The 174,890-nt window shown below is 68.0% G+C and carries 164 protein-coding genes; 95 read left to right on the top strand and 69 right to left on the bottom strand.

The window, feature by feature from the left end; all coding sequences use genetic code 11:
- Nucleotides 1-117: 117 nt before the first annotated feature.
- The 4 genes from ACIBG5_RS35110 to ACIBG5_RS35095 form a co-directional block, all read right to left on the bottom strand.
- Nucleotides 118-717 (bottom strand): hypothetical protein, encoded by a 600-nt coding sequence (locus tag ACIBG5_RS35110; RefSeq protein WP_396395826.1) that lies wholly within the window; start codon nt 715-717, stop codon nt 118-120.
- A complete protein-coding gene (locus ACIBG5_RS35105) occupies nt 714-1,298 on the bottom strand; it encodes a hypothetical protein (RefSeq protein WP_396395825.1) in 585 nt (194 codons plus the stop codon). The genes ACIBG5_RS35110 and ACIBG5_RS35105 overlap by 4 nt, the downstream gene beginning before the upstream one ends.
- Before the next feature lie 185 nt (nt 1,299-1,483).
- Complete coding sequence (locus ACIBG5_RS35100) at nt 1,484-2,023, bottom strand: dihydrofolate reductase family protein (protein WP_131518056.1); 540 nt, start codon at nt 2,021-2,023, stop codon at nt 1,484-1,486.
- Nucleotides 2,024-2,038: 15 nt separating this feature from the next.
- The gene (locus tag ACIBG5_RS35095; RefSeq protein WP_396395824.1) at nt 2,039-2,602 is read right to left on the bottom strand and encodes an NADPH-dependent FMN reductase; all 564 of its coding nucleotides are present in this window, start codon (nt 2,600-2,602) and stop codon (nt 2,039-2,041) included.
- 97 nt (nt 2,603-2,699) lie between these two features.
- Here ACIBG5_RS35095 and ACIBG5_RS35090 point away from each other — a divergent pair, with 97 nt between their 5' ends.
- Nucleotides 2,700-5,732 carry a BTAD domain-containing putative transcriptional regulator gene (locus ACIBG5_RS35090; protein ID WP_396395823.1) on the top strand — a complete coding sequence of 1,011 codons (3,033 nt, stop codon included), beginning with the start codon at nt 2,700-2,702 and terminating at the stop codon, nt 5,730-5,732.
- 93 nt (nt 5,733-5,825) lie between these two features.
- Nucleotides 5,826-7,343, top strand: coding sequence for an LLM class flavin-dependent oxidoreductase (locus ACIBG5_RS35085; protein WP_396395822.1), 1,518 nt, complete (start codon nt 5,826-5,828; stop codon nt 7,341-7,343).
- 5 nt (nt 7,344-7,348) lie between these two features.
- Here ACIBG5_RS35085 and ACIBG5_RS35080 read toward each other — a convergent pair whose 3' ends face one another.
- The 3 genes from ACIBG5_RS35080 to ACIBG5_RS35070 all read right to left on the bottom strand — a co-directional run bounded on the left by ACIBG5_RS35080 (nt 7,349) and on the right by ACIBG5_RS35070 (nt 9,210).
- Entirely contained in the window at nt 7,349-7,975 is a 627-nt protein-coding gene (locus ACIBG5_RS35080) for a DUF6308 family protein (protein ID WP_360450851.1), read from the bottom strand.
- Nucleotides 7,976-8,170: 195 nt separating this feature from the next.
- Entirely contained in the window at nt 8,171-8,893 is a 723-nt protein-coding gene (locus tag ACIBG5_RS35075) for a hypothetical protein (RefSeq protein ID WP_396395821.1), read from the bottom strand.
- Between the two features lie 2 nt (nt 8,894-8,895).
- Complete coding sequence (locus ACIBG5_RS35070) at nt 8,896-9,210, bottom strand: PadR family transcriptional regulator (protein ID WP_396395820.1); 315 nt, start codon at nt 9,208-9,210, stop codon at nt 8,896-8,898.
- Nucleotides 9,211-9,464: 254 nt separating this feature from the next.
- On the opposite strand from ACIBG5_RS35070, the gene ACIBG5_RS35065 reads away from it, so the two are divergent.
- On the top strand, nt 9,465-10,088 hold the full coding sequence (locus ACIBG5_RS35065; RefSeq protein WP_396395819.1) for a LysE family transporter: 624 nt from the start codon (nt 9,465-9,467) through the stop codon (nt 10,086-10,088).
- Nucleotides 10,089-10,527: 439 nt separating this feature from the next.
- On the opposite strand, the gene ACIBG5_RS35060 is transcribed toward ACIBG5_RS35065, so the two are convergent.
- Both ACIBG5_RS35060 and ACIBG5_RS35055 read right to left on the bottom strand, forming a co-directional pair.
- Complete coding sequence (locus tag ACIBG5_RS35060) at nt 10,528-13,932, bottom strand: UvrD-helicase domain-containing protein (RefSeq protein WP_396395818.1); 3,405 nt, start codon at nt 13,930-13,932, stop codon at nt 10,528-10,530.
- On the bottom strand, nt 13,925-17,008 hold the full coding sequence (locus ACIBG5_RS35055; RefSeq protein ID WP_396395817.1) for a PD-(D/E)XK nuclease family protein: 3,084 nt from the start codon (nt 17,006-17,008) through the stop codon (nt 13,925-13,927). The genes ACIBG5_RS35060 and ACIBG5_RS35055 overlap by 8 nt, the downstream gene beginning before the upstream one ends.
- Before the next feature lie 121 nt (nt 17,009-17,129).
- On the opposite strand from ACIBG5_RS35055, the gene ACIBG5_RS35050 reads away from it, so the two are divergent.
- The 9 genes from ACIBG5_RS35050 (at nt 17,130) to ACIBG5_RS35010 (ending at nt 24,170) form a co-directional block, all read left to right on the top strand.
- Nucleotides 17,130-17,327 (top strand): hypothetical protein, encoded by a 198-nt coding sequence (locus tag ACIBG5_RS35050; protein ID WP_396395816.1) that lies wholly within the window; start codon nt 17,130-17,132, stop codon nt 17,325-17,327.
- A 7-nt stretch (nt 17,328-17,334) separates the two neighbouring features.
- On the top strand, nt 17,335-17,730 hold the full coding sequence (locus ACIBG5_RS35045; protein WP_396395815.1) for a VOC family protein: 396 nt from the start codon (nt 17,335-17,337) through the stop codon (nt 17,728-17,730).
- 115 nt (nt 17,731-17,845) lie between these two features.
- Nucleotides 17,846-20,596: an FtsK/SpoIIIE domain-containing protein gene (locus ACIBG5_RS35040; RefSeq protein WP_396395814.1), complete on the top strand. Its 2,751-nt coding sequence runs from the start codon at nt 17,846-17,848 to the stop codon at nt 20,594-20,596.
- Complete coding sequence (locus tag ACIBG5_RS35035; protein WP_396395813.1) at nt 20,593-21,270, top strand: hypothetical protein; 678 nt, start codon at nt 20,593-20,595, stop codon at nt 21,268-21,270. Before ACIBG5_RS35040 ends, ACIBG5_RS35035 begins: the two co-directional genes overlap by 4 nt.
- 17 nt (nt 21,271-21,287) lie before the next feature.
- Nucleotides 21,288-21,548 carry a hypothetical protein gene (locus ACIBG5_RS35030; protein ID WP_131364376.1) on the top strand — a complete coding sequence of 87 codons (261 nt, stop codon included), beginning with the start codon at nt 21,288-21,290 and terminating at the stop codon, nt 21,546-21,548.
- 3 nt (nt 21,549-21,551) lie between these two features.
- Complete coding sequence (locus ACIBG5_RS35025) at nt 21,552-22,814, top strand: hypothetical protein (protein ID WP_396395812.1); 1,263 nt, start codon at nt 21,552-21,554, stop codon at nt 22,812-22,814.
- Nucleotides 22,814-23,293, top strand: coding sequence for a hypothetical protein (locus tag ACIBG5_RS35020; RefSeq protein WP_396395811.1), 480 nt, complete (start codon nt 22,814-22,816; stop codon nt 23,291-23,293). Before ACIBG5_RS35025 ends, ACIBG5_RS35020 begins: the two co-directional genes overlap by 1 nt.
- A gap of 257 nt (nt 23,294-23,550) precedes the next feature.
- Nucleotides 23,551-23,778: a hypothetical protein gene (locus ACIBG5_RS35015; protein ID WP_396395810.1), complete on the top strand. Its 228-nt coding sequence runs from the start codon at nt 23,551-23,553 to the stop codon at nt 23,776-23,778.
- Nucleotides 23,775-24,170 (top strand): hypothetical protein, encoded by a 396-nt coding sequence (locus tag ACIBG5_RS35010; protein ID WP_360450811.1) that lies wholly within the window; start codon nt 23,775-23,777, stop codon nt 24,168-24,170. Before ACIBG5_RS35015 ends, ACIBG5_RS35010 begins: the two co-directional genes overlap by 4 nt.
- Nucleotides 24,171-24,305: 135 nt before the next feature.
- On the opposite strand, the gene ACIBG5_RS35005 is transcribed toward ACIBG5_RS35010, so the two are convergent.
- Nucleotides 24,306-24,617 (bottom strand): hypothetical protein, encoded by a 312-nt coding sequence (locus ACIBG5_RS35005; protein WP_396395809.1) that lies wholly within the window; start codon nt 24,615-24,617, stop codon nt 24,306-24,308.
- Nucleotides 24,618-24,803: 186 nt separating this feature from the next.
- On the opposite strand from ACIBG5_RS35005, the gene ACIBG5_RS35000 reads away from it, so the two are divergent.
- Nucleotides 24,804-25,793: an oxidoreductase gene (locus ACIBG5_RS35000; protein WP_396395808.1), complete on the top strand. Its 990-nt coding sequence runs from the start codon at nt 24,804-24,806 to the stop codon at nt 25,791-25,793.
- Between the two features lie 11 nt (nt 25,794-25,804).
- Complete coding sequence (locus ACIBG5_RS34995) at nt 25,805-26,296, top strand: metallophosphoesterase family protein (RefSeq protein WP_396395807.1); 492 nt, start codon at nt 25,805-25,807, stop codon at nt 26,294-26,296.
- 124 nt (nt 26,297-26,420) lie between these two features.
- On the opposite strand, the gene ACIBG5_RS34990 is transcribed toward ACIBG5_RS34995, so the two are convergent.
- Complete coding sequence (locus ACIBG5_RS34990; protein WP_165546543.1) at nt 26,421-26,576, bottom strand: hypothetical protein; 156 nt, start codon at nt 26,574-26,576, stop codon at nt 26,421-26,423.
- 135 nt (nt 26,577-26,711) lie between these two features.
- On the opposite strand from ACIBG5_RS34990, the gene ACIBG5_RS34985 reads away from it, so the two are divergent.
- The 3 genes from ACIBG5_RS34985 to ACIBG5_RS34975 all read left to right on the top strand — a co-directional run bounded on the left by ACIBG5_RS34985 (nt 26,712) and on the right by ACIBG5_RS34975 (nt 29,099).
- On the top strand, nt 26,712-27,227 hold the full coding sequence (locus ACIBG5_RS34985; protein WP_396395806.1) for a hypothetical protein: 516 nt from the start codon (nt 26,712-26,714) through the stop codon (nt 27,225-27,227).
- A gap of 74 nt (nt 27,228-27,301) precedes the next feature.
- The gene (locus ACIBG5_RS34980) at nt 27,302-28,534 is read left to right on the top strand and encodes an exonuclease domain-containing protein (protein WP_396395805.1); all 1,233 of its coding nucleotides are present in this window, start codon (nt 27,302-27,304) and stop codon (nt 28,532-28,534) included.
- Between the two features lie 37 nt (nt 28,535-28,571).
- Nucleotides 28,572-29,099: an orotate phosphoribosyltransferase gene (locus tag ACIBG5_RS34975; protein WP_396395804.1), complete on the top strand. Its 528-nt coding sequence runs from the start codon at nt 28,572-28,574 to the stop codon at nt 29,097-29,099.
- A 29-nt stretch (nt 29,100-29,128) separates the two neighbouring features.
- Here the strand turns inward: ACIBG5_RS34975 and ACIBG5_RS34970 are convergent, their stop codons facing one another.
- From ACIBG5_RS34970 to ACIBG5_RS34960, 3 genes are all read right to left on the bottom strand, one after another.
- The gene (locus ACIBG5_RS34970; protein ID WP_131364398.1) at nt 29,129-29,389 is read right to left on the bottom strand and encodes a hypothetical protein; all 261 of its coding nucleotides are present in this window, start codon (nt 29,387-29,389) and stop codon (nt 29,129-29,131) included.
- 74 nt (nt 29,390-29,463) lie between these two features.
- Nucleotides 29,464-29,952, bottom strand: a complete 489-nt coding sequence (locus tag ACIBG5_RS34965) for an FBP domain-containing protein (RefSeq protein WP_396395803.1) — start codon at nt 29,950-29,952, stop codon at nt 29,464-29,466.
- Between the two features lie 91 nt (nt 29,953-30,043).
- On the bottom strand, nt 30,044-30,436 hold the full coding sequence (locus ACIBG5_RS34960; RefSeq protein ID WP_396395802.1) for a hypothetical protein: 393 nt from the start codon (nt 30,434-30,436) through the stop codon (nt 30,044-30,046).
- A 137-nt stretch (nt 30,437-30,573) separates the two neighbouring features.
- Between ACIBG5_RS34960 and ACIBG5_RS34955 the strand changes: the two genes are divergently transcribed.
- Nucleotides 30,574-31,125 (top strand): YceI family protein, encoded by a 552-nt coding sequence (locus ACIBG5_RS34955; protein WP_396395801.1) that lies wholly within the window; start codon nt 30,574-30,576, stop codon nt 31,123-31,125.
- Between the two features lie 156 nt (nt 31,126-31,281).
- On the top strand, nt 31,282-31,785 hold the full coding sequence (locus ACIBG5_RS34950) for a hypothetical protein (protein ID WP_396395800.1): 504 nt from the start codon (nt 31,282-31,284) through the stop codon (nt 31,783-31,785).
- A gap of 112 nt (nt 31,786-31,897) precedes the next feature.
- Here ACIBG5_RS34950 and ACIBG5_RS34945 read toward each other — a convergent pair whose 3' ends face one another.
- A complete protein-coding gene (locus ACIBG5_RS34945; protein ID WP_396395799.1) occupies nt 31,898-32,452 on the bottom strand; it encodes a hypothetical protein in 555 nt (184 codons plus the stop codon).
- A gap of 244 nt (nt 32,453-32,696) precedes the next feature.
- Here ACIBG5_RS34945 and ACIBG5_RS34940 point away from each other — a divergent pair, with 244 nt between their 5' ends.
- On the top strand, nt 32,697-33,056 hold the full coding sequence (locus tag ACIBG5_RS34940) for an MmcQ/YjbR family DNA-binding protein (protein ID WP_396395798.1): 360 nt from the start codon (nt 32,697-32,699) through the stop codon (nt 33,054-33,056).
- Here the strand turns inward: ACIBG5_RS34940 and ACIBG5_RS34935 are convergent.
- Nucleotides 33,053-33,739: a maleylpyruvate isomerase family mycothiol-dependent enzyme gene (locus tag ACIBG5_RS34935; RefSeq protein WP_396395797.1), complete on the bottom strand. Its 687-nt coding sequence runs from the start codon at nt 33,737-33,739 to the stop codon at nt 33,053-33,055. The two genes, ACIBG5_RS34940 and ACIBG5_RS34935, sit on opposite strands and share 4 nt — an antisense overlap.
- Nucleotides 33,740-33,812: 73 nt before the next feature.
- Between ACIBG5_RS34935 and ACIBG5_RS34930 the strand changes: the two genes are divergently transcribed.
- Nucleotides 33,813-35,279 carry a fused MFS/spermidine synthase gene (locus ACIBG5_RS34930; RefSeq protein ID WP_396395796.1) on the top strand — a complete coding sequence of 489 codons (1,467 nt, stop codon included), beginning with the start codon at nt 33,813-33,815 and terminating at the stop codon, nt 35,277-35,279.
- 52 nt (nt 35,280-35,331) lie between these two features.
- Nucleotides 35,332-36,954 (top strand): phosphoglucomutase (alpha-D-glucose-1,6-bisphosphate-dependent), encoded by a 1,623-nt coding sequence (gene pgm / locus ACIBG5_RS34925; RefSeq protein WP_396395795.1) that lies wholly within the window; start codon nt 35,332-35,334, stop codon nt 36,952-36,954.
- Here pgm and ACIBG5_RS34920 read toward each other — a convergent pair.
- Both ACIBG5_RS34920 and ACIBG5_RS34915 read right to left on the bottom strand, forming a co-directional pair.
- Nucleotides 36,951-37,334, bottom strand: a complete 384-nt coding sequence (locus tag ACIBG5_RS34920) for a DUF3037 domain-containing protein (RefSeq protein ID WP_396395794.1) — start codon at nt 37,332-37,334, stop codon at nt 36,951-36,953. The genes pgm and ACIBG5_RS34920 overlap by 4 nt on opposite strands.
- Nucleotides 37,331-38,068, bottom strand: coding sequence for a HipA family kinase (locus tag ACIBG5_RS34915; RefSeq protein WP_396395793.1), 738 nt, complete (start codon nt 38,066-38,068; stop codon nt 37,331-37,333). Before ACIBG5_RS34915 ends, ACIBG5_RS34920 begins: the two co-directional genes overlap by 4 nt.
- A 42-nt stretch (nt 38,069-38,110) precedes the next feature.
- Between ACIBG5_RS34915 and ACIBG5_RS34910 the strand changes: the two genes are divergently transcribed.
- The gene (locus tag ACIBG5_RS34910; protein ID WP_396395792.1) at nt 38,111-39,178 is read left to right on the top strand and encodes a glutamate--cysteine ligase; all 1,068 of its coding nucleotides are present in this window, start codon (nt 38,111-38,113) and stop codon (nt 39,176-39,178) included.
- A gap of 216 nt (nt 39,179-39,394) precedes the next feature.
- On the opposite strand, the gene ACIBG5_RS34905 is transcribed toward ACIBG5_RS34910, so the two are convergent.
- From ACIBG5_RS34905 to ACIBG5_RS34885, 5 genes are all read right to left on the bottom strand, one after another.
- Entirely contained in the window at nt 39,395-41,182 is a 1,788-nt protein-coding gene (locus ACIBG5_RS34905) for a glycerophosphodiester phosphodiesterase family protein (protein ID WP_396395791.1), read from the bottom strand.
- A 123-nt stretch (nt 41,183-41,305) separates the two neighbouring features.
- Nucleotides 41,306-42,037, bottom strand: coding sequence for a hypothetical protein (locus tag ACIBG5_RS34900; protein WP_396395790.1), 732 nt, complete (start codon nt 42,035-42,037; stop codon nt 41,306-41,308).
- A 46-nt stretch (nt 42,038-42,083) separates the two neighbouring features.
- Nucleotides 42,084-44,741 carry an ABC transporter permease gene (locus ACIBG5_RS34895; protein WP_396395789.1) on the bottom strand — a complete coding sequence of 886 codons (2,658 nt, stop codon included), beginning with the start codon at nt 44,739-44,741 and terminating at the stop codon, nt 42,084-42,086.
- Nucleotides 44,738-45,499, bottom strand: coding sequence for an ABC transporter ATP-binding protein (locus tag ACIBG5_RS34890; protein ID WP_396395788.1), 762 nt, complete (start codon nt 45,497-45,499; stop codon nt 44,738-44,740). The genes ACIBG5_RS34895 and ACIBG5_RS34890 overlap by 4 nt, the downstream gene beginning before the upstream one ends.
- A 75-nt stretch (nt 45,500-45,574) precedes the next feature.
- Nucleotides 45,575-46,549: a helix-turn-helix domain-containing protein gene (locus ACIBG5_RS34885; RefSeq protein ID WP_360450739.1), complete on the bottom strand. Its 975-nt coding sequence runs from the start codon at nt 46,547-46,549 to the stop codon at nt 45,575-45,577.
- Between the two features lie 145 nt (nt 46,550-46,694).
- Here ACIBG5_RS34885 and ACIBG5_RS34880 point away from each other — a divergent pair, with 145 nt between their 5' ends.
- Nucleotides 46,695-50,078, top strand: a complete 3,384-nt coding sequence (locus ACIBG5_RS34880; protein ID WP_396395787.1) for a S8 family serine peptidase — start codon at nt 46,695-46,697, stop codon at nt 50,076-50,078.
- A gap of 270 nt (nt 50,079-50,348) precedes the next feature.
- Here the strand turns inward: ACIBG5_RS34880 and ACIBG5_RS34875 are convergent, their stop codons facing one another.
- A complete protein-coding gene (locus tag ACIBG5_RS34875; RefSeq protein ID WP_396395786.1) occupies nt 50,349-50,963 on the bottom strand; it encodes a hypothetical protein in 615 nt (204 codons plus the stop codon).
- A 150-nt stretch (nt 50,964-51,113) separates the two neighbouring features.
- On the opposite strand from ACIBG5_RS34875, the gene ACIBG5_RS34870 reads away from it, so the two are divergent.
- The 9 genes from ACIBG5_RS34870 (at nt 51,114) to ACIBG5_RS34830 (ending at nt 60,594) form a co-directional block, all read left to right on the top strand.
- Nucleotides 51,114-51,512 carry a hypothetical protein gene (locus ACIBG5_RS34870; protein WP_396395785.1) on the top strand — a complete coding sequence of 133 codons (399 nt, stop codon included), beginning with the start codon at nt 51,114-51,116 and terminating at the stop codon, nt 51,510-51,512.
- Nucleotides 51,513-52,269: 757 nt separating this feature from the next.
- The gene (locus tag ACIBG5_RS34865; RefSeq protein WP_396395784.1) at nt 52,270-53,253 is read left to right on the top strand and encodes a GNAT family N-acetyltransferase; all 984 of its coding nucleotides are present in this window, start codon (nt 52,270-52,272) and stop codon (nt 53,251-53,253) included.
- Complete coding sequence (locus ACIBG5_RS34860) at nt 53,150-54,175, top strand: potassium channel family protein (RefSeq protein WP_393381387.1); 1,026 nt, start codon at nt 53,150-53,152, stop codon at nt 54,173-54,175. Before ACIBG5_RS34865 ends, ACIBG5_RS34860 begins: the two co-directional genes overlap by 104 nt.
- Before the next feature lie 75 nt (nt 54,176-54,250).
- Nucleotides 54,251-55,153, top strand: coding sequence for a zinc metalloprotease (locus tag ACIBG5_RS34855; RefSeq protein WP_396395783.1), 903 nt, complete (start codon nt 54,251-54,253; stop codon nt 55,151-55,153).
- Nucleotides 55,154-55,301: 148 nt separating this feature from the next.
- The gene (locus tag ACIBG5_RS34850; RefSeq protein WP_396395782.1) at nt 55,302-56,291 is read left to right on the top strand and encodes a LacI family DNA-binding transcriptional regulator; all 990 of its coding nucleotides are present in this window, start codon (nt 55,302-55,304) and stop codon (nt 56,289-56,291) included.
- 115 nt (nt 56,292-56,406) lie between these two features.
- The gene (locus ACIBG5_RS34845) at nt 56,407-57,330 is read left to right on the top strand and encodes a carbohydrate ABC transporter permease (RefSeq protein ID WP_396395781.1); all 924 of its coding nucleotides are present in this window, start codon (nt 56,407-56,409) and stop codon (nt 57,328-57,330) included.
- Nucleotides 57,327-58,160 carry a carbohydrate ABC transporter permease gene (locus ACIBG5_RS34840; RefSeq protein ID WP_396395780.1) on the top strand — a complete coding sequence of 278 codons (834 nt, stop codon included), beginning with the start codon at nt 57,327-57,329 and terminating at the stop codon, nt 58,158-58,160. Before ACIBG5_RS34845 ends, ACIBG5_RS34840 begins: the two co-directional genes overlap by 4 nt.
- A 20-nt stretch (nt 58,161-58,180) precedes the next feature.
- Entirely contained in the window at nt 58,181-59,461 is a 1,281-nt protein-coding gene (locus ACIBG5_RS34835) for an ABC transporter substrate-binding protein (RefSeq protein ID WP_396395779.1), read from the top strand.
- Nucleotides 59,461-60,594 (top strand): ADP-ribosylglycohydrolase family protein, encoded by a 1,134-nt coding sequence (locus ACIBG5_RS34830; RefSeq protein WP_396395778.1) that lies wholly within the window; start codon nt 59,461-59,463, stop codon nt 60,592-60,594. The genes ACIBG5_RS34835 and ACIBG5_RS34830 overlap by 1 nt, the downstream gene beginning before the upstream one ends.
- 3 nt (nt 60,595-60,597) lie before the next feature.
- Here ACIBG5_RS34830 and ACIBG5_RS34825 read toward each other — a convergent pair whose 3' ends face one another.
- The gene (locus ACIBG5_RS34825; RefSeq protein ID WP_396395777.1) at nt 60,598-61,422 is read right to left on the bottom strand and encodes a hypothetical protein; all 825 of its coding nucleotides are present in this window, start codon (nt 61,420-61,422) and stop codon (nt 60,598-60,600) included.
- 12 nt (nt 61,423-61,434) lie between these two features.
- Nucleotides 61,435-62,997 (bottom strand): alkaline phosphatase D family protein, encoded by a 1,563-nt coding sequence (locus ACIBG5_RS34820; RefSeq protein ID WP_396395776.1) that lies wholly within the window; start codon nt 62,995-62,997, stop codon nt 61,435-61,437.
- An 80-nt stretch (nt 62,998-63,077) separates the two neighbouring features.
- Between ACIBG5_RS34820 and ACIBG5_RS34815 the strand changes: the two genes are divergently transcribed.
- The 10 genes from ACIBG5_RS34815 to ACIBG5_RS34770 all read left to right on the top strand — a co-directional run bounded on the left by ACIBG5_RS34815 (nt 63,078) and on the right by ACIBG5_RS34770 (nt 75,278).
- Nucleotides 63,078-64,376: an ADP-ribosylglycohydrolase family protein gene (locus ACIBG5_RS34815; protein WP_396395775.1), complete on the top strand. Its 1,299-nt coding sequence runs from the start codon at nt 63,078-63,080 to the stop codon at nt 64,374-64,376.
- Nucleotides 64,366-65,265, top strand: a complete 900-nt coding sequence (locus ACIBG5_RS34810; RefSeq protein WP_396395774.1) for a ribokinase — start codon at nt 64,366-64,368, stop codon at nt 65,263-65,265. The genes ACIBG5_RS34815 and ACIBG5_RS34810 overlap by 11 nt, the downstream gene beginning before the upstream one ends.
- On the top strand, nt 65,262-67,250 hold the full coding sequence (locus ACIBG5_RS34805) for an SUMF1/EgtB/PvdO family nonheme iron enzyme (RefSeq protein WP_396395773.1): 1,989 nt from the start codon (nt 65,262-65,264) through the stop codon (nt 67,248-67,250). Before ACIBG5_RS34810 ends, ACIBG5_RS34805 begins: the two co-directional genes overlap by 4 nt.
- Nucleotides 67,247-68,434: a CaiB/BaiF CoA transferase family protein gene (locus ACIBG5_RS34800; protein WP_396395772.1), complete on the top strand. Its 1,188-nt coding sequence runs from the start codon at nt 67,247-67,249 to the stop codon at nt 68,432-68,434. Before ACIBG5_RS34805 ends, ACIBG5_RS34800 begins: the two co-directional genes overlap by 4 nt.
- 24 nt (nt 68,435-68,458) lie before the next feature.
- Nucleotides 68,459-69,286, top strand: a complete 828-nt coding sequence (locus ACIBG5_RS34795; protein ID WP_396395771.1) for an HpcH/HpaI aldolase/citrate lyase family protein — start codon at nt 68,459-68,461, stop codon at nt 69,284-69,286.
- A 9-nt stretch (nt 69,287-69,295) separates the two neighbouring features.
- Entirely contained in the window at nt 69,296-70,891 is a 1,596-nt protein-coding gene (locus tag ACIBG5_RS34790) for a phytoene desaturase family protein (RefSeq protein ID WP_396395770.1), read from the top strand.
- A gap of 143 nt (nt 70,892-71,034) precedes the next feature.
- Entirely contained in the window at nt 71,035-71,442 is a 408-nt protein-coding gene (locus ACIBG5_RS34785; protein ID WP_396395769.1) for a TIGR03668 family PPOX class F420-dependent oxidoreductase, read from the top strand.
- A 28-nt stretch (nt 71,443-71,470) separates the two neighbouring features.
- Entirely contained in the window at nt 71,471-72,706 is a 1,236-nt protein-coding gene (locus tag ACIBG5_RS34780; protein ID WP_396395768.1) for an RNA polymerase sigma factor, read from the top strand.
- A gap of 47 nt (nt 72,707-72,753) precedes the next feature.
- Entirely contained in the window at nt 72,754-74,073 is a 1,320-nt protein-coding gene (locus ACIBG5_RS34775) for an acyl-CoA dehydrogenase family protein (RefSeq protein WP_396395767.1), read from the top strand.
- Complete coding sequence (locus ACIBG5_RS34770) at nt 74,073-75,278, top strand: acyl-CoA dehydrogenase family protein (protein ID WP_396395766.1); 1,206 nt, start codon at nt 74,073-74,075, stop codon at nt 75,276-75,278. Before ACIBG5_RS34775 ends, ACIBG5_RS34770 begins: the two co-directional genes overlap by 1 nt.
- Nucleotides 75,279-75,455: 177 nt before the next feature.
- On the opposite strand, the gene ACIBG5_RS34765 is transcribed toward ACIBG5_RS34770, so the two are convergent.
- A complete protein-coding gene (locus tag ACIBG5_RS34765) occupies nt 75,456-76,121 on the bottom strand; it encodes a TetR/AcrR family transcriptional regulator (protein ID WP_396395765.1) in 666 nt (221 codons plus the stop codon).
- A gap of 98 nt (nt 76,122-76,219) precedes the next feature.
- Here ACIBG5_RS34765 and ACIBG5_RS34760 point away from each other — a divergent pair, with 98 nt between their 5' ends.
- From ACIBG5_RS34760 to ACIBG5_RS34730, 7 genes are all read left to right on the top strand, one after another.
- Nucleotides 76,220-77,155, top strand: a complete 936-nt coding sequence (locus ACIBG5_RS34760; protein WP_396395764.1) for an NADP-dependent oxidoreductase — start codon at nt 76,220-76,222, stop codon at nt 77,153-77,155.
- 428 nt (nt 77,156-77,583) lie between these two features.
- Nucleotides 77,584-78,576, top strand: a complete 993-nt coding sequence (locus ACIBG5_RS34755) for a hydroxyacid dehydrogenase (RefSeq protein ID WP_396395763.1) — start codon at nt 77,584-77,586, stop codon at nt 78,574-78,576.
- Nucleotides 78,577-78,697: 121 nt separating this feature from the next.
- Complete coding sequence (locus tag ACIBG5_RS34750) at nt 78,698-79,990, top strand: extracellular solute-binding protein (RefSeq protein ID WP_396395762.1); 1,293 nt, start codon at nt 78,698-78,700, stop codon at nt 79,988-79,990.
- Nucleotides 79,987-80,925, top strand: a complete 939-nt coding sequence (locus ACIBG5_RS34745; RefSeq protein ID WP_396395761.1) for a carbohydrate ABC transporter permease — start codon at nt 79,987-79,989, stop codon at nt 80,923-80,925. The genes ACIBG5_RS34750 and ACIBG5_RS34745 overlap by 4 nt, the downstream gene beginning before the upstream one ends.
- Entirely contained in the window at nt 80,922-81,830 is a 909-nt protein-coding gene (locus ACIBG5_RS34740; protein WP_396395760.1) for a carbohydrate ABC transporter permease, read from the top strand. The genes ACIBG5_RS34745 and ACIBG5_RS34740 overlap by 4 nt, the downstream gene beginning before the upstream one ends.
- Nucleotides 81,831-81,876: 46 nt before the next feature.
- Nucleotides 81,877-83,841: a DUF2264 domain-containing protein gene (locus ACIBG5_RS34735; RefSeq protein WP_396395759.1), complete on the top strand. Its 1,965-nt coding sequence runs from the start codon at nt 81,877-81,879 to the stop codon at nt 83,839-83,841.
- A 10-nt stretch (nt 83,842-83,851) separates the two neighbouring features.
- Nucleotides 83,852-84,934, top strand: a complete 1,083-nt coding sequence (locus ACIBG5_RS34730; protein WP_396395758.1) for a LacI family DNA-binding transcriptional regulator — start codon at nt 83,852-83,854, stop codon at nt 84,932-84,934.
- 126 nt (nt 84,935-85,060) lie between these two features.
- On the opposite strand, the gene ACIBG5_RS34725 is transcribed toward ACIBG5_RS34730, so the two are convergent.
- The 3 genes from ACIBG5_RS34725 to ACIBG5_RS34715 all read right to left on the bottom strand — a co-directional run bounded on the left by ACIBG5_RS34725 (nt 85,061) and on the right by ACIBG5_RS34715 (nt 90,547).
- Nucleotides 85,061-87,196 (bottom strand): MMPL family transporter, encoded by a 2,136-nt coding sequence (locus ACIBG5_RS34725; protein WP_396395757.1) that lies wholly within the window; start codon nt 87,194-87,196, stop codon nt 85,061-85,063.
- Nucleotides 87,197-87,340: 144 nt separating this feature from the next.
- Nucleotides 87,341-87,979, bottom strand: a complete 639-nt coding sequence (locus ACIBG5_RS34720; RefSeq protein ID WP_396395756.1) for a TIGR03085 family metal-binding protein — start codon at nt 87,977-87,979, stop codon at nt 87,341-87,343.
- A gap of 267 nt (nt 87,980-88,246) precedes the next feature.
- Nucleotides 88,247-90,547: a CDP-alcohol phosphatidyltransferase family protein gene (locus ACIBG5_RS34715; protein WP_396395755.1), complete on the bottom strand. Its 2,301-nt coding sequence runs from the start codon at nt 90,545-90,547 to the stop codon at nt 88,247-88,249.
- Between the two features lie 231 nt (nt 90,548-90,778).
- Here ACIBG5_RS34715 and ACIBG5_RS34710 point away from each other — a divergent pair, with 231 nt between their 5' ends.
- Nucleotides 90,779-91,729: a YbhN family protein gene (locus ACIBG5_RS34710; protein ID WP_396395754.1), complete on the top strand. Its 951-nt coding sequence runs from the start codon at nt 90,779-90,781 to the stop codon at nt 91,727-91,729.
- A gap of 132 nt (nt 91,730-91,861) precedes the next feature.
- Here the strand turns inward: ACIBG5_RS34710 and ACIBG5_RS34705 are convergent, their stop codons facing one another.
- The 3 genes from ACIBG5_RS34705 to ACIBG5_RS34695 all read right to left on the bottom strand — a co-directional run bounded on the left by ACIBG5_RS34705 (nt 91,862) and on the right by ACIBG5_RS34695 (nt 93,900).
- Nucleotides 91,862-92,728: a GNAT family N-acetyltransferase gene (locus ACIBG5_RS34705; protein WP_396395753.1), complete on the bottom strand. Its 867-nt coding sequence runs from the start codon at nt 92,726-92,728 to the stop codon at nt 91,862-91,864.
- Between the two features lie 7 nt (nt 92,729-92,735).
- Nucleotides 92,736-93,188: a GNAT family N-acetyltransferase gene (locus ACIBG5_RS34700; RefSeq protein ID WP_396395752.1), complete on the bottom strand. Its 453-nt coding sequence runs from the start codon at nt 93,186-93,188 to the stop codon at nt 92,736-92,738.
- A gap of 397 nt (nt 93,189-93,585) precedes the next feature.
- Nucleotides 93,586-93,900: a nuclear transport factor 2 family protein gene (locus tag ACIBG5_RS34695; RefSeq protein ID WP_396395751.1), complete on the bottom strand. Its 315-nt coding sequence runs from the start codon at nt 93,898-93,900 to the stop codon at nt 93,586-93,588.
- A gap of 56 nt (nt 93,901-93,956) precedes the next feature.
- On the opposite strand from ACIBG5_RS34695, the gene ACIBG5_RS34690 reads away from it, so the two are divergent.
- Nucleotides 93,957-94,274: a TetR/AcrR family transcriptional regulator gene (locus tag ACIBG5_RS34690; protein ID WP_396395750.1), complete on the top strand. Its 318-nt coding sequence runs from the start codon at nt 93,957-93,959 to the stop codon at nt 94,272-94,274.
- A 128-nt stretch (nt 94,275-94,402) separates the two neighbouring features.
- Here the strand turns inward: ACIBG5_RS34690 and ACIBG5_RS34685 are convergent, their stop codons facing one another.
- A complete protein-coding gene (locus ACIBG5_RS34685) occupies nt 94,403-95,323 on the bottom strand; it encodes a LysR family transcriptional regulator (protein ID WP_396395749.1) in 921 nt (306 codons plus the stop codon).
- A 70-nt stretch (nt 95,324-95,393) separates the two neighbouring features.
- Here ACIBG5_RS34685 and ACIBG5_RS34680 point away from each other — a divergent pair, with 70 nt between their 5' ends.
- A complete protein-coding gene (locus ACIBG5_RS34680; protein ID WP_396395748.1) occupies nt 95,394-96,338 on the top strand; it encodes an SDR family NAD(P)-dependent oxidoreductase in 945 nt (314 codons plus the stop codon).
- Nucleotides 96,335-97,174: an SDR family NAD(P)-dependent oxidoreductase gene (locus tag ACIBG5_RS34675; protein WP_396395747.1), complete on the top strand. Its 840-nt coding sequence runs from the start codon at nt 96,335-96,337 to the stop codon at nt 97,172-97,174. The genes ACIBG5_RS34680 and ACIBG5_RS34675 overlap by 4 nt, the downstream gene beginning before the upstream one ends.
- A gap of 270 nt (nt 97,175-97,444) precedes the next feature.
- Here the strand turns inward: ACIBG5_RS34675 and ACIBG5_RS34670 are convergent, their stop codons facing one another.
- The 6 genes from ACIBG5_RS34670 to ACIBG5_RS34645 all read right to left on the bottom strand — a co-directional run bounded on the left by ACIBG5_RS34670 (nt 97,445) and on the right by ACIBG5_RS34645 (nt 102,015).
- Nucleotides 97,445-98,683: a cytochrome P450 gene (locus ACIBG5_RS34670; protein ID WP_396395746.1), complete on the bottom strand. Its 1,239-nt coding sequence runs from the start codon at nt 98,681-98,683 to the stop codon at nt 97,445-97,447.
- Between the two features lie 201 nt (nt 98,684-98,884).
- Nucleotides 98,885-99,085, bottom strand: a complete 201-nt coding sequence (locus ACIBG5_RS34665; protein ID WP_396395745.1) for a DUF1059 domain-containing protein — start codon at nt 99,083-99,085, stop codon at nt 98,885-98,887.
- A 142-nt stretch (nt 99,086-99,227) separates the two neighbouring features.
- Nucleotides 99,228-100,283 carry a serine hydrolase gene (locus ACIBG5_RS34660; RefSeq protein ID WP_396395744.1) on the bottom strand — a complete coding sequence of 352 codons (1,056 nt, stop codon included), beginning with the start codon at nt 100,281-100,283 and terminating at the stop codon, nt 99,228-99,230.
- 458 nt (nt 100,284-100,741) lie between these two features.
- Nucleotides 100,742-101,059, bottom strand: coding sequence for an NIPSNAP family protein (locus ACIBG5_RS34655; RefSeq protein ID WP_396395743.1), 318 nt, complete (start codon nt 101,057-101,059; stop codon nt 100,742-100,744).
- A gap of 60 nt (nt 101,060-101,119) precedes the next feature.
- On the bottom strand, nt 101,120-101,590 hold the full coding sequence (locus ACIBG5_RS34650) for a hypothetical protein (RefSeq protein WP_396395742.1): 471 nt from the start codon (nt 101,588-101,590) through the stop codon (nt 101,120-101,122).
- Nucleotides 101,587-102,015 carry an ester cyclase gene (locus tag ACIBG5_RS34645; protein ID WP_396395741.1) on the bottom strand — a complete coding sequence of 143 codons (429 nt, stop codon included), beginning with the start codon at nt 102,013-102,015 and terminating at the stop codon, nt 101,587-101,589. The genes ACIBG5_RS34650 and ACIBG5_RS34645 overlap by 4 nt, the downstream gene beginning before the upstream one ends.
- Before the next feature lie 674 nt (nt 102,016-102,689).
- Between ACIBG5_RS34645 and ACIBG5_RS34640 the strand changes: the two genes are divergently transcribed.
- On the top strand, nt 102,690-103,559 hold the full coding sequence (locus ACIBG5_RS34640) for an alpha/beta fold hydrolase (protein ID WP_396395740.1): 870 nt from the start codon (nt 102,690-102,692) through the stop codon (nt 103,557-103,559).
- A gap of 152 nt (nt 103,560-103,711) precedes the next feature.
- Here the strand turns inward: ACIBG5_RS34640 and ACIBG5_RS34635 are convergent, their stop codons facing one another.
- On the bottom strand, nt 103,712-104,377 hold the full coding sequence (locus tag ACIBG5_RS34635; RefSeq protein ID WP_396395739.1) for a nitroreductase: 666 nt from the start codon (nt 104,375-104,377) through the stop codon (nt 103,712-103,714).
- Nucleotides 104,378-104,563: 186 nt separating this feature from the next.
- On the bottom strand, nt 104,564-105,982 hold the full coding sequence (locus ACIBG5_RS34630; protein WP_396395738.1) for an MFS transporter: 1,419 nt from the start codon (nt 105,980-105,982) through the stop codon (nt 104,564-104,566).
- Between the two features lie 105 nt (nt 105,983-106,087).
- On the opposite strand from ACIBG5_RS34630, the gene ACIBG5_RS34625 reads away from it, so the two are divergent.
- Nucleotides 106,088-106,582 carry a winged helix-turn-helix transcriptional regulator gene (locus tag ACIBG5_RS34625; protein WP_396395737.1) on the top strand — a complete coding sequence of 165 codons (495 nt, stop codon included), beginning with the start codon at nt 106,088-106,090 and terminating at the stop codon, nt 106,580-106,582.
- A 40-nt stretch (nt 106,583-106,622) separates the two neighbouring features.
- Here ACIBG5_RS34625 and ACIBG5_RS34620 read toward each other — a convergent pair whose 3' ends face one another.
- Together ACIBG5_RS34620 and ACIBG5_RS34615 are read right to left on the bottom strand one after the other, a co-directional pair.
- Nucleotides 106,623-107,144 carry a hypothetical protein gene (locus ACIBG5_RS34620; RefSeq protein WP_396395736.1) on the bottom strand — a complete coding sequence of 174 codons (522 nt, stop codon included), beginning with the start codon at nt 107,142-107,144 and terminating at the stop codon, nt 106,623-106,625.
- Between the two features lie 58 nt (nt 107,145-107,202).
- A complete protein-coding gene (locus ACIBG5_RS34615; protein ID WP_396395735.1) occupies nt 107,203-108,531 on the bottom strand; it encodes a BTAD domain-containing putative transcriptional regulator in 1,329 nt (442 codons plus the stop codon).
- 223 nt (nt 108,532-108,754) lie between these two features.
- Here ACIBG5_RS34615 and ACIBG5_RS34610 point away from each other — a divergent pair, with 223 nt between their 5' ends.
- On the top strand, nt 108,755-110,095 hold the full coding sequence (locus ACIBG5_RS34610) for an NAD(P)/FAD-dependent oxidoreductase (protein WP_396395734.1): 1,341 nt from the start codon (nt 108,755-108,757) through the stop codon (nt 110,093-110,095).
- Nucleotides 110,096-110,155: 60 nt separating this feature from the next.
- Here the strand turns inward: ACIBG5_RS34610 and ACIBG5_RS34605 are convergent, their stop codons facing one another.
- Nucleotides 110,156-111,391: an MFS transporter gene (locus ACIBG5_RS34605; RefSeq protein ID WP_396395733.1), complete on the bottom strand. Its 1,236-nt coding sequence runs from the start codon at nt 111,389-111,391 to the stop codon at nt 110,156-110,158.
- 220 nt (nt 111,392-111,611) lie between these two features.
- Here ACIBG5_RS34605 and ACIBG5_RS34600 point away from each other — a divergent pair, with 220 nt between their 5' ends.
- From ACIBG5_RS34600 to ACIBG5_RS34545, 12 genes are all read left to right on the top strand, one after another.
- Nucleotides 111,612-111,992: a nuclear transport factor 2 family protein gene (locus tag ACIBG5_RS34600; protein WP_396395732.1), complete on the top strand. Its 381-nt coding sequence runs from the start codon at nt 111,612-111,614 to the stop codon at nt 111,990-111,992.
- A gap of 217 nt (nt 111,993-112,209) precedes the next feature.
- Entirely contained in the window at nt 112,210-112,284 is a 75-nt protein-coding gene (locus ACIBG5_RS34595) for a putative leader peptide (RefSeq protein ID WP_370452436.1), read from the top strand.
- A gap of 87 nt (nt 112,285-112,371) precedes the next feature.
- Complete coding sequence (locus tag ACIBG5_RS34590; protein ID WP_396395731.1) at nt 112,372-113,331, top strand: amino acid ABC transporter permease; 960 nt, start codon at nt 112,372-112,374, stop codon at nt 113,329-113,331.
- Entirely contained in the window at nt 113,328-114,089 is a 762-nt protein-coding gene (locus tag ACIBG5_RS34585; protein WP_396395730.1) for an amino acid ABC transporter ATP-binding protein, read from the top strand. Before ACIBG5_RS34590 ends, ACIBG5_RS34585 begins: the two co-directional genes overlap by 4 nt.
- Before the next feature lie 7 nt (nt 114,090-114,096).
- Nucleotides 114,097-115,044, top strand: a complete 948-nt coding sequence (locus ACIBG5_RS34580) for an ABC transporter substrate-binding protein (protein ID WP_396395729.1) — start codon at nt 114,097-114,099, stop codon at nt 115,042-115,044.
- 12 nt (nt 115,045-115,056) lie between these two features.
- Nucleotides 115,057-116,022 (top strand): ABC transporter substrate-binding protein, encoded by a 966-nt coding sequence (locus tag ACIBG5_RS34575; RefSeq protein WP_396395728.1) that lies wholly within the window; start codon nt 115,057-115,059, stop codon nt 116,020-116,022.
- A gap of 10 nt (nt 116,023-116,032) precedes the next feature.
- Nucleotides 116,033-117,088 (top strand): NADPH-dependent FMN reductase, encoded by a 1,056-nt coding sequence (gene ssuE, locus ACIBG5_RS34570; RefSeq protein WP_396395727.1) that lies wholly within the window; start codon nt 116,033-116,035, stop codon nt 117,086-117,088.
- Nucleotides 117,085-118,146, top strand: a complete 1,062-nt coding sequence (locus tag ACIBG5_RS34565) for an LLM class flavin-dependent oxidoreductase (protein ID WP_396395726.1) — start codon at nt 117,085-117,087, stop codon at nt 118,144-118,146. Before ssuE ends, ACIBG5_RS34565 begins: the two co-directional genes overlap by 4 nt.
- Nucleotides 118,143-119,459, top strand: a complete 1,317-nt coding sequence (locus ACIBG5_RS34560; RefSeq protein WP_396395725.1) for an NtaA/DmoA family FMN-dependent monooxygenase — start codon at nt 118,143-118,145, stop codon at nt 119,457-119,459. Before ACIBG5_RS34565 ends, ACIBG5_RS34560 begins: the two co-directional genes overlap by 4 nt.
- Nucleotides 119,456-121,354: an FAD/NAD(P)-binding protein gene (locus ACIBG5_RS34555; protein ID WP_396395724.1), complete on the top strand. Its 1,899-nt coding sequence runs from the start codon at nt 119,456-119,458 to the stop codon at nt 121,352-121,354. Before ACIBG5_RS34560 ends, ACIBG5_RS34555 begins: the two co-directional genes overlap by 4 nt.
- Nucleotides 121,344-122,456, top strand: coding sequence for an LLM class flavin-dependent oxidoreductase (locus ACIBG5_RS34550; protein ID WP_396395723.1), 1,113 nt, complete (start codon nt 121,344-121,346; stop codon nt 122,454-122,456). Before ACIBG5_RS34555 ends, ACIBG5_RS34550 begins: the two co-directional genes overlap by 11 nt.
- Nucleotides 122,453-123,232 carry a DUF1684 domain-containing protein gene (locus tag ACIBG5_RS34545; RefSeq protein ID WP_396395722.1) on the top strand — a complete coding sequence of 260 codons (780 nt, stop codon included), beginning with the start codon at nt 122,453-122,455 and terminating at the stop codon, nt 123,230-123,232. Before ACIBG5_RS34550 ends, ACIBG5_RS34545 begins: the two co-directional genes overlap by 4 nt.
- Here the strand turns inward: ACIBG5_RS34545 and ACIBG5_RS34540 are convergent.
- A complete protein-coding gene (locus ACIBG5_RS34540; RefSeq protein WP_396395721.1) occupies nt 123,204-123,587 on the bottom strand; it encodes a winged helix-turn-helix transcriptional regulator in 384 nt (127 codons plus the stop codon). The genes ACIBG5_RS34545 and ACIBG5_RS34540 overlap by 29 nt on opposite strands.
- Before the next feature lie 78 nt (nt 123,588-123,665).
- Between ACIBG5_RS34540 and ACIBG5_RS34535 the strand changes: the two genes are divergently transcribed.
- The 5 genes from ACIBG5_RS34535 (at nt 123,666) to ACIBG5_RS34515 (ending at nt 128,049) form a co-directional block, all read left to right on the top strand.
- Nucleotides 123,666-124,370 carry an SDR family oxidoreductase gene (locus ACIBG5_RS34535; protein ID WP_396395720.1) on the top strand — a complete coding sequence of 235 codons (705 nt, stop codon included), beginning with the start codon at nt 123,666-123,668 and terminating at the stop codon, nt 124,368-124,370.
- 138 nt (nt 124,371-124,508) lie between these two features.
- Nucleotides 124,509-125,405: a patatin-like phospholipase family protein gene (locus ACIBG5_RS34530; RefSeq protein WP_396395719.1), complete on the top strand. Its 897-nt coding sequence runs from the start codon at nt 124,509-124,511 to the stop codon at nt 125,403-125,405.
- Nucleotides 125,402-126,625 carry a macrolide family glycosyltransferase gene (locus ACIBG5_RS34525; RefSeq protein ID WP_396395718.1) on the top strand — a complete coding sequence of 408 codons (1,224 nt, stop codon included), beginning with the start codon at nt 125,402-125,404 and terminating at the stop codon, nt 126,623-126,625. The genes ACIBG5_RS34530 and ACIBG5_RS34525 overlap by 4 nt, the downstream gene beginning before the upstream one ends.
- Nucleotides 126,626-126,628: 3 nt before the next feature.
- Nucleotides 126,629-127,117, top strand: a complete 489-nt coding sequence (locus tag ACIBG5_RS34520; protein ID WP_396395717.1) for a hypothetical protein — start codon at nt 126,629-126,631, stop codon at nt 127,115-127,117.
- Nucleotides 127,114-128,049 carry a hypothetical protein gene (locus tag ACIBG5_RS34515; RefSeq protein ID WP_396395716.1) on the top strand — a complete coding sequence of 312 codons (936 nt, stop codon included), beginning with the start codon at nt 127,114-127,116 and terminating at the stop codon, nt 128,047-128,049. Before ACIBG5_RS34520 ends, ACIBG5_RS34515 begins: the two co-directional genes overlap by 4 nt.
- A gap of 19 nt (nt 128,050-128,068) precedes the next feature.
- Here ACIBG5_RS34515 and ACIBG5_RS34510 read toward each other — a convergent pair whose 3' ends face one another.
- Entirely contained in the window at nt 128,069-128,749 is a 681-nt protein-coding gene (locus ACIBG5_RS34510) for a sigma factor-like helix-turn-helix DNA-binding protein (protein ID WP_396395715.1), read from the bottom strand.
- Between the two features lie 251 nt (nt 128,750-129,000).
- Here ACIBG5_RS34510 and ACIBG5_RS34505 point away from each other — a divergent pair, with 251 nt between their 5' ends.
- Nucleotides 129,001-131,775 (top strand): AAA family ATPase, encoded by a 2,775-nt coding sequence (locus ACIBG5_RS34505; RefSeq protein ID WP_396395714.1) that lies wholly within the window; start codon nt 129,001-129,003, stop codon nt 131,773-131,775.
- A gap of 67 nt (nt 131,776-131,842) precedes the next feature.
- Entirely contained in the window at nt 131,843-132,316 is a 474-nt protein-coding gene (locus ACIBG5_RS34500) for a pyridoxamine 5'-phosphate oxidase family protein (protein ID WP_396395713.1), read from the top strand.
- A 74-nt stretch (nt 132,317-132,390) separates the two neighbouring features.
- Here ACIBG5_RS34500 and ACIBG5_RS34495 read toward each other — a convergent pair whose 3' ends face one another.
- Entirely contained in the window at nt 132,391-134,271 is a 1,881-nt protein-coding gene (locus tag ACIBG5_RS34495) for a glycosyl hydrolase 53 family protein (protein WP_396395712.1), read from the bottom strand.
- Between the two features lie 69 nt (nt 134,272-134,340).
- A complete protein-coding gene (locus ACIBG5_RS34490) occupies nt 134,341-134,493 on the bottom strand; it encodes a zinc-binding dehydrogenase (RefSeq protein ID WP_396395711.1) in 153 nt (50 codons plus the stop codon).
- Between the two features lie 26 nt (nt 134,494-134,519).
- Here ACIBG5_RS34490 and ACIBG5_RS34485 point away from each other — a divergent pair, with 26 nt between their 5' ends.
- Nucleotides 134,520-134,747 carry a winged helix-turn-helix transcriptional regulator gene (locus ACIBG5_RS34485; RefSeq protein WP_396395710.1) on the top strand — a complete coding sequence of 76 codons (228 nt, stop codon included), beginning with the start codon at nt 134,520-134,522 and terminating at the stop codon, nt 134,745-134,747.
- 6 nt (nt 134,748-134,753) lie between these two features.
- On the opposite strand, the gene nadB is transcribed toward ACIBG5_RS34485, so the two are convergent.
- Both nadB and nadA read right to left on the bottom strand, forming a co-directional pair.
- Nucleotides 134,754-136,265 carry an L-aspartate oxidase gene (gene nadB / locus ACIBG5_RS34480; protein WP_396395709.1) on the bottom strand — a complete coding sequence of 504 codons (1,512 nt, stop codon included), beginning with the start codon at nt 136,263-136,265 and terminating at the stop codon, nt 134,754-134,756.
- Complete coding sequence (gene nadA / locus ACIBG5_RS34475) at nt 136,262-137,242, bottom strand: quinolinate synthase NadA (protein ID WP_360448450.1); 981 nt, start codon at nt 137,240-137,242, stop codon at nt 136,262-136,264. Before nadA ends, nadB begins: the two co-directional genes overlap by 4 nt.
- A gap of 69 nt (nt 137,243-137,311) precedes the next feature.
- On the opposite strand from nadA, the gene ACIBG5_RS34470 reads away from it, so the two are divergent.
- Nucleotides 137,312-138,016 (top strand): NUDIX hydrolase, encoded by a 705-nt coding sequence (locus tag ACIBG5_RS34470; RefSeq protein ID WP_396395708.1) that lies wholly within the window; start codon nt 137,312-137,314, stop codon nt 138,014-138,016.
- A gap of 32 nt (nt 138,017-138,048) precedes the next feature.
- Here the strand turns inward: ACIBG5_RS34470 and ACIBG5_RS34465 are convergent, their stop codons facing one another.
- Nucleotides 138,049-140,406 carry a hypothetical protein gene (locus ACIBG5_RS34465; protein ID WP_396395707.1) on the bottom strand — a complete coding sequence of 786 codons (2,358 nt, stop codon included), beginning with the start codon at nt 140,404-140,406 and terminating at the stop codon, nt 138,049-138,051.
- On the bottom strand, nt 140,399-141,898 hold the full coding sequence (locus ACIBG5_RS34460; RefSeq protein WP_396395706.1) for a hypothetical protein: 1,500 nt from the start codon (nt 141,896-141,898) through the stop codon (nt 140,399-140,401). Before ACIBG5_RS34460 ends, ACIBG5_RS34465 begins: the two co-directional genes overlap by 8 nt.
- Before the next feature lie 434 nt (nt 141,899-142,332).
- Between ACIBG5_RS34460 and ACIBG5_RS34455 the strand changes: the two genes are divergently transcribed.
- Both ACIBG5_RS34455 and ACIBG5_RS34450 read left to right on the top strand, forming a co-directional pair.
- Nucleotides 142,333-143,175: an alpha/beta fold hydrolase gene (locus tag ACIBG5_RS34455; RefSeq protein WP_396395705.1), complete on the top strand. Its 843-nt coding sequence runs from the start codon at nt 142,333-142,335 to the stop codon at nt 143,173-143,175.
- Nucleotides 143,176-143,262: 87 nt separating this feature from the next.
- On the top strand, nt 143,263-144,213 hold the full coding sequence (locus ACIBG5_RS34450) for an alpha/beta hydrolase (RefSeq protein WP_396395704.1): 951 nt from the start codon (nt 143,263-143,265) through the stop codon (nt 144,211-144,213).
- A 1-nt stretch (nt 144,214) separates the two neighbouring features.
- Here ACIBG5_RS34450 and ACIBG5_RS34445 read toward each other — a convergent pair whose 3' ends face one another.
- Complete coding sequence (locus ACIBG5_RS34445; RefSeq protein ID WP_396395703.1) at nt 144,215-146,980, bottom strand: AAA family ATPase; 2,766 nt, start codon at nt 146,978-146,980, stop codon at nt 144,215-144,217.
- 283 nt (nt 146,981-147,263) lie between these two features.
- Between ACIBG5_RS34445 and ACIBG5_RS34440 the strand changes: the two genes are divergently transcribed.
- The gene (locus ACIBG5_RS34440) at nt 147,264-148,076 is read left to right on the top strand and encodes an alpha/beta hydrolase (protein WP_396395702.1); all 813 of its coding nucleotides are present in this window, start codon (nt 147,264-147,266) and stop codon (nt 148,074-148,076) included.
- A gap of 45 nt (nt 148,077-148,121) precedes the next feature.
- Here ACIBG5_RS34440 and ACIBG5_RS34435 read toward each other — a convergent pair whose 3' ends face one another.
- A complete protein-coding gene (locus ACIBG5_RS34435) occupies nt 148,122-149,459 on the bottom strand; it encodes a PLP-dependent aminotransferase family protein (protein ID WP_396395701.1) in 1,338 nt (445 codons plus the stop codon).
- A 62-nt stretch (nt 149,460-149,521) separates the two neighbouring features.
- On the opposite strand from ACIBG5_RS34435, the gene ACIBG5_RS34430 reads away from it, so the two are divergent.
- Nucleotides 149,522-150,157, top strand: a complete 636-nt coding sequence (locus tag ACIBG5_RS34430) for a DJ-1/PfpI family protein (RefSeq protein WP_396395700.1) — start codon at nt 149,522-149,524, stop codon at nt 150,155-150,157.
- A 126-nt stretch (nt 150,158-150,283) separates the two neighbouring features.
- A complete protein-coding gene (locus ACIBG5_RS34425; RefSeq protein ID WP_396395699.1) occupies nt 150,284-150,847 on the top strand; it encodes a hypothetical protein in 564 nt (187 codons plus the stop codon).
- A gap of 97 nt (nt 150,848-150,944) precedes the next feature.
- Here ACIBG5_RS34425 and ACIBG5_RS34420 read toward each other — a convergent pair whose 3' ends face one another.
- Nucleotides 150,945-151,376 (bottom strand): DUF6458 family protein, encoded by a 432-nt coding sequence (locus tag ACIBG5_RS34420; RefSeq protein ID WP_396395698.1) that lies wholly within the window; start codon nt 151,374-151,376, stop codon nt 150,945-150,947.
- A gap of 103 nt (nt 151,377-151,479) precedes the next feature.
- On the opposite strand from ACIBG5_RS34420, the gene ACIBG5_RS34415 reads away from it, so the two are divergent.
- From ACIBG5_RS34415 to ACIBG5_RS34395, 5 genes are all read left to right on the top strand, one after another.
- Nucleotides 151,480-152,934, top strand: a complete 1,455-nt coding sequence (locus ACIBG5_RS34415; protein ID WP_396395697.1) for an MGH1-like glycoside hydrolase domain-containing protein — start codon at nt 151,480-151,482, stop codon at nt 152,932-152,934.
- A 253-nt stretch (nt 152,935-153,187) separates the two neighbouring features.
- Complete coding sequence (locus tag ACIBG5_RS34410) at nt 153,188-153,886, top strand: hypothetical protein (RefSeq protein WP_396395696.1); 699 nt, start codon at nt 153,188-153,190, stop codon at nt 153,884-153,886.
- Nucleotides 153,887-153,933: 47 nt separating this feature from the next.
- The gene (locus ACIBG5_RS34405; protein ID WP_396395695.1) at nt 153,934-154,200 is read left to right on the top strand and encodes a glycoside hydrolase family 15 protein; all 267 of its coding nucleotides are present in this window, start codon (nt 153,934-153,936) and stop codon (nt 154,198-154,200) included.
- A gap of 70 nt (nt 154,201-154,270) precedes the next feature.
- Nucleotides 154,271-154,468: a three-helix bundle dimerization domain-containing protein gene (locus ACIBG5_RS34400; RefSeq protein ID WP_396395694.1), complete on the top strand. Its 198-nt coding sequence runs from the start codon at nt 154,271-154,273 to the stop codon at nt 154,466-154,468.
- Nucleotides 154,469-154,578: 110 nt separating this feature from the next.
- On the top strand, nt 154,579-154,920 hold the full coding sequence (locus tag ACIBG5_RS34395) for an alpha/beta fold hydrolase (protein WP_396395693.1): 342 nt from the start codon (nt 154,579-154,581) through the stop codon (nt 154,918-154,920).
- A gap of 70 nt (nt 154,921-154,990) precedes the next feature.
- Here the strand turns inward: ACIBG5_RS34395 and ACIBG5_RS34390 are convergent, their stop codons facing one another.
- Nucleotides 154,991-156,592, bottom strand: coding sequence for a multicopper oxidase domain-containing protein (locus tag ACIBG5_RS34390; RefSeq protein WP_396395692.1), 1,602 nt, complete (start codon nt 156,590-156,592; stop codon nt 154,991-154,993).
- Between the two features lie 121 nt (nt 156,593-156,713).
- Nucleotides 156,714-157,901: a flavin-containing monooxygenase gene (locus ACIBG5_RS34385; RefSeq protein WP_396395691.1), complete on the bottom strand. Its 1,188-nt coding sequence runs from the start codon at nt 157,899-157,901 to the stop codon at nt 156,714-156,716.
- A gap of 92 nt (nt 157,902-157,993) precedes the next feature.
- Here ACIBG5_RS34385 and ACIBG5_RS34380 point away from each other — a divergent pair, with 92 nt between their 5' ends.
- Entirely contained in the window at nt 157,994-158,767 is a 774-nt protein-coding gene (locus tag ACIBG5_RS34380; RefSeq protein WP_396395690.1) for an HD domain-containing protein, read from the top strand.
- Between the two features lie 91 nt (nt 158,768-158,858).
- Here the strand turns inward: ACIBG5_RS34380 and ACIBG5_RS34375 are convergent, their stop codons facing one another.
- Entirely contained in the window at nt 158,859-159,875 is a 1,017-nt protein-coding gene (locus ACIBG5_RS34375; RefSeq protein WP_396395689.1) for an aldo/keto reductase, read from the bottom strand.
- Nucleotides 159,876-160,020: 145 nt separating this feature from the next.
- Here ACIBG5_RS34375 and ACIBG5_RS34370 point away from each other — a divergent pair, with 145 nt between their 5' ends.
- Complete coding sequence (locus ACIBG5_RS34370; protein WP_396395688.1) at nt 160,021-160,899, top strand: helix-turn-helix transcriptional regulator; 879 nt, start codon at nt 160,021-160,023, stop codon at nt 160,897-160,899.
- An 86-nt stretch (nt 160,900-160,985) separates the two neighbouring features.
- Here ACIBG5_RS34370 and ACIBG5_RS34365 read toward each other — a convergent pair whose 3' ends face one another.
- The 5 genes from ACIBG5_RS34365 to ACIBG5_RS34345 form a co-directional block, all read right to left on the bottom strand.
- On the bottom strand, nt 160,986-161,405 hold the full coding sequence (locus ACIBG5_RS34365; protein WP_396395687.1) for a nitroreductase family deazaflavin-dependent oxidoreductase: 420 nt from the start codon (nt 161,403-161,405) through the stop codon (nt 160,986-160,988).
- On the bottom strand, nt 161,398-161,619 hold the full coding sequence (locus tag ACIBG5_RS34360; protein ID WP_396395919.1) for a hypothetical protein: 222 nt from the start codon (nt 161,617-161,619) through the stop codon (nt 161,398-161,400). Before ACIBG5_RS34360 ends, ACIBG5_RS34365 begins: the two co-directional genes overlap by 8 nt.
- A 130-nt stretch (nt 161,620-161,749) precedes the next feature.
- The gene (locus tag ACIBG5_RS34355; RefSeq protein ID WP_396395686.1) at nt 161,750-162,613 is read right to left on the bottom strand and encodes an aldo/keto reductase; all 864 of its coding nucleotides are present in this window, start codon (nt 162,611-162,613) and stop codon (nt 161,750-161,752) included.
- Nucleotides 162,614-162,639: 26 nt separating this feature from the next.
- Nucleotides 162,640-162,828, bottom strand: a complete 189-nt coding sequence (locus tag ACIBG5_RS34350; protein ID WP_360448407.1) for a hypothetical protein — start codon at nt 162,826-162,828, stop codon at nt 162,640-162,642.
- A gap of 328 nt (nt 162,829-163,156) precedes the next feature.
- Nucleotides 163,157-163,747, bottom strand: a complete 591-nt coding sequence (locus ACIBG5_RS34345) for a helix-turn-helix domain-containing protein (RefSeq protein ID WP_396395685.1) — start codon at nt 163,745-163,747, stop codon at nt 163,157-163,159.
- Nucleotides 163,748-163,823: 76 nt separating this feature from the next.
- Here ACIBG5_RS34345 and ACIBG5_RS34340 point away from each other — a divergent pair, with 76 nt between their 5' ends.
- Entirely contained in the window at nt 163,824-164,099 is a 276-nt protein-coding gene (locus ACIBG5_RS34340; protein ID WP_396395684.1) for a hypothetical protein, read from the top strand.
- 105 nt (nt 164,100-164,204) lie between these two features.
- Nucleotides 164,205-164,582: a hypothetical protein gene (locus ACIBG5_RS34335; protein ID WP_396395683.1), complete on the top strand. Its 378-nt coding sequence runs from the start codon at nt 164,205-164,207 to the stop codon at nt 164,580-164,582.
- Between the two features lie 7 nt (nt 164,583-164,589).
- On the opposite strand, the gene ACIBG5_RS34330 is transcribed toward ACIBG5_RS34335, so the two are convergent.
- The gene (locus tag ACIBG5_RS34330; protein ID WP_396395682.1) at nt 164,590-164,892 is read right to left on the bottom strand and encodes a hypothetical protein; all 303 of its coding nucleotides are present in this window, start codon (nt 164,890-164,892) and stop codon (nt 164,590-164,592) included.
- A gap of 83 nt (nt 164,893-164,975) precedes the next feature.
- A complete protein-coding gene (locus ACIBG5_RS34325) occupies nt 164,976-165,671 on the bottom strand; it encodes an alpha/beta fold hydrolase (RefSeq protein ID WP_396395681.1) in 696 nt (231 codons plus the stop codon).
- A 132-nt stretch (nt 165,672-165,803) separates the two neighbouring features.
- Between ACIBG5_RS34325 and ACIBG5_RS34320 the strand changes: the two genes are divergently transcribed.
- The 3 genes from ACIBG5_RS34320 (at nt 165,804) to ACIBG5_RS34310 (ending at nt 170,056) form a co-directional block, all read left to right on the top strand.
- Nucleotides 165,804-168,587 carry an AAA family ATPase gene (locus ACIBG5_RS34320; RefSeq protein WP_396395680.1) on the top strand — a complete coding sequence of 928 codons (2,784 nt, stop codon included), beginning with the start codon at nt 165,804-165,806 and terminating at the stop codon, nt 168,585-168,587.
- Between the two features lie 237 nt (nt 168,588-168,824).
- The gene (locus ACIBG5_RS34315; RefSeq protein ID WP_396395679.1) at nt 168,825-169,571 is read left to right on the top strand and encodes a DUF4386 domain-containing protein; all 747 of its coding nucleotides are present in this window, start codon (nt 168,825-168,827) and stop codon (nt 169,569-169,571) included.
- Between the two features lie 86 nt (nt 169,572-169,657).
- A complete protein-coding gene (locus ACIBG5_RS34310) occupies nt 169,658-170,056 on the top strand; it encodes a DUF4440 domain-containing protein (RefSeq protein ID WP_396395678.1) in 399 nt (132 codons plus the stop codon).
- 23 nt (nt 170,057-170,079) lie between these two features.
- Here the strand turns inward: ACIBG5_RS34310 and ACIBG5_RS34305 are convergent, their stop codons facing one another.
- The 3 genes from ACIBG5_RS34305 to ACIBG5_RS34295 all read right to left on the bottom strand — a co-directional run bounded on the left by ACIBG5_RS34305 (nt 170,080) and on the right by ACIBG5_RS34295 (nt 173,821).
- Nucleotides 170,080-171,018, bottom strand: a complete 939-nt coding sequence (locus ACIBG5_RS34305) for an NAD-dependent epimerase/dehydratase family protein (RefSeq protein WP_396395677.1) — start codon at nt 171,016-171,018, stop codon at nt 170,080-170,082.
- Nucleotides 171,015-171,611: a hypothetical protein gene (locus ACIBG5_RS34300; protein ID WP_396395676.1), complete on the bottom strand. Its 597-nt coding sequence runs from the start codon at nt 171,609-171,611 to the stop codon at nt 171,015-171,017. The genes ACIBG5_RS34305 and ACIBG5_RS34300 overlap by 4 nt, the downstream gene beginning before the upstream one ends.
- Nucleotides 171,612-172,060: 449 nt before the next feature.
- Nucleotides 172,061-173,821 carry a hypothetical protein gene (locus ACIBG5_RS34295; protein ID WP_396395675.1) on the bottom strand — a complete coding sequence of 587 codons (1,761 nt, stop codon included), beginning with the start codon at nt 173,819-173,821 and terminating at the stop codon, nt 172,061-172,063.
- Nucleotides 173,822-174,890 lie beyond the last annotated feature (1,069 nt).

Here is a 174,890-nt window from a genome sequence, read left to right as displayed (position 1 = left end):
TGCACCTCCACCACCCCCCCCCACATAAACAACAACAATCCCACACACCCCCCCCCCCCCCCCCCCCCCCGCCCCCCCCCCCCCCCGCCCCCCCCCCCCCCCCCCGGCCGGGTTCGCTCAGAGGGTGAGCAGCCGCTGGAAGAAGGCGCGGTACTTCTGCAGCGCAGAGCGCAGGTCCTCGGTCGACGGCTCGCCGTCGGACCACTGCTTCTCCAGGCCCTGGTGCTGGCGTTCGAAGGACTCCGACAGGCGCTTGAGTACGTCGTCGACGAGGTTGTCCGCCTCGCTCACCGCATTGCGCGGATCGTCGACGAAGCCCTGCTGGATGACCTCCCACCGGCTTCGGTAGTCGACCATCAGGTCCGTGGCCAGCAACGGCTCGTCGGCCGCCGGTGCTTCCACGGCCTGCTCACCGGCCGCCGACGGACGCTCGTCGCCACTCATCAGCCGGTCGTCGGTCGTGTCGTCCATCAGCCGGTCGTCCGTCGTGCCGTCCACCCGGCGGTCGTCCATCAGGCCATCGTCCGTCGTGCCGTCCACCCGGCGGTCGTCCATCAGGCCATCGTCCGTCGTGCCGTCCACCCGGCGGTCGTCGGTCAGGTCGTCCGTCCGATCGTCGACAGGCTTGGCGTTCATCAGCCGGTCGTCGTCGGTCGTCCCGATCAGGCGATCGTCCTCGGTCGGCTCGTTCATGCGGCGGTCGTCGTGCATGGTCATGCTTGCTCCTTGGCGTCGGTCGGTTGCGCGCGATGGCGTGCGGTCAGGTCGTCGCTGTCGGCCAGCAGGGCCTCGACGAGCGAGCGGTAAGCGGTGACGGCCTGGCGGAGATCTTCCGTGTCGGCCTCGCCGCGTTCCTGCGCGACGGCGATCCGGTGCGCGTCGCGATAGTGTGCCGCGACCTCCGGATGTTCCACCGAGATGTCGTTCACGCGCTGGTCGAACTCGTCGACCGGGTAGCCGGACTCGCGCATCATCCGCAGTACCAGCTGATCGGCGTCGGCGACCGCGGCCGCCGGCTGGTCGACGAAGCTCTGCTGAACCTGCGCCCACTCGACCCGGTAGGCCTCGGCGGACTCATGGCTCAGCGGCGTGATGTCGAGCTGCGAGACCCGGCGTTCACGTCCGCGCAGTTCACGTTCGGCGCTGCGACGATCGCCCGATTCCTCCACACTGCGCTCGTACTCCGGTCCGAACCGCTCACGCAGTTCGCCGGAACGTCTGCGCTGGTAGGCGAAGAACAGCGCGGCCGCCGCGAGCAGAACAACGACGATCACGACGATAGTCAGGACGGTACCCATCAGACCTCCAGTCCGATTCGACTGTGCGGACCTGCGATCTGGCGAACCGATCGCGAGGACCTGCGGCAGGCGGTCCCCAGCTCCGCCTCACATCCCCGAGGCCGGACCGGTACCCACGAAGTGCGCGCACAAGCATCCAGCCGGCCACCATTTGCAGGTGGGCCGGCTGGATGCGAGTGGAGCGGTCAGGCCTTCGGGGCCAGCTTGTGCACGACGATGCCGGACTTGAAGGTGGTGGTGCCGAGCAGGTCGAGGTGGGTGACGTCCACGCCCTGACCCTGGAACATGGTCTCGCCGTCGGCCACCACCGGGAAAATCCAGAAGTGGTACTCGTCGACGAGCTTGTTCTCCAGCAGCGTCTTCGAGAAGGAGCCGGTGCCGAACTTGATCAGGTTCCCGCCCTCGGTCTGCTTGAGCCGGGCGACCGCCTCGGCGGCGTCGCCCTCGAGCAGCTGGGCGTTCCAGGTCGTCTCCTTCAGCGTGCGGCTGGCGACGTACTTCGGCATCGCGTTGAAGGCGTCGGTGTACGGGTCGCCGCTGCGCTGCGACCAGGCCTCGGCGAACGCTTCGTAGGTGGCCCGGCCCAGCACCTGGGCGTCGACCCCGTCCATCAGGGCCACCGAGTAGGCGCTGTGCTCGTCGTCCCAGTACGGCGTACTCCAGTTCTGCGGGTTGTCGATGGCGCCGTTCAGGGTCATGAAGGTGGATTCGATCAGCTTCCTCATGGGTCTTTCCCTTTCTTACTGTTGGTAAGGACGCTTCAAGCGCGCGTCCCGGAGCGCTTCGGCCCACCAGACGAGCTGGTCGAGCATGATCTTGGCGCCGGCTTCGTAGCCGGCGGCAGGCCGGGGCCAGTCACCGTCGGCGGTGAACTGTTCCCAGTAGCAGGGCAGGGCAACGGTGTTGCGGATGGTGACGGCCTGGAGCTCGGTGAAGACCTGCCGCAGTTGCGCGGCGGCGCACCGGCCACCGGATTCCCGGCCGTAGCTGACGATCGCGACCGGCTTGGCGTGCCACTCCTCGTAGTACCAGTCCAGTGCGGTCTTCAGCGGTGCCGGAAAGCTGCAGTTGATCTCCGGCGTCACCACCGCGAACGCATCCGCGGCGGCCAGTCTCGGTGCGAGTACGGCGACCTCCGCCGGCGTCTCGTCGTCGGTGTCGGGCAGTGTCGCCGGCAGAGCGGCGGTGGCCAGGTCGACCAGGTCGACCTCGAACTGCTTGGCCGCCTGCCGGGCCAGCCAGTGTGCGACGGTCGGTCCGAACCGGCCGTTGCGGGTGCTGCCGATGATCACTGCCAGTCGCATTGTCCTGCCTCCTTTCCGGTGCTTCAGACTCTGCCGGATCCCGTTTACGGTTTCTTTCCGGTCACCGCCGGCCGGGGCGGAAAGATAGGGTGCGGCCATGCGCTTCGGGGTGCTCGGACCGGTCACCGCCTGGACGGACGCGGGGGAGCCCGTCACCATCCCAGGCCTGAAGGTGCGCGCCCTGCTGGCGGACCTCCTCGTCCACGAGGGCCGACCTGTCCCGGCGGACCGGCTGATCGACGACCTCTGGGGCTCGGACCTGCCCGGCAACCCGTCCGGAACGCTGTCCGCCAAGGTGTCGCAGCTCCGCCGTGCCTTCGAGGACGCGGAGCCCGGCAGCCGCGTCCTGGTCAAGTCCGGTCCGGCCGGCTACTCGCTCACCGTCGACAGCTCGTCGTACGACGCCTTGACGTTCGCGGAGCGGGTCGACGCCGGCAGACTCGACGAGGCGCTCGCTCTCTGGCGTGGTCCGGCGTACGCAGACTTTGCCGACGAGGCATTCGTGGAGACGGCTGTCGCGCGGCTCACCGAGCAGCGGTTGGCAGCGCTCGAGCGTGCTGACGTGCCGGTGAGTGAGCTGTCCGTCCTGGTTGCGGAGCATCCACTGCGTGAGGGGTTGCGGGCCGCGCACATGAAGGCGCTGTATCGGGCCGGGCGCCAGAGCGAGGCGTTGGAGAGCTACGAGCACTTGAGGCAGCTGCTGTTGGACGAGCTGGGGCTGGACCCGAGTCCTGAGCTGGTGGCTCTGCAGCAGTCGATCCTGACGCAGGACCTGCCGAACGCGCGGACCAACCTTCCGGCGCAGCTGACCGAGCTGGTCGGGCGTTCGGAGGCGTTGGCGGAGGTGAGCTCGGGTCTCCAGTCTTCACGGCTGGTGACGCTGACCGGGCCTGGGGGAGTCGGCAAGACACGGTTGGCTCTGGCGGCTGCTGCCTCGGTCGCGGACCGGTTCCCGGATGGGGTCCTACTGGTTGAGCTGGCGGCTGTGACGCCTGCTGCTCGCTCGGTGCGGAACGCATTGACGGACGCGGTGCAAGCGGCCCTGGATCTGCGGGACAGCGCCGGTCCTGCTGACGCTGTGGTTGAGCGGCTGGCGGCTGTCATGGGGACGCGGCTCTTGGTGCTGGACAACTGCGAGCAGGTCGTCGCGGAGGTTGCTGAGCTGACTGACCGCTTGCTGGCAGCCGCGCCGGGTCTTCGGGTGCTGGCGACCAGCCGTGAGCCACTCGGTCTGGCCGGTGAGGTGGTCTGGACTGTGCCGCCGCTGGAGGTGCCGTCGCCTGCGCTTGGGTTCGAGGCGGTGGGTGAGTGCAGTGCGGTGCAGTTGTTCGTCACTCGCGCGGCTGCAGCGTCTCGTGACTTCACGTTGTCCGCTGCGACCGTTGCCGACGTGTCTGTGCTGTGCCGGCGGCTGGATGGGATCCCACTGGCGCTGGAGCTCGCTGCGACCCGAGTACGCGCACTCGGGGTCCGTGGGCTCGTGGCGCGGCTGGACGACCGGTTCCGGCTGTTGGCGACCGGACACCGCGGTGCTGCACCGCGTCAGCAGACGCTGCTCGCGATGATCGACTGGAGCTGGGAGCTGCTCGATCCGGATGAGCAGTCCGTTCTGCGGCAGCTCGCCGTACACGCTGATGGATGTACGGCGGAGGCTGCGGCGGCGGTGTGCGGGGAGGCCGACGTACTGGATGTTTTGATCCGTCTGGTGGACCGGTCGCTCGTCGTACCGGTGCATGGGGTGGAGGGGCCGCGGTACAGGTTGCTGGAGTCGGTGGCGGCGTACTGCGTGGAGAAGCTGCGGGCTGCAGGTGAGCTGGATGCGGTGCGGCAGCGGCACCTGGACTACTACGTGGAGTTGGCTGAGTCGGCCCGTCCGCACCTGTACGGCGGGGAGCAGAGCCGGTGGCTGCAGTTGCTGGACGAGGACGCTGCCAACCTGCGGACCGCACTGGACCGGGCGGTGGCTGTCGGGCGGCTGGATCTGGGTGAGCGATTGGTGGATGCGCTGGCCTGGTACTGGTTCCTACGTGGACGGTTGGCGGAGGCTCAGCGGTCGTTGGAGGCAGTGCCGGGTTCTCCGCGGGTTGAGGCGTGGCGGGTTGGGTTCCTGTATCTGCAGGGCGACCCGCGAGCGCCGGGCGAACGAGACCGATGGATTGAGACGGCCGACGCACGTGCACAATGGTGGATCGCCCACACGGGCAGTGATGTGGGCGACCTGGCGACCCCTCTGACGTTGCTGGAGCGGTCCTTGAAGAGCTTCGAGGCCGACGGCGACCAGTGGGGTGTAGCCGCCGCGCTGGCGTCCCGGTCCAAGCACTCACATGTGCGATCCGATCTGGCTGCTATGCACGCGGATGCTTCGGAGAGTGCTCGCATCTTCCGGTCGTTGGGGGATCGGTGGGGCATGCTGCAGGCGTTGAGCTGGCTCGGTGCGCGTGCGGAGCGCGCCGGAGACTTCGGCGAGGCGGAACGCCTGCAACTCGAAGGCGTTCAGCTGGCCGAGGAGCTCGGGCTCTGGCCGGAGGTCGCCTCGGCCTTGGGCGGTCTCGGCTGGACGTCGATCCGGCAAGCACGCTACGACGCCGCCAGGTCGCAGGGTGAGCGCGCGCTGCGGCTCGCGACAGAGCAAGGACAGCGCGCGGCGCAGGCACTGGCCGAGATCGTCCTCGGCTTCGCTGCCCGTCGCAGCGGCGACCTCGACGAGGCCGAGCGGTGGTTGCGGGCGCTGGTCGCCTCGGCCCGCCGGCAGAACGAGCCGGTGCTCTACCTGTCGATGGTCCTCGAGGAACTGGGGTTCCTCCTCGAGCTCCGCGGCGAGTACGCCGACGCCCTGGAGTCGCACAAGGAGGCCTTCCGGATCTCCACCGAGTACGACTCGCTCCGCAGCATGTGCTGGGCGCTGGAGGGCATCGCTGCTTGTCTCCCCGACAAGACGGTTGCGGCCAAACTTCTGGGCGCCGCTGCCGCGACCCGGGCCACCGACCCGCAACTGGCGGCCACGGTCGACCTCACGGATCTGGACCGCGCCATCGAGACCGTCCGCTCTGCCTTGGGCGACGCCGCCTACGCGGAGGCGTACGCCGCCGGTGCCGTCCTCACACCACAGGAGGCCTTCCAGCTGCTGTGATCCAGTTGGCCACCAGATGTTCTGTGGTTGAGATTATTTGCCCAGCGAAGTAGTTTTGCTGTCGACGAACCATCCCCACAGGCAAGGTGAACCATGGACTACGGCCACGAGCTGGTCTTCGGCACGTTCCTGACCCCTACGGTCGACAATCCCGCGCGGGTGATCGCGCTCGCCCAGCTGACCGAGCAGGTCGGCCTCGATCTGGTCAGCTTCCAGGACCACCCGTACCAGCCGCGTCTGATGGACGCCTGGACCCTGCTGTCCGTCGTCGCCGCGCAGACCCAGCGCGTGAAGGTCACGACGAACGTCGCCAACCTGCCGCTGCGCCACCCGGTCGTCCTGGCCCGTAGCGTCGCCACGCTCGACCTGATCACCGGCGGCCGCGTCGAGCTCGGTCTCGGCGCCGGCGGTTTCCTGGACGCTGTGGCCGCCAACGCCGGCCCGCGTCTGACCACCGGCCAGAGCATCGCCGCGTTGGAGGAGGCCATCGCGATCATGCGCGAGGTCTGGACTCCGACCGGCGGTGGCATCCGGCTGCCCGGCAAGCACTACCCGGTCGCCGGCGCCAAGCGCGGTCCGCAACCCGCCCACGATGTGGAGATCTGGCTGGGTGCCTACAAGCCGCGCATGCTCGCCGTCACCGGCCGGCTCGCCGATGGCTGGCTTCCGAGCAGCGCGTACGCCGGACCCGACGAACTGGCCGCGATGAACAAGATCATCGACGAGGCCGCGGTGGATGCCGGCCGCGATCCCGCGTCGGTACGGCGTCTGTACAACCTGTCCGGACGGTTCGAGGGGAATGGTGGCTTCCTGCAAGGGCCCGAGGAGGTGTGGATCGACCAGCTCACCGACCTGACGCTGGGCGAGGGGATGAGCACGTACATCCTCGGCTCCGACGACCCCGATGACATCCGGCGCTTCGCCGAGGTGGCCGCCGGCGTCCGCGAGTCCGTCGACACCGCACGCTCCACCGGCCGGCGCGTTGAGGCAGCAGCTGCTCCGGTGCGGTCCGACGGGTTCACCGTCGTACCGACTCCACCTCCCGCCGTACGACGCAGCGCCGTACAACTGCTGGACGAGTCGGAGCGACCGACCGGTCCGGCGCTGGATCCGTCCCGGACGTATACGCCGTACCAGCTCTCGTCGGGTCAGCATCTGATCGAGGTGCACGATCATCTGCGGGCCGAGCTGGAGCAGATTCGCGATCTGGTCGAGCAGGTCGCCGCCGGCTCGCTCGGTGTCGGGCAGGCGCGGTCGCACATCAACACGATGACGATGCGGCAGAACAACTGGACGCTCGGCACGTACTGCGAGTCCTACTGCCGGCTCGTCACCACGCACCACTCGATCGAGGACGCTTCACTCTTCCCGCACTTGCGCCGAGCCGATCCCGAACTCGTCCCGGTCGTTGATCGCCTGCAGGAGGAGCACCGCGTCATCCACGACGTCCTCGAGGGCGTCGACAAGGCACTCGTCGCCCTGGTCGACGGCTCCGGCAACCTGGACGGTCTCCGTGCGGCAGTCGATCTCCTGGACGACACGCTGCTCTCCCACCTGTCCTACGAAGAGCGTGAACTGGTCGAGCCGCTGGCGCGGCTCGGCGTGATGTGAGGTCGCTACTTCGCCTCGCCGAGCAGTGAGGCGAGGATGTCGAGGAGGCGGAGGGTGGGGGCTTCGCCGAGCAGCCGGGCGGCCGAGGTGGCGGGCTCGGCGATCAGCCGGACCTGGAGGAGTTTGAAGTCGCGGAGGTTGGCCGGGTTGACCAGGTCGCGGTGGACGGCGGACAGGAACTCGGCGCCGGCGGCGGCGTTCGTGTACGTCATCCGGATGAAGCTGTCGCTGACGGGGTAGAGGAACGGCCGCTTCAGGTGCAGCAGCTTCGACTTCTTCGCTTGGCCGAAGCCACGGTGGCCGGAGAACTTCTCGTCCAGTGCCATGGCCGCCTCGAACAGGTCACTGCCCGGCGCCGCATCCTCGAGCCGCGCGTCGACCGGGATCGCGGCGAACTCCTTCTCCGCCTCGACCTCCAGCAGCCACGGGATGTCCTGCGCCCGCAGGTCCGCGCCGATCACCATCATCCGGCCCAGGTCCGACAGCGTCACGTGGTTCGGTTCGGCGCCACCGACCAGCGTCATCCCCGGCAGACCGTCGTAGTACCGCAGTACGGCGCCGTTGGTTTCGGCGTACAGCCGTAGCTGGGCGATCGCCTCGTCGACGACGATCTTCCGAGTACCGATGTTCATGAGCCACACCCTCACACTCTTGGTGGCAGACCCGCCAGCGGGCGGACCATATTCCGAACGAATCCTCACTCCGTTTCCGCAGATCGTAGGCGACCCCGCGCTCACCCACACGCCAGGGTCACTTCCCGTGATCCACAGCCGGTAATCATCGGCTCCCCAGTGCCCCCGTCTCCACGGCCTCTCAGTCGCAAACCTTCAACCGCGCGTGCCGGGGAGGCCCTGCGGGAGGTGGCCGCCGAGGTAGGCGCCGAGGACGGGCCAGGGGGTGGTGAAGAGGAGGAAGAAGAACGTGAGGCCGCCCAGCGCGTCCTGTACGGCGGCCTGGGCGTTGGGGATGCCTGAGGCGGGGGAGTCGCCGTCCAGGAGCCAGACGCCGGCTTCGTCGTACCAGCGAATGGATTCGGGGATGGCGACCGTGAGGATGGCTAGGAGAGAGGCGAGGAGTACGGCGGCGCCGTACTCGATGCCGGTCCGGAAGGAGCGTGCTCGGCGGGCGGCGGTCAGTGCTACTCCGCCGAACAGAAGCTGGGGTGCGCCGACGAGGACGGCGGCGAGGAGGCCGGTGCGGTCGCCGGCGAGCATCAGTCGTGAGGCGGTGAAGGTGAGGAGTGCGACGAGGACTGCTGACGCGGCACCGACCAGCAGCGGTCCGCGACCCCATCCGGTGCGTACGGCGGCCCACGCGCAGCCGAGGGCGAACCGGCGACGTTCTCTTGGATCATCGATGCTGGCGAGTTCGGCGCGCATGGCGGCTCCCCAGTCCGCCCTCGCGCCGCGCCGTCCCGCGGTCGACCAGGAGGCGAGGCGGGCCGGCAGATCCGGGCCGGTCGCCGCTCGGGCTGAGTGGGAGACGATCGCGGCCGCGGCCAGAAGCCACGGGGTCAGCAAGACCAAGCCGGCCGCCACAGCCGCCTTCATCGTCAGGCACCCGCTACCTGGGGCTTTGGGGTGCGGCTGGGTTTCGCGGCTTCGCGTCGGAGGTCGGCGACGTACTGCGCGCCGTCTGCTGACAGCCGATACAGATGACGCGCCGGGCGTCCGAGCGGCGGGTCGGTTTCCCAGCGCGCATCAAGCTGCCCTCGCTCGGCGAGGCGGATCAGGATCGGATACACCGTGCCCGCCTTGAGCCCGGTCGCCCGGCACAACTCATACCCATGCACCCACGCGGGCGCCGCCTCCGCCAGCGCCCACAACACCGCCAACGTCTGCCCAGAAGGCCGCCGAATCCGCCCCATACCCTCAATGTCTACCTATATAGACTTACCTGTCAACGCCCCACCGCCGCTCCGTGGCTGCAGATCTTGTGGACTTGGGGATTGTTGCGGTGGGCAACGGGTTGTAAATGGGTTGAGGGCGGGGGTGGGGATGCTCATGATGGGCGCATGACTACGACGACTGTGGGTGTGTTGCTGTTGAACCTGGGGGCCGGAGCGGCGGCCCGGGTTCAGCAGCAGGCCGGTCGTTGGGGAGGGTCCAGCTTCGGTCAGTCGTGACCGCGGCGTTGGTCGCCGGGCTGTTGGCCGGGTATGGGATCGCCATGCCGGTCGGGCCCGTTGGGACCTATCTCGTGGCGCTGAGTGCGCGGAGTTCGTTGCGGGTCGGGGCTTGTGCCGCGTTGGGGATCGCGTCGGCCGACGGCATCTACGCGTTGGTCGCCGCGGCCGCCGGGTCCGCGTTGGCGCCGCTCCTCGTGCCGATCGTGACGCCGTTGCGGTGGGTTTCGCTCGTGGTCCTGCTGGGTCTCGCAGCGATGGGAGCCATCAGGGCGGTACGCCGGTATCGCGCGCACCGGCTGACCGGGATCAGCCAGGAGATGCCGGTTGCCGGACGTACGGCGTACTTCGGGATGCTCGGGATGACTCTGCTCAGTCCGATGACGGTGATCTACTTCGCCGCGTTGGTCCTCGGCGGATCAGGGTCGCCCGATCCAGCGGTGGTCGAACGCTTCATCTTCGTACTGGCCGCGTTGGTCGCCTCCGCCAGCTGGCAACTCCTCCTCGCCTCTGGCGGCGCCCTACTAGGCCGAGCCCTCACCGGCCACCTCGGCCGGCTACTGACCGCCCTAGCCTCCAGCACCGTCATCATCGCCCTCGCCATCCGCCTGATCGCCTAGCCCACAAAGGCTCGTCGCGGACCTGGGCCACTCAACAACCCCGGGGATCGACCGGAGTCGGCGGATCGCTGAGCGTGCGGCCTCCGGGGCGGACACGGTTGGTGAGTGCCGGAGGTCCGTGACCCGCCGACGGACCTAGGGCCGGCGTTGCACCGCCATGGCCCAGAGCGCGAGTTGCGTCGGCGCCAGGGCGGAGTTGCGCCGGTGGGGCACAGGGCGGGGTTGCGCCGGCGGGCCACCGGGCGGGGTTGCGGCGGTAGGGCGCAGGGCGGGGGTTGCGCCGGTGGGGCACAGGGCGGGGTTGCGGCGGTGTGGACCGGAGATCGATCGGCCGGGCGTCGCTACGGGTGCAGGGTTCCGGGCTCGCGTTCTACTGCCAGGTTGTCACTCATGCACCCCAACTCCAGCCTCACGCTAGGTGAGGGTGAAGTCCGGTGGGCTAGAGGCGGCGTTCGGTGGCGGTGGTCGGGTTGAGGAACAGGAGGATGGGTGGGGCGGTGTTGGGGAGGATGGCTGCGTACGCCTGGAGCTGGGGTGCGTAGTACGCGACCCGGCTGTCCAGAGCCGCGGCAGGGATGGCGTCGGTCTTGTAGTCGACGATCGTGAGGCGCCCGTCATCCTCGCGGTAGATGAGGTCGACGAACCCCTCGAGGATCGTGCCGTCGGGCTGGACCGTACCGACGTACGACTCCCGCCAGTGCTCCCGGGCGGCGGCGCGCTTCACCACCTCGGACGCGAGCGCCGAGCGCACGAGCGCTGTGACCACGTCGGCGTACTCGAGGACACCTTCGGTGAGACACTGCGCCGACACAGCGGCCTCGAGCCCGGCGCCGGTGCTCAAGTCAACCACCTGGAGTACGCCGTGAACCGCGCGGCCGATCGCGGTGCCATACCGGCCCTTCGACCACGGCGGCAGCTCGAGATCGCGAGGCGCCTTCGCGGTCCCGGGATCCACCTCGGCCAGGGCGACATCAGGACCGGTGCCCTCCAATCCGGACGCGCTCTGCGCGGAGCGGGCGCGACTCGCGGCGCGGGCCGTGGAGACGCGGGTGTCCCACTCGGTACGGGCCATTGGTGGGGTGACGTCCGCCGTAGTCCGCGGATCGCGCACGACCGGTGCTGGGCTCTCGAACAGTGTCCCGTGCGGAGCCTCGACCCCGCCGGCGGTTGCGATGAGCTCCGCGTTGCTGGAGTGCTTGCGGTTGCCGGAGCGGTGCAGCGAGACGACGAGATGGTCGCGGGCGCGGGTGGCTGCGACGTACAGCAACCGGCGGCGTTCGAACCCGTCCATCTGCTCGTCGACCGGCTGGACGAGGTCGAAGTCCTCGGTCTGCACCGACGACTTCAGCTTCACCGCGTAGCCACCGTCTTGCGGCCAGAGCACCTGCACACCGCGCTGCCGGTTCGGCGCCGCGGTCATGCCGGACAGGATGACGATCGGGAACTCCAGGCCCTTCGCGGCGTGGATCGTCATCACGCGGACCGCGTCCGCGTCGGTCTCGGGCAGGACCGCCTCGGCGACCCGTGACGTCTCCTCACCTTGGTGCGCGGCCCAGGCGAGGTACGAACGCAGACCGCCGTGCTCCACCTCCGACCACGCGCGAGCCTGATCGACGACGAAACGGATCCGGCGCCAGGCGTCGCGCGCTCGCGGGCCGATCGCGGCGACCTCGAGCATGCGGCGGTCAGCGACGATCTTGGCCAGGACCTCGCTCGGGGTGAGCCAGCGGGCGGCGTAGTAGGTCCGGCGGAGCCACTCGATCGCCTCGCCCACGGGATGAGTGAGCAACTGGTCCGGGACCGGCGCGGTCAGGGTGAAGGAGCCACCGGAGCGCTTCCACACGAAGAGATCGTCGTCGCCGCATCCGAAGAGCGGCGAACGCAGGGTGGTGACCAGCGCAAGCTGGTCGCTCGGATCACCCAAGGCCCGAGCGCAGGCAAGCAGGTCACGCACCTCGGCGGTCTGATAGACGAGAGAACTTGCCTCGGCGCGGTAAGGGATGTCCGCGCGATCGAGGGCGTCCTCGAGGAACGGCAGGGACGTACGTGCTGGAACCAGTACGGCGATGTCGCCGGCCTCGGCCGCACGCCACGTCCCGGCGCGCTCGTCGTACACCTGCCAGCCGTCGCGGAGCGCCTGCTCGATGACGGCGGCAACGTCGATGGCTTCCCGCTCGCGCAGGACGGACGCCTGCGCGCGGGGAAGGTCCGCGTGCGGCTCGGAGCCGAGGATGGTGACGGCAGGACCCGAGACGGACTCGTCGTACGCCACCGGCGTCGCAGGCTCAGGTGCGTCTTCGCCGGGGCGCCGGAAGGGGAGAACGGCCGCGAGGTCAGTGACCTGATCGTCGGCGTCGTCATCGCCGAAGCCAAGCAGCGACAACTGGTCGCCGCTCACACTGTCCGGCTGGACGGTTTTTGGTGGCGCGGACGGCTTCCCGGTCGGTCCGCTCCGATGCGGCGACAGCGATTGGTACGACGGCTGGGCGGCTTCCTGAGGCTGGATCAGCGTCTCGAAGACCGTGTTGATCCAGGTCAGGATCGGCGGAACCGTGCGGAAGTTCGTCGTCAGCGCGACCGTCTCACCCAGCAGGTCCTGCGCCGTCAGGTACGTCGCGATGTTCGCGCGACGGAAGCGGTAGATCGACTGCTTCGGGTCGCCGACCACGAACAGCCGCCCCTCCGGCACCTCGACGTCACGCCAGTCCTCGGCGTCCGCCTCCGCGCCGCCCGCGATCCGGACCGCCAGCTCGATCTGGATCGGGTCGGTGTCCTGGAACTCGTCCAGCAGCAGCCGCTCGTACCGCTCCTGCAGCGCCGACCGCACCGATGGCTCCCGCCGGAGCAGGTCGCGCGCCAGCACCAGCAGGTCGTGGAACTCGAGCCGCCCCTCGGCCCGCCGCAGCTCGGCCGATTCCAGCACCCGCTCCGCAATCCAGTGCGAAAGGTGCCGAAGGCAAGCATCCAGGAGCAGGTCGACCAGCGAGTTGGCCACGTCGACGACCGCGGAGCAGTCGTCGCGCACCTTGGTGATGTCCGGCCAGTTGTCCTTGCGCCCGATCCGCCCGAGCTTGAGCCCCCGCAACGACTGCAGGATCGCCAGCTGCCGCTCCTGGTCCGTGGCGGCGTCCAGCATCACCCCGAGCTCGCGGATGAGGTGCACCTTCGGCAGCAGCCGGTCGTCGGGATCCATGCACGCCTCGGCCGCCCCGCCGATCTGCGCGGCCGCCGCGATCAACCCGCTGAGGTCTGGCATCGCCACCAGCTCGGGCGGGTCCACCAGCACGCGCTCGGCGATCAGGTCCCAGTCGTTCCCGAACAGCCGCGCCAGCGACCGCAGATGTTTCAGCTCGACCCCGACCGCCATCGCCAGCAGCAGCGGCTCGGCGATCGAGTCGTCGTCCAGCAACTGCTGCTGCAACTCGGCCCAGCGCTCCTCGAAGGCGACCGACGACCCGACCTCGTCCAGTACGTCGATCAGCGGCGGCAGGCCGGCCTCGATCGGATGCGCCAGCAGAAGCTGCTGTGCGAACGCATGCAACGTACCGATCGACGAGGAGTCGAGGTCGTCCAACGCCTCGTCCGCCAGCGTCCTGGCCGGCCCCTTCCGCGCCTTCTCGAACTCGACCCGCAACCGGTCGCGCAGCTCCGCCCCGGCCTTCTCGGTGAAGGTGACGGCCGCGATCGTCCGCAGCGGTATGCCGTCGCGCAGGACCAGTGTGGTCACGCGATCGACCAGCGCGTGCGTCTTCCCCGACCCGGCACCCGCCTCGACGAACAGCGTGGACGATGTGTCCGACCGGATCCGCTCGCGGGCCGGCTCGTCCAGCAGTTGCTCACTCATCGCCGGCCTCCTCGTACGCGACCGGGTCGATCAGCCGGACCAGACGCTCCAACGTCGGATCGTGGCGCTTGCGGTCCCACCGCGCCCGCACCTCGCTGTGGCCGAGACCGTCGGGATTGCAGTACGGGCACTGCACCCAGAGGAAGTCCGGAATCTCCGGCGCCTTCGGCGGGAAGAACCCGGCCGCGATCGACGACACGATCACGTCGAGGGTGTCGACGTACCGCGCCTCGACCTCCGGGGTCAGCGGCACCGGGATCCGCTTCCCGCCGCGTCGGACGAACCAGTACGCCGCCTCGACCGGAGTCGACTGCTCACCCAGGCGAGCGCGGGCCGCGTAGGCGTAGACCGGCAGCTGCAGCTTCGTCCCGCCCGCGACCGGGTCGGACTCGATCGCCTCATAGCGCGAGAACCCACCGGTCTTCACATCCGTGACGTAGATGGTCCCGTCCTGGCCGAGGTCGACCTTGTCGGCCGAACCGCGCAACAGCACGCGGCCCGACGGCACTGGGATCTCGACCGGCGGCTCGCCCTCGAACCCGAACCGCAGCTCACTCGCGACCACCGACGCGTCCCGCAGCGACCGCCATCGCTCGTCGTCGGCCAGCAGCTCCATCAGGTCGTGCAGGATCCGCAGCCGCTCGCGTTGCCACAAGCGCGGATGCCCGGTGAGTCCTTCCGCCTCGAACTGATCGGCCAGGTCCGCACCGATTGCCAGCAACAGGTTTCGCTGCTCGGCCGGCCACGGCTCGCCGTACCCGGGCAACGAACCGGCCAGCCGCGAGACGAAGGCATCGAGACTGTTGTGGATCAGGTTGCCGATCTGCAGCGGCGAGATGACGAGCAGGTCCTCCGGCGCCTCGAGCGGCTCCACCTGAAGCAACCGCTCGATGAAGTACGCATGCGGGCAGGTCGCGTAAGCCTCCAGCGACGTCGGCGACGCGATCCTGTCCTCCACCGCGTACTCCGGCAGACCGGGCACCCCGGACAGGTCGCCGTCGAAGCGGGTGAACGCGTTGCTGCCACGCCCACGCAGCAGCTCCCGCGCACGCACCAGCACCCCGTCGTTGAGCCACAGTCCAGCCGCCGCCGACCGGACCTGCCACTCCTGCTCCGTCGCTGGAATGGTTGCTGTCGTCAACGATCCCGCGTACGACGCCGACGTCCGCAGCTGATCGCCGTACTCGCCCTGGTCCCACTGCGTCGCCGCGAGCGCATGATCGCCGGTCAGTGACCGCAGCGACCCGAGCAACCACCGCGTCGGCAACCGTCGTGAGGACCGGCGCAGATCGCCACGTGGGAACGATGCCACCACCTTGCGGGACCCGGCGGAGAACGCTGCCAAGAGGTGTCGCTGCTTCTCGTCCAGCCGATCCCGGAACGACGCCAACTCCGGCGCCGCGGCCTCGCGAACCCGATGCGGAAGCAGCGCGTCCTCGTGCACCCGGCCCGGATACAGATCCTCCGACAGACCGACGACGTACACGATGTCGGCCGACAACCCGATGCTCGCGGACATCGGCGCCACCAGCACCCCCGTCCCGAACGTACCGACGCGGGGGAGCGACTGCTGCAGCTCCAGATCCAGTACGTCGCGCAGCACCGCGAGGCTGGCCGGCGTACCGAGCTCGTCCAACGTGGACAGGCCTTTCAGCGATCCCTCGACCGCGACAGCGGCGTACTGCTCCTCGATCGGAAGGGACGAGTAATCGCCGAGCAGATCGTGGAAAAGCTGTAGCACCCCGTCGGCCAGCGCGGCCCAGGTCTCCAGCAGCGCGAGCGCACCCAGGCGGCGGCGAAGCTCCGAGGCGAACGCATGCAACCCCTCGGCCCGCTTCGCGTTGTACTGCGCCCGCCGGATCGCGGCCGGTCGTGGATCCTCGGCGGCCTCCTCCTGATCGGCCGTACGACGTTCGGCCTCGGCATACCGCGCCAGACGTGTGTCCCAGTCGTCGCCGCGAACCACACCGGCGGCCCGGGACATGCGCTCCCACTGCGGCACCGGGATCCGCTCGCCGGTGAAGTCGCGCGTCGGCGCATTGGCGAGCGCCCGGAACACATCGGCGCGCGGCAGATCGTGGTCGACGAGCGCCAGCACCTCGAGCAGGGTCCGCGCGATCGCCCGCTCGTGCACCGGTCGCGTGCCGGGACCGTTGACCTCGATCTGCGCTGCGGCGAGATGCTCGTGCAGGAGCCGTGCGTACGGCGCCGCGGCCGTGTACAGCACCGCGATGCGATGGGCCGGGGTGCGCTCGAGGGACGCGACCACATCGCGAACCACGCAACGCACCTCGTCGTCGGCATCGGACGCATTCAGGATCTCGGTCGCGACCGGGTAGTTCTTCGAGATCGACGTCGGCAGATCGATGCCGATGCGTTCCAGCGAACGCCGCACCGCCCGGTCCGCCCGTCGTACGTCGGTCAGACCGATGATGACCGTGAGGTCGGCAGCCGCGGGGCCGAGCTCCTCGACGAAGGCGGCCTCGGACTGGGTGAGCTCCTGGGGCAGATAGAGCACCAGAGCCCCGAGCTCACCGACGATGGCGGGGTCCGCGGCGACGCGGGTCGCCGCGGCGCGCAGTAGATCGGTCTCGTCGTACCACTCCGCGCCGAGCTCGGTGGTGACGTGGCGGTGGAGCCGGACCAGATCGGGGCCGAGCACGGATGCACCGGCGACGTTGTCGAGCGCTGCGTCGGTCAGGTCGCGGAGCTCGCGGTGGGCTGACGCAAGCGCTTGGATCGTCGACGGATGCTCGGCGACGTCCTGGAAGATCCCAGGCGCCTTCGAGAGCGCGGTCCGCCAGGTCGCGGCCACGATCGGGCGCGTCGCCGGCCGGCGCGGCGACAGGACCCCGGCCGCGAGTTGCTCGGCCAGTCGCTCCAAGGTCGCCAGGTAGAGGCCCGCGATCCCGGAGAGCGCAAGGTGGCGGCGGGCGACGACCCCGGACAGGTTGTTCGGCAGCAGCAGCGTGACGGGCTTCATCGGATCGTCCGCCTTCAGCCGCGCGACCACGGCCTGCAGGCGCTCCAGCGCGGCCGCACCGTAGGCCGTGCTCTCGATCCGGGTGGTGCTCACCGAAACCCCCGATGCTTTGACTGTCACCGCAGACGGTAAACCCTTGCACGGACAGAAAGGTGACGGGGCGCGAAACGCCAAGGTTTCTGCAGGGTTCGCGACCGGCTCGCACAATGAAGGAATGACCAGGGAGACGACGATCGCGCGGGCGCTGCTCGTGCTGGTCTTCGCGCCCGCCGGCGGGATGTTCGGCAAGGCCGTCGCCGACGCCGCCCAGGGCCGCGAGTGGTGGCCGTGGCTGGTCGCGGCACTGGTCTGGCTGGTCGTGTCGGGACTGGTCTCGATGGCGGTGTCGAGCCGTTTCGACGAGCACAGATAATGCTCCGATGGCAGCCGCTGTGCATCACGTCGAGATCTGGGTCCCGGACCTGTCCCGGGCGAGGAGCAGTTGGGGCTGGATCCTCAACCGGCTGGGCTGGAAGGACGGTGACGGCTGGCCCGGCGGGATGACCTGGACCGCGCCCGACGGCAGCTATGTCGTGGTCGAGCAGAGCCCCGCGATGTCCGCCGAGGAGCACGACCGGATGCGCCCCGGGATGAACCACCTCGCGCTGAACGCGGCCGGTCGCGCCGAGGTCGACTCGATCGTCGGCGAAGCCTCCCGGAACGGCTGGACGCTGATGTTCGCCGACCGCCACCCGTACGCCGGCGGCCCGCAGCATTACGCCGCCTTCCTGCACAACGAGGACGGCTACGAGCTCGAGATCGTCGCCCCCGAGTAACTGGGTCGGAGGGTGAGACTACTGATGCCTGGAGTGACACCAGGGACTGTTGGTGTGACATGGTTACACCAGGCAATCAGTACGGTCGCGGGGCAAGGGTGGAAGGACGGTGCTCGTGACGGAGAAGCCTGACGGGGGAAGTCCGCCCGGACCGGTTTCGCCGGAGCTCCTGGAAGCGCGGATCCGCGGTCTCCAACACGCTCTCGGGCAGTTGCTGGACAACGCCCACCGGCTGACACACGGCGAGCACCAGCGGGCCGTGCAGCTGCATCGTCAGTTGCAGGAGCAGACCGCAATCGCCCGTCGTGAGTCCCGCGGGCTGGTCGATGCCAAGACCGCTGAAGCACTGGCCGAGGCCGAGCCGGCCGCGCGCCTCCTCGCGGACCGGCTGGCACCCGGTCTCGCGGCAGTCCCGCCGAACGACGCCCGCTGGCGTTCGCGCCAACTGGTCGGCGCGGGCGTCCCGTCGTACATCCGGGTGGGTGAGCTGGACGCCGGTACGCCGGTCGTCGCGCCGCTGCTGCGGACGAACGGCTGGAAGGTGACCGCCGACCGCAACGAGTCCGCCCGCCGGCTCCTGCAGAGCGTCGCGATGCGACTGGTCGCGGCCGCCGAACCCTTCCGGATCAGGGTGGACGCCTACGACCCGCGTCTGACCGGCATGATGGGGCTGCTCGGACACCTGACCACGAAGTACCCGCAATTGGTGCCCAGGGCAACGCACACCGCAGAGCAGCTGCACGGTGTGCTGTCCGGGCTGGTCGATGTGTCGTCGCTGCGGGCCAGCCGGCAGGCGCAGCTCGGGCACAAGCGGTTCGAGGACCTGATCCGGGAGACCGGCCGGGTGACCGATCCGTACCGGCTGGTCATCCTGTTCGACTACCCGGCCGGCATCGACACGCTCGCCCAGCGGGACCTGCTCCGGCTGGCCGCGACGGCCGGCGAACGCGGCATCTGCTTCCTCATCCACCACGACCCGTCGACGCCGGCGGAGTCCGATGTCGACACCAAGCAGTTGCTCGACCACCTCACATCTGTTGCCATCGCCAACAACAAGGTCGAGGTCGCACAACTGCCCGGCGTAGCGGCGAAGCTCGATCCGGCGTTCGACGCGAACGTTGCCGCCGGCATCTGTGACGTGATCGCGGAGCTGGCGGAGATCGCCGTCCTGCCGACCATCGACTTCGACCGGACCCTGCCGGACCGCTCGACCTGGTGGCAGCCTGTCACGGACGAGCTCAACACGGTCATCGGGTACGACGACCGCACGCCGGCGCTGGTGAGGTTGCGCAGCGGCAACCCGGCGCTGCCGCACGTCCTCGTCGGCGGTGCGGTCGGTCAAGGCAAGTCGAACCTGCTGCTCGTGATGATCCACGGTCTCGCCGCGCGGCACGACCCGGTGGATCTGGAGATGTACCTGCTCGACTTCAAGCACGGTGTCGAGTTCTCCGCGCTGGGTCCGGCGGGGGAGCGGGAGCACTGGCTTCCACATGTGCGCGTGCTGGGGATCCACAGCGACCGGGAGTTCGGTCTCGCCGTACTGCGTCATCTGTCCGACGAACTGGCGCGGCGCAGCGAGATCTTCAAGTCGCACGGGAACGTCGCCGACATCGCCGAACTCGAGCCCGGGCCGGAGCGGCCGCCGCGGATCCTCGTCGTACTGGACGAGTTCCAGGTGCTGCTGGAGGACGACGACGAGCTTGCCGACGAGGCAGCGAAGCTGCTGGAGCGGTTGGTGCGGCTGGGGCGTGCGTACGGCGTACATGTCGTGCTGGCGACCCAGACGATCGAGGGTGTGAAGCGGCTGTCGACGCGGCGGGACTCGATCTTCGGCCAGGTGCCGTACCGGATCGCACTGAAGACCACGCCGGCGGATTCGCAGGCGATCTTGCGGAGCGGGAACACCGCTGCGGCTGAGTTGCAGTTCCGTGGTGAAGCGGTGCTGAACGCGAACTTCGGGTCGCCCGACGACAACCAGCATGTGCTGGTCAGTTTTGCGGACAAGGTGGTGCTGGACGACCTGCGGCGTGAGCTGTGGCTGCGTGCGGGTGAGGCGGCGCGTCCGCCCCGGGTCTTCCATCTCGCGGAGCCGGCTCGGTTGGCAGAGACCGCTGCGGCGGTGAAGCCCGAGCTGGGGCTGCCGTGGACCGGTTTGCCGATCGCGGTGACCGAGGAGCCTGTGCAGGTCGAGGTGCGGCCTGAGCCGGGGGCCGGCGTACTGGTGCTGGGTGACGGTCCGGCCGATGCGCTCGGGGTGCTGAGCGGTCTTGCGTTGTCGACCGCGGCCGCAGCGGTGGATCCGCCGCGGTTCATCTTCATGGACGGTACGAACTCCGCGCCTGCTGTTGCCGAGGGCAAGGACGCGCTGGTGCAGGCGTTGCGGCAGCTCGGTTGCGAGGTTGAGACGGTCGACAAACACGACGAGGTCGTACCGCGGCTGTTCTCCCTGCGGGACGCGGTCCGTAACGGGCAGGTCGGCGAGACGTACCTGCTCGGGTTCGGCTTCCACGGCGTACCGCGGATGCAGCTGCACGCCGAAGGGTTCTTCGAGAGCCCGGCGAACGCGCTGCAGGACATCGTGCGGGATGGTCCGGCGCAGGGGCTCGTCACCTTCGGGTGGTGGAACCGGCTGCATGTCTGCACCGAGCAGCTCGGGTACGGGCGTGCCAACGTGGCGACTCACCTGTTCCTCCGGCACCCGCAGGACGGCGTACGGGCGGTGTGCGGTCCGCTGGTGCGGTGGGCTTCGGAACCACACCGCGGGTTGCTCTGGGACGGACTGCACCCTGAGGCGCAGATCGTCGTACCGTTTGCCGCACTGCGGTCCGACGAGGTGGACCGTGCAGTGGAGCAGGTACGGCGATGAAGACGGAACAGCAGGTGTGGTCCGAGTACGCACGGACGTTGCGGACGGTCGCTGGGGCTCGTGTGGACGCGCAGCAGGCGCAGGACCGGCTGACGGCTCACAAGACGAAGGCGGAGGCCGCTGCGATGGCCGAGGCCGAAGCCATGGCCGAGCGCGGGCGGCAGCTGGAGGCCCGACTCAACACACTGGCCGAGAAGGCCGCGGCCAGCCTGCAGCGCGCCGGACTGCCCGCCGACGGGAAGCGGGCGAACGTCGCACTGCCGGAGATCCGTGCGCTCAACGACATCGAGACAGTGGCCACCCGCCTCACCAAGCAGCTGGGTGAGGCAGTCGACACACTCGAGGAGGTCCGCGCTCAGGCCCGGGAGCTCCAGGAGCGACGCAAGCGCCGTACCATCAGCGCGGCCCTGACACTGGTCGGGTTCCTGGTGGTGTGGGTGGTCACCGGATCGTTCCTGGCCGGGGTCGAGGCCGCGGCCATCGCCGCTGTCACGATGCTGGCCGCGTCCCGGGTGCTCGGGTTGCCGCGGCTGCCCGGTGCCCGGTGGTGGGGTTGGGGCGGTGCGGTGGCAGTCGTCGTACTGATGGCCGCCGGGCTGCCCTGGTGGATCGCGATCCTGGTGCCGGTGGTGGTGTCCGGTACGGCGATCGTGCTGCCGAAGAAGCGCAACTAGGTCAGGAGTGGGTTCAGGTGTCCGATGTACAGCGGCTCAAGGAACAGCTGCACCAGGTCTCGATGGAGGCCAAGCAGGCGGCGGGCGGCCTGGCCGGATTCAAGCTGCGCTTCACCCAGCACAGCCAGCAGGTGGAGAGCCTGATCGCCGGTACGGCGACCGGCGTCGACCGCGACATCACCGAGATCCTGGAGGCGGCCGGCAAGGCCGTCGAGCAGGCCGCCGAGGCCCTGGAGATCGCCTCGGCCGGATGCAAGAGCTACGCCGACCAGATCTGACCCATGGCGTCGGACCTTCAGCGGGTCGCGCGGGGCTTGGTCGAATGCCTCGATGAGGTGCCGCAGGTGGTCAGCCACCTGCAACGCACCGCCGACCGCTGCCGCGAGAACGCCGCCCTCGCGATCGCCGCCTCTCAGGGGCGGGCGACGGTCGCTGCCCAGCAGTTGGACGCGGCCGCTCGGGCCTGCGAGGCCGCTGCGCACTACCTGTCGATGGCGCCGCCGAAGGCCCGGGCCTGGGCCGACCGATTGGTCGGCGGCGGCCGCGGCACCGACCGCCCGTCGTCCGACTCCGCCGACCGCAACAAGCTGACCGGCGGCACCGGCGACCTGGCTGAACGCGACTCGAAGGGCCGCACCAAACGCCTCACCGCAACCTTCGACGACCTCGAATCCCCCGAGGACAACGAGCCACCCCTCATCACCGTCGCCCGCAAAGCCTTCGAGAAGTTCCGCAAGGCCAGGGAGAAGGACAAGGACGAGGACCACTCCGACGAACCTCTCGAGGTCGAGATCCTGGTCACCGAGACCGGCGAGCTGCAGATCGAGGAACGCGACGAAAGAGACGATCAGAAGCGAGAAGATCACCTCCTTCGGGACTTCGAGATCGCCGTAGACCTCACCGAAGCAGCCCAACAGCTCCTAGCGGTCATGGCCGGCTCCGCCGACCGGCAATGGGACCACGCCACCCTCACCATCAACCCAACCCGCGTCGAAGCCACCTTCGACTACCCCGACCAGCACCGCCCCGCGCCAATCGTCGTAGACATCGAACTCCCCCCACTTCCCGCCTCGGACGACCTCGATTTCGACCCGGCCCTCGACCTCCGTCCGCTCGGCCCAGGCTTCGCTGCAGGCGTTCACGATCCACTGAAGCGCTTCGAGCCGAAGGACCATGAGATCGCCGAACGTCTGGAGCGCGAGGGATGGCGCGTCGATGCCCGCCCGGAGAACCACACGGTGCACGGGCTGAAGAATCCGGATGCGACGCTTCGGCGGAACGGATCCGACGAGGGGAAGATCGTCGAGTTCAAGACCCTGGATCGGGCCTCGCTCGCTGCGGTGAAGCGCAACATCCACCAGGGAACCGACCAGGCCGGACCACTGGGCGAGGTCTTCATCGACGGTCGGAAGGTCGGGCTGGTGGAGTCGATGGCGCAACGGGCGTTCCAGATGGCCTGCGGTCAGCCCGGCAAACCGGCCCCGGCCACAACTCATGTCATTCTCGGTGACGGGCGAATGGTCACCTTCGCGAAGGAGCGATGATGTCGACGAGCGACAACGTGTTTCTGGCCTCGGACGAGTCTGTTGCGCGGGTCGCCGAGTGGCTGGCCGCTGTGCTCGACCTGCAGGCGGTCGCGGACCCCGAGCTGAAGCAGGACGAACGCCTCCTCCGTGGGTCGGCGCGGACCAGTGAGCGAGAGATCGGGCTGCTGGTCGCGCCGAACAACTATGGCGAGGTCGATCCAGAGCCGGACGAGATCTCGGCGCTCGACTCGTACCCGATCGACGTCAATCTCCGCCTCTTCGGTCGCAAGGACGAGAGGCTGCAGTTGCGTGAGACCCAGGCGCTGCTGGACGCGCTCGTCGCCGCGCGGCCTGAGATTCCGATGCTGTTGGTCCACAACCTTGACACGCTGGTCGCGGCGCACCTCCCCGGCGTCGGCACGCACACCTTCGCCGACCTGATCAGCCCAGACGCCCCCGACATCGAAGCCTGGCGCCCGTGGGTCATCGGCAGCTGACCTCAATCCGCGAGGCCGGCGTGGTCTGACTTTGAGCACCGGTCGACCATTTCAGCGGCGGTCGGATGGTTGGCCGGTGCTCAAAGTGCGGTCGTGGGTGAGACATGGGGCGGGGAAAGTTTTGGGAAGTCGCGTCATGAAGGGCTGTGGGGGCCGTCACTACCTGTGAAGCCATCCACACAGGGAAGTGGAAGTGATCGATGTGACTCGCAGATCTTTCATGGCGGTTGGTCGTCCGGCCCGCCGGGTGCGTTGAGATGTCCGCCGGCGATCCAGTACCGCAACGTCGCCGCGTACGAGTGTGGTTCGGGGACCACGTCGTCGCGGACTACCGGGCGGAGGCCGAACTGGCCGAACGCTACGCCGAAGCCATGTCGCGCCGGTTCGCCGGACTGCGCGTGACCAGCGATCCGATCCCCGACACCGATCCAGGCCCGGGCCGCGTGCTGCCGGGCGAACGGCTCTGGGAGGTAAGCCCGAAATGACGTCGCGTCGCTTCCGGCTGATCCGCCATCACGACGTCTCCGGTGTCAGTGGCACCGGCCCAGTCGCCGAAGGTGTGCAGTTCACCGACGGCGCCGTGGCGCTGCGCTGGTACGGCGACTATCCGACCACGACCGTGTGGGACGGCATCGAGTCCGTCGTCGCCATCCACGGTCACGGCGGGGCCACGGTGGTCGAGTGGATCGACCCCGAGCAAGGCCCCGATCCCGACCTCAAGCTGCCACCCCGCGAGACTCTCCCGCCCCGACCGTGGCCGGATCTGCACTCCGCCCCCGAGCCACAGGACCCTGACCCGCTGCACAGCGACCGCGACCTCGGTGCGCACGGCGGCGCCCCGCCGGCCGGCGGGGCGTCGTACCGGGTGTTGCGATGAGCCGGACCGGGTCCGGCGCCGCGGACCCGGTCTGAAACGGGCGGGCCGGTGCCGAACCTCCCTTGCGGCACCGGCCACCTATTCCCTGGGACCCAGCCGGACTCGCGATACGGCTGGGCCCGAGTCCACCGGCGGTCAGCTCATCTCGAAGGACTGGGCCACGTCGAGGTTGTAGAACGTGGTCGGCCCGTCGCACAGCTCCATCATCTTGGCCGCGAACTCGCCGGTGTCGGCACGGCCGGAGTTCTCCATCGCGTCCTCGTACGAGGCGAACTCGACGATGGCGAAATAGCGTCCCGGGTCGTCCCGGTCGGCGCACGTGATGCCACGGCTAGGGGCCGGGCCGTCACCCTGTGCTTCGCGTTCCTTGCGGTACTGCTCGTTGAGCGCCGCGACCTCGTCCGGCTTCGACGTCCGATACTCGATGATCTGTACGAACCCTGCCATTTCTCCCCCTTGCCCTGGGCACCCACCCCAGGTGCCTGTCAAGGCCGACACTGCGCCTGGATCGTCTGCTCCGCAAGAGGTCACGGCTTACGGTGACCTGACGCCCGCGACGGATCACGAAGGGTTCGCTTCTGCCCTCGGCAGAGGAAGTGGGATTTGTCGGCCAGGCCTGATTGGCTTGTCCGCGTGGAGATTCTGATTCTCGGTGGGACTGCCTGGCTGGGTCGTGAGATCGCGACGCAGGCGGTGGCGCGTGGGCACGCGGTCACCTGTCTGGCGCGCGGTGAGAGTGGTGACGTCGCCGAGGGCGCGACGCTGATCGCCGCCGACCGCAGCAGTCCGGACGCGTACGACGGCGTACCGGACAAGGACTGGGATGCGGTGTTCGAGGTGTCGTGGCAGCCCGGATTCGTCCGCGACGCACTCGCGGCCTTCGGTCCGCGGGCCAAGCATTGGACCTACGTCTCGTCGGGCAACGCCTACGAGAAGTACGACACGCCAGGCGCCGACGAGTCCGCCGTACTGCGGCAGCCGACGGACCTCGACGCAGCGGACCGGGAGCAGTACGGCGAGGCGAAGGTTGCGTGCGAACTGGCGTCGGTCGAGACGGTCGGGGATCGGCTGGTGATCGCGCGGGCCGGGCTGATCGGCGGGCCGGGGGACAAGAGCGATCGGGCCGGTGCATGGGTGGCGCGCGCGGCTCGTGCACCCGAGGAGCCGATGCTGGTGCCGGACACGCCCGACCTCGCGACCTCGGTGATCGACATCCGCGACCTCGCGTCGTGGTTGCTGGACTGTGCGACGCAGGGCCGGACCGGGACGTTCGACGTGCGCGGGCCGATCGTGCCGTTCGGGGAGTGGATCGAGATGGTGCGTGAGGTCGGCGGTCACACCGGGCCCGTCGTGCTTGCGCCGCGGGACTGGCTGGTGGAGCAGAAGGTCGAGCAGTACATGGGCCCGGACTCGCTGGCGATGTGGCTGGTCGAGCCGGGGTACGAGGGCTGGTCCAGCCGCAAGGGTGAAGCGGCGTTGCAGGCCGGGCTGACACACCGGTCGCGGCGCGAGTTCCTGACCGACGTACTGGCCTGGGAGCGTGAGCTCGGATTGGATCGCGAGCGTCGGGCCGGGCTGAGCCCAGCGAAGGAGCACGAGTTGCTCGAGTCCCTGCCGGAGTAGAGAGTGGGCGGATGCGACTGGTGCTGATCTCGGACACTCATCTGCCGATGCGGGCCAAGAAGCTGCCCGCGCCGGTCTGGGACGCGGTCGAGAGTGCCGACGTGGTCATCCACGCGGGCGACTGGGTGAGCGTCACGCTGCTCGACGAGTTGGAGAGTCGTGCGGCGCGGCTGATCGGATGCTGGGGCAACAACGACGGGCCCGAGCTGCGAGCCCGGCTACCGGAGGTCGCGCGGGTGACGCTCGACGGGCTCTCGGTCGCGGTCGTGCACGAGACCGGATCGGCCAAGGGCCGCGAGGAGCGCTGCGAGAAGGCGTACCCGGGCGTGGACCTGCTGGTGTTCGGGCACAGTCACATCCCGTGGGACACGACCAGCCCGGGAGGTCTGCGGTTGCTCAACCCAGGATCGCCGACGGATCGGCGCTCGCAGCCGTACTGCACCTACCAGACCGCGACGATCGTCGCCGGCCGGCTGAAAGACGTTGCTCTGCACAACCTTTAACGGTTGTTGCGGCGAATTAACGGTTGTTGCGGTGAACAACGACTTCGGCCGGGCGTGAGAAAGTTTCCGCCGTACCACCGAGTTACGGCGTACTTCTCACACCCGGCCGATCGTCGTACCGGACTCAGGCGTTGGCCGCTTCCTTGACCCGGGTCTTGAGGCGGTCCCGCACCTCTTCCGGTGTGTAGGCGCGGCGCTTCCGCTCGCCCCGCGCGATCACCACGCCCGTCGCTGCCACGCCGACGAGCCCCGCAAGTCCTACCACCTTCCATACCTTCATGCGGACTAACCTAGCTTCGTGGAGAGCCGGATAGCACTGGATGACGCTACGGAACTGACACGAACAGGTGACATTTGGCTGTTCCGCGGTGGAAGCACGGCCGATCGCGCCATCCAGCTGACCACGAACAGTCCGGTGAACCACGTCGGCATGGCGATCGTGATCGAGGACCTGCCGCCGCTGATGTGGCACGCCGAACTGGGCCGTTCGCTCCCGGACATGTGGAGTGGGACCCACCATCGCGGGGTGCAGTTGCACGATCTGCGGGACGCCGTACTCGTATGGGTGCGCAAGTACGGTCAGCAGGCCTGGATGCGGCAGCTCGACCACCCTGTCACGCGGTCGATGGAGGACGCCGTACTGCGGACTGTCGCGCGGCTGGACGGTACGCCGTTCCCGTCGACGGCTCGGCTGGCGTCGCGGTGGGTACGTGGGCGGGTTCCGGCGTTCCGGCGTGGATCGCGGGAGCTGGAGCTCGAGTCGGCGTACTGCGCGGAGGTGGTCGCGGTGACGTACGAGGAGATGGGGTTGCTGCGCGGGCGGCCGGCGAACTGGTACGACCCGGGGCGGTTCTGGAGTGGCGACGAGCTCGAGCTGACGCACGGAGCTCAGCTGGGGGACGAGATCGCGGTCGACATCCCGGCGGAGTGATGCGGCCGAAACTGTCCGTGGCGTGTGATTGGGTTGTTCTGGGTCGGTAACCGAGCCGGAGGAGGGCCCCACGGATGTACGCCGTCATCGACACCGAGACGACCGGCTTGCTGCCGAGTCATCGGCATCGGGTGATCGAGATCGCCGTGGTGCTGCTGGATGCGCGCGGCCGGGTCGAGCACGAGTGGGTGACGTTGCTGAATCCGCAGCGCGATCTGGGGCCGCAACACATTCACGGGATCCTGACCGCCGACGTGCTGGCCGCGCCGGAGTTCGGGGACATCGCGCGGCAGCTCGGTCGGTTGCTCGCGGGGCGGATGGTTGTCGGGCACAACGTCGAGTTCGATCTGGGCTTCCTGCGGGCGGAGTTCGCGCGGCTGGGGTTCGCGGTGCCGCTGATCACCGAGCGGTCGATGTGCACGATGGCGCTGGCCGGGTATCTGTATCCGGGGGCGAAGCGGACGCTCGGCGCATGTTGTGCGGCGGCCGGGATCTCGATCGAGGGGTGGCACTCCGCGCTGGCGGATACGCGGGCGACGGCTGAGCTGTTCGGTCGGTATCTGCAGTCGTTTCCGGCGCCGCCGCCGTGGCAGTGGGCGTACGAGGAGATCCGCGGACTGCGGTGGCCGGTGTTGCCCGGCCCCGACGTCCCGCCGACCGTCCGGCCGGTGCATGCCGGTGGACGACACGGATGGATGAGTCGACTCGTCGATCAGTTGCCGCGCGTCCCCGAGCCGCCGCAGGCCGACTCGTATCTGGCGCTGCTCGACATGATCCTCGCCAACCGCGAGATCACTGCGGCCGACGCCGACCAGCTCGTCCAGGCCGCGACGGACCTCGGCCTGACCCGACCCCAGGTCGACGAACTCCATCGGTACTACGTGTCCGCGCTGGCCGGAGCGTCATGGGACGGTGGTCAGATCACGCCGGAGCAGCGCAGCGATCTGGACCGGGTGGCGGTGATGCTCGGGCATCGGGCATCCGACGTGGACGACGCGCTACTGCGAGCCAGCTCCGGGCGGTACGTCGTACCTCCTCGTCCTGGGGCGAACGGGTTCCCGCTGGGGAGCTCGATGGTGTTCACCGGTGACATGGTCGAGCCGCGTGAGGTCTGGTGGGATCGTGCGGTGGCGGCCGGCTTCGTGCCGCAGGAGTTCGTCCGCCCCGATACGACGTTCGTGGTGGCAGCGGACGTGGACAGCCTGTCGGTCAAAGCCCGGGCCGCCCGCGACCTCAACATCCCGATCATCTCCACCGAAGACTTCCGCCGGCTCATCCGGCCCGAGCCTCAGCGCCGGGCCGGCTGACAGACAGCGCCCGGCGGGTGCGGGTTAGGGTTCCGGCGTGGAATTGAGCGAGCTGGGGCGGCGGATCTACGCGAGTGCCCATCTGACCGGGGAGTTCGTGCTGCGGTCTGGGCAGGTCACGGGGGAGTACTTCGACAAGTACAGGTTCGAGGCTGATCCGGTGCTGCTGGATGCGGTCGCCGAGGCGATGGTGCCGCTCGTGCCGGAGGGGACCGAGGTGCTGGCCGGACTGGAGATGGGTGGGATCCCGGTGGTGACAGCGCTGGGGCGGCATACCGGGCTGCCGTGTGCGTTCGTGCGGAAGGAAGCCAAGGCCTACGGGACCCGCCGGTTGGCCGAGGGGGCCGAGACCGCCGGAAAGCGGGTGACGATCGTCGAGGACGTCGTCACCACCGGTGGTCAGATCGTGCTGTCCACCAACGACCTCCGCGCGCTGGGCGCCGAGATCACCGACGCCCTCTGCGTCATCAATCGCAACCCCACGACCCCGGCCCCGCTCGCCGAGGCAGGTCTGACGCTGCACGCGCTCCTGACCTCGGACGACCTGACTCCAGGCACCAGCTGAGCTGCTGCCGTCGGCAGGATCGGCCGGAGTCAGTCCTCGGCTTCGGCGGTTTCGCGTTCTACTTCGAAGCGGAGTTGCTTGCCGGAGCGGATGCGTTCGATCGCGGCCAGGCAGGCGTCCTCACTCATGTGAACGCCGATCTCACCGAGCTTGTGGCGCAGCACCAGCGCGGCGTCCTCGGCGGAGCGGGAACTGGACTCGTTGATCGCCTCGATCGTTGTCTGGGTGAGCTTCTCGCGGATGTCCGGGTGAACCTCGTGGATCTCGTGCGTGATTCTGAACTCAGTCATCGCGACTCGCTCTCCCTTTCGCCCGCGGGCCGGTCTACAACTCAAGCGTAGTGGGCCGGACCCGCTGGGGAAGCTCAGACGAGCACTCGATTTACGAAAGTTTCAAGTCGCGTGGCCAGCCGTTCCGCCCGGACCTGCGGTGGCGCGGTTTCGCCCTGCGGTACCTCGACTTCGCGCAGCCCGCGGACGTACAGCGAGCAGGCCAGATCCGCGCAGATGTACGTCCCGACCGTGTTGCCCTCCCGGCCCGCCGTACCCGCCCGCCGCGCGGCGAACAGCGCCACGTCGGTCACGTGGTGCGCGGTGTTGCACAGGTCGCACAGGCCGGTCCCGCGCCGCGGCTTGCCGGTCGCCTGGGTGTTCACCGCGATCCCGGTCACACCGCCGTCGCGCCGTACCACCAGATAGCCGCGGTTGGGCGCCTTCGGGTCGCGCCAGCCCAGAAAGTCCAGCGACTCCCAGGGGAGCTCGGTGAAGCCGGGCGGCGGCGTCATCGCCTTGACCAGGCTCTTGGTTGAGTTGACGAACGAGTGCCTGATCTCCTCGACGCTGAGCGGTTCCACGACAGTCCTCCGATCCTTCGACCAGCCATGAGACCCGCCCGGCCCGTGATCCCGCAACCGAATATCGCCGTATGGTTGCTGGCAGCAACGGTCAGCTGTCGACGTACGCCGCGGTCCGGCCGTCGTCGTGGTTGCGCAGATCGACGCCGAAATCGACCAACGCCTTCAGCCGGAGCAGCAGTGAGACGTGGTCGCTACCGTCCTGGGCATCGTCGCAGCTGAGCGTCAGGTCCGTGCCGCCGGACTCGTCCGGAACCAGCGTGAACGTCCAGGTGCTGCCGAAGTACCGCAGCCGGTAGAGCCGGTCCTGGACGGCCTCCTCGACCCGGGCGTCCTCGGTGCGGCCGTCGGGCAGGACGAACCGGATCACCCCGTCGGCCTCCCCGGCCTCCACCGCCCAGAACCGCGACCGGCCGGCCTGCGTACTCAATGCGCGGAACACGTCGTTCGGACCCGACCTGAAATGCACCTTCCAGTGCGCCAAGAACCATCCCTCCTTGACTGACTGACGACCAATTCTCTGCCAGGCCCGGACACGCCTCGTACTGAGGGTGGACATCCAGGCACATTAGGTGAAAAGTGGACTATGCAAACTTCAATTAGTTCTCTGGAGGAGCCTCGATGGCCAACCAGTACGGCGCACTGACCGGCGACTACACGTTCGACACAGCGCACTCGCGGATCGGGTTCGTCGCCCGGCACGCGATGGTGACGAAAGTACGGGGGTCGTTCAACGAATTCGAGGGCTCGGCGCACCTCGACGGGGACAACCCGGCGAACTCGTCGGGTCGGGTGACGGTCCAGGCCAAGAGCATCGACACGCGCAACAGTCAGCGCGATGAGCACCTACGCAGCAACGACTTCCTCGACATGGACACGCACCCGGAGATCACGTTCGTGTCGACCTCGATCAAGCAGACCGGGGACGAGACGTTCACGGTCGCCGGTGACCTATCGATCCGCGGGGTGACCAAGCCGGTCGAGATCGCGTTCGAGTACACCGGCTCGGCGACCGACCCGATGGGCAACGAGCGGGTCGGCCTGGAGGGGTCCGTCGTGATCAACCGCAAGGACTTCGGCGTCAGCTGGAACGCGGCCCTCGAGGGCGGCGGCGTGCTGGTCAGCGAGAAGGTCACGCTGGAGATCGAGGTCTCGGCGATCAAGAACACCTGACCGCGCACAGCACGAGAACTGCAGAGGTCCCGCGACACCCGTCCGCGGGATCTCTGCTGTGTTGAGGTGCGGTCACGATCGGGGTGGGCGTGGTTGGGCCCGGCCGGCCGGTGGGGAGACTGGTTGTGAGTGCCGGCTAGGTCGAGGGGTCCGCCGATGATCGACACGCGATGGAAGCGCTGGTTGCTGCCGCTGTTCGGGCGGCGGCGGGCCGATCGCCGTACGCCGGAGTCCTTCCGGCCGCGCGGGACGAGCTCACGGGTGAGCCGGCTGGCAGCGCGGTACGACGCCGAGGTCGACGAGGCGCTGCAACGGTTGTGGCCGAAGGCGCGGATCTATCACGATCGCGAGTTCACCCGGGACCGGGCCGACTTTCTGCTGGTGGTACGCGGCCGGGGCGTGATGGTGGAGACGAAGGTGAAGAGCGACCCCGGTCTGTTCCGTGGGTCCACGTTGCCGCCGTTGCTGGACCGGTTGCAGCGCGATGGCCGGCGGCTGGTCGTCGTACTGAATCAGGGAGACCCGACGCCGGCGCGCGAGTTGATCGCCGCGAAGCTCGGCGACAAGGGATGCGTAGTCGTGTGGTCCGGTCCTGAACATGACACCGACCTCAAGGGCGCCGTGGAGGCCCTGCTGCGCCAGATGGTCCGCCATCCGTAGCTGACAACGCAGCAGCGCGGAGGGGGTGCCTCTCCGCGCTGCTGCGCTCCGGTCGCGAGGTGTGCCGGGTGGCAGCGAACGGAGACGGTGCCCGGGAAGCCCGGGGTCCAGGTCAGCAGGCGTTGGGAGTGGTGGTGCCGCCGTCCACGACCCAGCGGCCTTCGAGCTGCTGGACCCGCATCTGGTCCAGCCAGCGCGTGGGTGTCGTGGCAAGGATGACGGAGCGGCCCTTCGCGTCGACGGTGCGCGCCGCGGTGGTGTCGTAGCAGGCGGAGATGATGACGCCGTTCGCGGCGAGCGTCCGCTTGGCCCACAGGACCTTGGTCGTGCCGGTGTTGTGCAGCTTCTTCGTGCGGAAGTACCTGGCCTGCGTGCTGATCGCCTGGAAGACCTTCGGTGTCATCACCGGCTGGAGCTGGGTGATTGTGCGGCCGCCGCTGCGCATCATCTGGTCCAGCGCCGAGCGGTAGTCGTAGTACGCGTTCACCACCGGGTCGCCGGCTCCCACGACCTGTCCGGCCACGCCTTCCTCGGCCAGCCCGTGCTTGGACGCCTTCTTGGCGCCGGGCGACGAGGCGGCGACGTCGGCGTTGCTGTCGGTGCCACAGCCGGCGAGCAGCAGAACCGGGATCAGCGTGGCGGTCACCGCCAGGTTCCGAATGCGCATGGTGTCCGAACCTCCAGTCGGGCGCGGCGTGGCCGCTCGCACCATCGGGCGCTCAGGATGTGCACTGAAGTCGTTGACGCCGTCCGGCACTGACCGTGTAACGCCGTCGCACGGACCGTTGTCACTGTGACCTGAGTCACAGTGACCTCCTACCGCGGCCTGCGGGATCGGGCACAGGTAGTGGTGTACGCCTATGAAGCCGGCGTCGTGGTGCCGGGCCCACGACGGTGAAAGGAGCGTGTGGATGGACGTCCTGGAGCGGGTACGGGCGCTCTGCCTCGCATTACCGGAGGCGACCGAGCGGCTGAGTCACGGCGAACCGACGTGGTTCGTGCGGGACAAGAAGGTGTTCGTCATGTACGCCAACCAGCATCACGACGATCGGGTCGGGTTCTGGTGCGCGGCGCCGCCCGGCGTCCAGCAGTCGCTGGTCGAGGAGGATCCGGAGCACTTCTACCGGCCGCCGTACGTCGGCCACCGCGGCTGGCTCGGGGTGTACCTGGACGTCGACGCCATCGACTGGGGACACCTCGAGGACATCGTCGAGGACGCCTACCGCCAGATCGCACCGAAGACCCTGATCGCCCGTCTCGACGAGACCTAGTCGGTGAGTGCCACATCGGTCTGCTGCAGGTGCGGGATCTCCGGGCTCCAGAGATCGGCGTGCTCAGGTGACGACCACGTCCACGACCGGACCTGTGTGTCGCTGCGGCGGCCGAAGACCGCCCGGAACAGCTCGTACGACGAAGTCCGCGCCTCAGCGACAGGATCGCCCGGCCCGAGCTGATAGGTCCCATCCGGCGTCACGATCGAAAGCGACCCCGGCACGCCTTCCGACGGTGGATCCGACAGCAGCCACTCCAGTGTGCCGATCCACAGCTCCGACGGTGGTCGTCGCCCGGTCCCGAGCGCTCCGTGCAGGTCCGCCTCGTGTGTTCCTGAGTCGACCCACGGGTTGCACACGAGCGGATTCGAGGTCGTCTCGCCGAGGATCACCCGCTCGAGTGCCGGCCCGGTCTCGGCCCACTCGTCGAGGACGGCGTCGATCGGCATCGAACGCCGTGCGTCGACTTGAACCGCGGTCCAGGGCGGCCGAGGCGCACCCTCGACGTTGCCTGCGGCGAAGTCGGCTGCCACTCCGGCGAGGTGGGACACCAGGTTGTGCACGGTCCACTCCGGGCAGGCCGGCACCTGGCGGTCCAGGTCGGCCGCGTCGAGTCCGCGGACGGCAGCGGTCACCCGTTCCCGGGTCGCGCGGTACAGCTCTGCGCTGGTCGTCGAGTCCATCACTACCTCCTTTTGCTCATGATGACGAACGAACGCGCTCGGGATCGACAACTTCCCCGGATAGGGTGACGCGATGGTGAAGGGTGGGGTCGGGCCGCGACTGGCCATTGTGTTGGCGTTCGGGAGTTCGGGCGCCGTCATGGTGCTGGAGCTCGTCTCCTTGCGTCTCGTGGCGCCGTACATCGGGCTGACGCTGGAGACGAACACGGCCGTGATCGGCGTCGCGCTCGCCGCGATCGCGACGGGCGCCGCGCTGGGTGGTCGCTTCGCGGACGCGGTGCCGCCGGTCCGGACGCTCGGTCCGCTGGTGATCTTCGCCGGTGCGCTGGTGATGCTGGTCCTTCCGGTCGTGCGCTGGACCGGTGAGGCGTTGCGCGGCGGCAGCACCGACCTGGTGTTCCTCGTGCTGGCGATCGCACTGTTCGTGCCCGCGTCGCTGCTGGCGGCGGTGACGCCGATGGTGACCAAGCTGCGGTTGGAGTCACTGGCCGAGACCGGCACGGTGGTCGGCCGTCTGTCGGCGTACGCGACTGTCGGCGGGATCGCGGGCACTGTGCTGACCGGCTTCGTGTTCGTGGCGAAGACCCCGATCAGCACGATCGTGCTCACGCTCGGCGGTCTGCTGGTCGTCGCCGGAGCCATCCTGACCGTCGTACTGCGAGGTCGTCAGGCGGCTGTGAAGCCGGTGGCGCTGGCGCTGATCGGTGCCACGCTCACTGTCGTCGCACCCCGGCCGTGTGAGGTGGAAACGGCGTACCACTGTGCTCGCGTGGTGGCGGATCCGAACCGGGAGGCTGGACGGACGCTGTACCTCGACCAGTTGCGGCACTCGTACGTCGACCTGGACGACCCGATGCATCTGGAGTTCGAGTACATCAAGAACTTCGCGGCCGCGATCGATGGCAGCTGGCCGGCCGCCAAGCCGCTGGACGTGCTGCATGTCGGCGGTGGCGGGCTCACCATGCCGCGGTACCTGACCGCGACCCGGCCGGGCACCCACAACAAGGTGTACGAGATCGACTCCGCGGTCGTCGAGCTGGACAAGAAAGAGCTCGGAGTGCGGACCGGACCGGATCTCGATGTGGTCGTCCGCGACGGCCGGCTCGGTGTGCGCGACGAAGCGACGGACAGCCGCGACCTGGTGATCATGGACGCGTTCAGCGGCCTGTCGGTGCCGTGGCACCTGACGACGCGCGAGCTGGTCGCCGACGTACGCCGGGTACTGCGCCCGGACGGGGTGTACCTGATCAACGTGATCGACTTCGGCGAGGCCGCGTTCCTGAAGGCGGAGATCGCGACGGTCGCCGCCGAGTTCCCGCAGGTCGCGGTGGTTGCGCGCAAGGACGAGCTCGCGGGGCAGAGCGGGGGCAACTTCGTGCTGGTCGCTTCGGACCGGCCGATCGAGGCCGCGGCGATCGCGGCCAAGGTCGGGCCGGCGATGCAGGTGCAGCAGGAGCTGACCGGGTTCGTCGGCGACGCGCCGGTGCTGACCGACGACTACGCACCGGTCGATCAGCTGCTCACGCCGTACGTCAGCTGAGATACGGGCCGCCGGAGTTGTGCTCCGGGGCGTGGGCTTGTTGCATGAGGTCATGCACCCACGCGCAGGCCAGCCAGCTCAGCCCGAGGACCTCGTCGATGTCGAGGCGATGCTGACGGCGTACGACGAGATCACGCCGGATGTGGACAACCCTGCCCAGAAGGTCGTCTTCGGGACCTCGGGCCACCGTGGCTCGAGCCTCGACGGTGCCTTCAACGAGGCGCACATCCTGGCCATCACGCAGGCGATCTGCGAGTACCGGGCCGGTGAGGGGACGGCCGGGCCGCTGCTGGTCGGCCGGGACAGCCACGGCCTGTCGGAGCCGGCGTGGCGGACTGTGCTCGAGGTGCTCGCCGGCAACGGCGTACAGACGCTCGTCGACAGCGCGGACCGGCTCACGCCGACCCCCGCGGTGTCGCACGCGATCCTGCGGCTCAACCGCGGCGCCGGGGCCGGTGCGGACGGCATCGTCATCACGCCGTCGCACAACCCGCCGCGGGACGGCGGGATCAAGTACAACCCGCCACACGGCGGACCGGCGGACTCGGACGCGACCGGCTGGATCGCCGCGCGCGCGAACGAGTTGATCGCCGGCGGCAATCGTGAGGTACGACGTACGCCGTTCGACCAGGCCAGGTCGCAGGCGGGGGAGTACGACTACGTCGGCCACTACGTCGACGATCTGCCCTCGGTCCTGAACCTGGACGCGATCCGCACGGCCGGCGTGAAGATCGGCGCCGACCCGCTCGGCGGCGCGAGTGTGGACTACTGGGCCGCGATCGCGGAACGGCACCGCCTCGACCTGACCGTGGTGAACCCGCGGATCGACCCGGCCTGGTCGTTCATGACGCTGGACCATGACGGCAAGATCCGGATGGACTGCTCCTCGCCGTACGCGATGGCCTCGCTGGTCGCCCAGCGGGACCGGTACGACGTGTCCACCGGCAACGACGCGGATGCGGACCGGCACGGCATCGTCACCCCAGACGCCGGCCTGATGAACCCCAACCACTACCTTGCCGTCGCCATCTCCTACCTGTTCGCCAATCGCCAGTGGGGTCCGGACGTCGCGGTCGGGAAGACCTTGGTGTCGTCCTCGCTGATCGACCGGGTGGTCGCAGACCTCGGCCGCCGGCTGTGGGAGGTCCCCGTCGGGTTCAAGTGGTTCGTCCCGGGGCTGATCGACGGCTCGGTCGGTTTCGGTGGCGAGGAATCGGCGGGCGCGAGCTTCCTGCGCTTCGACGGCACGGTGTGGACCACGGACAAGGACGGCATCCTGCTGGCGTTGCTGGCCAGCGAGATCACCGCGGTCACCGGCGAGACCCCGTCGCAGGCCCACGCGAACCTGGTCGAGCGGTTCGGCGCTTCGGCGTACTCACGGGTGGACGCTCCGGCCACGCGCGAGCAGAAGGCCAAGCTGTCGGCCCTGTCCGCGGATGCGGTCACCGCGACCGAGTTGGCGGGTGAGCCGATCCTGGACCGGATGACGAGTGCTCCCGGCAACGGCGCCGCGATCGGTGGGCTGAAGGTCACCACCGAGTCGGCCTGGTTCGCCGCTCGCCCGTCCGGGACCGAGGACCTCTACAAGATCTACGGCGAGTCCTTCAAGGGCGCCGACCACCTGGAGCAGGTCTTCGAGCAGGCCCGGGAGGTCGTCTCCAAAGCCCTCGGCTAACGCACGAAGGCGTCGAGGAGCCGGTCCAGGTCCGCGGCGGGGTCGCTGGTGAGCCCGCTGTGGATCGGACCGGGATGGACGACCGTACTGCGGGGTGCGGCGAGCCACCGGAAGCGCTCGCCGATCCCGGTCGCCCCGGCCGGCCCGACGGCAGGATCGCCGGCGCAGATCGCGCGGATGTGCTCGAGCGATGCGCACACCACGTCCACGTCGACGGCCGGATCCAGCGCCTTGAGCCGGTCCGGATCGACGTCCCACGCGGCGCCCAGGAAGTCCCGCGCGCGGCAGTAGAGCACCGCACCCACATTGATGAACTCACCGCGCTGGATCCGCGGCGCCGCCCGCAGAATGACGTAGTCGAAGGGCACCAGCTCAGTCATCGCGCACCGCCCGGAAGCCAGGCGGACCGCTTGTCCAGCCGGGCGGTCAGATAGTCGAGGTACCGCTCCCGATCGCCGTCGTCCAGCCACTCGTCCGGCACCAGCCTGATCACCTCGGTCAGCAGCTCCGGGGTGATCGCAGTCGCAAGTTCCGCGTCCACCCCGGGTACGTCGGGTGTCGCGACCGAGAACACGTGGTCGGAGGCGTCGTACGGGAGGGCGGCGAACTTCTCCGCCGGCATCCAGGAGTGGTGGAAGTACAACGCGGCGCCGTGGTCGATCAGCCAGAGGTTCTTGTGCCAGACCAGCAGGTTCGTGTTGCGCCAGGATCGGTCCACGTTGGCGACGAACGCGTCCAGCCACAGGATCCTGGCCATCGCCTGGTCGCCCGGGTTGCCGGCCGAACCGTCGTACCCGAAGGAGCCGGGCAGGAAGTCGACGGCCAGGTTCAGGCCGGCGCTACGGATCAGCAGTTCCTGGATCTCGAAGTCCGGCTCGGACTTGCCGATCGCCGGGTCGAGCTGGATCAGCTTGAGCTCCGGCACCCGCAGGCCGAGGCGGCGGAACAGCTCGCCGACGATGATCTCGGCGACCAGCGCCTTCGGGCCCTGGCCGGCGCCGTGGAACTTGATCACGTACGTGCCGAGATCGTTGCCTTCGACAACGCCAGGCAGCGAACCGCCCTCGCGCAACGGCAACACGTAGCGTGTGGCGGTGATGGTCGGCAGAGTCACGCGGCAGAGCCTAACCGGTTTGCCGTCGGGTACCGGCCGAGGGTGAGGCTACCGTTCTTCGGGGTGGAGGAAGAGTTACTGCTCGTGTCCGCCACCGGTCATCCACTCCCGCGCAGCAAGGCTGTCGTGGCGGGCGTGCAGGATCTCGATGTCGAGCTCGAGCTGACCCGGGCCATGGTCGAGATCAACACGCCGGTCTGCGAGACGTCGACCGAGTTGCGCGGGCACTTGTCCGACATGCGTTCCAAGCTCGCCGATGCGGCCGCAGCTGAGGGCGCCCGGCTGCTGGCGATCGCCGTACCGCCGCATGGGCAGGCGGCCCAGTCGATCACCCGGAAGCCGCGGTACGAGGAGCTGGCAGGGCAGTGGGGTCTGCTGGCGCGCGAGCAGGGTGTGTGCGGTTGTCACGTCCATGTCGACGTGTCCGGCAAAGAGACGGCGGTCCGCGTCAGCAACCACCTGCGGCCTTGGCTGCCTGCGCTGCTTGCCCTCACCGCGAACTCACCGATCTACCTCGACCAGGACACCGGCTTCGCGAGCTGGCGTTGGCTGATGACGACCCGCTGGCCGTGTGCCGGTCCGCCGCCGTATCTGGAGTCGGTCGAGCACTATGACGCCTTGGTGGCAATGCATCTGGCGGCGGGCACGCTCATCGACGAGCGGATGGTCTACTGGGACGTTCGGCCGTCCTCGCACCTGCCGACGGTGGAGGTTCGGGTCAGCGACGTACCGCTGACCGTCGACGAGACCGTGCTGCTGGCCACTCTCATTCGTGCGCTGGTGATGACTGCCTTGGACGACGGCACGAACGGTCCGACGCTGGAGCCGGAGGTACTGCGGGCGGCGTACTGGCTGGCCGCACGCGACGGGATGACTGGCAACGGCCTGGACGTTCGCACGGCCGAGTCATTGCCGATGGCCGAGGTGGTTGGGCGATTGCGGCGGCACGTGGAGCCGGCCCTGCAGGAGCTCGACGCGCTCGACCTGGTGAGCGACGGCATCCAACGGATCCTGACCGACGGCAACGGCGCGGTGAAGCAACGCAAGGCCTTCCGCACTGACGGCGACGTCACCGTCCTCACCGAGATCACGCCGGCACCGAAGAATTGACATCACGCTTTCACAATCCCCGCAGTATGGCGTTATGCCGAGAGCAGACTCGGCCCCGAATGGCCCCTGATCCGCCGGAAATCTGACCATGTACACGGCGTCGAGTGCCTGTGACACCAAGGAACGGACCCTCGGCAAGGGGACGTGCTGGGCCTGCGAGCCCTGTACTGACGGGAGACTCCCGGTAGAGCACCGCTCTACCGGGAGTTCTCCGGTCTAGTGCCTCAGGAAGTCCTCCAGGCCGTGGAGGTCGTCGGTGTTGATGTGGTCGACACCGACCGCCTTGAGTTCGGTCCACACCGCTTCGCGGGCCGCGCCGGGCAGGTCCGGCGTCTCCCAGAAGCGCACCCGGTAGCCGGCGTGGTGAGCGGTCACCACGATGTCGTGCAGCTTGACCTGCTCGTCGGTCGGCATCGGACCGACGCCCTTCCAGGTGAACACGTTCGACCAGTTGTCGCTCACCAGCGGCATCAGCGAAGCGGGCATCCCCGACTGCAGGTCGCCGAGGCGGCCGTCGTACCCGGCGTACCGGACCTTCTGTGCCTTCAGTACGTCGAGCGGCCGGTTGCCACTGATCACCGACGTCACCGCGCCCTTCAGCACGCGCCCGTTCATGAAGACCGTGATGATCCCGCGATACTTCTGCAGCGCCTCGTCCACCGCGGCGTACGTCGACGGCCCGTCACTCTTGATGTCGATGAGCAACTGGAAGTCGCGCCCGTGCTCGTACACCTGCCCGTGGTTCTCCCGCACCCGATCGGCCAACGGTTGCAGGTACAGGCTCTCCAGCGTGCGACCCGGTACGGCGTCGTCCAGGTCATGCGCGACCCGCAGTTCGCCGTCGATCAGCCACACGTCCGCCTCGACGCTGTTGAACCCGCGATCCAGCGCGTCCTGCAGCGGACGCCGGTGGTCGTAGTCGTTGTGCGCATGCGCCGACGGCAGTGCCCGGAAGGCCGGAGCGTCGTACGCCTTGGGGAGCCTGAAGCCGTTCTCCTGTACGACGGAACGCAGCCGGTCGGGGTAGTCGGTGATGATCCCGTCGACACCGTCGTCGATCAACGCCTGCATGGTCGGCGGGTCGTCGACGGTCCACGGGATCACCTTCATCCCGGCCTTGTGCGCCGACTTCACCATGTCCGCGGTGACGTACGGCCGGTAGGTCGGATCGGTGACCTTGCCGTCCTGCGGGAAGCCGTGCACCGGCGAGATCGCCGAAGCGCCGAACGACTTCGTCGCCTTGACCAGGTCACCACCGAAGTCGTCGATGTCCAGGCCGCCCAGCCACGGTGACTTTCCCGGCTGGCCGACCTGGAGGAAGTCGAAGTTGGTCAACGCGACCAGCGGCAGCTCCGGCGCGACCTGGCGCATCCGCATCAGCGAACCCCAGTCGAAGCTCTGGATCGTCACCTGCCGGCCGATCTTCGCCGTGCGGACCTCGCGCGCGACGACCTGGACGAACTGCTCGCGCGGCGCGGTCTCGGACGGTGCACCCGCCTCGACCTTGGTCTCGATGTTCAGCTTCACGTTGTTCGCGTGGTAGCGGTGTACGAGCGCGAAGATGTCGCGCAGCTCGGGCATCCGGGCGCCCGGATCGGGCTGCTGACCGGGGAAACCCGCCTGCGGCAGCGAACCGCAGTCGAGCTGCTTGACCTGCTTCAGCGTCAGCGTGTTGATGAACTTGCCGACGTACGGGTACTCCGGGTCGTTCGGCGTGTACGGCGCGGTGTCGCGGCATTTGGTCCCGGTGACCTTGCGGTCGTGGGTGACCACGGCGTACCCGTCCTGGGTGATCTGGACGTCGAGCTCGAGCGTGCTGACGCCGAGCTCGAGGCCGTGCGAGAAGGACGCGATCGTGCTCTCCACGGTCAGTCCGAGACCGCCGCGGTGAGCCTGGACGTCGAAGTCGCCACGGTAGGCGGAGGCCGGTACGGCGACCAGTCCCTGGGCGACGAGACCGGCAGCGAGGGCAAGCGGAAGCAGCGCGCGGGGGAGGCGGCGCATGAGGGGAACCTTTCCGGAGGGGTGGGCGGACGTCCCCGAGGCTGGCTGCCGCAGGGATACCTGTCCCTTCGTGAAGGTAGCCGAGAAACGGCCGATGGGTGACCGCCGCGTGTCGCCGTCCGATTACGGAGCGGAGACGACGTCCCGCACCGACTGGGATTCCGCCGTCACCGAGCCGTCCTTGAACGCGCCGTCCAACTTTCCCTCGGTACGGCGCGTGAGCGTGAGCCGGACCTGGCACTGCGAGCTGTTCTTGCCTGGGGTCGGCGTGGTCGTCACGGGCTTGATCGAGCCCCGCGCGATGGTCGCGGACGTCCGCCCGGGCTCGAGTTCGAGGCTGCCCGCTTGCACGCAGTCACCCGCCCAGCCGAGGTTCGTCGGCAACTGCGACGGCTCGCTGGTGAACCGCACAGTGATGTCCTTGCGTCGCGAGAAAGTCATACCGGCGGCCGGTGCAACCATCCGGACCCGTTCGGGCAGTACGACGGTCGATTGTGGAGCGGACTCGTTGTCGCCGCCGCGTTTGAGGCTGAAGGTGATTTCGGTCCCGGCCGCGGTCACGCCGTCCAGGCGGTTGGTGTAGCTGGTGACACCGGCGGACCGATGGTGTTTCAGCTCGGCCGACTCGCCGCCACCGCTGGCGGTGATCCCTTCGCCGTCGCCGAGTTCGACGAATGTCAGCGTGCCAATACGGAGCGAGGCACTCACGTCGGCCTCGTCGGTGTTCTCCGGCAGCGTGACGACCATCCCTGCGGTCATTCCGCTGGTGCGGATGTCCTTCGACTCCACGGTCGAGCAGCCGGTCAGGACGAGTACGAAGGCGAGAACAGTTGCTGGGGCGGCGATTCGCTTCACAGTCCGCGAAGCTAACACCGCCAGGGATCAGCGCTCGTGAGTACAACTACTCATACTGGAGCGCTTCGAGCGGATTCAGCTTGGCCGCGCGCCGGGCCGGCCAGATCGCGGCGAAGATGCCGACCACGACCGAGACGACCGCGAAGATCACCAGTTGACCGGCCGGAATCGTGAAGGTGATCTCGTCCAGCCGGGACGCCAGCAGCGACGCGAGGACGAGGCCCAGCACGATCCCGATCACCGCGCCGATGAGGGCGGTGATCACGCTCTCCTGCCGGATCATCCGCTTGACCTGCAAGCGCGTCAGCCCGATCGCACGCAACATGCCGAGCTCCCGGGTTCGCTCGAAGACGGTCAGCACCAAGGTGTTGACGATGCCGAACAGACTCACCAGGACCGAGAGCGCGAGCAGGACGTAGAGGACGTTCAGGATGCTCTTCACGTTGTCGGTCTGCGCCTTCTTGAACGCCTCCCGGGTCATCGCCTTGGCGTTCGGGAACGTGCTCAGCGCGCTGTCCAGGGCCGCCGTGTTCTCCGCGGTCACACCGCCGCGCATGTTGACGAACGTGTAGATGTTCAGCGGCTGCGAGGTGGTCGAGTCGAAGGTCTCGGTCGAGATCGTCACGTTGCCGAACGGCGATCCGCCGGCCGGCGGGCGGAAGACGCCACGGACCTCGAGTTGCAGAACTTTCCCGGTCGCCGTCTCCATCGCGAACCGTGAGCCCTGCGAGAGTGCGTTGCTGTCGGCGTACTCGGCATCGACGATCGCGCCGTCGGCGCCGAGTTCACCGAGCGACGCCTGGGAGCCGGACCGCCAGTCGAAGGTGAGCAGGCTGGGCGCCTCGGCATCGACGGCGGTGATCGTGATCGTCTTGTCGAACGCCTTCGCCTGGCCGCCGCGCACGCTGGTCTGGGACTCGACGGCCGGTACTTCGGCCACAGCGGCCGCGACTGTCGGTGGCAACGGGCTGAAGTTGTTCTGCGCGGTGATGGCGTAGTCGGCGCTGAAGATCCCGTCCACGGCCTGCTCGAACGGCTTGATGATGCCCGCGCCCAAGGTGGCAACCAGTGTGACCAGCGCGAGTCCGATCATCAGCGCGGCGGCGGTCGACGCCGTCCGGTGCGGATCGCGCCGGCTGTTCTGGCCGCCGATCGCGACCGCGGGTCCGTCAGGGAGTACTCGCGGGAACTCGGCGGGCCGCCCTCGGAGCCGTCGTACCAGCCAGAGCGGGAACAGGAAGAACGGCCAGGCGATTGCGGTCAGTACGACGACCGCCCAGCGGGCGACCGGATCGGCCACAGCGGCGAGCGGCCGGACGAGACGGGAGGAGAACAGGGCGATGCCGATGAACAGCAGCAGTACGCCGGCACCGAGCAACGACAGCAGTGCGGTGGTCGACAATCCGTCGACGAACAGGCCGGTCAGCACGAGCGCGATCCCGACGACGGCGAGCAGGGCCGCTCCCAGTGGGCGGTAGCGATTCAACCGGCCAGGCGCGAGCGTTGCGCCCTCCCGGACCGCGGCGATCGGCGGCACCCGGGTCGCCCGCCACGCAGGCCGAAGACTCGCCAGTACGGTGACCAGTACGCCGACCACCAGCGCGACGATGATCGTCCGGGTTTGGAAGACCAGTCCGTTGTTCGGCAGGGTGAAACCGACCGCGTCGAACAGCTTGAACAGCCCGGTTGCGATCGCGAGCCCGAGGAACAGCCCGACCACCGCCGAGACGAGCCCGGTCACCAGTGCTTCCAGGACGACGGTGCCGAGGATCTGGCGGCGCGAGGCCCCGAGAGTGCGCAGGGTCGCGAACTCTCGGGTGCGCTGGGCGATCGTGATCGACAGCGAGTTGGCGATCACGAACGAGCCGACGAACAACGCGATCCCGCCGAAGACCAGCAGGAACGTCTGCAGGAAGCTCAGGAAGCCGCTGGTCCCGGCCGCGTCCTCGGCCGCCTGGTCCTCGGCGGACCGGACCTGCGTCGCCTCGGGCAGGATGGGTCGCACCGCGTCGAGCAGTTGCTGCTCGCTGGTTCCGTCCTTCTTCGCGATCAGGATCTGGTCCAGCTTGCCGGCCTTGTCGAGCAACCTCTGCGCGGTGCCGAGTTCGAACCCGGCCAGTGTCGCACCGCCGATCGACGACACCGCGCCGAACTCGACCAACCCGGAGATCCGCATCTGCTCGGCCGGCCCACGCGCCTGCACACCGATGGAGTCGCCGGCCGCGAATCCCTTCTCCTGCGCGCTGTGCGTGTCGATCACGACCTCGCCCGGCGCGGGCCACGCACCGGAGACGAGGGTGAGCGAGTTGAACTGCGGCAGCGCGGGATCCACGCTGAACGCGAGGTTCGGGGCGCCGCCGAAGACGATCGCCTTGCGGTCCTTGCCGATCAGTTGAGCCTCGCCGGCCACTGCGCCACCGGCCGCACCGACCTCGGGCAGTTCCCGGACCTGCGTGAGCAGACCGGCGTCGAACGGCGGCGCGGTGACGGTCCCGTCCTCGGCCGCGTCGAACGCCGTCTTCCCGGTGATCGCCGCGTCGGTGTTCTTGTAGTTCTCGGTGAAGATCGAGTCGAACGCGGACGTGATCGAATCGGTCAGCACGTACGTGCCCGAGATCAGCGCGACGCCGAGGACGACGCCGATCGCGGTCAGCGCCGAGCGAAGCTTGCGGGCCAGCAACCCCTGGACCGCGAACCGGATCACTGCAGGTCCAGCGTGTCGATGATCTGCAGGATCTCGTGCTGGCTGGACCGACCCGTCTCCTTCACGATCTCGCCGTCGGCCAGGTACAGCACCCGGTCGGCCATCGCGGCCGCGCGGGCGTCATGCGTGACCATGACTGTGGTCTGGCCGTACTCGTCGACCGAGCCGCGCATCAGCGCGAGGATCTCGCCGCTGGTCCGCGAGTCCAGGTTGCCGGTCGGCTCATCGGCGAACACCACGGTCGGCCGTGACACCAGGGCCCGCGCGATCGCGACCCGCTGCTGCTGGCCTCCGGACAGTTCGGCCGGCCGGTGCTCGAGGCGGTCGCCGAGTCCGACCCGCTCGACCAGGTCCTCGAAGTACTGCGGATCCGGCTTCGTGCCGGCGATCGTCAGTGGCAGCAGGATGTTGTCGCGGGCACTGAGCATCGGCAGCAGGTTGAAGAACTGGAAGATGAAACCGATGTGCTGACGCCGCAGCTTGGTCAGCGCGTCGTCACCGAGGGTCGTGATCTCGATCCCGTCGATCCGTACCGAGCCCGACGTCGGCCGGTCCAGTCCAGCCAGGATGTGCATGAGCGTGGACTTGCCCGAGCCGGACGGTCCCATCACCGCGGTGAGCTGTCCTGGATCGATCTGCACACCCACGCCGCGCAAGGCCCGGACCTCGGTGTCGCCTTCGCCGTACACGCGGACGACGTCCTCCGCGTACACCACGCCGGTATTCGTGCGTGCTGCTGTCCCCTCCGTGCCGATCATCGCCCCTCCCGACGGATCAGCGGCCCCCAGCCGATCGGATCGGTCCCCGCTGCCGAGTGTGCCTCTTTCGGACGGTCAGATCCAGCCCCGCCGGGCGGCGTGGAAGCCGAGCTGGAGGCGGGTGTCGGCGGAAACCAGGTCCATCAGCGCGCGGACCCGGCGCTGGACCGTGCGCATGGACAGGTTGAGTTGGTTGGCCACCGCCTGGTCGGTCAGGCCGGCCAGAAGCAGGCCGAGGATCTTGGCGTCGAGCTCCGGGAGACCGTCCGACGAGCCCTCGACCATGCCGTTCGTGCCCAGCACCAGCGGGAGCCCGTCGCGCCACACCCGGTCGAAGAGGGCGAGCAATGCGTCGAGCATGCCGCTGCTGTGCACGATCAGCGCACCGATGGCGCCGCCCGGTCCGGACAGCAAGGGGACGAGTGCGATGCGACGATCCACGATCAGCAACCGAAGGGGCAGTTCCTGGACGACGCGAACCTCTTCACCGGCGTTCAGCGAGTCGGACGCGGCGGCGAAGAACCCCGGCCGGTCGAACGCGCTCCGCTCGATCATCACGCGGTAGCGGACCCCACGGGTGACGGCGGCGTCCTCCTCCTTGTTGTCCTCGGGCGGCACCACGGCGATGTCCGCCTTCACGAACCCGAGGACTTCTTCCCGCGCGGACATCTGCAGCTGGGCGAACCGCTGGCCGACCGCATTGGCGCCACGGACGACGTCCACGACGTCGCTGATCGACCGCTCGGTGTCCGTGCCCCGATAGACCTCGGCCAGCGACTCGATCTCGCGTTGCGCTCGGCGCAACTCCTCCTCGCGCTGGACCGCGAGTGCCGCGAGTGCGACCGAGGGCGGCGAGGCGACGTACCGATCCGTGCCGCTGCTCGACCGCGCGGCCAGGCCGAGCGTCTCCAACGAGGACAGCGCCCGCGCCGCCTCGACCGGGTGGCAGGTGAGCCGGCTCGCCAGCTCGACGGCGTCGTACGACGGGACCTCGACGAGGGCCCGATAGGCGAGTTCTTCGGAGTCATCCAGTCCGAGCACGTCGAGCACGATGCCTCCCAGCAGACGGCGATGTGGCGGCTGGACCCTGGCGGGTACCTGAATTGTCGCAATCTTGCCAGCACAGCCACCTCCTTCGCTGGCGGTTTTGCGATGGACTGACCGGCGACAATCCGTCCCGAAGGGTGTCCTCCCCATGTTTTTCCGCTTCCTGGCGCGCAAAACCCCGGCCGGTCGCTTTCTGACCGGTGCCGCGGCCATCGCGTTGCTCGCGGCCGGCGCCGTACCCGCCGCCGCCACTGCCACTGCCACCCCGCCCACTCCGTCCGCTCCGACTGCCCGGCCGACCCTGCCGGTGCAGGTCGACGCCGCGAAGGTCGTCACCCTGATCACGGGGGACAAGGTGCAGTTGTCCCCGGCCGGCTCCGGACGCAGCAACGTCCGGTTCGTCCCCGCCGATGCCTCTGACGCCGGCTACGAGACCCGCACGGTCGGCAAGGACCTGTACGTCGTACCCGACAGCGCCGCGCGACTGGTGAACAGCGGCAAGGTCGACCAGGCGCTGTTCAACGTGAGCGGTCTGATCCGGCAGGGGTACGACGACGCGTCCACCAACCAGATTCCGGTCATCGCGACGTACAAGCCGACGGCGCGAGCCGCTCAGCAGGCGGTCCCGGCCGGGTCCACCCGCACGCGCACCCTGCCGTCGGTCGGCGCCGCCGCACTGCGGACCGACAAGACACAGGCTCACGACACCTGGCAGTCCCTCTCGACCGGTCGGGACGTCCAGAAGCTCTGGCTCGACGCGAAGGTCAGCAAGACGCTTGACCAGAGCGTCCCGTACGTCGGCGCCCCGCAGGCCTGGGCGGCCGGGTACGACGGAACCGGTACCACGGTGGCCGTGCTCGACTCCGGCGTCGACGCGGAGCACCCGGACCTGATCGGCGCGGTCAAGGCGCAGCAGAACTTCACCGACAGCCCGGACGTCGCCGACCACGACGGTCACGGCACCCACACCTCGTCGACGGTGGCCGGTCGTGGCGTGGCATCCAACGGCAAGAACAAGGGCGTTGCCCCGGGCACGCAACTCCTCGCGGGCAAGGTTCTGAACGACTTCGGCAGCGGCGAGTTGTCCTGGATCATCGCCGGGATGGAGTGGGCCGTTGCCGAGGGCGCCGATGTGATCAGCATGAGCATCGGTACGTCCGAGCCGGTCGACTGTACCGATCCGATGGCGGCCGCGGTCGACCGGATCAGCGCGGAGTCCGGCGTACTGTTCGTCGTTGCTGCCGGCAACCTCGGCGGTCCGTCCGAAGCCATCAGCAGCCCGGGATGTGCCGCGTCGGCGATGACGGTCGCGGCGACCGACCTGACCCAGACCACGGCCGACTTCTCCAGCCGTGGACCGGTGCTGGGCAACCACGCGGTCAAGCCCGACATCGCGGGACCCGGCGTAGACATCACCGCGGCCCGCGCCGGTGGGCGCGGCGACCAGGCGTACGTCGACATGAGCGGTACGTCGATGGCGACGCCACACGTGGCCGGTGCCGCGGCGATCCTGAAGCAGCAGCACCCGGACTGGAACGGTCAGCAACTGAAGGCTGCTCTGCAGAACTCGGTGCGCTCGGAGAGCAAGGTCGGGATCTACGAGCAGGGCGCGGGTGAGCTCGACGTCGCCCAGGCGGTCACGTCGACTGTGACCGGGCCGAGCACCGTCGACCTCGGGACCTTCGCCTGGCCGCACACCGCAGCTCAGAAGATCACCAAGCAGTTCACTTACCGCAACAGTGGGACGTCACCGGTGACCCTGACGTTCGCGACCGATGCGCGCGGCAACAACGGGAAGCCGTTGCCGGATACCCTGATCCACTTCGATGCCACGTCGCTGACTGTGCCCGCCGGCGGGACCGCCGACCTCCCGGTGACCGTCGACCCGGCGGCCGCGTTGGACTACGGGCTGTACGGCGCGATCAGCGTCCGCGTGGTTGCTACGGGCAACGACGGTCGGACGGTGGTGACGCCGTTCGGGTTCTACCTCGAGCCGCAGTACGTCGACGTCACCTTCAAGCTGATCGACCGCGACGGGAAGCCGGCCTCGTCGATCAGCTCGCTGGACGTGTTCGACCTGGACAGTATCGCGGCCCAGCGGGTCGGGTTCGACGGTGCGGACCGCACGCTCCACCTGCGCGCAGGCACGTACTCGCTCGCCGCGACGATCGCCCACGACGGCGCGAACGGACTCGTCGACTCCTACGCCTTCCTCGGCGACCCCGAGATCACGCTGACCAAGAACACCACGATCACGTATGACGTACGGACCGCGGCCGAGGCCAAGGTGACGACGCAGCGTCCGAGCGAGCGCCGCGGCGGCAGCCTGACGTATGGGCGGGTGATCGACAACTGGATCCTCGCGTCGAGCCGCAGCTTCGGCCCGCAGGTCTCGGCGATCTACCTCGGTACGACGCCGACGGCGCGCCGGGGCACCTTCGAGGTGATCGAGGGGTGGCAGTACGGATCACCGGCCGGCGCCGAGTCGCCGTACCTGTACAGCCTCGCGTTCACGCACGAGCAGCAGGTCAAGGGGACGCCGGAGCATCGGGTCCGCGATCGCGATCTGGCGACGATCGACGCGACGTACTACACGCCTGGGAAGCCGTACAGCTACTCCGAGTACACCGACGTGTGGCGGCCGTGGAGCATCAACCTGATCCCGACCGGGACCCGGGGGACGGTGGCGGCGCCGACTCAGGTGCAGCATCTGGTCACCGCCGACCCAGACACCAAGGTGACCCAGATGGTCGGGCACGCGGATGCGATGGCGTGGCCGTTCGCGACGCTGATGACGTCGACGGCGACGGCGTACAAGCCTGGGAGCAGGCACAGCGAGAGCTGGTACAAGGCCGGACTGCGACCGAGCATGGTGACCGACCAGACGACCGGGCAGAAGTACGCGCCGGCGGCGCGCGACGGGAACACGATCTGGAGCAACTTCCCGAGCTGGGCGGACACGCAGCCGGGTCACTTCTCGCAGCAGGGCTTCCTGGATCTGGGCGGGACCGAACTGCTGGCGGACGGGGTGTCGCTGGGGAAGTACGGGTTCTACGGCCAGGGCGTCTGGGACGTGCCGGCCGCGGCGACGAACCTCGAGCTCGTGTACGACCTGAACCGGTGGCAGCGGGGCGACTACAAGTGGGAGTCACCGTCGACCGTCCAGACCCGGTGGAAGTGGAAGAGCTCGTCGGCTGACGCCGGCAAGCCGTTGCCGCTGCTGTTCCCGGACTACGACATGGCGGTCGACCTGAACGACCGGGCTCCGAAGCTGCCGGTCTTCCCGATCACGATCACGGCGGAGTCCGGGCACTGGTACAAGGCCGGCCGGTTCACCTCGGCCCGGGTGTCGGCGTCGTACGACGATGGTGCGACCTGGGTCCAGGTCCCGGTGCTGAACCTCGGGAGCAAAGCGGTGGCCCTGGTCAACAACCTGAAGGCGACCGGCTTCGTCACACTCAAGGTCGAGCTGACCGACTCCAACGGCAAGTCGGTCACGCAGACGCTGAACCATTTCTACGGAATCCAGTAGAAACTCGAACGCCCCGGCCGTTGCATCGGCCGGGGCGTTCGTCTGGTTTGTGGCATCGGACCGGGAAGCGCCTCACGGCGCGTGGCCGCTCGCAGCGGCTTATTTTGGGACCCGGGGCTTGCACCGGCCCGACACCTCGAACAGTGTAACGGGTCCCAAAACCCCTTGTCCCGTTGACATCTCGGGCTTCAAGACGCCATATCACCCGAACCTCAACTGTGCAACCACACCCTCGGCACGGCGCGTTGCGCTGGGTTGCGCGGCGTACCGTTACCAGAGTTGGCCGGCGCGTTCGGCGCGGGCCGCTGTGTGCAGCTGGTCCGCGGTCTCGACGAGCTTCGAGGCCGACAGCACCCGATCGTGCCCGTCGTCGGCAAGATGCGCCCGCCCGGTCGCGACGATCCGCGCGAACGCCGCCGCCCGGTCCAGCGTGGTCGCGAAGTCACCGATCGCGACACCCCGCAGTACTGCGTCCACCATCTCCCGCACCTCGGTCGGCCCCGGCGGCTCGGCGACACCCGCGACCACCGCGTGCACCTCGGCGTACCTCCGCCCGGCGGCGAACTCGTACGACACCTCTTCAGCGTTGGAGTGCACCCACGACCGCAGCAGGTACAACCTCCAGAGCGCACCCGGCAACGAGTCCGACGGTGCATCCGACCACAGCTCAGCCAGCTCATCCAGCCCGTAGTCGTCCGCCAGTTTCACGACGCGAGCATGCACCTCGGCATCCTCCGAGTCCCGCACCCCCCGCACCAGCAACTCAGCCGTCCGATGCGCCACCTCGGTCACCGTCGCCGGATCAGCAGCCCCCGGCAACGACTCGAACAACTTGTTCCCCGGCATGATCGGCCGGCGCGGATTAGGACTACTCACACGCCCCATCGTGCCCGACCCACTCCACCCCCGCACACCCACCCGGCCGGTCGTCGGCCACCCCTGACCGCTCGGGCTGAGTGCTGGAGCGTGCGGTCGGCCGTGTTGGCGGCTCGGGAGTTCGGGGCGGAGGTCTGAGGGGTCGCTACAGTCGGGGGTATGGCGGGTGCTAAGGGTGGGCAGGGGAAGCTGGCCAAGAATCTGGTCAAGTACGGCGTGCGGTACGGGCCGTTGGCGGTTGAGGCGTTCAGGCATGGGCGGGAACCGGCTCAGCAGGCGATGCAGGCGGCGTTGGCGAAGCGGGCTGCGCGGAAGAAGGCGATCGAGCACGCGCTGACTGTGCGCGACGGGTCCCTGCTCAAGATCCTCCGTGAAGGGCAGGCGATCTTCTTCGTGTTCTCCGGCGACGCGATCGTCACGACGTACCCGTCCGTTCCCCAGAACACCTACCCCGAACTCCTCCGCCACGCCGACCTGGACAAGCGCGAAGCCGCGGTAGTCCTCGCCGCCCGCAAACCCAAATTCACCCCCCACCTCCCCCACCTCCGCCGCCGCTAGCCCCACCCCACCCCCGCTCACCGTCCAGCCGGGAGCCCGTGCACGCGATCTGGGGATCTCGGACATGGCAGGACCTGTCCGCGGTCACCGGATGGTGTTCGAGGCCAGGTTCACCCGCACCCCAGCACCCAACCTCTGCCACCCCGTCCCGCAGTGCGCCCCCTGCACAGGATCTGGGGACCTGGGACATGGCAGGACCTGTCCGCGGTCACCGGATGGTGTCCGAGGCGAGGCTCACCCGCACCCCGGCACCCAACCTCTGCCACCCCGTCCAGCGGAGAGCCCGTGCACGCGATCTGGGGACCTTGGACATGGGAGGACCTGTCCGCGGTCACCGGATGGTGTCCGAGGCGAGGCTCACCCGCACCCCGGCACCCAACCTCTGCCACCCCGTCGCGCGGGGGCCCGTGCACGGGATCTGGGGACCTTGGACATGGCAGGACCTGTCCGCGGTCACCGGATGGTGTCCGCGGGGGGACGTGAGGGCCCGGACGTCTGCGGTGGGGGCGCGGGGGCGGCGTGGTGGGGACGCGAGGGGCGCACGGGGAAGGTTGATGTGGGTGTAACACGGGGGACGCGGTGGGGCAACAGAGGGGGTGGAGGGTGGGACGTCTACGAGGGAGGCGTCTGCATGCTTTGGAAGATCAGGACCGAACTTGCCGATCGGCCGGGGGCGTTGGCTGAGCTTGCGGCGCGGTGTGGGGCGGATGAGATCAACATCCTGAGTCTCGAGGTGTTCACGGCCGAGGGTGGGGCCGTGGACGAGTTGGTGGTTTCTACCGGTGTCGGCTGGACAGCGGATGCTTTGACCGCACTCGCGGCTGAGGCGGGTTGCCAACGTACGACGGTCCGCCCGTGCCAGGCCGACGTACTGAGTGACGCCCCGACCCGCTACCTGCGCGCCGTACTGCGATTGATCGATGACCCGGTGTCGGTGGATGACGAGCTCGGCAATCTGCAGGGGTTCGACGAGTACACGCCGGCCGAATGGGCCCGCGCCGACGCCCTCGTGGAGATCGCCGGACGGCTGGCCGAGCGGCTGCAGGAGACCGAAGGCCCGCGACCAGGCAGTGGCGAACCCGAGCTGCGTACGGCGACCGTCGACGATGCTGAGGCGGTCGTTGCGATGCATGAGCGGTGCTCGTTCGAGAGCCGCACCCGGCGCTACCACGTACCGATGCCGAAGCTGACCGCCCGTACCGCCCGCCACCTGTCCGCACCGGCCGGCGGCGTCTCGATCGTGGCGACCGTGGGCGGGGCCGTCATCGGGATGGCGACCGCCGCGCCCTGGGAGGAGCTCGGGCGTACGACGATGGAAGTCGCCGTACTGGTCGAGGACGGATGGCAGGGCAGTGGTCTCGGCGGGCAACTGCTCCGGCGCGTGATCGGTGCAGCGCGCGACCGAGGGGCCGACCGGGCCGTCTGTGTGGTGCAACCGGAGAACGTCGCGATGCTCCGCACGATCGAGGGTCTGCGGATGCGGACGAGAGTGGTCCAGGACAGTGACAATCTGATGGTCACCGTCGCACTGTCCGACCAGAGCCTGTCGCATGCGGTGGATCGGCCGCCGGTGCAATATCGTCGGAGTCGTGCCACCCCTTCCCTCCGGTCGCAACCCGCACGGGCTGCTGGTCAACATGCCCGCGAGCACGCGCTCGCCGCTCTTTCAGCTGTTCAGCCGAATCCTCGTCGCGCTGGGTCTGCTGACGGTGATGGTGCTGATCGTGGTGCTCGACCGTGACGGCTACAGGGACAACTACGACGGCGACGTCGGCCTGATCGACGCGATCTACTACGCGACTGTCACCCTCACCACCACCGGGTACGGCGACATCACGCCGGTGACCCCGAGCGCGCGGCTCGTGAACGCGTTCATCGTCACGCCGCTGCGAATCGGGTTCCTGGTGGTGCTGGTCGGCACGACACTGGAAGTCCTGGCCAACGAGGGTCGCCGCGTCATGCGCGACACCCGATGGAGGAAGCGCATGAAGGATCACACCGTCGTCGTCGGCTACGGCACCAAGGGCCGGTCCGCCGTCCAGACGCTGATCAGCAACGGGGTGAAGCGCGACAGCATCGTGGTGATCGACCCGCGGGCACAGGCGATCGGCGACGCCGGTAACGACCAGATGGCCGCGTTCCACGGCGATGCGACGAACCGGAACGTCCTGCGCCGGGCCGAGGTGATGTCGGCACGCGAGGTGATCGTGACGACCGACCGTGACGATGCGGCGGTCCTGGTCACGCTGGCCGTCCGGCAGCTGAACGCGACCGCGCATATCGTGGTCGCGGTCCGCGAGGAGGACAACGTTCCGCTGCTGCGGCAGAGCGGCGCCGACGCGGTCGTCACCTCGTCCGAGGCGGTCGGCCGGCTGCTCGGCCTGTCCGCCGTCAGCCCGAACCTGGGCGAGGTGATGGAGGACCTGCTCACGTACGGCGAGGGCCTCGAGGTCGCCGAACGCCCGGTGCTCGGCCGTGAGGTCGGCAAGCCTCCGTCCGCGGTGCCGGACCGGGTGGTCTCGGTCGTCCGCGACGGCAAGGTGCACCGGTACTACGACTCCAACGTTTCGGTGCTGGCCGCCGGCGACAAGCTGATCGTCGTCCGCCCGGCCAAGGAGACGCCGTGGGCGGAGCGCCCCGGCGCCGACGAAGAGGACGAGTAACCTCTTCCGCTCCTGGCCGCTGAGTGGTTGTCTCTGATCAGGCGGAGTTCAAGTCCGGCTGAGGGGTGAGGCCTGATGTGGAACAGACAACTTGCCGGCGTCGCGATCGCGGCGATGGCGTGTGCGGGGCTGACCGGGGCACAGAGCCAGGCGGCTGCGTCGGGTAACGAGTGGATCGGCCCGTGCGTTTCTGAGGACAGCGTTGTGCAGGCGCGGGGCGGACCCCGCGAGCCTGATCTCGGACAGGTCGCACAGGACCTGCCGGCCGCGGCGAAGGGCAAGGCGAAGCCGGGGTTCAAGGCAACCGTGCCGGTTTACTTCCATGTGGTGACGGACGGTACGGTCGGCTCGCTCACGATGCCGCAGATCCTGACCCAGATCGACGTACTGAACAACACCTACGCGGGCGGTGAGGGCGGGGACCGCACCGGGTTCAGCTTCAAGCTGGCCGGGGTGACGCGCACCGACAACGCGGCCTGGTTCTACGCGAACCCGGGTGGCACCGGCGAGCACAGCATGAAGCAGGCGCTGCACACCGGTGGGCCGGGTGACCTGAACCTGTACTCGACGACGGCCGGCGACTACCTCGGCTGGGCCTACCTGCCGGACATCGTGACCAAGCCCGGCCAGGCATACCTCGATGGCGTGGTCATCGACTGGGAGTCGTTCCTCGGTACGTCGACCACGTACGCGGGCCGCTACGACCAGGGCGAGACGTCGACGCACGAGGTCGGCCACTGGCTGAACCTCGAGCACACGTTCCTCGGCGGCTGCAACGCGAAGGGCGACTTCGTCGACGACACTCCGAAGGAGAAGACACCGACGTCCGGATGCCCGGCAGGCAAGGACACTTGCACGGCCCCCGGCCTGGACCCGATCCACAACTACATGGACTACTCGTTCGACTCCTGCTATACGGAGTTCACCCCCGGCCAGTCCCAGCGCATGGCGGACGCCTGGCTGCTGTACCGCACCTGATCGCCGTACTCACCGGACCGTGACCCCGCTGACGGGTCACGGTCCGATTGCGTGTCGTGGTCGTTGCCAGCCCGAGGTTGACCGCGAGGCGCCGACGTCCTAAGGTCTCGCTTGTAAACGATTACAAGAACGATTACAGGAGGTCGGCGTGAGTCGTCCGACGATCGCGGGGGTGGCTCGGGCCGCCGGGGTCTCGGTGGCGTCGGTGTCCCGCGTGCTGAACGGGCTGCCCGCGACCGAGGAGATGGTCGAGCGGGTGCAGCGGGCGGTGCAGGAGCTCGGGTACGTGCCGGACGCCCGGGCACGATCGCTCAAGGTCGGGCGCACGTTCCAGCTGACGCTGGCGGTCGCCGATGTCGGTAACCCGGTCTACGTGACGATGATGCGAGCGGTCGAAGAGGTCGTGTCCGCGGCCGGCTATCGGCTGGTGGTGACCACGACCGGGCCGGATGTGGTCGACGAGGTCGCGCTGGTCCGGGGGATGGCCCGCGGGTACGCCGACGGCCTGGTGATCAGCCCGCTGCGCGTCGACGAGGACCTGATCAAGTCGATCCGCGAGTGCGAGGTGCCGGTGGTCGTCGCCGGTAACGTCCCCGCCAAGGCCGGCGTCGACACGATCCGCGCCAACTCGCCGAAGGGCATCCTGCTGGCGGTCGAGCACCTGACGTCCAAGGGACGCAAGCGGATCGCGTTCGTCAACGGCCCCGCGGACACGGTGCCCGGAACGGCCCGGGCGAAGGGCTTCGCCGACGCGATGAAGGAGTTCAAGCTGACGTCGGCAGGTGAGATCGAGGCCGCCGACTTCACCTTCGCCGCCGGACGCGAAGCGGGGAAGAAACTGTTCAAGAAGAGCGGCCCCGACGCGGTGGTCTGCGCCAACGACCTACTCGCCGTCGGCGTCATGCACGAGCTCGCCGCCTACGGACTGGGCGTTCCGGACGACGTGGCGGTGATCGGGATGGACGACAGTGAGCTCGCCGAGCAGTGCTTCCCGCCGTTGACGAGCGTGAACCTCGGCTCAGCCGAACGTGGCCGGCGGGCCGCTGAGTTGCTATTGGCAAGGATCGAGGACAGCAGCCGGACGCCCCGGCGAATCGTCGTACAACCGTCTCTGAGCGTGCGGAAGTCGACCCCGTGACTGTGTTGAATGCCGCGCCTCCGGCGCGGGGGTCATGGGGCCTTGGCTCCCGGCCTTCCCTCGTCGCTCCGGTCGCTTCGCTCCCTGCGCTCCTCAGTCCACGCCGGGAGGCCCCATGACCGCGACCATGACGGCGCCGGCGCCGACTCCGGTGCGCAAGACCGGAAAGCCGAAGCAGAACCGGGAGGCGATCTTCCTGTTCCTGCCGGCGCTGCTGCCGGTGTTGCTGCTCAGCGTCTACCCGCTGATCCGCGGCATCGCACTCGGCTTCACCGACGCCCGCGCCGGGCTGAACGTCGACACGAACTTCATCGGCTTCGAGAACTTCTCCAAGCTCCTGCACAACGGCCTGTTCTGGGACTCGTTCCGGATCGGCATCATCTGGACCTTGTCGGTGACGATCCTGCAGTTCGTCGCCGCGCTCGGTCTGGCGCTGCTGCTGAACACGACCATCAGGTTCCGAGGCGTGGCCCGGACCCTGGCGCTGATCCCGTGGGCGATGCCGCCGGTGGTGGTCGCGATCATGTGGCGGCTGCTGCTGCACCCGACCAACGGCCCGGTCAACGAGATCCTGCAGAAGCTGCACCTGACCGACCACCCGATCAACTTCCTCGGCGACTTCAGTACGGCGCTGCCGGCCGTGATCGTGGTCGGAATCTGGGTCGGCATGCCGATGACCACGATCACCCTGCTGGCCGGCCTCCAGGGTATCGACCGGACGCTGTACGAGGCGGCCGCGGTCGACGGTGCGAGCGCGTGGAGCCAGTTCTGGAACATCACGCTGCCACAGCTGCGCACCGTGATCGTCGCGATCACCAGCCTGGACATGATCTGGAACTTCAACTCGTTCGGCCTGGTGTACGTGCTGACCGCCGGCGGTCCGGGCGGCAAGACCATGCTGCCGATGCTGTTCGCCTACAACGAGGCGTTCCGGTACGGGAACTTCGGGATGGCCGCGGCGATGGGTGACGTGATGGTGGTCATCATCATCGTGTTCCTCGCGTTCTACCTGCGGAACCGGCTGAGGAGCGAGGCATGAGAACACGTCCGGCCGCCCGGTTCCTGCAGTACGTCGCTGTCGTCTGCTACCTGGTGTTCCTCGGCTTCCCGTTGTTGTGGCTGATCTCGAGCTCGCTGAAGTCGCCTCGCGAGTTCGCGAGCATCACGCCGAGCCTGCTGCCCGAGCACCTCGACTTCTCCAACTACAGCGACGCGATGAACGAGCAAGGTCTGATCAGGGGTCTCGGCAACAGCCTGCAGATCTCGATCGCCACCACGATCCTCGTGCTCATCGTGTCGCTGCCGGTGGCCTACGCGCTGGCCCGGTTCCGCACCCGGCTGCGGCCGGTGACGAACGGCTGGATCCTGGTCAGCCAGGTGTTCCCGGTGATCCTGATCGTGATCCCGCTGTTCATGATCCTGCGGCCGCTGCACCTGACCAACACGATCCCCGGTGTGGTGATCGTCTACATGGTCTGGTCGCTGCCGTTCGCGTTGTGGATGCTGCAGGGGTACGTCGCCGCCGTACCGCGCGAGCTCGAGGAAGCGGCCTCGGTCGACGGGGCGTCCAGGGTGCGGACGATCGTGTCGATCGTGATGCCGCTGTTGCGGCCCGGGTTGATCGCGACCGCGATGTTCACGTTCATCTCGGCGTGGAACGAGTTCTTCTTCGCTCTGGTCCTGCTGCAGGACCCGGAGCTCAAGACACTGCCGCTGGTCCTGGCGCGCTTCGTCGGCGCCGAAGGCCAGGTGCAGTTCGGTCCACTGGCAGCAGCGTCCGTCCTGGCCACCGTGCCAAGCCTGATCTTCTTCGCCTTCCTCCAACGCCGGCTGACTTCCGGTTTGTTGAGCGGCGCAGTCAAGGGTTAGAGATCCCCTGAGGAGAACACATGAAGAGAGTAGTAACCGCTCTGCTGGCGGCGGGTGCACTGGTGGCGCTCGCGGCCTGTGGGAGCAACAGTGACAACAGCTCCGGTGATTCGGGGTCGAACGAGAAGGTGACGCTGAAGTTCCAGAGCCTCGCCTTCCAGAAGACGACGGTCGCCGCGACCAAGAAGATCGTCGCGGACTGGAACGCCGCGAACCCGAATATCCAGGTCGAGTACGTCCAGGGCAGCTGGGACTCGGTGCACGACCAGTTGGTCACCCAGTTCCAGGGCGGGACCGCGCCGGACATCATCCAGGACGAGTCCGCCGACATCACCGGCTTCGCGAACCAGGGGTTCCTGGCCGACCTGTCGCCGTACCTGAGCCAGGAGACCAAGGACGCCGTACCGCAGGGGGTCTGGGACACCGTCTCCAGCGACGGCAAGACGTTCGCCGCGCCGACGCTGCTCCAGTCGTACGTCGTGTTCGGCAACGCCGCGCTGCTCAAGCAGGCCGGGATCACCACGACCGGTGACTCGCTCAGCTGGGACGACCTGGCCGCCGACGCGAAGAAGCTGACGGCAGGCGGCAAGTACGGCCTGGGCTGGGGCCTGAAGAGCCCGACCGCGACCGTGCTGAACCTGGGCATGAACTTCGACGCGCAGTTCTTCGAGGGCTCCGGCCGGGACGCCAAGGCGAAGATCGGCGACCCCGAGCTCGAGGTGCCGAAGCGGATCAACGCGATGGCCTACACGGACAAGTCGATCGACCCGACCTCGCTGACGCAGAGCGGCTCCGACGTCCTGCCGGGCTTCTTCGCCGGCAAGTACGCGATGGTTGTCGCGGGCAACTACACCGCCCAGCAGATGGTCGAGCAGGCGCCGAAGGGCTTCCAGTGGGAGGTGCTGCCGCCGCTGAAGGGCACCAGCACCAAGCAGGCGGCGAACCCGCAGACGCTGTCGGTTCCGGCCGAGGGCAAGCACATCGAGCAGTCGGCGAAGTTCATCGACTACTTCATGAAGGCCGACAACCTGGCCGCGGTCGGTCAGGGTGACTGGCTGATCCCGACCACGCAGGCGGCCCGGGACGCGATCCTGAAGACGACCGGTGGCAAGGACGGCTGGCAGCAGACGCTGGCCAGCGGTGCCGAGCTCACCAAGGCGCCGTTCCAGAGCGTGGAGAACTATCCGAAGTGGAAGGACCAGATCGCGACGCCGGCGCTGCAGGAGTACCTGGCGAACAAGACCGATCTGGCGGCACTGGGCAAGAAGCTGAGCGACGGATGGGATCAGGCCAACCAGTGATGTCCTTGCTGGAACAGAAATCTACGGGTGCCCTCGTCGGCTCCGCGGTCGGTGACGCGATCGGTGGAGCCGTCGAGGGGTGGACGCCGGAGGCGATCCGGGAGCGGCACGGAGGCTGGGTGACCGGCATCGTCGGTCCGTGGTACGACGAATGGCGGACCGCCCGGCCGATCGCGCCGTACCACAAGGGCGACGGGCACATCACCGACGACACCTTGATGACGCACGCCTTGGTCGAGGTGTACGACGAACGCCGCACGCACCTGGACGCCTACGCGATCGCCGAGTCGCTGGTGCCAAAGATGCTGACCGGGACACGTTGGGTGCCCGAGCTGGAGGCCGACGCGTTGCTGCTGCAGCGGGTGTTCCTGGCCGAGAAGTGGCTGGTCGCCCGGTTGCACTACGGGCATGTGGATCCACGTGAGGCCGGCGTCGGCAACATCGTCAACTGCGGTGCGGCGATGTACATGGCGCCGGTCGGAATCGCCAATGCCGGCGATCCCGAGGGTGCGTACGCGGAGGCGATCGATCTCGCGGGTGCGCACCAGTCGAGCTACGGGCGGGAGGCGGCCGGCGTGTTCGCCGCCGCCGTCGCCGCGGCGATGACCCCTGGCGCGACGGCCGCATCGGCTGTGGAAGCGGCGCTCGTGCTGGCCAAGGACGGTACTCGAGGGGCCGTCGAGGCAGTGGCAGCCGCCGCGGACGGCCTGACCGACTGGGAGCAGGCGATTCCCGTGCTGCGCAAGGCGATCGGGCCCTTCGACACGGTCGGCCCGGACTATCGCGACCAGTCGCTGGACGCCCGGCGGCCGAGCCGGACGAAGGCGATCGAGGAGCTGCCGGTCGCCCTCGGCTTCGTGCTCGTCTCCGAGGGAGATGTACGCCGGGCAGTCCTGGGCGGCACGAACTACGGCCGGGACGCGGACTCGATCGCGTCGATGGCCGGTGCGATCACGGGTGCCCTCAGCGGACTGAACGGCGTACCGGCGGACTGGGCTGCGGACATCGCCGCGGCGAGCAAGACCGACCTCGAGCAGCCGGGCCGGGTGATGGCCGCGGTCGCGGAGGACATCCGTGCGGCCGACGCCGAGCGGTGGGCCCGGCGGTCGGCCGCGATGGATGCCCTGGTCTGAATGTCAGTTGCCGTAGGCCTCGAGTTCGATGATCCGGGAGTACCCGTGGTCGTTGGAGTCGTGGATGACGAGCTGGACGGCGTCGACGGCCACCGGGGCGAAGGTCACGGTGAGGAGACCCTGCACGTTGTCACGGAACTCGCCGACGGTCGTCCAGGTGCCGCCGGTGCGGACCTGGACGTCGAAGTCGCGGATCCCCATCACGGCCGCCGGGTACTTGGCCGAGTCGAGGGTCTGCACGACGACGCGGCCGATCGTGGTCGGCTGGACGAAGTCGACGCCGTACGTGTCGGGGAAGACGCCCTTGGTGGCGTCGTGCCAGCCGCTGGCTCCCCACTGCGCGGAGTCGGTGTTGCCGTCGACTCCGCCACACAGCTTCATGTCGCCGTTCGTGGAGGACGCGACGGCCTGCTCGCCGAGCAACAGGTTGTCGCGCGCCGGGACGGGCTTGATCGTGACGGGCACGGACAAGTGTTCGCGACCGACACTGAGGTCGACGTTGTGCGTCGCCGGAGCCGTGCCTCGCGGCACTGTGATCTCGAGAGGCGCCTTCACCAGTTGGTCGACGGGCAGATAGCTCGAGAACTGGTGCCGGGACAGTGTCAACGAGGAGTCGCCGCTGATGCGCATGTCGGCAATGGTGGGCTTGCGGCCGGTATTGGTCATGCCGAGGGTGAGCTTGCCGGACGGGAAGCAAGGCAGCGGCACGACCTCGACCGGCTGCGGGGTTGCGCTGATCTCGACCTGATTGTTGCTGCTGGCAACTGCGACGGCCGGGACCAGGAGAGCGAGTGGGACGGCGAGCAGAGCGGTGCGTGCGCGTTTCATGTGCGGATCCGTTCAGGCCAGGTGGGTACCGGGACGGCCGTCCTCGACGACCAGGGTGGCGCGGGTGGACGCCGTACCACCGGGGGTGATGACCCGGTCGACGACGCGGTACTCCGACGTCCACTGGGAGCTGTCGAGACGGCAGCTGAGGTAGCCGCGCTGGACGCTCTGGAACTTGACGTGCGGATTTTCGGCGAGCAGCGCCTTGCCGGTGGCGTCCGAGTCGACACCGTCCTTGCCGGACGAGATCGACGTGGTGACGAACTCGGTGCCGACCGCCGGCGTCGACGGGTCGGCGAAGTTCACGCGCAGGTCGGACGCGACGGCGCGATGCAGGTCGCCAGTGAGTACGACGAAGTTGCGGACATGCCGGTCGCGGACGCCGGACAGGACCCGGTCGCGCGAACCGACGTACCCGTTCCAGGTGTCCATCGGCAGTTCGAGGTCAGGACCGGTCTTGCGGTCGAGTTGGGCCATCGCGACCTGCTGGGCGACGACGTTCCAGCGGCTGCTGGAACGGTGCAGGGTGTCGAGCAGCCAGCGTTCCTGCGCGTCGCCGGTGATCGTGCGGGCCGGCTCCTGCGACACCTCGTCCGGCGGCAGCCAGCCACCGGTGCTGGTCTGGTCGTCGCGGAACTGCCGGGTGTCGAGCACGCTGAGGTCGGCGGTGCGACCGTAGCGGAGGTGCCGGTACAGCCGGATCGACGGACCGTCGGGGGACTGATCGAGGCGCAGCGGCATGTGTTCCCAGTACGCCCGGAAGCCGTTCGCCCGACGTACGACGAAGTCGTCGTGCGGGACGCCGTCCTCGGAGATGTATCCGGCCCAGTTGCCCTCGACCTCGTGGTCGTCGAGCGTAACGATCCACGGCGCGGCGGCGTGCGCGGCCTGCAGGTCGGGGTCGGTCTTGTGCAGCGCGTACCGCGCCCGGTACTCGTCCAGCGTGAAGATCTCGCCGGCGAAGTCGACCGGGACCGGCTGGTTGCGAACGCCTGCCGTCGGCCCGACACCGACCTCGTAGATGTAGTCGCCGAGGAACAGGACGACGTCGTGGTCCCGGCGTGCGACGTCCTGGTACGCCGTGTAGAAGCCGTCGTAGTAGGCCTGGCAGGAAGCGACCGCCATCGACACCGCCGGCTGGTCGGCCGGCGCCGGCGCGGTCCGGGTGCGGCCGACCGGACTGACCTGACCGTTCGCGCGGAAGCGGTAGAAGTAGTGCCGCCACGAGCGCAGACCGCGGACGTCGACGTGCACGGTGTGGGCGTACTCCGCGCGAGCGTGGGCCGTGCCCCGGCGTACCACGCGGCGGAAGTGCTCGTCCTCGGCGACCTCCCACTCGACCCCGACCGTGCGGTCGTCCATCCCGCCGAACGCCTCGAGCGGACCCGGCGCGAGGCGGGTCCAGATGACCACGGCGTCGGGCAGCGGATCACCCGAGGCGACGCCGAGAGTGAACAGCGGGCGTTTGTCGGTGCGGTGCGGTATCCCTACTGCATCAAGACCAGGGAGGGTGCCGGTGAGGGCAAGAGCGGCGGCGGCGCCGGTGGCGGAGAGAAAGCTGCGGCGGGTGGGCATGGGACGGAGTATCTGTCCGCGGTGACACAACGAACCAGGCACACGTTTCGCGTGATGCAACAGGGGAAGGAAGAAGCCCGATGAGACTGACCTGGGTGCAGCCGGAGGATCTGCTGCCGCACCAACTGGTCCAATCGCGATCCGAGGGTGTCGACGTCGCCGACGTCGAGTCGCGCTGGCGTGCGGCCGGCGGTACGACGGACGCCCCGGCGTCGGGTGCATCGGACGAACCGGCCTCTCCCGAACTACGGACGCTCGCGCGTGAGCTGCTCGCCGAGTTGGACGCACGCGAGGGGGAGTGGCACGAGCCGGTGATCCCCGAGTTGCCGTCGCTGGGCCAACCGGCGGACCTCGAGCGGCGGACGCTGAACGCCTGGCTCGGCCGAGCCGCCGGCAACCTGCTCGGCAAACCGGTGGAGAAGATCCCGCGCGAGGGCATCCGGGAGATCCTGCAGTCGTCGGGCCAGTGGCCGCTGTCGCAGTACATCACGGCGGTCGGCGTACCTGAGGACGTGCAGAAGAGGTGGCCGTGGAACAAGCGGTCGAAGCCGACCAGCCTGCGCGAGGTCATCGACGGGATGCCTGAGGACGACGACCTCAACTTCGCCATCCTGGCGCTGCAACTGCTGGAGCGGCACGGCTCCGCCCTGACCACCGAGGACGTTGCGCAGGCCTGGCTGAACGACCTTCCGGCCGGGCGAGTGTTCACCGCCGAGCGTGTTGCTTACCGCAACCTTCTGGAAGGTGTGGAGCCGTCCAGGGCGGCGTTGGTCGGCAATCCGTTCCGGGAGTGGATCGGTGCTCAGATCCGGACCGACGCCTACGGCTGGGCCCATCCGGGAGACCGCACCGCGGCTGCCCGGGTCGCGCTGGTCGATGCCCGGTTGAGTCACACCGGCGCGGGCGTCGACGGTGCCCTCTGGGTGGCGGCGATGTCCGCCGCCGCGCTGGTGCTGGACTCGCCGAGCGAGGTCGCCTTCGCCGGGCTCGAGGTGGTCGCGGCGGACGGAGCGATCGCGCGAGCCGTTCGCTTCGGGCTGGGTCTCGCGGACCGTCCGCTGGACGACGCGCTCGACGCGCTGCATGCCGAGTACGGCGACCTGCACTGGGTGCACGCGGTGAACAACAGCGCGCTGACGGCGTACGCGCTGACCGCTCCGGACTTCGCCACCGCGGTCGGCCGCTCGGTGATGGGCGGGTGGGACACCGACTCGGCCGGGGCGACGGTGGGTGCGGTGTTTGGCGCTGTGCGAGGGGTTCCGGCAGAGTGGTCCACACCACTGGACAACCGGGTGGCCACGAGCCTGCCGGGGATGAACCAGATCGCGATCGACGAGCTGGCACTGAGGACCGTGGAGGTGGCCCGGGGTGGAGCCTGATGTTGTCGTCGTAGGTAGCGCGAACGTGGATCTGGTGTTGCCGGTCCAGCGGATCCCGCGCCCCGGCGAGACAGTGCTGGCGGGAGTGATGACCCGCGGACCGGGCGGCAAGGGCGCCAACCAGGCCGTCGCGTCCGCGCGGGCGGGTGCACGGACGGCGATGGTCGCTTCGCTCGGTGACGACGACGGTGGTGCACTGATGCGCGACGCCCTCGGCAGCTCGGGCGTCGACCTCTCGCTGGTCTCGGTGACCTCCGCCCCGACCGGTACGGCGATCATCACGGTCGACGAGAGTGGTGAGAACTCGATCGTGGTCGCCCCCGGCGCGAACGGCGAGCTGTCGCTGTCCGACGCGGCGGCCGCTGCCGTCCGGGCAGCGAAAGTCGTTCTGGCCCAGCTGGAGATCCCGTTTCCGACCGTGCAGGACGCGGCGGCGGCGAGTTCCTACTTCATCCTGAACGCGGCGCCGGCGGCCGAGCTGCCGGACGAGTTGCTCGCCGAGGTCGATCTGCTGGTGGTCAACGAGACCGAAGCCGAGGCGATCGCGGGCGCGGACCGTTCCGCGCTGCTGAAGAAGGTGCCGGCCGCGGTCGTCACGCTCGGCGCCGCCGGCGCGGTGATCCTGACGCGCGGCGACGACGAGATCAGGGTTCCCGGCCTCCCGGTCGACGTGGTCGACACGACGGCAGCGGGGGACACGTTCTGTGGGGTGCTGGCGGCAGCATTGTCTGCCGTGTCGAATACCGGAGCGATTACGTCGAGCGACCTGACGAATGCGGTCCGACGCGCTACCGTGGCAGCGTCATTGAGTGTTCAGGCGGCGGGGGCGATTCCCTCGGTGCCTCACGGGGATGCAATCGACGCGCGCTACGCGGAGGTGTACCTGTGAATCCGCTCGAGCCGCGGCCCATCGATCTGCCCGCCCGGGTGGATCTGGGGCTTCGGGCCGACCTGTCGTTCCTCGACGACGCCAAGATCCTCGGCGCCCCGGAGGACCCGGCCGACCTGCCGCGGTGGCGCGCCAAGCTGGCCGAGTGGCTGATCGGTGCCTACGACCGGACGCCGTACGACGGCTCCCACTACGAGGTCCCCGGGCGCGAATGGACCCAGACGGCGTACTCGGTGGCGCTGGTCTGGCTCTGGGACGACCAGCTGTACGACGTCGAGACCGGGCGGTTCACGCCGGAGAAGTTCGTCCAGCACGGTGTCGCCGACTTCGGTGGGTACGACGCGGTCGTGCTGTGGCACGCCTATCCGGTGATCGGGATCGACTCGCGCAACCAGTTCGACTTCTACCGGGACGTGCCCGGGCTGCGGCAGCTGATCGACGACCTGCACCGGCTCGGGCTGAAGGTGTTCTTCGACTACAACCCGTGGGATGTCGGCACCCGGCGGGCAGCCCGTTCGGACGCCGCGGAGTTCGCGGCGCTGGTCACGGAGTACGACGTCGACGGGGTCTTCCTGGACACGTTGAAGGAAGGCGACCCGGCCTTCACTCGCGCGCTGCGCAAGGCGAATCCGGCGATCGCGTTCGAGGGCGAGTCACGGTTGCCGATGGCAAGGATCGGCGACCATGCGCTGTCCTGGGCGCAGTGGTTCGCCGATACCCGCGCGCCCGGCATCCTGCGTGCGCACCTGTTCGAGCGCCGGCACATGATGCACCACACTCGCCGGTGGAACCGCGACCACAGTGACGAGTTGCAGTCCGCCTGGATCAACGGCGTCGGCATGCTGGTCTGGGAGTCCGTGTTCTCGGCCTGGGTCGGCTGGAACGCGCGGGACCGCGCCACGCTGCGGCGGATGGTCGCGGCGCAGCGGGCGTTCGCGCCGGTGCTGCTCAACGGCGACTGGATCCAGTTGACCCCGGAGATCCCGGACAAGGCGCGCGAGCACGGCGTCTACGGTTCGCGGTTCGACCTGGCCGACATCACCTTCTGGACGCTGATCAACCGCGACGAGGAGGACTTCGACGGCATCGTGCTGCGCTCGGAGGACCAGGTCGGCGACTGGTACGACGTGACGTCGGGCGTGCCGATCACCTCGGACGACGACGGTGTCCACCTGGTCGTGCCGGGTCGTGGCGTCGCCGGGATCATCCGGGTGGGCGCGACCGCCGGCTCGTCCTGCCGGACGACCGCCCGTCGGCTCGGCACGATGCCGCGTCCGCATCTGAAGGACTCCGCGTTCCCGATGGCGCCGGCCCGGCGGGTTCCCGTTCCCGTGGTTTCCGGTGACGCGTCGCTCGGCCCGGTGGTCGTCGTACCGGCGGGGGACCGGGTGCTGAAGGTGCGGCATCGGCGACGCGAGACCGGGTTGTACGACCAGGCGCCGTACGTGGAGGAGTGGAAACCGCTGCCGCCGCGTCTGCACGACCTGCGGACGGAGACGCGCGAGGTCTCGCTCTCCGGTGTCTCGGTCGCGACGACCGAGGTGACCAACGCGCAGTACGCCGCATTCCTGGCCGCGACCGGCTACCGGCCGTTGGTGCCGAACCGCTTCCTCGCGCACTGGGCCGACGGCGCGCCTGCGCCGGGGACCGAGGACCAGCCGGTGACGTACGTCGATCTGCCGGACGCGCGGGCGTACGCGGCCTGGCGTGGTGGGCGGTTGCCGACCGAGGACGAGTGGCAGCTCGCCGCCGGGCTGGACGGGTTCACCCGCGCCGAGCCGCTGGTGTGGAACCTGACCGAGAGCGAGCACCGGGACGGCCGCAGCCGGTTCTGCATCCTCAAGGGCGGTTCGCACTACGCCGCCGAGGGCTCCGACTGGTACGCCGACGGCGGTCCGCAGGAGCCGGACGTGAGCTTCAAGCTGGTGCTGACCGGTGGTGGTCTCGATCGCTCGGAGACCATCGGCTTCAGGTGTGCGGGATGAGGGCTGCTCCACTTGACGGCGTGAAGGTCCTCGAGGCGGCGACTCTGTTCGCGGGACCGCTGGCGGCGACCTTCCTGGGTGACTTCGGGGCCGATGTCACCAAGATCGAGCACCCGGCGCGGCCCGACGCCGCCCGGACGCACGGCGCATCGAAGGACGGCGTCGGGCTGTGGTTCAAGACCCTCGGGCGGAACAAGCGGATCGCGACGCTCGACCTGTCCCGCGGTCGCGACGTCTTCCTCGACCTGGTGCGCACCCACGACGTCCTGGTCGAGAACTTCCGGCCGGGCACGCTGGAGCGCTGGGGACTCGGGCCCGACGTGTTGCTGGCGGCGAACCCGCGGCTGGTGATCGCCCGGGTGACCGCCTTCGGGCAGGTCGGCCCGTGGTCGAGCCGGCCCGGATTCGGGTCGCTGGCCGAGGCGATGAGCGGGTTCGCGGCCGTCACGGGTGAGCCGGACGGGCCGCCGACGCTGCCGCCGTTCGGGCTGGCGGACGGCATCACCGCGCTGGCCACGGCGTACGCCGTGATGGTCGCGCTGCGCGAACGGGATCGGTCCGGGGCCGGCCAGGTGATCGACATGGCGATCATCGAGCCGATCCTGATGATGCTCGGTGGTGGGATCACGGCGTACCAGCAGACCGGGTACGTCCAGCCGCGGTTGGGGAACCGGTCGTCGAACAACGCTCCCCGCAATGTCTACAAGACCGCGGACGGGCGCTGGGTCGCGGTGTCGACCAGCTCGCAGAGCATCGCCGAGCGGGTGGTGAGGCTGGTCGGTCGCGCGGACCTCGTGGCGCAGCCGTGGTTCGCCACCGGGCGCGAGCGGGCGCAGCACGCCGACGAACTGGACGAGGCGGTCGGGTCGTGGATCGCCGAGCGGCCGATGGACGAGGTGATGGCGGAGTTCGAGAAGGCCGAGGCCGCCGTCGGTCCGGTGCACGACATCCGCGGAATTATGACCGACCCGCAGTACGCCGCGCTGAACACGATCGTCGCGGTGGACGACGACGAGCTCGGCGGACCGGTGCAGATGCAGAACGTGCTGTTCCGGTTGTCCGAATCGCCAGGGTCGATCCGCTGGGCCGGGCGGCCGCACGGCGCGAACACCGACGAGGTGCTCGCCGAGATCGGAGTCAGTCCGGAGCAACTCGCTGCGCTGCGCGCGGCCGGCGTGGTCTGACGCTGATGCCTGAGGGGGCCTGAAGTGCTGACGGCACTGTATGTACCTGCCAACCGGCCGGATCGGTTCGCGAAGGCTGTTGCCGCAGGCCCCGATCTGGTCGTGTTCGACCTGGAGGACGCGGTTCCGGTCGACGACAAGGTGGACGCGCGCGGCTGGGCGGTCGCCTGGATCGCGGCGAACGCGGCTGGTTCGGTGGAGGTCCGGGTCAACGCGCCCGGGACGCTGTGGATCGAGGACGACCTGGCCGCGGTGGCCGCCCTGCCGGTGATCCGGATCCGGGTGCCGAAGGTGGAGAGTGCGAGCGACGTCCACTCGATCCTGGAACAGGTGCCGACGGCAAGGATCACCGCGCTGATCGAGTCGCCGCTGGGTTTGGAGCGGGCGTTCGAGATCGCGTCCGCGGATCCGCGGGTGGTGGCGATCGCGCTCGGCGAGGCTGATCTGTCGAGTGCACTGGGTGTGGACGGATCGGTCGGATTGGCATGGGCGCGCGGGCGGCTGGTGTCGGCGTCGCGGGCGGCCGGGCTCGGCGCTCCGATGATGTCGGTGTATCCGCGAGTCAACGACCTCGACGGATTGCGGCAGACCAGTCTGGAGGGCCGTGCCCTTGGATTCGTCGGGCGTACGGCGATCCATCCGCGGCAGCTGGCCACGATCGTCGAGTGCTTCACGCCGACCGCCGTACAGCTCGCCGAGGCGGAGGCGTTGCTGGCCGCGGTCGACAAGGCCGGGGTCTCCGACGGCGGCGTCATTGTCCTTCCGGACGGCCGGATGGTCGACCCCGCCATGGTGGGGCGCGCCCGGGAGCTCAGCACCCTGATGCGGGAGATCGAGTCCCGGTCAAGTTAGGCTCGACATATGCTGCCGCGCAGTGTTGACGCCGTGGTGATCGGCTCGGGGCCGAACGGCCTGGTGAGCGCGATCGCCCTTGCCGACGCGGGCTGGGACGTGCTGGTGCTGGAGGCCGCCGAGACCTTCGGCGGCGCGGTCCGGTCGACCGAGGACGACGGCTGGATCAGTGATCGTTTCAGTTCGAACTACCCGTTGGGCGTGGCGTCACCGGTCATGCGCGCGCTGGAGTTGGAGAAGTTCGGCCTGAAGTGGGCACATGCGCCGCTTCCGCTGGTGCATCTGCTCGATGCCGAGGAGGGCACCTCGGTCGCGATCCACCCGGATCCGGAGGACACCGCGAAGTCGATCGGCTCCGACCACCCGGGCGACGGCGAGGCGTGGCTGCGGATCTACCAGCAGTACGTCGCGATCCGCGAGCCGCTGCTGAAGTCACTGTTGACCTCGTGGCCGCCGGTCGTGCCTGGCATCAAGCTGGCGCGCAAGCTCGGGTCCGCGGGCGAGCTGCTGCGGTTCGCGCGGTTCATGGCGATGCCGATGCACCGGATGGGCAAGGAACTGTTCGCGGGCCCGCGCGGGGCAGCGTTGCTGGCGGGCAACGCGCTGCACGCCGACTCGCCGCTGTCCGGCAGCGTCAGCGGCACGATGGGCTGGCTGCTCGCGATGATGGCGCAGGACGTCGGCTATCCGGTGGCGATTGGGGGATCGAGCGCATTCTCGGGCGCTCTGGTCCGTCGAGCCGAGCGCGCGGGCGCCCTGCTCATCTCGGATACGCCGGTCTCCGCGATCGACGTGTCGTCCGGGCGAGTGACCGGCGTACGGACGGCGTCCGGGGAGACGGTCGCGGTGAGCCGGGCAGTGATCGCGGACACGTCTGCTCCGGTGCTCTACAACCAGTTGTTGCCTGGCGCAACGATCCCGGCAGGGTTGCGGCGGGATCTGGACGAGCGGTTCGAGTGGGACTACCCGACGGTGAAGCTGAACTTCCGGCTGAGCGGGCCGATCCCGTGGACGTCGGCCGAGGCGCGATCCGCCGGGGTGGTCCACCTCGGCGGGACAGCGGACGAGCTCGTGCATCTGTCCGCCGACCTCGACACCGGCCGGTTGCCGTCGCAGCCGTTCCTGCTGATCGGGCAGTCCACGAAGTCGGATCCGTCCCGGTCGCCGGAAGGGACCGAGGCCGTCTGGGCGTACTCACACTTGCCGCGGGGGATTGCCGACGACGAGTCCGCCGGCAAGCTGGCCGGCCGGATGGAACGCGCGATCGAGCGCTTCGCACCGGGCTTCGGTGAGCTCATCATCTCGCGTGATCTGCAACGGCCGAGCGCCCTCGAGTCCGGCAACGCGGCCCTCGGCCTCGGCGCTCTCGGTGGCGGCACCATGCAACTGCATCAGCAGCTCGTGTTCCGGCCGACCATCGGTCTGGGCAGTCCGCGCACTTTCATCGCCGGCCTTTACCTGGGCAGCTCCGCCATCCACCCAGGCGGCGGCGTCCACGGAGCCTGCGGCCACCTCGCGGCGCGCACCGCCCTCCGTGACGCCTCGATCATCGGGCCCCTCACCCGGACCCTGCCCACCGCAACCCTCCGCCACCTCCAGCGTTGACCGCCTCCTCGAAGTGAGCCGGTGGCTAGCGGCTTGTGTTACCGCTGGCGGGTTGTACGGCGCCAGCGGTGAAACAACCCGCCAGTGGCCAGGCGGCGCAGGGCACCCGGGAGCTGTGGTGGGGGCGGTTTAGGGTCGGGAGTATGCGACTGGATGAGGCGATGTGCCGGGCGCGGGTCGCGGCGGCGCGGGTGGGGCGGTTGGCCACGGTCGGCGGTGACCGGCGGCCGCACGTCGTACCGGTGACCTATGCGGTGCGCGGGGACGAGTTGTTCATCGGGATCGATCAGAAGCCGAAGACGACGACTGACCTGAAGCGGTTGCGCAACATCGCGGAGAACGAACGCGTGGCGGTCCTGGTCGACCAGTACGACGAAGACTGGACGCATCTGTGGTGGGTGCGGGTCGACGGCGTCGCGCGGGTGGTGGAGGCCCGGTCGGCGGCACTGGAGTTGCTGGTGGCGAAGTATCCGCAGTACGAGGCGGACCCGCCGCGTGGACCGGTGATCGGGATCCGGGTCGACCAATGGTCCGGGTGGTCGTACTCCTGACGCGTAGGGTGCTGGGAGGGAGGTGCGGATGACGCAAGTGGAGGGCTTGCTGCGCGAGCTCGCGCCGCAGGTGCTGGGGTTCCTGGCGCGGCGGCACGGGCAGTTCGATCTGTGTGAGGACGCCGTCCAGGAGGCGTTGCTCGCGGCCGCGACGCAGTGGCCGGCGGACGGCGTACCGGCGAATCCGCGCGGCTGGCTGATCACGGTCGCGACGCGGCGGCTGACCGACCAGTTCCGCAGTGAGGCTGCGCGCCGCCGCCGCGAGGACAGCGTCGCGTCGATGGCCGGGCCGGAGGAGTTGGTTGCCCCTGGCGCCGATGTCGACACGGCTCCGGACGAGGACGACACGCTGACGCTGCTGTTCCTGTGCTGCCATCCGGCCGTCACGCCGGCGTCGCAGGTCGCGCTGACGCTGCGCGCGGTCGGCGGTCTGACCACGGGCGAGATCGCGCGGGCGTTCATGGTGCCCGAGGCAACGATGGCGCCGCGGATCAGCCGGGCGAAGAAGAGCATCAAGGCGGCCGGGAGCCGGTTCGAGATGCCGCCGGAGGAGGAGCGCGCGGACCGGCTGCGGGTTGTCCTGCAGGTGCTGTACCTGATTTTCAACGAGGGATACACCGCCAGTTCCGGCGAGGAACTGCAGCGGCTCGACCTGACCTCCGAGGCGATCCGCCTGACCCGGATGCTGCGTTCAGCCTTGCCTGATGACGGTGAGGCTGCGGGCCTGCTGGCGTTGATGCTGCTGACGGACTCCCGCCGTACGGCGCGGACGACCGCCGATGGTGGCCTGATCCCGATCGACGAGCAGGACCGCACGCTCTGGGATCGCGAGCAGATCGAGGAAGGCACGACGCTGATCCTGGCCACATTGGCCCAGAGCGCGGTCGGTCCTTATCAGGTGCAGGCCGCGATCGCCGCGGTGCATTCCGAGGCGCCGAGTGCCGACGAGACCGACTGGAACCAGATTCTCTCGCTGTATGTGCTGCTGGAGCGGCTCACGCCGAATCCGATGGTCAGGCTCAACCGGGCGGTTGCGCTCGCGCAGGTGCAGGGTCCGCAGGCCGGTCTCGACCTGCTCGCCACGCTGGACGGCAACAAGAACATCACCGAGACCCACCGTCTGGACGCCGTACGGGCGCATCTGTACGAACGGGCGGGGGAGCCGGCGAAGGCGCAGGAGCATTACCTTGCCGCGGCCCGGCGTACCACCAGCCTGCCGGAGCAGCGCTACCTCCAGGCGAAGGCGGCGGCGATCTCCGTGTGACTGCGGTCACGTGACCCGGGTTGTAACTTCGGTTTACAGTGGCGGGTATGAGCCTTGAGGAGCGGACACGCGCGCGGGACCGGGGGCGGCGGGACGCGATCGGCGTGGGGGTCGCGCTGCTGAACCGGCTCGCGCGGTGGCGGACAATCGATCGGTTCGGGTTGCGGAAGCAGACCGAGCGGGTGGTGTTCGAGGCGACCAAGACGGGTTTCCGGACGGCGGGAGCGCTGTCTCGGAGTTTCTCGGCGGCGTCCAAGCTCAGCAAGCCGTCCCGGTTGCCGGCAGCGCGAGGAAGCGGCCGCTTCGACCTGACGCCGACCGAGGACCAGCAGATGGTGGTCGGGGTCGTGAAGGAGTTCGCCGCCGAGGTACTGCGTCCGGTGGCGTCAGCGGCGGACACCGCGTGTACGACGGATCCGAAGGTGCTGGCGTCGTCGGCCGAGCTCGGGCTGAGTCTGATCGAGGTGCCGGAGGAGCTCGGTGGCATCGTCACCGAGCGGTCCGCGATGACCGGCGTACTGGTTGCCGAGGCGATGGCGCACGGTGACATGGGTCAGGCGGTCGCGTGCCTTGCGCCGGCGGCGGTGAGTACGGCGATCTCGTTGTGGGGTGACGAGACGCAGCAGGCGACGTATTTGCCCGCGTTCACTGGGTCGTCGGTCCCAGCGGCGGCGTTGGCGGTCTTGGAGCCGCGGCCGTTGTTCGATCCGTTCGACTTACGGACCACAGCCGTCGGCGGGCGATTGAACGGCGTGAAGTCGCTGGTGCCGCGTGGTGCTGAGGCTGAGTTGTTCGTGATCGCGGCGCAGTTGGAGGATCAGGGGCCGGCGCTGTTCCTGGTCGAGTCCGATCATCCCGGCGTGACGATCGAGGCCGAGCCGTCGATGGGGCTGCGGGCGGCGTCGCTCAGCCGGGTGATCCTCGAGGATGTGCCGGCGGTGCAGCTGGGCACGCTCGACGACTACGCCGAGTGCGTGCGGCTGTCGCGGCTGGGCTGGTGTGCGTTGTCACTAGGTACGGCGAAGGCGGTGCTGGACTACGTCACGCCGTACGTCAATGAGCGGACGGCGTTCGGTGAGCCGATCAGCCATCGGCAGTCGGTGGCGTTCATGGTCGCGAACATCGGGATCGAGCTGGAAGGTATGCGGCTCGTCACCTATCGGGCCGGATCTCGTGCGGAACAAGGGCTTCCGTTCGCCCGCGAGGTCGCGCTGGCGCGCCGGTTGTGCACGGACAAGGGCATGCAGATCGGGACGGACGGTGTGCAGCTACTCGGCGGGCACGGGTTCGTGAAGGAGCATCCGGTCGAACGCTGGTACCGCGACCTGCGAGCGATCGGCGTGATGGAAGGCGCGGTGCTGGTCTGATGATCAACCTCGAGACGCCAAGGAAGTTCCGCGCCCTCGTGAACCAGGCGCACCAGGTCGCCGCGGAGATGCTGCGTCCGAACTCGCGGCGGTACGACCTGGCCGAGCACGAGTACCCGGTCGAGCTGGATATGCTCGCGGCAGTGGTCGACGGATTAGGTGCCTCGGGCACCAGTTCCGGCGCGGGCGCGGCCGGAGTACGACGTACTGCTGCCGGTGAAGGTGTCGTGAACGGATCGAACCTGTCGTCGGTGCTGTCGATCATGGAGATGTGCTGGGGCGATGTCGGACTCCTGCTGTCGATGCCGCGGCAGGGTCTCGGCAACTCCGCGATCGCATCGGTTGCCTCCGACGAGCAGTTGCGGCGGTTCGACGGCGTGTGGGCCGGGATGGCGATCACCGAGCCCGGGTGCGGATCCGACTCGGCGAACATCCAGACGACCGCGCGCCGCGACGGCGACGACTACATCATCGACGGCGAGAAGATCTTCGTCACCGCGGGCGGTCGCTGCGACGCCGTGGTGGTGTGGGCGACGCTCGACAAGTCGTTGGGGCGGGCCGCGATCAAGTCCTTCGTCGTACCGAAGGACACGCCAGGCATGACGGTCGAACGGCTTGACCACAAGCTCGGCATCCGCGGCTCCGACACCGCCACTCTTCGCTTCGACAACTGCCGCGTGCCCGCGGCCAACCTGCTCGGGTCAGCCGAGATCGACGCCGACAAAGGCTTCGCGGGTGTGATGCAGACGTTCGACAACACGCGTCCGCTGGTCGCGTCCATGGCCGTCGGGTGCGCCCGTGCGTCGCTCGAACTCACCCGTGAGCTGCTGGCCGACGCCGGGGTCGAGATCGACTACGACCGCTCCGTCCACCTCCAGCCCGCGGCCGCGGCGACGTACCTCGAACTCGAGTCCGACTGGGAAGCCGCCTATCTCCTCACCCTGCAAGCAGCCTGGATGGCCGACAACGGTAAGCCGAACTCCCTCCAAGCCTCCATGGCCAAAGCCAAAGCCGGCCGCTCCGCCAACGACATCACCCTCCGCTGCATAGAACTCACCAGCACCCTCGGCTACTCAGAACACGAGCTCCTCGAGAAATGGGCCCGGGACTCCAAAATCCTCGACATCTTCGAAGGCACCCAACAAATCCAACAGTTGATCGTCGCCCGCAGACTCCTCGGCAAGACGTCCGCCGAGCTCAAATAGCCTTATCTGTAAGGGGATCTCAGCCTACGCGGCTGGCCCGGGCCAGCATCGACCCGGTCCATCCTCGGGGCCGTGATCACCTCTGCTCCGTCCCTGCTCCGTCAGCCGCTCCAGTCGGCGATCCACTGCCTGCCGGGTCCGGTCGTAGGACGACGGGAGCATCAACCAGAACTCCGTTTATCGTCGGGTGAGGCGAATCATCGCGCGGTAGAGGGCGCGGGGGGCTGGTGCGGGCGGTAGCTCGTTGGATCGCACCGGTTCGGCGGCGTACGACTCGAGCATGTAGGCAACCAGCCGTCGCCATGTGTCGGGCGCGGCGTCGCCGGTGGCGCTGATGACGCCCGCGTTCGCCATCAGCAGGACCGGAAGGTCCTCTGGGGAGAAGTCCGGACGCAGGTGTCCGCTGTCCTTGGCCCGGGTAATCAAGGCGAGCCATCCCTTGTACGCCGTGTCGCGCTTGGCCTCCAGCGCCTTGGCGGTGGGGAAGGTCAGGGTGAGTAGATCGGCGAAGCCGCGGTCGGCAGCCTGCATGGCGCAGACTCGCTCGACGTAGGTGGTGAACCCGTGCCACGGGTCAGTGTCATTGAGCGCCTCGCTGATCGCGGCGACGTAGGCATCCATCCGGTCGTCGAAGACGGATCCGATGAGGTCCTCACGAGTAGGGAAGCGCCGATAGAGCGTGGCGATACCGACGCCGGCCTGGCGGGCGATGACCGTCATCGGCACCTCGAGGCCCTGCTCACTGAAGACGCTACGCGCCGCGGCGAGCACGCGCGCACGATTGCGTTCGGCGTCCGTTCGCAGTCCCTGCCGGATGTCGTCAGGAGTCGCGGGAGGTGTCATGTCGTCATCCTAGCCAACTGGAATACCCCATCCACTTCTGCTGCTAAGGTGGGGAAGAGAATCGGAAAACCCCATCCACTTCGCTGAGGAGACTCTCGATGCGCGCTCTGCTCGTCCACTCCGTACCAGCCACGCCAACCGTGGACGACGTGCCGCTGCCGCAGGCCGATGCCGGTGAGTTGCTGGTCAGGGTCGAGGCGTCGTCGGTGAACGGCTTCGACGCGGCCACTGCCGCCGGCTATGTGCAGGGAATGATGGAGCATCGCTTCCCGCTCGTTCTCGGCAAGGACTTCGCCGGCACTGTCGAGGCAGTCGGTGAGGGCGTGACCGAGTTTGCTGTCGGCGATCCCGTGTTCGGCGTCGTAGCCAAGCCGTTCCTGGGTGCGGGCTCGCTGGCCGAGTACGTCGTCGTTCCCGCGGCGTCTGGCATAGCGCGCATTCCAGACGGTGTCTCGGCCACCGACGCTGGGGCCCTCGGTCTTGCCGGCGCTGCCGCGCTCGACAGCCTTGCTGCGGTAGAGCCCGCGGAAGGAGAGACGTTCCTCATTGTGGGAGCGACCGGCGGCGTCGGCGCGATCGCGATGCAGTACGCCGCGGCCCGCGGCGTGCGCATAATCGCCACCGCCCTGCCCGGCGCACACGCAAACTTCGTCCGGTCCCTCGGGGCAGACATTCACGTTGTGGATTACACAGCTGACCTCGCCGTACAGCTGAAGGACGTCGCTCCCAGCGGCGTCGACGTGGCTCTCCACCTGGCCGGAGACGGCCAGGCCGTCGCCGGGCTGGTGAGACCAGGCGGCCGGATCGCCTCGACTCTCGGCTTCGGTCCTGACGCCGTCGCGGGTCGTGACCTGACTGTCGTCGCCGTGATGGCCGACACGAACGCCGCGACCCTGGAACGCCTGGCCGCCGATGTCGCCGCAGGCCGTCTGCGGGTGCCCGTCACCACCACTTACCCGCTTGAGCAGGCCGCGCAGGCATTCGCTGACTTCGGTGCCGGAGCGCTCGGCAAGCTCGGCATCACGCTGGTTTGAGCGCCCACCCGACTGGCGCGCCTTTGCGAGGAGCTGTCCATGCACGTCATGGTGTTCGGTGCCACCGGAAAGATCGGCCAGTTGGTCGTCGGCCAGATCGACGACCTCACCTATCTCCAGGCGGCTCCAGCCATCAGCAACTGATCGCCCCACCGGGTCGCGACGTCTGCCTGAGGTGCTCGACGGTCGGTCGACGACCGGCATCGCAAATGTGCTCGTGGTGGGCGACGAGCCGTTGACTTGCCGTGAACTCAACCGCAACTAACGCGAAATCGGGGCCTTCAGGAGAGGTAGGTGCAGGGGTCAGCTCACCGCTTGCGGAACGGCCCTCGGGGCCGTGACCGGCGCTCGTCGGGTGGAAACACGAGCCGTGTTATTGTCGCCGATGTAGAAACGTTTCTATCTGTTACTGCATCGAAAGGGCCTTCATGGTTCTGCCTGTCGTGTACGTAGACCTGCCCCGCGCGCTGGAAGCCGAGCTCTTCGGCGATGGGATCGAGCAGAAGCTGAGGGGGATCGGACGTCTCGTCCGCAGGGGCGACGGCAGCGTCGATGGTGACAGTGACGCGAGGTTGCGGGCGGAGGTGCTCATCACTGGCTGGGGGTCTGCGCCGTTGCCGGAGCGGCTCGGGCTCGAGGATCGCCTGCGGCTCGTCGTGCACAGCGCTGGGACGATCCGTGCGCTGGCGCCACAAGGATTGCTGTCTAGTGGTGTGCGGGTGAGCCAGGCGTCTGCGGGGATGGCGCAGTCCGTTGCCGAGCTCGCGCTGTACATGACGATCGCCCGGCTGCGTGATCTGGACCGCATCGATCGGGCGATGGCCGCGGCGCACGACTGGGTTGGAGCCGATTTCGGCTTGGGGCGGACGCTCGCGGGCGCCACTGTCGGAGTGGTCGGCGCCAGCCGGGTCGGACGCGCCTATCTGAGGCTGGTGGTGGCGGCCGGCTCCGACGTGCTGGTCTACGACCCCTATCTGGATGACCAAGAGGCCAAGAGCCTCGGCGCCAGGTTGGTCCCGCTGGAGACGCTGCTCAGTCAGTCGGTTGTGGTGGCTCTGCATGCTCCAGTGCGGGAGGAGACCCGGCACATGCTCGATGCACAGAGTCTGGCGCTGATTCCGGACGGGGGACTGGTGATCAACACGGCCCGCGCGGCCCTGGTCGACACCGATGCGCTGCTGGCCGAGGTGCGCAGCGGACGCCTGAGCGCCGCAGTCGACGTCTTTGACAAGGAGCCGCTGCCACCCGACTCGGAGTGGTGGCAGCTGCCGAACGTACTGCTGACCCCGCATCTCGGGGCGAGGACCTGGCACTCCCGGCGAACCCAGGGAGCGATCGTCATCGACGAGATCCGGCGCTACCTGAACGGCCTCGACCTGCGGCACGAAGTACTCCCGGACACCTACGACCTCATGGCTTGACCGTCTCTCTGTTTCAGGGAGATGACTGAGACGTTGCGAAACGATACTAGAAACGCTTATGGTGTCGGGAAGCGTTTACCGAACCGCTGGTGCGGTCGCCGACAGGAAGTGGTGAAGAGTGATGCAGCGAGGACTGAAGATCGCAGCCTCGGCGGCTCTGGCCGTCGCGATGGCCGCGGTCGCCGGATGTTCCTCCGGTGGTGACACGGCCGAGGAGGGACAGGACCCGGCCACGGCGACAGGCACCCTGCGGGTGGTCGTTCCGAACTTCCCGGCGAACAACGAGGGCCAGGCCGTCTTCCAGGGAATCGTCGACATCTTTCACAAGACGTATCCGCAGATGAAGGTCGAGCCGGACTTCGTGCCGTACGACAACCTGAACGAGAAGATCTCCACCTCGCTCGCGGCCGGCAAGAACTACGACGTGGTCAGCGCCGGCATCGGCTGGGTGCAGCCGTTGGCCGACCTGGGAGCGATTCAGTCGCTGACCAAGCTCGGAGTGAAGACCGAGGACCTGGAGAAGTCGGTCTATCCGGCGTTCGTGCCGCCGATGAAGTACGACGACGAGCTGTACGCCGTGCCGATCGTGGCGAACCCGCGGCTGCTTGCCTACAGCAAGAGTGCGTTCGCCGCAGCCGGGCTGGACCCCACCAAGCCGCCGCAGTCACTGGCGGAGCTCCGTGAAGACGCCAAGAAGCTGACCAAACGCGACGCCAAGGGCCAGATCACCCGCACGGGCTTCGACTTCTGGGCACCCGCCAGCAACTATCGCCAGCAGTTCGTCGCGTTCATGGGAGCCAAGGGCGGCCAGATGTTCACCGCCGACGGCCAGCCGGCTTTCAACGGTCAGGCCGGAATCGACGCTCTGCAACAGATCCACGACATGGTCAGTGTCGACAAGTCCTCGACGTACGGATATCAGAACACCGCGAAGACCGCGCTGGTCACGACCGGGGAGGCCGCGATGGGCTTCGCCAGCCCGTACGTCGACTGCTCCACCAAAGCGCAGGGCATCGGCGAGAAGTGCAAGGATCTCGTCTACTTCAACCTGAAGGACGCCAAGGAGGTCATGTACGTCGGTGGCCGGGTCGCCGCCGTCGGCGACGGGACGAAGTACCCGCAGGCAGCCCTCGCGTTCATCCGCGCGATGCAGGATCAGAAGTCGCAGGAGGCGATCTCCAAGCTCGACGTCGGTGTTCCGATCAGCAGCACTGCCGGCGACAGCGCGTTCGTGAAGTCGAACCCGGCGGGGTCGTTCGCCTGGAAGAACCTCGACAAGTCGGTCTTCGAGTACGGCGGAGCCACCTTCCTCGACTTCCGGGCCAAGTTCGGTCCGTCGCTCGACGAGGTGATCCTCGGCCGCAAGTCGCCTCAGGACGTGCTCAAGGAACTCGACACCGTGGCGCGCAAATGACCACCCAGACCATCGAACGGCCGGTCGTCGCCACGAGCCCGCGCCCGTCCCGGCGCCGCTGCAGCGGCGTCGAAGGGGCCAAGGCCCGCGCCGGTTGGTTGCTGCTGGCACCCTCCCTGGTGCACTCGGTGATCTTCATCGCGATCCCTGGCCTGATGGCGGTCTACCTCAGCTTCACCAACGCCAGAGTGGCCGGGCAGGGCGACTGGATCGGGCTGAAGAACTACCTCGATCTGTTCCAGGACGCGCAGTTCGTCAATGCGGTCAAGAACACGCTGCTGTACACGATCGCCGTCGTACCGGTCGCGATGGCTTTGTCGCTGGCTGTGGCTCTGGGGCTGAACCAGAAGATCCCGGCCCGAGGGCTGTTCCGGACACTGTTCTACATCCCGGTGGTCACCTCGACCGTCGCCGTCGCAGCGGTCTGGCTGTGGATCTACAACCCGGCCGCCGGCCTCGGCAACCAGGTGCTGGCGTTCTTCGGCCTGGCCAGATCGGGGTGGCTGACCGACCCCGACGTCGCGCTGCCGGCGCTGATGGTCGTCGGTGTCTGGCAAGGGCTGGGCGCAAAGATGATCATCTACCTGGCCGCGTTGCAGAGCATCTCGCAGGACCTCATCGAGGCGGCGACGCTGGACGGTGCATCCAGGTGGCAGACGTTCTGGAACGTGACGTGGCCAGGCCTTGGCCCGGTGCACTTCTTCGTCCTGGTCACGTCCATCGCGGGCTCGTTCCAGGTCTTCGACCTGATCTATGTGACCACCGGTGGTGGACCCGCCAATGCCACCAACGTGCTGACCTTCGACATCTTCACCAACGCGTTCGAGCGGCTGCACATCGGCTACGCCTCGGCGGAGACCGTCATCATGCTGGTCTTCGTCGGCATCCTGATCAGCCTCGGCCGCCTGAGCCTGCGCAACCGGGAGGACCTATGAGCAGCGCCACCGCCACGACCACCGGTGGAAGCGCGACCCGCAGGACGTCGGTCTCGCTGGCCAAGGCGTTGCTCGTCGTGGTCCTGGCCGTCGCGGGATTCCTGATGATCGTGCCGTTCGTGTGGATGCTCCTCACCTCGTTCAAGAACCTCAACGAGGTGAACGGATTCTCCTGGCTGCCCGACCAGATCGAGTGGCGCAACTATGTGAACGCGCTCAAGGCGGCGCCGTTCGCGACGTACTTCCGCAACAGCGTGATCGTGGTGGTCGGACAGACCATCCCGGTGCTCTTCCTCTGTACGGCGGCCGGGTATGCGCTGGCGCAGTTGCCGATCCGCGGCCGCAAGGGAATCCTGAACTACTTCATCGTGCTGTTGATCGTGCCGTTCCAGGTATTGATCGTGCCGTTGTTCCTCGTCGTTCGCCGGGTACCGTTCGCCGGTGGCAACGACATTTTCGGCAACGGCGGCACCGGCTGGCTCAACACCTGGGCCGCGTTGATCGTGCCGTTCGTCTCCGCGCCGTTGTACACCTTCCTGGCGCGGCAGTTCTTCGTCTCATTGCCGGCCGAACTGGCCGATGCCGCCCGGGTCGACGGAGTGTCGGAGATCGGCATCTTCTTCCGGATCATGGCGCCGTTGGCTGCACCGGCGTTCGTCACCATCGCCCTCTTCAATGTCGAGTCCGCCTGGAACGGCTTCATCTGGCCGTTGGTGGCGACCAGCTCGGAGAGCCTGCGCCCGCTGCAGTTCGGACTGGCGACATTCGCCCAGGGACAGGGCAATGTGCAGTGGCCGTTCCTGATGGCGATGTCCGCCTTGGCCACGCTCCCGATGATCTTGTTGTTCGTCTTCGGTCAGCGATACTTCATCGCGGGTATGGCGACGTCGGGGATCAAGGGATGACCGCGGCTCCCACCGACCAGACTGCGTTCCGGACGAAAGGTTCCCGATGAAACCCGTACTGCCTCCGCTGCAGGTCTCCGGACCTCTCGCTTCGGTACTGCCTGCCGAGGACCGCACGCTGAGCCCGTACACCGGTCTCACCAGAGACCACTGGATCGCGGTCGCCGACCATCTGCTGACCTCGGCCGACGCCTACCGCTCTCCGGAAGGGGCGCGGATCAACTTTCCAGGCCGTCCATCGCAGCAAGGACCCGCAACGGACGGTCTGGAGGGCTTCGCCCGTACATTCCTGCTGGCCGCTTTCCTTCACGCCGGGGGAGCGGACCGCAACGGCCATCTGCAGAAGTACGTCGACGGCCTGGTCGCCGGCACCCGCACGATCGGTGCCGATGACAACGAGTCGTGGCCGGTCGTCGGACATGTCGGACGCGATGGACAACCGCACGTCGAGGCAGCTGGGATCGCGCTCAGCCTCCATCTCACCAAGGACGACACGTGGGGGAGGCTCAAGCCGGACGAACAGGATCGCCTGGCCGACTGGTTCCGGGCCACCATCGAGCGGGAGCCCTCGCCGAACAACTGGTATCTGTTCCCCGCGACGATCGCGAGCTTCCTCGAAGGCGTTGGCCGAGGAGACGACCAGACTCGGTACGTGCTCGACCGCGCGCTCGGGCTGATCGAGGTCTGGTACCGCGGACACGGCTGGTACTCCGACGGCGCCGGTGACGCATTCGACCACTACGTCGGCTGGGCCATGCATCTCTACCCGGTTCTGCACGCACGCCTACGCGGCGTCGCCGAGCTCGAGAAGCGCTACGGGGATCGGTTGGAGGAGTTCCTGCAGTCGTTCGGCCGGACCTTCGATCGCGACGGTGCACCGTTGTACTACGGGCGGAGCATGACCTATCGCACGGCGACGCTGGCAGCTGTCGCCCTCGGCGAGGCGGTCGGCCGCACACCGCTGAGTCCGGGGCAGACCCGGCGCGTCCTCTCGGCCGGCCTGCGGTACTTCGTCGAACGCGGGTCCATCACGGACAACGGCGTACTGTCCCTCGGCTGGCACACGGAGCACCTGCCGACGATCCAGCGGTACTCCGGGCCTGGTTCGCCGTACTGGGCGTCGAAGGGCTTCCTCGCATTGATGCTCCCGGCTGACCATCCGGTGTGGACAGAGAACGAGGCCGCGTTGCCGGGAGACACCGACGACTATGTGCAAGCACTGGATGTCGGCCTGCTGATCCAGAACACCGCCGTCGACGGCCTCGTCAGGGTGCACAACCATGGCAGCGATCACCTGAAGCCGGACGCCGCCGATGCGGGCGCTCCCGACCCGCTGTATGCGCGGTTCGGGTACTCCACCCGGACCGGACCCACGTCCCTGCACGACCCGGCAGACAACGACATCCAGGTGCGGATCCGACGCGTCTGGAGCGCTCGTCGAAGGATGCACAAGGTCGCCTCCGGCGAGAACTGGATCGCCTCCTGGCACACGCCGAGGTTCCCGCGGTTCTCGCCCTGGGAAGGCAGCGACACCGCTGAAGGTGGGCCTGTCCTGCCGTCCGCGCGGATCGAGAGCCTCACAGCCGTGCAGGGACCACTTGAGGTGCGGATCCATCGGTTCGTCTGGATTCCGCCGTCCCTGCCGGTCCGGCTCGGAGGATGGGCCGTGGCGGCGAGGCACCCGTCCGACTTCGAGGTTGTGACCGGACGACTAACGGTCGATGTCGAGGCGAGTGGACTCCGATCGAGACTCGTCGGCCTACACGGCTGGAATGCGGCGGGTACGGCGTCGGCCTCGTACGGCACCGCGTATGGCGAATGGTCCGTTGTTCCCGAGTTGGTGGGCACGACGTCGCCGGAGAGCACGGTCTACGTGGCGGCCGCGTCGCTCAGCGGCGTACCGGTCGAGGAATTCGTCGATACGGCGGTCGATGGCGCGGTCGTCAGCGTCGACTGGGGTAGTGAGCGACAGGCGTTCGACCTGAACGCAATCTTCGCTGGAATCAGGTAAGAAGTACTGGATGACCGAGATCGAGGGCACTCCGCGCCGGAGCGGACCGACGCTACGTGATGTGGCGCGGCGCGCCGAGGTCTCGGTCGCGACCGCTTCTCGCGCACTGACCAGCGACTACCCGGTCGCTGAATCGACCCGGGCCAAGGTTCTGCGGGCGGTGGAGGAGCTGAACTATGTCGTCGCTCCACGGCTACCGAAACGCAACACCTCCGCGTCCCTCATCGCGATGGTGGTGTCGGACGTCGTGTCCCCACTGCGCAGCCTGGTCGCCACCGGTGTGGCGGAGGCCGCTGGTGACTACGACCGCCTCAGCTCCGTGTACATCACCGGCGGTGAGCTGCGGCGCGAGGAGAAGGTGTTCGCGTGGCTCGAGGAGCAGGACGACGTCGAGGCGGTCATCCTGGTCGGCGGTGTGGAGATCACCGCGGACTACGAGCGCCGGATGGCGGCGCACGCCCGGGCGCTGCACGCTCGCGGCTCCCAACTCGTGCTCTGCGGCCGTCCCCCGCTCGCGGCCGGCGTACCAGCCCTTGTCGTCGAGTACGACAACCGCGGTGGGGCGTACGCCGCGACGAGTCACCTGCTGTCCATGGGGCACCGCCGGATCCTGACCTTGACCGGGCCGGAACGGTCCACGACCACCATCGGCCGGGTCGAGGGATACCTGCAGGCACACGACGATTTCGGTGCCGACGTCGATCCGTCGTTGCGGATCGCCTGCAGTGCTGACCGCAGCGGAGGATTCCAGGGCTGCCAGCAGGCCCTCGACAGCGGGTTGGAGTTCACGGCGATCTTTGCGCACAACGACGTGATGGCGTCTGGTGCGCTCGCCGCGCTGCGCGAGAAAGGCCTGAGCGTGCCCGGCGACGTCTCGTTGGTGGGCTACGACAACATTCCGGTCGCCCAGGAGCTGTGGCCGCCGCTTACCACCGTTTACATGCCGCATGAGGAGATGGGGAAGGCCGCGGTCAGGCTCGCAATGGAACGTCCTGCCCCCGGCTCCGGTCGCGAGCGTCAACTCCTCGGCACCCACATCGTCATCCGCACGTCGGTCCGCCCGCTGATATCCACCGAACGAAAACCGCGATGACCTTGGGGAAGGGGCCGGCCGGACGCTTCGCCGGCACGCTCGTCGAGGCCGCGGGCCAGTACGAGCAGCTGGAACGGCTGTTCGTGGACAAGGCTTGGGTTCCTCGCGGAGACCGATCTCGGCGGGTCAGCTCTCCAGGACGCGCGTCTCGGCGGGTTCCTCGACTGTGTCGGTGGCCTGGTCCCCGTGGCCGGGCCACCACGCGGCGTGCCCGATGAGTGCGGTCAGCGCCGGGGTCAGGAAGAGCGCCATCACGAAGGCCGCCATGGCGATGCCGAGGGAGAAGGAGAAGCCCAAAGACTTGAAGAACGTACCTTCGGCGAACATCAGGGAGGCGAAGGTGCCGGCGAGGATCAGGCCGGCGGCCGCGACTGTCGGACCGGCATGCTCGATTGCCTTGGCCGCCGCGGGCCGCGGCTCGAGCCCTCCCCGTGCCTCTTCCCGCAGGCGCGCCACCATCAAGATGTTGTAGTCGGTGCCCAGCGCGACCACGAAGAGGTAGATGTAGATCGGCAGGATGAAGATCAGCCCCTGCTGTCCCAACAGGCCTTGGAAGACCAGCACCGTCGCACCCAGGCTGGCGGTGAAGCCGAGACCTACCGAGAGGATGAGGTAGAACGGCGCGACGAGGCTGCGCAGCAGCAACGCCAGGATGATCATGATCAGCACTGCCGCGACCGGGAACACGATCGAGTAGTCGCGCGCCATCGCGTCGTCGAGGTCGACGAAGATCGACGTGGTGCCGCCGACGAGAGCCTCGGTCCCGTCCGGCGCGGCCGAGTGCGCGGTGTCGCGCACGGGACCCTCGACGTTGGCCATCGCCGCGTCGGACGTGGGGTCGTCGGAGAGAACGACAGTGAACACCGCGACGTCATCGGTGCGGGCGGCCAGCGCCGCCGACGCGACACCCTCTGCGGTGCCCAGCTCGGAGGCGTACGCATTGAGCTCGGCATCATCGAGCCGTTGGCCGCCCGTAGAGCGCAGCAGCACCGTTGTGGGGTCGGTGGCACCACTGGGCTGGCCCTTCTGGAAGGTGATCAGCGCCTGGCCCGACTCCGTGTTCTCGGTGCTGCTGTCGGAGAAGTTGAAGGTCGGGTTGAACCCGAGGGCGAACAACGACAGCACGGCGAGCGACCCTGCCGAGACGACGGCGAAGCGGACCGGGTGCGCGGCAACCGACCGCCCGATGGCGCGGAACCGGGTGGCCTCGGGAGCGACCATCCACTTCTTCGACGGCCAGGAGATGACTCTTGGCCCCAGGACTGCGACGACCGCGGGGACCAGCGTCAATGCTGCGAGCACGGCCAGCGCGACCGCGATCGCCAGCGCCGGCCCGATCGAGCGGAAGATGCTCAGGGACGACAGCACCATCGCCATGAAGGCGATGATGACCGCCCCGCCGGCCGACGCGATCGCCTCACCGGCCCGCTCGACCGCGTGGGACACCGCACCTCGACCGTCGAAGCCCAGCCGCAGGGCCTCCCGGTAACGGAACAGGAAGAACAGGATGTAGTCGGTCCCGATGCCGAACAGCACGATGAACAAGATCACCGAAATGGAACTGTCGGCCTTGAGATCGAACGCCTCGTTCGCCACCGCGATGAGCCCGGTGGCGGTCGTCCCGACCAGGGCGACGGTCACGATGGGCAGGGCGCACGCGATGACGCTACGGAAGATCAGAGCGAGCAGGACCACGATGAGCAACAGCGTCACGACGCTGACCACGACGAGCGCCCGCTCGGACGACTCCTGGGCGTCCAGCGACTGGGCCGCCGGGCCGGTCACGCCCACGCGGAGGCCGGTCCCGTCAACCAGTGGTTCGAGGTCGGCGCGCAGGCTCCGTGCGTCCTCGATAGCAGCCGGGTCGAAGGCGTTCTTCCCCGGTTTGACCTGCACGAAGATCGCCTGCACCAACCCGTTGTCGGCCGCCGGGGTAGCGGTCGCAGTGCCCAGATTGTCATAGCCCTTGGTGTTGAGCTGCTCGGCAATGGAGGACACCTTGGCCTGGTCGTCCGCGGTCAGCTCGCCGCCATCCTCCCGGTCGAAAACCACAATCGCGCCGATCTCACCGCGCTCGGGAAAGGCGTCCTGCTGGACGGTGAGGGCCTTGACGGACTCGTAGTGCCCGGGCAGGAACTCCGACTGGTCCTGCGTGGACTGCAGGGCGGGGGCTGTCATCGCGATGACTACGGCGGCCACGATCCAGGCGGCGATAACCCACCAGCGGGCGCGGACCACGAGCCTTCCCAGAGCAGCGACCATAGTCCGAACGCTACTCCCCTGGTCGGCCCTCGCGGACTGGAACGACACCGTGCGCACTTGCGAACGACTCGGACCCGTCGACTCGCCTAGCGTCGGAGGTGAGGCTGCACCACAGCCGGCGTTGCGGTTCGCATCCCTGGCACCTCAGGCTTGGGTCGCCCAACGGGTGAACGAGCTCACGTCGTCGGGTGACCCGTCGACTCGTACGTCGGCGGCGCTGCGTCTGCCGAATGCGTGCAGGAGGAGCTCGAGAGGTGGGCCGGCCACGGTGACGGTGCTCGGCCCGCTCCGTACAGCAGTGACCACACTGCCTTCGGGTGCGAGCTCGACCCCGACGGGCGCCTTCCGGTAGGCCCGTTTGAGGATCGGCCGGGCGCGACGCCAGATCTCGTCGAGCTCGGCCGGAGGCATGTCGCGAGGCGGAACCGGACCGGATCCGCGGCGGAGGTCTTCGTGGTGGATGGCGTACTCCACGAGATTCAGGGCCTCGTCGAACCGACCCATCAGCGAGTGTCGAGAAGGGCCTGCCGCGAACCTGCCGACCAGCGCGGCGTATCCGTCCGGCGTTGCGGCTTCGTCGACGAGCCGCCGCATGAACCGCTCCTCGCCGGGCGTCTTCGTGGTCACCTGGTCCCAGACGTTGTGCAGGATCGCATGCTCGCGCTGAACCAGGTGTGCGCACAGATGTCGCGTCGTCCAGCCTGCACAAAGCGTCGGCGCATTGGGATCTGCGGCCCGGAAGTCGCCCGCGAAGGAGCGTCGCTCCCATTCGACCCATGTCATGTCGCGCCGCACACCCCGCATTCCATTGACGTTGGCGGACTCCTGCATGGTGCAGGTTTCAACCTGTCACTCGCTCAGTGCAGCAGTCCAGAGGGCCTGCTGCAACCTCTGGTGACCGAACCACACTGCTGCGATCAACCGTGCCGGGTGATGTGGCTCCTCCGCGCAGGTTTCATCTCGGGCAAGACCATCCACATCGAAGGCGGCGGCCCGCCACAAAACCGCCTGACGTTCGGTCGCGGTGTGCAGGACGGAGGTGGGCGAGGGCTAGCGGCCGTAGGTGGTGAGGAACCGGTCCCGGAAGGTATCCATGGGCCAGACCGGTGCGCTGCCGCCCGGCCGCAGCCCGTCCTGCCAACCCCAGTCCGCGGCCCGATCCGTCACGGCCGGGTCGGCGGCGATGATGCTCACCGGCACGTCGCGGCTCGCCCCATCGCCGGAGACGATGCTGGCCGGCTGGTGGTCGCCGAGGACGACGAGCACCAGGTTGCGGTCGTGGAGCTGCTGGACGAACGAGGTCACTGCGTCGAGTGAGTACGCGATGGATTGTGCGTAGGCGGCTTTCACGCGGTCCGGTTCCCGCCACACGTCGTCCGGCGAGTCGCCCTGGGCCGGCATCGAGTCGAACACCGAGCCGTCGCCCACCTGGCTCCAGTCGACGAGCCGGGGGAGCGGTGCCCAGGGCGTGTGGCTGGAGACCAGGTCGACCTCGGCCATGACGGGAGCGCGGTTCGGCTTCTCGAGCTCCCTGCGCTGGAGCTCGGCCAGGGTGTACTGATCCGGCATCGAGGCGTAGCTGAACGACGGCCCGGCGTACCCCACGTTCCGGCGGTCGTAGACCGTGTCGTAGTGGTAGTACGTCGTCGCCTCCGGCCAGTCCGTGTCGTTCGACGGTACGTCGGCGACGGTCCGCCAGCCCGCGCGACCGAACGCGTCGGTGAGGGTGACCCGGTCTCGGGTGACGAGGTCGTCGTACCGCCGCTGGTTGTCCACCCAGAGCCCGGACTGCAGGCTGGAGTGGGCCAGCCAGCTGAGGCCGCCGAAGGTCGGCGAGGTGAGAAAGCCGCTGCGCGAGGAGAAGCCGGCCTGATGCAGTCGCCGGTCCCCGGCATCGATCGCCGAGCCGACTGTCGGGGAATCGAGCGCGGTGCGTCCGTAGCTCTCGACGAAGACCAGGAGCACGTCCTTGCCCTTCAGGCCGGTCAGCAAGTCGGTGTCCGGGGTGTCGCGGAATCGATCATGCTCGAGCGCCTGACTGAACTCCTGCTGGTCGCGGAGATCGTCCCGGAACTGCGTGGTGAGCCGAGCCGCTGCGGCGGAGGCAATGTGTCCTTGCGACTCCGGCCGGATGCCAATCAGTGCGGGGAATATCGCGATCGCGGCCAGGACGGCGACGATTCGGATCGACGGCCGCCTGTGTCCCGCCACGAGCCGAGCCAGTCGCACCGCCGCCAGCGCCAGCAGGGCGAGCACGGCCAGGCAGAGCAGCCCGGCTCCGATGATGACTGCGAGCGCGCCGGCGCGGCCGATCGAGTCTCCGAGCAGGGCCAGCGCGGAGTCGGCGTACGCCGTGTCGTAGGCGAGGTGGAAGGGGCGGTCGAAGGCGAAGTAGAAGCCTCTGTCGAGCAACCGCAGGATCGCGAGCACCCCGACGAGGAGACCGCCGCCGAGTGCGAGCATCCGCGCGAGTCGCGGTGGCAGCACCAGGACGAGGATGACGAACACGAGGCCCTCGACCGGGATCCGGAGGAATGCGCCCGGCGACAGGTCGCCGGTGTGGTCCGGCACGAGGAGCGCAGCCCAGACCAGGAGCACCGCCAGCACGGACGCCACGGTGCCACGATGGGCGCGCGGGCTGCCGGCCAGGCGCCACAGCCTCCAGGTGTGACGGCCGAACGACTCGGCCAGCAGTCCCAGCGCGATCAGCAGCACCACGGTGTTCACGGGATCGGGCAGGATGCCGGACGCCGCGAGGGTCAGCGTGATGCCGACGATCGCCGCAACCACTTTGGCCCAGTAGCGGGGCGGGAGCGAACCGCGCAGCCACGGCAGCGCCCAACCGGCGGCCACGAACACGTAGCGGGCCGCACCCAACGCGAGCACCCACCAGCCCACCGTCGGCGCGACGTACACGCTCAGGATCAGAACGAGGAACGAGTCGACTTCCATGTCGAAACGCGCCCCGAATGCCGAAGCGGTGCCGGTCCGCCGAGCGATCTGACCGTCCACCCCATCGAGGACCAGCGCCACCGACGAGAGAACCACCAGGATCGCCACCGGCGCCTGGCCGCCGAACGAGTCCGCGGTGAGCGCAGCGACCCCGCAGGCGAGGACCGCGCGAGCCAGTGTCACCCTGTCCGCCGGGCGCAGCCAGTCACGACGGTGACGCGCCAGTGCGTGGGCGAGCAGCCCGGTCAGGCCGGCTCCGCAGGCGACGCCGGTCGCCCAGCCGGCGACGCCGAGGCCGGTGGTCGCCGCGAGCCCACCGAGGAGCACGAGCAGGCAGGCGAAGCCGGTGAGCGGGCCGACCAGGATGCGGCTGCGCACTCGATCCTGAATCAGACGCACGGTGCCTCCGTCTTTGGGGGTACGACAACAACGATCACACGAGCAAGGTGTCGCATCGGTTCACGGGGCGGGACCGGCGTCTGCAGCCCGGTCTCTCACTGGTCGCGCTGCTGTCGGTCGTGCTGACGGAGAGATCGCCGGGTGAACCGGCGCCCGGTGACAGCCGTATCACTGTCAGGGGGACCAACTCGGAGAATCGGAGCCACCGCCATCAGCCGAAACATCTGGACCTTGGTACGCCTGGCGGGCGGCGCCGCGATCCTCGCCGTCCTCGCGTGGCGGGTGGGCGCCGGCCCGTTGGTGGACGGGCTCCGGCTGACGACCGGATGGCCGCTCCTCGCTGCCCTGGCGATCACGTCGCTGACCACGTTGTGCTGTGCGTGGCGGTGGAGGCTGGTCGCGGGCGGACTCGGCATCGAGGTGCCGCTGCGGACCGCGGTGGCTGCCTGCTACCGGTCCCAGTTCCTCAACGCCACGCTGCCCGGCGGGGTGGTGGGCGATGTGCATCGGGCCGTGCGCCACGGGCGCGACGTCGGCGACGTGGGCCGGAGCCTGCGGGCCGTCGCATGGGAGCGGTCGTCGGGGTTCGCGGTACAGCTGATGCTGACAGTGGTCATGCTGTTCCTGCTGCCTTGGACCGCCGGCTCGCTTCAGCTTTTGGTCGCGTTGCCGATCGCGGTGGTCGCCGGGATCGCGCTGGTCGCCGTCCTCCTGCGCCTGGACCCGCGTCGCCTCCCGGCCCGGATCGCACGCGGCTTCACCACCGACCTCCGCGACGCGGTCCTCGCGCCGCGGGCCTGGCCGGGCATCCTGCTCGCCTCCGCCGTCGCTGTGCTCGGTCACGCCGCCGTGTTCATGATCGCGGTGCGGGCGACCGGGTCGCACGTGTCGCCGGCTCGGCTGCTCCCACTGGCACTGGTCGTGCTGATGGCGTCGGCGTTGCCGACGAACATCGCCGGCTGGGGCCCGCGCGAGGGCGCCGCCGCGTGGGCCCTCGGCTGGGTCGGTCTGAGCCCGGCGGAGGGCGTCACCGTTGCGGTCGTGTACGGCGTACTCGCCCTGATCGCCACCCTCCCCGGAGCCTTGGTGGTGATCCTCGGCCGACGCCGCACCCGGCCCGACGCCCGCACCCGTGACCCGCAGTCACAGCCAGATCGGGGTCGACAGGTCGCCCCGGCATGAAGAACCCCAGGACACTCGCGCGACCTGGGCTGTACTCGTATCCGTCAACCTTGTACGTGGCGGAGGCCGCAACGATCACACCATTGTCAGCATTCGCCTGGTGCCGGTAGCCGTCGATGTCGTCGGTTGGCGTTACGCATTACTGTGCTTCACCAGAACGGCGCGGGTATAGAGAAGGTTGAAGCCGCTGCGTTCGGCGTTCTGCTGGGATTTCGAGGCGGGTTGGGTGGTGATCACGCCGACCTCGCAGCCCGCGGCAGCTGCATCGGAGAGGCGCGTGAACAGGAGAGCGGACTGGATGCCGTGGCGGCGGTGTGCGGGGAGCGTTGCGGCGCCGGCGAACTGGGCGATGTCGTCCGCTGTGCGGAGCCCGGCACCGCCCGCGATTTCGCCGTTCAGTAGGGCGATGTAACGCCTGATGTCCGCTGCTGCGGCGTCGCGTTCGGCTTCGATGTAGGTGTCGCGCGGGAACTCCTCGCGCCACGGCACTCCTTGTGTGTCTGGTACGGCGACTGCGTCGGCCATGACGTTCAGCCAGACGTCGAGCTCCTGGTCGCCGCTCGGCCGGATCTCGATTCCGTCGGGCAGCGTGACGTCGTACCTGTTGTCGACGGCGTTGTGGATGGTGATGCCGAGGACGTTCTCGAACGACTCCAACTCGTATCCACGTCGGCTGAGGGCGATGCCGATCCCGGGGTCGGCGAGGTGTGGTAGCTCGACCTGCACTGACGTGCCCATGGCGGCGTACGCGTGCTCGATCTGGTCGAGCTCGCCGGTGGTCGGTACGCCGCCGAATCCGAGCCCGACGACCTTGTTGAACGGCGAGTCGTCGTCGGCGAAGCTCGCGAGTCCACCCGCGATCGGGATCACGAAGCCCCGGCCGTTGCCGAGGCGGCGGTGGGCGGCGAGGGCGGTGGCTTCGATGAGCTTGGATTCGGCCAGCTCGATCCGCTGCGCCAGATCAGCGTCGCAAAACAGTGGTGTCCGTTCGGTTCTCATGCCCCTCCTACAGGTCCTGGCTGAGCCAGACGCGGTCGCGTAGTGGTACACCGTCGATGACGATTTCATCGGGGTAGCCGGTCGAAGGCACAAACGCGTCGCGTTCGATCCGAAGCATGCGGAAGTCCTGACGCTGGTAGAAGCGCAGATTGCCGATGTCGGCTGCAGCTGTGGCGACGAGGAGACATTTCGCCGCGTTCTGTCGGCAGTGTTCGAGCGCTGCTCGGACCAGAGCCCGGCCGACGCCTGTGCCACGGCGGCTCCCGGCGACGGCCATGCTCTTCAGCTCGACGTCGTCGCCGGTGATCAGCTGTAGGTGGCCGATGATCTCGCCGTCGTCTTCGGCCACGAACACGGCGCCGAGGTCGAGGTAGGCATCGAGCTGCTGCTCGGAGTCGTCGGCCTCCCGGAAGAGCAGGCGCAGCAGATCCCGGTCCCCGTTGTAGTGATGCACCATCATCTTGGCGAACTCCGGCTGTCGGCGTGGCTTTGGCTCTTCCAGATGTCTGTGTCACAGAGGGCGCGAGACGTTACACGATCTCGGCGATCGCTTTGTAGGCGAAGGGCCGCCGGGGATGTCGGGTCGTGGGTAGGCTCTCAATTCGAGTGCTTCGCGTGCCCGTCGGCTGTGATGCGGTACGACGAGAATCGACGAGCTGGCCGCGTCGACGGTGTAGGCGTAGCGGTTGTCGCCGGTGACGACGAGTCAGCAGGCGGCCGCCTGGTTGTCGCGCACCGAGGCGCTGATGGTCCGCAGATGGTTGGCGTGTACTGCGTACGTCGAGACGGCGCCGGCATCGGCTTCTCACAGCAACGGAACGCCGGGTCGCGGAGCTCGTCGCCGCGGGCCACTCGAATCAAGAGGCCGCAACAGAGCTCTTCATGTCCGTCCAACGGTCGAAGCGGGTTTCGGTCCAGTCGACGAGAAGTCGGCGTTCGGCGAAGTACCAGCTGCCTTGTTGCTTGAGGTACTGGTCGAGGTAGCGCATCGAGGCGACCATCAGCGTGCGCCGGCCATCGTCGCCGATAGTCACGTGGTGAGCGATGGTGTAGCACTCGCCGCTCGCTTGATTGCCATCGACAACTACTGTGCTCTGGCCGTTGAAATGGGTGGTCGCGGCGTACTGGTTGAGGTTGTCGAAGACCGGTGCGAGGGCGTCGCGCCCGCGCAATTCCTGCGTCGGCTGATCGGGCGGACGCCGTACTGCGTCTTGCCGCCGAGCGGCCGGTGTCGCGTATCAGTGTCGCCGAGGCGGCCGGGGTGACGCGGCCGACGTTCTACAACCGGTTTCGCGGTCCCTTCGATCTCCTGCTGACGGTCCCCGAGGCGGACCTGGCCGAGGTGTATCAGCGCGAGGAGCGGTGGCGAGCAGTCGAGAAGCCGTCCAATGACGGGGCGCTGCGGCGGGCGACCAGCGGTGTGGTCGAGTACCTGGCCTTCATGGCGAGCGCGGATCTTCCGGCCGGCAACCGCGACCTGATGCGCAGTTCGTCTCCCATGGATTCGCCGGGGCGACCAAGGCCTGGTTGGCCGACGGGGGATTGAGCAGCGACGATCTGGTGGACGCCGTGATCGCCTGCGCGCCGGTTTGGTGGCACCGCAGGGACGCGGCCAGCTGAGCGGACGAGGCCGGGACAATTCAACCGTCCAGATGTCGGCTTCGAAGCAGCATGTCACTCTGCAGGCGGCTCTGTTTCGATGGCGGCGGTGCGTAGTGCGGCGGCGAGGCGGGCGACCGGCTCGGGGAGCGGTCGGGGGAGTCGTGCGAGCAGGATGCGTCGCTGCTCGGCAGGACCGCCGCGGACCGGGAGGATCTGGACGCCGGGCGGTGTCACGTGGGAGAAGGTAGGGGGCACGGTGGTGATCCCGCAGCCGGCGGCGACCAGGTTGAGCTTCGCGAGCCAGTCGCGGGCGGTGTGGGCGATCCGCGGCCGCTCGTCGAGACCCGGCCACACTCCCATCAAGTGCTCGCCGCCCGGGCCGGCGATCCAGCGCTGCCCGCGCAGGTCGGCGATGTCGACGAACTCGGCGCGGGCGAGCGGATGTGTAGCAGGTATGGCGATGCGGAGGCTGCGTTCCGTCAGCGTCTGCAGTTCCAGCGCGGGGGTTTCGGTGTCGAGTGGGCGGAACGGTGGTGCGGAGGCCACCAGCGCGATGTCCAGGGTGCCGGCGCGTAGCGCCCGCACGAGGGCCGGGGTGCTGCCCTCGCGGGTGATCACGGTGATGGCCGGATGAGAATCGCGCAACGCGTCCAGCGCCCGGGGGAGTAGCCACGCACCTGCGCTCGCGAACCAGCCGAGCCGGACGGTGCCCTGCTCCTCGGGTAGGCCGACCAGCTCCCGCGCGGTTGCGTCGACCTCGTCGATCACCGTCGCTGCCCGGCGTACGACGATTCGCCCGGCGGGGGTGAGCCGGACGCCGTCGTGACGCCGTTCCAGCAGAGGCGTACCGGCGGCGCGTTCGAGGGACGCGATCTGCCGGGAGACCGCGGACTGCGTGTAGCCGAGGGCAGTGGCCGTGGCGGTGAGCGTGCCGCGCTCTGCCACTTCCCGGAACACTCGGAGCGCGGTCAGTGAAGCATCGGTGAAGGCCATGACATATACGCATACCACGGTTGCCAATCTTTCGTTGGTGGCATGGCTCCTGGCTGCCTAGCGTGGCGGTATGAACCTGATCAAGACTCCGTTCGGTTTCGCCAGCAGCGCGGCCGAGGTTGCCGCGGGCATCGATCTCTCCGGCCGGCGTGCGGTGGTAACCGGGGCGTCGTCCGGCCTTGGTGTGGAATCAGCGCGTGGCCTGGCTGCCACGGGCGCCGAGGTCACCTTGGCGGTCCGCGACATCGAGGCCGGCGAGCGCGCTGCCAAGGACATCACTGCGACCACCGGCAGCACGACCCTGCGCGTCGCGCAACTGGATCTGACCGACCCGGCATCGGTCGCGGCGTTCGCTGCGGCCTGGGACGGGCCGCTGCACATTCTGGTGAACAACGCCGGCGTGATGGCGGCTCCCGAGCGGTACACGTCACAGGGCTGGGAGCTGCAGTTCGCCACCAACCACCTCGGTCACTTCGCCCTCGCCGCCGGTCTGCACGACGCGCTGGCCGCCGACGGCGCCGCGCGCATTGTTGCAGTCAGCTCCAGCGGGCATCAGCTCTCGCCGATTGTCTTCGACGACGTGAACTTCGCGTTCCGGCCCTACGATCCGTGGCTGGCCTACGGCCAGTCCAAGACCGCCAACGTGCTGTTCGCGGTCGAGGCGTCCCGTCGGTGGGCCGGTGACGGCATCACCGCGAACGCCCTGATGCCGGGTGCCATCTACACCAACCTGCAGCGCCACACCGGTGGCCGCGGCACCGGCACGGTTCCGCCTGAGCTCTTCAAGACCCCGGAGCAAGGCGCGGCGACCTCGGTCCTGCTGGCCACATCACCTCAGCTGGAGGGCATCGGCGGACGCTACTTCGTCGACTGCAACGAGACCGAGACGATCGACCACCGCGGCGACGCGCCACCCTTGCACGGCGTGGCGCGCTACGCCCTCGACCCTGACGGCGCACAGCGCCTGTGGACCCTGTCCGAAACCATGCTCCAACACTCTCGGGAGAACCGATGACCACTACACCGAAAGTCGCCCTCGTCACCGGCGCTACCCAAGGCCTGGGTCTGGCGCTGGTCGAGGGACTCGCCAGTCGCCTGGGACCCACCGACACCGTCTACCTGACCGGCCGCGACGTCGACCGCGTGACCGCCGCTGTCGATGCCGTCCCGGGCGGGGGAGCCCGGGTTCGTGCCGAGGTCCTGGACGTGTCCGATCCGGGTGCCGCGGACAAGCTCGCCGTACGACTGAAAGAGCGGCACGGCGGCGTCGACGTCGTGTTCAACAACGCCGTCATGCGCGTCGGCCCGGATCACGACCCACGCGCGATCGTCGACACCTACGTCGAAACGAACAACTTCGGGACGACCCGGATGCTGCGGGCCTTCGCGCCCCTGCTCCGCGACGACGGCCGGTTCCTCGTGGTGGCCAGCTCGCTGGGCACCCTTCACTACCTGGCGCCAGTACTGCATCACCACTTCGACGGCTTGACCTCCCTGGAGGACGTGGACAAGGAGGTCGCCGCTTGGCGTGACCTCGTCAAGGACGGCAGCGACCGGGCCACCGCATGGCCTGGCTTCATCAACATCCCGTCCAAGATCGCCCAGGTCTCCGCCGTACGCGCGATGGCCCACGAGCGCCGGGAGGACGACCTCGCCCGCGGCATCCTGGTGGCCGCGGTCTGCCCCGGCATGATGAACACTCCCACCTCCGCCCTCTGGTGGGACGTCAGTACCGCCCCCACCCCGGCTGAGGCAGCCGTCCCACTGCTGGACCTCGCATTGGAGCCGTTCGCTCCCGACGCCTACGGCCAACTCATCCGCTACGGCAAGGTCCTACCCTGGGCTCCCTGAAGTAGGCGATGACCTGCTGCGGACTGGCGGTGGCGCGGCCGCGGACGGCGTCGAGAATCTCGGCGACCCGGGAGGTCCAGGCGTGCCGGCCGGCCATCCTCACCTGTCCAGCGGCGGTGCTGGCTGTCCTGGTCGCGCGCGCCCGCGACCACGGTCGAGTGCGCTCGGACATCGATCGCTCGGCCCGTAAAGCGTCGAGGTGCTACGCCAGTCCGAGAGGTACGTTCGGGTTGCCGGCTGGCTCAGTCGGAAGGCCTGTCAACCGGTCGCTCATAAGGTGACGTGCAGTTCGGTCAGTCCGCGGAAGAAGTAGTCCGCGCGCCATTCCGGCTCGCCGGCGAGCTCGGCGCCGGGCAGGCGGGTGGCTGCGACGCGGGCCGCGGTGCGGATCTCGTAGCGGGCCATCGTTGCGCCGGGGCAGACGTGGGGACCCTTGCCGAAGGCAAGATGTTGTTTCGCGTTCGGCCGGTCGACGACGAACTGGTCGGGGTCGGCGAACGCCGTTGCGTCGCGGTTCGCGGAGGCGAACATCAGCAGCAGCGGTGTGCCGGCCGGGAGGTCGGTGCCACTGATGCTGACCGGCTTGGTGGCGACGCGCATCAGGCCCCGGTGGGGCGCCTCGAAACGCAGCGCCTCCTCGGCGATGTGTTCGGCTTCGCGCGGGTCAGTGGCACGCTCCCACAGACCGGGGTGGCCCAGCATGAGGTACAGCGTGGACAGGATGGCGTTGCGCGTCGTGTCGTACCCGGCGACCCAGTGCAGCAGCATCGTGTAGAGCAGCTCGTTGTCGTGCAGCGGCTCGGCCTCTCCCACCTCGCCAGCGGCGAAGGTGGAGAACACGTCGTCGGTGGGCGCCTGGCGCCGCTGGTCGCGCCAATCCAGCGCGAACGCCTGATAGTCGTGGAGCTGGCGGGCCGCCTGCAGCTTCTGCTCGACCGGAACCGTCGGCGTCAGGATCGCGGCCATGGAGTGCGCCCAGATCTCGTACTGGTCGTGGTAGTCCTCCGGTACGCCGAGCAGCATGCTCGTCGCCCGGCTCACCAACGGGTGCGCGTACACCGCGGCCAGGTCCGCCCGGCCGTCGCCGGCGACCTGGTCCAGCAAAGCGTTGGCGTGGCGTTCTACGTCGGCGGCGAGGGCACTCACGCGGGGACCGCGGTAGGCACGCTGAATCGTCGCACGCATCCGGTCATGCCGGGCGCCGTCGACCTCGACGCCGCTGGCGACGTCAGGATCCACTGCGAACTCCGGCAGCGCCGCGATCACCTCCGGCACGTTGCCCGCCACCGGAACCGGCAGCGATCCGACCGACGAGAACGTCTCCGGGTCGGCTGCGATGCGCTCGATGTCGTCGTACCGGGTCACCAACTGGACCCCACCAAGCGTCTGGCTCGGGGCGACAGGGAACTGTTCGCGCAGCTGCTCGAACAGCGGGTACGGATCGTTGCGGTGTGCTTGGAAGGGGTCGAACTCGGGGCAACCCACTGCGGGCATGGCGGCGTCGCTCACTGCGCTCCTCCACAGACAACGATCAGTCCTTCGTCGCGCCCCGCTGGCAAACTCATGTCGCCGCCCGACGAAGGGGAGTTGTCAGCCTACGCTCCGTAAGTGCCACCTGGCCATCACGTCACCCGCTGGGAGTGAACGGCCCTGAGAGCCTGGGTGATTCCGACGGCATCGCGGCACAGTGCCCCAGCAGGGGGTGTACCTTCAGCGCTGCCGATTGGTCTCCGCAAGCCCGGAGCTGGGTAGGGTCGCCGCGCTTGCCTCGACCAGACCTCTGGTGGGCACGGCGGCCGGCAGGTCGGGGTGGTCTGCGGCAACGTGCGCGAGGGTCCGCGCGATCACCTCCTCGTCGGTCGCTCCTTGCGCCGTGTAGCCGCACTCGCACCGCACCTGCCGCGTCGTCATGGGTACGCGTCATCCGGTGCATTTGAGATCCGAAGTGGCGAGTATTGCGCGGGCAACGCTGGAAACACTTCTGTCGAGTGTCAATGTCATGGACCTGCGGCAAGGCGTCGGCGGCGGGCCGCCCGACGGCCTGCGTGGCGGATCAGTTGGCGCGTTCGAAGTGGTCGACGATCAGGTGTCCGATCCGGCCGATGCGATCTTCTTGCTCCTCGTAGCTGCCACCGAGATCGTTCGCGAACACGGCGACGATGATGGGTCCCGAGGGCGAGTAGATGATGCCGACGTCGTTGGCGTCCCACGGTGGGTTGTCGCCGGTCTTGTGGCCGACCGGATCGCCAACGAGCCCTGGCAGGCGTCGCTCGCCTAGCTGCTGTCGGACGAGCGAGGCCCGCAGTTCCGCAGTGCTCTTGCCTGATACGGCGGTCGAGCACTCGATCGACTCCAGCATGCGGCCGGCCTCCCGCGGCGTCATCTGTCCGAAGCAGAGCGGCTGGCTGCGCTCACGCGCCAGGGCACGGACCTCGTCGAGTGGTCGCGCCGCTAGCGACGCCACCTCGCGCTCGATCGATTCCAGCCATTGCTGCGTCATCCCGGCCCACTCCGGATCGCGGCTCCGCAACGCGTAGACCTGGGTACTCGTGAGCGACAGGTGTCGCGCATCTGCGAGTACGTACGGGAGTCGATCGGCGTCGAGGATGCTCTGCGCCATGCGCGTCTGTGGATAGCCGGATGCGGCCAGCCAGGCGTTGAGAGGGGTGACGCCCCCGATCATGGCGAGCAGCAAGTCGGTCGCGCTGTTGTCGCTCACGACGATCATCGCAGTCAGGAGGTCCCGTACTGTCGGCTCCAGGCCTTCCTGGAAGTACCGGAAAAGGCCTGAGCCGCCACGGATGTCGGACCTCGTCACGCGGATGCGTCCGTCGAGGTCGAGTTGGCCGTCATCAGCAAGTTGGTAGGACCGGATTGCGAGGGCCAGCTTGATGACGCTTTGGGTCTCGAAGACGACATCGGGCCGGACTGCGGCCTCCTCGCCGGTCGGCAGGTGCTTGACGTAGATGCCGACACCGAGGGGCTTGCGTTCGCGCAGCGATTCAAGTTCGACGACGCCCGCTGCGGCCGTGTCGTCTGGAACTTGCAGTGTGAACCGTGCAGCTTCAGTCTCGAGCAGCTCTGCCAGTCCGCTCGCCCGACCGCTCATCGAGACATCGTAGCCCCATCACTGCTAGGCCCGGCTGCACTGCGAGAACCCGCCCGATACCGCTGTGGGACCACGGTCAAATCGACCAGTGCCCACGTGTTCGCCGCGGCGACGCGAGTCGGACAGACGGAAGCTGTGACGACTGTTCTTGAGACAGTCTTGATGTGGCCTGCTGTGAGCCGGTTCCTGAAGGTTGTCCGCGGCATCCGTCGATCGGCCGTGGTTCGTTGCGCTCGGCATCGGACCACGCGATCCAGGACGCCATGTGTCCCTGCGGCCAGCTCGCCTGTCTACCCCTACCGCCACTCCTGCGGCAGCGAAATGCTCAGCTCGCACCTCGCAAGCTTCGAATCGATCTGGTCGAAAGGCGTCCCGGGGCAGGCCGGACAGCCGCGCGACGCATCATCGAACACCCCAAGCCCTGTATCTCCCGAGTGCGATTGCTGGGTTCCAGGTAGTCAGGACAGCGGCGATGCGGCGGTCGGGTCGAGCAGCACTTCTTCGACGTTGAGGATATTGCTGACGTCGAAGCCCTGCATGTCTGCTGCGAACTCAGGGCTGGCCATGTACGCGGCGGTGACCTCGCCGGGTTCGGCGCCGTCGGGGTACGCGATCAGGGCGACCAGGCGGTGCGCGCCGCCGTCGTGGTCGGTCCAGATCCCGTGCGTGGTAACGCCCAAAGCGCGCAGGCTCGGGATGTGCCGCGGCCAGTGCACGGTCGCGTAGTCCCGGAGCACTTCGGCCGTGCGCAGTGTGTAAATCCTGAGCTGGTACACGATCGCCAGAATCCTCTCGGTATGGCCTGCATTGAGGGCAGCATGGAGCGGAGTGTCGGGTCAGTTGATGAGGCTCACACCCAGGGCGAGGACCGCCAGGCCCTGCAGGACGGCCCTGGGGACGATGATGCGGTCCCAGTCCCGTTGCAGGGTGCGGGCGTTGGTGGGAGTTTCGCCGGCTTCGGCGGCCGCGGTGAGACTGCGGTTGATGGGTGCGCTGATGCGCAGGTAGAGCAACACCCAGACCACCAGCAGCAGAAATGCTGCTCCCGCCGCCGCTGATCCGGCGGGGTGGCCGGCCACCGCGGCGAGCACGGATGCGGCGGCGGCGGCGACAATGCCGAGGATTCCGGGAACGGGCATTCGCCGGTCGGCGAACCGGTGCACGTTGCCCATCATCGCGGTGAGAGTGCTGTCATCGACCCGCGCGAGTGCGGATCGCTGCACGAGCGCACAGAAGGCGTCGGCGCCGTAGACAATCCCCGTGCTGACGATCGCCAAGAGCACGGCGAGTTGCGAGAGCAGTGTCATGCCTGGGTCTCGGGGCCGCCGAGCGGCGGCAGTGCGCCGATCTGCTGAAACATCTGCATCAGGTTCAGCTCGTCCCAGTGCTCGACGAACATGCCGTTCTGGACGCGCCAGATGTCGATGCTGCGCATCTCGACAGGTTTGCCGCTGGCGGGGATGCCCAGCAAGTCCCCGGTGTGGATCCCGCGGTAGATGAAGCGGCCCACGACGCGGTCACCGGAGATGATCAGGTCCTCCATCGTGACGGCCAGGTCGGGCAGGCCAGTGAAGAAGGCGGTCCAGAACTGCCGGTTGGCCTCACGTCCGTCGGCGACGAAGTCGTTGTGATTGACGTAGTCCTCGGCGACGAATCGGTCCACCAAGTCCGGCTTGTGGGTGTTGAGCATCTCGACGTAGAGGTCAACGAGCGGGTGTTCGGGCGGGGTCATGTCGGTCTCCTCAAAGGGGGTTAGCACTGCTAGCGCTAGCAACGCTAACTCTTGGCGGTGCTCCGGTCAATAGCAACGCTAGAATATCTAGCGACGCTACAGCCAGGCGTTGCTAGCCAGGATCGTCGGCAGCGCGAGCGCACATCCACGTTTCTGTGGGTCTGAAGGCGACTCGGCGACCGCGCACACCAGCCATCTCCTCGGCGCCAAGATCCAGTTCCTGACTGAGCTGTATCTGGTCGAGGTGGCGTCGCCAGGCTTCTCGCGGCCACGCCAGCCTGACCTGTTGAACGTGCCGTTGCTGTCATTCGGAACTTCCTAGTCGTTACAAGGGTCCTGGATCTTCGGAGCCGGGATTCCGACCTGACGCTGTCGACGTCAACGTCGAACCCCTGAACCAACGTCCACGTGATCCGAACTCTGTCCCGACCATTGCCGAGCGTCGGCGATTGCTCGAGGTCAACACTGCCGCGGCGAGGTTCTTTCGCCGGGAGTTGCTTCGGGCAACGGATGGCTGGGTTCCGGAGTACTTGACGCGCGGGGGAGCAGGCGACCGGTCAAACCAGGCACTCTGTACGCACGGCGCGGCTCATCGGTTCAATCGCCGCCCGTGCGCCTCGACCTCACGAGGGTGCGGGGGCAGGATGGAGTCCACGCGGGCGAAGGAGATTCAGATGACTGAGGCAACGACCCGTACGATCGACGTACCGGGCGCCGTACTGACCTATGACATCCGGCCCGGCAGCGATGGGGACAAGACGCCGCTGGTCATGGTTGCTGCGCCGATGGCAGCCGCCGGGTTCACGACCTTGGCCGGCCACTTCACCGACCGCACCGTGGTCACCTATGACCCGCGGCGGAGCGAGCGCAGCAAACTCACCACCGATGCAGATCCCACCCCGGAGACCCACGCCGACGACATCCACCGGGTGATCCAGGTCGCCGTCGGTCCCGGACCTGTCGATGTGCTGGCCAGCAGCGGTGGCGCAGTGAACATGCTCGCCTTCGTCGCGGCGCATCCTGAGGTGGTTCGCACCCTTGTGGCCCATGAGCCGCCGCTTGTGTCGGCGTTGCCCGACCGCGAGACGGCGCTTGCAGCCGTCCACGATGTCCGGGACACCTACGAGCGCGATGGCCTCGGTCCAGGGATGGCCAAGTTCCTGGGCCTGATCATGCACACCGGCGAAGTCCCCGCCGACTGGACCGATCGGCCGGCTCCCGACCCGGCCCAGTTCGGATTGCCGACAGAGGACGACGGCTCACGGGAGGATCCGATGCTCGGTCACGGCCACATCGTCAACACCACCGGATACGAGCCCGACTACGCCGCGATCAAGGCCGCCCCGACCCGCGTGGTGCTGGCGTACGGCATCGAGTCGGACGGTCTGATCACGCAACGCGCCGCGATAGCCGTTGCCGAGGCCCTAGGGGTCGAGCCGACGAGATTCCCGAGCGACCACGGCGGCTTCCTGGGCGGGGAGTACGGCCAGACCGGCGACCCGGACTCGTTCGGCGCCCGGCTGCGCGAGGTGCTCGACGGCTGAGTCAACGTCCAACCGCGGCTCGTCGTCGGGGTCGTCGTCACTCGGTATGCCGGACTCCCGCTGCACCTCGTCCGACACCCTCGCCCGCCGGGCCCTCTCAGCCGACAGTCATGGTGGCGCGGAGGTCTGTCGTCGGCGTCCGAGAGGCCCGGTCACAGTCCGACGAAGCTCACTGTTTCTGTCATGTCCGCCCGCCCGGTACGCAGCCGTGGGACGGCTTCCCTCTCAAATCCCACCGAGACACCGCAGACCAGTACGAGCCCGTCACGTGCTCCGACTATCTGGCTGACCGTCTTGCGGTACATCGTCCACATCACCTGGGGGCAGCTGTGCAATCCTTCGGCCCTTAGTAACAGCATGACCGTCTGGAGGTACATCCCGGCATCCGCCCATTGCCCAGGCCCCACCGTGTGGTCGAGGTAGCAGAACAGTACGACCGGTGCGCCGAAGGCCTTCGAGTTGAGGGCGGCGATCTTCAAGGGCCTGTCGGGGTCGTCGCGTTCGATTCCCAGCGCTTTGTACCGTTGGGCGGCCGCGGCGGAGAAGCGGTCCAGGTACGGCGAGGTCAGTTCGGCCGGGTACATCGGGTACTCCCGTTCGTCACCCGAGTCTGCGGCCAGTGCCCTGGCCGTTGCGCGTCTCTTCAGTTCAATCAAGGGCTCACCAGATACGACGTACACATGCCACGGCTGGAGGTTCCCACTCGACGGAGCCCGCGTCGCTGCGGTCAGCACTCGTTCGAGGATCTTCTTGGATACCGGCTGATCGCTGAACGCCCGCACAGCCCGGCGACTGTCCACAGCTTCATACACATCCACGTCTTCTCGGCCTCTCACTCAACGACAGCCACTTGTCTACCGTCTCCAGCACGCGCAAGAGGCAACACGTGATCCGGATCGCACTTCGATCTGCGGCAGGCGGCCGCTGACTGCCGTACCGCTGCGGGAACCTCGCCCGCCTTCTGCACTGATCGGCAGGCGAGGGTAGCGGCGGCGTTCCTGGTGTCAGACGGTGGCGGGCGCGGACTCGTCGGCGGGTTCGGGAGAGGCGGCCGGGGTGCGCAGACCGAAGGCCATGACGAGCGCACCGAGCAGCGCCGCCGCCAGCGGGACCACCAGCGCGGTCCGCAGCGCGCTCAGGCCGGTCCCGGCGGAGACGCTGACTGCGGTGACGGCCGACAGCCCGAGCGCCATGCCGAACTGTATGGCCGTGTAGAGCAGACCGCCCGCCAGACCGTGCTCCTCGTCATCGACACCCTCGGTCGCGGCCATGGTCAGCGGTCCGTACGCCAGTGCGAAAGCCAGACCGAGCAGGAGCAACGCCGGGAGCATAGCGGTGTACGCCGAGTCCATGCCGACGGGCAGAAACAGCGCGTACGCGACCGCCGCGAACACGATGCCGCCGAACAAGACCCGCACGTTTCCGAAGCGGTTGACCAGGCGTGGCGTCAACGTCGGCGCGAGAACCGTGTCGATTCCGATCACCAGCATGGCCAGGCCGGTCTGCATCGTGCTCCAGCCGCGTACCTCCTGGAAGTACAGGGTTGCCAGGAACTGGAAGCCCGCGAACGCCAAGAGGAACAGCAGCGCCGCCACATTGACGCGCACGAGCGACGCCTTGCGCAGGATGCCCAACCGCACCAGCGGCGACGACGACCGCCGCTCGATCGCGACGAACAGCCCGAGCAGCGCCAGCCCCGTGACGAACGTCGCAACGGTCAGGAACGTCCCGTCACCGGGGTGCTCCAGCCGGACCACTCCGTACACCAGCAGCAACATGGCACCGGTGATGGACAGCGATCCCGCCAGGTCGAAGCCGCCCCGAGCCCGCTTGCCGCCGGACTCGCGCAGCAGAATCAGCGCCGCCACCAGGATCAGCGCGGACAGGATGACCGGCGCGAAGAACACCCACCGCCAGCCGAACGACGTGAGCACGCCGCCGGCGACCAGCCCGAGCGAGAACCCGCCCGCCGCGGTCCCCGCGTACACGCCCAGCGCCTTGGTGCGTACGCGGTCCTCGGGGAAGTTGGAGGTGACCAGCGCCAGCCCGGCCGGCGCCATGAACGCGGCCGCAACTCCCGTGGCGAACCGCGCGGCCAGCAGCATCCAGCCTTCGGTGGCGAATCCGCCGAGCCCGGAGAAGAGCGTGAAGACACTCAGGCACACCACGAATACCCGCCGGTGCCCCAGCAGGTCGGCAGCGCGGCCGCCCAGCAACATGAACCCGCCGTAGCCGAGCACGTAGGCGCTGACCACGCCGCTGAGCATCCCGGTGGACAACCCGAGGTCGGCGCGGATCGACGGCAGCGCCACGTTCAGCATCGCCACGTCGATCCCCTCGAGGAAGATCGCGCCGCACAAGACCAGCAACACGCCCCATGCGCGCACTGTCATGCCTGCCGGCCCGCTGACCGCATTCGACATCGGTGTCCAACCCCTCTGCATCGGGGAACCGATCCGGAGACGGTTCCCAATTGTCCGTTAGTTCCTTCTTGTAAGTGACAGCATCGTCAGGCACTATCAATGGCTATGGAAGACGGCACTTTCGAGTCCCTCGGTTACTGCGGTGATACCGGCATCGACGAGGACGTTCTCCAGTGGGACCAGCGCGCGGAGTGTGAGGTGCGGCAGATTCTCGACCGCATCGCCGACAAGTGGTCGCTTCTGGTCATCGCGCTGCTCGACAAGCGGAGCCTGCGCTTCAGCGAGCTGAGCCGCGCGATCGATGGGGTCAGCCAGCGCATGCTGACCCGTACGCTGCGGCATCTGGAACGCGACGGACTGGTGAGCCGGACTGTGCATCCCACCGTCCCGCCACGTGTGGACTACGAGCTGACACCGATGGGCGCGACCCTGCACAGCACCATCAGCGCCCTGGTCGTCTGGACCGAGGAGCACCAGATCGCCATCGCGGCCGCCCGCACCGCCTACGACAGGAGAGTGGTGGCCGAACGAGAGACTGCAGACCGCCTGGAGGCCGAACGCCAGGCCGCCGCCCGCGTGGCCCTGTCAGGCAAGGGCTGACCTCACCCGCCGAACCACACCCGCACGCGACGCGGTGTTCTCAGCTCTGGAGTTCCTCGCACAGGTTGCGCTCAATACCCTGGTACCGGGTTACGGTCTTTACCCCGGTGGCGTCGAACGCGACGCGGAAGATGCCGTCGAACACGTAGATCCCGCGGGGACGGTTTCCTCCGTTCTCGCGAAAGCCGAACATCGCCGGTCCGACCAAGTGCCAGGTGGAGTTCGTTTCGAGTGTTCCACCTCTGGCGTAGTCGACGAGCGCGCTGCCGCCGATGTCAACGCGGATAGTCCTGCTCGTGGCGAGGTTGGTGACGTCGAAGATCAAGTCGCCGACGTACGCCTCGCGTTTCGTCGAGCCGTCTGAATAGCGCGCAAGCACCCGCGTCTTTACCTCGTCGAGGACCGGTTCGGCATGGACGGGGAAGTCGCACCGAGTGCCGGCGGGTGCGTCGAATGGCGCTGACGGTGCCGGCACCCAGCCACCACTTGTGGTCGCTCGAGCCGGTGTCGCCCCTAGGAGCAGTGTGATGAGAAGGGCTAGGAAGAAGAGTCGCTTAGACATGTCGACAAGGGTGGCGGCGGCAGCTCACCACGAAGTCACCACATCGCATCCCGTCGTGTCATAAGGGATCGCCGCAGGTCGCGACGCTGCAGAAGCGGCGTCGGCCGGTCTCGTCGATGAAGAGCCATCCGCACTGTGGACTCGAGCACGCACAGACGGTCAGTCGCCGAGGATCGGCGAGAAGCTGACCCGCGGACTGCGCGACGGCGAGAATCGGCGCTCGAAGGCCGATGTCGCGGTTGATACTCCACCGAGCAACGCCATTCGACCGGCAGTCGAACGTTGCGTTCTGCGCGGCTTCTTCGACGTACCTCGCGACAGAGGCGAAGGCCTGAGGGTCCCCAGGATCTGTGAGGCAGGAGTACAGCCATCCGCGCAACTTGCGCGCCTCATCCAGTACGCCGGCCGCAGTGAGTGGATCCCGCTGTGCGTCGCTGAGTAGGTCGGTGATGGTTGCGTCGTCCAGCAAGTCCTGATGGCCGGCCCAAACGGCCAGCGTGGGATATCCACGGAGCCACTCGGCGCCGGGACTGCGCGGTCCACCCCAGCCGGCATAGGTATTGCAGAACTCCAGAGCTGGGTGGCCGCCAACACTCCACGGCAACCAGAACTCACCCACCAGTACGGCGTAGATGGGGGCGGCCGGTCGCTCCAGTCGCACATCCTTCGTGAGGATCCGTTGATATACGGTCTCGAGCTCGAGTCCAGGCTCGATGTCCAGCTCCTCAGCGAGTGCCTTTCGTGAACGGTCGTAAAGGTGCAACGCATCGGCCTGCCGAGCGGCGCGGTAAAGAGCGGTCATGACCGCGGCGACCAACCTCTCCCGGGCCGGATACTGCTCCGCGAGTCCAGCGACCTCGAGTATCACGCGGTCGTGGTGCCCCATGGCGAGCTGAATGTTGGCCCACGTCTCCGCTGTGGTCAGCCGGGATTCCTCCAGAGTCGCGCCGACTCGCAAGCGCAGTGACGGAGTCGTCAAATCCGCCAGGACAGGGCCACGCCACAGGGCGAGCGCCGCGCCCGCATGCCGCGCACGTTCGGCGAGATCAGTCGTCGCAGCGGCGTCGCGCGCCACCTGGAGGAACTCCAGGGCATCAACGAAATGGTCGGCAAGCTTGAACTCGTATCCATCGGCCTGAGTGGCGATCTCGACGTCGTACGACGCGAGCAGCTTCCGCAGCCGTCCGATGTAGGTATGGACCGCATGCCGTGCGTTCGCGGTCGGCTCGCCGTCCCACAGCAGATCGGTCAGCCGGTCGATCGAAACTGTATGTCCTGCATTGAGAAGCAGAATGCCTAGCAGCAACCGCTCCTGCCGGCGAAGCCGCAGCGGGATACGCCGGCCCGCATCCATTGCCTCGAAGGATCCAAGCAGGCGGAACTCCATTGGACGAGCCTGCCCCTGGCGTACGACACCACGCAAGTCGTTGACCCTGGATGAGACGACGGCTGACCTGCATCGTCTGGCTTCTGTGGGATGCGGGGGATACTGCCACGGGTGACCCGACACCACCCCTCAACCAACCACGAAAGATCGAGGCCAGGTCATGGCACGAATCGGGTATCTGCTGGTTCTCGACTGGTGAAGTGAATGGACGGAGGGTGAGTCGGTGCGCAGGATCCTGGTGATCGGCGGTGGGTACGCCGGGTTCTACACGGCGTGGAAGTTGGAGAAGAAGCTTCGGCGCGATGAGGCCGAGGTGGTCGTGGTCGATCCGCGGCCGTACATGACCTATCAGCCGTTCCTGCCCGAGGTCGTGGCCGGCTCGGTCGAGGCGCGGCACGCGGCGATCTCGCTGCGCCGCAACCTGCACCGGACCAAGCTGGTTGCCGGCATGGTCAACCACATCGAGCACCAGGCGCGGACGGTCGTCATCCGGCCGGCGCAGGGGTCGGACTTCACCATGACGTACGACATCCTGGTGGTGACCGCTGGTGCGGTGACCCGGACGTTCGATGTCCCCGGCGTGGCCGATCGCGCGATCGGGCTGAAGCACGTCGAGGAAGCGGTGGCGATCCGGGACCGGGTGCTGACCGCGTTCGACGAGGCGGCTTGTCTGCCGCCGGGCCGGGACCGGAGCAGGTTGCTCACGTTCACCTTCGTCGGCGGTGGTTTCTCCGGGGTGGAGGGGTTCGCCGAGCTGATGTCGCTGGCGCAGGCGCTGGTCAAGCATTACCCGGAGCTGTCCGCGGACGACCTCGCGTTCCACCTGGTCGAGGCGACGGGACGGATCCTGCCGGAGGTGACCGAGAAGCCCGGCCGGTGGGTGGTGAGGATGCTCGAACGCCGTGGCGCGCACGTGCACCTGGGCACCACGATGGACTCGGCCGAGGACGGGCATGTCGTGCTGTCGGACGGTACGACGTTCGACTCGGAGCTGGTCGTGTGGACGGCGGGTAATGCCGCGACCAGACTGCTCCGGAACTACACCGATCTGCCGCACACTCCGCGGGGGCTGGTCCAGGTCCGCGCGGACCTGCGGATTGGCACCGACGACGAGATCGTGCCCGACGCGTGGGCCGCGGGTGATGACGCCGCCGTTCCCGACCTCGCGTCACCGGTGCCGGGTGCGTTCACGGTTCCGAACGCGCAGAATGCCGTCCGGCAGGGCAAGCGGCTGGCGAAGAATCTGGTCCAGGCGCTACGCGGCCGCGAACCGAGGAACTACGTGCACCGCAGCCTTGGCGCGATCGCGACCCTCGGCCTGGGGAAGGGGATCTTCCAGTACCGCGGCATCGTGATCAAGGGCCTGCCGGCGTGGCTGATGCACCGCGGCTACCACGTGCTCGCCGTCCCGACCTGGGACCGCAAGTTCCGGGTTCTCGCCGTCTGGCTGATCGCGTTCTTCTACGGTCGGGACATCGTCTCGCTGGCTTCGGTCCAGAGCCCGCGGGAGGCGTTCGAGACCGAAGCCAAGGAGGCCACGGTCAGTTCGACCCGCTCGGCCTGACGCAGGGGATCAGCGGTTGGGTCGCAGTGTGAACCTGCCGCGCGCTCCGACGTCGGTCGCTCAGAATTCTGGCTGTTCTTGGTCGTCTCGGGTGTGCGGGTTGCGTGCGGCGAAGACGGTGAACAGCGTGGCGACGAGGGCAAGTCCGCCGTATCCGAGCGCGATCTGCGGTAGGGCGAAGATGGTGGAGAGTCGGGCGGAGATGAGGCTGGGAACGGTCGCGCCGCTGTAGCTGAGGAGATAGACCACGGCGAAGGTTGGTGCCCGGTCGGGCAGGGTGCTGCCGTACAGCAGACCACGGGTAGCGGCGCTGATGGCGATGCCCTGAGCGGCTCCCGCAACGATGGTTGCCGCGATGAACAACGGCAATGCACCGGTGCTGATCGCTGTGATCAGGCCGATCCATCCGGCCAGGAAGGCGATCATGCCGATGCGCTGAGCTGCCGCCGGTGAGAACCGGCCGCCAAGGGGAGCGCCCAGAGCGCTGGGGCCCATGTACGCGGCGAACACCAGTCCGAGGACGAGCGAGTTGTTGGTGTGAAGTTGATCTGCGACCAGAGCGGGCACGAAGGCCTGGTAGAAGGCCCCGGTCGCCCAGGTGGCCAGGAGCACCGCGGCCGCGACGGGGAGCAGATGCCTGACTCGGACCGGCACGCGAACGCTAGGGCGCAGTGATCGCCAACCACCCGGCCTCGGAGTCACTGTCTCTGGACTGATGGCGACGAGTGCGGCAGACAGCAAGAGCAGGCCGATGACAACCAGGTAGATGAGGTCACGTGGCCACGGGCCGAACTGGACCAAGGCACCGGAGGCGATGGCACCCACGGCGAGACCGAGCATGACTGTCTGGCTGGAAGCAACGGAAGCAAGCCAGGTCGGCCTGGCCGGTGCAGCGTCAACGATGTAGGCGGTGAGGGTGCTGCTGGCCAGCCCGGCGCCGAGTCCCATCAGGAGCCGGCCGGCGATCAGGATGCCGATCTCGTGCACGTTCAAGAGCAGCAGGCAACCCAGTACGAGCAGTCCGAGGCTGGCGATCGCGGGCGGCCGTCGGCCCACATGATTGGACAGTCGTCCCAGCACCAGCAGCGTGCTGAGAGTCGCGGCGGAGTAGGCGACGACGGTCAGCGAGATGTCGGCGTTGGTGAACCCGTCCTCGGCCCGGTAGATGTTGAAAAGGGGGATGGTCGAGCCCACCGCAGCAAACACGGCTATCAGAGAGACCACCGCCGAGACGAACGCCAGCCGGCGCGTTCTGGCCCGGCGGCCCAGGTTGATCGGCAGGCCCACACCTTGCATCGAGTTGTGCCTCTCTCCAGTCCCGAAACCGCGAAGTCCTCGTCCACTGATGAGCGTCGATCCGTCGCGCCGTCTTACCAACAACTCCGCAGAATTCGCTCGCTCCTCGACGCATCGGTAAGGCGGCGCCACGGATCGAACACTGATCACTTGCACGATGACGCCGGTCGCTGTGCACGCCTGCAACGACCGTCGGACCGCACACAGAAGGAGTAGGGAATTGAGCGACACCAAGCAGTCGCCCGAGGATCTGGCGATCCTCGAACGGCTCAACCTCGACTACGTCGAGGCCGACCAGGCCAGCGATGCCACGCGCTTCAGCGAGTTGCTTGCTGAGGATTTCGTCGTGCAGACCCCGGGCGTCACCCGCAACCGTGAGGAGTTCCTCGAGTACATCGCCAAGCCGCGGCCCTTCAAGGATCTCGCTGTGCACGACGTCAAGGTCCGCATCCTCAGCGATGTTGCGTTGATCCACGGTCGCAGCACGTACACCATGCTCGCCGATGGCGCGGAGCAGGAAGCTCTGTACACGGACGCGTACCAGAAGCGTGAGGGCACCTGGGTCTGTGTCTCAGCCTGTGCGATCGCTCCGGGCACCTGATCCACCATGTAGCACTGAGAGCGGCCGCGGACCTCAGGTCCGCGGCCGCTTCTGTTGCGCGTGCACGAACGCTCGCTCCGCAGCCCGAGCCGCGACAGTCGTCGCACCTACGGGTGTCCGCATAATGAAACCTTTGTCTACTGGGTTACTAATCTTTCAGACTCGTCCCATACTGGGATGACTGAGTCGATTTCAGGACCGAACGGAGGAGACGGAGATGACGCGCGAACTGCCGTACTACCGCCTCCACATCGACCTCCTTCGGGTGTCCAGCGCGCTGTGTCTGCGCTGATCTGACCTCTCGCGTCCCGTACGGCGTCCGTTCTCGGACGTCTGCTGCGCTGTGCCCGCGAAGCCTGCCCACCGCCAGGGAGAACCAGTGTCGACCACATCAGTCACCTCTGCCACGCATGCCACCGAGCCGCCGGAGACCGCTGTTCCGGACGGAGATCTGCCCGTCGTAGGGCGACGACATCCATGGCGATGGGTCGGTGTGGGTGTCGTCCTCGTGCTGCTGGCGATGTTCGTGCACGGACTCGCCACGAACCCGGGTTGGGACTGGCCGACGTTCTTCCAGTTCTTCACCACCAGGACGATCTTCTCGGCGCTCTGGGTGACTGTGCAGCTGACTGTCTACGGCACTGTGCTGGGGTTCGCGCTCGGCGCGGTGATCGCGACCATGCGGTTGTCCGGAAGTCCGTTCCTCCAGGTGGTTGCCTGGGGCTACATCTGGGCCTTTCGCTCGATCCCGTTGATCGTGCAGTTGCTGTTCTGGTTCAACATCGCCTACCTGTACCAGGAGTTGAGCCTCGGCATCCCGTTCGGGCCGGAGTTCGTCCATTTCAGTACGAACGACCTGTTCGGGCCGCTCGGAGCGGCGGTGCTCGGGCTGGCGCTGCATCAGGCCGCGTACGCCGCCGAGATCATCCGCGGCGGCATCATCTCGGTCGATGCCGGGCAGGTGGAGGCTGCCGCCGCACTGGGCATCCCGAGGTTGCGTCAGTTCTTCCGGATCGTGCTGCCGCAGGCGATGCGCTCGATCCTGCCGAACGGCGCGAACGAGGTGATCAGCCTGTTCAAGGGCACCTCGATCGTCTCGGTGATGGCGATCCCGGAGCTCTTCTACCAGGTCCAGGTGATCTACGGCCGCAACAGCCGCGTCGTACCCCTGCTGATGGTGGCGACGGTGTGGTACATCGTGCTGACCACGCTGCTGTCCATCGTCCAGTTCTACGTCGAGCGCCACTTCGCCCGAGGTACGGCGCGAGAGCTGCCACCCACGCCCATGCAACGGGTACGGCGTACTTGGCGCGATGTGACGGCGAGGGCGGCCCGATGACAGCGATGGTGGACATCAAGGGTGTGCACAAGAGCTTCGGAGAGCTCGAAGTACTGAAGGGTGTGGACCTGGAGGTGCGAACCGGCTCAGTCACCGTCATCCTCGGTCCATCGGGTTCCGGGAAGTCGACCTTGCTGCGGTCGATCAACCATCTGGAGAAGGTCGATCGCGGCCTGATCCGGATCGACGGTGAACTGATCGGCTACAGGCGCCGCGGCGACAAGCTGCACGAGCTGCGCGAGCGGGAGATCCTGCACCAGCGTTCACAGGTCGGCTTCGTGTTCCAGAACTTCAACCTGTTCGGCCACCTCACCGCGCTGCAGAACGTCGTCGAGGCTCCGGTGTCGGCGCAGCGCCGCAAGCGCGGCGAGGTCGAGCCACTGGCTCGCGAACTGCTGGAGCGGGTCGGCGTCGGGGACAAGGCCGACGTCTATCCCCGCCAACTGTCCGGTGGCCAGCAACAGCGGGTCGCGATCGCCCGTGCGCTGGCCCTGCGGCCCAAGGTCCTGCTGTTCGACGAACCGACCAGCGCCCTCGATCCGGAGCTGGTCGGCGAGGTCCTCGACGTGATCAAGGAACTCGCCCGCGACGGCGCCACGATGGTCGTCGTCACGCACGAGATCGGCTTCGCCCGGGAGGTCGCCGACACGGTGGTCTTCCTCGACGGCGGCCGGATCGTCGAGTCCGGTCCACCGCACGAGGTGCTCGACAACCCCAGTCATGAGCGCACCCGCGCCTTCATCTCCAAAGTCCTCTGAGGTCACCATGAGACGTGTCCTGATCCCCGTCGCAGCTGTCGCCGCATTGCTGGTGGCCGGCTGCGGCTCCCAACCCGATGCGGTCAATGCCTCCGCTGACACCGGGGTGAACACCTCGGCCGAGCAGAACCGCATCACCACTACGAAGAACGAGGCCGCCGCCGCCTTGCTTCCGGCCCGGATCCGCGATCGCGGCACCTTGATCGTGGGCGCCGGATTCGGCGCCGGCAACCCGCCCCTCGGATTCCTTGCCGACGACAACAAGACGCCGATCGGCCTGGAGGTGGACATCGCCTACCTGGTCGCCGGGGCGCTCGGACTCGAGCCGGACGTCCAGGTCACCAGCTGGGAGAACCTGTTCCTCGGCCTGGACTCGGCCAAGTACGACGCGGGCTTCTCGAACATCACGGTGACCGAGAAACGCAAGCAGAAGTACGACTTCGCCACCTATCGCAAGGACGACATTGCGTTCGAGGCGAAGAAGGGCGGTGACTGGACGGTCGCCGGCGGGAAGGACGTGGCCGGCAAGACGATCGCCGTCGGGTCCGGAACGAACCAGGAGAAGATCCTGCTCGACTGGAACGACGCGAACGTGAAGGCCGGACTGCCCGCCGCGGCCATCAAGTATTTCAACACCCAGTCCGACACCTATCTGGCGCTGAGCTCCGGCCGGATCGACGCCTACCTCGGACCGAACCCGTCGATCGCGTACCACGTCAAGACCTCGGGTCAGACCGAGACGATCGGCAAGTTCTCCGGCGCGGGCCCGACCCTGCAAGGGCTGATCGCGGCCACCACGAAGAAGGACAGCGGACTGGTCCAGGCCTACCAGGCGGCGCTGAACGCGGTCATCGCGGACGGCAGCTACGCCAAGGTTTTGGACCGCTGGAACGTGTCGAACGAGGCGGTCGAGAAGTCGGAGATCAATCCGCCCGGACTCCCGCTGACGAGCTGAGGGAACATCATCATGAGGAAATCCTGGACGATCACGGTTGCCGCCGTACTGCTGTCGTTGGCGGCGTGTGCCGACCCGCAGACCAGTGCGGCGCCGAAGGGGAACGACGCGTCGGTCGTCGCGTTCGACACGTCGGCGAACCAGAAGCACATCACCTCGGCCAAGGTGGACAGCATCGCCGCCGAGTTGCCCGCCGCGGTCCGCGACAGCGGGAAGCTTGTCGTCGGCAACGGATCTGCCGGCGGGGGACTGCCGCCGCTCGGCTTCACCGCGGACGACAACAAGACCCCGATCGGCGTCGAGATCGACATCGCATACCTGGCCGCGAGCGTGCTCGGGCTGACGCCGGAGATCCAGACCACCAGCTGGGAGAACCTGTTCCTGGGCCTCGACTCCGGCAAGTACCAGGTCGGCATCTCGAACATCGGGGTGTCCGAGCTGCGCAAGGAGAAATACGACTTCGCCACCTACCGCCTCGGCCTGCATGCGTTCGAAGCGAAGAAGGGCTCCGGGCTGAAGATCACCGGCCCGGCCGACATCTCCGGCAAGAAGGTCGCGGTCAGCTCCGGCACTCTCCAGGAGGCGATCCTGCTCGACTGGAACAAGCAGAACGTGGCGGCCGGCCGGCCGCCCGCAGAACCCAAGTACTACCAGCAGGCATCGGATACCTACCTGGCCCTGGAGTCCGGCCGGATCGACCTCTACCTCGGCCCGAACCCGAACGCCGCCTATCACGTCGCGACCGCCGGCAAGACCGAGATCGTCGGCACCGTGTCGTCCAGCTACCCGGTGCAGGGCCTCGTCGGCATCACCACGAAGAAGGACAACGGCCTGGTCAAGCCGCTCGCCGACGCCCTCAACGCGGCGATCGCGGACGGAAGCTACGCGAAGGTGCTGGCCAAGTGGGGCCTGCCGTCCGAGGCCGTGCCGAAGTCGCTGGTCAACCCGCCCGGCCTTCCCAAGGACAAGCAGAAGTAGGAGGCGACACATGGCAAGGATCGCAACCATCTCGAGCAGTCCGTCCATCCCGTCCCGCACCGACGCGGTCCTGGAGTACGTGACGAAGCGACTGCTCAGCCACGGTCACGAGGTCGCTCCGATCATCCTGCGCGATCTCCCGGCCGAGGCGTTGCTCCGCGGACGGGCGGACGATCCCCGCATCGCCGCTGCTGTCGAGACCCTCGAGTCCGCCGACGCCGTCGTCGTCACGACTCCGGTCTACAAGGCGGCGTACTCCGGACTGCTCAAGGTGTTCCTCGACCTGCTCCCGCAGTACGCGCTGCGAGGCAAGACGGTGTTGCCGTTGGCAACGGGCGGTACGCCGGCGCACGTGCTGGTGATCGACTACGCGCTGCGTCCGGTGCTCACCAGCCTCGGCGCGGGGGCGATCGGACAGGGCTGGTTCGTGCTGTCGTCACACATCCGTTTGTACGACGGTGGCGGGCTGCTGCTGGATCCGGTGGCCTCGGTGCCGCTGTATCAGGTGACCGAGGCGTTCCGGTCCACTGTGGAAGGCGCGCAGCCGGTGGAGAGTGTGCCGGTGCAGGCTGCGGCGGTCGAAGTACTGCGGGCGCGGCCGGAGGACCCGGAGGCCGCTCCGCTGCTGGCCGATCTCGTCGTGGAGTACAGCACCCGCTACGGCCGGACGAATGAGAACACGCAGCTGACCGAGGTTCCGCCGACGGACTTCCACGTCGAGCGTGGAGGTGCGTTCGTGTTGCTTCGGCACGGAGGTCAGACCGTGGCGGGCGGGGCCATTCGCCGGTACGACGGCGACACCGCGGAGGTGAAGCGGATGTGGACCTCGCACCTGCATCGGCGCCAGGGACTCGGCCGGAGGGTGCTGGCCGAGTTGGAAGCGGCTGCGCTCGATCTCGGCTATCGCAAGCTCTACCTGACGACAGGACCGCGGCAGCCGGAGGCGGCTGCGTTGTATCTGGCAGCCGGGTTCGTACCGCAGTTCGATGTCGAGGCGGACCCGGAAGCCATCGGGCCGTTGCCGTTCACCAAGGAACTACCAGTGGCGCTGAGGGTGGCGTCGTGAGCCCGCGGCTGATCACCGCGATCGAGATCGACGGCGCCGGTGGACATCCGGGAGCTTGGCGCGGGCCGGAGGTTGATCCGGCGGCGATTCTGACGGGTGAGCTGGCCGTGCGTGCTGTGCAGCGGGCGGAGGCGGCAGGGATCGACCTTGCGACGTTCACGGACGCGCTGGAGGCACCGGCCGACGTACCTGATCGCGTGAGCGTCCGGTTGGATGCGCTCGGTCTGGCGGCTCGGATCGCGCCGTCGACTGATCGGATCGGGCTGTTGCCGACCATCACGGTCACCCACACGGAGCCGTTCCACGTGCAGGCGTCGATCGCGACGCTCGACCACGTGTCGTCTGGCCGGGGCGGGTGGGTCGCGGATGTGTCGACGTCCGCCGAGGCGGCCGCCGTAATCGGGCGACGGGAGCCGGCCCCCGCCGCCGAGACCTGGCGCGAGGCGCGGTACGTCGTCGACGTCAGCCGACGACTGTGGGACTCCTGGGACGACGACGCGATCATCCGCGACGCCGCCAGCGGCCGCTTCGTCGACCGCGATCGCATCCACTACGTCGACTATCAAGCTCCCTCCTTCACGATCAAAGGCCCGTCGATCGTTCCCCGCCCGCCGCAGGGCCACCCGATCACCGCCGTCCGGGTGAACACCCCGGAGGCGCTGGAAGCAGCAGCCGACGCGGAGTTGGTGTTGTTGCCTGGCACAGACGGGTTGTCGGACCGCGTCGCCTCCATACGTTCGGCCGGATCGCCGCGGGTGCTGGTGTCGGTGGGAGTGTTGCTGGACGACGATCCGGTGGCGGCGGCTAGGCGGGCTGATGGGGCGGCTCACCTCGATCACATCGGCGGGGTCGAGCGGCTGGCGGACCTGATCGCCGGCTGGAGTGCGGCGGGGGTGGATGGGGTGCACCTGCGGCCGGCGTCGCTGGAGATCGACGTACCGGTGATCGCGGACCGGCTCATCCCCTTGCTGCAGGCAAGGAGGCTCGTGGGAACGCCACGACGCGAGGGACTGTTGCGAACCAGGTTGGGTCTGGCCCGGCCGGGAGGTGCACGATGACCAAACAGATCCATCTGGCGGCGCACTTCCCGGGCGTCAACAACACGACGGTGTGGTCGGACCCGGAGTCCGGGTCGCAGATCGACTTCGCCTCGTTCCGGCACCTCGCGGAGACTGCCGAACGCGGCACGTTCGACTTCTTCTTCCTGGCCGAAGGACTACGGCTGCGGGAGGTGAAGGGCAGGATCCACGACCTCGACGTCGTCGGTCGCCCCGAGTCGCTGACCGTGCTCAGTGCCCTGGCCGCCGTCACCACTCACCTCGGCCTGGCCGCCACCGTGAACTCGACCTTCAACGAGCCGTACGAACTCGCGAAACGACTCGCCACCCTCGACCACCTCTCCGGCGGCCGCGCCGCCTGGAACGTCGTGACGTCCTGGGACGCGTTCACCGGTGAGAACTTCCGCCGCGGCGGATACCTGGACAAGGCCGACCGTTACGTCCGGGCACAGGAGTCGCTCCGGATCGTCCGCAAGCTGTGGGACTCCTGGTCCGAGGACGATCTGGTCCTCGCCCAGGCGGCGGGTGTCTTCGCCCGCGAGGGCGCTGGGGCCTTCGCGGACGAGGGCGACCACTTCAGCATCCGCGGGCGCTTCGGGCTGCCGCCGTCGCCGCAGGGGCGGCCAGTCGTGATCCAGGCCGGTGACAGCGACCAAGGCCGGGAGTTCGCCGCCTCGAGTGCGGACGTGATCTTCAGCCGGCACGGGACGTTCGAGGCCGGGCAGACCTTCTACAAGGACGTGAAGGCACGGTTGGCGCGGCACGGGCGGAGCGAGGAGTCGCTGAAGATCATGCCCGCGGTGACGGTGGTGGTCGCCGACACCGATGCCGAGGCTGTCGAGAAGGCCCAGTACATCCGGCAGCAGCAGGTGTCCGGACCGACCGCGATCGTCCTGGCGGAGCTGCTCTGGGGTCGCGACCTGTCGGCGTACGACCCGGATGGTCCGCTGCCGGCGGAGGACCCGGTGGTCGGGTCGACGGTGACCCAAGGCCGGGTCGGCTACAACGATCCCGGCCCGATCGTCGCCGAGTGGCGGGCTCAGGCCGAGGCGAACGGTTGGTCACTGCGGCAGACCGTGATCAACCAGCAGAACCGCCAGACCTTCATCGGTTCACCGGCCACGGTCGCCGCGGCGATCAACCGCCACGTGCAGGAGGACGCGGCGGACGGCTTCGTCCTCGTCCCGCATCTCACGCCCGGTGGCTTGGACGACTTCGTCGACCGCGTCGTCCCGCTGCTCCGCGAGCGCGGCGTCTTCCGTTCCGAGTACGCCGGTACGACGCTCCGCTCCCACCTCGGGGTGACGGCATGACCGTGGCCGACCTGCGTAGATCGTGGGAGGAGCCGCCCGCGACGGTCGTGTTCGTCGGCGGCGGACCGCGGACCGTCGGGCTCCTCGAGCGGTTCGCGGCGAACGCGCCGGAGCTGCTGGGCGACCGGCCAGTGGAGATCCACGTCGTGGATCCGTATCCGGCCGGCGGCGGACGGATCTGGCGGCGGGAACAGTCGCGGCTGCTCTGGATGAACTCGATGACGTCGGACGTCACGATCTTCACCGACGAATCGGTGGAGTGCGAAGGACCTGTGGTGCCCGGGCCGGATCTGGCCACCTGGGTCGCCGGAGAAGGCGCGGTGATCCTGGAGCGGGCCGGGCTGGAGCTGCCCGGCCCGATGGACTTCCCGCCGCGCGTGGTGCAGGCGGAGTACCTCGCCTGGGCCTGGCAACGCGTCGTCGGCGAGGTCCCGGCGACCGTCACCACCCATCCGGAACGAGCGATCGAGCTGACCGCCGACCATCGCGTGATCCTTGCCTCTGGCAAAGAGCTGCGGGCGGACGTGGTCATCCTCGCACTCGGTTACCTCGAGCGGTTCCCGACGGCTTCGGAGGCGGCCTGGGCGGCCCAGGCCTACGACGCCGGCCTGACGTACATCCCGCCCGGGTACACCGCGGACGTCGATCTCGACGACCTGCACCCGGGCGACAACGTCATCGTGCGTGGCTTCGGCCAGGCGTTCATCGACCTGATGGTGCTCCTCACCGAGGGCCGCGGCGGCTGGTACGACGAGTGCGACGGCCTGCTCAGCTATCGCCCGTCCGGCCACGAGCCGATCCTGTACGTCGGGTCCCGGCGCGGTGTGCCGTATCACGCGAAACTCGGTTACACCGTCGCCGGGACGAAACCGGTGCCGACCCGCTACCTGACCAAGGCGGCGCTGACCGAGCTGGGTGACGGCGTACTGGATTTCGATCGTCAGCTGCGGCCCTTGATCGACAAGGAGCTGACCTTCGCCCACTATCAACAGCTCTTCACCGCTCATCCGGAGCGGACGAGGTGGCCGTGGCAACAGTTCGCCGAGGTGCTGGATCGTTCGTTGCCCTCCGCACCGGAGTTCGTCGCCGCGGTCGAGGTCGCCGTACCGGATCCGGAGGACCGTTTCGTCCGGGCCGCGGTCGACCGGCCGCTGACCGGGCAGTTCTTCGCCGATCGGCAGCGGTTCGAGCGGTTCCTCAGCCGGCTGATCGAGGCGGACCTCGTGCGCCGCGCGGATCCGGAGTACTCGGCGGATCTTGCGGTGTTCAACGCCTTGCTGAGTATCTACAGCGTGTTGTCGGCTGCGATCGTCGAAGGCCGGTTGACGGATGAGGACCGGGTCCGACGGGTTGAGGCGGAGTGGCACGGGTTCTTCTCGTTCGTGGCCAGCGGTCCGCCGCCGCGGCGGCTCGAAGAGCTGCTTGCCCTGCACCGGGCCGGCATCGTCCGGTTCGCCGGACCCGAGCTCGAGGTCGCGATCGACAGCGATCGCTTCGTGGCCCGCAGCCCCGGTGTGGCCGGCGAGATCCGGGCCCGCGCCTTTGTCGAGGCCCGGTTGCCGCGTCCCGACGTGCTGGCGACCACTGATCCGCTGCTGCGCGGGCTGCTGGCAGACGGCGTACTGGCGGCCGACGAGCTGTTCGCTGCGGATGGGACGAGTCTGGGCGGCGGCCAGCTCAAGGCCGACGCACAGTGCCGCGCGATCCGTGCCGACGGCACCGTGCATCCGTCGCTGTTCCTGCTCGGGCCGTCGGTCTCCGGTTCGGCCGGCTCGTCGGGTTTCTCCCGCCCGCACTTCAACGGTCCCGGCTTCCGGCAGAACGACGCGGTCGCCCGGCACCTGCTCACACTTCTCGCTCCCACCGTACGGAAGGAAGAACGCCATGCCAGTTGAGTTCCTGGGCATCGCCGGGACCAACCCGGCCAGCGAGGTCACGCCGCGAACCGGCGGCCCGCTGGACCTGGACTACACGGCCAGACTCGCCCGGGCCCATGAGGACAACGGATGGGACCGGATCCTGTTCGCCTACCACTCCGGATCGCCCGATCCGGCGCAGGTCGCGGCGTACGTCGCGGGCAGGACCGAACGGATCAACTTGGTGGTGGCACACCGTCCGAACGTCGCGTACCCGACGCTGACCGCGAAAACCTTCGCAACGCTGGACCACATCAGCGGCGGCCGGTTCGAGGTGCACGTGATCACCGGCGGGTCGACCGCCGACCAGGCCGCCGAAGGCGACTTCCTGGCCAAGGACGACCGGTACGGCCGGACCCGAGAGTTCATCCAGATCCTCAAGCAGGCCTGGACTTCGGACGAGCGCTTCGACTTCGCCGGGCAGCACTACCGGTTCGAGCAGTTCGTGGCGGACATCAAACCGCTGCAGCAACCGCGGCCGCGGATCTCGTTCGGTGGATCGTCGCAGGCGGCGTACGCCGTGGGTGCGGCCGAGGCGGACATCTTCGCGTTGTGGGGGGAGCCGCTGGCCGGCACCCGCGACCAGTTGGCCACGATCGATACCGAGGCGGCGCGGGCCGGCCGTCCCGATCGACCGACGATCCAGATCGCGTTCCGCCCGATCCTCGCTCCGACGGAGGAGCTGGCCTGGGGGAAGGCCGAGAGCGTCCTCGGCCGGATCAAGGACGTCCAGGCAGGTGGCGTCCCGATCAGCACGCGGCTCCGCTCGAAGTCGCCGGAGAACGCGGGATCGCAACGGTTACTGAAGGCGGTCGCGGAGGGCGAGCGGCACGACCGCGCGCTGTGGACCGCACCGACCGGCCTGACCGGTGGCGGCGGCAACTCGACCGCGCTGGTCGGTACGCCGGACACCGTCGCGGCCGCGTTGCTGGACTACTACGACCTCGGGATCCGGATCTTCTCCGCCCGCGGGTACGACATCTACGACGATGCGATCGACTTCGGTCGCTACGTCATCCCGTTGGTGCGGTCCGAAGTGGCGCACCGCGAGCAGCAGACCCGGAAGGAGCTGGCCTCATGACTGTCGTTTCCGACCTCGAGCAGGACTGGCACACCTGGCATGCGGCACGCGAGCAGGATCTGAACACGGATTACGGCTGGCTCAGCGTGGTCGCCTTCGACTGGCTGCCCGCGTCACCGACCGCCCTGTCCGGTTTGCCGGGGATCTGGTGGGCCACCGACGGACGTGCGTACGTCACTGCCGACGGCGAGCTCACCTTGAACGGTGATCCGGTCCACGGCACGGTCTCGTCCGTTGTTGCCGAGGCGGCTTCGCTCAGTTGGTTGCTCTGTGGAGATCGGCTCGTCGAACTGGTGCTGCGGGGCGGGCGGTACGCCGTTCGCCAGCGCGATCCGCAGGCTCCGACACGACGTGACTTCACTGGCGTTCCGACGTACCCGTTGAATCAGGACTGGGTGGTGCGCGGTTACTACACGCCGTACGCCGAACCCGAGCGGGTGGAGGTTTCCACGGCCCGCAATGATCTGCGTCAGCACGTCACTGCGGTGGGCACTGTCCACCTTGCGCTCGGTGACTCGGCGTACGAGCTGGTGGCGACGCCCGCGGGTGATGGCCGGCTGTCGCTGTCGTTCCATGACGACACCAACGGCGACGACACGGCGCCCTGGCGCACGGTCACCACCGGGGTGGTCGAGCGCGACCAGTCCGTCCTGGTCGACTTCAACCGGACGATCAATCTGCCGTTCGCGTTCACGGCGTACGGGACCTGCCCGGCGCCCGTTCCGGGCAACCGGCTCGGTTTGCCGGTCACGGCCGGCGAGAAGAAGGTGCGGTGACGTTCTCGTGGCGGGCTCGGGCGGCTTCGATGTCGGGGACGTGTTGTTCGGCCCAGCGCCGTACGGCGAGGAGCGGGACGAGGAGGGAACGTCCCAACGGCGTCAGGTCGTACTCGACATGCGGCGGGTTCGCGTCGTACTCGTGCCGGCTGATCAGACCGTCGACTTCCAGGGAGCGGAGGGTCTCGGTCAGGACCTTCGGCGTGATGCCCTGGATGTGGGACTTCAGGTCGGTGAAGCGACGCGGTCCGTCGGCGAGGGCGTTGACGACGAACACCGTCCAGCGGGCGCCGATGCGGTGCAGCACCGTACGGCTCGGGCAGCTGGCTGCCATCACGTTGTAGGCCTTGCCCATGGGTGCTCCCAGTTCCGTTGAAGATACCGGTATCAAATCCATACCGTTGATCCGATCCTACGAGAGGGAGTGACACAGATGGAGCGGATCCTGGTCATCGGTGGTGCACGGGCGCTGGGGGCGGCCGTCGCGCGGCGTGCGGTGAAGGACGGGTACGACGTGGTGATCGGCGCACGCGACCTGGCGGCCGCCGACGCGCCGGCGAGCGAGATCGGTGCGACCGCGGTGCGCATCGATCTGCAGGACGAGACGACGGTCGCCGCCGCGGCCGCACAGCTCGAGGATGGCGTCGATCACATCGTGATGACTGGTTCCGCACCGCACGACGTTCGTGCGGTCGACCTGGACCAGGACAAACTGGTGGCCGCGTTCACGGCGAAGGTGATCGGACCGATGCTGGTTGCGAAGCAGTTCGCTGCGGTGCTGCGGCCGGCTGGATCGATCGTGTTGTTCTCCGGCATTGTCGGTTGGCGGCCTGGGCCGGGCTCACTGGTCAAGGGGACCACGAACGGCGCTGTCGAGTTTCTCGCTCGCCACCTCGCGGCGGACCTCGCCCCGGTGCGGGTCAACGCCATCTCGCCCGGTGTCGTCGACTCGGGCGCCTGGGACCGGCTCGGCGACAACAAGGCCGCGCTGTTGAGCAAGAGCGCCGCCGGCACGCTGGTCGGACGGCACGGCGAGACCGAGGACGTCGTCGACACGGTGATGTGGCTCCTCCACGCGGGCTTCATCTCGGGAGAGACGATCCACCTCGAGGGCGGAGCCCGCCACAAGACCGCCTGACCCACGACCTCGCTGGCGTGGCAGCTGGCACTCGAAAGCGTTCGGCCGCTGGTGTGTCACACAGAAGGGAGGTACTCGGTCTTCCTCTGTGAGTGAGTGAGTCAGTCAGTCAGCGCCACGAGGTGGGCCATGCAGGGCATGAGCAGTCGAGGGTTGGCGGCGCTGCCCCGTCCGGTCGCCGCGGTCCTGGGCGGTGGTGGTGTGCTCGGCGCGGCCCATGTTGGCGTCGGGCACGCGCTGGAACGTCGCGGATTCGTCCCGGACCTCATCGTTGGTACGTCGGTCGGGGCCCTCACCGGTGCCATTGCCGCTGCGCATCCCTCCTCTGCCGCGGCACGGTTGGACGAGGTGTGGATTCATCTCCGTCGTCGTGAGGTGTTCCCGCTTGGCTACCTGTCCTCGCGTGCGAGCCTGTTCTCCGATCGTGGCCTGCGCCGGTTGATCGCAGGTGCTGAGCTGCCGGCATGGATCGACGATTTGCCGATCCCGTTCACCGCCGTCGCAATGGACCTCGCGTCCGGTGCCGAGGTTCGGCTTGACTGCGGAGACCTCGAGTCAGCGCTGCTGGCGAGTTCTGCCATCCCCGGCGTTCTGCCACCGGTGGTACGGGACGACCGGACTCTTGTCGACGGTGGTCTGATCGCCTACGTTCCGGTGCGGGCGGCCTACGCGGTGGGGGCGGCCAGCGTGCTGGTTCTCTCGACCGGGCCGGCGAGTTGGCCGTTGCCGCCGGTGACACCACGCCGCCGCGCCGGAGCGATCGCCTCGAGGGCCGCTGTACTCCAGGTGCACCATCAGATCGAGTCCGATCTGCACGATGTGTCCCAACACATCCCCACCGTCGTGCTGCCTACCGGCGTCGACACATGGCCGGCCCCGTGGGACTTCGGGCATTCAGAGCGGTTGATCACCACGGCGACGGTCACGGCAGAGCGCTTTCTCGAGGAACTCGAGGTCGATGGCCCCGGGCTGTACCGAGTCGACCCTGACACCGAGCCGTCGCAGGCTCGCGCCGAGACAGGAACGAGTCAATGAGCACGATCGCCTTCCTCAACATCGCGATGCCCGGGCGGGTCAACCCGACCCTTCCGATCGTCGCCGAACTGGTCCGACGTGGTCACACGGTCAGCTATCACACCTCGCCTGCTTTCAGGCCACAGGTCGAGCGGGCCGGCGCCACGGTACGGTGCTACGCCGGCGGCGATCAGGCGTTGCCCGATCCGCCCACGCCGATTGCGTTGCTGGACGGGCTGGCGCGCACCGCCGTACAAGTGCTGCCCGACGTACTCGGTGAGCTGCGTGAGGTACAGCCCGATCTCATCGTCCATGACTCTGCTTGTCTGTGGGGTGCGATAGCAGCTCGCGAGCTCGACGTGCCGGTGGCATCGTCGTTCACGACCTTCGCGTTCAATCGGCAGGCGCCCAGCCCGACCGGGCTGTCGAGGAGCTTGCTGCTGGCGGCAGCGGCTCATCCGGTCCACGTCAAGGGGTATGTGCGATCTCGGTGGGAACTACGTCGGCGCTTCGCCACGCGCGGGCTGCCATTGGTTGACTTGGGCAACATTCGCCAGGCACTCAATCTCGTCTACACCTCCCGGACATTTCAGCCGGCTGCCGCAGGGTTCGACGAGTCGTTCCGCTTCGTCGGGCCAAGCATCGGGGCTCGTCCGCCCGACCCGTCGTTCCCGATCGGCAGACTGCAGTCCCGGGTCGCCTACATCTCGATGGGCACCGTGTTCACAGCGGATCCGCAGCTGCTCCGCACGCTCGCGACCGCGCTCGCGCCTCTGGCCGAGACAGTGGTCGTCGCAACTGGGCAGACCGATCCCTCCGCGCTCACGCCGTTGCCCGCGAACGTTCTCGTTCGTCGCTCTGTCCCTCAGCCGGAGGTGCTGGCTCGCGCGTCGCTGTTCGTGACGCACGGCGGCATGAACGGCGTCAACGAGGCGATGTACGCCGGCGTGCCGATGCTCGTGGTTCCCCAGGGTGCCGATCAGCCGTCGGTGGCCGGCCGGGTCGTGGAGCTCGGGGCGGGTTTGACGATCCGAAACCAGGACATCACCGAGGCCCTCGTGCGGAAACTCGCACGCCAGCTTCTCGAGGAGCCCAAGTTCCGTACGGCGGCAGCGGCCCTGCAGGTCGCCGAGCGTGAGCCGGGTGGGTTCCGTCGGGCCGCCGACGAGCTCGAGCAGTATCTGCGAGCGGCCGGGCCAGTCGATCGCGAAGCGCCGGTCGATCCCTCACGGCGAGCCTGACTCATGTCGCCTGTTGTGGTGCTGCTGCTGATCGCCGGATTGTCCGAGGCGACCGGACGCGTTCTACCTCTCGTCTCGCGCCGTCCCCGGATGTCCCGGCCCGTAGTCGTCGGGTTGCTGTTGACCGGCACCCTGATCGAGAGCGCGGTGATTGCCTTGTGGCCTCGGACGGCGTGGACACTTGCCGGACTGTTGCGGTCCGATCCGGCGCCCGACACTGCCGGACTCGTCTGGACACCGGGCCTCATCGCACCACTGGTGCTCGCAGGCATCCTGGCGTTTCCGTGGCTCGGTCCGCTGCTTCACGTGCTGCTTCTGACTGCGGTCGGCGCCAGTCTGTCCGGACCGCTGGCCGCGGCCGGCGGCCTGAGTTGGGCCGCCGCAGCGGGGTGCTTGGCTGTTGCTGCCTTCGGGCTCGCGTGCGCAGTCGAGGTGGTTCGACGACTCGTCGCGAGGGCGCTGGCGGTCGGGGTGGGGGAGTCCGTCGCATGAACAGTCTGGTGCTCTTGCTCGGTGGGATCGGTCTGGCTCTGATCGTCGAGGGCGTGCTGGCCCGGTACGAAGTACTCGCGTACAGCGTCGGCTGGAGGGTTCCGACCTCGGAGCTGCCGGAGGGTCTGCCGTATGCCCGTGGAGCGCCACCCGATCGTCCGCCGGCGGCGTACCTGGTCTATCTCGACGGCATTGGGAAACGTCAGTTCCGTGACACCCGGGACGGCGGCCAACTCGTCCAGGCCGTGATCGCCGGGGCGCCGGAGCTGCGGGTGCTGGGTCAGGTGCAGCCCTACTCGCCGCTGGCCGCGCCGCTCGCTGATCGGCCGGTGTGGGCGTGGCTGCGTCGTCGAGCAGGTCTGTTGCTCTTCCTGCACAACGTCATGCAGACCTTTGTGGCGGCCGACCGCCGGTACCGGCCCCTGTACAACCGAGCGGTCGGTCAGCAGATCGTCGTTCAGCTTCGACTGGCCGGGTATCGGGCCGGCAGCAACATCCCGGTAGTACTTCTCAGCTACAGCGGGGGCGCTCAGGTCTCCACCGGCGCGGTTGACGAAGTCCACCGCCAGTTGGGCGCTCCCGTCCTGGTGATCATGCTGGGCGGTTTTCACAACGGCGCCAACGAGTTGTCGTTGGTCGAGCACGTGTACCAGCTGACGAGTTCGAAGGATCGCATCGAACGAGTCGGGACGTGGATCTTCCCGCAGCGGTGGCGGCTGCTGCGCCATAGTGGCTGGAATCGCGCGGTACGTGCCGGAAAGGTCACGGTGCGAACGCTCGATCCGGCGACTCACGTCGGGCCGCGCAGTTACATCAGCCCAACGGCGACATTGCCCGACGGCCGCAGTCACCTCGATCGCACCACCGGCACCGTGATCGACCTCATTCGCGACTATTGCGCCGCGAGCGCTGATCGGACGACGGCGGCGTGAGTGCGGGACAACCGCCGTTTCAGCCTGCGAGGTCCGCAGCCAGCAGATCCTCGAGCCTGGTCAGGCTGCCGCCCCGGGTCGCGTCGATCAACGTCTGAAGGAAGCGTCGGTGCCGGTCCGGACTGACGGTCGCGGTCCGGTCGATGGCGAGGTGCCGCCGAGCACGGCAGACCAGCTGGCGGGTGTAGACCGGGCCGAGTTGGAGGACTTCCGCGATCTGGTCATAGGGATAGTCGAATGCCTCCCGGAGAACGTACGCCGCGCGTTCGTTGGCGGTGAGCCTCGCCAGGATGAGCATCACCGCCTCCCCGAGAGCTTCGCTCTGCTCGATGTCCGTCATGGGACTGGCGTCCGGGTCTGCCGCATCCGGGACTGACGACCCGTACACCTCGTGACGACGCCTGGCCGACCGTCGGACATTGATGGCACAGTGAGTCGTCATCGTCACCAGAAGTGCTCGCGCGTTGCCGACGGTTGCCCGGTCCGTCTTCTGCCAGCGAACCCAGACCTCCTGTACGACGTCCTCGGCCTCGGTGACGCTGCGCAGGATCATCGACGCGATCGCTGTCAGTCGTCTTCGCTCGCCGAGGAAGACAGCGAGGGCCTCGTCGAGGTCACCGTCGGCAGACTCAGCCGCACCATCGAGGACTGCGCCGGGTCTCTCGCGCTCCCAACTCGCTGTCGCGGCACCAACGCTCATCCTCCTGGCCCTTCTCCCGGTCCGGCAGGTACTGCAGCAATGCGTCAGTCATCACAGTCCGGCTGTCACCGGTGTCTGCGCGCCCCCGGGCGTCCGTGGCCTGCCACGTGGGCCTTTCTGCCACGTGGCCCTGTGCGACTACGAGGTTCGTGGCCTCCGGTTCGGTCTTGCCTTCTGTTGCTTGCGGCCCTGACATGTCAGCGGCCGGTCCGGCGTACCGACCCGGATGCGATTGCAGGTACTCTCGATCGGTGGCACCTGGCCAGTCGGGCGCCAGGCTGATCGGGCGACGAGACGAGTGTCGAGTCCTTGACGACCTCCTGCGAGGCGCCAAGGCGGGGCGCAGTGCGGCCTTGGTCCTGCGGGGTGAGGCGGGAATTGGCAAGACCGCACTCCTCAAGTACGCCATCGAGCGTTCGGACGGATACCGGATCGTGCGGGCGGCCGGCATTCAGTCGGAGATGGAACTGTCGTACGCCGGGCTGCACCAGCTGTGTTCTCCGCTGCTTGCCGGTCTGGACCACCTTCCGGAGCCTCAAAGAGATGCGCTCGGTGCGGCGTTCGGCCTCCGGTCGGGCACTACGCCCGACCGGTTCCTGGTTGGCCTCGCCGCTCTGAGCCTGCTCGCGAATGCAGCAGCCGACCAGCCACTGCTCTGTCTCGTCGACGACGCGCAGTGGCTGGACCAGGCATCGGCACTGACCTTGGGCTTCGTCGGCCGCCGGCTGCTCGCGGAGTCCGTCGTACTCGTCTTCGCCGTCCGTGAACCCGTGTCGCACGAAACACTGGCCGGCCTGCCCGAGGTGCCGGTCAGAGGGTTGCTCGAGCGTGATTCCCGAAGACTCCTGGACTCCGTCGTCACCGGTCCGCTTGACCTGCGGGTGCGCGACCGGATCCTCGCCGAGGCCGGCGGCAACCCGCTGGCCATTCTCGAACTGCCGCGCAGATGGACGGTGGCGGAAGTGGCCGCCGGCCTCGCGCTACCGGACGCGCGGCCGCTCTCGAGCCAGATCGAGCGGGAGTTCGTCCGCCGGATCGAGTCGCTCTCGGTCGAGACTCGATCGCTCATGGTCGTCGCGGCCGCCGAGCCGGTCGGTGACGTCAGGCTGTTGCGGCGGGCGGCCGAGCTTCTGGGCGTCGACGTCGACGCCGCGGTCATGAACGCGTCGGAGCTGATCACCCTCAACGCCCGCGTCCGGTTCCGGCATCCGCTGGTGCGCTCCGCGACGTACGGCGTCGCATCTTTGACGGAGCGCCGGGCGGCACATCGTGCGTTGGCCGAGTCGACCGATCCCGAGGTGGATCCGGATCGCCGGGCCTGGCATCGTGCACAGGCTGCGTCAGGTCCTGACGAGGACGTCGCGATGGAGCTCGAGCGTTCGGCCGTCCGCGCGCAGGCACGCGGTGGGATGGCGGCGATGGCTGCGTTCCTGGAGCGCGCGTCTGAGCTGACGCGCGATCCTGGCCGCCGCTCGACTCGCGCGCTGGAAGCTGCCCAAGCGAAGTTCCAGGCCGGGTCGTTCGGATCGGCGACGAGTCTTCTGGCGACTGCCGGCATCGATCCGCCCGACGAGCTGACTCGTGCCCGGATCGATGTGCTGCACGCCGGTCTTGCGTTTGCGCAGGGCCGCGGCATGGACGCTCCTGCTCCGCTGCTTGCCGCAGCTCGCCGGCTAGAGCAGCTCGACGTAGCACTTGCTCGTGACACCTACCTGGAAGCAGTCTCGGCGGTTGTCTTCGCCGGCCATCTGGCGCGGAGCCCGGGGTGGCCGGAGGTGGGAACAGCGGCGCGTGGTGCGCCGCCGTCGCCGTTGCCGCGTGCGACCGATGAGCTGCTGGATGCGTTGGCGATGCGTTTGACGGATGGCTTCAAGGCCTCGGTACCGGCGATCGAGAGCGCCCTCACGGCTTTCTCTGCCGACGACCTTCCTGTGCAGGAGTCGCTGCGCTGGCTCTTGCTGGCGGGGGTCATTGCGGCGGATCTCTGGGACCTCGAGCGCTGGCAGACGGTGACGACTCGCCATGTAGAACTCACCCGTCGGACAGGCGCGCTCAGCGGGCTTCCGCTGGCTCTGGACTCGTCGGCCGTGGTGCTCGTCTTCGCCGGCGACCTGATGGCGGCGGCGGCAGTGGTCGAGGAAGTGCGAACGGTGAGTACTGCGACCGGGACCGTCCAACCGCCCTTCGGGGCTCTGGCGTTGGCCGCAGCTCGTGGTCATGAACGGGAGGCACGCGCGTTGATCGACGCGACTGTCAGTGAGGGGGCCGTCCATGGCCAGGGGCTCGGGGTCACGGTTGCGAACTGCCATCACGCAGTACTGTGCAACGGCCTCGCGCAGTACGAGGAGGCAATGAGTGCGGCCCGCGCGGCCGCGAGGTACCAGGAGGAATTCGGCGCGCCGCGATGGGCTCTTGCCGAGCTGATCGAGGCAGCTGTGCGCAATGGCTCGCCTGAGGCCGCGCACGACGCGTTGGAGCAGCTCTCGGAGACAGCACGGGCCAGCGGCACGGACTGGGCGCTCGGCGCCGAGGCCTGCTCACGCGCTCTGCTGAGCGACGGCGTCGCTGCCGAGGACCTCTACCGTGAGGCGATCGCGCGGCTCGCCAGGACCCGGGTCCGCGTGAACTTGGCCCGGGCGCATCTCTTGTACGGGGAGTGGCTGCGACGGGAGAACCGCCGTGTCGACGCTCGCGCGCAGCTCACGATCGCCCACGAGATGTTGAGCCAGTTCGGCGCTGACGCCTTCGCCGAGCGCGCGCGTCGTGAGCTCCACGCGACAGGAGGAAGAGTGCGCGAGCGCGCCGTCGCTCCACAGACCGCACTCACGGCTCAGGAGGCGCAGATTGCTCGGCTTGCCGGCGACGGGCTCACAAATCACGAGATCGGCGCGAGGCTGTTCCTCAGCCCACACACGATCGACTGGCACCTGCGCAAGGTCTTCTCCAAGCTCGGCATCAGTTCTCGCAGAGAGATCTCCACCAGGCTCGCCCAGGGCACAGCAACGTCAGCCACAGCAACAATCTGATCCAGCAGACGATCCTCAGAGCGTCGGCGACCTGAAGACCGACCCGGTTGTCGGCTAGCTTTCCGGGATGGTACCTGTCGCGCTGGCCAAGCATTTGATCGACAGCAATCGATACATGGTTCTCGGAACCGTGGACCCGGACGGTCGCCCGCGAGTGTCGCCGGTGTACTTCTCGCCGGATGGCTACTCAGTCGTCTATTGGGTGTCGTCTCTCGAATCACATCACTCGCGGAACATTGCCGAGCGGCCCGAGGTCAGCATGGTGGTGTTCGACTCCGCGGCGGAGATCGGCAGTGGGGAGGCGGTCTACTTGATCGCCCGGGCAGAGGTGGTCCCGGACGACGAGTTGGAGGGATGTCTCGACACCGTGAGCTGGACACGGTTCCCGGGACTCAGACAGTTTGCCGCGGCGGAACTGCGTGATCCAGAGGTGCGGCGGCTGTATCGGGCGCGGATCAGTGAGCACTCCATCCACATCCCCGGGCGGCACCCGGAGTACGGCACGGGCACTGACCGGCGGATGACGGTGGACCTCGGCTAGATGCCGCTGGGGGAATGCGCGGACCAGGGCGGCGCTCGGCCGATCCAACCGACCCAAAGACACCGCCCGGGCGGTCAGTTCAGCACGTCGACGATCGCGGTGACAGCTCCGTAGGCGGTCTGGCCGGTGATCGAGTATCTGGTGCCCTGTGGGTCGGGTTGACTCCACTTGACCGGCGTGGCTCGGACGACCTTGTCCTTCACCCGCATGACTGTGACGTTGTGGGGGAGTCGCGGAGCACTTCCTCCCTTGGCGGTGAGGTAGACCTTGTCCTGCAGGATGTTCTTCGCGGCACTCTTGGCGAAGATGTCGATCGAGGCGTACGGCTCGAAGTACCCGGGCATCCCCGGGACCGCGCGGAACATCGACTGCCAGTCCGCCGGCTCCCAGACCAGCATCCCGACGCCCTTGTTGTCGACGATGTCGTTCGCCGCCTGGATCACGCGCTGGAGCGCGTCGGCCTGACCTTGCACCGTGCGCGGGAACGTGGAGTTCGGCATCGGAGCGCCGCCTTCGCCGGATGCCGGGTAGGACGTTTCAGAGATCTCGAGCCGGTAGTTCCCCAGTGTCGTCGCCATGGTGTGCAGGTAGAGATCGAGCTCGTCCGGCGAGCCATGCCACTCGGGATAGTAGGACAGTGCCAAGACATCCGGATTCACGCCTCGGGCCTTGAGCCGGGGGAGGAGTTGCTGCCAGAACTCCATGGTCTTGTCCAACCGGTCCTTGTCCACGATGGCGTGGACCTCGACCTTGGTGGACGGCGAGGCCTTGCGAACGGCGCTGATGCCGGTGGCCATCAGTGATGCGAAACGATCCCACGCCTGGTTGTACTTGACCTGCTCCTCCGGCACTGTCGACTTCCAGTACTTCCACAGCAGGCCGCCACCTGGCTGGGACTGGTAGATGTCCTTGTCCCGGTCGAAGTACGGCGGGCTGGTCGTGCCGATCTCGGCGGCCTCGCTGCCGTACAAGAAGCCGTTGATCACTTCATTGCCGACAGCAACTTTATCCGGTCGCGTTCCCTGCCCGGCCAGGCGGCGTACATAGTCGTAGGTGAACTTGTACATGGCTTGCTGCAGTTCGGGGAACGTCAGCTGTGCCCACGCACGCGGCTTGGGCTGCTTTCCGGGGTCGGCCCACGAGTCGGCGTAGTGGAAGTCGATACCGAGCTTCATGCCCTGCGCGACGACAGCCTTGGCGACCACCGCGGTGCGGTCCGGGCCCTGGTACGCCGGTGAGGTCGGAAGGCCCGAACTCTCGTCGCGGGGCTCGTTCCAGACGCGCAACCGCGTGTACTGCATGCCGCGGTCGGCCGCGACGTCCAGCAGACCCGGTCCGGCGCCCATGTTCTCCATCGACGGGTTCGGATTCACGTAGAAGTTCTGACCTTGGTGCTGGTCGGCGTACGACATGTCCGCGCCGTTCACCAGGTCGTCGCGAAGATAGTTGAACGCTCTGATCTCACTGATGCCCACCGTCGCACCAGGACTGGTGCCGATGATCCGGACCCGCAGATAGCGGACTCCCTCGCGATGGACCAGGTCCACGGCGCCACGAGCAGCGACCGTACTGCGGGAGTGGTCCGCGATTGCGGCCCAGTGCGAGTTGTCCCTCGACGCTTCGACGACGTAGCGATAGGTGGCACCGGCATCGGGGAAGACGACCTCGACCTTGCGGATCGCGTCGTACCCTCCGCCGAGATCGAGCGTCAACCATTGCCCTGGGCTGCGGTCGTCGGCGATCCACGCTGTCGCCTCGTCCTGATCCTTCGCGAGTGCCGCGGTGGCCGAGCCACTACTCACCTGGACCGACGACCAGAACTTGGCCGCGATGTCGCTCGCGATCGGGTTGATCGTTGCTGTCCCGCCGATCCCTGCGGCCGGCTGCGGAGAAGAAGTGATGGCGGCGAGGACCACCAGTGCGGTGACAGATCTGAGGAGATGCGTTGGTCTCATCACGGCGGCGTCCTGTCATCGAGGCGGAAGCTGTGAGCGGTCACAGAATCCGTCCCAGCACGACCGGTGTCAAGAGCTGGAGGCCACGCGGAGGACGAGCTTGCCTCGGGTGTGTCCGCCTTCGCCGCGGCGGTGCGCCTCGGGGGCCCGGTCGAAGGTGAAGATCTCCTCTACTTCGACCGCTACGTCGCCGGCGTCGATGAGCTCGGCGATCGTGGTCAACGCCGGGCCGTCGGGCTCGACCAGGAATGCGCGAGCCCGGCGGCCGTGTGCTGCAGGGCGTCAGCCCGAAGGTCCTCACCCACACGCTGCGCCGCCTCGAGGACCGCGGCTTCATCGATCGCACGATCTACCCTGCCGTTCCGCTGCACGTCGAGTACGCGCTCACCGCCCTCGGCAAGAGCGTCGCCGAACCCCTCGCCCAACTCCGCACCTGGGTGGAGAACCACCTCGACGACGTACCCCCCGCAACCTGAGCGGGGTCAGCGTGTGCCCGAGCGTAGGAGCTGTCGGGTAGTTGGGCGGCCTTCTTCGTCGAGGCGTACGACGACATGCTCGTTCCATCGTTCGTCGGTGCGGGGGTAGTCCGAGCGCCAGTGACAGCCGCGGCTGTCTTGTCGTGTGGTCGCTGCCGCGATGACAGATCGCGCCACCGTCGCCAGCGGCCCGTTGCCCAGGGGCTCGAGTTCGTCCGCAGCGGCGTTCAGACCTGCGCCATCGCGACGGATACCGGCGTACTTGGTCAGGATCGCGCGGATCCGTTCGGGTTCGCGATCATGGTTCAGCGCCAGTTCGTGTGAGCGACCGTGGACGGTTGCGGGGAGGTCGAGGGTGAGGGCCGTGGCAACGCGCCGGCCGAAGACCAGGCCCTCCAGCAGGCTGTTGGAGGCGAGCCGGTTGGCCCCGTGTACGCCGGTTGCGGCGACCTCGCCGACGGCGTACAGACCTGGTACGTCGGTTGCGCCGTCGCGATCGGTCCGGATACCGCCGCACAGGAAGTGTTCGGCGGGCGCGACCGGGATCTGCTCGGACAGCAGGTCGACCCCGATCCGAGCGCAGGAGGCCAGTACGGTCGGGAACCGGTGACGAAGTACGTCGGGTGCGATCGAGGTGGCGTCGAGCCAGACGTGGTCGGATCCGTCGCGGCGCATCGTTGCCTCGACCTCCCGGGCGACGATGTCCCGCGGGGCCAGATCGGCTCGCGGGTGCCGGCCGGCCATGATCCTGCGCCCATGGATGTCACGCAGTACTGCGCCCTCACCGCGGACGGCTTCGGTGACCAACGGCAGTTGACCGCTGGTCTCGCCGGTGAAGAGCGCGGTCGGGTGGAACTGGACGAACTCCATGTCCACCAGGGATGCACCGGCCCGCAGCGCCAGAGCGATGCCGTCACCGCGCACCGTCGGCGGATTGGTGCTCGCGAGGTAGGCGTTGCCGATTCCGCCAGTGGCCAGTACTACGGCGCGCGCATCGATCCGGGTGATCTCCGTGCCGGTCTCGACGAGCACGCCGACGACGCGGCCGGAGTCCGACTTGATCAGGCCGATGGTCCGTCCGTCCATCGTCTGAACGCCGGTGAGCCCCAGCGCGCTGCTGAGCGCGCGATGAACCTCCGCGCCGGTGGCGTCACCGCCCGCGTGCACGATCCGGGGATGACCGTGGCCGCCCTCGAGAGTCCTCGACAGGGATCCGTCGTCGTTCCGGTCGAAGCGCGCCCCCTGAGCGATCAGCTCGGCAAGTCGCTGGGGTCCCTCCTCGACCAGCGCCCGAACGTTGCGGGGATCGCAGAATCCTGCACCGGCGACGTCGGTGTCGCGCGCGTGGTCGAGCGGATCGTCCTCGCCGTACGCGGCGGCGACACCGCCCTGCGCCGACGGCGTGCTGCCGTCGCCGGCGCTGAGGAGGAGCACCTGGCGAGTGGCCGCGAGGCCGAGCGCGGTCGAGAGACCTGCTACGCCGGCGCCGATGACGACGACGTCGACGGCGTACGTCATCGAGCACCTGCAGGTTTGCCGATGGCAACCATCCGTTCGACCGAACGCCGGGCACGCTCGACGACCTCGGGCGCCAGGTGGATCTCGTCGCGTCCCTCACGCAGGCACCGCACGAGGAGTTCCGGGGTGATCATCTTCATGAATCGGCAGGAGGCCTTGGGGTTCACCGGCAGGAAGGTCGTCTTCTGGTTCACCTTGCGAAGCTGATGGAGCATGCCGATCTCCGTCGCGACCAGGGCGGTCTTCGCGGTCATGTCACGAGCGGTGTCCAGCATGCCGGCGGTGGACAGGATGTGGGTCCGATCTGCCGGCAGATCACCCACGCCGGCGAGCCAGACCGCCGACGACGCGCAGCCGCACTCGGGATGGACCAGAACCTCGGCCGCGGGATCGGCTGCCACCTGAGCGCGCAGGTCGGCCGCGCTGATGCCGGCATGCACGTGGCACTCGCCCATCCACACCTCGATGTTGTCCCGACCGGTCTGCCTCCTGACATGGGCCCCGAGGAACTGGTCGGGCAGAAACAGGACCGGCTGATCCGCCGGGATCGAGTTCACCACCTCCACCGCGTTGGACGACGTACAGCAGATGTCGGCCTCGGCCTTCACCGCCGCACTGGTATTGACGTAGGCAACAACCGCGGCGTCGGGGTGCTGGGCCTTCCAGGCCCGCAGCTGGTCGGCGTCAATGGTGTCCGCCAGGGAGCAGCCGGCCTGAGCAGTGGGGATCAGCACGGTCTTGTCAGGGCTGAGCAGTTTGGCGGTCTCCGCCATGAAGTGCACGCCACAGAACACGATCGTGGACGCGTCGGTACTGGCCGCGATGCGAGACAGTGCGAGCGAGTCGCCGACGTGATCGGCGACATCCTGGATCGCCGGTTCCTGGTAGTTGTGGGCGAGCACCACCGCATCTCGCTCCCGGGCCAGGCGGCGTACCTCTTCCTGCCAGCTGATTGCCGTGCTCTGAGCAACGGTCACGACGAGGTCCTTCCATCGACAGGTTTTCGCTCGATAGGCGATAACTAGAGTGACGGTACCATCTGCGACGTGCCCGCAGCCAAGAAAGGTGATCCGGTTAACTTCCCCAGCTATCCCCATGAGGTGCTGGCCGTGGTTCTGTCCGTCCGCGACGGCAGGTTGTGTGTCCTGCTGTGGAGACGCGGGCGGAGTCCGCACCGGGATCGCTGGGCCTTGCCTGGGGGTGGCGTCGAGCCCACCGAAAGGCTCCGGGAGGCCATCACCGGTCATCTCGCGGCGAAAGTCGACGTCCGCGACGTCGCGCATCTGGAGCAGTTGGCCACCCACAGTGCGATCGACCGCGATCCGCGGGCGCGGGTGCTGGCGACGGCCTATCTCGGCCTGGTTCCGTCCGACGTGCGGCCCAATCTGCCGACCGACACGCTCTGGCATCCGGTGGACGACCTACCGCGTACGGCGTTCGACCACCACTACTTCATCGACGCGGCGGTCGCCCGGCTCCGAGCGAAGCTGTCGTACACGAACATCGGATTCGCCCTCGCTCCGCCCGAGTTCACCATCACGGAGCTGCGCGACTTGTTCCGCGCGGCGTTGGGCTACGAGCTCGGCGCCACCAATCTGACGCGCGTTCTGACCCGGCGGCACGTGATCGACCCGACCGATCGCACGTCTCGCCCCGGGCAGTCCGGCGGACGCCCCGCCACCGTCTACAAGTTCGTAGCCCACGAGCTGACCGTCACAGACCCTTTCGCCGTACTCCGCCCACCGCGCTGACCCGTCATCTCGCCCCAGGGGAGCCCAGGATCTCAGCTCAGCAGGGCGTCGAGAATGTTGAGCCATTCCTCACGCGACTGCCCGAGGTCGCGCGCGCGGGCCTCTGTGTAGTTGGGCGAACGTAAGCTCTGCTCGAAGCGCTGCGCGACTGCGCGAGCCGCACTTCGGTCATTGCGGTTCATGTGGGCTTGGATGAGCTCCGTTGCGGTTTTCGCCTGCTCGGTGACAAAGTAGGGCTCTTCGGTGCCGCTGCGTTCGACCAGCTGGACTGTGTCGGCCATTACGCGATCGATGGCAGTTTGGCTGTATCCCTCATCGACGAAGCACATCATCACGTTCCACCAGAGCGCGGCCCGTGCGAACTGCAGTCGCCTGGCGGATTGGTTGCTCTCGGCGAATTTCAGGAACGTCGCGCACAGGTCATCCGTCGCCTCGGCGTCCCGGGCCTTCGCGAGAGCACTCACGGCGCTGAATGCGATGACTCCGATCCGGCCGGCGGGGTCATCCGCGAGTGTCTCTGGTGGCGCCATGAGACGGCGCAGTGCGGCCACCACTTGGCCCGGCGGGGGACCGGGGTAACGAAGCTCGTCGTCAGCGATCAGCGCCTTGTGAAACTCGAGCGCCCGGAGCAGATGCCCTTCAGATGACGGTAACAGCGGGTCCTCCAGGCAGATGGAGCTGATTGCCGACAACGCTGCGGATTCGGCCTCCTCCAGCCGGTCGACCGCGGAGAGTGCATGGGCAAGGGAGAACCAGGCAACGCCCAACTCGCCGCCGCTGATCCCTTGGGTGGACGTAGCGATGCGTACTGCCTCGCGGCTTGCCCGTAGCCGATCCTTGGGTCGCTGCAGCAACGAGTAGGCATCGGCCGACACAGCGAGCGCCTTCACATGCCGCGATGCGACGAAGGTCGGCTGCGGCACGGTAGTCCAAACCCGCTGACGGAGGAGGTGCGTCAGCAGAGCATCACTAGCTGCAGGCCGGCTGTCCTCGTTGTACGTCACGGCGGCGTCGACGGCGAGGTCGAGCAGCACGCGTAGTAGTTCCTGCCCCAGAGGGTGCGCACTCGTTCTCATGATGCTGATCAGCGAATCGAGATACGCGTCAACGCCGCGATTCCATCCGTCGTGCTCAGCTGCCGCCATGAGAGGCTTGAGGGCGAAATACGACGTGGTGCTGAGGGCGGTGCGCACCTCGTCGCCGGTAGCGTTCGCCTCGCTCTGCGTGCCGAATGTGGTCAGGATCAAGCCGAGTGCCTGCCCTGCCTTCTTGGCGCGATGCATTTGGTGTAATGCGACGGTGCGGCAGAGCAGGGCTTCTGCCCGGAGCGATTCTGCAGTTGCAGGGTCGAGTGCGTCGATGGCTTCGAGTGCACGATCGAGCCAGCCGAGGGCTCGCCTTGGGTGTCCTGCCAGGACGAGAGATAGCCCGGCTCCGGCGGTAGATGCCGCCAGCGCGTACTGTGGGAGGCCGGCCGGCACGGTGGTGATGACGTGGGTCATCTCGAGATCGATCACCGTGTTGACGCGGTAGCTGCTCAGTAGCGGTCCTCCCCACAGATCGGCGCCTGGGCCGCCGACGGCGACGTGAAGCCCGCCGCTCCCTGCTGTGCGGAGGTCTTGGCCGCGTGACTCGAACTCGCCAGCCTGCCTCCGGGCGTCCAACTGGCTGGCGGCGAGATCGATATCGACGTCAGCTCGACGGAGTGCTGTGCGCCACAGTTCGGAGGAACGACGAAACGAGGTCGCGGCCTCGGCGAATCGTGCGCGGTCCAGGAGGATCTCGGCCTGGGTGAGGAGGATCCGCCCCCTTCGCGGGTCGTCGCGTGAGTCGAGATGACGATCGGCCAGAGCAAGGGCCGTGTTCGCGTCGGCGAGCGCCTCGTCCGCTGTACCGAGCGTCTGCAGGATCGTGGCCGATTCGAGGAGGACGTTCATCTGCGCGAATGGTCGAAGGTCTTCTCGGACGACCTCGGCTACGGTCGCTGCCAGCCGGATTGTTTCGATGGCGCGCTCCGGGTCGCCGCGTCGGCGGTATCCGGCAGCCAGCCTCTCGAGCAGTCGGGTACGCCGAGCGGGCTCCGCCGTACCCAGCCTCTTGAGCAATTGGCCCGTCACCGCTTCCCGCACCGGGAACAGCGCGTCGCTTGCGGACGATGTACGGCGGAGCAGGGCATCGAGCGTCTCGGTGGGCAGTTCGGTCGTTGTCAGCACGGCTGACAGGATGCGTATCAGCGGCTCGCCGGTTTCAGCCGCGACGTCGGCGGCGATCACACTGTGTCTGTCGATGTCTTGGGCGAGGACCTCGGCGAGCGTGGCCTCCGCGGCAGGCTCGCGCTGCGCGAGGCGGGTGAGCACGGTCAGCGCGTGCTTGAGTTGTTCGTCAAGCATGGTTGAACACCGTCAGAAGCCTGGCGTCCTCCTCTACGGCACGGGCGACGAGGTGCTCTCCGAGGAGATCGGGCTGGACGCCATTCAGCCAGCCCTCGCCCGGGTACAGGCGCCGGAGTACCTCCACCACACGCCAGAGCGCTGCCTGCGGCTGATCACTCAGCATCGGCACGGAGGTCAGCAGGCGCATCGCGTCCTCCAAGCCATCGACCCGTCCGGCCAAGGTGACCAACGCTGCCGCCTGGCGAATCGGGCGCCCGGCAAGGATGTCCAAACCCGCATCCTGAAGGCCGACATCCCAGAACCGCTGCTCGCGACGCAAGGCGTGGTCGAGCAGTCCGCGGCCGTCTTGTCGCCCGTCGCCTTCCACAGTGGCGAGCGCGCTGAGTAGCAGGAACAGCACGCGGTCGAAGGCGGTGCCGGTCAGATCGTCTGGGGGTGGAGGTGCTTCCGTCCTGAGCGATTCAGGGTGTAGTGCCCGGTTGAAGGCTTCGGCTGCGAGCGTGAAGACCTGATGACGCTCCGCTGAGCCATGGGCAAGGGGCGGCAGGGAGTGGAAGGTCACCGCGGGGCCGCACAGGTAATCGCCGACGGCGTCCGGCAGCTGGCGCAACCGCTCCCACCACTCTCCGGTCTTCCGGGCCAGCAGCAGGATTCGGACGGGGGTCTTGGTCGCGAGTGCCGCACCGACGAGCCGGCCGACCGCGAGGGTCCGGGTTTCGGCATAGTCGACGGTCACGACGACACCTCGCGTGCCGCGGCCGAGGATCGTCAGCTGATCGGCGGTCGAACCATCTGAGGTCGTGCTGAGGAAGCCCGCACGCCAGCCAGCCCGCTGGGCGCTTCGGCAGGACTCGATCGCGAGGCGGGTCTTGCCCATGCCGCCGTCTCCGACATAGAGGCGGGTGGTGACGTCTGAACCGCTGTCGATCCAGGCGGCAAGATCCGCCAGCGTGTCGGTCCGTCCCCAGAACGGAACAACACCGAACTCGGGGCGCAGCAGCGTGCTCGACGGAAATCGGTCTGCCTGCCAGCGACCGCTGGGGTCGGTGAGCAGGTCGAGGGCGTGAGCTTCGACAACGGCCGAACGCACCTGGTCGGGTAGGTCGTCGAGCGACTGCAGCCGTTGGAGCACCTCGCGGCGGTAGTCGCCAGTGAAGTCGGGTAGCGTGACGGCGGCCTTGACCAGAGTGCCGTAGGCCTGCTCGACGATGCGCCGGCAGAGCACCGCGTCGGCTTCCCCGAACTGCAGGTACGTTGTGGCAGCGCGGGCGTTGACCACGGCTACCGCCTGGACAGGATCGAAGCCGAGACGCATGAGTTCGTCAACGGTGAGCCCGTGGCGCGCGATGACGGCCTCGGCGTTGACGATGGCGCGGTCGACGGTGTCCGCGGGAATGTTCTCGCTGACCGCGAAGGCACGAAGGCCCTCTTCGACGGCCTTGACCGCCTGCTTCGTACTTGTGCTCTTGCTGTCACCAGAAGCAGTCACCAAGTCGATCGTCTGGTTCAGGGCCTCCTTGACGCCCCCGGCTGGTCCGGTGAAAGCAACAGCCAGCACAACCTTGGCAAGCGACCTGATCAATCGATTGGACGCCATCATCCCCCCGCCTCAAATCCGCACGGCGGACCCCATTGGAACGCTGATGCCAGGGTCGCAGCAAGCGCAGGGTACAACAAGACCTGCGTCGCTCAGCCGATTCCCCTGGAGGCGCGCGGATGTTGCTTGTGGCAACGACTCACGAATCGGCGGCCGACCCAGGACGGCGACGTACGCCGGTCCCGGCGAGCGTCATTCACTAAGACCGGGTAGGCGGGCGCGGTGTGACATCCGGGTAGGGCTGTCACATCGCGGGTCCGTGTTCGGACTTATTGATGAGGCGGCCGGCATGCGGCTGCTGTCCATCACACGGAAGAAGTAGATCCATGACGAATCCCCTGACCGAACCTGCTCGCCGTCCCAAGAGACGCGGGCGCACTCTGGCGTTCCTGCTGACCGCCGCGGCGCTGGTATTGGCGAGCTTCAACCCGGTGCAGAGCGCTGCCGGCGAACAGCGTGGGGCGAAGCCGACCATCGTGCTGGTGCACGGTTCCTGGGCGGACGCCTCGAGCTGGAACCGCGTCACCCAGCGCCTGCAGGACGACGGGTACACGGTGCGCGCCATCCCCAACAACCTGCGCTCGGTGGCGGGCGACGCGGCGTCAGTGCGCGCCTTTCTGGAAACGGTGACCGGACCGGTCGTGCTGGTCGGCCACTCGTACGGCGGGTTCGTGATCACCAACGCGGCCACCGGGCTCCCGAACGTCAAGGCTCTCGTGTACGTCAACGCCTTCGCGCCGGACACCGGCGAGACCCCCTTCCAGCTCGTGGGGCCGGATTCGGCGCTCGCGGCCGACCCTGCGACGGTCTTCGACCTCGTACCACCCACCCTGCCGCCCTCCCCGACTACCGACGTGTACCTGAAGCGGTCGACCGTCTTCACCTCGTTCGCGACCGGGCTGAGCGCCGGCGACAAGGACCTCGTCTTCGCAACCCAGCGACCGGGCGCACTGGGTGCGCTCAACGAGCCGTCCGCAACCCCGGCCTGGAAGACGATCCCGTCGTGGAGCGCGATCGGCACCGAGGACCAGATCATCCCGGCCACAGCACAGCGGGCCATGTCCCAGCGGGCGGGCGCCACCATGACCGAGTACGACGCCGGGCACCTCGGCCTGATGTCCGATCCCAAGGTCGTCACCAAGGTGATCGAACAGGCCGCGCGCAGCTGACCCGAGCCATCTGGGCTGACGGCGACCGGGCACGGATCCGGGATTCCTCAGCCCGTCGGAACCATGCATCAAGGGAAGGAAAATCCGATGACCAAGCACATTCTGGAGGAGGCGGCGCAGGGGATCGCCGACGCGACCTCGCAACCACCGTTCCTCTACCAGCTGTCGAAGGAGGAGGCTCGGAAGGTCCTCGACGACATCCAGGCAGCTCCGATCGACAAGCTCACGGTCGACGACAAGTGGATCACGGTACCGGCCGAGGTCGGTGACGTCCGGGTCCGGATCGTCAAGCCGGTCGGTGCCGAAGGGCTCCTGCCGACCGTCCTCTATATCCACGGCGGTGGCTGGATCCTCGGCAATGCGGGCACCCACGACCGTCTGGTCCGCGAGCTGTCCGTCGGTGCCGAGGCCGCGGTCGTGTTCGTCGAGTACGACCGCTCGCCGGAGGCGCAGTACCCGGTCGCGATCGAGCAGGCGTACGCCACCGCCCGCTGGATCATCGCCCACGGTCGCGACGAGGGCCTCGACCCGAGCCGGCTGGCGATCGCGGGCGACTCGGTCGGGGGCAACATGACCGCGGCGGTGACCATCCTGGCCAAGCGGCGCGGGGACGTCACCTTCGTCCACCAGTCGCTGTACTACCCGGTGACCGATGCCGCGCAGGACACCGACAGCTACCGCGAATTCGCCGACGGACCGTTCCTGACCGCCAAGGGGATGGCCTGGTTCTGGGACGCCTACCAGCCGGACCACACTCGGCGCGGCGAGAGCACTGTGTCGCCGTTGCGGGCCGGGCTCGACGAGCTCGCGGGTCTGCCGGAGGCGTTCGTCATCGTCGACGAGAACGACGTACTGCGCGACGAGGGGGAGGCATATGCCCGCAAGCTGACCGAGGCCGGCGTCCGCACCACGAGCGTCCGCTACAACGGCACGATTCACGACTTCATGATGCTGAACCCGTTGCGTGAGTCGGCGGCCGTGAGCGGCGCGGTGGAGCAGGCGATCCACGTGCTCCGCAAGGCACTCGGCGCCAAGTAGGTCAGACCGCCGAGACCGGGCTCGCGGCGTCGATCAGGGGCGGGCTGAGCTGCTTGCGCGACGTGACGGCCAGCTTGCTGAACACCTTGCGGAGATGCCATTCCACGGTGTGATGACTGAGGAACAGCTGGCTGCCGATCTCGTGGTTCGTGAGCCCGCCGGCAGCCAGCTGGGCGATCTGCGCTTCTTGGGCGGTGAGGATGTCACGCGTGTCCACCTGCCGCCTCCGCGCTGTCGCGCCGGTCGCGACGAGCTCTTGGCGAGCCCGCTCGGTGAAAGCCTTCGCGCCCATGTCGCCGAAGCTGTCGTAGGCGACGCGCAGGTGGAATCGGGCATCCTGGCGACGCTGCTCACGGCGCAACCACTCGCCGTACACCAGGTGGGCACGGGCCAGGTGTACGGCGACCCGCGTGCGGCCGAGCCGCTCGATCGCCTCTCGGTAGAGGGCGTCGGCGGCCTGGCCTTCGGTCAGGAGTGCCCTCGATCGAGCCAGAACGCCGAGGCTCCAGTCGGTCCCGGCTGCGCCCGCGTGTTGCTCGAGCTGCTGCAGTGCCTCGGCCGCTGTCGTGTGGGCGTTGCTGCGCGCCGCCGCCTCGACGAGTTCGGCCAGGGACCAGCCGAAGAATCCGAGATCCTCCTGCTCGCAGGCTCGACGGGCTGCGTCGAGGGCGGCGTCGTACCGGGAAAGGCCGTTGTAGAGCACGGCGGTCACGCACTCGGCCAACGCAAGCGCCCGGCCTTCGCCGCGCTCGGTCGCGTCCTTGGCCCCGGCCTCGATCGCCTTCATGGCCTCGTTCTCCTCGCCACGCCAGGCGGCGAGCATCAGGCGGGAGTACCGCAGTGGCGCCCTGCCAGTTGCTGCAGCGAGTGCGTCGGACTCGGAGATGAGGGCGGCCGCCGCAGCGAACTCTCCGGCGTGCACGTGGACGCCCGCCCGGTACGACAGCGCCACCGGGAGGGCGCCGAGGGCTCCGAGCCTCCGGCCGAACTCGACCGCGCGGGTCGCCAGGTCATGCCAGGCGTCGTCGTCCCAGAGCTCGGGCGCGACCGGTTCGGGCGCGGCCGGACAGGCCAGCCACAACCAGTGCTCGAGCCTGGCCGCACCGTGAGTGGCGTCCGCGCGCAGGGCGTGCAGTGCCATCCGCAGTGGTTGTACGGCGGCGGCGTACCCCTCGGTGAATCGCGTGGCGACCCCGTCCAGGAGGAGGTCCATCGGACCGGCCGGCGCAGGGGCCGGCCGGGCCACGCGGGCTGCCTCGGCGACTTTCACGACGTCGCCGAGCCGGCCGCCGAAGATCGCGGCACCGAGCGCCTCCAGGTACTTCTCCCGCGCCAACGGGTCGCCCAGGTCCTCGAGCCGGTTCGCCGCGTCGAGAAGCAACGGTCCGGCATCGCTGCTGCGCCGGCGGGCGAAGACGATCTGGGCGCGCAGCCGCGCGAGGTGGGCGCTCTGGAGATCGTCCAGCGGGCCGATCTCCGCGGTGGCGAGTAGGTCGTAGGCTGCGTCCGGTTCGCCGGCCCGGAACTTGGTACCGGCGGCGGCCAGCGCTCGTCCGGCGCGCCGTACCGGATCCGGTGTCAGCTCGGCGGCTCGCTCCAGAAAGGCAGCGGCGGCGGCCAGACCACCGCGGGCCCGGGCCCGCTCGGCGGCGCTCTCCAGCTCGGCGGCCACCGCCTCGTCGAGCCCTACGGCGGCATGGGCGCGGTGCCAGGCTCTCCGATCAGGATCCACTGCAGGGTCGGTGGCTGCGGCCAAGGCACCGTGCACACTGCGCCTGTCCGCTTGCGAGGCGTCGCGGTAGACGACCGAGCGGATCATCGGATGCCGGAACCGTACTCGGGCACCGATGTCGATCAGGTCGGCGGACTCCGCCGGTGCGGCGGCGTCCGGACCGATCCCCAGCCGCTCGGCGGCCCGCCAGAGCAGGGCGGCGTCACCGATCGGCTCGGCAGCAGCGGTCAGCATGAGCAGCCGAGGCTCGGGCGGCAGCGAGCGGATACGACTCCGGAAGCCTTCCTCGATCCGGCTGGTCAGCGTACGCGCGTCCAGGGCGTCGGGGAGCCCGAAGCCACCTGCCAGTTGGCCGGCCGACAGAGTGCGGGGCAACTCCATCAGCGCCAGTGGATTGCCTCGCGTCTCGGCCACGAACCGGTCCTTGACACGCTCGTCCACGATGCCCTTCAGGGTCAGGTCCAGCAGGGCGCGGGCATCGCTGAAGTCCAGACCCGTCACGACCAGTTCGGGCAGGCCGGACAGCTCATCGGCGGCGCTGGGGTCACGGGCCGCGAAGATCAGTGCCACCCGCTCGGCCAGCAGCCGGCGGGCCACGAAGGCGAGGCTCTGAGCGGACACCCGATCCAGCCATTGAGCGTCGTCGATCAAGCAGATCAGCGGCTCATCCTCGGCGACCTCGGTCAGGAGGTTCAGCATCGAGACGCCGACCAGGAAGCGGTCCGGGGGATCACCCGGAGTAGAGCCGAACGCGGTACTGAGGGCGTCGTACCTGGGGGTGGACAGGTGCGGCCGTAGCTGGGCGCACAGCTGGTGCAGGCCGCCGTACGCCAACTCCAGCTCGGACTCGACGCCGGCTGCTCGCACGACGCGGCTCCCGGCGGCATGCGTCTGCACGTAGTCCAGCAGGGCGGTCTTGCCGATTCCGGCTTCGCCGCGCAGCACGAGCGCAGCGCTCTGCCCGGCTCGAAGACTGACTACCAGCCGATCGAGCGCCTCGCACTCGCGCTGCCGGCCTTGCAGCTGAATCGCCATCACCCACCGCCCAATGACCGAGCCTAGGCTGCGGGCAGTGGGGGTGGCAACGAGCCTCAGGCGGCCAGCACCTCCTCGAGGTCGGAGAGCTCGCCGGCGCGGGCGGCGTTGAGGAACGCGTGCAAGAAGGGCTCGTGGGAGGCCGAGTTCGTCACCGTCTGTGCGTCGGCGGCGAGATGCGTGCGGGCGCGCCTGGTTCGGTCCTGTCACATTTCGGCGAGCTGTCCGGACCTAGAGGTGTACCTCAGTAGATCGACCACCTCGCCGGAAAGGGCGGCACATCATGAAGACCATCGTTCTCGTCCACGGGTTCTGGGTGACCCCGCGCAGCTGGGAACACTGGATCGACCGTTACCAGAAGGCCGGCTACACCGTTGTCGCGCCCGCTTACCCTGGGTTCGAGGTGGAGGTCGAGGCACTCAACGCCGACCCGACGCCGATCGAGGCGGTGACCGCCCCGGAGATCATCTCGCACCTGGAGTCGGTGGTCGGCGCCCTCGACGAGCCGCCGATCATCATCGGCCACTCCGCCGGCGGAGCGTTCACGCAGGTCCTGCTGGACCACGGATTCGGTGCCGCGGGCGTGGCGGTCAACTCCGCGCCGACCGAGGGTGTGCGCGTCACCCCGCTGTCCCAGGTCAAGGCGTCGTTCCCGGTGCTGAAGAACCCGGCGAACCGGCACAAGGCGGTCGGGCTGACGCCCGAGCAGTGGAAGTACACGTTCGCCAACAGCTTCACCGAGGAGGAGTCCCTCGAGCTCTACCACCGGTACCACGTCCCGGCCTCGGGGCGGATCTTCTGGAACAGTCTGCTGGCGAACTTCGAGCCCGGACCGCAGGATGTCCACGTCGACTACCACAACGACAACCGGCCGCCGCTGCTGTTCATCTCCGGCAGCGAGGACCACCTGATGCCGCCCAGCATCCAGCGGTCGAACGCCAAGCACTACAAGTCGTCGAAGACCATCACCGAGATCAAGGAATACGAAGGCATGCCGCACCTGCTGCCCGCGCACGAGGGGTGGGAGGAGGTCGCCGACTACGCCTTGGCCTGGGCCGCAGAACAGGCCGGCTGGCCGGCCCCGGCCGGCGCCTGAAGGCCGTCCGCGGCACGTATGCCTTGGCAACTCGAAGCGTGGTTGTCAGCGGTAGGGATCGCGCTCGGCTTCTTGGCGGACTGCCTGGAGGGCGAGACGGAGGTCGGGGACAGGGACTGAGCCGAGTGCGAGTCTGAGGGCTTGCGGCACCGTGGGCGTTGTTGCGAATGGTTCAGCTGTCGAGACCGCGACCTGTTTGGTGGCCAGAGCTGCCGCGATGCGGTCCGGGCGTGCGTCCGGTGCCAAGGGCAACCACAGGAAGTACGACGACGGGTGGCCGAGATAGGGCGTCCCAGCCAGCACCTCCGCGGCGATGGACTGGCGTAGGCGGGCGTCGGTCCGCTTCTGTGCCTCCAGGCGGTCGACGGTGCCATCGTCCAGCCACCGGGAGGCGATCGCTGCTGTCAGGCCAGGGGTGTGCCAGGTCGTTGCCCGGATGGTGCGTTCGAGTGCCGGCACCAACTCAGTGGGTGCGGCGATGAAGCCGAACCGCAAACCGGTGGCCACGCTCTTCGACAGGCTCGAAACGTAGATCGTGAGGTCAGGCGCAGACATCGCCAGGGGCGCTGGTGCGTCCTCGACGAGAAAGGCGTACGAAGCGTCCTCGATGATCGAAACGCCGTACCGGTCGGCGATCGAGACGAGTTGCGTGCGTTGCGAGTCGTCGAGCACCCAGCCGAGCGGGTTGTGCAGGGTCGGCATCGTGTAGATGGCGCGGACCCGCCGTCGTCGGCACAACTGCTCGAGTGCATCGAGATCAGGCCCGGCCTCGGTCACCGGCAGGGGCGACAACTCCAGCCCCAGTGTGCGCGCGAGCACGATGAGCCCGGGGTACGTGACAGCGTCCACAGCAACCACGTCGCCGGGCTGAAACAGGGCCATTGCTGTCACGGCGAGTCCGTGCTGGGCACCATTGACGATCAGGATTCTTTCGCGGCCGACGTCGAGTCCCCGTCGGCGCAAGTGACTGGCGACCGCGGTCCGGTCCTGAATGCGTCCGCGGTGAGGCTGGTAGCGCAGGAGCGCGTCGAGGTCGCCGGCTCCAGCGAGGTCCCGCAGGGCCTGGCGCAGCAGCTCGGCCTGGCCGGGAACCGAGGGCGAGTTGAAGCTCAGATCGATCGCGTCGACGGCCACCGACCGTTGATCGATCTCATCGCCGGACGCGGCAGAGAGGTCACGGACGAACGTGCCTCGGCCCTGCTCGGAGCTGACCAGTCCCATCGCTTCCAGCTCGGCGTACACCCGGGATGCCGTCACGACTGCTATCCCGTGGTCGGTGGCGAGCTTGCGATGAGTGGGTAGACGGTGGCCCGCCGGCCACCGCCCGTCGCGGATCTGTGCGGCCAGCGAATCGACCACGCCCTTGTACTTCGGAACTCTCACCACCGCAGTGTATCCATGACAATTTTTCGATCGTCATGGATCGGCGCCCTAGCCTGTGGATCATGCACATCGCGATCCTGACCTTCGACGGCTACAACGAGCTCGACAGCCTCATCGCCCTCGGCATTCTGAACCGCGTCAGCGCACCCGGCTGGCGAGTTTCGATCGCCGGCCCGACGCCGCGGGTGCGTTCGATGAACGGCGTCACGATCGATGCCACCATCGATCTCGATGAGGCCTGCACCGCGGACGCCGTCATCGTCGGCAGTGGCCGGCAGACCCGCGAAGTAGTGGAGAACGCTGCCATCATGAGTTCGCTGCGCCGGCTCGATCCTTCCCGGCAATTGCTGGCCGCGCAGTGTTCCGGCGCGCTGGTCCTGGCCAAGCTCGGACATCTGCGTGACGTGCCCGCCTGCACTGATCTCGTCTCCAAGCCGTGGGTTGTGGCCGCCGGCGTTGAGGTCCTCGATCAGCCGTTCTTCGCCCGCGGCAACGTCGCAACTGCGGGCGGCTGCCTGGCGTCGACGTACCTCGCCACTTGGATCATCGCTCGCCTCCACAGCCTCGACGCTGCCAGAGACGCTATGCATTACGTCGCCCCTGTCGGCGAGAAGGGCGACTACGTCGCCCGGGCACTGGGCAACGTCACTCCATACCTGGAGTCGTCCCCGACTGACCTCGAGACTCTCAAGGCGTAATGCGCCCGCGCCGGCCCCCGGGAGAGGACCAGGGATCTTCGCGGGCGCGACGCGGGCTGTGCAAGAGCATCGTTGTGATTCAGACCAGATCCACAGCCCTCCGGCTGTGTGAATGAGGGAGGAATCATGATGAGAGGTATCCGGCAGATGAGGTCGGCCGGAGGTCGGCCGCAGACGCCATTGGGAGCCGTGCTCCGCGGATCGGCGGCGGGCGCCCTCGGCACGTTGGCCATGGACCTGCTGCTGTACGGCCGCTACCGCAAGGATGCCGGTAAGAGCGGATTTCCGCGCTGGGAGTTCTCAGCCGACGTCCAGAGCTGGGACCAGGCGCCTGCACCTGCCCAAGTGGGGAAGCGGCTCTACGAAGGGCTGTTCCGTCGTGAGTTGCCGGACCGCAGGGCCGCCTTGGTCAACAACGTGATGCATTGGGGGTTCGGGATCCTCAACGGTGCCGTGTACGGCGTCCTCGCGGGATCGGTACCAGTGCCCAAGATCCGGTACGGCGCTCCCTTCGGCGCGGGCGTCTGGGGGAGCGGCTACGTGACGCTGCCCGCAGCCGGACTCTACGAACCGATCTGGAAGTACGACCGCCGTGTCCTCGCCAAGGACCTCAGCGCGCACCTGGTCTACGGACTGAGCACCGCCGCCGTGTTCCGCACTCTCGACTACGTGCGGAGGCCACCGCGATGACTGGAGACGCGCCGGGCATCGGTGTAAAGATCCTGCACGACAGCAGCGCCATCACCGTCGGGCCGTCCGGTGCCGAGGGTGTGGCCGAGCCGGCGGGTCAGCGCCTTCGGGTTGCGTTCAGTAGGCGTCGGCGGCGTGGGACGACAGGCGCTGGGGTCTCGACGATGTCTGTAGGTTCTGCGGTCGCGGGCGTGGTGGGGAGGCCGCTCGCGGCCGGGTCGAGATCGATCCTGCGGGCAGTGGGGGTGTCGATCCTCGCCGGTGCAGACTGAGGCTTGCGGGTGACGTACGCCCGGATGCGTCCCGCCGACCGGACCGTGCGGTGCTCCTCCACCGACCCGTCCAGTGCTTGAGTCGCGACGCGGCGACGCTTGTTGGTGATCAGGAACGACAGCCAGATGCCGGCCGCCCCGGCCAGCATCAGGATCACTCCGACGGCGGGCAGGTCGACGACGTCACTGCGGTCGCGTAGACCGAAGGCGAGAATCGCGCCCGTGGCCATCAGAAAGATCCCGAACCCAATACTCATCACGCGCCTCCCTTGACCGGGCCCTGAGGAGCACCCGGTACCCACCTCCAACCCCGGACAGGCGACGTACTGCCGTGGTCGGCCGGTCTGATGGAATGGGCGGATGACCACGACAGCCTCCCGTCCGACGCTGCGGTTCGAGGATCCGGAGAGCCAGGCACTGTACGGCGCGATCTACGCGGCGGCGCTCGAGAACCTGCTGGGGACCAACACCGTTGCGTTCGGCGACATCCACGCGAGGAGCGGGCTGATGGATCCGGCGGTCGGCATGGTCCGGGCCGGTGGCGGCTACGAGCAGCCGTGGACCCGGGACGCGACGATCAACAGCTGGAACGCGACGAGCCTGCTGGCGCCGGCGCTCGCCGCGAACACGCTGTGGGCGGTGGTCGAGAAGGATGCCGTGGGCAAGCTCAGGGTGCAGCAGGACAGCCAGCAGTGGGATCAGGTGGTGTGGACCGTCGGCGCCTGGCACCACTATCTGGTGACCGGCGACCGGGACTTCCTGCGGAGCGCCTACGACGTGGTCACGAACACCCTCGTCCTCCGCGAGCAAGCCGCGGTCTTCGGCCCCGACCCGCGCTACGGCCTGTTCACCGGTCCGTCGTTCTTCAACGACGGCGTCTCCGGTTTCCCGGCGCCGACGGCGGACGGCGGCGAGTCGCGGGGGAGCGAGAGTACGTCGTACCCCGATGTCGTCTCGGCCATGTACCTGAGCACCAACGCGCTGTACCACGCGGCCTACACGCGCGCCGCCGACATGGCGGACACGCTCGGCCGGCCGGCCGGCGGCTACCGCGCCAAGGCAGCGGCCATCAAGCAGTCGATCAACCAACACTTCTGGAACCCGCGGACCGGAAGCTACAACTACGAGATCACTGCCGACGGGACGCAGGGCGCCTACCAGGAAGGCGCGGGGCTGTCGTTCACCCTGCTCTTCGGGATCGCCGACGGCGCACAGGCCAGTGCCCTGATCTCGAACGCGCAGCGGATGACCTGGGGAATGCCCGACACCTATCCACACTGGGACAGATATTCCAGCGCGGAGCCAGGACGCCACAACGCGATCGTGTGGCCGCTCGTGCAAGGACTCTGGGCGAAGGCCCTGGCCAAGCACGGCGACCTGAAGGGGTACGCGACGGAGACCGGGCTGCTCGCGGCGCTGGTCAGGGACAGCGGCGGCTTCTGGGAGGTCTACCACGGGAACACCGGTGCCGTCGAGGGCGGCTACCAGGGCGCAACCGACGTACTGAAACGCCGCTGGGACTCCGAGCCCGACCAGACCTGGTCGGCGACGGCGTTCATCGACATGATGCACACCGGCCTGTTCGGGATGACCTTCGACGACCACGGCCTCACCTTCGCGCCAACTCTCCCACCCAGCTGGGGCAGCGTCACCCTGACCGGCCTGCGCTACCGCGACGCCACCCTGACGGTGACCCTCCGCGGCACAGGCAACGCCATCCGCTCATTCACCGTCGACGCCATCCCACGCACCGAGTACGGCGTACCAGCCTCGCTCCATGGAGCCCACACAATCGAAATAACCCTTGCCCCGTAACCGAAGGTCAACCCGATGGACCACCGTGTGTAGCTGTGGAAAGAGGTCGGCAGAAGCCGCGTTCGAGACGGCGCGGCGAGAAGCCGGGATGAGCCGCCCGTGTAGATAACTGCTGTGTCCGAGGAGCTACACGCACCCTAACCACACGGCTGCAGCTCGGTGCTTGAGTAACGCGAGCGATGACATCTACAAGTTGTTGGCTTGACTCCGTACTCGGCGCTATGCGCCTCACCCATGGGACAGTTGCCCAACGATGACGATCTTCACGTTCCACCTCGCGGCGCTCCGTCCGACGACGACGGCGGGGGCACTGTGGAAGGCGCCGACTGTGCCTTCCACGCCCGGGTTGCGGTACGCCGAGTGCCTAGCGCTGATGCGCCTTGGTGCACCGACCGTCTCGCGGGCCCGGATGCAGCTGCGTCGGATGGCGATGTTCGCGCGGTGGGAGGACGAGGCGGCGGTCATGACGTTCCTGGCGGATCACCCCCTGGGCAGGGAGTTGGCTGCGGGCTGGCACGTGCGCATGCAGTTCCTTCGTCGCTGGTCGCGGCTTGCGGCGTTGCCCGACCTGCCGGCGAGAGCGGGCGAGTGGGACCCTGCCGAGCCCGTCGTGGCGGTCACGCTGGCCCGGATGCGACTCCTGGAGGTGCCGAGGTTCCTTAAGTGGGGCAAGCCCGTGGAGCGGCTGGTTCGCGACCATCCGGGGGCCACGTTGGCGCTGGCCGCGGTGCGCCCGCCTCGGACGATCTCGACGTTCTCGGTCTGGCGGTCCGTGCGGCAGATGGAAGAGATGGTGCACGGCCACGGCACTGTCCCGGAACCCGACCGTCATGCGGCCGCAATGGCCGAACGCCGGCGCAGGGACTTCCACCACGAGTTCGCGACCCTGCGGTTCCGGCCGCTGTCGGAGCACGGCTCGTGGCAGGGGCGGAGCGGGATCGTTCCCCGGTAGGGCGCTGCAGCTCGTCGCGTCCAGGTCGGGAGTAGAGGATGTTGTCGGTGAGGTTCTCGAACGTCTTCGTCTGTCGTCCACGCCTCATGGAGCCGGCCACTGCGCTCTGCGAGAAGCTCCTGTCCTACGCGAGCCCGCTGGGTCTCTACGCCGAGGAGATCGACCCGCGCAGCGGACGCCACCTCGGCAACTTCCCGCAGGCCTTCACCCATCTGGCCATGATCAACGCGATCACCCACATCATTCGCGCCCGAGGAAGCGGCCGGTACGAACACCTACGCCCCAGCACACCAGCGACTCTGACGGAGCGCTGACCGTCGGTCGAGTCTCGACGAGTGGACGCGATGTCTTGTCCCAGGTGGTCTCGTGCGCAACCGTGGGTGGATGGACAGGTCAGAAGAGAACCGCGCGATCGACGAGGTCGTGGAGCGACTCGCCAAGCAGTTCCCCGAGCGACCGGTAGACGACGTGGCGGTCGCCGTGAGCGCCAGCCGTCCCGAGTTCGACCAGGCCCCGATCCGGGACTTCGTACCGCTCTTCGTCGAGCGAGAGGCCAAACACCGCCTCCGAACCGACGCGTAGTAAGGGTTCGAAGGACGCCGACAGGCCCTCCACGGGGTCGACGGTTCGTTGCGGTCAGGCGTGCTGGCTCGCAGTTCCCGGGAAGTGAACTCGGTCCGGACACGACCAACGTGATCAGCTACCCCGGTGGCGTCGACCTGGCGCTGAAGCCGGAGACGGCCGGCCCGGTCCTGGCCGCAGACATTCCGGCGCGGGAGGGAGCGGTGTTCCTGGCCGCCCAGCGTCCGGTCGCTGCCTCGGCCTTCTCCGAGCCGGTGCAGGAGACCGCCCCGGCGGCACTCCCGAAGTACGCCGTCATCCCGACCGGTGACAAGGCGATCGCTCCGGCGGCCGAGCGGTTCATGGCCACCCGGGCGGGAGCCACGAAGGTCGAGGTTCCCGGTGCGTCGCACCTGGTCGCGGTGTCCCAGCCCTCGGCAGTGACCCAGGTGATCGAGCGAGCCGCCCGTTGATCAACCCAGACACGGAACCGGCCGGAGCATCCCCGCTCCGGCCGGTTCCTGCAGGTTCGGTCGGTACGGGTTAGGGGTCGACGGTGAAGCTGAACATCATTCCGCTCTCGTGGTGTTCGGCGATGTGGCAGTGCGCCATCCAGAGACCGGGGTTGGTGACGTCGAGGAGGATGTCGACGGTTTCGCCTGTGCGTACGAGGACGGTGTCCTTCCACACGAGATTGGGCTCGACGGTGTCGTCGCGGCTCATGACAAGGAAGCGGCCGGCGCCGTGAATGTGGAAGGGGTGGTGCATCGGGTGGTCGGAGTCCATTTCGTTGACCAGCCTGATCTTCACCTGATCGCCGACCTTGAAGTGCCAGTCGATCGCATGGTTCTCCCCACCGGTGCTGCGGTCGACGAGCTTCCAGCGCATGTTGGCCGGTGTGGTGATCCGGTTGACGTCGACCATGTCGTCTTCCCACTCGATGCCACCACTCGCCTCATGGTCGTGGCCGTGCTGGTCGGTCGCGTGGGGCTGGGAATGGGTGGGTTCGTCGCCGTGGTCTTCCTGGGTCTGGCCGACGAGTTGCGACGGCATGAGCTTCATCCCGCACTGGGGGCAGCGGTCGGGTGAGCCGCTCACGACGTCGGGATGCATCGGGCAGGTGTAGGTGGCGGCAACGGCAACCAGCTTCATGCCGCAGTGCGGGCATCGGCCTTGGTCGGCGGTGATGACCTCGGAGTGCATCGGGCAGGAGTAGACGATGGGGCCGTCGGGTACACCCATGTCCATTTCAGCCACGAACGCGAGCGTCTTGTCCGGTGCCACATCGCGGTACCGTTCCAGCCGATCCCGTTCGGCTGTCATGTCGGCGTTGGTGCGAAGTACCTCGAACTGCTTACTCAGCTCCGGCGCGGCCGGCGTCTCGCGAACGGTGACCGACGCCAGGGGATAGGTGCGCTCTGGATGCCGGTGCTCGAGTGTGACCATCCCAGGCTGGTCGAACAGTACGTCGACGACGATCCGCTCCGACGGCGCAAGCATCACCTCAGTCACGAAGGCTTCCTGCTCGACCCTGCCGCTGTCACCACCCACCAGCTTCATCCCGGCCCTGTCGAAGCCGACATTGAAGACCCGCGTGTTGGCCGTATTGGTGAAGTAGAAGCGGACCACCTCTCCGAGGTCGGCCGACAGTTCGGCGGTGACGTCACCGCCGATGAGCATGGTGTTGCCGAACCGCCCCATCGCCACGTACGTCGTCTCGGTGCGGCTGAACGACGCGATCTGACCGTTCTCGAGCAACACATCGTCGAGGGTGATCAGCTCCTCCCGATTCACCGGAGGCCAATAGTCGGGGTCGGACGGGACGACCACGATGTTGCCGTACAGGCCCATCTCCTGGCCGTAGTCCTCGCGGATGTGCGGGTGGTACCAGTACAGGCCGGGATCGTGGAACTGCAGTCGATAGCTGAAGCTCTGACCCACCTGCATCGGTGTCTGGGTTTCGTGGGTCCCGTCATAGGCGTTCTGCAACCGGAGCCCGTGCCAGTGCACGGTGGCCTCGGTGTCGGCCTCGTTGGTCACGTTGATGACCACTTCCGATCCCTGCTGGACCCGCATGGTTGGCCCTGGCACCGATCCGTTGTAGGCAAGCATGCGCACAGTCGCATCGCCCAGCTGCTTGACCATCGCAGCGATACCCAGGTCGAACTCTTCCCCGTTCGCGAGAGAGACGATCTCGGATGGTCGGGACTCTGGGAGGTCACGTATGTCGGTGGGGAAGTCTCCGCGATTCTCACTTTCGGTGTGGTCACTGTGGCTCGACATGATCGGGCTCCCCCTGGCTCTCTCCTGCGTCGGCGTGTTCACGATTGGCTGTATCTGGGGGCAGTTTGCGGCTGCCGACCAGGGTCTGGACCTGTGTGGCGATGTACTCGGCGTCGTCCTTCACCCAGCCGAGCAACGCTGAGCCGCGGGTGTGTTGCCAGTACAGGCCGAGAAAGTAGAGCCCCGGCAGGTTGGTCACCCCTCTGTGGTGGCGGACGCGTCCTCCGGCATCCAGTACCGGGGCCTCGATCCAGGAGTAGTCGGGCTGGTATCCGGTTGCCCAGACGACTGCGTCGACGCGGAGTTGGGTGCCGTCAGCAAAGGTCACGTTGTTGTTCGACGCGCTGACCGCTCGCGGATGCAGGTCGACACCGAGACGCCTGAGCTGCCTCGGGCTTGAGCCGATGAGTGTCTCCCGCTCGCTCAGCCGGCGTCCGAGACGTGAATCGACGGTCCTGTTGAGTAACCGCGTCTTGGTGAGCCACCAGAACAAGTCGCGGTGCCAAACCTTCTGAGGCAGCGGCGTCTGCCGTGAGCCGACCGAGAGGTGGACCGCGTGTGTGCCAGCGAGCTCCGTCGCGATCTGGAAACCGGTGTTGCCCCCACCGACAACCAGCACGGTCCCTGCCGGGATGTCCCGCGGTTGCCGGTACCCCGTGCTGTGCATCTGGAAGACCTCGGGACCGAGCTGACCGGCCAGCGCCGGCGTGAACGGCAGCTGGAACGGACCGGTCGCCACCACGACCTGGTCGGCCCGCACTCTCCTGTCGCTGCACTCGAGCTGAAACCCATCGTCGATCTGGGTCAGTGACCTGACGGCACTGTTCAAAACCACCGGGAGCTTGTAGGTCTCCGCGTACGCCGTCAGATAGGAGACCACCTCGTCACGAGTCGGGTAACCGTCGGGATCCCCCGGGAAGCCCACTCCGGGGAGTGCGTCGTACCGGCGCGGCGTGAACAGGGCAAGCGAATCCCATCGGTCCCGCCACGCTGCACCCACCGCGTCGGCGGCCTCGAGGATGATGAACCGGCGACCCTGACGTGCCAGATAGAACCCGATCGCAAGCCCGGCCTGGCCCGCACCCACCACGACGACCTCTACGCGGTCATCATCACCAACCCCCCGCCAGGCAGTTTCCGCGTCCTCCGGGATGAGCGGTGTCTCGGCCATGCTGGCAGTTTCCGCTCTACGGGTCGGTGGTGTCGAGACGTCGGCGTACGGCGCCCTACTCTGACACCATCGAGGAAGACGGTGAGATTCGGATGAACCAGCCAGCGACCCACGACCCCATCGGATCCATCGGTTGGACCGAGCGCACCGGTGGTGTACTGACGGTCCGCGAACGCATCTCGCTCGCTCGGCCACTACTACGCGGCCACCTCCGCATCATCGTCGGCAGCCTCGCGATGGCCACTCGAACACATTCGGGGCGCCGGAGCTCGGTTGAACCAGACGCGCTGGTCCCGCCGGATTCGTTGCTGGCACGAGAGGCCGAGGCTGCTGCTCGGGACCTCCTGACACCGGCGTTGCTCAACCACTCGCGGCGTGCCTATGCCTGGGGTGCAGCCATCGCTGCACTCGACGAAGTCGAGTTCGATCACGAATTGCTGTACGTCGCCGCGCTGTTTCACGACACCGGCCTGCCGAGCCGGGTCCCGGACGTCGACTTCACGGTTCGCAGCGCGGCACTGGCACGCGACTTCACTGACCGCCACGACGTACCAGAGGTGCAACGTGAGCTCGTGACGAATGCGATTGCGATGCACCACACGCCAGGCGTCGGTGTTGAATCCGGTGCCGAGGCCTTCCTGCTTTCCGCCGGTGCAGCGGTTGATGTGTTCGGGCTGCGCAGCGATCACATACCCGACGCAGTCCGCGAGACAGTCGTCCAGGACTACCCACGCGTCGGCTTCAAGCGGGAGTTCTCCGGGCTGTTACGAGCCGAAGCCAAGCAGGTCCCGCATGGTCGCGCCTGGTACCTACACCGCTTCGCGCTCAGCGACGTGACAATCAGGCTCGCCCCTTTCCGCGGATAAGCCGGGGCATACGGCGTTGATGCGGATGCCATGAGCTGCGGCCTCGAGCGCCGAGCTCTCGGTCGAGTCGTCCGTGGTCGCGGATCCTGTGTCAGCGGCGGCGCAGACGCTTGTCGGTGATGGCCGGGGTGGGGTCGATGTAGAGGTCGCCGGGGTTCAGGTCGACGCCGGGCGGAACGATGTCGTCGATCTGGTCGAGGACGTCGTCGCCGAGTTCCACATCGGCGCCGGCGAGGAGATCGGCGAGGTGCTCGGGGCGGCGGGGTCCGATCAGCACGGAAGAGACCGCGGGGTGGGAGCGGACGAAGGCGACGGCCAGATGGGCGATCGGCATCCCGGCTTCGGCGGCCAGTGCGGTGAGCTTCTGGACCGCATCGGCCTTGGCCCTGACACCCGGCTGCGAGAGGTCGAACATCTTCGCACCGGCGCCGGCGTTGCGGTGCCCCGTGCTGGGGTCGGCCCGGCCGGAGAGCCAGCCGGAGTTCAGGGGGCCGAAGGTCAGCACGCCCATGCCGTACCGCTGGGCGGTGGGCAGCACCCGGTTCTCGATGCCGCGCGTGAGGATGGAGTACGGCGACTGCTCGGTGCGCAGACGGTGGTGGCCGCGGCGCTCGGCCGTCCACTGAGCCTCGACAATCTCTTCGGGCGCGAAGAAGGAGCCGCCGATGGCGCGGACCTTTCCGGCGCGGATCAGGTCCGACAAGGCGGCGAGGGTTTCGTCGATGTCGGTGGTCGGGTCCGGCCGATGCATCTGGTAGAGGTCAATGTGGTCGGTGTCGAGGCGGCGCAGGCTGTCCTCGACAGCGCGCCTGATCCAGCGGGCCGAGCCGCCACGCCGGTTGGCGTCATCTCCCATTGCCAGCCCGAACTTGGTCGCCAGCACGACCCCGTCGCGACGGCCCTTGAGGGCCTTGCCCACGATCAACTCCGACTCGCCACCGGAATAGACATCCGCGGTGTCGAGGAGGTTGATACCGGCATCGAGCGCGGCGTGGATCATGCGAACGCACTCGTCGTGGTCAGTGTTGCCCATCGTTCCGAACATCATCGTGCCGAGTGCGTACTCACTCACCGAGATCCCGGTGCCGCCGAGAATCCTGCGCTTCATCGCAGATCGCCTCCTGGGTGTCGGGTGGTTGTACCGCCAGCGAAGCACCGCCGACTGCCGAGGTGAGAGACCTGGTTCGACCGGGGGTCCAGCAGAACCCCCCTCGCGGCTCCGTACCCGGGTCCGCCGGTTCTACCGTGGTGCCATGAGCCAGGAACCGAATACGGCGCTACGGGAATTCCTGCGCTCGCGCCGCGCGAAGATCACCCCCGAGGAAGCGGGCCTGCTGCCACAGCCCGGCACCCGGCGGGTGCCGGGCCTGCGGCGCGAGGAGGTCGCCCAGCTCGCCGGCGTCAGCGTGGACTATTACGTCCGGCTTGAGCGCGGGCGGCCGGCCCATGTCTCGGAGGCGGTCCTCGACGCCATCGCACGCGCTCTGCGGCTGAACGACCTGGAGCGCGCGCACCTGTTCCGGATCGCGCGCCCGTCCCGTGCCCGGCCGCGCCCGCTGCCGCCGCAACGCCTCCGCCCAGGTCTGCGGCTGCTGCTGGACACTCTCACCGACGTCCCGGTCGTGGTCCTGGGGCGCCGCCTGGACGTATTGGCCAGCAACCATCTCGCCCGGGCCCTCTACACCGACTTCGAAGCGCTGCCCACACGCCGCCGCAACATGGCCTGGCTCATCTTCCTCGACGAGCAGGTACGCGCGCTGCACACGAACTGGGAAAACGCCGCCCGCGGAGCGGTCGCCTCCCTACGCCTGTACGCCGGACGCCAGCCGCACGATCCCGCCCTGCCAGAACTCGTCGGCGAACTCTCCCTCCACGACCCCGACTTCCGCCACTGGTGGGCCGACCACGACGTCTTCCAACGCACTCACGGCACCAAGCGCCTCCACCACGCCCTCGCCGGCGACCTCGTCCTGGGCTACGAAACCTTCACCGCCACCGACGACCCCTACCAGACGCTCGGCATCTACACCGCCGAACCCGGCTCCCCATCAGCAGACCGCCTGAGGCTCCTCGCCAACTGGAGCGCTCCTGCGCAGCAGCCTGACCATTCCGAGGTTCCCCATGGTGGCTGACACCGACCACGCCGACTGGGCTGACGCCACCGTGCGGCGATTGCCCTAGGCGCCGGGCTCCCTCTTGCACACCTGACCGCTGCCGGTCAGGTGTGCTTGAGTTCGAGGACGGGGATGGTGCGGACGCCTGCGGTTCGGCGTTCGTATTCGGCGAAGCCGGGATAGCGGCGGGCTTGTTCGGCGTAGATACGGTCGCGGTCCGGGCCGGTGACCTCGTGGACGGTGACGTCGTAGGTCTCGGTGCCGCGTTCGATGGTGGCGTGGCCGGTGGTGGTGAGGTTGATGTACCAGTCCGGGTTGGTGGGGGCGCCACTCTTGGTTGCGAAGACGTAGATGATGTCCGGGTCGGTTTCATGCGCGAGGTACATCGTCGGGTTGACGTACTCCCGCCCGCTCTTGCGGCCGAGGTGGTGCAGCAGGACGATCGGCGCGCCCTCGAAGGGACCGCCGACCCGGCCCTCGTTCGCTCGGAACTCGGTGATGGTCTGGGTGTTCCAGTCACTCATGGGGTTTCCCGTCGAGGTCAAGATATGTGGAGAGGCGCTGGCCCGCTCGGTCGAGTGCGGCGGCGCCTTCGTCGAGGATCGCATGGTAGGCCTGAAAGACGCGCGGTACTCCGGGGGTGATGTCGAGCGTGACTTCGACATCGGCGACCGCGGCTTCGCGGGCGAGGCGTACGGCGTCGTCGAGGAGGACCTCGTGTGATCCGGCCTGGACGATCAGGGGACACAGGCCGGACAGATCGGCGAAGATCAGGCTGATGAGGGCGAGCGCGGTCGCCGTCGTAACAACCTTGAGACCGCTGGCGCGACAGCACCCGGTGCTTGAGTCATCCGACGTAGTTTTCGGCTCAGGCGGCGGCGCGGGTCAAGGAGGCGATCTCGGTCGGGGTCAGCTTGATCGACGTGGCGGCGATGTTGTCCTCCAAGTGCGACACCGATCCGGTGCCAGGGATCGGCAGGATGGAGGGTGACCGGGCCAGCAGCCACGCCAGCACGATCTGCCGGGGCTGAGCGTGGTAGCGCTGGGCAAGTTCCTGCACAGCCCGGTTGTCGTCGAGGTCCTGGATCGGAGCCCACGGCAGGAACACGAGCCGCTCCTGCTCGCAGAGGTCGGCCAGCGATTCCGACTGGCGGTCGTCGATGTTGTAGCGGTTCTGGATCGAGGCGATCGGGGTCAGTCGCTGTGCGCGCCGCAGTTGGTCCTCGGTGACGTTGGACAGCCCGATGTGCCGGATCTTGCCCTGTTCCTTGAGGGTGACGAGAGCGCCGATCGAGTCCTCGAGCGGCACGTCCGGGTCGGGCCGGTGGAACTGGTAGAGCGGGATCTGCTCGAGCTTGAGCCGGCGCAGGCTTCCCTCGCAGGCCTCGATGAGGTGTTCCGGCCGGCCGTCGGCGAGCCACTGTCCCGGGCCCGGGCGTACGAGGCCGCCTTTGGTCGCGATCACCAGGTCGTCCGGGTACGGGTAGAGGGCCTCGCCGATGAGCTCCTCGCTGACGTGGGGACCGTAGGAGTCGGCGGTGTCGATGAAGTTGACGCCGAGCTCGACCGCTCGGCGCAGTACCGCCTTCGCCTCGTCGCGGTCGCTGGGTGGGCCCCAGATCCCGGCTCCGGTGATCCGCATGGCGCCGAAGCCGAGACGGTTGACGGTCAGGTCACCGCCGACATCGATGGTGCCGGCCGCTCCGGCGTTTCCGGGATTGGACTCTGACATGGGTCATCACTCCTTCTGATCTGTGCTCATCCGGTCGCCCGCTGGTACGGGATGCCGTACGGCGCGAACACCTCGTGCAGCATGCGGTCGCTCTCTTCGTCGTACCGCACCGTGTAGACGGCGGCCTGACGGAGCTGCTGGATGGTCAGCGCGACGCCTGCCGTGCGGGCCACGTGCATCTCGACCGACCGGTGGATCGCGATGGCGGACGGCATCACGGACCCCTGACGCTGGGACTGCCAGATCCTCAGCCACACCGGCCGTGTCGTGACCTCAGGCGTCATCGCGCACCGACCGCACCAGAAGAACGGCGGCTAACAGCGCCATGACGGTGCCGGATCACAGATTGGCGGTCGCGCCGCCGGCGATGCCATCGGGACAGATCGACGAGACTCACCGCCGCCTCCTCACCTCGTCGGGCCGGGATGTCACCATGCTCCCTGCCATGACGTCAGCTGGCATGGCCGGTGGCGCCCGAAGGTGCCTGCTGCTGGCATGGATCTTCAACCCCAGCTAGCCGGTAGCCAGCTGCGCGCGGCAGTCCTACGCGTGCGGAGTTGTTTCCCGGACGTTCATCCGTTCACCGGGGCGGCTGAAGATGCTGAGGATTTCTGTGGGCTCGTTGCCGGTGCTACCGAACCAGTGCGGCTTTTCGGTGCTGAACTCGGCGACGTCGCCGGGGCCGAGCACCCAGTCCTCGTCGCCGAAGACGAGGCGCATATGGCCGGACAGCACGTAGATCCACTCGTGGCCGTCGTGCGCCCTGAGCTCCGGGGTGACGTTGCTGGTCGGGATGACGATCTTCCACGCCTGCGTGCCATCGGGCTGTTGCGTCAGCGGGATCACCGTCCGGCCCTTGACGCGACCGGGCTTGAGGCGGATCCGTGGATCGCCCTGCACCGGTGCGGCGACGAGGTCGTCCAGCGGCACCCGATACACCTGCGACAACGCGAGCAGCAGTTCCAGGGTCGGCCGGCGCTGTCCGGTCTCCAGCCGCGACATCGTGCTCTTCGAGATCCCCGTCGCTGTAGCAACCTCGGTGAGGGTCATCCGGCGGCGCGCGCGTAGTCGCTTGAGCCGTCCCCCGACTCCCTCGAGCACCGCGGCAATCTCCGCCGCTGAGGTGTCCTCCACGAACACATCTGACCCCCGATTCCCACAAACAGCAACCTTCGTCGCCGAACTCACCACCCAGCCCCAGCCTTGGAGCATGACCACACGATCGCTCAGTCCGAAGCTCAACCCGACCTCCAAGCCCGCCGTACCTGGACCGCCGACCAAGCACCAGCTGGCCCTGATGATCTGGCTGGCCGTGTTCCCGACCCTCACCGCTCTCAACCTCGTCTTAGGTCACTGGCTCGGCACGCTCATGCCGCTCGTGCGGACGTTCGTCCTCGCGACCATCGCCGTACCGATCGTGATCTACGGACTGATGCCGCAGCTGCACCGGCTGCGCCGACGCCTTCTCACCCGCCACAACCACTAGCAAGGGCTGCAAACCATGAGTGCACAGATCAACGCCGCCGTTCCCGTCGAACCACGTGTACGAACACCCATCCCACAACGCCATCAGGAGCTGACTACCCGGCGGATGAACGCCATGCGGTTCGGGTACGCGTTCATGGGGGTGGGGATCGCGCTCGTCAAGTGGCCGGTTCTGCTTCAGGACGCTCGATCGCTGCCGGTGATGGAAGGGGTTGTCGCCTGCCTGCTGACGGCCATGTCGTTGCTGGCGTTCCTGGGGCTCAGATACCCCGTGCGGATGCTGCCGATCCTGCTGTTCGAGGTGTGCTGGAAGGTCGTCTGGATCGGTGCGGTCGCGATTCCCCACCTGATCGCCAACGACCTGAACGCCGCAGCGCGCGACGTGCTGTTCAACTGCTCCTTCGTCGTCGTCATCCTGGCCGTCATCCCTTGGCGCTACACCTGGCGGCGCTACGCCCGGACCCCTGGCGATGCCTGGCGCTGACCGTCGATCAGGGGCGCCAGGTGCCGTCGAGGGGGAAGCGGGCCGCGGCCGCGACGTGGTCGCGGGATTCCAGGAGGCGTGCCTTGAGCGCGGGCAGGTCGGCTCCGAGCAGTCGGCCGTCATGTTTGACGACGTGTCCTGCGACCAGGACTGTCTCGACGAGACCGGGGTCGGCGGCGGTGACGATGGTGCCGACAGGGTTGTTGAAGGGGAAGACGGTTGGGTCATCGGTGCGGAGCAGGACCACATCGGCGGCGTTGCCCGGTGTGAGGCTGCCGGTCGAGAGGCCGCAGACCCTCTCGGCAGACACGAGCTAGCCGATACACCCCGGAGCCGGCGGTCTAGTGAGGCCGGCGGCGGGGTCGTCGACCGCCGCCGCCGGCCCGTCGTTGATCAGGTGAGGGACTCGAGGGCCGTGTGGACGAGGTCGGCGACGGCCTGGGGCTGGGACACGTAGACCGAGTGGCTACCGGGGACTTCCCGGACCGAGGCGCCGGCTCGTTCGGCCATGGCGCGCTGGGCCGGTGGCGGGATCATGCGGTCGTCGGCGGCGACGAGGTACCAGCTCGGCTTGCTTCGCCAGCCGGGTTCGGTGACGGTGCCGCCGAGGGCGTCGACTCCCCATGGGACCTGGGAGTCGGCCATGAAGGCGGCCTCGTCGGTCGGCAGGTCACCGGCGAACGAGTCGTGGAACTTGTCCCGGTCGAGGAACAGGTAGCCGTCCCGCGGCGGCAGAATCGGCGGCACGGGCGCACCCGGTGGCGGGTCGGCGATGAGGGTGTTGACGGACTCGCCCTTGTCGGGGGCGAATGCCGCGATGTAGACGAGTCCGACGACGCGCGTGTCGCTGCCAGTCTCGGTGACGACCACGCCGCCGTACGAGTGACCGACGAGGACCACGGGCCCGTCGAGCTCGTCGAGGACCTGCTTGGTCGCGGCCACGTCGCCTTCGAGGGAGACGGTCGGGTTCTGTACGACGGCGACCCGGTGCCCCTGGGCGCGGAGCCGGTCGTAGACACCTCGCCATCCGGAACCGTCGACGAATCCTCCGTGGATGAGTACGACGGCCGGCCGGGTGCTTGTGCTCATGACGTCCTCCTTGATTGTGGACCGATGCGGTGACGCTAGGCGGGGGTCGGCGTTCGGGGCATCGGGGATACCCCTCGACCGCGGCGGTCAGGACCCTCGATCCGGGCGTGTGCGGTGCAGGATGATGTCCTGGTGGATGAGGTTTCGGCGGCCGCGTACGGGCTGTTCGGCCGTGAGGACGCGGTGCGTGCGGTGAGCGACGTGCTGGACCGGGGCGGGAGCGCGGTGGCGATCGGTGATCCCGGGGTCGGCAAGAGCAGCTTGCTGAAGGTGGCGGATCAGCTGGCCCAGCGCCGAGGGCGAAGGGTGCTTTCGCTCGCGCCGACACAGTTCGACCGGGGCCTGCCGTTCGCCGGCCTCGCCGAGCTCATCGGCCAATGCCCGCCGGGATCGGAGCTGACCCTTCCGGCGCCGCAGCGGCGCGCACTCGCGGTGGCTCTGCACCGTGACGAACCAGGCGATCGCGACGCCGATGCCCTGGCGGTTCCGCTGGCGGTCCAGGGCCTGCTGAAGCAGCTCTGCGCGGCCGAGCCGGTGACCCTGATCATCGACGACCTGCAGTGGCTGGACCAGGCGACTGTCGGCAGCCTCGGCTTCGCGCTCCGCCGGATCTCGGTCGAGCCGCAGCGGTTGAGCATCCTGGTCGGGACACGGCCGGATCGGGACGCCGGCGCCGATTTCATCGGCGAGCTGCCCGGGCCGCACCGCGAGCTGTCGCTGCCGGCCTTGGAGGACTGGGCGATCGGCCAGTTGCTGCGCACCCGCCTGGGTGCGCGGTGGACTCCGCCGATCAGTGCTGGGGTGGCGCGGGCCAGCAGCGGGAATCCGTACCTTGCGTTGATGATCGCGCAGGCGATGCAGTCAAACGTGTCGAAGTGGCGCTGGAGCGCCCAGGACGGCCACGAGCCGGTCTTTCCGGTACCGCCGAGTCTGGCTGGGCTTCTCGGCGAGAAGGTCATGTTGCTCCCGCAGAACGCGCGCGACGTCCTGCTGCTCGTTTCTGCTGCTGGACGGCTTACGGTCGACACACTGCGAGCAATCGTGGATGACGCCGAGGTCGAGTCCGCCCTGGAGGCTGCCGCGGACTGGGATGTGGCGACAGTGGGTGCTGGGTCGGTCGTTGCGTTCACCCATCCGATGCTGGCTTCGGCGATCTACGAGGCCGCCGTACCTGCTGACCGTCGCCGCGCCCATCGCGCTCTCGCGGAACTGCTGGACGACCCGGTCGAGCGTGCCAGGCATCGGTCGAAGTCGATCGTCGCCCCCGATAAGGCCGTCGCCGGTGAACTGGAGGGCGCCGCGGAGATCTCTCGGGCGCGCGGTGCCCAGCAGCTCGCGGGGGAGCTGCTGGAGGGCGCCGCGTTGGCCACGCCGTCAGCGATGGACACCGCTGATGGCTTCCGTCGCTGGCTTCGGGCCGTGGACAGCTACGTCGATGCCGGCGACGGCCTGTCGGCGCGTGCAGCCTTGGGCAAGGGAGCGGCATTGGCCGGGAGTTCGCAGGATCGAGCCCAGGTCTTGGTACGTCGGGCCCGGCTGGCCGAGGACCTGCGGGAGTCTCGATCTCTGGCCGAGCAGGCATTCCGGATCGCGCCGGCGGGGGAGGTCCGTGCCGAGATCCTGCAGACCCTGAGTGAGCGCCACCGCATGGAGGGGCACGGCAGGCTCGCCCTGCGGCTGGCCCGGATGGCGATTGCGGAGGCGGTCGCGGCGGATCGGCCGGACATTCAGCTGGTCGCGCTGTATCAGCGGCAGTCGATCGAGCAGATCTGGGGGATCGATCGGCCCGAACGGACGCTGCGCGAGATGGAGCGGCTGGTCGCTCGTTCATCCCTTGAACTGTCGCCGGCGGAATGGGCCGGAGCACGCAGCTTCTATGCGGCCTGGAACGACGGCACCGCCGAGTCGGTGGTCCGCGATGCCATCGTGAAAGCGGTCGATGCCGGCCGGTACGCCGACCTGTCCAGCCTGTACATCTGGCTGGTTCTCGTCCTGATCCGCGCGTCGAAGGTTCCCCAGGCGCAGGCTGCTCTGGAGGAAGCGGACCGCTCGGGTGCGTGGGGCACGGTCGGCTTGCAGGAGAGCATGGCCCGCATCCTGATCAAGGAGTACTCCGGCGACCTGGACGGGGCCCGCGAGTTGGCCCGGCACGCTGCGGAACGCTCGAGGTCCAGTGGGCTGATGTACTGGCTGGGCGGCTTCCTGGCTCAACTGGGCTTCATCGAGGTCTCCGGCCGGAACTGGCCTGCGGCGCTGGAGTCATTGCGCGAGCTCGCGGAGATCTTCGCGATCACCAAGATGGTCGACCTGGAGCAGTTGTTGTGGCCCGTCGACTACGCAGACGCCGCGTTGCAGGTCGGCGTACTGGACGAGGTCGAGGTGGCGATCGACCTCCTGCGACGCCAGGGCGCGGCCGGCCGGCCGGAAGCGGCAGTCGCCGCGGACCGTTGCCAGGCCCTGCTGGCCGCTGCCCGCGGGGATGTCGACGGAGCGTTGATCGTGCTTCGCAAAGTCGTCGGCAACACGGGAGCGGAGTGTCCGTTCGAGGCGGCGCGATCCCTGCTGGCGCTTGGGCAGGTCTATCGTCGCGCCGGACACCGACGCTCGGGCGAGGAGATGCTGCTCGGCGCAGCGGCGGCTTTCGAGGAGTTGGGCGTTCCGCGGTGGGCAGAACGTGCCCGTGACGAAGCCGACCGGATTGGGTCGCCGTCGACCACAATGATGCTCACGGCAACCGAACGCCGGGTCGCCGACCTGGTCGGTTCGGGCCGCTCCAATCAGGAGGCCGCTGCTCAACTGTTCGTGTCAGTCAAGACTGTGGAAGCCAACCTGACTCGCATCTACCGCAAGTTGTCGGTCCGGTCGCGCACAGAGCTCGCCAACCGACTGCACCAGCTCGACGCCGATGGCCTTTGAGATGCAGCAGTTCACAGCCGACTGACGCGTCACCGCGCAGACGCCGCCGTTCCTGATCCTGCCGCAGTCAGCTCCCGCCGAAGCGCACCGTTGACAGCGGCTGACCGTCCGAGGATGGTGAGCAACCAGGGCGTAGGCCGGGGGCTGCTTTCAGGTGTGCGTCGGAGGGTAGCGATGGGCGCTGATGGCCTGGCTCCCCGCGAGGAGTTCGGCCACGTGACCAATCGAATCTCGAGTTTGTCCTCTTCGCGTCGGGCCGCGCTCATCGCCGGTGTCGGCTATCTGACGATCTTCCTCCTGGCGATCTTCGCCAACTTCTTCGTCCTCGCGGGGCTCATCGACCCTGACAACGCCCACGCCACCTTCACCAACATCGCCGAGTCCGAGCTCTTGTTCCGTTTCGGCCTCGTCAGCTTCCTGGTGGTGGTCATCATCGAGGTGGTCGTCACCTGGGCGCTGTACGTCCTGTTCAAGACCGTCAACCAGCAGGTCTCCCTGCTGGCAGCGTGGTTCCGGCTCATTCACGCGGCGTTCCTCGGCGTCGCGGTGGTCTTCCTCTTCATCGCGCTGCAGTTGGTCAGCGGTGCGGAGTACTCGACGGCATTCGAGCAACGTCAGGTCGACGTACAGGTGAAGCTGACGCTGGAGGTGTTCGACTACACGTGGCTGATCGGGCTGGCGCTCTTCGGCGTACATCTGATGCTGCTCGGCTATCTGGTGGTCAAGTCAGGATTTGCCAGCAGAGTCCTGGGCGCGCTGCTGATGGTCGCTGGTGCGGCATACCTGTTCGACACCCTCGCGCACTCGCTGCTGGCCAACTACGCAGCCAACGAGACTGTGTTCTTTTTGATCGTTGCTGTGCCATCGTTCGCCGGTGAACTGTGGTTCCTGGGCTGGCTCCTGGCCCGAGGTGGGAAACAGCCGGCCGCCACCGCCCGCCCTGTCGACGACACGGACGGCGACCGACTGATCCGAAGCCAGTAGTCACCACCCCTGCCGTCCGCGTGTGCGACGCAGACCGAGTGGAATCGAGATGCGTGACGATGACAGCCGTGTCATCGTCGGGTTCCATGGCAGCCAACGACTTCCGCGACGGTGCAGACGGGTCCGACGATGCGCAGGTGGCGGAAGCCATCGCTGCAGAGCAGGAGTCGCTGAGTCTGGAGTGCCGTGTCGACCCAGCACGCCTGCGGCGGTTGATGGCCCCGGACTTTCATGAGTTCGGGGCATCAGGGGGTGAGATCGAGTTCGAGGGCACGGCCGAGCTCGTTGCGGCCAGCACCGACACGGGCGGTGAGCCGATCCGGTTCCACGACATGCGCGGCTACCGGTTGGCCGAGGGGCTGGTGATGGTCAAGTACACGTCTGACAACGGTGTGCGGCGGTCCAACAGAACCTCGCTCTGGCGTCGGGTCGGCCGGCGCCATTGGCAGATCTTCCACCATCAAGGAACACCCACCCAGCAGTGACGTTCGCCGACGCACAGTGTGTGTCAGCCTCGGTAGGTGGTCAGGGTGTCGGTCAGGGCTTGCGCGATCGGTGTCGCGTGGACGTGGAGCTTGTTCGCGATCTTGGTGCTGTCGACGATGAACGGTTCTTCGAACAGGTACTGCATTTCGGTGAGTTCTCGGACCGCTGGGTTGAAGAGGCCGAGAGCGCGGAGCATCAGCGGTGGCATGGCGCGGAGCTTCGTGCGGGGTTGCCCGGCGTCGTGATAGACGAGGTCGACCAACTCTCGCGTACTGCGTGTGTCCGGGTCGTTCGGGACGTGCCACACCTGGCCGGGGGCATCGGGGTGTTCGCCAAGTACTGCGAGTGCTTCGCCGATGTCGGGGATGTAGGTGTAAGTGTGTGGCTGGTCGGGATCGCCGAGCACGGTTGCGGTCTTTCCGGCCAGGGCGGCGGGGAAGACGCGGTCGCCGAGATTGGATTGCGCGCCGCCGCGGGGGCCGAAGTAGTCGGACGCGCGGCCGATCGCGACCTCGACGCGGCCGGCGATGTGGACGGCGAGGAGTTGGCGTGCCATTCGTCCTCGGAGTTGTCCCTTCTTGGTGTGAGCGTCGTAGGTGCGGTCTTCGGTGAACGTGCGGCCGGCGGGACGCCCGTACATGTAGACGTTTTCCACACTGACCAGCCGAGCGCCGGAGGCTTCGGCCGCGGCGAGCACACCCGCCTGCAGGGCAGGGAACTGCGCCGTCCATTCGGTGTACGGCGGGTTGAGCGTCTGGTAGACGACGCGGGCGCCCTTGGCCACGGCAGTGGTGAAGTCGGGGTCGCGGGCGTCGCCGCCGATGACCTCGACCTCATCGGGCACGCGCGCATGGCCGGAACGGTTGACGAGCCGGGCGGTCTCGCCGCGCTTGCGGAGCGCGGCGAGCAGTGCGAGTCCGATCGCGCCGGTCCCGAAGATGACGTGCTGCGGGGTGCTCATGCCTGGGTTTCGATCGGTGTCTGCGTCGAAGCTGGGCCGGCCGCGGCGCGGTACGGCAGCAGGTAGTGCAGCAGCAGGCCGGACAGGGCGGAGAAGGTCACCGCTCCGTACGCGCCGTAGATGGTGAACTGGTTCTCGACGCTGATCCCGCCGAGGGTGGTGACAGTCCAGCCCAGCGCCCACAGGATCGGCAGGGCGGCGGCCCATAGCCACCGCCGGTGGGTCCGGGCTGGTAGCGCGAGTGCCTGCGCCGGGCCGAGGACGATACCGGTGAGAGCCCCCATGAGGGCGAGCTCGCCCAACGACGTGCCGTACCCGACGATCGCGGCGCCGAGGAGGAGCCCCAGGCCCATACCGATCGCGGTGGCCGGAATCCATCGGCGCGGGTCGAGCCGCCGGCGGCTGACCAGCACTTGTCCAGTACCGAGGACGGCACCGGTGACCAAGCCACCGAGCAACGCAGCGGGGGCGTCGTCCACGCGGCCCGCGGCCAGGTCGCCGGCAATGCCGGCGACGGGAAAGGCGAGGAAGCCCGCTGTCCAGAGCAACCAGGTTCGCAGGAAGACTGGCTGTGATGTTGCGAAGTGGGTCATGGTGTTCAACTCCTGAGCGCGGCAACGGCCGGCTGGATTGTGGTGCTTGTGCGCGGTGCCAGAAGGCACGGGCCCGGGTAGTCCTGGTCGAGGGATCTCGATCAAGGACGGATTCGGAAGCCAGGCGGTTGCCACGGCGGTTCCAGGCCGTGACTGCTGATTGTGTCCATGCGAACGGCCCCCAGCACGGACACGAAACTGTGGCAACCCCGATGAGCTACTGAGCGCAAGATCTGACCGCGCTGCCCCCAGCATGTGCCCTTCCCGACCCACTGTCTATACAGACCAGCTCAGGCGGTCCGGGCGTCAGAGACCGATGCTGCGCCCTCGCGTCTTCGGAGGAACCTCGTCTTCGCCGACGGCCGATGCCGACGCTCGTGTCGCCGGTCGTGGCATCTCCGAGCCGGGCGAACTGGTTCGGCAGGCGGCGGGAGACTGGCTCCGGGGCGTCAGCGGCCGATGCCTGTGCGTCGTGTGGCGCAGCCTTCGCGGAGTGCGCAGGCGGTGCCAAGGTCCGCGCAGGTAGGTGAAACCGACGCTTGGAGTGCGGCGACTGCCTTCCGCTGCTTGTCGTCGTCCCACGTGTACCGTTCGTGCCATCCCTCGGCCGATCGGATTCCGACGGCGGGAGTGTTGAAGTGGTACTGCTGCAGTGCCTTGAGGTAGTCATCGATGACCGGCTGAACTTCCTCGTCGGCCATGTCCCAAGGCGACCGCTGCTTCTTTCGTCGTTCGGCAGCCCAGCTCTGCGCCCATGCAGCTGAAATGAGCATGGCCGCAAGCAACGAGCAGCCTGCAATCAGGAAGATCGGCCACCGAGCAGCAGTTACCCGCGCGTCGGACGTGGTCTCGAGATTCCTGTAGGTCAGGAGGCCGGCGCCGAGGATTGGCAGCGCAGTCGCGATCACGCCGATGGCGCGCAACCTCGCAACGAGCCTTGCGCCGACGCCGCCGAAGTCCCGTTGGGCGACCAGCGTCGCCGCTCCGGCCGAGATGCTCACCAGCAGCACGATGACGTTGGTCACTTGGTCCGACGTCCAGCCGGAGGTCGCCGGGAGTTGGTGCACCGCTACCGACAGGAGGACAGCGAAGGTCAGCCAACAGGACACCAGCATCGTCGTCAGCCAACCACGGGTGGGGATTCCCAGCTCGACCTGGGCGCGGCATAGCGATCCGTTCGGGATCTCGACCGCATGCAGTCCAGCAGTCGGCGAATGGCCGACGACGTGATCGGCAGAAACGTGCCGCATCGGATCGTTGGGCCGCCCCGCAAGCAGACTCGCCTCGATGATTTGCACGCCGCCTGGTGCTGCCACCTCGAAGTGATAGCTGGCCGCGTTTTCCGCTGCGGGGACTTGGAAGCGAACACGCGTCGGACGCAGCCCGAATGCCGCCGCGGTGTGGCTACGCTCGTACCAAGAGACAGCTCTTCCGGGCCGATAGGTAAAGCCGCCGTCGTCCTCCTCCGTCAACGAGGCGGTCTGGTACTCCCAATCGGTCGGCTCGTCGAACGCCATTCGCAGCAGACGATGGCGTCCGGCGGACACAGGCAGGAATACGTAGAGTGTGAAGTTTCCAGAGAGTCGGTAGAGGGCTGTGGTGAAGATCGGGTCGGCAGCGAGCTCGGTCAGGTACGCCGGCCGCGGGTGGCCGTCGCGATCCTCAAAACTCCACATGCTGTTGAGGATCTGGTGCTTCTCACCCGCGATCACCATGCGGACGAACCTTCGCAACTCGCTCCCGGCACCGGTCAGAGTCGGCGAGCGCGTCGCGGTGGCGGCCAGCAGGATCGACTGGTCGAACTGCTGGGCGAGTCGGATACCTGGCATCATGATCGGGTTGCCTTGCTCGTCTTGCAGATCAAGGTTGACCAGGGTCCGGCGGCGCATCATCGAGAGCGGCACCAGCCAGTGTTGGTCGCCTTCACGGTCGACGAAGACCGGCGCGTCCTGGCGGACGTTCAGTTCGATGCTAGACCGGCGGGAAATGTTGCGGTCGCTCTCGAACTTCACCTTCTCAACCCGGCGCAGCACCCACTCGCTGAACTCGAGCTCGGCTAGCAGCAGTCGCCGACCGATCTCGGCGCAGAACGCGTCCGGAAGCTCTTTACGCCATGCGCTCGCTTCCAGGGCGAGATCGGTGGGGTCGAAGGGCCAGTCGAGATTGTCCAGCGACGGTGTCAATCCATCGGTTTCTGCTCTAGAAGTCATTGAATCCTCAGCATCTGATCTCAGCTTGTTCAGAGTGACTCGAGACCTCGGGGAATGTCTCGAGCTGCGTGGCGGATCCTGGGCGTCCGTGACATGCCGCCTCGTGTCGCGTGATCGAGACGAGCCACACCGTTGCCGTCGATGACGACGAGGCGGGGACCTGAACTCGGTCTGGATCAGAAAGGTGCACGCCGTCGGCCGCGGCACTGCCGATCTGACTCAAGATACCGTTCCCGCGAACTTGGGTCGCGCATTCCTGTGATGTATCTTGCCTTCGGCCGACGCATTGTTGTGGCTTCGCGCGCGAGCGCTCCAAGCGATACTCGATTGCGAGTTCGCGGAGCGCTAGAGTTGTGTTCCGAGCATCAGAATCGGCCCCCGAGTCGTCCTGAGAATGTGCGCCGACCGATTCACCTCGAAGGACGCAAACCACCCAGGAAAATCGTCGGTGCTCTTGTCACGTTCCTCCGCTGACTGCTAGGAGTCAAGGGGCTCGTCTTCAAGCAGTCAGAATTGGCGTCCATCGGAAGATAAGAGCAGGGTCCATCAGAAACAAGCGCTTCGTGGATGCCGCGTCGCAGAGGCGCGACGGGTGTTGCGGCACACGGTCCTACCCGGTCTGACCGTCGAAGTCGATCTGCTCGGGATGCGAACGTCGTCCTTGGCTGCGGTGGCGAGCAGGAGACAGCTTTGTAGTCGTCTGGGTTTGCGGAATCCTGACCCGGAGCTCGGTTGGTAATCGCGTTGGACGAGTTGTTGTAGACGTGGGATCGCCGTTCGCCGCGCCGTGACGAGCGTTTCAGCGAATGGGGTCGTGGCCTAGAACCGTCTCGGCATTCCTCGCCACGCTTGCGTCGGCCCAGCGAAAACACAATCGTTCGATTTGGCTCCTGTGTCCTGCCGGAGTGTTCTGCGCAATTTCACAGCGATCAACTCGGCAGGCCAAGGAGACTGCGATCAAGACCGTGATCTAGTGTCGCGTGTTTGAAGTTGGTTTACGGCTGATCTTGGTGAGGATGGTGTCGGCGGTCTTGGTCCAGGTGAAGGGTTTGGCGCGGTTGTTGTAGGC

It is taken from the genome of Kribbella sp. NPDC050241 (assembly GCF_044459685.1).
Classification (GTDB): Bacteria; Actinomycetota; Actinomycetes; order Propionibacteriales; family Kribbellaceae; genus Kribbella.
This window is presented reverse-complemented; position numbering and strand designations above follow the sequence as displayed.

Bases quoted from the DNA above. Each gene is read 5' to 3' on its own strand.
- ACIBG5_RS35110 (WP_396395826.1), bottom strand. From the start codon at position 717: ATGACCATGCACGACGACCGCCGCATGAACGAGCCGACCGAGGACGAT.
- ACIBG5_RS35105 (WP_396395825.1), bottom strand. From the start codon at position 1,298: ATGGGTACCGTCCTGACTATCGTCGTGATCGTCGTTGTTCTGCTCGCG.
- ACIBG5_RS35100 (WP_131518056.1), bottom strand. From the start codon at position 2,023: ATGAGGAAGCTGATCGAATCCACCTTCATGACCCTGAACGGCGCCATC.
- ACIBG5_RS35095 (WP_396395824.1), bottom strand. From the start codon at position 2,602: ATGCGACTGGCAGTGATCATCGGCAGCACCCGCAACGGCCGGTTCGGA.
- ACIBG5_RS35090 (WP_396395823.1), top strand. From the start codon at position 2,700: ATGCGCTTCGGGGTGCTCGGACCGGTCACCGCCTGGACGGACGCGGGG.
- ACIBG5_RS35085 (WP_396395822.1), top strand. From the start codon at position 5,826: ATGGACTACGGCCACGAGCTGGTCTTCGGCACGTTCCTGACCCCTACG.
- ACIBG5_RS35080 (WP_360450851.1), bottom strand. From the start codon at position 7,975: ATGAACATCGGTACTCGGAAGATCGTCGTCGACGAGGCGATCGCCCAG.
- ACIBG5_RS35075 (WP_396395821.1), bottom strand. From the start codon at position 8,893: ATGAAGGCGGCTGTGGCGGCCGGCTTGGTCTTGCTGACCCCGTGGCTT.
- ACIBG5_RS35070 (WP_396395820.1), bottom strand. From the start codon at position 9,210: ATGGGGCGGATTCGGCGGCCTTCTGGGCAGACGTTGGCGGTGTTGTGG.
- ACIBG5_RS35060 (WP_396395818.1), bottom strand. From the start codon at position 13,932: ATGAGTGAGCAACTGCTGGACGAGCCGGCCCGCGAGCGGATCCGGTCG.
- ACIBG5_RS35050 (WP_396395816.1), top strand. From the start codon at position 17,130: ATGACCAGGGAGACGACGATCGCGCGGGCGCTGCTCGTGCTGGTCTTC.
- ACIBG5_RS35045 (WP_396395815.1), top strand. From the start codon at position 17,335: ATGGCAGCCGCTGTGCATCACGTCGAGATCTGGGTCCCGGACCTGTCC.
- ACIBG5_RS35035 (WP_396395813.1), top strand. From the start codon at position 20,593: ATGAAGACGGAACAGCAGGTGTGGTCCGAGTACGCACGGACGTTGCGG.
- ACIBG5_RS35025 (WP_396395812.1), top strand. From the start codon at position 21,552: ATGGCGTCGGACCTTCAGCGGGTCGCGCGGGGCTTGGTCGAATGCCTC.
- ACIBG5_RS35020 (WP_396395811.1), top strand. From the start codon at position 22,814: ATGTCGACGAGCGACAACGTGTTTCTGGCCTCGGACGAGTCTGTTGCG.
- ACIBG5_RS35015 (WP_396395810.1), top strand. From the start codon at position 23,551: ATGTCCGCCGGCGATCCAGTACCGCAACGTCGCCGCGTACGAGTGTGG.
- ACIBG5_RS35010 (WP_360450811.1), top strand. From the start codon at position 23,775: ATGACGTCGCGTCGCTTCCGGCTGATCCGCCATCACGACGTCTCCGGT.
- ACIBG5_RS35005 (WP_396395809.1), bottom strand. From the start codon at position 24,617: ATGGCAGGGTTCGTACAGATCATCGAGTATCGGACGTCGAAGCCGGAC.
- ACIBG5_RS34995 (WP_396395807.1), top strand. From the start codon at position 25,805: ATGCGACTGGTGCTGATCTCGGACACTCATCTGCCGATGCGGGCCAAG.
- ACIBG5_RS34990 (WP_165546543.1), bottom strand. From the start codon at position 26,576: ATGAAGGTATGGAAGGTGGTAGGACTTGCGGGGCTCGTCGGCGTGGCA.
- ACIBG5_RS34980 (WP_396395805.1), top strand. From the start codon at position 27,302: ATGTACGCCGTCATCGACACCGAGACGACCGGCTTGCTGCCGAGTCAT.
- ACIBG5_RS34970 (WP_131364398.1), bottom strand. From the start codon at position 29,389: ATGACTGAGTTCAGAATCACGCACGAGATCCACGAGGTTCACCCGGAC.
- ACIBG5_RS34955 (WP_396395801.1), top strand. From the start codon at position 30,574: ATGGCCAACCAGTACGGCGCACTGACCGGCGACTACACGTTCGACACA.
- ACIBG5_RS34950 (WP_396395800.1), top strand. From the start codon at position 31,282: ATGATCGACACGCGATGGAAGCGCTGGTTGCTGCCGCTGTTCGGGCGG.
- ACIBG5_RS34945 (WP_396395799.1), bottom strand. From the start codon at position 32,452: ATGCGCATTCGGAACCTGGCGGTGACCGCCACGCTGATCCCGGTTCTG.
- ACIBG5_RS34940 (WP_396395798.1), top strand. From the start codon at position 32,697: ATGGACGTCCTGGAGCGGGTACGGGCGCTCTGCCTCGCATTACCGGAG.
- ACIBG5_RS34935 (WP_396395797.1), bottom strand. From the start codon at position 33,739: ATGGACTCGACGACCAGCGCAGAGCTGTACCGCGCGACCCGGGAACGG.
- ACIBG5_RS34930 (WP_396395796.1), top strand. From the start codon at position 33,813: ATGGTGAAGGGTGGGGTCGGGCCGCGACTGGCCATTGTGTTGGCGTTC.
- pgm (WP_396395795.1), top strand. From the start codon at position 35,332: ATGCACCCACGCGCAGGCCAGCCAGCTCAGCCCGAGGACCTCGTCGAT.
- ACIBG5_RS34920 (WP_396395794.1), bottom strand. From the start codon at position 37,334: ATGACTGAGCTGGTGCCCTTCGACTACGTCATTCTGCGGGCGGCGCCG.
- ACIBG5_RS34905 (WP_396395791.1), bottom strand. From the start codon at position 41,182: ATGCGCCGCCTCCCCCGCGCGCTGCTTCCGCTTGCCCTCGCTGCCGGT.
- ACIBG5_RS34890 (WP_396395788.1), bottom strand. From the start codon at position 45,499: ATGATCGGCACGGAGGGGACAGCAGCACGCACGAATACCGGCGTGGTG.
- ACIBG5_RS34880 (WP_396395787.1), top strand. From the start codon at position 46,695: ATGTTTTTCCGCTTCCTGGCGCGCAAAACCCCGGCCGGTCGCTTTCTG.
- ACIBG5_RS34875 (WP_396395786.1), bottom strand. From the start codon at position 50,963: ATGGGGCGTGTGAGTAGTCCTAATCCGCGCCGGCCGATCATGCCGGGG.
- ACIBG5_RS34870 (WP_396395785.1), top strand. From the start codon at position 51,114: ATGGCGGGTGCTAAGGGTGGGCAGGGGAAGCTGGCCAAGAATCTGGTC.
- ACIBG5_RS34860 (WP_393381387.1), top strand. From the start codon at position 53,150: ATGCCCGCGAGCACGCGCTCGCCGCTCTTTCAGCTGTTCAGCCGAATC.
- ACIBG5_RS34855 (WP_396395783.1), top strand. From the start codon at position 54,251: ATGTGGAACAGACAACTTGCCGGCGTCGCGATCGCGGCGATGGCGTGT.
- ACIBG5_RS34845 (WP_396395781.1), top strand. From the start codon at position 56,407: ATGACCGCGACCATGACGGCGCCGGCGCCGACTCCGGTGCGCAAGACC.
- ACIBG5_RS34840 (WP_396395780.1), top strand. From the start codon at position 57,327: ATGAGAACACGTCCGGCCGCCCGGTTCCTGCAGTACGTCGCTGTCGTC.
- ACIBG5_RS34835 (WP_396395779.1), top strand. From the start codon at position 58,181: ATGAAGAGAGTAGTAACCGCTCTGCTGGCGGCGGGTGCACTGGTGGCG.
- ACIBG5_RS34830 (WP_396395778.1), top strand. From the start codon at position 59,461: ATGTCCTTGCTGGAACAGAAATCTACGGGTGCCCTCGTCGGCTCCGCG.
- ACIBG5_RS34825 (WP_396395777.1), bottom strand. From the start codon at position 61,422: ATGAAACGCGCACGCACCGCTCTGCTCGCCGTCCCACTCGCTCTCCTG.
- ACIBG5_RS34820 (WP_396395776.1), bottom strand. From the start codon at position 62,997: ATGCCCACCCGCCGCAGCTTTCTCTCCGCCACCGGCGCCGCCGCCGCT.
- ACIBG5_RS34815 (WP_396395775.1), top strand. From the start codon at position 63,078: ATGAGACTGACCTGGGTGCAGCCGGAGGATCTGCTGCCGCACCAACTG.
- ACIBG5_RS34800 (WP_396395772.1), top strand. From the start codon at position 67,247: ATGAGGGCTGCTCCACTTGACGGCGTGAAGGTCCTCGAGGCGGCGACT.
- ACIBG5_RS34790 (WP_396395770.1), top strand. From the start codon at position 69,296: ATGCTGCCGCGCAGTGTTGACGCCGTGGTGATCGGCTCGGGGCCGAAC.
- ACIBG5_RS34785 (WP_396395769.1), top strand. From the start codon at position 71,035: ATGCGACTGGATGAGGCGATGTGCCGGGCGCGGGTCGCGGCGGCGCGG.
- ACIBG5_RS34780 (WP_396395768.1), top strand. From the start codon at position 71,471: ATGACGCAAGTGGAGGGCTTGCTGCGCGAGCTCGCGCCGCAGGTGCTG.
- ACIBG5_RS34775 (WP_396395767.1), top strand. From the start codon at position 72,754: ATGAGCCTTGAGGAGCGGACACGCGCGCGGGACCGGGGGCGGCGGGAC.
- ACIBG5_RS34770 (WP_396395766.1), top strand. From the start codon at position 74,073: ATGATCAACCTCGAGACGCCAAGGAAGTTCCGCGCCCTCGTGAACCAG.
- ACIBG5_RS34765 (WP_396395765.1), bottom strand. From the start codon at position 76,121: ATGACACCTCCCGCGACTCCTGACGACATCCGGCAGGGACTGCGAACG.
- ACIBG5_RS34760 (WP_396395764.1), top strand. From the start codon at position 76,220: ATGCGCGCTCTGCTCGTCCACTCCGTACCAGCCACGCCAACCGTGGAC.
- ACIBG5_RS34755 (WP_396395763.1), top strand. From the start codon at position 77,584: ATGGTTCTGCCTGTCGTGTACGTAGACCTGCCCCGCGCGCTGGAAGCC.
- ACIBG5_RS34750 (WP_396395762.1), top strand. From the start codon at position 78,698: ATGCAGCGAGGACTGAAGATCGCAGCCTCGGCGGCTCTGGCCGTCGCG.
- ACIBG5_RS34745 (WP_396395761.1), top strand. From the start codon at position 79,987: ATGACCACCCAGACCATCGAACGGCCGGTCGTCGCCACGAGCCCGCGC.
- ACIBG5_RS34740 (WP_396395760.1), top strand. From the start codon at position 80,922: ATGAGCAGCGCCACCGCCACGACCACCGGTGGAAGCGCGACCCGCAGG.
- ACIBG5_RS34735 (WP_396395759.1), top strand. From the start codon at position 81,877: ATGAAACCCGTACTGCCTCCGCTGCAGGTCTCCGGACCTCTCGCTTCG.
- ACIBG5_RS34730 (WP_396395758.1), top strand. From the start codon at position 83,852: ATGACCGAGATCGAGGGCACTCCGCGCCGGAGCGGACCGACGCTACGT.
- ACIBG5_RS34725 (WP_396395757.1), bottom strand. From the start codon at position 87,196: ATGGTCGCTGCTCTGGGAAGGCTCGTGGTCCGCGCCCGCTGGTGGGTT.
- ACIBG5_RS34720 (WP_396395756.1), bottom strand. From the start codon at position 87,979: ATGACATGGGTCGAATGGGAGCGACGCTCCTTCGCGGGCGACTTCCGG.
- ACIBG5_RS34705 (WP_396395753.1), bottom strand. From the start codon at position 92,728: ATGAGAACCGAACGGACACCACTGTTTTGCGACGCTGATCTGGCGCAG.
- ACIBG5_RS34700 (WP_396395752.1), bottom strand. From the start codon at position 93,188: ATGATGGTGCATCACTACAACGGGGACCGGGATCTGCTGCGCCTGCTC.
- ACIBG5_RS34685 (WP_396395749.1), bottom strand. From the start codon at position 95,323: ATGGCCTTCACCGATGCTTCACTGACCGCGCTCCGAGTGTTCCGGGAA.
- ACIBG5_RS34680 (WP_396395748.1), top strand. From the start codon at position 95,394: ATGAACCTGATCAAGACTCCGTTCGGTTTCGCCAGCAGCGCGGCCGAG.
- ACIBG5_RS34675 (WP_396395747.1), top strand. From the start codon at position 96,335: ATGACCACTACACCGAAAGTCGCCCTCGTCACCGGCGCTACCCAAGGC.
- ACIBG5_RS34665 (WP_396395745.1), bottom strand. From the start codon at position 99,085: ATGACGACGCGGCAGGTGCGGTGCGAGTGCGGCTACACGGCGCAAGGA.
- ACIBG5_RS34660 (WP_396395744.1), bottom strand. From the start codon at position 100,283: ATGAGCGGTCGGGCGAGCGGACTGGCAGAGCTGCTCGAGACTGAAGCT.
- ACIBG5_RS34650 (WP_396395742.1), bottom strand. From the start codon at position 101,590: ATGACACTGCTCTCGCAACTCGCCGTGCTCTTGGCGATCGTCAGCACG.
- ACIBG5_RS34645 (WP_396395741.1), bottom strand. From the start codon at position 102,015: ATGACCCCGCCCGAACACCCGCTCGTTGACCTCTACGTCGAGATGCTC.
- ACIBG5_RS34640 (WP_396395740.1), top strand. From the start codon at position 102,690: ATGACTGAGGCAACGACCCGTACGATCGACGTACCGGGCGCCGTACTG.
- ACIBG5_RS34630 (WP_396395738.1), bottom strand. From the start codon at position 105,982: ATGTCGAATGCGGTCAGCGGGCCGGCAGGCATGACAGTGCGCGCATGG.
- ACIBG5_RS34625 (WP_396395737.1), top strand. From the start codon at position 106,088: ATGGAAGACGGCACTTTCGAGTCCCTCGGTTACTGCGGTGATACCGGC.
- ACIBG5_RS34620 (WP_396395736.1), bottom strand. From the start codon at position 107,144: ATGTCTAAGCGACTCTTCTTCCTAGCCCTTCTCATCACACTGCTCCTA.
- ACIBG5_RS34615 (WP_396395735.1), bottom strand. From the start codon at position 108,531: ATGGAGTTCCGCCTGCTTGGATCCTTCGAGGCAATGGATGCGGGCCGG.
- ACIBG5_RS34605 (WP_396395733.1), bottom strand. From the start codon at position 111,391: ATGCAAGGTGTGGGCCTGCCGATCAACCTGGGCCGCCGGGCCAGAACG.
- ACIBG5_RS34585 (WP_396395730.1), top strand. From the start codon at position 113,328: ATGACAGCGATGGTGGACATCAAGGGTGTGCACAAGAGCTTCGGAGAG.
- ACIBG5_RS34580 (WP_396395729.1), top strand. From the start codon at position 114,097: ATGAGACGTGTCCTGATCCCCGTCGCAGCTGTCGCCGCATTGCTGGTG.
- ACIBG5_RS34575 (WP_396395728.1), top strand. From the start codon at position 115,057: ATGAGGAAATCCTGGACGATCACGGTTGCCGCCGTACTGCTGTCGTTG.
- ssuE (WP_396395727.1), top strand. From the start codon at position 116,033: ATGGCAAGGATCGCAACCATCTCGAGCAGTCCGTCCATCCCGTCCCGC.
- ACIBG5_RS34560 (WP_396395725.1), top strand. From the start codon at position 118,143: ATGACCAAACAGATCCATCTGGCGGCGCACTTCCCGGGCGTCAACAAC.
- ACIBG5_RS34555 (WP_396395724.1), top strand. From the start codon at position 119,456: ATGACCGTGGCCGACCTGCGTAGATCGTGGGAGGAGCCGCCCGCGACG.
- ACIBG5_RS34550 (WP_396395723.1), top strand. From the start codon at position 121,344: ATGCCAGTTGAGTTCCTGGGCATCGCCGGGACCAACCCGGCCAGCGAG.
- ACIBG5_RS34545 (WP_396395722.1), top strand. From the start codon at position 122,453: ATGACTGTCGTTTCCGACCTCGAGCAGGACTGGCACACCTGGCATGCG.
- ACIBG5_RS34540 (WP_396395721.1), bottom strand. From the start codon at position 123,587: ATGGGCAAGGCCTACAACGTGATGGCAGCCAGCTGCCCGAGCCGTACG.
- ACIBG5_RS34535 (WP_396395720.1), top strand. From the start codon at position 123,666: ATGGAGCGGATCCTGGTCATCGGTGGTGCACGGGCGCTGGGGGCGGCC.
- ACIBG5_RS34530 (WP_396395719.1), top strand. From the start codon at position 124,509: ATGAGCAGTCGAGGGTTGGCGGCGCTGCCCCGTCCGGTCGCCGCGGTC.
- ACIBG5_RS34525 (WP_396395718.1), top strand. From the start codon at position 125,402: ATGAGCACGATCGCCTTCCTCAACATCGCGATGCCCGGGCGGGTCAAC.
- ACIBG5_RS34520 (WP_396395717.1), top strand. From the start codon at position 126,629: ATGTCGCCTGTTGTGGTGCTGCTGCTGATCGCCGGATTGTCCGAGGCG.
- ACIBG5_RS34515 (WP_396395716.1), top strand. From the start codon at position 127,114: ATGAACAGTCTGGTGCTCTTGCTCGGTGGGATCGGTCTGGCTCTGATC.
- ACIBG5_RS34510 (WP_396395715.1), bottom strand. From the start codon at position 128,749: ATGAGCGTTGGTGCCGCGACAGCGAGTTGGGAGCGCGAGAGACCCGGC.
- ACIBG5_RS34500 (WP_396395713.1), top strand. From the start codon at position 131,843: ATGGTACCTGTCGCGCTGGCCAAGCATTTGATCGACAGCAATCGATAC.
- ACIBG5_RS34495 (WP_396395712.1), bottom strand. From the start codon at position 134,271: ATGAGACCAACGCATCTCCTCAGATCTGTCACCGCACTGGTGGTCCTC.
- ACIBG5_RS34485 (WP_396395710.1), top strand. From the start codon at position 134,520: ATGCGCGAGCCCGGCGGCCGTGTGCTGCAGGGCGTCAGCCCGAAGGTC.
- nadB (WP_396395709.1), bottom strand. From the start codon at position 136,265: ATGACGTACGCCGTCGACGTCGTCGTCATCGGCGCCGGCGTAGCAGGT.
- ACIBG5_RS34465 (WP_396395707.1), bottom strand. From the start codon at position 140,406: ATGCTTGACGAACAACTCAAGCACGCGCTGACCGTGCTCACCCGCCTC.
- ACIBG5_RS34455 (WP_396395705.1), top strand. From the start codon at position 142,333: ATGACGAATCCCCTGACCGAACCTGCTCGCCGTCCCAAGAGACGCGGG.
- ACIBG5_RS34450 (WP_396395704.1), top strand. From the start codon at position 143,263: ATGACCAAGCACATTCTGGAGGAGGCGGCGCAGGGGATCGCCGACGCG.
- ACIBG5_RS34445 (WP_396395703.1), bottom strand. From the start codon at position 146,980: ATGGCGATTCAGCTGCAAGGCCGGCAGCGCGAGTGCGAGGCGCTCGAT.
- ACIBG5_RS34440 (WP_396395702.1), top strand. From the start codon at position 147,264: ATGAAGACCATCGTTCTCGTCCACGGGTTCTGGGTGACCCCGCGCAGC.
- ACIBG5_RS34430 (WP_396395700.1), top strand. From the start codon at position 149,522: ATGCACATCGCGATCCTGACCTTCGACGGCTACAACGAGCTCGACAGC.
- ACIBG5_RS34425 (WP_396395699.1), top strand. From the start codon at position 150,284: ATGATGAGAGGTATCCGGCAGATGAGGTCGGCCGGAGGTCGGCCGCAG.
- ACIBG5_RS34420 (WP_396395698.1), bottom strand. From the start codon at position 151,376: ATGAGTATTGGGTTCGGGATCTTTCTGATGGCCACGGGCGCGATTCTC.
- ACIBG5_RS34415 (WP_396395697.1), top strand. From the start codon at position 151,480: ATGACCACGACAGCCTCCCGTCCGACGCTGCGGTTCGAGGATCCGGAG.
- ACIBG5_RS34410 (WP_396395696.1), top strand. From the start codon at position 153,188: ATGACGATCTTCACGTTCCACCTCGCGGCGCTCCGTCCGACGACGACG.
- ACIBG5_RS34400 (WP_396395694.1), top strand. From the start codon at position 154,271: ATGGACAGGTCAGAAGAGAACCGCGCGATCGACGAGGTCGTGGAGCGA.
- ACIBG5_RS34390 (WP_396395692.1), bottom strand. From the start codon at position 156,592: ATGGTCAAGCAGCTGGGCGATGCGACTGTGCGCATGCTTGCCTACAAC.
- ACIBG5_RS34385 (WP_396395691.1), bottom strand. From the start codon at position 157,901: ATGGCCGAGACACCGCTCATCCCGGAGGACGCGGAAACTGCCTGGCGG.
- ACIBG5_RS34380 (WP_396395690.1), top strand. From the start codon at position 157,994: ATGAACCAGCCAGCGACCCACGACCCCATCGGATCCATCGGTTGGACC.
- ACIBG5_RS34375 (WP_396395689.1), bottom strand. From the start codon at position 159,875: ATGAAGCGCAGGATTCTCGGCGGCACCGGGATCTCGGTGAGTGAGTAC.
- ACIBG5_RS34370 (WP_396395688.1), top strand. From the start codon at position 160,021: ATGAGCCAGGAACCGAATACGGCGCTACGGGAATTCCTGCGCTCGCGC.
- ACIBG5_RS34365 (WP_396395687.1), bottom strand. From the start codon at position 161,405: ATGAGTGACTGGAACACCCAGACCATCACCGAGTTCCGAGCGAACGAG.
- ACIBG5_RS34355 (WP_396395686.1), bottom strand. From the start codon at position 162,613: ATGTCAGAGTCCAATCCCGGAAACGCCGGAGCGGCCGGCACCATCGAT.
- ACIBG5_RS34350 (WP_360448407.1), bottom strand. From the start codon at position 162,828: ATGCCGTCCGCCATCGCGATCCACCGGTCGGTCGAGATGCACGTGGCC.
- ACIBG5_RS34340 (WP_396395684.1), top strand. From the start codon at position 163,824: ATGACCACACGATCGCTCAGTCCGAAGCTCAACCCGACCTCCAAGCCC.
- ACIBG5_RS34335 (WP_396395683.1), top strand. From the start codon at position 164,205: ATGAACGCCATGCGGTTCGGGTACGCGTTCATGGGGGTGGGGATCGCG.
- ACIBG5_RS34325 (WP_396395681.1), bottom strand. From the start codon at position 165,671: ATGAGCACAAGCACCCGGCCGGCCGTCGTACTCATCCACGGAGGATTC.
- ACIBG5_RS34310 (WP_396395678.1), top strand. From the start codon at position 169,658: ATGGCAGCCAACGACTTCCGCGACGGTGCAGACGGGTCCGACGATGCG.
- ACIBG5_RS34305 (WP_396395677.1), bottom strand. From the start codon at position 171,018: ATGAGCACCCCGCAGCACGTCATCTTCGGGACCGGCGCGATCGGACTC.
- ACIBG5_RS34300 (WP_396395676.1), bottom strand. From the start codon at position 171,611: ATGACCCACTTCGCAACATCACAGCCAGTCTTCCTGCGAACCTGGTTG.
- ACIBG5_RS34295 (WP_396395675.1), bottom strand. From the start codon at position 173,821: ATGACTTCTAGAGCAGAAACCGATGGATTGACACCGTCGCTGGACAAT.